The sequence below is a fragment of the Erwinia persicina genome, from assembly GCF_014838825.1.
In the GTDB taxonomy this organism is placed as follows: Bacteria; Pseudomonadota; Gammaproteobacteria; order Enterobacterales; family Enterobacteriaceae; genus Erwinia; species Erwinia persicina_A.
In genome coordinates this window covers 1,145,241-1,340,849 of record NZ_JACYMO010000001.1, presented here as the reverse complement: position 1 = coordinate 1,340,849, position 195,609 = coordinate 1,145,241, and the positions used below count along the sequence as shown (strand labels likewise).

Here is a 195,609-nt window from a genome sequence, read left to right as displayed (position 1 = left end):
GGACAAAGCCAGCTACGCGGCGGGCAGCGACATGACGGTGACGGTGACGCTGAAGGACGCGAACGGCAACCCGGTGGCGGGGGAGGCGGCCTTGCTGACGGCGGAGGCCGTCACGGTGGCCAACGCCACGCTGAACGGCAGCTGGAAGGAGAACGGCGCCGGGATCTATACGGCGGGCTACACGGCCATCACGGCGGGCACGGGCCTGAAGGCCGGGGTGAAGCTGCCGGGCTGGAGTAAAGGCAGCGACTCTGCGGCCTATGCGATCAGTGCGGGCGCCCCGGCGCAGGCAGCGTCCGGCGTTAAAACGGACAAAACCAGCTACGCGGCGGGCAGCGACATGACGGTGACGGTGACGCTGAAGGACGCGAACGGCAACCCGGTGGCGGGGCAGGCGGCCTTGCTGACGGCGGAGGCAGTGACGGTGGCGAACGCCACCCTGAGCGGCAGCTGGACCGGCGGCCTTGACGGCACCTATACGGCGAGCTACACGGCCATCAGGGCGGGCACGGGCCTGAAGGCCGTACTGAATCTGCCGGGCTGGAGCCAGGGCAGCGACTCTGCGGCCTATGCCATTACGGCGGGCGCCCCGGCGCAGGCAACGTCCGGCGTGAAAACGGACAAAACCAGCTACGTGGCGGGCAGCGACATGATGGTGACGGTGACGCTGAAGGATGCGAACGGTAACCCGGTGACGGGAAAGGCATCCTCGCTGACGGCGGAGGCCGTGACGGTGGCGAACGCCAGCCTGAACGGTATCTGGACCGACAACCAGGACGGCACCTATGTGGCGAGCTACACGGCCACCAAGGAGGGCACGGGGCTAAAGGCAACGTTGGGTTATACCGGATGGGATGGTGAAGTTTACTCAAAAAAATATGCAATTATCATTCTGCAACTGGAAATCGTACGCGTTGAAGTAAATGGTAATTCGTTAGATCTTAATAAGTCGTTCTCTGGCGTTATGTTTAAAAATGCATCCTTTACAATAACGCTAAATGAAAATGCTGATGATTTTTCCTCTTCGGAAGAGCTTACTGTTAAAAAAAGTAATGAGGATAAAAAATATATTGTGACCTTTGTTGCACAGCCGCTTAAAGATTTAACCATCACCATGAACAAAGAGGGTTATAAATCAGCTTCTTACACACTGAAGGTGAGTGAATATCCCTATTTCCTGGATTACTACACAGATCAGGCTTATGCCCCTTCTGCGGGGAACGAAAAGGCAGCTGATCGGCTCTGCAAGGCTAACGGAGGTGAGCTTCCTTCTTTAGCAACTTTCGACGCGGCCTATAAACTTTGGGGAAATTTATCTAAATATGGCTGGGTGTATTCGGATGCAGAAAACTATAGAACCTCTGAAACTAGGAGTGATGGAGGTACAGTTGATTTCAATATCAGTAATGGTGTACATGAAATTACTACATACAATGCCTGGGTCTTAAAACCCTTAAGGTGCGTTAACCATAATTAGGCTCAAGATCAGGATCAGTAATATATTACGGTGTGCGGCCCAGGGTATGTGGCAGGTTAACCATGACTGCTACATGCCGCGGGTACGGGCCTGACGGCGACTGTGAAGCTGGCCGGCTGGAGCGGAAAACCCCCGCAGGCCAGTGAGATTAAAGGCGTACCATCAGAGAAGCTATCTTCAGTTCCAAACGATAACACTATCTGCTTTGAGCTGTGCCACTCTCAGGTCACGTCCCCGAGGTTGTTCTTAAGAGAATACCGCAACGCTATTTTCCGGCTTGATGTGTAACGCTGGGTTTGATTCCTTTCGGCGGCATCGAATGCGCCTCATCACGCTTACGGCGTGCTTCAACAGGCCATGACAGACTCGCTCCATTGTTAAGCTGATGAGGTTTTTCATGTGTTTTAGCGTCTTTAATGGGAATATCAGGTGTGAGTGATTTAGCGGGTTATCAGGGGTTTTTAGACTTTCTGAAACGTGCCGGGAGGTGTAAATGGTGTCCCCTGCAGGAATCGAACCTGCAACTAGCCCTTAGGAGGGGCTCGTTATATCCATTTAACTAAGGGGACAGCGGCGCGCAGTATAGCGCAATTCATGCCGCAGATTAACCACTTACCGCGCTGACTGCGCGATTAACCATCAATTGTCCTGTTCTGCGGCCTCTTTTTTCTGCTGGCGCTTCGCTTCGGCTTCTGCTTTGGCTTTGGCTTTGTTACTCATATCGTTGCGAATCTGCGCATGGCTGATCAGCGCGAAGATAAAGGTACCGCCAATAATATTGCCTGCCAGCGTCGGCAGGGCAAACGGCCAGATAAACTCCTGCCACGGGATAGCGCCGTTAAACACCAGATAGAAGATCTCCACCGAGCCCACCACGATATGCGCCAGGTCGCCCAGCGCCACCAGCCAGGTCATCAGGATAATAATCCAGATTTTTGCCGCACCCGCTGAGGGGAACATCCACACCATGGTGGCAATGATCCAGCCGGACACCACCGCGTTGGCAAACATTTCGCCGGGAGTATTCTCCATCACTTTCTGACTGATGGTGACAAAGGCACCGCGAACGGCGTCGTCGAAAATCGGCATATGGTTAAAGGCCAGCGCGGCCAGCGCCGTGCCGATCAGGTTACCGAGCAGCACCAGGCCCCACAGGCGCATCAGCAGCAGCACGTTGCTGCCGCTGGGTTTGTGCATCACCGGCAGAACTGCGGTCACGGTGTTTTCGGTAAACAGCTGCTGGCGCGCCATAATGACGATGATAAAGCCAAAGGTGTAGCCCAGGTTCTCCAGCAAAAATCCGCCGGGGACGTCATGCAGATTCACCTGGAAGATCCCTTTCGCCATCAGCGAGGCTCCCATCGACAGCCCGGCGGCGATGGCGGAAAACAGCAGCGCCAGTCCGTCACGCTCCAGCTCCTTCTCCCCCTCCTGACGTATCTGCTCGTGAACGGCGGCGGCGCGGGAGGGGAGGGCATCTTCATCCACCTCAATCTCCTCACCCTGTTCGCTTTCCTCACTTTCTACCTGGTTTTCATTATCGTTTTGTGTGGTTTTCATCATCGTTCCCGAAAAAATAGTTATCCCCTAAGCGTAGCGGGTATTTGCTGATGTGATGTCAGGTCACCCTGTTTAAGATTAAGAGTAACAAAGCTTTAACCACAGGCTACAATCGCTTAAAAAGCCGCCATTTCAGGGGGTTTTAAGGGGGTAAACGGCAACAGACCGGGCCTGGTCAGCTTAGGCAGACACACTCTTTGTGGTACTATCCCGCCATTAAATTTAACACTATGCGATTTTCCTCTCATGCTGGCAGCCCAAAATCTGACATGTGTTCGCGATGAGCGAACGCTCTTTAGCGATCTCAGTTTTACCGTTAAAGCCGGCGATATGGTGCAGGTGGAAGGGGAAAACGGTGCGGGCAAAAGCTCCCTGTTACGCATTCTGACCGGTCTCAGCCAGCCAGAGCAGGGGGCCGTGCTCTGGCAACAGCGCAGCATCCACCAGCAGCGCGACGCGTTTTACGCCAGCCTGCTCTACATTGGCCATCTGCCGGGGGTAAAAGCCGTACTGACCCCGTTTGAAAACCTCCGTTTCTGGTATCCGCACGCGTCGCAGGACGAACTCTGGCAGGCGCTGGAGCAGGTCGACCTCACCGGCTATGAAGACGTAGCGGTTGCCCGGCTGTCGGCCGGTCAGCAGCGGCGCGTGGCGCTGGCCCGGCTGTGGCTGTCCCGTGCGCCCCTGTGGATCCTCGATGAGCCGTTAACCGCTATCGATCAATCCGGTGTGGAAACGCTGATGTCACTGTTTATAAAGCATGCCGGGCAGGGCGGGGCGGTGATCCTGACCACGCATCAGGCGCTGCCTTCGGCGGCGGTCAGCCGCATTCGCCTGACGTCAGGCGGGGCCGTCTGATGCTGTGGCCGGTCATGAAGCGGGAGCTGCGCATCGCGTTTCGCAGCGGGGCGGAAATTGTTAACCCTTTGTGGTTCTTTTTGATTGTCATCACCCTGTTTCCTTTAGGGATCGGGCCGGAGCCTGAGCTGCTGGCGCGGATTGCGCCCGGCATTATCTGGGTGGCGGCGCTGCTTTCGTCCCTGCTGGCGCTGGAGCGTCTGTTCCGTGACGATTTTCTCGACGGATCGCTGGAACAGCTGCTGCTGCTGCCCACGCCGCTGCCGCTGACGGTGCTCGGTAAGGTTGCCGCCCACTGGATGGTCACCGGCCTGCCGTTGCTGATCCTCTCGCCGCTGGTGGCGCTGCTGCTGTCGCTGGATTTTACCACCTGGCGTGCGGTGGCGCTGACGCTGCTGCTGGGGACGCCCACGCTAAGTCTGCTGGGGGCGATTGGCGTCGGGCTGACCGTCGGGCTGCGTCGGGGCGGAGTATTACTGAGTTTACTGGTGCTGCCGCTGGCCGTGCCGGTCGTGATTTTTGCCAGTGGGGCGATTGAAGCGGCCAGCCAGGGGCTGCCGGTTGATGGCTATCTGGCCCTGCTGGGCGCTCTGCTGGCCGGCAGTGCGACGCTGGCACCTTTTGCCACGGCGGCGGCACTACGAGTAAGCGTACACTAACCGGCTGATAAGACAGAATAACAGGCTGACGTACGAACGATTGACGAACAACACCAGAACGATGACTTTTTGACTGTGAGCAAAATAATAATGTGGAAATGGATACATCAGCTGGGCAAGCCAGAGCGGCTGTACCAGTTATGCGGTCGCTTTGTACCGTGGTTTGCGGTCCCGGGCGTGGCCGTGCTCTTGCTTGGCTGGGTGTGGGGCTTTGGCTTCGCCCCGCCAGCCTCTGAGCAGGGTGACGGTTTTCGTATCATCTATATCCACGTGCCGATGGCCATGTGGTCGATGGGGATCTATGGCTCTATGGCCGTCGCCGCTTTTATCGGGCTGGTCTGGCAGTGGAAAACCGCCGATCTTGCCGCGATGGCCATGGCACCCATTGGCGCGGTGTATACCTTTATTGCGCTGGTGACCGGGGCCGCCTGGGGCAAGCCGATGTGGGGGGCGTGGTGGAAGTGGGACGCGCGTCTGACCTCTGAGCTGGTGCTGCTGTTCCTCTATATCGGTGCTATCGCGCTGTATCACGCCTTTGAGGATCGCCGGGCGGCCGGTCGTGCCTCGGGCATTATGATCCTCGTGGGGGTCATTAACCTGCCGATTATTCACTACTCCGTCAACTGGTGGAACACTCTGCATCAGGGCTCCTCCGGGGTGCTGTTACAGGCTGTCGACCCGAGTATGCGTCCGCCGCTGCTGTGGGCGGTGCTGGGCGTCTGGCTGGTATTTATCACCCTGACGCTGCTGCGCCTGCGCAATCTGCTGCTCCACAGCGAGCGCCACCGTCCGTGGGTGGCGGCGATCGCGGCAAAAGGAGGGCGCAGCGTATGACCCCTGCCTTTGCATCCTGGCATGATTTTTTTGCCATGGGCCACTATGCCTTCTACGTCTGGCTGGCCGTTGCCAGCACGCTGATCCCGCTGGCTCTGCTGGTGCTGCACACGCTGTGGCAGCGTCGTCGCCTGCTGGCCGGGATCCGCCAGCGGCAGGCGCGTGAGCAACGCATTCGTGCGGTAAAAATGAAAAAGGCCGCCCCTGCCGCGGCAGGAGAAAAATCGTGAATCCCCGTCGTAAAAATCGCCTGATTCTGGTGACGCTGGTGCTGGTCGGGCTGGGTCTCGCTACCGCGCTGGTGATGTACGCGCTACGATCGAACATCGACCTGTTCTATACCCCGGGTGAAGTGATCAACGGCAAGGGGGACCAGCAGGTGAAGCCGGAGCCGGGCCAGCGTCTGCGCGTGGGCGGCATGGTACTGCCGGGCAGCGTGAAGCGCGATCCGCATACGCTGAAAGTGTCGTTTAAGCTCTATGACGCGGTGGGGGTGATCAGTGTCAGCTACGAAGGGATCCTGCCGGATCTGTTCCGTGAAGGGCAGGGTGTGGTGGCGCAGGGTGTCCTGCAGGACGGCACTCACGTGACGGCCTCTGAGGTGCTGGCAAAGCATGATGAAAAATACACCCCGCCGGAAATTGAAGACGCAATGAAGAAAAACCATCGTTCCCCGGCGGCCACCGCCGCCAGCGCCGCAGCGGGAGGTCAGCCATGATGCCGGAAGTGGGAAGTTTCCTGCTGTGCCTGGCGCTGGCGCTCTCGCTGCTGCTGAGTGTCTACCCCCTGTGGGGGGCCGCGCGCCAGGACCAGCGTCTGATGGGGCTGGCGCGTCCGCTGACCTACGGGCTGTTTGCCTGCATCGCCGGGGCCTTTGCGATCCTCGTCCATGCGTTTGTGGTAAATGATTTCAGCGTTGCCTATGTGGCTACCAACTCCAATACTCTGCTGCCGGTCTATTATCGTATTGCCGCCACCTGGGGCGCGCACGAGGGATCGCTCCTGCTGTGGGTGCTGCTGCTTAGCGTCTGGACGCTGGCGGTGGCGCTGTTCAGTCGTTCCATGCCGCAGGATGCCATCGCGCGCGTGCTGGCGGTGATGGGGATGATTAACCTCGGTTTCCTGCTGTTTATCACCCTGACATCCAATCCGTTCACCCGCACGCTGCCTGACTTCCCGATCGACGGCAGCGACCTGAACCCGATGCTGCAGGATATCGGCCTGATCTTCCATCCGCCGCTGCTGTATATGGGCTACGTCGGTTTCTCCGTGGCCTTTGCCTTTGCCATCGCTTCACTGATGGCCGGGCGGCTGGATACGGCCTGGGCGCGCTGGTCGCGGCCCTGGACCATGGCAGCCTGGGTATTTCTCACCATCGGCATCGTGCTGGGGTCGGCCTGGGCCTATTACGAGCTCGGCTGGGGTGGCTGGTGGTTCTGGGATCCGGTAGAAAATGCCTCCTTTATGCCGTGGCTGGCCGGCACCGCACTGATCCACTCGCTGGCGGTGACGGAAAAACGCGGCACCTTCAAAGCCTGGACGGTGCTGCTGGCGATCACTGCTTTCTCCCTCAGCCTGTTGGGGACCTTCCTGGTGCGCTCCGGGGTGCTGGTGTCGGTTCACTCCTTTGCCTCAGATCCGGCGCGCGGCATGTTTATCCTCGCCTTCCTGATTATTGTGATTGGCGGTTCGCTGCTTCTCTACGCCATTAAAGGCGGCAAGGTGCGCAGCCGGGTGCAGAACGAGGTCTGGTCGCGCGAATCGTTCCTGCTGGGCAACAATGTGCTGCTGATTGCCGCGATGCTGGTGGTCCTGCTCGGCACGCTGCTGCCGCTGGTGCATAAGCAGCTGGGGTTGGGCACCATCTCTATCGGCGAACCCTTCTTCAATACCTTATTTACCTGGCTGATGGCACCGATGGCGCTGCTGATGGGGATCGGCCCGCTGGTGCGCTGGCGGCGGGATCAGCCACAGAAACTGTGGAAACGGCTCGGGCTGGCGCTGCTGGTCACGCTGCTACTGTCCGTCCTGCTGCCGTGGCTGATGCAGGATCGCATCGAGGCGATGACGGTGGTGGGCCTGCTGATGGCGGTCTGGGTGATTATCCTGACCTTGATGGAACTGCACGAGCGCGCTACTCACCGGCACGGCTTCTTCAGCGGACTGCGGCACCTGTCGCGCAGCCACTGGGGCATGGTGCTCGGCCACCTGGGTGTTGCGGTGACGGTGATCGGTATTGCCTTCAGCCAGAATTACAGCGTGGAACGCGATGTGCGTATGAAAGAGGGCGACGGCGTGGACGTGGCCGGTTACCACTTCACGCTGCGCGGCGTGAATCGCCTGGTGGGCCCGAACTATTCCGGTACGTCGGGGGTGATAGACGTCACCCGCGATGGAAAGCATGAGGCGACGTTGTCGGCGGAAAAACGCTTCTACAGCGCGGCGCGAACCATGATGACTGAAGCGGCCATCGACGGCGGATTCACCCGCGACCTTTACGCGGCGCTGGGCGAAGAGCTGGACGACAAGTCCTGGGCGGTGCGTCTGTACTATAAACCCTTCGTGCGCTGGATCTGGTTTGGCGGCGTGTTTATGGCGATCGGTGGGGTGCTGTGCCTGCTGGATCCCCGCTACCGGTCGCGTAAAAAAGCCCTTAAGGAGGCGGTATGAATAAGAAAGTGCTGTATATCCCGCTGATCCTGTTTTTACTGCTGGCCGCGGCGCTGCTCTGGCAGCTCAGTCGCAATGCCAACGGGGATGACCCCACCCGGCTGGAGTCCGCGCTGGTCGGTAAGCCGGTTCCGGTTTTTAAGCTGGAGTCGCTCGAGCAGCCGGGCAAAACCTATGACCAGTCGGTGCTTAACGACGGTAAGCCGATCCTGCTGAACGTCTGGGCCACCTGGTGCCCGACCTGCCGGGCCGAGCATCAGTATCTGAATACCCTGGCCGCGCAGGGCGTGCGCGTGGTGGGGCTGAACTATAAAGACAACCGGCAGAAAGCGGTCGACTGGCTCAACAGCCTGGGTAACCCGTATGCCCTGAGCCTGTATGACGGTGACGGAATGCTCGGGTTGGATCTGGGCGTGTACGGCGCGCCGGAAACGTTTTTGATCGACGGTCACGGCATTATCCGCTATCGCCACGCCGGGGATATGAACGAACGGGTCTGGCATGATGAGGTGAAACCGCTGTGGCAGAAATACAGCCAGGGGGCCGGATCGTGAAAGTGTACGGGATCCTGCTGGCGCTGGTGCTGTTCAGCGCGGGTGTGCAGGCTGACAACATTGATACCTATTCCTTCGCGACAGTGGCCCAGGAGCAGCAGTACCGCCAGCTTACGGCGTCGCTGCGCTGTCCGAAGTGTCAGAACAACAGTATTGCCGACTCAAACGCCATGATAGCGGGCGATATGCGCCTGAAAGTGTATCAGCTGTTACAGGCCGGACAGACACCTGAACAGGTGAAGGCTTATATGGTGGCGCGCTACGGTAATTTTGTTTCTTACCAGCCGCCGGTCACCCCGTCGACGCTGATCCTCTGGGCCGGGCCGGCCCTGTTTGTCATTATCGGCGCGCTGGTGATCATCCTGCGCAGCCGTAAACGGGCCGTACGCGTCGAGCTGGATGCTGAACAGCAGCAGCGGCTTGATGCACTGTTAAAGAATGACGGGAAGCAATCATGAGTGCGCTTTGGTTAACGATCCTGATCCTGCTGGTAGCCGCCTGTGGGCTGATTTTATTCGGCGCCGGGCGTCGCAGAAGACATAGCACAACCGATCGCGACCAGCTGAATCAGGTCTTTTATCATCAGCGTCTGCAGGAGCTGGAAGAGGATGAGGGGCAGGGCGTCGTGGCCGATCGCCCCGAGATGGTGCGGGAGCTGCAGGAAACGCTGCTGCTGGATATCCCGCAGCAGACCTCGCCGCCGCAGGCACGTCAGGTCAGCCGCTGGGTGCTGCTGCCCGGTGTGGTGATCCTCGTGGTGGTCAGCCTTGGCGTCTATTTTAAGACGGGAGGCCTGCAGCAGGTCATGGTCTGGCAGCAGGTGAAAAATGAGCTGCCTGCACTGCGGGCACAGGTGATGGACCCTCAGGCGCGACCGCTCAGTATGGAGCAGCTGGCGCGTCTGGCGCTGGGCATCCGTTCCGGGCTGCAAACCGAGCCCGGTAATCTTGATGACTGGAAAATGCTGGGCCGCCTTGGCATGGTGCTGAATAACGCCGCGATGGCCACCCAGGCCTTCCGTCATGCGCTACAGCTGGCCCCCGGCGACCTGGATGTTCGGCTCAGCTATGCCGATGTGCTGACGCGGTCCGCCGATCCACAGGATAACCGCGAAGCCCTGATGATGCTGGAGCCAATGGCGGTGCAGTATCCCGACAGTATGCAGGTGCAGGGGCTGTTAGCATTCAATGCCTACAGCCAGCAAGATTACACGCAGGCGATTGCATCATGGAATAAGATGTTGTCTCTGTTACCGAAGGGTGACGGACGTGCGGTCATGATCCAGCGCAGCATTCAGCAGGCGAAAAGTGCGTCAGGTAAAGAGAACAGCCGCCTGGCATTAACAATCAGTCTGTCCCCGGCGGCAGAAAAAATGTTACCGAACGACGGAGTGTTGTATATTTCTGTGTCTGACGGTATTTCGCAGGTTCCCGTAGCCGTGAAAAAAGTGCCGTTGAGTCATTTTCCTTTATCGATCACGCTGGATGACAGTAATGCCATGATGCCAGATCGGTTACTATCCGCGCAGCATCAGGTGCAGGTTCGCGTACGCATCTCACGCGACGGCAGCGTAAATCGTTCACCCGGCGACTGGTTCGGGTTGAGCGAGATACTGCCATTTTCAGGTCAACAGCAGCTTGCCGTTGAAATTAACCGGCAATAGCGGGCGATAATCTAAAAAGTACAGGGAGAAAACTATGAGCTATCGCCTGACGGGTTTAGCGCTGGCGAGCGTACTGATGGTCGGCTGTGCCAGTTCTAAGACAGGGGATGAACCTCAGGGACATGCCGATCCTCTGGAAGGTTTCAACCGGTCCATGTTCAACTTTAACTACAACGTGCTGGACCCGTATGTCCTGCGCCCGGTTGCCGTGGCGTGGCGTGACTATGTGCCGCAGCCTGCGCGTAACGGGCTGGGTAACTTCTTCACCAACCTTAACGAACCGTCGACGATGGTGAACTACTTCATTGAAGGCAATCCGTATAAGGCGATGGTGCACTTTAACCGTTTCTTCCTGAACACGCTGCTGGGCATGGGGGGGCTGATTGACGTTGCGTCGATGGCGAACCCGAAGCTGGCAAAAGAAGAGCCGCGCGCCTTTGGCAGCACGCTGGGTCACTACGGCGTGGGCTACGGTACCTACGTGGAAGTGCCGGGCTACGGGGGGTTTACCCCACGTGAAGATATCGGTGGCCTGGTGGATGATGTCTATCCGCCGCTGCTGTGGCTGACCTGGTGGATGTCGGCAGGGAAATGGGCACTGGAAGGGATTGAAACCCGTGCGCAGCTGCTGGATTCCGACGCGATCCTGAAGAATTCAAACGATCCTTACGCCTTTATGCGTGCGGCTTATTTCCAGCATCATGATTTCCTGGCGAGTGACGGTAAGCTGATCCCGCAGGAAAACCCTAATGCGGCAGCGATTAAAAATGATCTCGGCGATATTGATGCCGAATAAGGCCTGAGTTCAGGCTGAATGTTTTCATCCGGGCATCAGCTTCCTCTGTTAATAAAAAACCCCACAGGCGTGGGGTTTTTTTTGCTTTAGCTCTGAAGAGCCGTCTCAGAATTTATAGTTGAAACTGGCACCGTACAGCCAGGCTTTACCGCTGGAGCTAAAGGTATAAGGCGTTGCCTGTCCATTCTGGGCGGTAGCAATCGGGTCATTCCCTTCCTTGACGGTGACTTTTTTACCGTGCATATAGGAAACGCCTAAATCCACTGACGCGTCTTTATTAAAGGCATACGACGTACCGGCACTCAGCCATAAACGATCCTGATCGGGAATGGAAATAGAACGTTTATCTGACGGTACCGGGCTGTCATCAAAGGCAATACCGGTGCGGAAGGTCCAGTTATCGTCGTAATAATAGCTGGTACCGAGGGCAATACGATAAGCATCGTGGAAGCTTTCGTCTTTATAGAACAGCTCCTGACCATTGCTGCCGGTGGCTTTTAATTCCTGGAACTGGCTCCAGCTGGTATAGGCCATGCTGTAGTGAACGGCCCACTGCGGTGCCACTTTGTGGTAACCGGAAATTTCCCACATTTCAGGCAGGTTCAGCGACAGCGAGCCCGGAATGGTGCTGCCGCTGGTGCCGGTAGGCAACCCGAACTGGCTGCCGATAGGGTTAAAGGCGACCGGAATATCACTGCGGTAGTCACCGTCAAAATCAATCTTCACTTCAGAGCGGTAGGTCAGACCGAAGCGGTTATTATCATCCACTTCATACAGCACGCCGGCGTTCCAGCCGTAGCCCCATTCATCGCCTTTCAGGTGGGCAATTTGGGTATCGGCAGGGGCCGCAGGCAAGCCCGCTGCCGGCAGGAACGAACCCAGTTCGCCGATGGTTCGTTCGATTTTAGCCCGGGCGTAGACCGCATCAAAGCCCACACCAAAGCTGAAATGCTGGTTAAGGCGGTAGGCGGTGCTGAGGTTCAGGTTCATCGTCAGCAGGTCGGTTTTACCGGCAAACGGACCTCCGGCATAGCCGTCATTAAACTCAGTTGCGAGGCCGTAATTGCTGGTGGCCGATGCGCCGATCCACCACTGGTCATTCAGCGGCTGCACATAATGAATATTCGGCACCCACTGGGTCGGAGCAATATTATCGGCATTCAGACTATTGCCTGCGCCAGACTGCCCCTGAATATTAACATCCGGGTCAATAAATACCGCGCCAATAGAAAACATCGGACGGTCCATTAATGCCATGGTTGCCGGGTTACGGCTGGCTGATGCCGCAGAATCACCCATCGCCCCTTCGCCTGCATAAGCACGACCCAGACCAATGGTAGAGAATTCGTTCAGTTGAAAGCCAGCTGAGAAAGCATTAGAAGAAACAAGCGCCACTGCTGCTGCGAGTGCAGACTTAGCAAACAGGTTTTTATGGTTCATAACCACAACCTCATTATCTGATTTTATAATTAAGCTCTGTTACTAGACGTAACAAGGGATCGCGGATTCTAGTGACTGACAGACAACGAACAAATCAGACCAGTGGCGCAAGTATAGGTCTGACCTGTGTATGTGTTGCAATAATGTTTTTCAAATATTTCTAAATTGTTCACGGAAAAGAGATCTGGCTAACAAAAACCTTACATTCCTTTTTTACCTCATTCAGTGTGACTTGTTTCGGATCAATTAATAGTGTGATTTTCATCACTCAACACCCTGTTTTCAGGGGATGACTGGAGCTGAAATAGTGTCGGGCGTAAACTGACGACAGTCTCAATTAATCTGCCGCCAGACAGACAGCGGCAAGCCGGAGGATGTATGACTGACGCGATTAACCGCTGTAATGCCAGCGAAACCGCAGCCTGTTGCTGTGTTGACGTGGGTACCGTGCTGGACAATACCGACTGTACTGCCAGCTACAGCCACACCTTTAACAGCCGTGATGAGGCAGAAGCGGCGCTGCGCGCGCTCAGTGAAAAAGCCGCTGCCGTGGCCTCTGAGCCCTGTCAGATCGACAGCCGCTTCAGTGAGACTCCGCAGGGGGTCCAGCTTGACTGTGATTTTCTCTTCAGCTGCCAGGCTGAAACCATGATTTTCCAGCTCGGCCTGCGCTAATCTCCAGGTGGAGGGTGTGCCCCTCCACCAGAATCGTGTTTCTTCTCGCATTTTTATCTTCCTGCCGTAGCGCCCACCGTTATTCTGGTTAACACTGATCAGGTCAGACCTCTTGGCAGTGATGCCGTCGTTCTAAAGACAGGCCTTCATTCACCCCCATTGCCGCCAGTGCAGCTGTAATGTGATGTGATGCGGGCAGAAAGGTGAGAATAATGAGTAAAGCATTCCCATTGCTGACACGTCAGGGGGATCGCATCGCGATCACCCACGGGCTGCGTACGCCCTTTGCCCGTCAGGCCACCGCCTTTCACGGCATCCCCGCCCTGGAGCTGGGCCGGATGGTGGTCAGCGAACTGCTGGCCCGCAGCGAGATCCCCGCAGAGGTGATTGAACAGCTGGTCTTTGGACAGGTGGTACAGATGCCGGAAGCGCCTAATATCGCCCGGGAAATTGTGCTGGCCAGCGGTCTCAGCGTGCATACCGATGCCTACAGCGTCAGCCGTGCCTGCGCCACCAGCTTTCAGGCAGTGGCTAACGTCACCGAAAGCTTGCTGGCGGGGACGATTAGCGCCGGAATGGCTGGCGGGGCAGACTCCTCTTCCGTGCTGCCAATTGGCGTCAGCAAAACGCTGGCGCGGATGCTGGTCGACCTGAACAAGGCCCGGACCCTGCCGCAGAAACTCAAACTTTTCAGCCAGCTCCGGCCGCGTGACCTGCTGCCTGTGCCCCCGGCCGTGGCGGAGTATTCGACCGGGCTGCGTATGGGCGACACCGCCGAACAGATGGCCAAAGATCATGGCATCACCCGTGAGCAGCAGGATGCGCTGGCACACCGCTCCCACCAGCGCGCCGCCAGCGCCTGGCAGCGTGGCCTGCTGAAGGATGAGGTGATGACGGCCTGTGTCCCGCCGTGGAAGCAGCCTTTCCTGCAGGATAACAGTGTGCGTACCGAATCACGGCCTGAAGACTATGCCCGCCTGCGTCCGGCATTCGACCGTCAGCACGGCAGCGTCACGGCGGCCAACAGCACCCCGCTGACCGATGGCGCTGCGGCAGTGGTGCTGATGACGGAATCCCGCGCGCGTGAGCTGGGCCTGGTGCCAATGGGCTACCTGCGCAGCTACGCCTTCAGCGCGATTGACGTGCGGCGGGATATGCTGCTGGGCCCGGCTTATGCCACACCGCTGGCGCTCGAGCGCGCCGGTGTCACCCTGGCTGACCTTTCGCTGATCGACATGCATGAGGCTTTTGCGGCACAAACGCTGGCGAACCTGAAGATGTTCGCCGACGAGCGCTTTGCCCGTGAGGTGCTTAACCGGCCCCACGCGCTGGGTGAGGTGAATCAGGAGATCTTTAACGTATTGGGCGGATCTATCGCCTACGGACACCCGTTTGCCGCTACCGGAGCGCGGATGATCACGCAGACGCTGAATGAGCTGCGGCGTCGCGGCGGCGGACTGGGGCTGGTCACGGCCTGTGCGGCCGGTGGCCTGGGGGCGGCAATGGTTCTGGAGGCAGAATAATGGATTTACCCACTGCATTTACACTCACGATGCGTCTGGATAACGTCGGGGTGATCACCATTGACGTTCCGGATGAAAAGATGAATACGCTGAAGGCAGCATTCGCCGGACAACTCCGCGAGGTGCTTCAACAGGCGCGGGCCAACCCGCAGCTCGCCGGGCTGGTGATTATCTCGGGCAAGCCGGATTCCTTCATTGCCGGAGCCGATATCAGCATGATTGCGGCCTGTACCACGGCACAGCAGGCGAGTGCGCTGGCGGAAGCCGGTCAGGCGGTGATGGCTGAGATCGCCGCACTGCCGGTCACGGTGGTGGCGGCGATACACGGGGCCTGTCTGGGCGGCGGGCTGGAGCTGGTGCTTGCCTGTCATCGCCGGGTCTGTACCCTGGATGATAAAACCCGACTGGGCCTGCCCGAGGTCCAGCTGGGGCTGCTGCCCGGTTCCGGGGGCACGCAGCGTCTGCCGCGCCTGATCGGGGCCTCCACCGCGCTGGATATGATCCTGACCGGGAAAACCCTGCGTGCGCGGGCGGCACGGCGTTGCGGACTGGTGGATGACGCCGTACCGCACAGTATCCTGCTGGAAACCGCTGCCCGCCTGGCGCTGAAACCGCGTAGCGCGACACAAGCCCTCCCGCTGCGGGAGCGTCTGTTAAACGGTCCGGCGGGCAGGGCGATCCTGTTTGCGCTCGCCAGACGTCAGACGCAGGCCAAAACGCACGGTAACTATCCGGCGACGGAAAAAATTCTCAGCGTGGTGCGCTGCGGGTTGGAGCAGGGCAGCGGCAGCGGTTATGCCGCCGAAGCAAAGGCTTTTGGTGAACTGGCCATGACACCGCAGTCAGCGGCCCTGCGCAGCCTGTTTTTTGCTACTACAGCGCTGAAAAAAGACCCTGGTGCCAGCGCAACGCCGCGCGTGCTAAACCGGATCGGTGTGCTGGGCGGTGGCCTGATGGGCGGTGGTATTGCCTGCGTGACTGCCACCCGCGCCGGACTGCCGGTCAGGATCAAAGATATCAGCCCGGACGGCATTAACGCTGCGCTGAAAGCCAGCTGGCAGGTACTGACCCGGCAGGTGAAGCGGTGGCATCTGAGCGCCGCAGAGCGTCAGCAGCAGATGGCGCTGATCAGCGGCGGCACCGATTATCAGGGCTTCCGTCAGCGCGATATGGTGATTGAAGCGGTATTTGAAGATCTGGCACTGAAGCAGAAGATGGTGGCAGAAATCGAAGCACACTGTTCGCCGGAGACGCTGTTTGCGTCAAACACGTCCTCGCTGCCGATTGCCGCAATTGCGGCTGACGCGCAGCGGCCGGAGAATATTATCGGCCTGCACTACTTCAGCCCGCCGGAGAAAATGCCGCTGGTGGAGGTGATCCCCCATGCCGGCACCGCGCCTGTGACCATCGCTACCGCCGTCGCCCTGGCGAAAAAACAGGGGAAAACGCCAATTGTGGTGGCTGACCGGGCGGGTTTTTACGTCAACCGCATCCTGGCTCCGTATATGATTGAAGCCATGCACTGTCTGCTGGAAGGGGAGCCGATCGACTCCATTGATCAGGCGCTGGTCGGATTTGGTTTCCCGGTAGGGCCGGTGCAGCTGCTGGATGAGGTCGGCATTGATGTCGGCGCGCATATTATGCCCGTGCTGCAACAGGCCTGGGGCGATCGCTTTGCACTTCCTGCCGCGCTGGATGCCGTTCTGAAAGATGACCGCAAGGGAAGAAAAAATGGCCGGGGTTTTTACCTTTATCCGCAGAAAGGGCGCAGAAAGCAGGTAGATAACTCCGTATACCGGCTGCTGAAGCTCAGTGAGAAACACCATCTCAGCGCACAGAATATCGCTCAGCGCTGTGTGATGATGCTGCTGAATGAAGCGGCCCGTACGCTGGATGAGCAGGTGATTGCCAGCGTACGTGACGGGGATATCGGGGCGGTATTCGGCATCGGCTTCCCGCCGTTTCTTGGCGGGCCATTCCGCTATATGGATCAGCTGGGCATTCGCGAGGTGGTGAACCAGTTAACCCTGCTTGCGCAGCGTCACGGGACACGTTTTACGCCCTGTGAGCGGCTGATAAAAATGGCTGAAGCGGGGGAATCTTTCTGTAAAACGGAAGTGAAGCTGAATAGTCGCACTGATTCAGCGGGTTAGTCTGGCGGGGCAGTGAATGCGCTTTTGTGGGTCATTCTGCGGGGCGCTCACTAAGTAAACAATCGGTTGACTATACTCAAGGCATTGGGGTACAACACACCGTTCATTCTCTGGATGAAGAGTCGGATGGCGTTGTCCCCCGGCGTTTTTGTTTAACAACAGCGGTGCTATATGCAAGTTTTCATTATGCGTCACGGCGATGCGGCATTAGATGCAGCCAGTGATTCTGTCAGACCTCTGACCCACTGCGGCTGTGATGAGACTCGTCAGATGGCGAACTGGCTTAACGGCCAGTCGGTGGATATTGAGCGGGTACTGGTCAGCCCGTATCTGCGTGCGCGGCAAACGCTGAACACGGTTCGTGAGGCGTTGCCCCTGCCCGAAGGCGAAGATGTGCTGCCGGAGCTGACGCCGGGAGGCGATCCGGGGCTGGTAGCCTGCTATCTGCAGGTGCTGGCGAACGAAGGAGCCAGGTCGGCGCTGGTGATCTCTCACCTGCCGCTGGTGGGCTATCTGGTGGCTGAACTCTGCCCGCAGGAAGCGCCACCGATGTTTGCGACCTCCGCCATTGCGTGCATTGAGTTTGATGCGGAGAACGCCACTGGCAAGCTGGAGTGGCAGGTTTCCCCTGCCAAACTCGCCAGGGCGATATGATCGACGGCGGCGGACCGGATCAACCGGTCCGCCCCTACGGCAACATCAGTTCTGGCGGCAGCCACTCTTCGATTTCAATCAGCACCAGCAGTGCCGCATCCCCACCAAACAGCTTTGGTGCCTGATGAAAGGCCATCACCATGGGGTGCTGGGCCAGCCACAGCGGCGTCTGCTGTTTAAGAACATGTTTGCCGTGGCCGTGCATCACGCTGGCGCAAAAGATATGTTCGCGGCGACAGGCGGCAATCAGCGCACCCAGTTCCTCCTTGGCCTGCTTCTGGGTTAATCCGTGCAGATCGAGAAAAATTTCCGGGCTATAATCCCCGCGACGCAGCTTCTTCAGCTCATAATGGTCAACATCCGCACGTACATAACGCACCGCACCTTCACTGGCCAGCAGCGGCTGAAATTCATCTGAAAAATAGTGGCTGTTATCCATCTGCTCTGACAGCAGGCGCTTCTGCGGCACATGGTCTGTTTTTTTACGCAGCGGCTTGTGGACAATGGTGTCCTGGGCCAGCTTACGCGTGCCGGCCATCAGCCCGCGAAACAGCGCCAGGTCTTCTGCATTCAGATTCTCTTTTTTACTCATTCTCTGCGATCGCTATGCGTTAGGTGAGGGCCATGACACCAGTTAAAGGGCCATAACATGCGTTTTCTGCCGTCAGTCTACCTTTTCCGCGCCTGCGGCTGAAACAAATCTCAGCTTTTTCACCCCCCCGCGCTGAATTATCTCAAGCTTCGTGGCAAACTAGCGCCCGGGTTTAACAGAACGGCCTGCGGAGGGCACTTTGGACAAAATTTTCGTCGATGAAGCAGTCAATGAGCTGCACACTATTCAGGATATGTTGCGCTGGTCGGTCAGCCGCTTTTCTGCCGCTGATATCTGGTATGGCCACGGCACCGACAATCCCTGGGACGAAGCCGTTCAGCTGGTGCTCCCTACGCTCTATCTGCCGCTGGATATTCCGGAAGATATGCGCAACGCGCGCCTGACCTCCAGCGAGCGCCACCGTATTGTTGAGCGCGTGATCCGCCGCATTAATGAACGGATCCCGGTGGCCTACCTCACCAATAAAGCCTGGTTTTGCGGGCACGAATTTTATGTGGATGAGCGTGTGCTGGTGCCGCGTTCACCGATTGGTGAGCTGATTAACAGCCACTTTGACGGTATCATCAGTCAGGATCCCCAGCACATCCTCGATATGTGTACCGGCAGCGGCTGTATCGCCATCGCCTGTGCCTATGCCTTCCCGGATGCGGAAGTGGATGCCGTTGACATCTCTACCGACGCGCTGGCGGTGACCGAGCAGAACATTGGCGCACACGGTCTTGACCACAACGTGACGCCGATCCGCGCTGACCTGTTCCGCGAGCTGCCAAAGACCCAGTACGATCTGATTGTGACGAATCCGCCGTATGTGGACGCGGATGATATGGACGACCTGCCTAATGAATACCGCCACGAGCCGGAGCTGGGCCTTGCCGCAGGCAGCGATGGCCTGAAGCTGGTGCGCCGTATTCTGGCCTGTGCCCCGGACTATCTCAGCGACCAGGGCGTGCTGATTTGCGAAGTGGGTAACAGCATGGTGCATATGATCGACCAGTACCCGGATGTGCCTTTCACCTGGCTGGAGTTTGATAACGGCGGGGATGGCGTGTTTATGCTGACTAAACAGCAAATTATCGACGCACAGCATCATTTTAAAATTTATAAAGACTGATGATCACTTTTAGCGAGGAAGTAAGTCATGGCGGGTAATACCATTGGACAAGTTTTTCGGGTCACAACGTTTGGCGAATCGCACGGCATCGCTCTGGGCTGCATCGTCGATGGCGTGCCGCCGGGCATCCCGCTGACCGAAGCTGATTTGCAGCACGATCTCGATCGCCGCCGTCCTGGCACTTCACGCTACACCACCCAGCGCCGCGAGCCGGACCAGGTGAAAATTCTGTCCGGGGTGTTTGAAGGGAAAACCACCGGCACCAGTATCGGCCTGCTGATTGAGAACACCGATCAGCGCTCGCAGGATTACGGCACGATCAAAGATCTCTATCGTCCGGGCCATGCGGACTACACCTACGATCAGAAATACGGCTTCCGCGACTATCGCGGCGGCGGACGTTCTTCTGCGCGTGAAACGGCAATGCGCGTGGCGGCCGGGGCGATTGCCAAAAAGTACCTGGAGATGAAGCACGGCATTATCGTGCGCGGCTATCTGGCACAGATTGGCGACGTTGCCTGCGAACTGAAAGACTGGGATCAGGTTGAACTGAACCCGTTCTTCTGCCCGGACCCGGACAAAATTGAAGCCCTGGACGAACTGATGCGTGCCCTGAAAAAAGAGGGGGACTCCATCGGTGCCAAAGTGACCGTAATGGCAGAAAACGTTCCGGCGGGCCTGGGTGAACCGGTCTTTGACCGTCTGGACGCTGACCTGGCGCACGCGCTGATGAGCATCAATGCAGTGAAAGGTATCGAAATTGGCGACGGCTTTGCCGTGGTCGGCCAGCGCGGCAGTGAACACCGGGATGAAATCCGTGCCAGCGGTTTCCAGAGCAACCACGCTGGCGGTATTCTGGGCGGTATCAGCAGCGGTCAGTGCATTATCGCTAACCTGGCGATGAAACCGACTTCCAGTATCACCGTACCGGGGAAAACGCTGACCCGCAGCGGTGAAGAAGTCGAGATGATCACTAAAGGCCGTCACGATCCGTGCGTGGGCATCCGTGCGGTGCCGATTGCCGAAGCGATGATGGCGATTGTGCTGATGGATCACCTGCTGCGCCACCGCGCGCAGAATGCTGATGTAGAAACCTCTTATCCGCGCTGGTAAATGATGAAAAAAACGCTGATGGCGCTGTGTGCGCTGCTGATCTCGACGACCGGTCAGGCCGCCACGCCGTGGCAGACCATTCAACAGCCGGTAGCCGGCGTGCCACAGTCCATCGGAGCCTTTTCTAACGGCTGCATTATCGGCGCGCAGCCGCTGCCGCTGGAAGCCTCCGGTTACCAGGTCATGCGTACCGATCAGCGTCGCTACTATGGTCACCCTGATCTGATCGCCTTTATTCAGCGCCTCAGTACCCGCACCCGCCAGCTGGGGCTGGGGGAGGTGCTGGTCGGGGATATGGGCATGGCGGCAGGCGGGCGCTTCAGCAGCGGTCACGCCAGCCATCAGTCTGGTCTGGACGTCGATATCTGGCTTCAGCTACCGAAGCAGCGCTGGACACAGCAGATGCTGCTGAAGCCTCAGCCGCTCGACCTGGTGGCCGCCGACGGTAAAAACGTGGTGGCCCGCCACTGGCAGCCGGAAATCGACAGCCTGATCAAGCTGGCCGCGAAAGATGATGATGTGACACGCATCTTCGTTAACCCGGCGATCAAAAAGCAGCTGTGTGCCGATGCCGGAGCCGACCGTGACTGGTTACGTAAAGTGCGGCCGTGGTTCCAGCACCGTGCGCACATGCACGTGCGTCTGCGCTGCCCGGCGGGCAGCCTGGAGTGTCAGGATCAGCCCATCCCGCCGCCGGGCGATGGCTGCGGTGCCGAGCTGCAAAGCTGGTTCGCCCCGCCTAAACCGGGCAGTACACCGCCGGTGAAGCGTGAGCCACCGCCGTTACCGCCATCCTGCCAGGCTCTGCTGGATAACCACCGACTGTAAGGCGCTGAGAAAAAATGGAATGGGTAAACGTGGCTCCGTGGCTGCTCGGCGTACTGTTTCTGGTGGCCTTACTGGCAGGGTTTATTGATGCTATTGCGGGCGGCGGCGGCTTACTGACCGTGCCTGCGCTGCTGGCGGCCGGGCTTTCACCCGCGCAGGCGCTGGCGACCAACAAGCTGCAGTCCGTAGGAGGATCGTTTTCGGCCAGCCTGTACTTTATCCGCCGTAAGGCGGTGGATCTGCGCGAACAAAAGCTGAACATCGCGCTGACCTTTTTAGGTTCGATCAGTGGCGCGCTGCTGGTTCAGCACGTCAAGGGCGATATTTTGCGGCAGCTGCTGCCGCTGCTGGTGATCGCGATTGGCCTCTATTTTCTGCTGATGCCGAAGATTGGCGAAGAGGATCGCCAGCGCCGCCTGCACGGACTGCCGTTTGCGCTGGTGGCCGGGGGCTGCGTCGGCTTCTATGACGGATTCTTTGGTCCCGGTGCCGGATCATTTTACGCGCTGGCGTTTGTCACCCTGTGTGGCTATAACCTGGCCAAATCCACCGCCCACGCCAAAGTACTGAACTTCACCTCTAACCTCGGTGGCCTGCTGCTGTTTATGCTGGGCGGGAAAGTGGTGTGGCTGGTGGGCCTGGTGATGCTGGCCGGTCAGGTATGCGGTGCCCGGCTGGGGGCACGTATGGTGCTGACCCGCGGACAGACGCTGATCCGCCCGATGATTGTCATCGTCTCGGCGGTGATGAGCGCCAAACTGCTGTACGACAGCCACGGCGCGGACATCGCCGCGTGGTTGCATCAGCTATAAGGGGCGAAACTGTTACTGTTCGCCCCTGCGCGGGTTAACCTCTTCCCACAGCGATCCAGCGGCGCTGATCCATCGAATCCTCAATCGCCTGCAGGATGCGCTGATTCTCCCAGCCAAAGTTGAAGTTTGGATAACAGTCGTCGTCCCGGCAGATGCCCTGCACCAGGTCATGCACCTCCAGCACTTTGACATCGAAATAACCCAGCCCGCCGCCGCCAAAATCAAAGCCAAAAAACGCCGAGTAGGAGGGGATCTGACTGCCGGCATACAGGGTTTTGAAACCACGATCGCGCTTATCGTCGTTAAAACGAAACACCTGCAGTTCATTGAAACGTTCACCGTCCATATACAGCGTGCCTTCCGTCCCGGAAACTTCCCAGTAGACGCCAAAAATTCGTCCGGCGGCAATTCGGGATGATTCAATAACCCCGGCGGCACCGCTGGTAAAGCTCATCAGACACTGCATCTGATCGTCATTTTCCACCTCACGGCGTTCAGCATTGGCTTCCACCTTGCTGGCGTAGCCGCTGTCCACGCCCGGCACTGGCCGGGTTTTCAGATACGTCTGCCCGCTGGCGCAGACCTCAGACACGCCGCCCATCAGATACTGCGCCACTGACAGGGTATGCGCTCCCAGATCCCCCAGCGAGCCGGAACCTGCCAGTGCCTTTGAGCAGCGCCACGACCAGGGAAGCTCCGGGTCGTTATAAAAACCCTGGTCGAACGTGCCGCGAAAGCGCACCGGTGTGCCGATTTCACCACGTTCAATCAGCTGCTTTGCCAGCTGTGCGGCCGGGGTTTTGATGTTGTTAAAGGCCACCATGGTTTTGACGCCGGCCCGCTGTGCTGCCTGAGCCATTTCGCGCGCCTGAGGCTCGGTCACCGCCAGCGGTTTTTCGCAGTACACGTGTTTCCCGGCGGCAATCGCGGCCAGCGCCATCGGGTGATGAAGATGATTGGGAGAGGTGATGTCAATCACGTCAATATTCGGATCCTGTAACATCTCGCGCCAGTCGCCGTAAGCGTGCAGCGCACCGAAGCGCGTTGCCGCCTGCTCAGCCAGTGCCTGGTTCTGGTCGGCGATGGCGTAAAGCACTGGCGTTTTCGGCAGGTCCGGATAGAGCAGGGCGGCACGGCGAATGGCGTCAGCATGGGCCTGGCCCATAAAGCCGGAGCCGATCAGGCCAATATTCAGAGTGTCAGACATGGCAATTCTCCTACAGCGAAAAAAGAGCGTTGATGTGATGTAAAGCGCGGGTGACGGTGGGCACCGGCGGCGCTTGCCGTGGGTCCTGCTCGGCTTCGACGATCAGCCAGCCGCGATAGCCGCCGTGGCTGACAAAGTCCACTACGGGCTGATAATCGATGCTGCCGTCGCCGGGGACGGTGAACATGCCGCCGCGTACCCCCTGATTAAAACTCTCATCCTGTGCAAACACCTGATCCAGCCGCGCACGGCGAATATCTTTCAGATGGATATGGCAGATGCGGCTGCCGAACTGCCGGATCAGCGCCCGCAGATCGCAGCCTGCGGCCACGGCGTGTCCGGTATCCAGCAACATTCCGACGTCACCGGTCGTGGCGGTAAAGAAACGTTCAATCTCATCCTGGTGCTCAACCAGCATCATCAGATGATGGTGGTAGGCCAGCGTCAGGCCATATTCCTGATGCAGCGCCGAGGCAAACTGGCTGATACGCCGCGCGTAGGCATCGACGTCAATCCCGCTGAGTCCGGGGGAGTGAGAGAGGCCGAGATCCAGCGGCGTTTCGCCCGGCATCCCGCCGCACTCGCCGTATACCATCACCGAACAGCCCAGCGCCTGCAGCAGGCGGGCGTGGGCGGCAACGTTATGCAGTTCCTGCTGGACGCTGATGTCTGCCAGGGTGCCGGAAAACCAGCCGGAGGCCAGCGACAGGCCGGTTTCCTGTAGCAGTGGCGTGAGTTGCGACGGTTCGCGGGGAAACTTACGGCCCAGCTCAATCCCCTGATAGCCTGCGGCGGCCGCCTCCTGCATACACTGTAATGCGCTGACATCATCCCCCAGATCTTCCAGCACGTCGTTGGTCCAGGCGAGCGGACTGACGCCCAGACGCACGTTGGCATTGGCCATAATTTTCTCCTGTCTGAAATCAAAGTTTGAAGTGCGTCGCATAATCGCGCTCTGCGCGCAGTCCGGTGTTGCATTAGCCGCTATCCGGCTGAAGAGTGGAGAAAAGATAGCCTGTACGGGGGCGGGGGGTACATGACCAGAGTGCTGAAAAAAATGTCTGATATCACACTGACGGTGCCCGTCATTGAGGGGTACTTCGGTCTGTCGCGCTACGGGGCAGGGGACGTTTACGGGCCACGCATACAGCGCGGGATCCAGTTTATCGCCCTGCTGAGTGGTAGCGTCACCATTGAGACGGCGCAGCACTCCCTGCCGCTCCTGCCCGGTGCTCTGGCGCTGCTGCTGCCGGGGCAGCGTGAGCTGTTTCGTTTCGACCCGCTTATCCCCAGCGAACATATCTGGTGCCAGCTGGATTTTGCCGCACTGCCGGAGAATTTTAATCTTGAACTGGCACAACTGCCGCCTGTCATTGCTTTCGATCATCAGGTCGAGCAGCTGATGGAGCTGGGTATCAGTCTGACCTCACAGCCGGGAGGGGCCCCGCGTGCGCTGATCTCGCTGGCCGAAACCCTGCTCTATTACTACGCCTCACGCGGTATTCCGCCGCGCGATGAGGGGCGGCAGACCATGCCCAAAGGGGTACGTGAAGCCTGCCGCTATATTGCGCTGCGCTATCAGCACCCGCTGGCGCTGGAGGATATTGCCGCACGCGCCCACTGCTCAGTGAACCATCTGATTGCCCTGTTCCGGCGGCACCTGCGTCAGACGCCCGCGCGTTACCTGCGTGACGTGCGCCTGCGCCATGCGGAACGCCTGCTGACGCGCAGTGCGCTGCCGGTGGCGCTGATCGCCGAGCAGTGCGGGTTTGTCTCGCCATTTCATTTTTCACGTCTGTTCAAAGAGCATTACGGCCTGGCACCGCTGGCATTTCGCCAGCAGGCGCTGGCGTCAGCTCCGCCAGAACGCTGAGTCTTTCAGCCGCTCAATGGCCACCGGCTGGCCAATGAAATAGCCCTGCAGGCTGTCACACTGCAACAGCGTTAACTGCTCCAGCTGGGACTGGGTTTCAACGCCCTCAGCGGTCACGTCCAGCGCGTAGGCCTTGCCAAGGCCCACCATATTTTCCACAATCTGGCGCGCGCGCGCGGAGTCTTCCATCGGAAAAATAAAGGACTTATCAAGTTTGATACCGTCAAAAGGAAACGTCCGCAGATAGCTCAGGGAGGAGAAGCCCGTTCCGAAATCATCAATCAGAAACTTCACTCCCAGCGCTTTGATCTTCAGCATAATCTGCTGGGTTTTAACCGGGTCCTGCAGCGTGACGTTTTCGGTGACTTCGATTTCCAGTCGCGAACTTTCCAGGCCTGTTTTTTCCAGCGCCTCTTTGATTCTGTTGTACAGGCCTTTATCCTGGAACTCCCCGGCGGAAAGGTTGACCGACACGGATAATCCCGGCAGATGGCAGCGGGTTTCAGCGCAGGCCGTCTCCAGTACCCAGTCGCTGAGCGCGTAAATCAGCCCGGTTTCTTCTGCCAGCGGGATAAACTGATCGGGCATCAGCAGGCCATGATGCGGGTGCTGCCACCTGACCAGTGCCTCGACCCCGGTGATGCGGCAGGATTTAGTGCTGTAACGCGGCTGGTAAACCAGGCGGAGCTGACCGCTGCGGATACCTTCGCGCAGCTCCTGCTCCATCTCGCGGCGCTGAACAATCTTTTCGCCCATATCGCGCTGGAAGAAGGCCCACTGGTTGCGCCCCTCATTTTTGGCTTTATACAGCGCAATGTCGGCATAGCGCAGCAGGTCTCCGGCGGCACGCGCATCCTGGGGGGCAAGCGCAATGCCCAGACTGGCCCCGATAAAGATTTCACTGCCGCCCACCAGGAAGGGGGCGTTAATGTCCTGAATGATCTGACGACACAGCTGTTCGATATCGTCGTTGTGCTTCACCTCGGGCAGAATAATAATAAACTCATCCCCGCCGTGACGGGTCACCATGCCGGACGCTTGCAGACAGCGGCGCAGGCGGGAGGAGACCTCATGCAGCACCGTATCGCCTGCGCTGTGCCCGTAGACATCGTTGACGGGTTTAAACCTGTCCAGGTCGACCATGATGATGGCGAGCTGACCGCCCCCGGTGGGTTCAGAATTGAGTTTCCCCTCAAGGAACTCCTTCATCTGCACGCGGTTGGGCAGGCCGGTGAGGTCGTCAAAATGCGACAGATAGCGCACCCGCTCCTGTGCTTTCACTTCCTGGGTCACGTCCGTAGCGGTACCGCGGAAACCGGTTTTCCCGCCGGGCAGTAACACGCGCTTGACGATCATATTGCAGTAGCGCTGATGCTGCTGCGCTGAAAGATAACGGCTGTTGGGCAGAGTGATGCGGCCACCGGACTGGCAAAGGTCGGCCAGGTGCGCCACAGCATTGCTGTCGTTAAGTAAAAATTCGCTCGCCGGACGCCCCATCCAGTCAGAGATGTGATAACCGGTGATGGCCGGAAAACGTTCGGAAATCCAGGTAAAGCGTAGGTTTTCATCCGCCTCCCAAATCCAGTCCGTGGTAGTTTCGGCCACGTCTCTGAACCGGCATTCGCTGCTGTGCAGTGCCTGCTGGCTCTGCTCCAGCAGGAAACGCGCTTCATCGCTCATCCGTGCCTTGCGCAGCGCATTCTTCATCAGCACAAAGGCGATGAACAGGGTGGCCAGCATCAGTAATACCAGTGCAGGAAGAAGACCCGTTAACAGGGCTTCGCCAGGATTATCGCTCTGCCACGCTATGCTGACCGGCCCACCGGCCGCGGGCAGGATCAGTCGGTTGCTGGCGGCCGGATCGGTGGGCACCTGCGGGCTGAGAATATGTGCGCCACGGATGCCGTACTCAAGGGCCATTTTATTCACCTTTTCAGGCGTGAGACGGTCGGCAAAGATCATTAACGACCGTGGGCCACTGTCGCTGATCACGCTGCTGTCCCCTCCGGGTGAAATCCAGGCGGCACTCAGCAGAGTGACCTGGCCCTCTGATACCACCAGGGTCGACACGGCTTTCTCTCCGCCAGTGGCAAGCATCGCCTTCAGGCGGGGGACCGGATCTGTTCCCAGCCAGCTTTCAACCAGCTGCAAATGCAGCTGTCCGTTAATGACGCTGTATCGGGTCTGTCCGTCCGGGGAGATGACAAAAATCCCCTCATAATGGAAGGTCTGGTACAGCGACGCGCCGAGGTTCTGATTGTCCCACGCCCATTCGGTATTGATGGTCAGATGCAGGTTTTCATAAGCCTCTCCCCAGTCAGCGTTGTCGAGGGTGTGCGAATGCATGATTTCCTGACGGTTTTCAATGGCCTTGCCCATTAATAAACGGAAATGCTCATCTTCGTGCGCATTCTGCCTGCCGGCGATAAAAAACAGCGCAATAATAGCGAGAATGAATAATGTGCCCAGCAAAAAAAGCATGGCAATCATTGGCTGTCTGACCAGCCCGCTCGCCTCCCGGTGGTGAATTATTCTTTTTATTGTCGATTTTTGCTTCATGGGCATTCGCCTGAAAGGGGCATCGGGTGGTTAACACGGCTTTCGTGTCAGTTGTGGCGTCTGGTAAACTGATCTAATCAGGTTTTACTGTGAAATAGTGTGCGGTGGCTCCGGGTGAATGAACTGATTTTTCGGCTCATTCAGGGATAAAATCGTCAAACCGGACGCCCGGTTTAACACTGGTCTATCGGCGCGAAAATGAAAAACTTGATGTCCGGCGTGATCTGGCCGGAACAAGGGCAGGGGTTCCTGTCCGTCTGCGGCCCCGGTTGGCGTCAGGCGCGCGCTGGCAGACCGGCGGCTTTCTCGGGTGAAAACAGCAATAGTTCTCGAAACCTGCCTGACAAAATGTCAAAATTGCGCGTTTTTTACTTTGACGACAGACAGCTATGAGCCAGCAACACCACTATCAGGACCTGATCGATATCTTCGATCGCTGTTTTATGAATGATTTTCAGACCCGCCTGATTAAAGGCGATGATGAACCGATCTATCTTCCTGCGGATGACACGTCACCGTGGAACCGGGTGGTGTTTGCGCACGGGTTCTACGCCAGTGGAATGCATGAAATCTCCCACTGGTGTATCGCCGGGGCCGAACGCCGCAAACGTGTGGATTTTGGCTACTGGTACTGTCCGGACGGGCGCGATGCGGAAACCCAGGGGCAGTTTGAGTCCGTTGAGGTGAAGCCGCAGGCGCTGGAGTGGTTATTCAGCGTGGCGGCGGGCTTTCCGTTCAATGTCAGTTGTGACAATCTGGAAGGCGATTGTGAACCCGATCGCATTGCGTTTCAGCGCAGGGTCCATGCCCAGGTGATGGCGTATCTTGAAAAAGGTATCCCCGACCGTCCGGCGCGTCTGATCGCTGAACTTCGCGCGTTTTATTCCACTCCACCGCTGACGTCAGCCCAGTTTCCGTGGCCGGAAGATCTGAGCTGAACGGGGAGCGTATAGATGACAGAGGTTTTTATGATCGATGAATTTGAGGCGCGTATTCTGGGCCTGATTGATGACATGGTCGAGCATGCCAGCGACGACGAACTGTTTGCCGGCGGCTATCTGCGCGGCCACCTGACCCTGGCCGTGGCTCAGATCGAACTGGCCGGTGAGCATACGCCGGAAGCGCTGCAGGTTCAGGTACAGGAAAGCCTGGAGAAAGCGATTCAGGCCGGGGAGCTCTCGCCGCGTGACCAGGTACTGGTCACCTCCATGTGGGACAAACTTTTTCTGCAGGCGCAGTAGATGGCGGTCTGAGCGCAGGCCTGCCGGCGCTCAGAGGCCATTTTTTACCCGCACAATATCCGCCACAATCGCCAGCGCAATCTCCGGCGGCGTTTTACTGCCGATGGCCATGCCGACCGGAGCGCTGATCCGCGCCAGCTGCTGCGGCGTCACCTCTCCCATTTCGGCCAGTCGTATCCGTCTGCGCTCACTGTTGCGCCGGGAGCCGAGCGCCCCGATATAAAAGGCCGGGGTCTGACAGGCTTCCGCCAGTGTCAGATCGTCTATCCGCGCATCGTGTGTCAGACTGAGCACCGCAGTGTGGGCAGGGCAACCGTTCAGTTCCAGATGGCGCGCGGGAAAGCGGCGAACCAGCGCCACCCCGGCATAGCGCTCAGGATGCCCGGCAAAGTCCGCAAGGTAGGATTCGCGGTGTTCGCAGACCACCACAGGAAAACCCAGCATACGCGCAAAATGAATGCAGTAATCGGCCACCGGTGACAGTCCGGCAATCAGCAGGGAGGCGGTGGCCGCCAGCGTCAGGCTGACGCCGTCTGCGGCAGGCAGCGCTGGCGTACCGGCGGGCCTCAGACGGGCAGGTTGTCCGTTGACCACCTGCTTTTCCAGTATCAGTTCACCGCGCAACGCCCGTAACATCTGTGTCAGGTACGCTACGCTGTCGGCCGAAGGTGGCAGGTATTCAATCAATACCGTCAGACTGCCGCCGCAGGGCAGGGCAATATCCGGCGTCAGGCCACCCGTACCATAGCGCACCTGCTGGCTGGGCTGGCGGTACTGACCTGCAGTCACTCGCTGCAAAAAATCCTGCTCAATGCAGCCGCCGGAGAGCGATCCGCACAGGCTTCCGTCCTCACTGACCGCCAGCAGTGAACCGGGCGCACGCGGGGCCGATCCCCAGGTTTGCAGTACGGTACACAGCCACAGAGGCTGTTGTCTGTCCAGCCACCGGCGCGCGCTTTCCAGCACTGTGATATCCAGCGAGTCCACCGTCATGTTTTCTGCATCCAGTCGTCAGGAACATCGACGTCGCGAACGCAGCCGGGATCGTTCACCTTCAACAGCAAAGGTGGCGCGCCCTGGAGAAGCCGGCGTGCGCCATCCTCGCCTTTCAGGGTGAGCAGGGCATCACAGACGTCCGCACTGAAGCCGACCGGATGACCGGGCTGCTGCTGCCACAGGGGGCGGACAATATCGGCAAAGGCCAGAGCCTGACAGACCCGCCTGACCGTACTCAGCTGCAGCCAGGGCATATCCGCCAGCATCACCAGCCACCCGGACCAGTGTGGGCAGGCCGCTACGCCGGCAGCAATCGAGTCCCCGAGGCAGCGGCTTTCCAGCAGGGTCGTGCCGCAGCGGTAGCGTTGCGCAATCTCGATCAACTGGCCATCTTCAGGACGCAGCAGCACATTCACCCGCTTACCGCACGCCGCCGTTGCTAACTGCAGGCTGTGTGCCAGCAGCGGCAGATTGCAGCACGCCGGATGCCTGACCAGCAGCTTATGCTGCCCGTTCTGCTCGCGGTAGCGGCGGCTGTGACCGGCCGCCATGACTAACACGCCGACGCCCATTTATTCTGCTCCCTGCGGCTGCTGGCGGATTTCGGCCACCTTCTGCTCGAGTTCGTTCCACGGCGTCTGACCGGCGAGATCGGTCCGCATCCAGTTCAACAGCGTGGCAATCTGCCGGTCGCTCAGCTGGTGGCGAAAGCCGGGCATGGTACCCAGGTCCTGGGTTGCCGGGTGGTCAATGCCGTCCAGCACGATACGGATCAGGTTTTCCGGTGAGTCAGTATACAGATTACTGTTGAGCACCAGCGACGGCCGTACGCCGGACAGATGCGGGCCTTTCTGCTGCGAGTGGCAGGCCATGCAGGAACCGGCGTACTGACGCGCTCCGGCAGAGTTCTGTTGGAATCCCCGCTGCTCGGCGTCTGCAATCAACGTGGCGGCCTGACCGGCAGCGGGTGCCTGGAAGCTCATCAGCCAGTGCGCCAGCGCCCGCAGATCGTCCTCCGACTGATGTGCCAGTCCGGCCCCGATCACCGGCCCCATCGGGCCGGCCGCGACCCCATGCTCAGGAGAGAATCCGTAGCGGAAATAGTGCTGAAACTGGGCTTCGTTCCAGGTCACCGGCGCGGGTGAGCGTGCGTTCAGGGCGGGAGCGACCCACCCCTCAGCGATCCCGCCGCTGAGGAAGGCATCTCCCTGTTTTTCAGCGGCGGCCAGATTGCGCGGCGAATGGCAGGCGCTGCAGTGGCCCAGCCCTTCCGCCAGATAGGCTCCCCGGTTCCACACGGCATCATGCTGCGGGTCAGGGGCGCGTTCGCCCGGGTGCAGAAACAGCCAGTTCCATGCCGCCATGCCCTGGCGGATATTAAAAGGAAAGGTCAGCCGGGTCTCCGGTACGCGGTCGCTGACGGCAGGCTGGCTCATCAGGAAGGCATAGAGATCCTGCAGGTCTTCATTACTGGTATGAGTGAAAGCGGTGTAAGGAAAGGCCGGATAGAGATAATTCCCCCGGCGGTCGATGCCGTAGCGCATGGCTCGTAAAAATGCCGGATAAGACCATCGGCCAATTCCGTTGTCGACATCCGGGGTTATATTGCTGGTATAGATGGTACCAAAGGGCGTGTCCATTGCCAGCCCTCCGCTGTTGGGCGCGCCGCCCGCCCGCGTGTGGCAGGCGCTGCAATCGCCCAGTGCCGCCAGCGTTTTACCCCGGGCGATGCTGGCCGCTGAAAAGTGTGTCGTTTGCGGCGGGTCGATGGGGGCGATCTCTGGCTGCAGGCTGAACAGGGACGCGATGACGACAACCGCCAGCACAACAGTCCCTGAAACGCGTAGCCACTGGTTTCTTAGGGTCATACTTTACCTCCCTGTAAAGCGCGCAGGACGCGATCCGGTGTAAACGGCGGCGCGCGGAAGCGGATGCCGGTGGCATCAAACAGCGCATTGGCAATGGCCGCTGCGCCAGGCACGGAGGTGGACTCACCGGCCCCCATGGCGGGCTCTTCCGGGTAGTCGAGCATGGCAATCTCCACCTCCGGCAGCTCATCAAAACGCAGTAGCGGATAGCTGCCCCACTCAAGAGAGGTGGTGCCGCTGGCGTCAAAGGTAACAAACTCTTTCAGCACCCGGCTGGCGCACTGAATGACATTGCCGTGTACCTGATGGCGGACCCCGGCCGGATTGACCATTTCCCCGCAGTCGTGGCAGACGTAAATCTTATCCAGCCTGATTTCGCCGGTCAGAGGGTTAACGCTTAAATCACACACCCAGCCTGCCCAGGCGGCACCAAAGCCCGGGAACTGGCTGTGGATGTAGCGTGCCCAGGCAAAACCGCGTCCGCGCAGCCAGTCCCCTTTTTTCTGCGGCTGGTGATGCGGAGGGCCGCTCTGCCATTGAGCCATTTTTTTCAGATGGTTAATCAGGGTGATTGCCCGTGAGTCGTCCAGGTAATCCAGGCGCAGATCGATCGGATCGCGTCCGGCATGCCAGGCAACTTCATCTACCCAGCTTTCATGGGCGAAGACATTCGGCAGGGCAGAGACGCCGCGCATCCAGGATGCGCGCACCAGTGGGGCGGCATCCTCACAGATCATGCGCATATGCGGGAAGCGGTACAGCGGAATGGCGGTGCGATCCCCCATGGACTGCACCACCGGCTGATTAGCCACTTTCCCCGTCAGGATCAGCGGCAGGGTAGGAGCATTATTAGAGGGATAGCAGGTGCGGAGTGTATAGCAGGAGATGTTCATCATACGATCCAGTCCCCCCCTGACGCGGATGAGCTGGCCGGTGCCTTTCGGCTCCCAGGCCGCCTCCTGTTCGCGCATCAGCTGGACGCGCACGGGCTGCCCCGTGGCTCTGGACAGTAGCGCCGCGTCGGCAGCGACATCATCCGCGCAGTTTCGGCCATAGCAGCCGGAGGCTTCCATACGCTTCACATCGACGGCCGTCGCCTCCATCCCCAGCAGCAGCGCGATATCCTGCCGCAGATCGTGCGGGTTCTGCGTACCTGACCAGATCCTGGCCTGGCCGTCGCGGATATCGGCCACGGCGCAGGAAGGCCCGATGGAGGCGTGCAGCTGATAAGGCCAGACGTAGTCAGCATCCACCGTGATATGGCGCTTTTTCAGCGCGGCATCCGTACCCTGATCGTCACGCAGCACGCGCGGATGTTTTTCGCACTCAGCCAGCGTGTCATGCAGCTGATCCAGGCCCAGCGCCGGCAGTCCGGCCCAGGGTTTCCAGCTGACTTTCAGGGCGTACATGGCGGCAATCGCCTGCTCCTCACGCAGGGCAACCACCCCAACAAAGTCATTCACCACCACCACGCGGACGATGCCCTTCAGGTGTGCAATCGAACTTTCATCGACTGCGATCAGGCTGTTTCCCAGCGGGGCGCTGCTGTCGGCACCGCCATAGGGCGGCCGCACTACCCGCCCGTGCAGCATACCGGGTACGCGCAGATCGTGAATCCAGGTCAGCTCACCGCTTACCTTGGCCGGAATATCCACCCGGGCGACTGAGGTGCCGACGTAGCGTCGTGCAGAGTAGAGCGGAACCGTCGTGTCCAGGGAAAGGTGTGTGTCTTTTTCCTGTGTCAGCTGGCCGTAGGCCAGGCGGCGTTCCGGCCGCAGACTGTCGATGACCCAGCCTGATCCGGTGCGCAGCTGGCTAACGGGAACGCTCATAATCTTCGCCGCGAGCTGCATCAGCTGCAGGCGCAGCTGGCTGGCCGCCTGACGCAGGGGCCGTGCCGACACCTGTAAGGTTGCGCTGGCAATAGTCGGGCCCTGATCCGGCGTCAGGGCCGTATCGCCAAGTATCATCGTCACGGCGCTGAAGGGAACATCCAGAGCATCGGCAACGTACTGAGCCAGCGAGGTCCGTACCCCGGTACCCAGGTCAACATGTCCGTTAAAGGCGGTTACCTGGCCGTCCACCGACAGCGCGATAAAGCTTGCTACCCGGTTGCCAGGGGGGACGGCTGAGGGTGTGGCTTCTGCCCGTGCGCTGCCCGGCAGCAGGGTGCTGATGCCGATAAAGCCTCCAGCCTGCAACAGGCGTCGGCGGGTGAGATGAAACAGGTTCATGGCTGATTCTCCCCGGCAATGAGCTCGCGCGCCTTCCGGGCCGCACGCAAAATTTCCAGGTGGGTGCCACACCGGCACAGGTTAAACGCCAGTTCATCTTTAATCTGCTGTTCGGAGGCCTGCGGGAGTCGCCGGAACAGAGAGACCAGCGTCATGATCATCCCGTTGGTGCAGTAGCCGCACTGGGCAGCCTGCTCATCAATAAACCCCTGCTGCACCGGGTGCAGCCGGTCTCCCTCTGCCAGCCCTTCCAGGGTGGTGACGCGTTTACCTGCGACCGTATGGGCAGGGACGCTGCAGGCGCGGGCGGCGATACCGTCGATGTGAATGGTACAGGCACCACATTCGCCGATGCCACAGCCATATTTGGGGCCGTTTAACTGAAAGTCATTACGTAAGATATAGAGAATGGGGGTATCTGAATGCGCATCATCAAGGATGACGTGCTGGCCGTTAAGCGTGAATTCCATAGTAAATCATCCATTGATGGCCCGTCCTTTCCGTGTCGCGTCTGCGGGGCCAGAGACAAAAATGCCCCTGAAGAGTTCAGGGGCACAGATGAAATATTATGCTATTTAGTGCGATTTAGTAACGTTATTTAGTGGTATAAGCATTTTTCAACAAAGATAATTCTTACTTTAGCGGTTTCCCTTTCAGCAGCTTACGTATCCAGAACCGGTTGGGGCTGGTGGCGGCCAGCGTGGCGGCGTCGAGTGGGATCGGTTCGCCGCACAGCTGCGCGGCCAGCACTTCCGCGGCCAGCGGTCCGCTGCACAATCCGCGTGAGCCAAGGGCACCCAATACAAACAGCCCGCTATGGACCGGGGCGGGGGCGGGCTGTGTCTGCTGCGCCAGGGTTTCATACTGTTGCAGGGTGGCGTCGTAGTCCGGCAGGGCCCCCATCATCGGCAGATGATCACGCGTGGCAGCACGTACGCCGCAGCGGGCTTCGCCGTCGCTGACATTAATATCCAGCGGCCAGGCGGCATCGGGCAGGCAGCGGATCAGCCGCTCCCGGTTCTCCTGCTGGTCATCATCGCGGTAGTCGATAGCGGTGTCGCCACGATGATAGCTCGCGCCGATGCAGTGCTGACGGAACTGCGGGCTGACCGGCGTCAGATAACCGTCATAGCACAGAACCTGTTTCAGGGCTGACAGGGCCGGAGTGGTCGGCACGTGGCTGACCTGGCCGCTCACCGCATAGACCGGCAGTTTTTCACTCTGGCTGAACGCCGTCAGGCGATGGCCGGTGGCCAGCACCACGTTGCGGTGCGTGACGTCAGGCTGGTGGGCAAAGCTTAACTGCCAGCCCGACGGGTGTGGGGTTATCTGCGCGATCGCCTGCTGCCAGTGCAGAGTGGCTCCCTGCTGTGCTGCCCGTTGCCATAGCGCGGCGGTGAGCTCCGCCGGAGAGAGCCAGCCGCCCAGCGGATAGGCGATGCCACCACAGCCGGTGGTCACGCCGCACAGCGCCTCCGCCTCTTCAGCAGTCAGCGCGGACGCCAGCGCAGCCGGCAATTCCATCTGTAACATTTTGCTGATTTTATCCGCGCTTTTTTCATCAAAAGCCAGCTGGGTCACGCCGCACCAGTCGTGCTCAAAGGGCAGGCCGAGACGGTCGTAAAGGCGGCGTGCGAAGGTGAAGGCGGTAGGGAAGAACTGTGCCAGCGCCGGATCGTGAGGGTTGAGCAGTGGATACACCGCCCCCTGACGGTTGCCGGACGCGCCCTGTGCCGGACGGTCGTCGGCGCAGTAGAGTGTGACCTTTTTGCCCCGCCGCAGCAACGCCAGCGCCAGCAGTGCGCTGGCAATACCGCCGCCAGCCAGGGCGATATCCATGCCTTCTGCCGACGGACGGGCGTACCAGGGGGTGCGTGCAGGGGAAGGCACGGCGGCAGGCAGGCGGCCGACCAGCATCTCACGCTTCTCGCCGAAGCCTTTACGCTTGCTGACCTCGAACCCGGCCTCTGCCAGCCCGCGCCTGACGAATCCGGCGGCGGTAAAGGTCGCCAGCGTCGCGCCTGGACGTGCCAGGCGGGCCATACAGTCAAACAGCGCCGGCGTCCACATATCCGGGTTTTTTGCCGGGGCAAAACCATCCAGGAACCAGGCATCCACCTGCTGGTTCAGGGTGTCATCAAAAGTAGGTATAAGCTGGTTAATATCGCCAAACCACAGGTCGAGCGTGATGCGCCCGCCGTCCAGCAGCAGGCGGTGACAGCCCGGCAGCGGCAGCGGCCACTGCTCACGCAGCTGGCGCGCCACATCGGCTAACTGCGGCCAGCTGGCGTGAGCGGCCTCGAGATCGCTGACCGTTAACGGGAACTTCTCGCAGCTGATAAAATGTAAGCGCTGCAGCCGGGCATCCGGCTGATGCCCGGTAAAGGCATCGAAGGCCTGCCACAGCGTGAGAAAGTTCAGGCCGGTGCCGAAACCGGTTTCGGCCACGATAAACAGGTCGCGCGGATGGCTGGCAAAACGATCCGGCAGCTGATTGCCGTCAAGAAAGACGTAACCGGTCTCTTTCAGACCATTCTGGTTAGAGAAATAGACATCATCAAACTCTCGGGATACAGGTGTACCCTGATCGTTCCAGCGTAGCTCTGCGTACTCTATTGGTGCGGTTTTCACGGCAAAGGCTCATTGCTCAGGCAGTGGCGGGATTTTAACGATGTGCTTGACCCTACGCAAATTTACACAAGGAATATGCTGATCGGACTTGTTCGGCGTACAACTGTACGCTAGAGTGCCACTCGAATCCTAATTAGAAGTGAAAGAGGTATTGAATGAAACGTGCTGTGATTACTGGCCTAGGGATCGTTTCCAGTATTGGTAATAACCAAGAGGAAGTTCTGGCATCATTACGCGAAGGACGCTCTGGTATTACCTTCTCGCAGGAACTGAAAGATTCCGGTATGCGTAGTCACGTCTGGGGTAACGTTAAGTTAACGAAAGACGATATTTCAGCCCGTATTGACCGCAAGATGCTGCGTTTTATGAGCGATGCGTCCATTTATGCTTTCCTCTCCATGCAGGATGCGGTGAAAGATGCTGGCCTGACCGATGAGCAATACCAGAACAACCCGCGTGTGGGTCTGGTTGCCGGTTCTGGCGGTGGTTCACCGTTCTATCAGGCTGCCAGCGTTGACGGTATGCGCGCCAAAGGCCTGCGCGGCGTGGGTCCCTATATGGTGACTAAAGCGATGGCATCCGGCGTTTCTGCCTGCCTCGCCACGCCGTTTAAAATTCACGGCGTCAACTACTCTATCAGTTCTGCCTGCGCCACCTCTGCACACTGCATCGGTAACGCGGTAGAGCAGATCCAGCTGGGCAAACAGGATATCGTCTTTGCCGGTGGTGGCGAAGAGCTGTGCTGGGAAATGTCCTGCGAGTTCGATGCGATGGGCGCGCTGTCGACCAAATATAACGAGACCCCGGAAAAAGCCTCCCGTACCTACGATACCAGCCGTGACGGCTTTGTTATCGCCGGCGGTGGCGGTATGGTCGTGGTGGAAGAACTGGAACACGCCCTGGCGCGTGGCGCACATATTTACGCTGAGATCGTGGGCTACGGTGCCACTTCAGACGGCGCGGACATGGTAGCGCCGTCAGGCGAAGGCGCAATGCGCTGCATGCGTATGGCGATGGAAGGTGTGGATACTCCTATCGACTACCTGAACACCCACGGTACCTCTACGCCGGTAGGCGATGTGAAGGAACTGGGTGCTATCCGTGCCGTCTTCCCGGACAAAACGCCGGCAATGTCGGCCACCAAAGCCATGACCGGCCACTCGCTGGGTGCCGCAGGCGTGCAGGAAGCCATCTACTCCCTGCTGATGCTGGAACACGGCTTTATTGCGCCAAGCATCAACATCGACGAGCTGGACCCGGCGGCAGAAGGCCTGGATATCGTGACTCAGCCTACCGAGCGTAAGCTGACCACCGTGATGTCAAACAGCTTCGGCTTCGGTGGCACCAACGCCACCCTGGTGATGCGCAAACTGGCATAATCTGCCATCCTGCCGTGCTGACAAAGGGGCGACTGAGGTCGCCCCTTTGTTTTGCCTGCTACTCTTCCCGCAGCGCCAGCGGGCGCTGTCGTTTTGGCATGCCGGCAACCACCCGATCGTACGACTCCCGCACCAGCTGCCTGACTAATCCTTCCGTAATCTGCTGACCCGCATAAATTGAAATCCAGTGGCGTTTATTCATGTGGTAGCCCGCGTGGATGCTGTCGTAGATTGCCCGGTGCAGTTCGCCCTCTTCAGGGCGGCACTTGAGGTTCACTATCCGTTCACCCCGTACCTGTGACATCAGGACAAATATCTTGCCGCGTACCTTAAACACCTCATACTCCGGGCCAAACGGATAACAGAGCTCCGCCTCCGGCTGCTCACCAGCGACCTGTCTGGCAATATTCTGTATCTGCTCTCCATCCACTGTCGCTCTCCTTCGGGATAATGTTCTTCCCGCAGGCTAGCACAAAGGCGGTGCTTACTTCACCGGTGCTGATGATTTATGTGGGTCAGCGGTGTTTTCCGGGGTGTGGTAGTAGTGCCAGGTATCATAGGGCAACATCAGCGTGTCCCCGACAATCGACACGGGCAGATCCAGCCAGCACCAGAAGCAGTCGTGCAGCGTGTGGTAGTCGAGCTGCGTACCCGCATAGAACGAATTTTTCGGGTTATTACCGACGGTATGGCTGGTGATGGTCGCGCAGCCGCTGAGTAGCAGCATGATAAGGGTAAAGCCGGTTTTCTTGAGCATAAGGACATCCCTGTGGTTATTGCCGCCAACAGGGTAGGGGAAAGCGTGAGGGAAGAGGGGGATGATAAGTGCGGGATGGGAATAGGGTCGAGCATGTCCCAATAAAAAAAGCTTACTTGATTTATTTCAACTTAAACATGATGTTTCTCTGTGCTGGTAAATTTAAGTGGGTGGGAGTGTTATGCTCTTCTTGTTTAACGCCATTCATGGCAAAGTAGTAAGTCTTGATTACTCAAATGGAAGTGATTACTTATGATTATTGATACTGCTAGCAGCAATCTAAGCTTGTATTTAAAGGCAACTCAAAATTTAAAAGAAGATGATTATTCCAAAACAATTTTGATCCATGTAATATTATAGTGTTTGATTCAATTTCTGGAACTTATTCTTTCGGACACCTTAGGTATCAAGAGCATCTTGCATCACTCGAGCTACAACAAAATAGATCTATAGAAATATTCCATTATTTGAAAAACGATTGGTGGCGTGGAAGTCTGTGTTTATATGCTCAGTGTTGCGAGTTTCAATCTTTGATTGAAGGATTTACTCATAAATATCATAACATTGGACCAGCACTAATTACTTTAAGAGAAATGGCAAAATACCGACCAGAACGTGAACGGAAATTAGTTCTTCAACTCATAAAGGACTACGAAAGAACAGATGATAGCTATTATTATACTAATGAGTATGACCTTAATGGACGTTGGGATGAAGGGTTATCTACTTTTAGATGAATTATAGATATATTTAAGGTTAATTTAAAAACTTTGGGTAAATTTCATTTACCCAAAGTTTGGCTATTATATATTTTAAAATGGATAATCTTGATTTTTATCTTGCGGGGGGTTCATCTTTTAAGACTTTTTTTCGGAAATTATTCTTTGTGCTGCTTAATCTATTTTATGGGGGGGTTGTGATATTTATAGGATGTAAGATAATAAAATTAATTTTTATTTAAATAATTAAGTGCTTTGTTGGTTTATTAAAGTGATTTTTTTAAGAAAAATCCCAGTTAAACATCACCAGTCCGCAATGGCGGCAGACAAACTTATAAACCCCCTGATCGCCACCCGGCTGATAGTCGGCCATAAACTTTGACCAGCTTTCTGCATCCATTTCGTAATCGCTTATCCACTTCTGGCGGGTTTCTGTACTGGCTTCGGCAACGTCTTTCGCACTGGCATCGCCGTGATAAACGCAGGCATCGTTGCAGTGAGTTACCCAGCTCTGATCCTGCCAGGAGCTGTAACCCGGCGTGCTTTCGCAAACTTCCGCCGCGATTTCATCATCAAGTGCTTCATCATAAAGATCGTTAAAGCTGCATGCGTACTTAGCGGCTGCGCTGCCGTCATGGATGCACCACGGGCACAGGGTGATATCGCTGTCACCGACCCTATAGATGGTGCCGTTATAGTGGCGGTCAGTGTCTTTACCACAGCATTGGCAGGTGGCGGATTGATGGATAAAGACATCGCGAGTGAAGTCAGCGCTGAGGTAGGTAAACTGCGGTAACGGCCTGTTCATTAGGGAGCGTCCATAAAGGTTTTAACGGATAATATCGCATCGTTATCCGTCAGAAAACCTTATCATTAAACCTGTTGAGTAAATTCGGGTGGTCAGATCACAGACGGCATGAACAATAGCCGTTATTGTTGTGTTCCACACAGGACGTGTAAGGAATGAATAAATGGATACTGTAGAGGAACTCAACGGGACATATTTCTATGCAGGAAAATCTAATCTGACCGCTGCTGAACTCCTGTTTATGATTTTTTGTGAGAGCACTGCAAGCCAGTTCGGTATAGGCGTAGCAGATTTCGGTGCCATCGTTGCCCTGGTCTCTGGTCGTAACAATCTCTCGACAAGAGCAAAACCCAGTAATGCCACTAAGGGGACTTCCTACGCCTCCAAAGCAGCGCGAGTTGTATTCAAAAAAACGAAATTTCCTTTTGGTATTTCATTGCCTACGTGGCTTGGCGGCTACACTCCCTGGACCGCAAGACGGGTTATGGTCCATAATATTTCACCCTTTGTTGGCCGTTCTATTCCTCTGATCGGTGTGATTATTATTGCCTCTGATGTCACGCAAATCACCTACCGTACTCTCCGCGATTACAACACCATAGCCAGAGGAAACGATAAGTTATGGTAGACAGTATTGAGCAGTGCGTTTATCAACTCGTTCGTCCTTATGCCGGGACGTATCTTTTCAACATTAATACGGTTGAGTTAACACCTGAGACAGATCTTGATACTGATTTGAGCCTTGATGATCTTGAGGCAGAAGATTTGATGAATAAGTTCTTTGATACATTCAATGTGGAAAGGGGCTGTTTTAATATTGAAACGTATTATCCCGATGTTCCTTTTTCATGGAATCCCTTAAGGAAAACGCAACCTGTTCCCGTTCCAGACTTAACAATAGGAATGCTGGTTGAGTCAGCAAAGTCAGGGAAATGGTTGTACGACTAATCATATGCAAGGAGCTAAAAATGGCGGTACCTGTACACTTATTTTTGACCGATGACGGTGGCGCAACAATTCGTGGATCTTGTGATGTTGCAGGCCGTGAAGGAAGCATTGAACTCAGGAGCCTTCATCACAGCCTGACAATTCCAACTGATAGGGCTACGGGGAAAGTGACTGGCACACGTCAGCATTACCCTTTCCAGTTTACGAAAGAACTCGATAGCTCCTCTCCTTATCTGTTCAAAGCGGTAGCAACAGGGCAGACACTGAAATCCGCAGCATTCAGTTTTTATCACATTAACGATGCCGGGCAAGAGGTGGAATATTATCTAATCACTCTTGAAGGGGTGAAAGTTATTAGTGTCAGTCCTGTTATGCACGATACGCGAGGCTGCCCTGGTACTGGTCACATGGAAGAGGTCGCTCTAAGCTACGAGAAAATTACTCATCTGTATAATGACGGTAATTTGTTAGCACATGATGCCTGGAACGAACGACCTACTGCATAAGAAAAAGGGAGGGACGTGTTAGTTGAGAGCCTTTAGCATCACTCCTCCCTCAACACTTTCCCCACATTCCCCCCCGGATGCACCTCCAGCAGGTTTTTCTTGCTGAAACCGCTCTGCGACATCAGCACTGCGATCATCGCGTCAAACACCGCCAGCACGCTGATAATAGAAGTGGTGGCCAGCATCTTCAGTGGATCGATCTCCTGCGATTTTGGCATCAACAGCAGCAGGTCGGCAGCCCAGGCAATGGCAGAGTGGGCGTTTTCAGTGACGCTGATCAGTGTACAGCCCTTGACGTTGACCGTATGCAACAGCCGGGTGAGCTCCTCCGAGTTACCGCCGCGCGACAGCATGATCAGGATATCGCCCTTGCGCAGGAAGCCGATATCACCGTGGGCGGCATCGGCGGCGCTTAACCAGATCGCCGGGTGTTCAATGCACGCCAGCATATGAGCAATTTTACGTGCTGCAATGCCGGAGGTGCCAATCCCGGTCACAGCGATCTTGCCGGGGCAGGTGGCGAGGGCGTCCAGCACTGCCAGCCACTGCTGACGGTCAAGCTGGGTGTGCAGTGTATCCAGCGCCTGACGGTAGGTTTCCCAGGCTGTGCTGGCCTGTTGCCAGCTCTGCTCCGGGGTCATCTCTCCTCCTGCATCATTTGCTGATATTTCATATGGTCGTGATACAGCTCACGGAACACGCGGTATTTACGATCGTAATAGCGTTTGATCTCATTGGTCTGCGGCGTCACGGTTTTGCCAATGCGGCTCATGGCATTCATCGCTTCCGGCAGCGTGTCATAGACGCCTGCCGCAACAGTGCCCATCATCGCGCTGCCCAGCAGCATTGATTCACTCTCCTCTGCCAGCAGCATGGTACAGCCGGAGGCGTTAGCGTGCTCCTGCACAAAAACAGGATTTTTGGTGCCGCCGCCGCTGGCCATAATGGTGTCAATGCTGTAGCCCGTCTGGTTCATGGTTTCAATAATGTGCCGGGTGCCAAGGGCAATGGCCTGAATGGTCGCCAGATAGTGCAGGGCCATATCTTCCGGGGTGCGCGACAGCGTCAGCCCGGTCAGGATGCCGGTCAGGTTCGGATTTGCACGCGGTGAGCGGTTGCCGTGGAAGTAGGGCAGCATATGGATATCGCGGGTCAGAAAAGCAATCTTATCCGCGTCACCGGCCATCTTGCGCAGCAGGGCATTGAGGACCTCATAAATAGTTTTGCCCTGAGCCTGCCCCTGCTCCCGCAGTTGGGTATAGCAGGGGTGTGACTGGATCACATGGTCTATCAGCGCTCCGGTAGCGGACTGCCCGCCCTCGTTCAGCCAGAAGTCGGGCAGTACCGCCGAGAGGTAAGGCCCCCACACGCCTTTAATAAAGCGCGGCTCACGGGAGATGGCCATATGCCCGGTTGACGTACCACCAATCAGTGCAATGCGGCGGTCAAAGTCAGCCAGTTCACCGGAAGGACCGGCAGCGCCCAGCGTCCCCAGGCTGCCGGCGTGGGCATCGATGATGGAAGCGCTGACCGGCGTACCGGGCAGCAGGCCCAGTTCGCTGGCCGCACGCTGCGTCAGCCCGCGACCCAGCGGTTCACCCATGCCTTTAACGTCACTGCCAATTTTCGCCGCATCGTGCTCCAGCAGATCCTCCAGCCCCACCTGTTTGAAGTAGCTGCTATCCCAGCCGTCCTGGTGCGCCAGCCAGGTCCATTTGCACACCAGCGAACAGACCGAACGGGTCACATCGCCGGTGGCGCGCCAGGTCAGGAAGTCGGGCAGGTCAAACAGGTGCCCGACGTTCTGCCAGCTGGCGGGCATATGCTGCTTCAGCCACAGCAGTTTCGGCGTCTGCATTTCCGGAGAAATCACCCCGCCGACATAATCCAGCACCGGGTGTTTTAACGCATTGATACGTTCCGCCTGAACAATGGCGCGGTGATCCATCCACACAATAATATTTTGCTCGCTGCGCCCGGACGGGCTGACCGTCAGCGGCTGGCCCTCTTTATCCAGTACCACCAGCGAACAGGTGGCATCAAAACCCAGCCCTTTAATCTGTACCGGATTGATATTGGTCTGATTAATGGCATCGCGCACGGCCTGACACACCGCCTGCCAGATATTGTCAGAAGACTGTTCAACAAAGTTAGCCTGCGGGCGATACAACGCGATCTCACGGCTCGCCTGGCCCATCATGCGCCCGGTAACATCAAAAATGCCTGCGCGGGCGCTGCCGGTTCCCACATCCACACCAATATAATAGCTCGCCATTTTTATCCTCAGTCTCAGGTTCTGCGATGTTGCAACGCAATAAACAGGATCAGTACACCACCCCAAAGGGCCATAGTGAGGTAGCTGCTCACCCCCAGCAGGTTCAGCCCGCTTTCCAGCATCTGTAGCACGATCAGCGCCAGGATCAGGCCGGGAATGCGCCCGAAGCCGCCGTCCGGATTGATGCCACCCAGCACGGAGGCAAGGATGGTCACCAGCAGCCAGGACTCGCCGTAGCCGGCTTTGGCGGAGTTAAACATCGACATCATCAGTAGCGCCGCACCCCAGCTCATCAGCGCCGACAGGATATACACCACAATGGTCACGCGGGTGGTGTTGACCCCGCTAAAGCGCGTGGCCTTTTCGTTACTGCCCAGCAGCAGAATAGTGCGTCCCAGCGTGGTGCGTTCCAGCAGCAGCCACATCAGGGCTGCGACGGCAAGGAAAAGCAGCAGCGACAGCGGTACGCCGGCGACATCGCCGTTGCCAAGCATCTGGATCAGCGGCGGGAAGCCGGAGATCACCGCACCGTCAGACAGCAGGATATTCAGCCCGGCAATCAGCGTCATGGTACCCAGCGTTGCCAGAATCGGCGACACACCAATCACCGCAATCAGTACGCCGTTGACCACGCCAATTACCACGGCGAGGGCCAGCCCGGCCAGCAGCGCCAGCGCTATCCACTGCGGCTGGTCAGGATGGGCAACAATCAGCGCGGCCATCAGCAGCGAACAGGCGTTAGCGCTGGCGATGATTGACAGGTTAATGCCGCCGGTCAGCATCGTCACGCCCATGCCCAGCGCCAGCAGACCGAGCACCGGCAGCTGGCTGGCGATCGACTGGAAGTTACCGACGCTGAAAAAGCGCCCGCCCAGCGTGAGGGAAAACAACACCAGTACCGCCACCAGCATCAGGACCTGCAGGCGGATAATGCGGTCACCCGGCAGTTTATTCAGTAATGTTTGCATCTCAGTTCCCCTTTGCGCGCTGGTGTTTTTCATTCCAGGCCGTAGCGCTGACGCTGACCAGAATAATGATGCCGCTAAACACCATATGCCAGTAGGACGACACCGCCAGCAGCGTCAGGCCGTTTTGCAGAAAGGCCAGCAACAGCACGCCCAGCAGGGTGCCGGTCAGCGTACCGCGACCTCCGCTCATGCTGGTCCCGCCCAGTACCACCGCTGCCAGTACCGTCAGCTCGTAACCCACCAGTGAGTTGGGGGCAACGGACTGTGTGGTCTGCGCCTGAACAACGGCCGCTACCCCGGCCAGCACGCCCATGTAGCCATACACCGCCAGATGCAGGCTGCGCAGATTGATACCAAGACGTGACGCCGACTCGCGGCTGCCGCCCATGGCGTAGATCTGCCGCCCGACGCGGGTAAAGTTCATCAGCACCCCGGTCAGGACGAAAACCGCCAGCAGGCAGAGCAGCGGCAGCGTCAAGCCATATTCGTAGCCGTCGGCGGCGGTGAACGAGAACCAGTTAATGCCGTTCATAAACCAGTCGGGAAAGCCGTACAGCCAGGTGCCGTTTGTCGCCCAGACCAGCAGTCCGTAAAAAAGGTTCAGCGTGGCAATAGTGATGATGATCGCCGGGACCCGCAGCAGAAAGACCAGCAGGCCGTTAAGCATCCCTAACAGCAGGCCACAGGCGATGGCCACCGCAAAGGCGCTGAACAGGTTGCCGCCGTGCGCCAGCATGGTGCTGGCCATTACGTATTGTGCAATGGCGGTCATGGCCGGGAACGAGATATCAATCCCTCCGGCGATCAGCACCACAAACAGGCCGCAGGCCAGAATGCCGAGGATGGCGTAGCTGGTGGCGACGTCAGTCAGATTGCCGAGCGTCAGAAACTCGCTGGTGCGCAGGCTGAGGCCCAGCGCCAGCAGCACAATTAGCATACCCAGCCAGAACTCGTGCTGGCTGGCCAGATGTCGTAATTTGTTATTCATTGACCACCCCGGCAATCTCCTCTTCGCGGCACTGATGCGGGGCGAAGCTGGCGACCAGCTCACCTTTGCGCATCACCAGCACGCGGTGGCTGTTGTAGTAAGCTTCCGGGATCTCATCGCAAATCATCAGCACCGCCATACCGGACTCGGCCAGCTCACGGGCAATACGATAGATCCCCTCTTTATTGGCGATATCGACGCCGACGGTAGGGGAGTCGAGGATCAGCACCTTCGGCCGGGTGGCGACCCATTTACCAATCGCCACGCGCTGCGCGTTACCGCCGGACAGGGTCTGAACCGCCAGCTGACTGTCGGAGACTTTGATATTCAGCTCGCGGATCAGTGTTGATGCCCGCTGACGTGCCTCATCGCGGTCCAGCAGGCCCAGACGATTACGCAGGTGCGGGAAGATCGGCACCAGCAGGTTATCGAAGATCGACTGCGTCATGATCAGCCCTTCGGTCTGCCGGTCTTCCGATACGTAAGCAATACCGTGGCGGATGGCGTCGCGGTTGTTGCGCAGTTTCACCGGCTTACCGTCAAGGATGATTTGACCGCTGTCGGGTTGGGTAATGCCAAACAGTGACAGGCACAGTTCGGTTCGCCCGGCCCCCAGCAGGCCGACGATGGCGGTGATTTCGCCACTTCTTAACTGCAAATTGATCTGCTGATACTGGTTGCGGCGTGAGAGGTTGCGCACTTCCAGCAGCGGCGTGTCACTGCGTTCGGCACGCTCCGGCAGGTGGCTGAAGCTGAAGCGCTGGCCGGTCATCAGCCAGGCCAGCTCGTCGCTGTCCAGTTTGCTGGCGGCATAGGTGCCGACCAGTTTGCCGTCGCGGATGACGCTGATGCGGTCAGAGACCTCCATCACTTCATCCAGCTTATGGCTGACGAACACCACGCAGATCCCGGCGGCTTTCAATTCACTGACCACCCGCAGCAGGCCGTTAACCTCGTGGCGGGTCAGGGAGGCGGTGGGTTCGTCCATGATCACCAGGCTGGCATCGGCAGCCAGCGCGCGACAGATGGCCACCAGCTGGCGGTCGGCTATCGACAGTTTTTCAACCTTGCGCGACGGGTCAAGCTGCACGCCAATGCGCGCCATGGTCTCCTGCGCCAGCTGGCGCATCGCCCGGCGGTTGACCCAGAAGTTGCCGCCCGGCAGAAAGCGATGGGCGGCGATATTTTCCATCACCGACAGATTCGGGAACAGAGACAGATCCTGATAGATCACCTGAATGCCGTAGTAGGCAGAAAGGGCCGGTGTTAAGTGGGTCAGTAGCTTACCGTCAATGCTGATATGCGATCCTTTGTCCGGCTGGTAAACCCCGGAGATCACCTTGATCAGCGTGCTTTTTCCGCAGCCGTTTTGCCCGGCCAGACAGTGTACTTCACCCCGGTTAAGCGTCAGCGTTACCGCATTCAGTGCGCGTACGCCCGGGAAGGATTTGCTGATATTTTCCAGCGAGATAAACGGTGTTTGCGTGGACATAATTCAGTACCCTGGTGTGGAACAGGGCCAGCAGAGACTGGCCCGATACGATCAGAAGCCGAGGGATTTCGCGTTATCTTTGGTCACTTCAAGGATGCGGTTAAAGCGGATCACATGGTGTTCCATATCCACATCGGCTTTACCCAAGCCGTCAATGGTCAGGTCCGGGGTAACCTGTTTGCCGTCCAGCAGCTGGTCCGCGAGGCTGACCAGCGCAAAGCCGGCATCTTTCGGATCCCACAGCAGGGCTTTTTTGATATCACCGCTCGCCAGGTAGGGTGCCGCCTGGGCTGGCATCGCAATGCCGACGACGGCAATTTTATTCTTCGCCCGTTTGCTCTTCACTGCCTGCCCGGCACCAATCGGGCCGAGCGAACCGAAGCCGATAATGCCTTTCAGATCCGGGTAGGTGCGCATCAGGTCAAGCGTGGTGGCGTAAGATTTATCAATACTCTCTGCCACCGGCAGGCGCGAGGTGACTTCGTGCATGTCAGGGTATTTTTCTTTCTGATATTTGATAGCCGCATCCGCCCAGGCGTTGTGCAGCGGCACGGTCAGGGAACCGACATAGATGGCATAGCCGCCTTTACCGCCCATGCTGCTGGCCAGTTCATCCATGTTCTTTTCAGCATATTTGACGCTGTCGATGGTCTCGACATCCCACTGGCCAATCGGCTGGTCCGGGGATTCATGGGTCAGGACCACGATGCCCTGAGCGCGTGCTTTTTTCAGTACCGGCTCAAGCACTTTTGCATCATTCGGTACCACGATAATCGCATCGACTTTTTTGGCGATAAGGTCTTCAATCACCTTGACCTGCTGCGCCGGGTCAGCGGTGGATCCCCCCACCTGGTAAGCGTTAACATCCAGTTTTTTCGCGGCTTCATCCACGCCGACGGCCATACGGGTGAACCAGGGAATACCGGTCACCTTGGCTACCACGGCGATATCATGTTTTTCTGCGGCCAGCAGGGGAGTCGCGAACAACATGCAGGCAGAGACGACACAGGCGTTGAGTAACGAGAGGTTAAATTTCATAGCAGTACCTTGTTATCCGGTTCGTTGTTTTTGTCAGGTAAGAGGTGGCGTTGACCACCGAAACAAGATAGCAAGAAGATTTTGGCGAAGAGTTGAGCAGAGCGCAGAAGTGTGATCGCTGACCCTTAATGTTAAAATCAATAAATAATTAGGTTAAATTTTTGTTTAAACTGATGTCTTTGTTGTTTTTTTACTACGGAAAAATGTTATTTATTTGTTTGTTTTTATTTTTGTTAACTTTTAATTAACAAGTCAGGTGATTGAGCGAGGCATTCTCCTTCGGAAAGCGGCAAGCCGGATGTGATTCAGGCGGCGTTGTGCGCATAATGCGAGAATCCTCGCGATTTCCCCCTCATTTCTCGCCGATGCGAACGAAAAAAAAGAGGGGGAGAAACGTAATTTCATTACAGGAGGTCAGTCCAGGCGCATTGCCTCCCTCGAGGCACAAAGGGCTGCCGACTATTTTGTCTTTTCTGCCAGGCGATATACGCTATCGAAGCGTACGTTCATCCCGCCGCAGTTACTGTTGTCGCGCACGATAAGGTTACCGTTAACCAACAGCATTTCGCCGCCGCACTCATACGTCGTTGAGTCCGGCACGCCAAAGGTCAGACGGTTTCCCTTCACCGTGGCGTCATCGTCAATTTCGCCCACATGCACCACCTGTTCACCGTAGCTGTTGATACCCCCGTGCCAGTCTGCGTTACCGCTGACGTGCAGGTGGCCACCACGGCGGGAGAGGGTAATCACATTATTACCTTCGACGGGCAGCCAGCGTCCCAGCCAGTCCGCTTCCTGCACGGTGCGGGTCGGGATCGGGCTCAGGCTGGCAGAGGGGATCCAGCTGGTAAAATCGCGTTTTTTAGCAAAATACCAGACGCAGCTCCAGCCGGGTTTGGTCTGCGCAACCAGCACCGTGTTGCCCGGCACCAGCCAGGCCTTCCGTGCACAACTTTCGCCTTTTTCCGGGCAGCCGTTCATATCATCATAGAAATGCACCTGACCGGCCCCGGCGCGAATTTCCGCCTGGTGATACTCGCCCTGGTAGCCGGGGAAAAAGCCGTTACGACAGCTCTCTTCTTCAGCGGAAAAGGCAGAAGTACTGGCCAGCAGTGCGGAAAACGTGAATACGATAGCCCCTGTTTTCAATTTCTTATTCCCGAATAGCCCATGTTGCCGTGATAATAAACGACGGCGGGCTGACTCACGAAGGGCATTCTGTAATATTGCTGATGTCACCCCTTTTTATCCCGGTTTAGCCGCCGTGTATTCCCTTGCAAATAATATTTCATCCAGACCGGATCGGCGGCACAGGCTGTGCCGCAGGGGTCACCAGGAGACGTTTACCATGCCCACCCTTTCAGATATCAGCCCGAAGCAGGGGACGCGCGCACTGGCGCGTATTGCCTTTGCTGTCTTTCTTACTTACCTCACGGCGGGCCTTGCCCTGCCGGTGATCCCGCTGTACGTCCACCATGAGCTGGGGTTGAGTAATGTGATGGTGGGGCTGGCGGTGGGTGTACAGTTCTTTGCCACACTGCTGACGCGTGGCTATGCCGGGCGGCTGGCCGATCAGCGCGGGGCGAAGCGGTCGACCCTGCAGGGGATGCTGGCGCTGGCGCTGGTGGGCGTTGCCTATCTTCTGGCGGCGCTGCTGCCGTTGCCGGTGATGGGGAAATTTGGCCTGCTGGTGGCTGGCCGTCTGCTGCTGGGCTTTGGTGAAAGCCAGTTGCTGACCGGAAACCTGACCTGGGGAATGGGCCTGGTGGGGCCTAAGCGCGGGGGACAGGTAATGTCGTGGAACGGCATGGCCATTTATGGTGCGCTGGCCGCCGGTGCTCCGCTGGGGCTGTGGCTGCACAGCCTGTGGGGCTTTGAGGCGCTGGGTGTGGCCACGCTGCTGCTGCCGTTAGTGGCGCTGCTGTTCAATGCCGGTATTCGCGGTGTGCCCGTCCATGGCGGGCAGCGCCCTTCGCTGTGGAAGGTGGTGGGCCTGATTACCCGGCCGGGTCTGGCGCTGGCCTTACAGGGCGTCGGTTTCGCGGTGATCGGTACCTTCACGTCGCTCTATTTTGCTGACCAGCAGTGGGGCAATGCCGGCTTTGCCCTCACCGCCTTTGGGCTGGCCTTTGTGCTGGTCCGCGTGCTGTTTGGCGGGCTGCCGGACCGTCTCGGAGGTATTCGCGTTGCCCTGATCTCTCTGGCGGTTGAGGCCTGCGGCCTGCTGCTACTGGCAGGGGCGACCAGTGGCGGTATGGCGCTGGCGGGCGCGGCACTGACCGGCTGCGGCTGTTCACTGGTCTTCCCGGCGCTGGGCGTGGAGGTGCTGAGGCGCGTGGCTCCGCAGGTGCGCGGTACCGCGCTGGGCGGATTTTCGGCATTTCAGGATATCGCCTACGGCGTCAGCGGGCCGCTAACGGGCGTGCTGGCCACGACGCTGGGTTACGGGGCGGTATTTGCTGCCGGTACGGTCTGTGCGCTGGCGGGCATAGCGGTCACTTTCAGTTTCTCGCGCACGACGGTCAGTAGCGCAGACGGCTGAGTTTGCCTGCGGCCTGAAAGACTGCGGTGGTTAATCTTCTGATAAATTGGCGAAAACTGTGACGGAGTCTACACTTTTAGCCCGACTCACCGTGTAAGCGATTTCACAAGTCGTGTGAGCGTCACAGGTCTTTCTTTTTATTCAGGGATTATATGAACACAACATCTGCTGACTCATCGGGTGATGAGACTGAGCGCGCAGTCACCGTCAGACAACGCATTTTCTTTGTGGTGCTGGTGGCCACGATGGGCGCGCTGGCCTTTGGCTACGACACCGGCATTATTTCGGGGGCGTTGCCCTATATGTCTGCGCCTGCCGCACAGGGCGGGCTGGGGTTAACTTCCTTTACCGAAGGGCTGGTAGCGTCATCGCTGGTCTTCGGCGCTGCACTGGGGTCTTTCCTTAGCGGCTTTTTTTCGGACAAATTTGGCCGTCGGCTCACCTTGCGCAGCCTGGCCGTGCTGTTTGTTCTGGGTTCACTTGGCACGGCCCTCGCCCCTTCCGTCCCTGTGATGGTGGCCATGCGTTTCCTGCTGGGGATTGCCGTCGGCGGCGGTTCGGCCACCGTTCCGGTTTTTATTGCTGAAATCGCCGGGCCTAAATTAAGGGCACCGCTGGTCAGCCGCAATGAGTTGATGATCGTCACCGGGCAGCTGGTGGCCTATGTAGCCAGTACCTTACTCAGCTACCTGCTTCACGATGAACATCTGTGGCGCTATATGCTGGCGATTGCCATGATCCCTGGTCTGCTGCTGTTTATTGGCACCTTTTTTGTTCCTGCCTCGCCTCACTGGCTGGTGGCAGAAGGGCGGCTGAAGGAAGCGAAGAACATCCTGAAATACCTGCGCGAAACGCCGCGTGAGGTGCGTAAGGAAATGAATGAAATGAAAAAGCAGGCACGTAAAGCAGAGCGTGGGCCGGATGTACGCACCCTGATCCGGGAGAAATGGGTATTACGTCTGCTGTTAACCGGCACGGGGCTGGGTTTTGTGATCCAGTTTACCGGCGTTAATGGGTTTATGTATTACACGCCGATCATTCTTAAATCCACCGGCCTCGGCACCAGTGCCGCCATTGCCGCGACCATTGGCAATGGCGTGGTCTCGGTGCTGGCAACCTGTGTCGGGATCTGGGCCGTCAGCCGCTTCCCGCGCCGGAAAATGCTGATGACCGGGCTGTTTTTTGTGATTGCTGCTCAGGTGTTGCTGGGGCTGGTGATGACGCTGGTCCCGGTCGGATTAACCCAGAGCTATCTGGCGCTGGGGCTGATCCTGCTGTTTCTGTTCTTTATGCAGATGTGTATCTCGCCGGTGTACTGGCTGCTGATGTCAGAATTGTTCCCCATGCAGCTTCGCGGCGCACTCACCGGCACTGCGGTGTCCATGCAGTGGATCTTCAATGCAGTGGTGGCCTTCGGCTTCCCACCGCTGATGGCTTTTGCCGGCAGTAAGGTCTTCTTTATTTTCGCCATTATTAATATCGGCTCGCTGGCCTTCGTGGCCTTTATGCTGCCTGAAACGCGGGGGAAAAGTCTGGAGGAGATTGAGCAGCATATGCGCGACAAATTTGGCGAAAACAAGGTTAGCGAAGCAACGGCGTAAAACAGGCCGGCGCAGAGGATAGCCTCTGCGCCGGCAATAACGTCAGAATTAAAACAGCATCCAGAGGAACAGCACCAGCAGGAGCAGCACGGCAAAGGCGGTAAATACCGGACGGTTGGCCAGCGGCTGCAGAACGGGCGGCAGCGCCCCCCACAGCGGGACGGTGACCGGGCGCGGATTCAGTTCGCTGTCGGCCAGCGGTTGCTCCTGCTGGCGTTCGGCGCGGCGGCTGAACAGCTGGTTAAGCAGGTCCTGAGTCTGGGTGGGAGTCAGCAGGGTCTGCGGCGTGGCGTTAAAACGCTGCTGGCTGTAGTCTTCCAGCATTCGCTGTTCTCCCGCATCCGGCGGCTGTTTCAGCGTGGTTGTCAGCAGATGGAGCGTCGGTGCGGCGTGCTGGCTCAGGGTCTGGCTGGTCTGTAAATACTGGTTCATCAGCGGGAAAAAGCGCGAGGGGATCGGGTCACCGCCGTGCAGGTTGACCACTTTCAGCAGCGAGGCCCACAGTTTGACCGGCTGCTCTCCGGTGGCTGCCGCCAGGCGTGAAATTTGCTGGTTCAGCGTCTGATGTTCCGCAGGCAGCAGGGAGCGGTCGGTGACGCGGTTCTGCTGCGGCTGGGGGATGGCCATCTGACCATTCTGCAGCATCGTCAGTACCTGACGCATCTGGTCAGGATTCAGGGAGCTGAGTACAGTGTGGCCAAACTGCTGACGAATAAAATCACTCACCGCCTGGCGGTTATTGCCGGTCGGCAGCAGGTCGGTCAGCTGTTGCAGCAGCTGGCGCGTGGCGTGCGTGTTCTGCACCTGTGACAGGCGGGTATTCAGAAACTGTTCCGCAGGCGGAAAATGACGCGCCTGCAGCCCGGCGTCGTTTTTTACCCCCACTTCATGGCGCAGACCTGCCCACAGTTCGGGCGATTTCAGCGAACTGAGCGACATAATTTTGACGATCAGGCGTTCCAGCGTGGTGCGCTGGGCAGGCGTTAGCGGCTGTTCGCCGGCTGCTGCGGTCCCCGCAGGGCTACCCGGGCGTACACTGCCGGGAGGGGCATCGATCGTCGGGCGATCGCCGGGTAACGGCGCACCGGGGCCGCTTATAGGTTGCATGGCGAAGTCCTTCAGTCAAAGTCAACGTCCGGGGGGCGCCGGAGCAGAATAGTTATCCGCTATGATAACAACCCCGCCCGGTGATAGGTAGAGCCGACGGCGCAATCGCGGCCCTTTATGCGATATTTATTGCCGCGAGAGGGGAATACGGAGTCGCTGGGCGAGGATCACCCCTGCCAGCGTGATCCCTCCGCCAATAAAGTGGTAGCTGTGCAGCGATTCATGCAGAAAGGTGACAGCAATAATCGCGGTGAAAATGGGCACCAGGTTCATAAAGATACTGGCGGTGCTGGCCCCCATCCTCATGACGCCCTGGATCCACAGGAAGGGGGCGATCACCGACGCCGGGATGGCAGCAAACAGGACTAATGGAATATTCTGCGCATTCAGTGACACGTCCGGTGCCATCAAAAAGTTAGGTGTCAGCAACAGCACCCCGAAGAAGATCTGCACCCACAGGCTCTGCCAGTTGGGTAGCGGAATGGCCCAGCGCTTAGTCAGTACGCCGTACAGGGCATAAGAAGCCGAAGCGGCAAACATCATCATCTCCCCTTTACCGAGGCCGTGGGACAGCAGCTGCGCCGGATGCCCGGCACTGACCAGCCAGACCAGGCCGCAGAACGAGAGCAGGCTGCCCAGCAGGATGCCGACCGTCGGGGCCAGCCGCATCACCACCACACTTAACAGCACGGTCAGCAACGGGATCAGCGCGTTCAGAATGCCCATAAACAGGGCGCTGACGCTGTGCGCCGCATAGTAGGCCAGGCTCTGGTACAGCACCATGCCGAGCAGGCCCAGCACCAGCAGTTTCCACCACGACCGGGCGATCTGCTGGCGGTGACGCCAGACGCCGGGCAGGGCAAAGGGGGTCAGCACCAGCAGCGCCAGCAGCCAGCGGTAAAAGGAGATCGCCGCCGGATCGATCGCGGCAGCCGACATTTTGCTGACAATGGCGTTAACCGACCAGATCAGCACCGCCAGCAGGGGAAACATAAAACTCATCACTTTTCTCTTTATTAATCCGTTAGCGGAGTAGTGTAAGCTTGTCACATTTAATACAGATAACGATAATAAGACAAAAGTACCATGGAACCGGACAAGATGATCCAGCAACTCACCTATAGCGCCCCGGCGGATGCAGAACAGCTCAGGCTTTTCTTCCGCTACGAACAGGCCAATGCCCGCACGGAGTACCTTCCTCACCGGCATCGCTGGGGGCAGGTGATCTTTGTCAAATGCAATGTGCTGGAGATGCAGGTGGAAGGGGAGCGTCTGCTGACCCCGCCGAATCTGCCTATCTGGGTGCCGCCGGGCCAGCAGCACGCCAGCTACAACCATAAGCAGGCACACTTTCGCACGCTGAATATTGCGGCAGAAGCCTGTGCCGGATTACCTGACCGCGCCTGTCTGCTGCGCGTCAGCCCGGTGGTTCATGCGATTATTGAAGAGTGTGCCCGACGGCAGCTGCTGGTGCCGCAGACAGAGCAGGACCAGCGTTTGTGCGAGGTGCTGCTCGACCAGCTACGGACGGCGGAAAGTCAGCAAAGTTATCTGCCCTCCACGCCGGATAAGATGCTGTCGCCGGTGCTGCTGGCGCTGGAACAGAACCCGGGGGATAACACCACGCTGGCGCAGTGGGCAAAACGCGTCTACACCACCGAGCGTACGCTGTCCCGGCGCTGTCAGTCACAGCTGGGGATGTCGTTTAGCGAGTGGCGGCAGCGCCTGCGGTTTCTGCATGCCATTTCCCTGCTGGAACAGGGAAAAAGCGTGCAGGACGTGGCGCTGGATCTGGGCTACAGTTCGGCTTCAGCGCTGATTGTGATGTTTCAGCAGCAGTCGGGCACCACGCCGGAGCGCTACCGTCACCGCAGCGCGGGATGAGCATAAAAAAGGGCGGCCCTGAAGGGCCGCCCTGTGCGGTTATTCACCCGGTTATGACAGATCGCTGCGCGCCTGCAGACGCTGACGTCGCCAGCGTTTCCAGATGGGTGGCACGACCAGAACGCCGACGGCCAGTACCAGCAGCAGCTTACAGATCAGGCTTTCCCAGAGGATCGGCAGATTGCCATTACTGATGGACAGCGCCCGACGGAGGTTCTGCTCCAGCATCCCCCCGAGCACAAATCCCAGGATCAGCGGCGACATGGGGAAATCCATTTTGCGCAGGATATAGCCGAATATCCCCAGTCCCACCATCAGCAGCAGATCGAAGGTGGTGCTGTGGACGGCATAGACGCCCACCGCCGAGATCGCGGCAATGGCCGGGACCAGGAACCACAGCGGGATGGTCAGCATGCGGGCAAAGATATTGATCATCGGGATGTTCATGATCAGCAGCATCACGTTGCCGATCAGCAGTGCGGCAATCAGCCCCCAGACGATATCCGGCTGTTCGGTAAACATGGCCGGTCCGGGAGTGATGTTATACAGCGTCAGCGCACCGACCATGACCGCCGTGGTACCGGACCCCGGAATACCCAGCGTCAGCATCGGAATAAAGGAGCCGCAGGCCGAAGCATTGTTGGCGGCCTCTGGCGCGGCCACTCCGCGAATATCCCCTTTGCCGAAGGTCTCACCGCCGGCGATTTTTTTCTCACTCATATAGGCGATGGCGCTGGCAATGGTCGCACCGGCACCCGGCAGTACGCCCACAAAGAAGCCGATCAGCGAGGAGCGCAGGGTGGCCCCTGTACACTGTGCGGCCTCTTTCATATTGAACAGCATCCGGCCGCTGGCGCGCACCACTTTCTGCCCGCCGCTGGTGGATTCCAGCATCAGCAGGATCTCACTGACCGAGAACAGGCCAATGACCACCACCACGAACTGAATGCCGTCGGAGAGATGTACGCTGTCAAAGGTGAAGCGGTAAACCCCGGTGTTGGCATCTACCCCCACCGTGGCCATGCTCAGGCCAATCAGCGCAGAGAGGAAGGATTTCAGAGGGTTCTGGCTCATCATGCTGCCAAGGCAGGCTATGGCGAACACCATCAGCGCAAAGTACTCCGCCGGACCAAAGGCCAGCGACCAGTTGGCGAGGATCGGCGCGAACAGAATGATCCCGACAATGGCAATGGTTGAACCGATAAAAGAGCTGACCGCGGAGATGGACAGCGCCACGCCGGCCCGTCCCTGCTGCGCCATCGGATACCCATCCAGCGCCGTCATGATGGCTCCGGCATCCCCCGGCACGTTGAGCAGGATCGAGGAGATGCGGCCGCCGTACTCGCAACCGATGTAGACCGTAGCCAGCAGGATCAGGGCGGACTCTGCCGGCAGGTGCAGGGCAAAGGCCAGCGGCATCAGAATGGCCACGCCGTTGATCGGGCCCAGCCCGGGCAGCAGGCCGACGATGGTACCGATAAAGCAGCCGATTAAGGCGATCAGCAGGTTTTCCGGCGTCATGGCGACGGCAAATCCCTGCATCAGAAAGGACCAGGTATCCATTTTATTCTCCGTTAGCTCAACCAGGTGCCGAGCGGTAAGGTCACTTCAAGCAGGCGATCGAAGGCGTAGAACAGCGTGATGCCCATCACCACGCCCGATAACGCGGCTGCCCACCAGGTGGCACCGAACAGCAGCCCGATGGCGAAGGTCAGTAACGTCGTTGACAGCGGGAATCCGAGGCTTTCAAACAGCGCCCCATACAGTCCGAGGCTGACCATCAGCAGCAGCAGGCGCTTCAGGGTGCCCCGGGCAGGCCAGTGGATCGCGTCGGGTTTACGCAGGAGAAGACAGAAAGCGCATAGCGCCATCAGCCCGAGAATAATCATCGGGAAAGGACGCGGCCCCACGGGCTCGTAGCTGTATTCGCTCTGGATGCCCCAGGCGATCACCAGGCCGCCGATACACAGCAGCAGCCAGACGCTGGCAAAAATACGATCGCTCATGGTCGCCTCCCTTATTTCGCCAGGCCGAAGGATTTGGCCTTCTCGCGATAGTCAGCCACCTGCTGCTTCACGTAACTGTCCAGCTCTTTACCGAACAGATTGAATTCAAACAGGCCGCGCAAATCGCGCTGATGTTTAAATTCGTCGGTCTGGGACATTTTTCTGAAGGCATCCTCCCACCACTGGTATTCGGCATCGGTCACTTTCGGCCCGAGGTAGAAGCCGCGAATGATTGGCCAGACCACATTCACTCCCTGCTCTTTGGCGGTGGGCACGTCGGCCAGCACGCCCGGCAGGCGTTTATCGGCCATCACCGCCAGCACGCGCAGCTTACCCGCCTGTAAGTGGGGCACCATTTCACTGATATCGCCGGAGACCACCTGGATATGGTTGCCTAACAGTGCGGTGACTGGCTCGCCGCCGCCTTCAAAGGCGACATAGCGCATCTTACGTGGGTCAATACCAGCATCGCGGGCCAGCAGGGCGGTTTTCATCCAGTCCTGGCTGCCGATAGACGCCCCCGCGCCGATTACCACTTTGTTCGGATCGTCCTTCATGGCTTTCAGCAGGTCCCCGAGATTTTTGTACGGTGAATCACTGCGTACCGCCACCATGCCGTAGTCCGTGCCTACCGCCGCCAGCCACTTCACGTCGTCGACGGAATAACGGCCAAATTTCCCCTGAGACAGATTCAGCAGCGAACCACCGGAGAAGGCCACGACCGTGCCGGGTTCGGCTGGCCGCTGCGCCACAATGGCGTTATAGGCCACGGCTCCAACGCCACCGGGCATGTAGGTGACGCGCATTGGCGTTTTAATCTGCTGGGTGCCCTGCAGCGTAACCTGCAACAGCTTACAGGTCAGATCGAAACCGCCGCCAGGCTTCGCCGGAGCGATGCACTCGGTGCGGGAAGGGGCCTCAGCGGCAAAGACGGTCGGGGTGGTCAGCATCAGCAGGGCGCTGGCTAAAGTGGTGCGGATCATTATTTTCATCACTGCTCCCTTCTTATCATTCAGTTTGTGAGCCCTCCCAAAAAATGGGGTTGTTAAATTGTTAACTTAGTAACCTTTCATTTACCTTTCAGCCAACGGAAAAAGATAACAGGGTGTGATATGCGTCTCTTACTGGTGGAAGATACGGCGGAACTGGCCTGCTGGCTGCAGAAGGCTCTGACCCAGGCGGGTTTTGCTGTGGACTGGATGGCGGATGGTGTCGCCGCCGATCATCTGCTGCAAACCGAGCACTATGAACTGGTGCTGTTAGATATTTCTCTGCCGCGGCTCAACGGCCTGGAGCTGCTGGGCCGCCTGCGCAAGCGCGGGCAGACCATGCCCGTCCTGCTGCTGACGGCGCGCAATGAGCTGACGGATCGGGTACGCGGGCTGAATCAGGGGGCGGATGATTATCTGAGTAAACCGTTTGAACTGGAGGAGCTGGAGGCGCGCATCCGCGCGCTGTTGCGCCGTAGCCAGGGGCAGGTCAGGGAGGCACAGACCTTCGGGGAACTGGTGTTTCACAATGAAGGGTATTTTGAACTGCAACACCGGCCGCTGGCGCTGACGCCACGTGAAAGCAGCGTGCTGATCACGCTGATGCAGCGACGCGGCAGGCCGGTATCGCGGCAGCAGCTTTACGAGCAGACCTTTACCCTGGCGGATGAGGCCAGCCTGGAGAGTATTGAGCTTTACGTTCACCGCGTGCGGAAAAAGCTGTCGGGCAGTAATGTCTCGATTGTGACGCTGCGCGGGCTGGGATACAGCCTTGAGCATCATGTATGAAACTGGCTTCCCTGCGCGCACATCTGCTGCTCTGGCTGGGTCTGCCTCTGCTGACCCTCTGGGCGCTGTCGGTTTATACTCATTACGCCAGCGCCTTACAGGCGGCCAATCAGGCTTACGACCGTTCGCTGCTGGCATCGGCCCGCACCGTGGCCGAGCGCATCCGCGTGCATCAGGGGCATCTGGAAGTGGACGTGCCCTGGGTGGTGCTCGACAGTTTTGAGCGCAATATGAACGACCAGCTGTACTATCAGGTGATCTCACCTGAGGGCAAAACCCTCTCCGGCTATGACGATCTGCCGCCCTTGCCAAAAAATACCCCACTGTCGCGTAATTATCCGGCACTGGTCCATTTTTACTATGCCGACTACAACGGGCTGCCTATCCGGGTCGCTGCCCTGTGGCAGCCGGTGAATGAAGAGAATGTGCAGGGAATGGCGCAGGTGCTGGTGGCGGAAACGCTGACCTCGCGCCGGGACTTTGCCAGTGGGCTGCTGTATAACGCCATTTTGAGTCAGGGGGCGCTGGTGCTCATCACTCTGCTGCTGGCGAGCTGGGTGCTGCACAAGGTTCTGCGTCCGCTGCGTCGCCTGTCCGGGGTCATGCTGCTCCGTGACCCGGGCGATCTGACCCCCCTCCCGGCGGTGCTGCCCTGGTCGGAAATCCAGCCACTGATGGTGGCAGTCAACCGTTATATTGAGCGACTGAGGGCGATGGTGGCGCGACAGCAGCGTTTCAGCGCCGACGCCTCACATCAGTTAAGAACGCCGCTGACGATCCTGAAAACCCAGGTCAGCGTCGCGCTGAACAGCCAGAACCCCGCCGTCTGGCAGGAGAGTTTGCAGGGGATGCGCCACACCCTGGACGACACGATTATGCTCACCGACCGGTTACTGCAGCTGTCGCGCATTAAAGCCATGCAGCAGAATCAGCCGATGGCCACTCTCGACCTGGCGGAGCTGGTGCGCGAAGCCTGCCTGCTGCGCTATCCGCAGGCGCGCAGCAGGCAGATTGATCTTGGCTACGAAGGGGACGAGCACTGCCAGGTGCGCGGGGATGTGCTGTTACTGACGGAGCTCTGCGCTAACCTGCTGGATAATGCCATCAAATATACCCCGGAAGGCGGCATGATCACCGCCAGCGTTATTCAGGGCGTGCTGCATATTGAGGACAGCGGGCCGGGGATCGCGGAGTCGGAGCGCCAGCAGGTGCTGCAACCCTTTTACCGGCTGGAACACGGCAGCCAGGTGGCGGGAACCGGACTGGGGCTGGCCCTGGTAAAAGATATCGCCCGCTGGCACGGTAGCCAGGCGCGGCTGTCACAGAGTCCCACCCTCGGCGGTCTGCAGGTCGGGATTGCTTTCACCCCGGTTCCTTCCGTGCGCTGAGGATGCCCCTGTTCGTCGCTTTGTGGCAGAATATACCCCCTCACCGAACCAACTGGAAACCGACTGTGAAAATCCTCGTTGATGAAAATATGCCCTACGCCCGTGAACTGTTCAGCCGCACCGGCGACGTGGTGGCCGTGCCGGGGCGTCCGATCCCCCAGGCGGCCCTGGACGATGCCGACGGGCTGATGGTGCGATCGGTCACTAAAGTGAATGCGGAGTTGCTTAACGGCAAGCCGGTGAAATTCGTCGGCACCGCCACGGCAGGGACGGATCATATTGACGAGGCCTGGCTGAACCAGCAGGGTATCGCCTTTTCGGCGGCCCCCGGCTGCAATGCCATTGCCGTTGTCGAGTATGTTTTCTCCTCACTGCTGCTGCTGGCTGAACGAGACGGTTTCCTGTTAACCGACCGTACGGTGGGCATCGTCGGTGTGGGCAACGTCGGTAGCCGCCTGCAGGCGCGGCTTGAGGCACTGGGGATCCGCACGCTGCTGTGCGATCCGCCGCGTGCCGATCGCGGTGACACGGGGACGTTCCTGCCGCTGGCAGAGCTGGTCGCGGAAGCGGATATTCTCACCTTCCACACCCCGCTGTTTAAGCAGGGCCCTTACCAGACCTGGCATATGGCCGATGAGAAGCTGCTGCGGGCGCTGAAGCCGGGTTCCATTCTGATCAACGCCTGCCGTGGCCCGGTAGTAGATAATGCCGCACTGCTGACGGTACTGGGCCAGCGTGACGATCTCAGCGTGGTGCTGGACGTCTGGGAGCCGGAGCCGGACCTGTCGCTGCCGCTGCTGAAAAAGGTTGATATCGCCACCGCCCATATCGCCGGGTACACCCTGGAAGGAAAAGCACGCGGCACCACGCAGGTGTTTGAGGCCTGGACACAGTTTATTGGTCAGCCACAGCAGGTGGCGCTGGAGACGCTGCTGCCCGCCCCGGAATTCGGCCGTATCACGCTGCGCGGTGAACTGGATCAGGCAACGCTGAAACGTCTGGTGCATCTGGTGTATGATGTGCGCCGCGATGATGCGCCGCTGCGGCATGTGGCGGCAATCCCGGGTGAATTTGACCGGCTGCGCAAGCATTATCAGGAGCGGCGCGAATGGTCTTCGCTGCGGGTTGAATGTGATAACGCCGACACCGTCGCGTTGCTGAACAGGCTGGGCTTTAACGCCACCGGCCTTTAAGTATTTTCCTAATTTTCAGGCGGTTATGCGACCGCCTTCTATTTTTGTGTCATTGTCTGGAGTAAACCAACATGTCTGACGGCTGGAATATCGCAATCTTAGGTGCGACAGGCGCAGTAGGGGGAGCTTTACTGGAATTGCTGGCGGAACGCCAGTTCCCGGTTGGTGAGCTGTATGCGCTGTCAAGTGAGCGCAGCGCGGGCGAAGTCCTGCGCTATGAAGGTAAGTCGGTTCGCGTGACCGATGCCAGCGAATTCGACTGGTCACAGGTTCAACTGGCGTTCTTTGTCGCGGGCCGCGAAGCCTCGGCGCGCTATGCCGATGAGGCCGCGAACTCAGGTTGCCTGGTGATAGACAGCAGCGATCTGTTTGCGCTGGAACCGGATGTGCCGCTGGTGGTGCCGGAGGTGAATCCGCAGGTACTGGCAGATTACCGTAACCGCAACATTATCAGCGTGGCCGATGCCCTGACCAGCCAGCTGCTGTGCGCCATTAAACCGCTGATCGACCAGGCGGGCCTGGGGCGTTTGCAGGTCACCAACCTGCTGGCGGCCTCTTCGCACGGTAAAGCGGCGGTGGACTCCCTGGCGGGTGAGAGTGCCCGGCTGCTGAACGGCCTGCCCGCCGAAGAGGGCTACTTTGGCCGTCAGCTGGCCTTCAACGTCCTGCCGCTGCTGGCGGATAAAGAGGGCAGCGTGGCGCAGGAGCGCCTGCTGGTAGAGCAGGTCCGCAAAGTGCTGCAGGACGAAGGGTTGCCGATTGCGGTCAGCACCATTCAGGCTCCGGTGTTCTACGGCAATGCGCAGATTGTTTACATTGAAAACCTGCGCCCGCTCTCTGCTGAAGAAGCGCGTGATGCGCTGGGTCAGGTGGATGATATCAACCTGACGGCAGAAGATGACTTCCCGACGCAGGTGGGGGATGCCTCCGGCAGTTCGCATCTCAGCATCGGCAGCGTGCGCAACGATTACGGCATTCCTGAGCTGTTACAGTTCTGGTCAGTGGCCGACAACGTGCGGTTTGGCGGGGCACTGATGGCGGTCAAAACCGCTGAGAAGCTGGTGCAGGAGTATTTTTACTGATGTCCGACATCGCCGTGCCACAGCCGACCATGAAACTGGCGCTGGGCATTGAATATGACGGGAGTCGTTATTACGGCTGGCAGCGGCAGCAGGAAGTCCGCAGCGTGCAGGAAAAACTGGAAAAGGCGCTGACGAAAGTGGCTAACCATCCGGTAGAAGTGCTCTGCGCCGGGCGGACTGATGCCGGCGTTCACGGTACGGGGCAGGTGGTGCATTTTGAAACCACTTCGCAGCGTAAGGACGCCGCCTGGACGATGGGTGTCAATACCAACCTGCCCGGCGACATCGCCGTGCGCTGGGTGAAAGCGGTGCCGGATGATTTTCACGCCCGCTTCAGCGCTACCGCCCGCCGTTACCGTTATGTGATTTATAACCAGCGGCTGCGTCCGGCGATCCTGGCCGGTGGCGTCACCCATTTTTACCATCCGCTGGACGTGGATAAGATGCAGCGCGCCGCGCAGTGTCTGCTGGGCGAGAACGATTTTACCTCGTTTCGCGCCGTGCAGTGTCAGTCGCGGACGCCGATGCGCAACGTGATGCATGTCAATGTCACCCGCCACGGCGCGTACGTGGTGGTGGACATTAAAGCGAATGCGTTTGTGCATCATATGGTGCGCAATATCGTGGGCAGTCTGATGGAAGTGGGCTGCGGGAATCAGCCAGAAGGCTGGATCGCAGAGCTGCTGGCGGCAAAAGACCGCAAGCTGGCGGCGGCAACCGGGCGTGCAGAAGGTCTGTATCTGGTGGCCGTCGACTATCCTGCTCGTTATGAGTTACCTCGTCCACCGATGGGACCGCTGTTCCTCGGGGATTAACCCTGGCCTGGAGTATCAAAGGAAGCCCGTATGGAATTGATTCGTTTTGTTGTCGACTTCATTTTACATATCGACGTCCACCTCGCGGAACTGGTGGCCCAGTATGGTATCTGGGTCTATGCCATTCTGTTTTTGATCCTGTTCTGCGAAACTGGCCTGGTGGTGACCCCCTTCCTGCCGGGCGATTCTCTGCTGTTTGTGGCGGGGGCGCTGGCAGCACTGCCGGGGAACGACCTGAATGTACACACCATGGTGGCTCTGATGGTGGTGGCGGCCATCCTTGGCGATGCGGTGAACTACACGATCGGGCGGCTGTTTGGCGATAAGCTGTTCAGCAACCCTGACTCGAAAATTTTCCGCCGCAGCTATCTGGATAAAACCCATGCGTTTTACGCGCGTCATGGCGGCAAAACGATTATTCTGGCGCGTTTCGTGCCGATTGTGCGTACGTTCGCGCCGTTTGTGGCGGGAATGGGTAAGATGTCCTATCGTCATTTTGCCTTTTACAACGTCACGGGCGGTGTTCTGTGGGTACTGTTGTTTACCTATGCCGGTTATCTGTTTGGGAATTTTCCGGTGGTACAGGAAAACCTTAAGCTGTTGATTGTCGCGATTATCCTGCTCTCTGTGATGCCAGGGGTAATTGAAGTGGTGCGACATCGCCGGGCGGCACGCCAGCAGAAACAGGAATGAAAAAACGCTCAGGCCAGCCCCCTCCGACCAGATTTTTATCCACAGTGACGGGCGGTTATGGTTTAATGAGCGATAAATTATGGTTTGCGCTACTGCATCAGGCGGCAGCGTAGAAAAGAAAAACTGGCGTCCCCCAGCAGGGGTGCCAGGTTCAAACAGAAAGGTCATCAATGAGCTGGATTGAACGAATTCTCAATAAGAGCACCATCACCCCCTCGCGCAAAGCAAGTATTCCTGAAGGGGTGTGGACGAAATGTGATAGCTGCGGGCAGGTTCTCTACCGCGCCGAGCTGGAACGTAATCTGGAAGTCTGTCCGAAGTGCGACCACCATATGCGTATGCATGGTCGCGATCGTCTGCACAGCGTGCTTGACGAAGGCTCAATGGTTGAGCTGGGCAGCGAACTGGAACCCAAAGATGTGCTCAAGTTCCGGGATTCTAAAAAATACAAAGATCGTCTGGTCGCGGCTCAGAAAGAGACTAACGAAACCGACGCGCTGATCGTGATGAAAGGGACCCTGCACGGGATGCCGGTCGTGGCGGCCGCGTTTGAGTTCTCCTTTATGGGCGGCTCGATGGGTTCCGTGGTGGGCGCACGCTTTGTACGTGCGGTAGAGCAGGCGCTGGAAGATAACTGTCCGATGATCTGTTTCTCCGCTTCTGGCGGTGCCCGTATGCAGGAAGCGCTGATGTCGCTGATGCAGATGGCAAAAACCAGTGCGGCTCTGGCAAAGATGCAGGCCCGCGGCCTGCCGTATATCTCCGTGCTGACTGACCCAACCATGGGCGGCGTGTCCGCCAGTTTTGCCATGCTGGGCGATCTGAACATTGCTGAACCCAAAGCGCTGATCGGTTTTGCCGGTCCGCGCGTCATTGAGCAGACCGTCCGCGAGAAATTGCCGCCGGGCTTCCAGCGCAGTGAGTTCCTGATCGAAAAAGGGGCCATCGATATGATCGTGCGCCGCCCGGTGATGCGCTTCAAGCTGGCCAGCGTGCTGGCGAAAATGATGAATCTGCCTGCCCCGCAGGAAGATGACGTCAAAGAAGACGTAGCCGATGATGCCGCGCCCCAGAGCCACGAGGCCTGACCGATGATGAGAAAGGGGCTCCGCGCCCCTTTTACCAATGAACCGTAACGCTGTGAACGGGACACATGGATAATCTTCCTCAAGCCACGTCGCCTCTTGCCACGTGGCTTTATTATCTTGAGCATTTACACGCTCAGGCTATCGAACTCGGGCTGGATCGTATCCGGCACGTTGCCACTTCTCTCGACCTGCTGAAACCCGCCCCTGTGGTGTTCACCGTAGCCGGAACTAATGGTAAAGGCACAACCTGCCGAACCCTTGAAACCGTGCTGATGGCGGCGGGCTATCGCGTGGGCGTTTACAGTTCGCCGCATCTGGTGCGCTATACCGAACGGGTGCGCATTCAGGGTGAGGAACTGGCGGAGTCCGCGCACACGGCCTCGTTTGCTGCCATCGAAGCCGGGCGCGGGGAGACTTCGCTGACCTATTTCGAATACGGTACGCTGTCGGCGCTGTGGCTGTTCAGGCAGGCGGCGCTTGACGTGGTGATCCTCGAAGTGGGCCTGGGTGGGCGTCTGGATGCCACCAACATCGTCGATGCCGATGTCGCGGTGGTGACCAGCATCGCGCTGGATCATACCGACTGGCTCGGGCCGGATCGCGACAGCATTGGCCGTGAGAAAGCCGGGATCTTCCGGGCGGATAAGCCTGCCGTCGTCGGTGAGCCGGATATGCCGCAGACGATTGCAGAGGTTGCGGCGGAGAAGGGCGCACGGCTGCTACAGCGTGACCGCGACTGGTCCTGTAGCATCACCGCTGAGAGCTGGTCTTTCCGTGATGCTCATGGCAGCATTGACCGCCTCCCAATGCCGCAGGTGCCGTTACCCAATGCGGCGACGGCGCTGGCTGCTCTGCGCGCCTCACCGCTGAAGGTCGAGGAGGCGGTGATCCGCCGCTCGCTGCATCAGGCGATGCTGCCCGGGCGCTTCCAGACAGTGGCTGAATCACCGCGCGTGATCCTCGATGTGGCACACAATCCCCATGCGGCAGCCTACCTGGCCGGTCGCCTGGCGGAAGTGCCGCGCAGCGGTAAGGTGCACGCCGTGGTGGGCATGCTGCACGATAAGGATATTGCCGGTACGCTGGCCTGCCTCAGTCCGCAGGTGGACTATTGGTACTGCGCACCGCTGGACGGCCCGCGCGGCGCGACGGCGGCGCAGCTGATGGCGCATATTCATGGCGCACAGGCGTTTGACTCGGTTGAGCTCGCGTGGCACCAGGCGCGGCAACAGGCGTCAGAACAGGATATTGTGCTGGTGTGTGGGTCCTTCCACACCGTGGCGCAGGTTATGGAAACGATGGAAACGGAGAACGGCAGTGGCCAGTAAGTTTCAAAACCGTTTAGTCGGAACCATCATCATTGTGGCGCTGGGCGTGATTGTGCTGCCCGGCTTGCTCGATGGTAAGAAGAAGCACTATAAAGAGGAGTTCGCTGCCATTCCGCTGGTGCCGAAACCGGAAGATCAGCAGGAAACCGATCTGGTGCCACCGGTGACGCAGTCGTTGCCGGCACAGCCGCCGGAAGGGGCAGGGGCCGCGATCAGCGCGGGCAGCAGTTCTGCGGAAAACGCTTCTCAGGCCGACAGTGGATCCACTGCGCCGCAGTCGCGCAATGAGCCTACGGTGGTGACCCCGCCGCCGGTGAAACCGGTGCAACAGCCACCGAAAGTAGTAGAAAAACCGAAGCCGCAGCCGAAGCCCGTGGAGAAACCGGTCGAGAAGCCGAAGCCGGTGGAGAAACCGAAACCGGTAGAGACCCCAGCGGCGAAAGTGGAAACCCCGGCGGAGACCCGGCCCGCAGCTACCGAGACCGCGCCGACAGGCCAGGCCTGGGTCGTACAGCTCGGCGCGCTGAAGAATGCCGCAAAAGTGAATGAGATTGTTGCGCAGCTGCGCCTGTCGGGCTATCGCGCCTTTACTGTTCCGGCCACGCCGGTGCAGGGGCAGATCACCCGTATCTACGTTGGGCCGGACGCATCGAAAGCGAAGATGCAGGCTGCCGTAGGCGCACTGCAGGGTATTTCGGGACTGGGCGGCGTGGTGAAACCTTACTCCGTTCGTTAAGTGGTTTGGGCCCGCCGTTTTCTCAAGCGCCGGGTGCTTATTGCGGCAGTTCATCCCCCACGCGCCCGGAGCCGACACTGTGCTGTTCCGGGCGTTGTGCGTGAGGAGACTGGCAAATCAAGGTATTGCGTAGGGGGATTTCGCAGGGGCAATCCGCCCCTGTGGAGGGTTTTTTTTAACCTCGTTGTTAATTTAAATCGTACCAGGAAAACCCTACGCAAACGTTTTCTTTTTCTGTTAGAATTCGCCCCGAACTGAGGCAGCATCTCCCTGAAACTGTGCAACAGGGGGATACAGGCTGTGACAGGGGCTTGGTCACTGGAAGCGTTCATGATCTGGATAGATTACGTCATTATTGCGGTTATTGGTTTTTCGGCTCTCGTCAGCCTGATCCGAGGATTTGTCCGGGAAGCTCTTTCTCTCGTCACCTGGGGTTGCGCATTTTTTGTCGCCAGTCATTACTACTCTTTCCTTGCCGTCTGGTTCACCGGATTTGAAGATGAACTGGTTCGAAATGGAATAGCCGTTGCGGTGTTATTCATTGCTACCCTGATTGTCGGGGCCATTGTTAACTATGTAATTGGTTCGCTGGTTGAAAAAACCGGCCTGTCGGGAACCGACAGAGTCCTCGGCGTCTGTTTTGGGGCATTACGCGGCGTGCTGATTGTGGCAGCCATGTTGTTTTTCCTCGACACATTCACCGGCTTTTCCAAAAGCCCGGACTGGCAGCAGTCCCAGCTAATCCCTCAGTTCAGTAGCATCATCAGGTGGTTTTTTGATTACCTGAAAAGCACGTCGAGTTTTTTGCCCCGGTAATCGCACCGGGGTCGCGGCTTATGAGGAAATGTCAATATGTGCGGTATTGTCGGGATCGCCGGTTTTGCACCGGTCAACCAGTCGATTTATGACGCGTTAACGGTGCTTCAGCACCGTGGGCAGGATGCCGCAGGCATCGTTACCATTGATGCATTGAATTGCTTCCGTCTGCGTAAAGCAAACGGCCTGGTCAGCGATGTATTTGAAGCCCGCCACATGCAGCGTATGCAGGGCAACATGGGTATCGGCCACGTGCGTTACCCAACGGCAGGAAGCTCCAGCGCTTCTGAAGCCCAGCCTTTCTATGTGAACTCCCCTTATGGTATTACCCTTGCCCATAACGGCAACCTGACCAACGCCCACGAGCTGCGCAAAGAGCTGTTCGAAACCGGACGCCGGCATGTTAATACCACTTCGGATTCCGAAATTCTGCTGAATATCTTTGCGCAGGAAATCGATCGCTTCCAGCATGACCCGCTGGAAGCAGAAAACATCTTCTCTGCGGTGGCCGCCGTGCATCAGCGCGTGCGCGGGGCATACGCCTGCGTTGCGATGATCATCGGCCACGGCCTGGTGGCCTTCCGCGATCCTAACGGTATTCGCCCGCTGGTCATTGGCAAACGCGCCATGGCCGACGGCCGCATCGAGTATATGGTGGCCTCCGAAAGCGTGGCGCTGGATACACTCGGTTTTGAATTCCTGCGCGATGTGGCACCGGGTGAAGCCGTTTACGTGACTGAAAAGGGCCAGCTCTCTACCCGGCAGTGTGCTGAGAATCCAAAGTGGAACCCGTGCCTGTTCGAGTATGTGTACTTTGCACGTCCGGATTCCTTCCTCGACAAGATTTCGGTGTACAGCGCCCGCGTGCGCATGGGGACTAAGCTCGGTGCCAAGATCGCCCGCGAATGGGAAGATCTGGATATCGACGTGGTGATCCCGATCCCGGAAACCTCCTGCGATATCGCCCTGGAGATGGCACGTATTCTCGACAAGCCATACCGTCAGGGCTTTGTGAAGAACCGCTACGTGGGACGTACCTTTATTATGCCGGGCCAGCACCTGCGTCGTAGCGCGGTCCGCCGCAAGCTTAACGCCAACCGTGCTGAATTCCGGGGTAAAAACGTCCTGCTGGTGGATGACTCCATCGTGCGCGGCACCACCTCTGAGCAGATTATCGAAATGGCGCGGGAAGCCGGGGCGAAAAAGGTTTACCTTGCCTCTGCGGCACCGGAAATTCGCTTCCCGAACGTCTACGGCATTGATATGCCGAGCGCCACTGAGCTGATCGCTCACGGCCGCGAAGTGGAAGAGATCCGCCAGCTGATCGGTGCCGATGCGCTGATCTTCCAGGATTTGAGCGACCTGATTGAAGCGGTGCGTGAAGAGAACCCGGATATTGCCCAGTTTGAATGCTCGGTGTTCGATGGTATCTACGTAACGAAAGACGTCGACCAGCAGTACCTTGAGTATCTGCAGTCATTGCGTAATGACGATGCGAAAGCGATGCAGCGTCAGAACGAGACTGAAAATCTGGAAATGCATAACGAAGGCTAAACCCCGTCATCGGGCAAAGACTGTTGACGCCGGGTGGCGTTTGCTCACCCCGGTGACGCGTGGTCTGTGCTGCCGGGAAGCCGCCGTTATCTAACTCGAACTGTTCAGGGTATTTAGGCTAAGATGGGCCGGAAGCGATTCCGGCCCATTTTTTTAAGGATTATCTATGAAGCGACTCATTATTGGCATCTCTGGCGCCAGCGGGGTGATTTACGGCATCCGCACGCTGCAAATCTTGCAGCAGGTGAGCGGGGTAGAGACGCACCTGATAATGAGCCAGGCTGCGCGTCAGACGCTGGCGCTGGAAAGCGACTATTCCCTGCGTCAGGTGCAGGCGCTGGCCGATGTGGTTCATGATGCGCGCGATATTGCGGCCAGCATCTCGTCGGGCTCCTATAAAACCGACGGTATGGCCATTCTTCCCTGTTCGATGAAGACTCTGTCTGGCATTGTTCACAGCTACAGTGATGGCCTGCTGACGCGTGCCGCCGATGTGGTGCTCAAAGAGCGCCGCCGTCTGGTGCTGTGCGTACGTGAAACTCCCCTGCATCTGGGGCATCTGCGCATGATGACCACCGCTGCTGAACTGGGTGCCATTATTATGCCGCCGGTACCGGCTTTTTATCACCGCCCACAAAATGTGATGGATATTGTCGACCAGACGGTGAACCGCGTGCTGGACCAGTTCGATATTGAGCTGGATGAGGATCTCTTCACGCGCTGGCAAGGTGCATAACCTGCGTTATCATGCACTGTTAACGTGCAAATGTTGGTGCTGAATCGCTTTTCGTGCAAGTTGTGCACCAACATGAAACATTGTTCCCCCCGCCTGCTAACAAATCTGCTATAAATTTCCCTGCAAACTGAGTCATCACGGTGTCTGGGGCATCCTGCGATATAAACAGCCCTTTGCCACAAAATGTGGCACGGAACCTGCTAATTGTATTGTGCATCTCACTGTGCAGAAACATCACGAACATAAAAAATAATATTCGAAACTGAGGATAGTTTATGAAAAAGCAGGTCCTGGCTCTCTCCCTGTTAATGTCCATCACAGCTGCAGGCAGCGCGTTTGCTGCCGGTCCAAAAACACTGCGTATCGGTACTGATCCGACTTACGCCCCGTTCGAAATGAAAAATGCGCAGGGTCAGCTGGTCGGTTTTGATATCGATCTGGCGACCGAAATCTGTAAACGTATGGAGACCAAGTGTACGTTTGTGGAAAGCGACTTTGATGCGCTGATCCCGTCGCTGAAAGCGAAGAAGATTGATGCCATCATCTCCTCCCTGTCGATTACTGAAAAACGCCAGCAGGAGATTGCCTTCTCTGAAAAACTGTATGCAGCAAACTCCCGCCTGATTGCACCGAAAGGCTCTAAAATTCAGCCAACCCTCGACTCCCTGAAGGGCAAAACCATTGGTCTGCTGCAGGGCACCACGCAGGAAACCTACGCTAACGATAACTGGCGGCCAAAAGGCGTGACGGTCACTCCTTATGCAAACCAGGACCTGGTGTATCAGGATCTGACCGCAGGCCGTATTGATGCCGCCTTCCAGGATGAAGTGGCTGCCAGCGAAGGCTTCCTCAAGCAGCCCGCCGGTAAAGAGTATGCGTTCGCCGGCCCGGCTGTGAAAGATGAGAAAATCTTCGGTGTGGGCACCGGTATGGGCATGAGCAAGGATAATCCTGAGCTGAAAGCCGCTATTGATAAAGCGTTCGATGAAATGCGCAAAGATGGCACCTACGACAAATTAGCTAAAAAATACTTCGATTTTGANGCGGCTGTTCGTAAGATTAAGATAGAAAGACAGGATGTGCTTATGCTGTATGGCTACTCTGAAGTCATTTTTAAAGGCGCGATGGTGACCCTGGAGCTGGCTCTCAGCTCGGTGGTGTTCGCCGTGGTGCTTGGATTGATTGGCGCCGGGGCCAAACTCTCCAACAGCCGTGTGCTGGTCATTATATTTGAAGGATACACCACGCTGATCCGCGGCGTGCCGGACCTGGTTCTGATGCTACTGATCTTCTATGGTCTGCAGATTGCACTGAATCAGGTCACGGATTTCCTCGGCCTGTCGCAGTTCGATATCGATCCGATGGTCGCCGGGATTATTACTCTGGGCTTTATCTACGGAGCCTATTTCACCGAAACCTTTCGCGGAGCCTATATGGCGGTGCCGAAAGGGCAGATCGAAGCCGCCACGGCCTTCGGTTTTACCCGTTCCCAAACCTTTCGTCGCGTGCTGTTCCCTGGCATGATGCGCTTTGCGTTACCGGGTATTGGCAACAACTGGCAGGTGATCCTGAAGGCCACGGCGCTGGTGTCGCTTCTGGGGCTGGAAGACGTGGTAAAAGCTACGCAGCTGGCCGGCAAATCGACCTGGGAACCGTTCTATTTCGCGATTGTTGCGGGCGTTATCTACCTGATCTTTACCACGCTCTCCAACGGAGTGCTGTGGTGGCTGGAACGTCGTTATACGGTGGGTGTGAAAAGGGCTGATCTATGATTGAGATTATTCAGGAGTACTGGAAAGCCCTGCTGTGGACCGACGGTTACCGCTTCTCCGGCGTGGCCATCACGCTCTGGCTGCTGGTGGTATCCGTGGTACTGGGCGGCTGTATGGCGGTGCTGATGTCGATAGCCCGCGTGTCCCCCATCAGAGCCATCCGTTTTCCGGTGTGGCTGTTTACTTATATTTTTCGCGGCACGCCGCTGTATGTTCAGCTGCTGGTGTTCTACTCCGGGATGTACACGCTGGAAGTCGTGAAAGGCACCGAGATGCTGAATGCTTTCTTCCGCAGCGGGCTGAACTGTACGCTGCTGGCGCTGACGCTCAACACCTGTGCTTACACCACGGAAATCTTTGCCGGTGCCATTCGTTCCGTGCCGCACGGCGAGATCGAGGCCGCGCGTGCATATGGCTTTTCCACTTTCAAACTCTATCGTTGCATTATCATGCCTTCCGCGCTGCGCTCCGCATTGCCGGCTTACAGTAATGAAGTGATCCTGATGCTGCACTCTACGGCGCTGGCGTTTACCGCGACGGTGCCTGACCTGCTGAAAGTGGCCCGCGATATTAACTCAGCCACCTATCAGCCATTTATTGCTTTTGGCATAGCGGCTGTGCTGTATCTGATTATTTCCTATGTGTTGATTAGTCTGTTCCGTAAAGCGGAAAAACGCTGGCTGGCGCACGTTAAACCTTCCTCTTCACATTGAGTAAAACACCATGGCTGATAATAAATTAAGCGTCACCGAGCTGCATAAACGTTACGGTGAGCATGAGGTGCTGAAGGGGGTTTCGCTGCAGGCAAATGCCGGAGATGTGATCAGTATTATCGGTTCATCCGGCTCCGGCAAGAGTACCTTCCTGCGCTGTATTAACTTCCTCGAAAAACCGAGCGAAGGCACCATTTCGGTGAACAACCAGAATATCAATCTGGTCCGCGATACCGATGGCCAGCTGAAAGTCTCCAATAAAGAACAGCTGCGGATGCTGCGGACCCGACTGACGATGGTGTTCCAGCACTTCAACCTCTGGAGCCATATGACGGTGCTGGAGAACGTGATGGAAGCCCCGGTGCAGGTGCTGGGCTTAAGCAAGGCCGAAGCCCGTGACCGCGCTATCCGCTATCTCGACAAGGTGGGGATTGACGAGCGTGCCCGCGCCAAGTATCCGGTGCACCTGTCAGGCGGCCAGCAGCAGCGTGTATCTATTGCCCGTGCGCTGGCGATGGAGCCTGAAGTGCTGCTGTTTGATGAACCGACCTCTGCGCTTGACCCGGAGCTGGTGGGTGAGGTGCTGCGCATTATGCAGAAGCTGGCGGAGGAGGGGAAAACCATGGTCGTGGTCACGCACGAGATGGAGTTTGCGCGTCATGTGTCGAGCCATGTGATTTTCCTGCATCAGGGGAAAATTGAGGAGGAGGGGCCGCCTGAAGAGGTGTTCAATCAGCCGAAGAGTACGCGACTGCAGCAGTTTCTGTCAGGCGCGTTGAAATAATATCACTCACCAGGGGCGGACCTTCTGTTGCGGTCCGCCCGTGACCGACCCGCCTGCTTTCGCCTGCGGTGAATAAAGGATCGTCCCTTACGGGATCACATCCGCCAGCGCTTTGTCTAACTCATACCAGCGAAAACGAAACCCCGACGCCTCAAGCCGCTGCGGTACCACATGCTGCCCGCCGAGGACCAGTACCGAGGACTCCCCCATCATCAGGCGGATCGCCGCTGCGGGCGTGCGCATAAACGCCGGACGGTGCATCGCTTTACCCAGCGCGGCGGCAAACTGCTCGTTGCGAACCGCGTAGGGGGCCACAAGGTTAAAGGGGCCGTCCAGTTCAGGATGATCCAGCAACCAGATAATGCCATTTACCGCATCCTCCAGATGTACCCAGGGTAAATACTGTTTACCGTCACCCAGCGGCCCGCCGATGCCGAGCTTAAAGGGCAGCTTCATCTTCTCCAGCGCCCCCCCTTTCTCAGACAGCACCACGCCGGTTCGCAACAGACAGACGCGGGTGCGCTCACTTTGCGCCTGCAGGGCCAGCTGTTCCCAGCGGGCGCAGAGCGCATGGGTAAACTCGGCATGTCCGGGGTCGTCTTCGGTTACGATCGGGTCGCCGCTGTCGCCGTAGAAACCTGTAGCCGAGCCTGAAATCAGCACGGCAGGCGGTGTGCTGCTGGCCAGGATCAGTTCAGCCAGACGCTGGGTGATCTGCCAGCGGCTGTCGCACAGCCGCCGTTTCTGCGGCTCGCTCCAGCGTTTTGCGGCAATAGACTCTCCGGCCAGGTTGATCACGGCATCAATACCGTTCAAATCCTGCTGCTGATCCAGCCCTGACCACAGGCTGACCCTGTCACTCAGGCTGTGCCGGGCGGCGGCGACATCACGTGTCACCACGCTGATCTGGTGGCCTGCCTGGAGCAGTTGGTCGATGAGCGGGCGTCCAATTAGCCCTGTACCGCCGGTAATCAGAATATGCATGCGGTTTATCCTCCAAGATGCCAGTAAGTTACCCTGCATTCAGCATAGGATAAGATGGCAGGATTGCGCGTGACCCCGCGCACGGGCAGGCGCGGATGTCACGTGTTCTGAAAGAGAAAACATAACCCTTCTGGAGATTGCCTTCGGCGGAAAAAATCGGTAAACAGGATGTTCCTATCCGTGAACGTCAGAGGACGTCCTGATGAGCTACCCCCCGATCCTGCTGTGGTCAGATTCCCGATTTTTTAGCCCGTATGTGATGTCGGTGTATGTTGCCCTGCGTGAAAAAGGCCTGCCCTTTACCCTGAAGCCGGTGGATCTGGCGACTCAGGAGCATCACCAGCCGGCGTACAGCCAGGTATCGCTGACGCAGCGCGTGCCAACGCTACAGGTGGACAGCTTCGTGCTGTCGGAGTCTTCGGCCATTACGGAATACCTGGAAGACCGTTTCCCGGCGCCAGACCATGAGCGTCTGTATCCGCGTGATAGCGAAAAAAGGGCCAAAGCGCGTGAGATTCAGGCCTGGCTGCGCAGTGATTTTATGCCAATCCGCCAGCAGCGGCCGACGGAGGTGATGTTTGCCGGTGAGCGTTTTGCACCGCTGGATGCCGCCGGCCAGCAGGCGGCCGCAAAGCTGATCGATGCGGTTGGGCGTTTGCTGCCAGAGGGCCAGCATAACCTGTATGGCGAGTGGTCAATTGCGGATACTGACCTGGCGGTGATGCTGAACCGTCTGGCACTGCACGGCGATCCACTGCCGTCGCGTCTGGCAGAGTATGCGCATTTTCAGTGGCAGCGCGCTTCGGTTCAGCTGTGGCTGGCCGAGTCGGCAAAGGTTGCCCGCAGATGAGCACAAATTGATGATTGCGTCGCAACGCGTTACACATTAATTTAGGGCGGATCGCACAATCGTGCGCGAAAACGTTTGATTCAACTGTGCGCCAGGCGCCAGAACAAAAAGGGTTACGGATGGTGGAGCAAGATCAGGGCACGGAGTGGGTGGATATCGTTAGTGAAGATAACGAGGTCATTGCACAGTCCAGCCGTGTGCAGATGCGTGCGCAGTGTTTGCGCCATCGCGCAACCTACATCGTGGTTCACGATGGTATGGGCAAAATTCTGGTGCAGCGTCGTACTGAGACCAAAGACTTTATGCCAGGCATGCTGGATGCCACTGCCGGGGGCGTAGTGCAGGCGGGTGAAGAGATGCTGGGGTCCGCACGGCGCGAAGCGGAAGAGGAGCTGGGCATTGCCGACGTACCGTTTGCCGAACACGGGCAGTTCTATTACGAAGATGAACACTGTCGCGTGTGGGGCGGTTTATTCAGCTGTGTGTCACACGGCCCGTTTGCCATGCAGGAAGATGAAGTGGATGAGATCTTCTGGATGACACCAGAGGAAATCACTGCCCGCTGCGACGAGTTTACCAACGACTCGCTGAAGGCGCTGTCGCTGTGGCTGACGCGTAATAACGAGTCAGGCCGTCACGACTGATCCCCCCCGTGGCGCAGATCCCCTGCGCCACGTTGATCCCTTTCTCACTGCAGCCCTTCCGGTCTGCCTCACCGATATCAGCGCCGCAATAAATCCGAAAGAACGTTGAGGGCGGTTTTAAACTGCGCATCGGGAATGGTCAGTGGATAAAGGAAGCGGATCACATTGCCATAGACGCCGCAGGTCAGCAGGATCAGACCCTGTTCCAGTGCGCGCTGCTGAATATCGCGCGCGATGGCGGGGGAGGGGGCGCCGGTCAGCGGATCGTTAAACTCAGCGGCCACCATTGAACCACGGGCACGGACTTCAGCCAGCGCGGGATGTCCGCTGGCGTTCAGCGTTTCCTCCAGCCAGGCCCCCAGGCGCAGGGCACGATCGCACAGCTGTTCTTCTTCAATCACTTCCAGCACCGCCAGCGAAGCGGCGATCGCCAGAGGGTTGCCGGCATAGGTACCGCCCAGGCCGCCGGGCTCCGGGGCATCCATCAGTTCAGCGCGGCCGGATACCGCCGATATGGGCAGCCCGCCCCCCAGGCTTTTTGCCATGGTCATCAGATCAGGTCTGGCATCCGGGTAGTAGTCGCTGGCAAACAGTTTGCCGCAGCGTGCAAAGCCACTCTGGATCTCGTCCGCAATCATCACAATACCGTGCCGGTCGCACAGCGTACGCAGGGCGCTGACGAACTCCCCGGGCGCAATATTGAAACCGCCTTCCCCCTGAATGGGCTCATAGATAATCGCCGCCACCTGCTGCGGGCTGATATCACATTTAAACAGGTTCTCCAGGCTGGCCATCGCCTCGTCCACGCTAACTCCGTGCAGGGCGTTCGGATAACGGGCATGGAAAACCGACCCCGGGAACGGGCCAAAACCGGTTTTGTAGGGCGTCACCTTGCCGGTCAGGCCCATGGTCATCATCGTCCGGCCGTGGAAAGCCCCGCTGAAGGCAATCACACCCGGACGCCCGGTAGCGGCGCGGGCGATTTTTACCGCGTTTTCCACTGCCTCAGCGCCGCTGGTAAAGAAGGTGGTTTTACAGGGGCCGTTGATCGGCACTCGTGCATTCAGCGCTTCGGCAAGGGCGATGTAGTTCTCGTACGGGATCACCTGGAAGGCGGTGTGGGTGAAGCACGCCAGCTGTTCTCTGACGGCCGCCATCACCTTAGGATGGCGGTGCCCGGTGTTGAGTACGGCAATGCCTGCGGTAAAGTCGATATATTCCCGGCCCTGATGATCCCACAGCGTGGCATTTTCCGCTTTAACCGCGTAGAAATCACACATTACACCGACCCCACGCGGCGTGGCGTTCAGACGGCGCTGCTCTGTTTCACTGTTGCTCATGGTATCACCTCATCCGGTATTTCGCGTTTTCTCAACGTCTCTGTCGCCGCCGTGGGGCGGGTTCCAGACGCATGTTTATTCTGTCCTGCCTGTTTAGCAATACGGCACGCCCGCCCGCGACGTCATCAGGGGGCAGGCATAGCCGACGTAACGGATAGTGTATGTCATAGGCAAAAAAAAGGGCGAACCTGTGAAGGTCCGCCCTGTTGCCTGCGGGTTACCCCGCGCGTTTAGCCTTCGGCCTGTTTCGACTGAATGGCGGTCAGGGCGATGGTGTAAACGATATCGTCTACCAGGGCACCGCGTGACAGGTCATTCACCGGCTTGCGCATCCCCTGCAGCATTGGCCCGATGGAGATCAGGTCAGCAGAGCGCTGTACGGCTTTGTAGGTGGTATTACCGGTGTTCAGGTCCGGGAAGATAAACACGGTGGCGCGACCGGCTACCGGTGAATTAGGGGCCTTAGATTTGGCCACATCGGCCATGATCGCGGCGTCGTACTGCAGCGGACCGTCGATCACCAGGTCAGGACGTTTCTCCTGGGCGATACGGGTCGCTTCACGCACTTTCTCTACGTCGCTACCGGCACCGGAGGTACCGGTGGAGTAAGAGATCATCGCTACGCGAGGTTCGATGCCGAACGCCAGCGCAGAGTCGGCAGACTGGATAGCAATTTCTGCCAGCTGCTCCGGGTTTGGATCCGGGTTAATGGCGCAGTCACCGTATACCAGCACCTGTTCCGGCAGCAGCATAAAGAACACGGAAGAAACCAGTGAACTGTTCGGGGCGGTTTTGATCAGCTGTAACGGTGGACGAATGGTGTTGGCGGTGGTGTGAACAGCACCGGATACCAGACCGTCCACTTCACCGCGCTCCAGCATCATAGTGCCGAGCATCACGTTATCTTCCAGCTGCTCCTGCGCGACCACTTCGGTCATGCCCTTGCTCTTACGCAGCTCAACCAGGCGGGCCACATAGTTTTCACGCGCCACGGCCGGGTCGACAATCTCGATGCCTTTGCCCAGTTCAACGCCCTGTGCGGCGGCAACGCGCTGGATCTCTTCCGGGTTACCCAGCAGGATACAGGTGGCGATACCACGTTCAGCACAGATAGCCGCCGCTTTTACGGTACGCGGCTCGTCGCCTTCCGGCAGGACGATACGTTTGCCCGCTTTGCGTGCCAGCTCGGTCAGCTGATAGCGGAAGGCCGGCGGTGACAGGCGGCGGCTGCGCTCAGATTCAGCGGTCAGCGATTCAATCCAGTCCGCATTGATATGGCTGGCGACATATTCCTGTACGCGCTCAATACGCTGGGTATCGTCGCTTGGCACTTCAAGGTTGAAGCTCTGCAGGCTGAGAGAGGTCTGCCAGGTGTTGGTGTCGACCATAAAGACCGGCAGGCCAGTCTGGAAGGCACGCTCACACAGCTTCTGGATCGGCGCATCAATGGCGTAGCCACCGGTCAGCAGAATGGCACCAATTTCAATGCCGTTCATGGCCGCCAGGCAGGCGGCGACCAGCACGTCCGGGCGGTCAGCCGAGGTGACCAGCAGGGAGCCCGGACGGAAATGTTCCAGCATGTGTGGCAGGCTGCGGGCGCAGAAGGTCACGGATTTCACGCGGCGGGTCGCGATATCGCCTTCGTTGATCACGCGTGCATTCAGGTGACGACACATATCGATGGCGCGGGTGGCGATCAGCTCGAAGCTCCACGGCACACAGCCCAGCACGGGCAGCGGGCTGTTAGCGAACAGCTGCTTAGGATCGATATTGGCGACGCTGGCTTTGTTGGAGTCATCGAAAATTTCTGACAGGTCCGGGCGGGTGCGCCCCTGATCGTCAACCGGAGCATTCAGTTTGTTAATAATGACGCCGGTAATGCTTTTATTCTTACTGCCGCCAAAGCTGCTTTGCGTCAGTTCAATACGCTCTTTCAGCTGGGCCGCTGAGTCGTTACCCAGCGCCATCACGAAGACGATTTCCGCATTCAGTGTCTTGGCGATTTCATAGTTCAGCGCATTGGCGAACTGATGTTTACGCGTGGGCACCAGACCTTCTACCAGCACCACTTCGGCATCTTTGGTATTTTCATGGTAGCGGGCGATGATCTCTTCCATCAGCACGTCCTGCTGGTTGGAACCGAGCAGCGACTCCACGCGGCTCATCGGCAGCGGTTCAGCGGCCGGGATGCTGGAGTTTTTACGAATGATTGTGGTGGTCTGGTCAGGGCTGTCGCCGCCGGCACGTGGCTGGGCGATGGGTTTGAAAACGCTGAGACGCACGCCTTTACGTTCCATTGCACGGATAACACCCAGGCTGACGCTGGTCAGGCCGACGCTGGTGCCAGTAGGGATAAGCATGATAGTTCGGGACACGTTGTACCTCCGATAGCGTTATATTCCACGCTACAGGTGCGTTTGCCGCCTTCCTGTACCACAAGCAGGCCCCGAGGGGACGCGAAATAGTGAGCTAAATAAAATGGTCTCTGAAACAACCCCGCCAGCCTGAGCTGACGGAGCGTAACGGTTTTTATGCGGTCAGGCGGCTGGCGTCCTGCGCGATAACCAATTCTTCGTTGGTCGGAATAACGATCGCCGGGCGGGTGCCTTCTTTGTTAATGAAGCCTGATTTGCCGAAGCGTGCGGCCAGGTTGCGCTCGTGATCAACCTCGAAGCCCAGCAGTGCCAGTTTGGCCAGGGACAGTTCGCGCACCATCGCGGCATTCTCACCGATACCACCGGTGAAGATCACGGCGTCAAGGCGGCCATCCATCAGCGCGGTGTAAGAGCCGATGTATTTCGCCAGGCGGTGGCAGAATACGTCCATGGCACGCTTCGCGTCAGCTTTGGTGGCGTAGTTATCTTCAACGTAACGGCAGTCGCTGGTCACTTCGGTCAGACCCAGCAGGCCAGACTCTTTGGTCAGCAGTTTGTTGATGGCATCGACGCTCATACCCAGAGTATCGTGCAGGAAGAAGATGATCGCCGGGTCGATATCGCCGCTGCGGGTGCCCATGACAAGGCCTTCCAGCGGGGTCAGACCCATGGAGGTGTCCACGCACTCGCCGTTACGGATTGCGGAGACCGATCCGCCATTGCCCAGGTGGCAGGTGATGATGTTCAGTTCTGACACCGGCTTATTCAGGGCTTTCGCTGCTTCCTGAGTAACATAGAAGTGGCTGGTGCCGTGCGCGCCGTAGCGACGAACGCCGTGCTCTTTATACAGTTTGTACGGCAGGGCGTAGAGATAAGATTCTTCCGGCATTGTCTGATGGAAAGCCGTATCGAAAACAGCGACATTTTTATCTGACAGGTGTGGGAAGTTTTTCAGCGCTTCATCGATACCGATCAGGTGCGCCGGGTTATGCAGCGGTGCAAAAGAGGACGCATCTTTGATACCCTGGATAACTGACTCGTCAATCACCACTGACTGCGTTAACTTTTCGCCGCCGTGTACGATACGATGACCGATTGCAACGATTTGTGCCGACAGTTCTGGTTTTTGTGCCAGAATAGTTTTAACCATGAAGTTCAGTGCTTCACTGTGCGCTGCGCCAGCACCCAGAGCCGCTTCCTGTTTAGCGCCGTCCAGTTTCCACTTGATGCGGGCTTCCGGCAGGTGGAAGCATTCAGCTAAACCTGACAGGTACTCATCGCCGTTTGCCGGGTCGATAATGGCAAATTTCAGGGAAGAGCTACCGCAGTTCAGAACCAGTACTAACTTACTCGACATGGAAAGTCCTATTTATTAAAAGTGGCGAAATAAAAGTCAAACAGACTATCAGCGTAGCGCATGAAAGCTGGTACATTAATGATGAACGTCAGGCTTCCGATAAGTTTTGTCCGAAAGCAAAAAAAAATTGAAATGCTATAAGATTTTTTTAAATGTCGTCTGCTTCATCATGGCTTGTCTGATTGTTGACCAGGATTGCTCGCAGTCCAGGGTGTTTACCCAACATGACGGGTATAAAACGCGCACAGGATAAACCAGTGTCACTCGTAAAGACAAAATATTTTGAATCATGTTAGGTAAAGTTGGTGAGTTACAGTTTTATTTTAATATTTATCTCTGAAGTTGAGGTCAGACATGGCAAATGACTCCGGCAGTGTCGGTTGGTTCAAGCTGTTCCAGCACGGGCAGCATTATATGAAAACGTGGCCTGTCGATAAACGCCTTGCGCCCATGTTTCCTGAAAACAGAGTAACGCGCGCCACGCGTTTTGCTATCCGTATTATGCCCCCGGTGGCGATTTTTACCCTCACCTGGCAAATTGCACTCGGCGGCCAGCTGGGCCCGGCGGTGACCACCGCACTGTTTGCCTGCAGCCTGCCGATGCAGGGGCTGTGGTGGCTGGGCAGGCGTTCAGTGACCCCGCTGCCGCCCTCTCTCCTCGGCTGGTTCCATGACGTCCGCGGTAAGCTGCAGGAAGCAGGGCAGGCGATTGCCCCCGTTGAGGGCAAACCCACCTATCAGTCGCTGGCTGACGTGCTGAAACGCGCTTTCAAACAGCTGGATAAAACCTTCCTCGACGATCTTTGATTTTGTCACGGGTTTCCTCTTCTCAAACCAGAGGAAACCCGCTTTACGTCAAAGAAGCCTCTCCCTGCGCTGTGCGATCCTTTTGTGACTTTCAGACTGCCCCCGTGGCCGAGGAGCCCCAAATGGATATGTCCCATGCCCAGCGTTTAATTCTTTCTAATCAGTATCAGCTCATGGCCATGCTTGACCCGGAGAACGCGGCGCGCCATCGCCGCTATCAGACTATTGTCGAGCGCGGTTACGGGCTTCAGCTGCGTGAGCTGGATAACGAATTCAGCCAGCTACCGGAAGCAGAGTGTCGTACGCTGGTGGCCATGATGGAGATGTATCATGCGCTCCATGTGTCCTGGACTAATCTGAAAGAGCCACAAACCGTGGAGGCGCGGCGCCTGGTTTTCCTCGGCTTTGATGCGGCGACAGAAGGGCGCTACCTTGGCTACGTGCGCTTCCTGGTGAATGTTGAAGGACGCTATGGACACTTTTCAGCCGGCAGCCACGATTTTAATGCTCAGGTTCCGATGTGGGAAAAGTATCAACGGATGCTGGCTGTGTGGCACAATTGTCCCCGACAGTACCATCTGAGTGCGAACGAGATCGCGCAAGTTATCAACGCCTGAGAAGGAAGATGCAGTGAAGTGTAAAGGTTTTCTGTTTGATCTGGATGGCACGTTAGTCGACTCCCTTGCGGTGGTCGAACGTGCCTGGAAAAACTGGGGTCAGCGCCACGGGATTGCCCCTGACGAGGTGCTGAGCTTTATCCACGGTAAGCAGGCTATTACCTCACTGCGCCATTTTATGGCAGGTGCCTCCGCTGAGGCCATCCAGCAGGAGTTCACTGCGCTGGAAAAACTGGAAGCAGAAGATACCGACGGCATCATCGCTCTGCCGGGGGCATTAGCCTTGCTGGCTCGCCTGGATGAACTGGAGATCCCGTGGGCCATTGTCACCTCCGGCTCCGTACCGGTCGCCAGCGCCCGCCATGCGGCAGCAGGATTACCCGCACCCGCCGCGTTTGTCACGGCAGAGCGCGTGGAGCGTGGCAAGCCGGAGCCGGATGCCTATCTGCTGGGGGCCCAGTTACTCGATCTGGAGCCGGAAGAGTGTGTGGTGGTGGAAGACGCCGCAGCGGGCATTCTTTCCGGTCTTGCCGCTGGCTGCCATGTCATTGCCGCCAATGTGCCGGCCGATGCGCCGCGTCTGGAAGATGTCGATATGGTGCTCACCTCGCTGGATGAGCTGATTATCCATAAGAATGCCGACGGCAGCGTGGATGTTCACCGCAGACATTAAGTTATCTCAGCCCCGCCTCTGCGGGGTTTTTTTGCTGGCTGACTTTTGCCGCAATGTCACGGGGCGATTGCCGTTGCCCGGACAGCAGGCAATCGCCCGATTTAAAATTACAGCGACTCCTGGCTAATCTCATCCAGCGACAGGCTGAAGCTCGGTACAAACACCTCCACGAAATAGTCCATTTCCGGGCTGTGGCGCTGGGCCAGGGTTTTTTCCAGCCGGGCCTTCGCCAGCAGAAACTCATTGTTCCCCGCTGACAGTTCTTCCAGACATTTCAGGTAGGCACAGAGCGCATCAGCCTGCTTGACGATGGCGGTTTCGGCCTCGCTATGCTGGTGTTCATCGATCAGCGGAGCATAAGCCGACCGCAGTTCTTCCGGCAGCATCTCAATCAGCTTTTGCTGGGCAATTTTCTCAATTTTCTTGTACTCATGGGCAATCTGCGCGTTGTAATACTTCACCGGGGTCGGCAGATCGCCGGTCAGCACTTCGCTGGCGTCATGATAAATCGCCATCATCGCGATGCGTTCGGCATTGAGGTTGCCGTTAAATTTTTTATTTTTAATCAAGGCCAGCGCGTGCGCGACCATGGCGACCTGCAGGCTGTGCTCTGAGACGTTTTCCGTGCGCACGTTGCGCATCAGTGGCCAACGATTGATCAGTTTCAGACGGGAGAGGTGAGCAAAGAAGTGGCTCTGGTTCATGGTCTTTTTCCCTTACTTCACAATGCGAAGAGCGGCCTGAGCCACTCTTCGGGGAGAAGATTACAGCTGGCGGTATCCGCCGAGGAAACGGCCAAATTTATTGATAGCCATCTCCAGCTCATCCACGCGGGGCAGAGTGACGATACGCACGTGGTCCGGCCACGGCCAGTTAAAGGCCGTACCCTGTACCAGCAGTACTTTTTCCTGCAGCAGGAAATCGAGAACCATTTTCTGATCGTCGTGGATGTTGAATTTTTTCGCGTCGATTTTCGGGAACATATACAGAGCCCCCTGTGGCTTCACACAGCTGACCCCCGGGATCTCGTTAATCAGCTCCCACGCACGGTTACGTTGTTCATACAGGCGGCCGCCGGGCTGAATAAACTCACTGATGCTCTGATAACCCCCCAGCGCCGTCTGAATAGCATGCTGGGCCGGGACATTCGCGCACAGACGCATTGAGGCCAGCATCTCCAGTCCTTCGATATAGCCCTTAGCATGTTTCTTCGGCCCGTTCAGTACCATCCAGCCCTGACGGAAACCCGCCACGCGGTAGGTTTTAGACAACCCGTTAAAGGTGATGGTCAGCAGGTCGGGAGCCAGGGCGGCAATAGAGTGGTGCTGGGCAACATCGTAAAGGATCTTGTCGTAGATCTCATCGGCAAAAATAATCAGGTTGTGCTGGCGAGCCAGTTCAACCACTTCCATCAGCAATTCTTTGCTGTAGACGGCACCGGTCGGGTTATTCGGGTTGATGATCACGATACCGCGCGTACGCGGGGTGATTTTGCTGCGAATATCGTCGAGGTCCGGGAACCAGCCTGCGGACTCATCACACAGGTAGTGCACGGCTTTACCGCCGGACAGTGAGACGGCGGCGGTCCACAGTGGATAATCCGGGGCCGGTACCAGCATTTCGTCGCCGCTGTTCAGCAGCGCCTGCATGGACTGTACGATCAGCTCTGAGACACCGTTACCAATATAAATGTCTTCTACCGTGATATCACGCATGCCGCGCGCCTGGTAGTGCTGCATGATCGCTTTGCGGGCGGAATAGAGCCCTTTCGAATCACAGTAACCCTGGGCACCTGGCAGATTGCGGATCACATCAACGAGGATTTCATCCGGGGCTTCAAAACCGAAGGGGGCAGGGTTGCCGATATTCAGTTTAAGAACTTTATTGCCTTCTTCTTCGAGGCGTTTTGCTTCTTTGAGCACCGGGCCGCGAATGTCGTAACACACGTTATCCAGTTTGCTGGATTTATCAATTGGGGTCATCTCTGTCGCCTTGACTGGCAGAAGCGGTTTCCTGCCGTGGAAAACTAAACATTGCACAATGTACTCCTCTCCCGGTTTGTTTTGAAGGGCAGCAGTGGGCTTTGGAGCGTTAAAGGAGGAATTTTCTTTCAGATGGCAGAGGCTGACGTGAACAGCCCTGTATCTGCTATTTCATGCTGCATATTGAGCCTATTCCGATGCTAATGACTGGAAAGGCGTTTTACTCTGTGCGTAATACAGTTCCATTTTCATTGTTTACCCGCGTAATGATTAAATTATTTAGTAAAGAAAGATGGACTGATGATGGTTGAAACAGTCAAGTAAACCTAATTTGGCTGTCTGTTTTTTAATCAGTGCGGTGTTTGTCTGAAGATTAACCATCGCCGGCGAACAGGGAGGGGGGCCAGACCGGAAGAGAGGGACTGAAGAGGATAAAGATAAATTTTGTAGCATCAGGCCGCGTATAAGCGGCCGTTGTCGATAAAATCTTACTTTAGTGATAAGAATAATCGGATTTGGGCTTAAAAAGTAAACGACAGTATGTCAGGATAACGTTCAGGAGACTTTGCACCGTGCGTACAGGCCTCCCGGGGAATAAAAAAATCCTTTTTATTACCCTAAACAATAAGTAATGCTTAACATTTTTCGCTGTCGTAACAGCGTGCTGGTAACTTAATTTTCAATGGTTGTTTTAGACTAACGACACCGCAACTCGTCCTTTTTTGAGTTTTGTCGGCGTTAATTAACTATAACGACGCGGCTTCCTGCAACTTATGGGTTAGTGCAGCGTGCATTAGTGATGTATCAGACGTGAGAACCTTTTTCTCTGTTTCCCGCCGCACAAGCTGAAAGGAATAACCAGAGTAGAAACTACTCCATCGTCTGCCGATAAAAGTAATGCATCAGGTAATTAATTTATTACTGAACACTGTAACCATTACGCAATTGTTATCGTTTTATCCCTTTGATAAAACAGGTAATAACACCAGGGTAGCTGTTTGTAAAAAACTTATAAAGTGAAGAAAAACATGACTAGTGCAAATCGTCCAGTACTCAATCTTGACCTCGATCTGCTGAGAACCTTCGTTGCTGTTGCCGATCTGAACACCTTTGCCGCTGCTGCGGCTGCCGTGTGCAGAACGCAGTCAGCGGTGAGTCAGCAGATGCAGCGTCTGGAGCAATTGGTAGGCAAAGAGCTATTTGCCAGGCATGGACGCAACAAGTTATTGACGGAACATGGTATTCAGCTGCTGGGTTACGCCAGAAAAATACTGCGCTTCAACGATGAAGCCTGTACTTCTCTGATGTACAGCAATATTCAGGGGGTTCTGACCATCGGCGCATCCGATGATACCTCCGATACTATTTTGCCGTTCCTGCTCAACCGCGTGACCTCGGTCTATCCCAAGCTGGCTATTGATGTCCGTGTGAAGCGCAACCCGTTCATGATGGAAATGCTCAACCAGGGCGAAGTCGATCTGGTCGTCACCACCTCCAGTCCGATGAACTTCACCTGGCAGGTATTACGCACGTCGCCCACTCTCTGGTACTGTGCGGCTGACTACATCTTCCAGCGTGGTGAAGCGATTCCTCTGGTGCTGCTGGATGAGCCAAGCCCTTATCGTGATATGGCTATTGATCATCTCAACGAGGCCGGCATTCCGTGGCGTATCTCATACGTCGCCTCAACGCTGGCTGCAGTGCGTGCTGCCGTTAAAGCCGGTCTGGGCGTCACCGCCCGTCCGGTTGAAATGATGAGCCCGGAGCTGCGTGTTATGGGGGCGGCAGAAGGTCTGCCTATGCTGCCGGATACGGAATATCTGCTGTGCCGTAACCCGGACAGCGATAATGAACTGGCTCTGGCGATCTTTAACGCGATGGAATCACGTAACGATCCCTACAACCTGACCGTCGCAGCTCAGGATGGCGCAGCCTTTGCCGATGAAGAAGAGTAACCAGTAAACGCAAACGATTATTTTTATCATTAAAAATGATTTTTTTTAGTTTTACTGTATAAAACAGGTCTTTCAGTGTGATAATGAACTGAGAGGCCTTTTTTTTGCCCTGATTGTCGTGAGATCCCCCGCTTTTTAGCGCAAGTTACCCCTCTCGCTGTCAAAAAGTGTTCAATGCCGTCCTCAACAGGTTTCGGATGCCCATAATAACTATCTGGTCCGATCAGTCAGTACGTTCAGCTGCCTGAAAACTGCCCGTTTTCCTGCCAAAAAACACCAAAGTGTGTCCTGGATCAAAAAAATAACCCCATTAAGGGGCAGGAAAACCCGTCCATTCCTGCCAAAATAGTCCATGTTAAATACACGATCCAATCAGGGTTTTAACCGCTACACTTTGATCACATGATGTCACTGACTCGATTTAGCCCACTTTTTGAGCATCATGTGTTAAAAAAATGTTGGGTGTGTAAATTAATGTGCGGATAGTTTTGTCAAAGTTGACAAAAGGTCAGTTAAAGGAGTAAAAAACCACATAAAATTACTGCCTAATCATAAAAGTCAGTAAAATTTATCCGGTTTTTCATTCTTCCCTTGAATCGATGTGGTGTGTTAACTGCCAAATATGAGAGCAGGACGCAAAACGCCACTTTTGGTGAGTAAGCAAGAGTATGTCAACAACCACAGAAGTCGTCGCCCATCATTGGGCATTTGCTGTTTTCCTGATCGTCTCGATTGGTCTCTGCTGCCTGATGTTGGCCGGGGCATGGTTTTTGGGCGGAAAAGCCCGTGGAAGGCATACAAATACCCCTTTCGAATCCGGTATAGCCTCCGTTGGCACGGCAAAACTGCGCCTGTCTGCCAAGTTTTATCTGGTTGCCATGTTCTTCGTCATCTTCGACGTTGAAGCCCTCTATCTTTATGCATGGTCGACGGCGATTCGCGAAAGCGGATGGGTCGGCTTTGTCGAAGCCGCCATTTTCATTTTGGTTCTGCTTGCTGGTCTGTTTTATCTGGTTCGCATTGGCGCACTGGATTGGGCACCTGCCCGTCGTCAGTTTGACGTCAAACCTACCACCATCTCGCACGCCAACCGTCACAAGCAGTAACAGCGAGGCAAAAACACATGGACTATACGCTCACCCGCATAGACCCGAACGGTGAGAATGACCGTTACCCACTGCAAAAACAGGAGATCGTCACCGATCCCCTGGAAAAGCACGTTCATCAAAACGTCTACATGGGCAAGTTAGAACATGCCCTGCACGATATGGTGAACTGGGGTCGTAAAAATTCCCTCTGGCCGTTCAACTTCGGTCTTTCTTGTTGCTACGTCGAGATGACAACCTCGTTTACTGCGGTACACGACGTGGCGCGATTTGGTTCTGAAGTTATCCGTGCATCACCACGTCAGGCAGACTTTATGGTGGTAGCAGGGACCTGTTTTACCAAGATGGCCCCGGTAGTGCAGCGCCTCTATGACCAGATGCTGGAACCTAAATGGGTGATTTCAATGGGAGCCTGTGCGAACTCCGGCGGCATGTACGATATCTACTCTGTGGTGCAGGGTGTGGACAAATTCCTGCCGGTTGATGTGTATATTCCCGGCTGTCCGCCTCGCCCGGAAGCCTACATGCAGGCGCTGCTGCTGCTGCAGGAGTCGATCGGCAAAGAACGTCGCCCGCTGTCGTGGGTCGTCAGCGATCAGGGTGTCTATCGCGCGAATATGCAGTCTGAGCGCGACAGGAAAAACGCCGAGCGTATTGCAGTGACCAATCTGCGTACCCCTGACGAAATTTAAGACAGCAGTTTATGGATGTGGTCATTAAAAGCGCAATAAAAACACAACGTCATCTGCGCTGACCCACCTGACGCCAACACTGAGTGCCTGTCAGACAGGCCAGCATGGTGAACAACTTATGACAGATTTAACCACGCAAGATCTCGCCCAGCCGTTATGGCAAACCCGAGATCACCAGGATGACCCGGTGATCGGCGAGCTGCGTAATCGTTTTGGGCCTGATGCCTTTACAGTACAAGCGACCCGTACCGGCGTGCCGGTAGTCTGGGTGAAACGTGAGCAGTTGCTTGAGATCATTGAGTTCCTGCGCAAGCTGCCTAAACCCTATGTGATGCTGTATGACCTGCATGGCATGGATGAGCGCCTGCGTACCCACCGTGCCGGTTTACCGGCGGCGGATTTTTCCGTTTTCTATCACTTCATCTCCATTGAACGCAACCGCGACATCATGCTCAAGGTGGCGTTGTCTGAAAACGATTTGAATGTGCCCACCATCACCAAAATTTTCCCGAATGCCAACTGGTATGAGCGTGAAACCTGGGAGATGTTTGGTATCAATGTTGAAGGTCACCCGCACCTGACGCGCATCATGATGCCGCAGAGCTGGGAAGGGCATCCGCTGCGCAAAGATTATCCGGCGCGTGCGACCGAGTTCGATCCGTTCGAACTGACCAAGCAGAAAGAAGATTTGGAGATGGAATCTCTGACCTTCAAGCCTGAAGACTGGGGCATGAAGCGTTCGACCAATAATGAGGACTTCATGTTCCTCAACCTGGGCCCGAACCACCCCTCCGCGCACGGGGCCTTCCGTATTATCCTGCAGCTGGACGGTGAAGAGATCGTCGACTGCGTGCCGGATATCGGTTATCACCATCGCGGTGCCGAAAAAATGGGCGAACGTCAGTCCTGGCACAGCTACATTCCGTATACCGACCGTATTGAATATCTCGGCGGCTGCGTGAATGAAATGCCTTACGTACTGGCGGTAGAAAAGCTGGCCGGTATCAAAGTCCCTGAGCGCGTAGAAGTCATTCGCGTGATGCTATCAGAGCTGTTCCGTATAAACAGCCACCTGTTGTACATCTCTACGTTTATCCAGGACGTCGGTGCAATGTCTCCGGTGTTCTTTGCTTTTACCGACCGCCAGAAAATTTATGACGTGGTAGAAGCCATTACTGGCTTCCGTATGCACCCGGCCTGGTTCCGCATCGGCGGCGTGGCGCATGACCTGCCAAAAGGCTGGGAGCGCCTGCTGCGTGAGTTCCTGGACTGGATGCCTAAGCGTCTGAAAGCCTATGAACAGACCGCGCTGAAAAACTCCGTGCTGATTGCCCGTTCCAAAGGTGTTTCTGCCTATAACATGGAAGAAGCACTGGCGTGGGGGACCACGGGGGCTGGCCTGCGTGGCACCGGTCTGGACTTTGACGTGCGTAAATGGCGTCCGTATTCCGGTTATGAAAACTTCGATTTCGAAGTGCCAATCGGCGATGGCGTGAGCTGTGCTTACACCCGTGTCATGCTGAAGATGGAAGAGATGCGCCAGAGTATGCGCATCCTGGAACAGTGCCTGAAGAACATGCCGGCAGGCCCGTTCAAAGCTGACCATCCGCTGACCACGCCGCCGCCGAAAGAGCGCACGCTGCAGCATATCGAAACCTTGATCACTCACTTCCTGCAGGTGTCGTGGGGCCCGGTAATGCCGGCCAACGAATCCTTCCAGATGATTGAAGCGACCAAAGGGATCAACAGTTACTACCTGACCAGCGATGGCAGCACGATGAGCTACCGCACCCGCGTGCGCACGCCGAGTTTCCCGCACCTGCAGCAGATCCCATCGGTGATCAACGGCAGCCTGGTATCCGATCTGATCGTATACCTCGGTAGTATCGATTTTGTTATGTCAGACGTGGACCGCTAATTATGCACGATCAGAGAATTGCGATCGAAACGATCGACGAAACCGGAGCTTTTGTGCTGAGTGCGGCAGAGCGCGATGCCATCGAGCATGAAAAGCACCACTACGAAGATGCCCGTGCGGCATCTATTGAAGCGCTGAAAATCGTTCAGAAACACCGGGGCTGGGTGCCAGACGGTGCCATCCATGCCATCGCTGAGGTGCTGGGCATCCCGGCCAGCGATGTCGAAGGGGTGGCCACGTTTTACAGCCAGATCTTCCGTACGCCGGTGGGTCGCCATGTGATCCGCTACTGCGACAGCGTGGTATGCCACATCACCGGCTTCCAGGGCATTCAGTCGGCGCTGGAAAGCAACCTGAATATTAAACCGGGTCAGACCACGGCTGACGGTCGCTTTACGCTGCTGCCAACCTGCTGCCTCGGTAACTGCGACAAAGGGCCGGTGATGATGGTGGATGAAGATACCCACGTTCATCTCACGCCGGAAGGTATCGCCAACTTACTGGAGCAGTATCAATGAGACAGATCGTGCGTACTGCTGAAATGCATCCGCTGACCTGGCGGATGCGTGAAGACAAGCAGCCGGTATTCCTCGAAGAGTACCGCAGTAAGAATGGCTATGCCGGTGCTGAAAAGGCGCTGAAATCCCTGTCGCCGGAAGACATTGTTAGCCAGGTGAAAGACTCCGGTCTGAAAGGGCGTGGCGGCGCGGGCTTTTCTACCGGTCTGAAGTGGAGCCTGATGCCAAAAGACGAATCCATGAACATCCGTTATCTGTTATGTAACGCCGATGAAATGGAACCGGGCACCTATAAAGACCGCCTGCTGATGGAGCAGATGCCCCATCAGCTGGTGGAAGGCATGTTGATTGCCGCCTTCGCGCTGAAAACCTATCGCGGCTATATCTTCCTGCGCGGTGAGTACATTGAAGCTGCCGTTAACCTGCGCCGTGCCATTGCTGAAGCGACCGAAGCGGGGCTGCTTGGCAAGAACATTCTCGGTACGGGGTTCGATTTTGAACTTATCGTGCATACCGGCGCCGGTCGTTATATTTGCGGTGAAGAAACAGCCCTGATTAACTCGCTGGAAGGACGCCGTGCTAACCCTCGCTCCAAGCCACCGTTCCCGGCAACTGCGGGTGCCTGGGGCAAGCCAACCTGCGTGAACAACGTCGAGACGCTTTCCAACGTTCCGGCGATCATCGCTAACGGCGTTGACTGGTACAAAGGCATCTCCACCAGCGAAGATACCGGCACCAAAATGATGGGCTTTTCCGGCCGCGTGAAGAATCCGGGCGTCTGGGAGCTGCCATTTGGTACTACCGCACGTGAAATCCTTGAAGAGTATGCCGGTGGCATGCGCGATGGGCTGAAGTTTAAAGCCTGGCAGCCGGGCGGGGCAGGGACAGACTTCCTGACCGAGGCACACCTCGACCTGCCGATGGAGTTTGCCAGCATTGGTAAAGCCGGCAGCCGTCTGGGTACCGCGCTGGCGATGGCCGTTGACCACGAGATCAATATGGTGTCACTGGTGCGTAACCTGGAAGAGTTCTTCGCCCGTGAGTCCTGCGGCTGGTGTACGCCCTGCCGTGACGGCCTGCCATGGAGCGTAAAAATTCTGCGCGCGCTGGAAAATAAGCAGGGCCAGCCGGGGGATATCGAAACCCTGCTGCAGCTCTGCCGCCAGCTTGGCCCGGGTAAGACCTTCTGTGCGCATGCGCCTGGTGCAGTAGAGCCACTGCAAAGTGCCATTAAATACTTCCGTGAAGAGTTTGAAGCGGGTATGGCACCTCAGGTATTCAGCAACGCACACGCGATTAGCGGCATCCAGCCAAACCTGTTAAAGGCGCGCTGGTAAGCAAAGTTTAACGCCCGTGTTCGCACGGGCCTTACGGAAGCATGTTCACTATGGCTACAATTCATGTAGACGGTAAAGAATATGATGTTGATGGCGCAGACAACCTGTTACAGGCTTGTCTCTCCCTCGGCTTAGATATTCCTTATTTCTGCTGGCACCCGGCGCTCGGTAGCGTCGGTGCCTGCCGCCAGTGCGCGGTGAAGCAATTTCAGAATGCCGAAGACACCCGTGGTCGCCTGGTTATGTCCTGCATGACACCGGCGTCTGACGGTACCTTCATCTCTATTGATGACGGTGAAGCAAAAGAGTTCCGCGAAAGTGTGGTGGAGTGGTTAATGACCAACCACCCGCACGATTGCCCGGTCTGTGAAGAGGGGGGTAACTGTCACCTGCAGGATATGACAGTGATGACCGGCCACAGCTTCCGCCGGTATCGCTTCACCAAACGTACGCACCGCAATCAGGATCTCGGCCCGTTCATTTCCCATGAAATGAACCGCTGTATTGCCTGCTATCGCTGTGTGCGTTATTACAAAGATTATGCAGACGGGACCGACCTCGGTGTTTACGGAGCCCATGACAACGTCTACTTCGGTCGTCCTGAAGATGGCGTGCTGGAAAGTGAGTTCTCCGGTAATCTGGTCGAAATATGTCCAACCGGCGTATTTACCGATAAAACACACTCCGAGCGTTATAACCGCAAGTGGGATATGCAGTTTGCACCCAGCATCTGCCAGCAGTGCAGCATCGGCTGTAATACCAGCCCGGGTGAGCGCTATGGTGAACTGCGCCGTATTGAAAACCGCTATAACGGCACGGTAAACCACTACTTCCTGTGCGATCGCGGCCGCTTCGGCTATGGCTACGTGAACCTGAAAGATCGTCCGCGTCAGCCTATGCAGCGTCGCGGCGATGACTGGATCTCACTGAATGCCGATCAGGCTATGCAGGGCGCGGCGGATGTGCTGCGCCAGGCGAAGAAAGTGATCGGCATCGGTTCCCCACGCGCCAGCGTAGAGAGCAACTTTGCCCTGCGTGAGCTGGTGGGGGCTGACAACTTCTCTACCGGTATCCCGGCAGGGGAGCAGGGGCGTCTGGATCTGATGCTGAAAGTGCTGCGCGACGGTGGCATCCATACGCCAGCGCTGCGTGAGATTGAAAGCTACGATGCCGTGCTGGTGCTGGGCGAAGATCTGACCCAGACCGGCGCGCGCGTGGCGCTGTCCGTGCGTCAGGCGGTCAAAGGAAAATCCCGTGAAATGGCGGCTGCGCAAAAAGTGGCTGACTGGCAGATTGCGGCGATCCTCAACATCGGGCAGAACGCTAAACATCCGCTGTTCGTGACTAACGTCGACCAGACGCGTCTGGATGACATCGCCGCCTGGAGCTATCGTGCCCCGGTGGAAGATCAGGCGCGCCTTGGTTTCGCTATCGCCCACGAACTGGATGCCAGCGCACCAGCCGTTGCTGACCTTGATAAATCACTGGCCGGCAAAATTGACGTTATTGTGCAGGCCTTAGCCGGGGCGAAAAAACCACTGATCATCTCCGGGACTAACTCCGGTAGCGAAGCGATGATTCAGGCGGCCGCCAACGTGGCGAAAGCGCTGAAAGGGCGCGGTGCTGATGTAGGCATCACCCTGCTGGCTACGGCGGCGAACAGCGTTGGACTTGGCATGATCGGCGGTAAATCCCTTGATACCGTCTTGTCCGAGCTGGAAAGCGGTGCGGCTGATGCGGTGATCATCCTCGAAAACGACCTGTATCGTCACCTGCCTAAAGCGAAAGTGGATGCAGCGCTGGCCAACACGCCAAGCGTCATCGTACTGGATCATCAGCGTACGGCGACCACCGAGAAAGCCGGTCTGATCCTCTCCAGTGCAAGCTTTGCAGAAAGCGACGGTACGGTGGTGAATCAGGAAGGCCGCGCACAGCGCTTCTTCCAGGTGTATGACCCGGCTTATTACGATGAAAAAGTGCAGATGCTGGAAAGCTGGCGCTGGCTGCATTCGCTGCAGAGCACCATCAACAGCCGCGAAGTCGACTGGAGCCAGCTCGATCATGTGATCGATGCCTGCATCGTTGCGCTGCCACAGCTGGCCGGAATTAAAGAGGCGGCTCCGGATGCCAGCTTCCGTATTCGGGGTCAGAAACTGGCGCGTTCACCACACCGTTCCAGCGGACGTACCGCGATGCGCGCCAATATCAGCGTGCATGAGCCGCGCCAGCCGCAGGACAAAGACAGTATGTTTGCCTTCTCTATGGAAGGGAACAACCAGCCGGGTGCTGCCCGTTCGCAGATCCCATTTGCGTGGGCGCCTGGCTGGAACTCACCGCAGGCATGGAATAAATTCCAGGTCGAAGTGGGGGGTAAATTGCGTAATGGCGATCCGGGGGTGCGACTGATCGAAGCGGGTGTGCCTCAGCTGGGCTGGTTCGAAAATGTGCCTGCTGCTTTCGCTGGCAGCCATGATGCCTGGCGCGTAGCGCCATACTTCCACCTGTTCGGCAGCGATGAAATGACCCAGCGCGCACCGGTTATCCAGCAGCGTATGCCTGAGGCTTATGTGATGGTGAACCCGGAAGATGCCGCGAAGCTTGGCGTTAATGCCGGTACGGCGGTTGAATTTACCTGCCAGGGCGAGACACTGCGCCTGCCGGTCCGCTTCTCCAGCACGTTGCAGGCGGGGCAGGTCGGTCTGCCGCTCGGTTTACCGGGTATTCCACCGTTCCTGGCGGGTAGCGACATCGACAATCTGCGGGAGGCAGTACAATGAGCTGGCTGACACCGGAAGTTATCGACGTGCTGATTGCCGTCGTCAAAGCACTGATCATCCTGTTTGTGGTGGTGGGCTGCGGCGCCTTTATGAGCTTTGGTGAGCGTCGCCTGCTCGGTCTGTTCCAGAACCGCTACGGGCCTAACCGCGTCGGCTGGGGTGGATCACTGCAGCTGGTGGCGGATATGATCAAAATGTTCTTTAAAGAGGACTGGATCCCGCCGTTTACCGATCGTGTGATCTTTACCCTTGCGCCAATGATTGCCTTTACCTCGCTGCTGCTGGCGATGGCGATTGTGCCTGTGACGCCAACATGGATGGGCGCAGACCTGAACATTGGTCTGCTGTTCTTCCTGATGATGGCAGGCCTGGCGGTCTATGCCGTGCTGTTTGCAGGCTGGTCGAGTAATAACAAATACTCACTGCTGGGGGCGATGCGTGCATCGGCTCAGACTCTGAGTTACGAAGTGTTCCTCGGGCTGTCGCTGATGGGCGTAGTGGCACAGGCTGGCTCATTCAACATGGTCGACATTGTGAACAGCCAGCAGCATCTGTGGAACGTCATCCCGCAGTTCCTCGGCTTCCTCACTTTCTGCATCGCCGGTGTGGCAGTGTGTCACCGCCATCCATTTGACCAGCCAGAAGCGGAGCAGGAACTTGCTGACGGTTACCACATTGAATATGCCGGGATGAAGTTCGGCCTGTTCTTCGTCGGTGAATACGTCGGTATCGTTACCGTTTCATCACTGATCGTTACGCTGTTCTTCGGCGGCTGGAACGGTCCGTGGCTGCCACCGATTTTCTGGTTCGCGATTAAAACGGCATTCTTCATGATGATGTTTATTCTGATTCGTGCTGCGTTACCGCGTCCGCGCTATGACCAGGTGATGTCGTTCGGCTGGAAAGTCTGTCTGCCGTTGACGCTGTTGAATCTGCTGGCAACTGCCGCAGTCATTCTGTACACGGCGCAGTAAGGGGTTAAGAAGATGACATTAAAAGACCTTGTTGTTGGTTTCGGGACAACCGTACGCAGTATCTGGCTGATAGGGATGAACGCCTTCGCCAAACGCGAAACCATGATGTATCCGGAAGAACCGGTTTATCTGCCACCCCGTTATCGTGGTCGTATTGTACTGACGCGTGACCCCGACGGTCAGGAGCGCTGCGTTGCCTGCAACCTGTGCGCCGTGGCCTGTCCGGTTGGCTGTATCTCGCTGCAAAAAGCAGAGATGGCCGACGGGCGCTGGTACCCGGAGTTTTTCCGTATTAACTTCTCGCGCTGCATCTTCTGTGGCCTGTGTGAAGAGGCCTGCCCGACCACTGCGATTCAGCTTACCCCAGATTTCGAACTGGGTGAGTTTAAGCGTCAGGATCTGGTGTATGAAAAAGAGCACCTGCTGATTTCCGGCCCGGGTAAATACCCGGAATATAATTTTTACCGGATGGCGGGTATGGCGATCGATGGCAAAGACAAAGGCGACGCAGAAAACGAAGCCAAACCCATCGACGTCAAGGGCTTGTTACCTTAAGGAGCCAGGCATGGAATTTGCATTTTACGTTTGTGGTCTGGTATCTGTGCTGGCGACGTTACGCGTCATCACGCATACCAACCCGGTACATGCGCTGCTGTACCTGATTATTTCTTTGCTGGCGGTTGCCGGGGTGTTCTTCTCGCTCGGTGCCTACTTTGCCGGTGCGCTGGAAATCATCGTTTATGCCGGTGCCATTATGGTGCTGTTTGTTTTCGTGGTGATGATGCTGAACCTTGGCGGCCAGGAAGTTGAGCAGGAGCGTCAGTGGCTGAAGCCGTCTATGTGGATGGGCCCGGCCGTACTTTCGCTGGTGTTACTGGTGGTGCTGGTTTACGCCATCAGCGGCATCAACGACCAGGGCATTGACGGTAAGATGATCGATGCGAAAGCCGTCGGTATCAGCCTGTTTGGTCCTTACGTTCTCGCCGTTGAGCTGGCGTCGATGCTGCTTCTGGCAGGCCTGGTGGTGGCGTTCCACATCGGCCGCGAACAGCGTCCCGGTGAGGTTCTGAGCAACCGCCCGTCTGATGCGGCGAAAAGTAACAAGGAGGAGCGGGTATGATCCCTCTGCAGCATGGACTTATTCTGGCGGCCATTCTGTTTGTCCTCGGACTGACGGGCGTGGTAATCCGCCGTAATCTGCTGTTTATGTTGATTGGTCTCGAAATCATGATTAACGCTGCTGCACTGGCGTTTGTGGTGGCGGGGAGCTACTGGGGACAGGCCGACGGTCAGGTAATGTATATCCTGGCAATCAGCCTGGCCGCGGCTGAGGCCAGCATTGGCCTGGCGCTGCTGTTGCAGCTCCATCGCCGCAGCCAGACACTCAACATTGATAAAGTGAGCGAGATGCGCGGATGAACCTTCTCTATTTAACAATCCTGTTTCCGCTGATTGGCTTCCTGTTACTGGCCTTCTCCCGTGGCCGCTGGTCAGAGAACCTGTCAGCGACCGTGGGTATGGGGTCTGTCGGTCTTGCGGCGCTGGTCGCGGCCTATGCGGGCGTCGACTTCTTCAATAACGGCCAGCAGGTATTCAACCAGTCATTGTGGACCTGGATGCAGGTCGGAAACTTCAAGATTGACGTTAACCTGACGCTGGACGGCCTGTCGCTGACCATGCTGTCGGTCGTGACCGGCGTTGGCTTCCTGATCCACATGTTTGCCTCCTGGTACATGCGTGGGGAAGAGGGCTACTCGCGGTTCTTCGCCTATACCAACCTGTTTATCGCCAGCATGGTCGTTCTGGTGCTGGCCGATAACCTGATGCTGATGTATCTCGGCTGGGAAGGCGTTGGCCTCTGCTCTTATCTGCTGATTGGCTTCTACTACACCAACCCGAAAAACGGCGCGGCGGCGATGAAAGCTTTTATCATTACCCGCGTGGGGGATGTGTTCCTGGCGTTCGCGTTGTTCATTCTTTACAACGAGCTGGGCACGCTGAACTTCCGCGAAATGATGGAGCTGGCACCGGCGCACTTTGCGGCGGACAACCATATGCTGCAGTGGGCAACCCTGATGCTGTTAGGTGGTGCGGTCGGTAAATCGGCACAGCTGCCGCTCCAGACCTGGCTGGCTGATGCGATGGCCGGTCCGACGCCTGTTTCCGCGTTGATCCATGCCGCGACGATGGTGACCGCCGGGGTTTACCTGATTGCCCGTACTCACGGCCTGTTCCTGATGACGCCTGAAGTGCTGCATCTGGTCGGGATTATTGGTGCGATTACCCTGGTGCTGGCCGGTTTTGCCGCGCTGGTGCAGACCGATATCAAACGCGTGCTGGCTTACTCTACGATGAGTCAGATTGGTTACATGTTCCTGGCGCTGGGGGTTCAGGCCTGGGATGCAGCGATTTTCCATCTGATGACCCATGCGTTCTTTAAAGCGCTGCTGTTCCTCTCTTCCGGTTCGGTGATCCTTGCCTGCCATCACGAGCAGAACATCTTCAAGATGGGCGGTCTGCGTAAAAGTATTCCGCTGGTGTACGTCTGCTTCCTGGTTGGCGGGGCCGCACTGTCTGCGCTGCCGCTGATCACCGCAGGCTTCTTCAGTAAGGATGAGATTCTGGCGGGTGCGCTGGCTAACGGTCATCTTAATCTGATGATTGCGGGTCTGGCCGGGGCGTTCATGACCTCGCTCTACACCTTCCGTATGATCTTTATTGCTTTCCACGGGGAAGAAAAAATTCACGCTCATGCGGGCAAAGGTATCACTCACCATCTGCCGCTGATTGTGCTGTTAATTCTCTCTACCTTTATTGGCGCGATGATTGTTCCACCGCTGAGAGGCGTTCTGCCAGAAACCAGCGAGCTGGCACACAGCAGCGTCCTGACCCTGGAGATTGCTTCCGGCGTCGTGGCTATTGTGGGCATCCTGCTGGCGGCCGCATTGTGGCTGGGTAAACGCACGCTGGTGACCGCGATAGCGAACAGTGCCGTGGGGCGTTTCTTTACCACCTGGTGGTTTGCCGCCTGGGGCTTCGACTGGCTGTATGACAAAGTCTTTGTTAAGCCTTATCTCGGTGTGGCCTGGCTGCTGTCGCGCGATCCGCTGAACGCCCTGATGAATATTCCGGCTTTACTGGCGCGTGGCGCGAATAAAGGTCTGGTCGTCAGTGAAAACGGCTACCTGCGCTGGTATCTCGCTTCCATGAGCATCGGTGCCGTTGTGGTGCTGGCGCTGCTGCTGGTGATCTAAAGGTTAGTGAGTGGGGTGGGGCAGAGCCACACCCTATAAAGAATAAAAATCGCAATAAAGGGAAAACCGCCATGTTATTACCTTGGCTAATATTCATCCCGTTTGTCGGTGGATTACTGTGCTGGCAGCTGGAGCGCTTCGGGCCTAAGCTACCACGCTGGATTGCATTGATCGCAATGGGGCTGACCTTTGTACTCTCGCTGCAACTGTGGCTGCAGGGAGATTACTCACTGACTCAGGCTGCAGGTATTCCGCAGTGGCAATCTGAGTTCTCCGTGCCGTGGATCCCACGTTTCGGCATTGAGTTCCATCTTGCGCTGGATGGGCTTTCACTGTTGATGGTTGTGCTGACCGGCCTGCTGGGCCTGATGGCTATCCTCTGTTCGTGGAACGAAATCGAGAAGTGGCAGGGCTTCTTCCACCTTAACCTGCTGTGGATCCTCGGTGGCGTCATCGGCGTGTTCCTGGCAATGGACATGTTCCTGTTCTTCTTCTTCTGGGAGATGATGCTGGTGCCGATGTACTTCCTGATCGCGCTCTGGGGCCATAAAGCCTCCGACGGGAAGACGCGTATTTCTGCGGCGACCAAATTCTTCATCTATACCCAGGCGAGTGGTCTGGTGATGCTGATTGCCATTCTGGCGCTGGTGTTTGTGCATTACAACGCGACGGGAATATGGACGTTTAGCTACGAAGAGCTGCTGAAAACACCGATGACGCACGGCGTGGAATATCTGCTGATGCTGGGCTTCTTTATCGCTTTCGCGGTAAAAATGCCGGTGGTTCCCCTGCACGGCTGGCTGCCAGATGCCCACAGTCAGGCACCGACGGCAGGTTCCGTTGACCTGGCCGGTATCCTGCTGAAAACGGCAGCTTATGGTCTGCTGCGTTTTGCTCTGCCGCTGTTCCCGAATGCGTCTGCCGAATTTGCACCGATTGCCATGTGGCTGGGGATTATCGGTATCTTCTACGGGGCCTGGATGGCGTTCTCGCAGTACGATATTAAGCGTCTGATTGCTTACACCTCGATTTCCCATATGGGCTTCGTGCTGATTGCTATCTACACCGGCAGCCAGCTGGCGTTCCAGGGGGCAGTGATTCAGATGATTGCTCACGGCCTGTCGGCATCTGCACTGTTTATTCTCTGCGGTCAGCTGTATGAGCGCCTTCACACCCGCGACATGCGTCAGATGGGTGGCCTGTGGTCGCGTATCAAATGGCTGCCGGGTTTGTCGCTGTTCTTTGCCGTGGCTAACCTGGGGATGCCAGGTACCGGTAACTTTGTCGGTGAATTCATGATCCTGACGGGCAGCTTCCAGACGGTACCGGTGATCATTGTTATCGCTACCTTTGGTCTGGTGTTTGCCTCGGTGTACTCGCTGATTATGATGCAACGCGCTTACTACGGTGCGCCTAAGTCAGAAACACCGCTGCGCGGCATGTCTGCGCGTGAGTTCCTGATGATTATGGTGCTGGTGGTACTGCTGGTGTTGCTGGGTGTTTATCCGCAGCCGATTCTGGATACCTCGCACGCTGCGATGAGCAACATTCAGCAGTGGTTTACTGCTTCAATTTCAACTACAAGGCCGTAATTCGCCATGACAATAACTCCTCAACAATTGATCGCGCTTCTGCCGCTGCTGATCGTCGGATTGACGGTGGTAGTTGTGATGCTGTCCATTGCGTGGCGACGCAACCACTTCGTTAATGCGACGCTGGCCGTGGTCGGTCTGAACCTGGCGCTGTTTTCTCTGTACTTTGTCGGCCAGGCAGGGCCAATGGACGTTACCCCGCTGATGCGGGTGGACGGCTATTCAATGCTGTATACCGGGCTGGTGATCCTGGCCAGCCTGGCCACCTGCACCTTCGCCTACCCGTGGCTGGCAACCTATCCGGATAATCGCGAAGAGTTCTATCTGCTGGTGCTGATTGCTGCCCTGGGCGGTGTGGTCCTGGCCAGTGCGAACCATCTTGCCTCGCTGTTTATCGGTATCGAGCTGATTTCGCTGCCACTGTTTGGTCTGGTGGGTTACGCCTTCCAGCAAAAACGATCGCTGGAAGCGGCCATCAAATACACTATTCTGTCGGCAGCAGCCTCTTCATTCCTGCTGTTCGGTATGGCGCTGGTGTATGCTGATTCCGGTAGCCTGAGCTTTGCCTCACTGGGTAAAAGCCTGAACGACGGCGTTATCAATGAACCGCTGCTGCTGGCCGGTCTGGGCATGATGATCGTCGGCTTTGGCTTTAAACTGTCGCTGGTACCATTCCACCTGTGGACGCCGGATGTTTACCAGGGCGCTCCGGCTCCGGTATCGACCTTCCTGGCGACTGCCAGCAAGATCGCCATCTTTGGCGTGTTGATGCGTCTGTTTATGTATGCGCCGATGGCCGACAACGAGGGTGTACGCATCGTTCTCAGTCTGATTGCGGTCGCTTCGATGCTGTTCGGTAACCTGATGGCTATCTCGCAGAGCAACATTAAGCGCCTGCTGGGTTACTCCTCGATCGCTCACCTGGGTTACCTGCTGGTGGCACTGATCGCCGTGCAGACTCATCAGCTGTCGATGGAAACCGTGGGCGTTTACCTGGCCGGTTATCTGTTCAGCAGCTTGGGTGCTTTCGGTGTGGTCAGCCTGATGTCCAGCCCGTACCGTGGCCCGGATGCGGATTCCATGTACTCTTACCGTGGTCTGTTCTGGCACCGTCCGATCCTCGCGTCAGTCATGACCGTGATGATGCTGTCGCTGGCGGGTATCCCGATGACGCTGGGCTTTATCGGTAAGTTCTATGTGATTGCTGTGGGCGTCAGTGCGCAGCTGTGGTGGCTGACCGGTGCGGTGGTACTGGGCAGTGCCATTGGTCTGTACTACTACCTGCGTATGACCGTCAGCCTGTATCTGTCTCCGCCTGAGTTATCTCAGCGTGACGCGCCGGCCAACTGGGCATTTACCGCCGGTGGGGTGGTGGTGCTGATCTCTGCGATTCTGGTGTTGATACTGGGTATCTTCCCGCAGCCGCTGATTTCGCTGGTGAAACTGGCGCAGCCACTGATGTAATTTCATGCAATACAGATAATAATAATCGGGCCCACAGTGGCCCGATTTTTTTTTGCTTCATCGGAGGAGCTAAGTTAATGGATATCATCTGGCAAGACCTGCACCACAGCGAACTTGATGCCGCCCAGCTCTACCGGCTGCTGGCATTACGTAACGCGGTATTTATCGTTGAGCAGCAGTGCCCTTATCTCGATATAGATGGTGCGGATTTGCTCGGGAACAACCGCCATCTGCTGGGGATGCTGGAGAATAAACTGGTGGCGTATCTTCGCATTCTGGGCCCGGTCAGCGCCGGTAAGCCGGTGAAGATTGGTCGGGTGATTGTGTCCGGTGATGCGCGTGGGCTGAATCTGGGCAGCCGGCTGATGGTGCAGGCGCTAAACAGCTGCGAACAGCACTGGCCCGGGCAGCCGATTTTTCTTTCAGCACAGGCGCATTTGCAGGAGTTTTATGGTCGTCAGGGATTTGTGGCGGTCAGTGAAGCGTATCTCGAGGACGGTATTCCACATATTGATATGCAGCGTACGCAGGGCATGTAATTCTGCGTACGCCACAGGAAGGAGGGCGATTTTTCGGTCGCCCCACATCATTTGCTTTACGCGCTCTTAACCAGCAGTCATGACCCGGTCATCAACATACTTACGCTTTTCTGGCGGCGGTGGGACATACTGATACAGCCAGGTTTCGCTTAATGTCTCATCTTTGGTACGCAGGAACAGGCGCATATTCACCGGATCGGTGGCATCGCTGTCAGGGTACCAGTCGAAGAGAATACGATAACCGTTGATCGGTTCAACGTAGAGGATTTCAACCTGTTTCAGCGTGCCGGAGGAGATATTAATCACCGGTTCAATACCTTTCGGCGCAGCGGCTTTCAGATCGCCACCCACAAAATCGACGGCAAAACGACGAGCCCAGACGTTCGGATAGTGTTCACCCGGAGCCCAGCCTTCCGGGAAGCCGCCCATACCGGTGCGGGTGGCATTTACGCGTGCCAGCCCGCTGCGTACCGGCGGCAGGCCGCTCCAGTAAAGCTTGTAGGAGAAGCTGTGCTCGCTCCCGGCTTTAATGGCGTCGGCTGGCTGCCAGAAGCAGACGATATTATCCAGTGTCTCCCCGGTGGTCGGGATCTCCATCAGGTTAATCGCCCCTTTGCCCCATTTGCCCACCGGCTCCACCCACAGGCTTGGACGCTTGTTGTACCAGCCAATCACATCCTGGTAGCTGTCAAAGTCATGGTTCAGCTGCAACATGCCGAAACCGCGCGGATTTTCATCCTGATAGGCATTGAACGTCAGACGCTGCGGGTTGTTGAGCGGGCGACAGATCCATTCACCTGAACCGGTCCACATCGCCAGGCGATCGGAGTCGTGGATCTGCGGGTGGATGGTGTCACACATGCGGCGTTCGTTATTGCCGCAGCTGAACATGGTGGTCATCGGGGAGATACCCAGCTGCTGGATATCCTTGCGCGCATAAATGTGGTTTTCCACTTCCATCACCACGCGTTTGTCTTCGCAGTGAATAGTGAATTTAAACGCGCCGGTGCAGCTTGGCCCATCCAGCAGGGTATAGACCACAAAGGTGGTGTCATCGGCTTTTGGCGTTTCGAACCAGAAGGCGGTAAAGTCCGGGAACTCTTCCTTGCCGTTGCTGAAGGTGTCGATTGCCACCCCACGGGCGGACAGGCCGTACTGAAAGGTCTCATCCACTGCGCGGAAATAGCTGGCCCCGAGGAAGGAAACGATATCCCGTTTTGCCAGCTCCGGTTTTTTAAACGCGCGGAAACCGGCGAAGCCGAGGTCGGTTTTACCTTCCAGTTGCTTAGTGTCAACGTGTGCGTTGTTGTAATTGAACAGCTCAGGGCGGAAGTGGATTTCCCGCGCTTCCCGGCTGGCACCATCAACCGAGAACATGCGGATACGGCGTTTAAAGCCCATCCCTACATGGAAGAACTGAACATCAAGCTGGCGATTGTCGATGCCGTTCCACAGCGAGTGGTTAGCATCATACTGGATTTCGTTATAGGCCTGCGGAGTCAGCGTTGCCAGCGTTTCGGGCAACGGTGCCGGAGCGCCACCATAGGCCTGTTTTGCCATATCGGCGGCCATTTTTTTAAGCACATCAAAATCAAATCGCTTGGCGGAACCATCGGCAATCCCGTCTTCAGCCCAGGCAGCCTGGGAGAATAACGTGGATAAACCCGACATCCCACTGAGGGTTGCGAATGCCATTGACGCTTTCATAAACATTCTTCGATTCATGCCGGAAATAATTTCCTCAGGTGAACGGAGTTTGTAGTGACTGTCGTGCGTTTGCACGCATTCGCTCAGCCGGCTTGCGTCCGGCTACAGGGAGTTACGACAGCCTGCCAGGGTAATGATTCAGTTCACGCAAAATTTATCAGATAAATCTAAATACCGCAGTGGTTTCGCATGTGAATTAACGTAAATATCGGAATTTACAGCACTGTCCGCACACCACACGCAACAGGCCGTTCGCCATTCTCAGTTAATTCCTGGTAGTTTTCGTCAAACAAAGCGGTGGAAACTGTCTATAGTTATCTGACGACGTTAATTCGCCCAAGGAGAATGGAAATGACTACTACGACTGAACCACATGAAACTCGCCTCGATGACGATCTGGCGCTGCTCACTGAAACACTGGAAGAAGTGCTGAAGTCGTCGGGCGATCCGGCCGATCAGAAATATGTAGAGCTGAAAGCCAAAGCGGAAAAATCGCTGCATCAGGTGAAGTCCCGCATCAGCAACGCGTCGGATACCTACTACGTCCGCGCCCGTCAGGCGGTAACGCGTGCAGATGATTACGTACACGACAAACCCTGGCAGGGTATTGGCGTCGGTGCGACCGTGGGCCTGGTGATCGGCTTGCTGCTGGCACGTCGCTAACAGATACGCTTGCTAACAGACGCCTCCTGGCGTCTGTTTCATTGACCTCTCCGCTGTTCCCCTTGTCCGGATCAATATTTCCCGTTTTCTCTGCCGCTACGATAGACCTCCCTTTGTTTTATCGCTGAGGTCAGCATGCAACTTGCCCGGGCTATAGACCAGCTCATTCACCAGCTCCTGCAGGTCAGGGTCTCTGCACCCGGTCAGCAGCAGCTCTGCGTTCCATTGTCTCCTGATACTGATGCCCTGAACTGGCTGGATGCCCAGACCTGCTGGCCGCAATTTTACTGGCAGGCGCGCAGCGGCGAAGCATTGATGGCCGCCTGCGGGGCGCTGGAGCAGTTTGACTCCATCCTGTCTGCGACGCGGCGTCTTGCGTCACTCCCGGCGAACTGGCGGCTGCCGGGAGCAAACCGCTTTGACGGCAGCAGCTTTTTCTTCCTGCCCGCGCTGCTCTGGCAGCAGGATGCTACCGGCCAGCGGTTAATGCTCAATCTGGTCAGTGACCGTTCCCTGCAGCAGGAAGCCCGGCGGATGGCATGCTGGCTCAGGGCCCTGCGTCCGGCCAGGCCTGCGCCGCCGTTACCTTATGCTGTTACGGTACGTCAGCTGCCGGATAAACCCGGCTGGCTGCGGCGGGTCAACCTGGCCCTGGCGGCGATTACGGCAGGAGAGCTGGATAAAGTCGTGCTGGCGCGTGCCAGCGATGTCACCCTGTCCGGCCCGCTGTCAGCTGCTGCGCTGCTGGCCGCCAGCCGGCGTATCAACCCCCGCTGCTATCACTTTATGCTGGCGACCGGCGCAGGACAGGCGCTGGTCGGGTCGAGTCCTGAGCGGCTGTATGCGCGGCATGGGAAGCAGCTGGAGAGTGAAGCGCTGGCCGGAACCGCCGGGCTGGAACAGGCGGGGCTGCTGGAGGACAGAAAAAATCAGTGGGAAAACGGCCTGGTGGTCGACGATATTCGCCAGCGCCTGGCGGGTGCTGTCACCGGGCTGGAGGTGATGCCGACAGAGCTGCTTCCCCTCCGGCACCTGCAGCATTTGCGGCGACGTATTCGCGCCCGCCTGTTGCAGCCTGATGATGCCGACTGTGTGGAACGCCTGCAGCCGACGGCGGCGGTGGCAGGGCTGCCGCGCGCAGATGCCCTGGCTTTTATCCGCCAGCAGGAGCCTTTCAGACGCGACTGGTACAGTGGGTCAATCGGCTATCTGTCGCAGTCACAGAGCGAATTCTCCGTGGTACTACGCTGTGCCCGGGTCGCGGGTGAGCAGGTGCGTCTCTACGCCGGGGCCGGTATCGTCAGCGGCTCAGTGCCGGAGCAGGAATGGCAGGAGGTCGAGAGTAAAGCCGCGACCCTCGGCGCGTTGCTGAGGGTGGGAAAGCGGGGGTAAAGCTGGCCCAAATCAAAAAGACGACGAAAGCGCCTGATTATAATAGCGCGAGGATTTTTGATCGGGAGTGGCTATGCAGCAAGACCTGTCGCACGCAACGTTCAATCGCCGCTGGGCTACCGTACTGCTGGAAGCGCTGACGCGCCACGGTGTTCGTCACATCTGCATTGCCCCGGGCTCCCGATCGGCTCCGCTGGCGCTGGCAGCCGCGGCCCGTGAAAACGTGTTATGTCATACGCACTTTGACGAACGAGGCCTGGGTTTTCTGGCCCTGGGGCTGGCAAAAGCCACCGGACAGCCTGTCGCGATGATCGTCACTTCCGGGACGGCCGTGGCGAATCTTCATCCGGCGCTGGTGGAAGCGCATCTCACCGGTGAAAAGCTGGTGGCCATCAGTGCCGATCGCCCTCCTGAACTGATCCACTGCGGTGCAAATCAGGCGATTGACCAGATCGGCATCTTTGCACCTCACGTTAGCGCATCCCTCAATCTTCCCCGTCCGACGCCTTCCATTCCGGCACGCTGGCTGGTATCGGCGGTGGACACCCTGCTGGCACAGCAGCAACACGGCGGCGTGCATATTAACTGCCCGTTTGCAGAACCCCTGTATGGCCCCGACAGCGACGACTTCCATGCGTGGCAGGATGAACTCGGGAGCTGGTGGCAGAGCCGGGAGCCCTGGCTGCATTACCCTCAGCAACACCGTGTTCCCGTAGAAAATGACTGGCCACAGTGGCGGAATAAACGCGGGGTGGTGATTGCCGGACGCGTCAGCGCACAGGAGGGCAGTCTGCTGGCCGCGTGGGCCAGTGAGCTGGGCTGGCCACTGCTGGGTGACGTGGTGTCGCAGACCGGGCAGCCTCTGCCCTGTGCTGCCCTGTGGCTGGCGCATCCGGCGGCACGGCAGGCGCTGACGGCGGCAGAGATCGTGGTGCAGTTTGGCGGCAGCCTGACCGGCAAAAATCTGCTGGACTACCAGAACAGCTGCCGCCCGGATACTTACTGGCTGGTCGACCCGCTGCCGGGTCAGCGCCATCCTGGCAGCGTGCGCGGCCGGCGAATTCAGGCAGAGATGACCGACTGGCTGCAGCGCCATCCTGCCGCCGCGCATCGTCCCTGGTGCCCGGAACTGGCCCGGCTGGCCGGACGTACCCTGCAGTACCTGGCCCAGCATCTGCAGTCGTTTGGCGAGGCGCAACTGGCCCACCGCCTGAGCGGGCTGCTGCCAGAAAACGGGGCGCTGTTCATCGGCAATAGCCTTTCGGTACGCCTGGTCGATGCTTTTGCACAGCTTCCTGCGGGTTATCCGGTCTACTGTAATCGCGGTGCCAGCGGCATTGACGGGCTGCTGGCGACGGCCGCGGGCGTCCAGCGGGGCACGGCACAGCCGCTGCTGATCCTGCTGGGCGATCTGTCCGCGCTGTACGATCTCAACAGCCTGGCGCTGCTGCAACAGGCTTCTGCCCCGGTCGTGGTGATGGTCATTAATAACCAGGGCGGCCAGATCTTTTCCATGCTGCCCACGCCTTCCGCCGAACGGGAACGCTTTTTCACCCAGCCACCCAGGGTCGACTTCCGCCATGCAGCGGCGCTGTTTGGCTTGCAGTTTGCCCGCCCCACCCATTGGGAGGCGCTCCGGGAGTCGGTCGCGCAGGGCTTTCAGGGGGGCGTGACGCTGATCGAAGTTGTGACCCACGGGGACGAAGGTGCCCAAACCCTGGCGCGCTGTGCCAGTGAGGTAATCCACTTATGATGCTTCATGCACACTGGCAGGGGCACCACCACAGTACGCGTCCGGTGCTGGTCTGGCTGCACGGCTTTCTTGGCAGTGCGGCGGACTGGCAGCCGGTACAGCGTTATTTCAGCCACTGGCCGCTGCTGAGTGTTGACCTGCCCGGCCACGGCGGATCCCAGGCGCAGACCGTCACCGATTTCGACGATCTGTCACAGCGGCTTAACGCCACGCTGCACTTCCATCAGGTCGACCGCTACTGGCTGATAGGCTACTCGCTGGGCGGGCGACTGGCGTTGTATCACGCCTGTCGTCATGCCGGAAGCGGTCTGGCGGGGCTGCTGGTCGAGGCGGGGCATTTTGGCCTCAGTAACCCCGTCGAACGCCGCCACCGCCGCGATCACGATTTCAGCTGGGCAGCGCGGTTCCGCCAGCAGCCGCTCGGTCAGGTACTGGATTTGTGGTATCAGCAGCCGGTTTTTGCCGAACTGACAGCGGTCGAGCGACAGCGTCTGGTGGCCCGGCGGCTGAATAATCGTGGCGAAGACCTGGCGGCGATGCTTCAGGCTACCTCACTGTCGGCGCAGCCGGATCTGTTGCCCGAACTGCGGGAGAAAAATTTCCCATTCCGTTATCTGTGCGGTGAGTGGGATCAGAAATTTTTACAGCTGGCCCGGCAGGCGGCGCTGCCCCCGGCGGTCATTCCAGCGGCGGGGCATAACACACACCTGGCGAACCCCCTGGGGTTTGCCCATCAGCTTGCCCGCGTGCTTAATCATAATTAAGGAGCCCTGATGTTGTATCCCGATGAAAAACAGCTTTATGCCCCGGCGCAGTGGCAGGATTGCGGCGCTGAGTTCTGCGATATTCGCTACCACAAAACTGATGATGGCATAGCGAAAATTACCCTCAATCGGCCACAGGTGCGCAATGCCTTCCGTCCGCAGACCATCGTGGAAATCCAGCAGGCGCTGGATAACGCCCGGCGGGATCCGGCTGTCGGGGTCATTGTGCTGACCGGAGAAGGTGACCTGGCCTTTTGCTCCGGTGGAGATCAGAAAGTGCGCGGCGATTACGGCGGCTATCAGGATGACGCCGGCGTTCATCATCTGAATGTCCTCGACCTGCAGCGGCAGATCCGTACCTGCCCGAAGCCGGTGGTGGCGATGGTGGCAGGCTACGCCGTGGGCGGCGGGCACGTACTGCACATGATGTGTGACCTGACAATTGCTGCCGATAACGCGCAGTTTGGCCAGACAGGGCCGAAAGTCGGCTCATTTGACGGCGGCTGGGGCGCTGCCTATATGGCGCGCATCGTCGGTCAGAAAAAGGCACGTGAAATCTGGTTCCTCTGTCGGATGTACGATGCCCGGCAGGCGCTGGATATGGGGCTGGTGAATACGGTGGTTCCGCTGGCCGAACTGGAAAAAGAGACGGTACGCTGGTGCCGCGAGATGCTGCAAAACAGCCCGATGGCGCTGCGCTGTCTGAAGGCGGCCCTCAATGCCGACTGTGACGGACAGGCCGGGCTGCAGGAGCTGGCGGGGAATGCCACCATGCTGTTCTATATGACCGAAGAGGGGCAGGAAGGGCGCAACGCCTTTAACCAGAAACGCCAGCCTGACTTCAGTCCGTTTCGGCGTAATCCCTGATGCGCCGCGCCGCGCTGTACGGATATCAGATTGCGCTGGAGGCCGGGGTGGTATTGCGCCATCAGCGGTTAAAAGTGCGACAGGGGATGCTGGTGAGGCTGTGCGATGGGCAGACGGAGGGCTGGGGCGAGATTGCGCCACTGCCGGAGTTCAGTCATGAAACGCCGGAACAGGCTCGGGAGCAGGCCACCGGCTGGCTGTCACAGTGGTGTGATGGCGTGATGCCTGCAGAAAGTGAACTGCACTCCGTGGCGTTTGGCATCAGCTGTGCGCTGGCCGGGCTGAGTAACACACTGCCTGCTGAGGGGGAGTATCGTCTGGCGCAGCTGTGCAGCGGCGACCCCGATGAGCTGTTCCAGCGCCTGTGTCAGCAGCCGCAGCCGCTGGCGAAAATGAAGGTGGGCTTGTACGAGGCGGTGCGCGACGGGATGCAGGCCAGCCTGCTGCTTGAAGCACTGCCTCAGCTGACCCTGCGGCTCGATGCTAACCGCAGCTGGACGCTGGAAAAAGCGCTGAGTTTCGCCCGCCATGTCTCACCCGCACTGCGTTCACGCATCGCGTTTATCGAGGAGCCGTGCAGGGACCGGCAGCAAAGCCTGGCCTTCGCCGCAGAGACCGGCATTAATATTGCCTGGGACGAAACCCTGCGTGAGGAGCAAGACGCGCTGAGCGCAGCGCCCGGCGTGGTCGCTGTGGTGATCAAACCCACGCTGACCGGCAGCATTGAGCGGGTGCAGCGGCAGGTGAGACAGGCGCAGGCGCACGGGCTGACCCCGGTGATCAGCAGTACGCTGGAGTCCAGTCTGGGGCTGACTTTGCTGGCGCGGCTGGCACACTGGCTGACGCCGGGGGTGCTGCCGGGGCTGGACACGCTGCAGCTGATGCAGCAGCAGGTGCTCAGAGCGTGGCCGGGCAGTGCGCTCCCCGTTCAGGGGCACGAGGCGTTATCATGTCTCTGGCAGCGATAACCGACTGGCCGTGGTGTGGCTGGCAGCAGCGTTGCCCGGAGGCGCTGGCGGTTGATGCCGGTCAGCTGCGCCTGACCTGGCAGCAGCTGGGGCAGGCCATCAGCGGACAGGCCGCCGGTTTCCGCCAGCAGGGGGTCAACCCGGGCGACCTGGTGGTCCTGCGCAGCGGCAACAGCCTTGATGCCCTGCTGGCCTGGCTCGGGCTGCTGGCCTGCGGCGCGCGGGTGCTGGGACTCAATCCCGGACTTCCCGCTGAACAGCGGGACGCGCTGCTACCGGGGTTGTCAGCACGTTTTATGCTGAATCTGGCCGGGCCTGTGGCCGCGCCGCTTCCGCCGCTGACGCTGTGCCGGGCGACGGGAAAGAGCAGTGCTCCGTGGCAGCCGGAGCGGATCGCCACGCTGACGCTGACATCTGGCTCCACCGGGCTTCCCAAAGCCGCCGCGCACACCTTTGCTGCTCATCTCTACAGCGCGGCGGCGGTGGCCGCGCTGATGAACGGCAAGAGGGATGACCGCTGGCTGCTGTCACTGCCGCTGTTCCATGTCTCCGGTATGGGGATCCTCTGGCGCTGGCTGTCGCTGGGGGCGACTCTGGTGATCCCGGATGCCCGCGGTTTCCATGCGGCCCTGGCGCGCAGCACGCTGGCCTCGCTGGTCCCTACCCAGCTCTGGCGGCTGCTGCAACAGTCAGCACTGCCCGCCAGCCTGCGTGCGGTGCTGCTCGGTGGTGCACAGATCCCGGGGGAGCTGACCCGTAAGGCTGAAGAGGCCGGGCTGCGCTGCTACTGCGGCTATGGTATGACCGAAACCGCCTCGACCGTCTGCGCCCGCCGGGCAGATCACCGTTCCGGCGTCGGGCCGCCCTTAGCCGGGCATCAGGTTCGTCTGGTGGAGGGAGAAGTCTGGGTTTGTTCGCCGGCTCTGGCATCAGGGTACTGGTCGGCGGGTGCGCTACGGCCGCTGGCTGACGCTGACGGATGGTTACACACCGGCGACCGTGGCCGCTGGCTGCAGGATGAGCTGGTGATTGACGGGCGACGCGATAATCTGTTTTTCTCGGGGGGCGAAGGTGTGCAGCCCGAACAGATCGAAAAAATAGTGCAGGCACATCCAGCGGTCACGCAGGTGTTTATCGTGCCGCAGGCGAGTGCCGAGTACGGTCAGCGGCCGGTGGCGCTGGTCGAAGGCGGAATTGCCCTGGACCGCCTGGCGGCCTGGGCCGCCCCGCGGCTCGCCGGCTATCAGCGCCCGGTGGCATGGTATCCGCTGCCGGCGGCAGAGGGGGGATCCCTTAAACGTTCCCGCCAGCAGCTGAAGGCGTGGGTCGCGCAGCAGCAGAAATAACCGGGCGTTGTCGAAAATGACATTGTGTTTCCCGGAAGGGCTTCCTACAGTGTCATGACATAAGTACACCGGAGAACAACATGATAAGAGTGGAAATGCTCGCGACTGGCGACGAAGTCCTGCACGGACAGATCGTCGACACCAATGCGGCCTGGCTGGCTGGCGTACTGTTTGAACACGGCTTGCCGATGACCAGCCGTCAGACGGTGGGTGACAGCCTGCAGGAGCTGGTCACAGTACTGACTGAACGCAGCAAGGTGGCCGATGTGCTGATCGTCAACGGCGGGCTGGGCCCGACCAGTGATGACTTAAGCGCGCTGGCGGCGGCTACCGCCGCTGGGGTAGAGCTGGAGATCCACCCTGAGTGGCTGGTGAAAATGGAAGCCTTCTTTGCCAGCCGCGGTAAGGCAATGGCCCCCAGCAACCGCAAGCAGGCGGAGATCCCACAGGGTGCCGAGATGATTGATAATCCGGTGGGGACGGCCTGCGGTTTTGCCATGCAGCTCAACCGCTGCTGGATTTTCTTCACCCCCGGCGTGCCCTCTGAATACAAAGTGATGGTGATGGATCAAATCCTGCCGCGCCTCAAGGCGCGCTTTCAGCTGCCGGAGCCGCCTTTATGCCTGCGCATGACAACCTTTGGCCGCGGGGAAAGCGATCTGGCCTCCGATATTGAACCCCTGCCGCTGCCGGAGGGCGTGGTGATGGGCTATCGTGCCTCCATGCCGATCATTGAACTGAAGCTGAACGGTCCGGCGTCAAAAAGAGCAGAGATGGAGCAGTTCTGGCAGCAGGTACGTGAAATTGCCGGGGACAGCGTGATTTTCGAAGGGTTTGAAACTCTACCTGAACAGCTGGCGCGTCGCCTGAAGGAACACAAACTGTCGCTGAGTATCAGCGAACAGTTCAGCGCGGGTCTGCTGCAGTGGCAGCTGATCTCCGCAGGGGCCTCGCTGGTCGCGGGCAACGTATTACCTAATCAGAGTGAGTCGCTGGGGGTGCTGGCGGCGCGCAGTCAGCAGCTGGCCAGGCAGAATCACGCCAGGCTGGCGCTGGTCGTGGGCGGTCTGGAAGACGATCGTCTGGGCTTTGCGCTGCATACCCCGGACGGCACCTTTGCACAAAAGGTGAAATTTAACGTCAGCCGTCACGGCCTGAAAGCCCGCCAGGACATGGTCGCCATGCTGGCGATGAATATGCTGCGCCGCTGGTTGAATGGTCAGTCGGTGACCACCGGACACGGCTGGATTGATGTGGTCGAAACGTTATAAGTATTAAAAAGGGCTGACCCTAAAGAAGGTCAGCCCTGGGGGATGTGTTGCCGTGCGTGGAGGGGGCCTTTTTTTCCGGTCGTGCCGGTGGCGGGCACCGCCGTCTACAACTCGATCTCAATATCCCCGTCGGCCTTGCAGCAGCAGGGCAGAATTTCACCCTGATTGACAAAGGCCAGCGGCGTCGCGTTGTAACTGACTTCTCCCTTCAGCAGGCGGGTACGGCATGAGCCGCAGTAGCCTTCACGACACTGATACTCCACACATACCCGGTGCGACTCCAGCGCGGCCAGCAGGGAAGGGTGCTCATCATCACACTCAAGCTGCGTACCGGAGGTACGCAGTGTAATGCTCGCCATCTTACAGCTCGAAGTCGCTGAGGTCGTCGGCATTCACTTCAGAATCAATCTGACCGACCAGGTAAGAGCTGACTTCCACTTCCTGCGGTGCCACCTGAACGTTATCGGACACCAGCCAGGAGTTGATCCACGGGATTGGATTCGAGCGGGTTTTAAACGGCAGATCCAGGCCGACGGCGTTCATGCGGATGTTGGTGATGTACTCAATGTACTGCCACAGAATATCTTTGTTCAGGCCGATCATCGAACCGCCGCTGAACAGATATTCCGCCCACTCTTTCTCCTGCTCGGCCGCCAGCACAAACAGGTCGTAGCACTCCTGACGACACTCTTTGGCAATCTCCGCCATTTCCGGATCGTCTTCGCCGCTGCGCAGCAGGTTCAGCATATGCTGCGTGCCGGTCAGGTGCAGGGCTTCATCACGGGCGATCAGCTTGATGATTTTAGCGTTGCCTTCCATCAGTTCACGTTCGGCGAACGCGAAGGAACAGGCAAAGCTGACGTAGAAGCGAATGGCTTCCAGTGCGTTAACGCTCATCAGGCAGATATACAGCTGTTTTTTCAGTGCGCGCAGGCTGACGGTCACGGATTTACCGTTGACCTCGTGCGTACCTTCACCCAGCAGATGCCAGTAGCTGGTCATCTCGATCAGATCGTCGTAGTAGCCAGAGATGTCTTTAGCGCGTGACAGGATCTGCTCATTGGTGACGATATCGTCGAACACCAGCGCCGGGTCGTTGACGATATTACGGATGATATGGGTGTATGAGCGCGAGTGGATTGTCTCTGAAAACGCCCAGGTTTCAATCCAGGTTTCCAGCTCAGGGATGGAAATCAGCGGCAGCAGCGCGACGTTCGGGCTGCGTCCCTGAATGGAGTCCAGCAGGGTCTGATATTTCAGATTGCTGATAAAGATGTGCTTCTCGTGATCCGGCAGCGCCTGATAGTCGATACGGTCGCGGGAGACGTCAACTTCCTCCGGACGCCAGAAGAAAGAGAGCTGCTTTTCGATCAGTTTTTCAAAGATGTCATATTTCTGCTGGTCGAAACGCGCCACGTTCACCGGCTGACCGAAGAACATCGGTTCCAACAGCTGGTTGTTTTTATTCTGTGAAAACGTTGTGTAAGCCATGATTCAATCCAAATGAGTCAGGGCCAGCATGCTGGCCCCGTAGGGAAATCGTAAAAGGGGCGGCGCTGACCGCCCCTGCCGGTTAGATTTTGCAGGCACCGCTTTCGCAGCCGTCATCCTGAATGGAGGGCACCAGGTCTTCCTGCGTATCTTCCGCACCGTCGCGGGTGTTCTGGTAGTACAGCGTTTTCACGCCGAATTTGTAGGCGGTCAGCAGATCTTTCAACAGCTGCTTCATCGGCACCTTACCGTTGGCAAAGCGCGTCGGGTCGTAGTTGGTGTTCGATGAAATCGCCTGGTCGATAAATTTCTGCATCAGGCCGACCAGCTGCAGGTAGCCATCGTTATTTGGCATATCCCACAGCAGTTCATAGTTATCCTTCAGGCGCTCATACTCCGGCACCACCTGACGCAGGATACCGTCTTTCGACGCTTTAATGCTGATATGACCGCGCGGTGGTTCAATACCGTTGGTGGCGTTAGAAATCTGTGAAGAGGTTTCTGACGGCATCAGTGCAGACAGGGTGGAGTTACGCAGGCCGTGTTTTTTCACCGACTCGCGCAGCGCATCCCAGTCGAGCAGCAGCGGGGTATTACAGATCGCATCCAGGTCTTTCTTGTAGGTGTCGATCGGCATAATGCCCTGGGAATAGGTGGTTTCGTTAAACCACGGGCAGGCACCCTGTTCAATCGCCAGATCGTTTGAGGCCTTCAGCAGCCAGTACTGAATAGCTTCGAAGGTCTGGTGGGTCAGCTCGTTTGCACTGCCGTCGGAGTAACGAACACCGTTCTTCGCCAGGTAGTAAGCATAGTTAATGACGCCAATACCCAGCGTACGGCGGCCCATTGCGCCACGTTTGGCGGCCGGGATAGGGTAGTCCTGGTAGTCCAGCAGGGCATCCAGCGCACGCACAGCCAGCGTTGCCAGCTCCTGCAGGTCGTCCAGGCTTTCAATCGCCCCCAGGTTAAACGCCGACAGCGTACAAAGGGCAATTTCGCCATTTTCGTCGTTGACGTCCATCATCGGTTTGGTCGGCAGGGCAATTTCCAGGCACAGGTTAGACTGGCGCACCGGAGCAATAGCCGGGTCAAACGGGCTGTGGGTGTTGCAGTGGTCCACGTTCTGAATGTAGATACGGCCGGTGGAGGCGCGCTCCTGCATCATCAGCGAGAACAGGTCCACGGCTTTGATACGCTGCTTGCGGATGCTGCTGTCCTGCTCATATTTGGTGTACAGACGCTCAAACTCTTCCTGATTCGCGAAGAAGGCATCGTACAGGCCAGGCACGTCAGACGGGCTGAACAGGGTGATATCTTCGCCTTTCAGCAGGCGCTGATACATCAGCTTGTTGATCTGAACGCCGTAATCCATGTGGCGCACGCGGTTACCTTCCACGCCACGGTTGTTTTTCAGTACCAGCAGGCTTTCCACTTCCAGGTGCCACATCGGGTAGAACAGGGTTGCTGCCCCACCGCGAACGCCGCCCTGAGAGCAGGATTTCACCGCAGTCTGGAAATGTTTGTAGAACGGAATACAGCCGGTATGGAACGCTTCACCGCCGCGGATCGGGCTGCCCAGCGCGCGGATACGTCCGGCATTGATGCCGATACCGGCACGCTGAGACACATACTTCACGATGGCGCTGGAGGTGGCGTTGATGGAGTCCAGACTGTCACCACACTCGATCAGCACACAGGAGCTGAACTGGCGGGTAGGGGTACGGACGCCCGACATAATCGGCGTCGGCAGCGAGATCTTAAAGGTGGAGATCGCATCATAGAAACGCTTCACGTAGTCCAGACGGGTCTCACGCGGGTAGCCAGAGAACAGGCAGGCCGCCACCAGAATGTAGAGGAACTGGGCGCTTTCATAGATATCACCGCTGACGCGGTTCTGCACCAGATACTTGCCTTCCAGCTGCTTAACGGCAGCGTAGGAGAAGTTCATATCGCGCCAGTGGTCGATAAAGCCGTCCATCAGCTCAAACTCTTCCGCGCTGTAGTCTTCCAGCAGGTGATGGTCATATTTACCCATCTCAACCATGCGTTTCACCTGGTCGATCAGCTTCGGTGGCTCAAACTGACCGTACGCTTTTTTACGCAGGTGGAAGATCGCCAGACGGGCGGCCATGTACTGATAGTCAGGGGCATCGCGGGAGATCAGGTCAGCTGCAGACTTGATGACGGTTTCATGGATATCAGAAGTGCGGATACCTTCGTAGAACTGGATGTGGGATCGCAGCTCAACCTGGGAGACGGAGACGTTTTGCAGTCCTTCGGCAGCCCAGTCGAGAACACGGTGGATTTTATCGAGATCGATACGCTCGGTGCGGCCATCGCGTTTGGTTACAAGCAGACTCTGATTCATGTCGCGTTTTACCTGTCCTTAACAAATAATCCCCACGCTTATACACAGATTTCTCATTGTGAGTAACTCTGTGGATAAACACTATATATAGGGGTTGAGGGAAATCTTGATAACAATATGGTGAGTATTCTAGTAATTTCCGCGTGCTTAACAAGGCTTGATTTTCAGGGAAAACTACGGTTGTGGGGGGCGCATTTTTCCTAAGTCCACGTTTCTCAAGGCCCTGGCTCAATGTCAATGGGTTGAGAAATTTTTTAGAATTATGATCGAGCGCGGGTTTCTTGTTCAGCCTGAAAATTTCCATCATTTTGTTGCTGGAAAAGTACACATAATGAGACGCCTCACGGCCGGGTCGGCGTGACAGTGACAGCCTACGTCAATCCCGACGCACGCGGTAAGAGGAAAACGATCTGCCCCCTCCGGCGAGAAAACAGCCAGCGGCCAGCGCAGTGACCGGCCGCCGGATGCCCTTACGCGTCGATGGCGCGGTGCGCGTGCACCATATAATTAACGTCGACGCCCGGGGCCAGCTTGAAATGATTAGTCACGGGGTTGTAATGCAGGCCAATGATATGACGTTCCCGCAGTGGCGTTTCATCCACCCAGTTCAGCAGTTCCGCCGGGCGAATAAACTTTTTAATATCGTGCGTGCCGCGCGGCACCATGCGCAGGACGTATTCCGCACCGATAATCGCCATCAGCCAGGATTTGCTGTTACGGTTAAGGGTGGAGAAAAAGACTTCCCCCCCCGGTTTCACCAGACGCGCGCAGGCGTGAACCACGGATCGCGGGTCCGGCACGTGCTCCAGCATCTCCATGCAGGTCACCACGTCGTACTGACCGGCGAACTGCTCCGCGTGTTCTTCCACGGTCTGCTGAACGTAATCAATGGTGACACCGCTCTCCAGCGCATGCAGGCGTGCCACTTCCAGGGGTTCTGCACCCATATCCAGGCCGGTGACGTTTGCGCCTTCGCGCGCCATGCTCTCGGCAAGAATGCCGCCCCCGCAGCCGACATCGAGGATTTTTTTGTCAAACAGGCCATCCGCGTGTTGAGCAATCCAGCCAAGGCGCAGCGGATTGATGCGGTGCAGGGGTTTGAACTCCCCTTCCAGGTCCCACCAGCGTGATGCGACGGCTTCGAATTTGGCGATCTCACCGTGGTCAACGTTCTGTGTGCTCGTGTTTTGTTCTGCATTCATTGGGTTAATACTCCAGCCAAAGTTTGACGCAGTATATACCCGTCATACTTCAACTTGCATCTTTGTACGCGACGCAGGTGGGTGGGGGGCTGGCAGGGCGACGGATCCGCTGAGAGGCAGAATGCAATAAAGCGGCCAAAGCGATGCTTTCCATTCAACACCTGGACGCAATGTGATATACTTTCGCACCTTTGAATCCGGGAATAACAGTAAGGAAAGCGCGTCCATGAGCGACCTCGCCCGCGAAATTACACCGGTCAATATCGAAGAAGAGTTAAAGAACTCCTATCTGGATTACGCAATGTCGGTCATCGTTGGCCGTGCGCTGCCAGATGTCCGTGATGGCTTAAAGCCGGTTCACCGCCGCGTGCTTTACGCTATGAACGTGCTCGGTAATGACTGGAACAAAGCTTATAAAAAATCCGCCCGTGTCGTCGGCGACGTTATCGGTAAATATCACCCTCATGGCGACACCGCCGTGTACGACACCATCGTGCGTATGGCACAGCCGTTCTCGCTGCGTTACATGCTGGTCGATGGTCAGGGTAACTTCGGTTCCGTGGACGGCGACTCCGCTGCGGCAATGCGTTACACCGAAGTCCGTATGTCCAAAATCGCTCACGAATTGTTAGCGGATCTGGAAAAAGACACCGTCGACTTTGTGCCGAACTATGATGGCACTGAGCAGATCCCGGAAGTGATGCCAACGCGGGTACCGAACCTGCTGATTAACGGCTCCTCAGGGATTGCCGTGGGGATGGCGACCAATATCCCTCCGCACAACCTGATTGAAGTGATTAACGGCTGTCTGGCGTACATCGAAGACGAGAATATTACCGTTGAAGGCCTGATGGAGCACATCCCGGGCCCGGACTTCCCGACAGCCGCGATCATCAACGGCCGCCGTGGAATCGAAGAAGCCTATCGCACCGGCCGGGGTAAAATTTACATCCGCGCCCGTGGCGAAGTGGAAGTCGACGCAAAAACCGGTCGCGAAACCATCATCGTGCATGAAATTCCCTATCAGGTGAACAAAGCGCGCCTGATTGAGAAGATTGCCGAACTGGTTAAAGAGAAACGTCTGGAAGGTATCAGCGCACTGCGCGATGAGTCCGATAAAGACGGTATGCGTATCGTGATCGAAGTGAAACGCGATGCGGTAGGTGAAGTGGTCCTGAACAACCTCTATTCGCTGACCCAGCTTCAGACCTCTTTCGGCATTAATATGGTGGCGCTGCATCAGGGCCAGCCAAAAATTATGCCGCTGAAGGATATTCTGGAAGCCTTTGTGCGTCACCGTCGTGAAGTGATCACCCGCCGGACCATTTTCGAACTGCGCAAAGCGCGCGATCGTGCCCATATTCTCGAAGCTCTCGCGGTGGCACTGGCTAACATTGACCCGATTATCGAGTTAATCCGCCGTGCAGCATCGCCATCTGAAGCGAAAGCAGGCCTGATTGCCCAACCGTGGGCGCTGGGTAACGTGTCCGCAATGCTGGAGCGTGCTGGTGATGATGCTGCCCGCCCTGAATGGCTGGAAGATGAATTCGGTATTCGCGATGGCCAGTACTATCTGACCGAGCAGCAGGCTCAGGCGATCCTGGATTTACGTCTGCAGAAACTGACCGGCCTTGAGCATGAAAAACTGCTCGACGAATACAAAGAGCTGCTGGAGCAGATCGCCGAACTGCTGCGTATTCTGGGCAGCTCCGAGCGCCTGATGGAAGTGATCCGCGAAGAGCTGGAGCTGATCCGCGATCAGTTCGGCGATAAGCGTCGCACCGAAATTACCGCCAACAGCGCCGACATCAACATCGAAGACCTGATTAATCAGGAAGATGTTGTTGTGACCCTGTCGCACCAGGGCTACGTCAAGTATCAGCCTCTGACAGATTACGAAGCGCAGCGCCGCGGCGGTAAAGGCAAGTCAGCCGCCCGTATTAAAGAAGAAGACTTTATTGACCGCCTGCTGGTGGCCAACACCCATGACACCATTCTCTGCTTCTCAAGCCGGGGCCGTCTGTACTGGATGAAGGTTTATCAGCTGCCGGAAGCCAGCCGTGGAGCGCGCGGACGTCCTATCGTCAACCTGCTGCCGCTGGAAGCCAACGAACGTATTACGGCGATCCTGCCGGTGCGCGAGTATGCTGAAGGCTTCAATATCTTTATGGCTACCGCCAGCGGTACCGTGAAGAAAACGGCTCTGAAAGAGTTCAGCCGTCCGCGCAGCGCCGGTATTATTGCCGTCAATCTGCGTGATGATGATGAGCTGATTGGCGTGGCTCTGACGAACGGCAACGATGAAGCGATGCTGTTCTCCGCCGCCGGTAAAGTGGTTCGCTTCGCAGAGAGTGCAGTGCGTGCCATGGGCCGTACGGCTTCCGGCGTGCGCGGTATCAAGCTGGCTGAAGGCGACCGCGTCGTGTCACTGATCGTCCCGCGTGACGATGGTGCCATCATGACCGTGACGCAGAATGGCTACGGTAAACGTACTGCTAACACCGAGTATCCAACCAAGTCGCGTGCGACCCAGGGCGTGATCTCCATTAAAGTGACTGACCGTAACGGGCCGGTTATCGGTGCTGTCCAGGTTGTCGACAGCGATCAGATCATGATGATCACCGACGCCGGCACGCTGGTCCGTACCCGCGTTTCTGAAGTGAGCGTCGTCGGGCGTAACACCCAGGGTGTTATCCTGATCCGTACCGCAGAAGACGAGAACGTTGTCGGCCTGCAGCGCGTGGCAGAACCGGTGGCGGAAGATGAACTCGATGCTATCGACGGCAGCGTTGCCGAAGGCGATGAGGACATCGCCCCGGAAGTGGAAAATGACGACGATGCACCAGAGGCAGACGAGGAGTAATCCTTAGTCCCCTGGAGAAAGCCGGTTCATTGCGAACCGGCTTTTTTTTGCAATCAGGGCTGGTGTGGCACGTTGAGAAAGCCATGCTGCTGCATAAACTGGTCGATGGCCGCCAGCGTCTGCCGATGGACCGCCTCCCGTTCTGCGCGCGGTGTTTCACAGATAAAGGCCTCGCCTTCTTCCGCCAGTATCGCCGTCGACGCTGGCTGACACACCGGCAGGAAGTCAAAATGCCCCGCGTTCTGCAGCTTCACCTGCGGCAGGGGCAGGCGGTCGACGCCCAGCGTCATGCTGCCGGTGGCACGAATATAATACCCGGCGGCGATCGTCAGCACCGGAACCTTAATGGCCTGGAGGCTGTCTGGGGTCAGGACGTAGCTCATCGCCGGGTCAAGAGCGACGACCAACCGGAAGCGGCTGTCGCGATAGCTGGCCGCCAGTCGGGTATTATCGGTCTTTTCCAGCCGGACACCGCCCCGGGAGTAAAACTGGCAGTCCGGCATCTGCGGCATCGTCTGGCAGTAGTGGTTCAGTCGCTGACGGTTTATCCGGCCACCGGCCAGTGCCAGCACGCTATAGCCGCCTCTGGAGTGGCCCACCGCGCCGATTTTTTGCCGATCAATAGCCTGCTGCCACACGGGACTCGCCAGGTAGTGTGTCAGCAGAAAGGAGAGATCGACCGTCTGCAGGGTCAGATCGGTAGCGGGCTGCGAGTCACCGGTGGTACTGCCGGGATGGCTGGCCGCCATCACCACGATCCCCCGGGCCGCCAGCGGTACGGCCAGCCAGGCCAGGCTGGTATTATTACCGCCGCTGCCGTGGCTGAGAATAATCAGCGGAAAACGCCCGGCGGCCAGCGGGGCATCAGCGATGGCCGGGAAGCCGGAGAAGACAGCGCTTACCGCCTGCTGCTGCACCGGTTGCAGGGTGCGGGTGGGGTAAAAGAGGCGGACACTGAGGCTGCGCTGTGTGTGCGGATCGACGATAATATCCTGCCGGGTGCCAACGGAAAAACTCCAGACGGGGTAACTGAGTACCAGCAGTATGGCGGAAATAATAGTGCGCATCATCTTCACTCCTGAGCTATAAAAGGCTTATTATCAGAACTTTACGGATGCGTGGCGTCCTCGATCGCGATAGAGTCCTATGCTGATACCGGTTAATTTTCTGCTCAGTCTGATCTGCATTCTGCTGCTGGTGCAGCGTGGCGATCGCGGGCGTCTGTTCCAGCTGCTGCTTGGCCTGTGTCTGCTGCACAGCCTGGTGGCCGGGCTGGCCGTGCTGCTGCCGCAGGTACCTGTCTGGCACAGGCTGCAGCCGGTGACCGCGGCCGCACTGCCGCTGCTGTGCCATCTGGCACTGGTACAGGCGGCAGGAGGCCCGCTGCGCATCGGGTACAGCGGACTGACCCTGGCGATGATGGTTGCCTGCGTGCTCTTTTTCCCGCAGGGCATTGACGTGCTGATGCCCGCGATCTGGCTGGGCTGCGCCTGTCTTATGCTGCGGCGACTGCGAAGCGCCAAGGGGGTGGCGGACAATCCAGGCGCACTGACGCAGCGCGGATGGCAGACGCTGGCGCTGCTGCTGATCGCCGTGGCGTGGCTGGACGTGATTATTTCAGGCTCTGTCGCCTTTGCCGCCGGAAAGGGCAGCGAGGGGTCAAGGCTGGTGGGTAATCTGGTGATGGTGGGCGTGATGTCGCTGATGCTGCTGCTCACCCGGCCGTCCCGGCAGGCTGTCCCCCGCATCGCCAGAACGGCCGGCCCTGAGGACGGGGCGGTGATGGCGCGGATTGATGCTTTGATGCAGGAGGGGCTCTACCGGGAACCCCAGCTGAGTCTTATCCGGCTGGCACGCAAGGCCGGGATCCCGTCGCGGCAGGTGTCGGCAGCAGTGAACGGACTGCATCAGCAGAGCGTGTCACACTACATCAATGGCTGGCGCATTCGGGAGGCGGGCGAACGGCTGAGGAGCAGCGATGAGACCGTCATTGAGGTAATGGAATACGTCGGTTTCCAGACTAAATCTAACTTTAACCGGGAGTTTCGCCGCATCACCGGGAAAACGCCGACGCAGTGGCGAAAAGAAGCCTGGGAACAGGCTGAAAATCACTGAAATAGCGTGCGCCGACGACGGGGATAACTGGCTTTTTTACCATGCTGACGCTACTGTATCGGCAATCATTTTCTTTTGTCCGTTATGGCTGCCAATGGGTTACGCTTGAAATATCTTGTCTCTTTCCGAACGACGTTAAAGATCTCCCGCTATCTGTTCCGCGCCCTGGCGTTGATGCTGTGGACGCTGGGCGCGTTACTGACGACCTTCTATATCATTAACGTCGTTCACGAAAGAGAATCCCAGGTTCGTCAGGAGTTTAATACCAGCTACGATCAGGCCCAGTGGTACATCCGCCATTCCGCAGACGTGGCGCGCGAGCTGAAGTTTATTGCGGAAAACCGGCTGAACACCGCCGCTAACGGCGCAGATGCCATGAGCGGTTCGCTGTCGGGTAAAGTGACTCCGCCGCAGTTCTATCCGCTTTATGCTGAGTCAGACTGCAGTGCCATGAGCCAAACCTGGAATAACTCCCTGCAGCCCCTCAGCGACTTCCTGAATTACTGGAAAGAGAACTTCGCGTCTTCTTACGAGCTGAACCGCGTCTTTTTTATCGGCAATGACAGCACCTGCCTGGCCGATTTTGGCCCTGCCGCCGAGCCTGCGGAACGGGAACGCGTGCTGAAGTCCCTGCGTGAGCGCGTCCTGAAGTATCGCGGTGGCGATGCCGAGGCACGTAAAAGCAGCCTGTTCTGGGTCTATCCCGGCACGCAGCCTGGCGTGGGTTATTACTATATGATCACCCCGGTTTACGTGGCGAATAAGGTCGCTGCCCTGCTGGGCATTGAGCAGAGCATCCGCATGGATGACCTGATTATGCCGGGCAGTATGCCGGTAACGGCCACGCTGGTGGATGAGAATAACCAGCGCCTGCTCTCCTCCGCCCGTAACGGCCCGGAATTCTCGGCAGAGGATCTGCCGGACGAGGCCGGCTGGTTTGGCTATGTGTCTGACTATGACCAGCTGATTATGAAGAAGAGTCTGCTGCCGTCGTCGCTCAGTATTGTCTATTCCGTGCCCACCAATGTGATGATTGAACGGCTCAAGATCCTGATTATCAACGCCCTGTTGTTGAATCTGGTCAGTGCGATCGTCCTGTTTACCCTGGCCTGGCTGTTTGAACGCAGAATGTTTCTTCCGGCCGAAGACAATGCCCACCGACTGGAGGAGCACGAGCAGTTCAACCGTAAGATTGTTGCCTCAGCGCCGGTCGGGATCTGCATTCTGCGCACCAGTGACGGAACCAATATCCTCAGTAACGAACTGGCGCATAACTACCTGACGATGCTGACGCAGGAAGACAGGCTGCGCCTGACTGAGATCATCTGCGGGCAGCAGGTCAACTTCGTCGATGTGCTGACCGGCAGTAATACTAACCTGCAAATCAGCTTTGTCCATTCACGCTATCGTAATGAGAACGTGGCGATCTGCGTACTGGTAGACGTCAGCGCACGCGTCAAAATGGAAGAGTCGCTACAGGAGATGGCTCAGGCCGCCGAGCAGGCCAGTCAGTCCAAGTCGATGTTCCTCGCCACCGTCAGCCACGAGCTGCGCACGCCGTTATACGGCATTATCGGCAATCTCGACCTGCTGCAAACCAAATCGCTGCCGCCTGGCGTGGAGTCGCTGGTGATGGCGATGAACAACTCCTCCAGCCTGCTACTGAAGATCATCAGCGATATTCTCGACTTCTCCAAAATCGAATCGGAGCAGCTGAAGATTGAGCCTGCGGAGTTTTCCCCGCGTGAAGTGGTGGCGCATATCACCTCTAATTATCTGGCGATGGTGGTTAAAAAACGCCTGACGCTGTGGTGCTTTATTGACAGCGATGTTCCCGCTACCCTGGACGGTGACCCGATGCGCCTGCAGCAGGTGATCTCCAACCTGCTGAATAATGCCATTAAATTTACCCATACTGGGGGCATTACGCTGCATGTCTACGTCAAGGATGGCTACCTGGCCTTCCGCGTGCGTGACACCGGAGTGGGGATCCCGGCGAAGGAACTGACGCGGCTGTTTGACCCCTTCTTCCAGGTTGGAAGCGGTGTTCAGCGTAATTTCCAGGGGACCGGACTGGGACTGGCAATCTGTGAAAAGCTGATCAACATGATGGATGGCGACATTGAGGTCGACTCTGAGCCGGGTATGGGCAGCCAGTTTATTATCCGTATTCCGCTGTATAACAGCCGGGTGGTGACACCGGAATTGAATGACAGCCTGCATGAGAAACAGTGCTGGCTGGCGTTACGTAACGAACAGCTGGAGACCTTCCTGACTCGCCTGCTGCGTGCTCACGGTATTCAGGTCCGACACTATGCCGGCGAAGCGGCGGCAGATGATGTGATCATTACCGATTATGACCTGGAGCCAGCCGGAAGCGTCCGTGCGACCATCCGCTTTGATAACCGTCATAACGATGCCCCGCAGCAGAGGGTGTCAGGGCGCTGGGTGTGTGCCACGACCACGCCGCATGAGCTGCCTTCGCTGCTGGCGCGCATCTATCGCGTTGAGGCAGGTCTGCCGGAGGGCCTGCCAGCGGCACTGGCAAGAGAAGAACAGCACGCCAGCCACGACGACATTCTTATCCTGGTGGTGGACGATCATCCTATTAATCGTATGCTGCTCTCTGACCAGCTCGGGTCGCTGGGCTACCGGGTGAAAACCGCGCGGGATGGTCTTGACGCACTGAACGTGATTGCCCGTAATGAGATAGATATCGTCCTGACCGACGTCAATATGCCGAATCTGGATGGCTACGGCCTGACGCGGCGTTTGCGCGAAATGGGGAAAACCTTCCCGGTGGTCGGGGTGACGGCAAATGCGTTAGCGGAAGAAAAGCAGCGCTGTCTTGATGCGGGAATGGATAACTGTCTGTCGAAACCGGTGACCATGGATACGCTACAGCAGGCGTTAACGCTCTATGCGGAACAGGCGAGAAAGGGCAGGGCAGAGAAAGCGTGAGCGGAGAATAAAGGTCAGGGCTGACCCAGACAGAAGGTCAGCCCCTGCGTTCCGGGGAACTTAGTCTTTTACCGGTGACATGCTCACCGATGACAGATAGTTGAGCAGCGCAATATCGTTGTCCACGCCCAGCTTCATCATTGCTGATTTCTTCTGGCTACTGATGGTTTTAATACTGCGGTTCAGCTTCTTGGCAATTTCCGTGACCAGGAATCCTTCTGCAAACAGGCGCAGAACTTCACTTTCCTTCGGTGACAGACGTTTGTCGCCATAACCGCCCGCGCTGATTTTCTCCAGCAGTTTTGCCACGCTTTCCGGCGTATATTTCTTGCCTTTCTGCAGGGCAGCCAGCGCTTTCGGCAGGTCGGTTGGCGCGCCCTGTTTCAGCACGATCCCTTCAATATCCAGGTCCAGTACGGCGCTGAGGATTGCCGGATTATTGTTCATGGTCAGAACAATGATCGACAGATCCGGATAGTGACGCTTGATGTATTTGATCAGCGTAATACCGTCGCCATACTTTTCGCCAGGCATTGACAGGTCGGTGACCAGCACGTTGGCATCAAGCTTGGACAGGCTGTTAATTAAGGCTGTGGAATCTTCGAACTCACCGACAACATTGACCCACTCAATTTGTTCCAGTGACTTACGAATGCCGAACAGAACAATAGGATGATCGTCGGCAATAATGACATTCAGGTTATTCATATTATTGGTTACCTTGCTGCAGCAGTTCGTTGACGTAATTGTCAACTTCACTGGTGGTATTTTTAATGTTTGAATCGTCACACTGTTGAATGTGATGTTCTAACGTTTCACAAAGCTGCTTGCCGGGTAGCAAATTTAACATGGCAAACACGCCTTTCAGCCGATGCGCAGTCTGAGCAAGCGCACTAAAGTCCCTGTTTGCGGCCTCATTATACAGTCTCTTTACATCATCGGGTACTGTATCGACGAAAAGCTGAAAGTAGCCACTGGCGAAAAGTTGCGCCGTGTCCGGTTGTTCAGCATTTTCGTCATCCAGCCCGTCCTGGGCCAGCTGTTGTTCAATCAACGTCAGCAGTGCATCCTGCATCGCACTACTGATGTTGAAGTTGACCCGGAACTGGTACGGGGCAATCTGGCTGAATCCTGCCTCATCGTCCGTCAGCAGTAATGCCCACGGCGTTAAGTGTTCGGGTTCATCCGTAATCAGCACATCGTGTTCCTGACCGGAGAAACGTTCATCAGGAGTAATGCAGTTGGCCCCCCAGTCTTCAAGCTGGTGAACGACAATTTTGCGTACGTCATCCACCGTAATATCGATCAGGGCGTTAACGCCCTCCAGCAGTTTCTCTTCCTGAAGCAGCTGCGGCTCCAGCGGAACCTGCAGCTGAATGCTGTAACGGGTACCAATGTCCGGGCTGGCGCTGATATCCAGATGGCCACCCAGCTGTTTACACAGCTGTTTACACAGGAAAAAGGCCATGCCGGACGCCTGACCGTAACGGTCTTCGTGAGTTTCGCCCAGATAAGGGAAGTCGGTGTTCGACATTTCATCAGCGGTGAGACCGGCACCGGTATCCACAATCTCAATCATCAGGCGATCCTGACGATCGTCCGGGGCGCTGACAGTAACGCTGACCCTGCCCCAGGTGGTGGTGGTTACCGCATAGTGCAGCAGCGTTGAAAGGATTTTACGGATGGCCCGGCGATCGCCTAAGCGCGTCTCATCGCTGCTGCGGTGGTTAGAAATCATCAGCGTCAGCCCTTTGCGACGCATTACCGGCAGCAGTTCGCTGACCAGCTCATCCAGCAGCGATTGCAGATTGAAACTACCTGCATCCGGAGCCCAGTCGAGGGTCTCCAGTTGATTGAGCAGGACAATATCATCCACCAGGCGGCTCAGTGCCTGCGAGGATTCCAGCGAGACCGCCACTTCTTCCGTCGGCTGCGTCCCGGCCAGCGCCTCCAGGCGGGCAATCACCTCGGTAAGCGGGCGCTGCAGGGCGTGCCCCAGATTTTGAAGCAGCTGCTGGCGCGACTGGTGGTTTTTATCGAGCACCTGCTGCGCTTTCTGCAGCTTCTTATTCACCAGCAGTTCACGATCCTGGTCACGCATCATAAACATCTGCGTGTGCGAGGAGATCATGCTGCGGGCATGGCGTATCTCGTACACCTCGTTATTCACCGTAGCCTGCAACACGCCCTGGTGCTGATCGGACATATTGATAATTTTTTGCAGGTTAAGATGTGGCAGCAGGTGCTCGGCAATTTTATTGCTTATGATGGTCCGGTTATTGGCAAAGTCATATACCAGCAGGCCGACGGGCAGCGTACCTACAATCTCTTCATTCAGCAGCCGCAGTGATTCCAGTTCGGCACTCTGATTTTCGCTTGGGCGCAGCGACTGCTGGCGCAGCAGAAACAGCCCGGCCAGCGACATCAGCAGCAGTGCCAGGTTTGCCAGCAGCGGCCATAGCAGGTTGCGCAGGGTGTCGACGATAAGGCCGGTGACGGGCACCCGATAGACCAGCTGAAGCGGTGTGCTGGCCAGCGAGCTGGTGATTTCAATATTAGGGTTGACCCAGCTGATGCGGGTGCTGCCGTTGCTGTCCTGGTTATCATCCCCTTCGGCCACCGGCGTAGTGTCCTGTTTTAACTGGAAATTCTCCAGCGGCATATTCACCGGAATAATGTCGTTGACCGGCAAATCAAAGGCCACCACCGTCGCCAGATGTCCTGGCTGATTAAAGGTGGTACGGACGGTGAAATAGTGGTCGTTCTGCCAGGTAAAGCGGCGCAGCGGCGAGAAGCTTTCGCGCTCATCCAGCGCATTGGCCTGCTGCAACATTTCGGCCCGGCGGGCCTCAACAATATTGCTGATCGCACTCTCTTTATAGCGCGAGGCCATATCTTTCAGCGGCAGGGTAGAGACCAGTATCAGGCTGTTGTCCTGGCCGTTGAGGAAATACATCGACCAGGTGCTGTTTTCTGCCCCCCACAACGTGTCGAGGTAGTTGGACATGCGCAGTGTCATATCCAGCGTGCCGCTGTCGTGCGAACCAAAAATCAGGGCTTCGGTTTTCCGCCGGGTTTTTTCCAGATAATAAACATCCTGACGCAGGCGGGTCTCCTGCAGGCTGTTGCTGGCGGTGCCGGCCGCGCTGGCGGCCAGGTTTTCATAAATTTGCCAGGTGGCGAAGCGATAGGTATCAACACGCTTTTGCATGGCGTGGGTGATATCCGCCATGGCGTAACGCTTTTCCGTCAGCCAGGCGTTAACCGCATTGTGGATCATAAATCCAGATGCCAGCAGCAGCACCAGAATAAACAACACAAAAAAGCGCGTTACATTGCCGGAAGTGAGTGGAAATTTATAAGGCAACATGCAGTAAAACCCCGGTTAACGAGTAATCTGTCGGGCGCTGGCCGCGACGACTAACAGCAGTGCAGCAATGCCGCTGAACGCCACGGACAGGCTGGACCATTGAGCGATAAACCCGACCAGGGCAGGACCTGCCAAAATGCCGGCATAGCCAATAGTGGTCATGGCGGCGATGGCCAGATTTGCTGGCATCACCTGCTGTTTTCCTGCCGCACTGAACATAATCGGCACCGCGTTAGAGGCGCCAAAACCCACCAGCAGGAACCCTGCCAGCGTCCAGAAAGCATCCGGTACGGCTACCGCCAGTACTAACCCGGCTGCGGCGCAGAGTGTTCCGCAGAACAGCGTCGCGGTGCGGCCAAAAGTCTGCACAATGCGGTCACCGAACAGACGGCCAATGGTCATAGCGACGGAAAAGACGGCGTATCCCAGTCCGGCCTGCGATGCCGGCAGGTCGCGAGTATGAGTCAAAAACAGCGCGCCCCAGTCAAGAATAGCCCCTTCGGTTAAAAACAGAATAAAGCACAGCACGCCGAGGAACAGCACCCAGCCACGCGGCATGACAAACATCGGCGTGTCCGGCTGGTGCAGGCGCTGACTGAGGATATGACGCTGGCAGTATAGCCACAGCAGCACCAGCAGAATATTGATCATCAGTATCGATATCAGCGGAGAAGCACCCAGTGCCAGCGCGACGCTGACCAGCCCCGCGCCAATAATACCGCCGGCGCTGAAGAAACCGTGAAAACCGGACATCATCGCCTGACGGGCGCTTTTCTCGACCTCAACGGCCTGAATATTCATCGCGACGTCGATCAGGCCGATGGCGGCCCCGAAAACCATCAGCGTCAGTGCCAGCGCCAGGGGAGTGGCAAGCGTCGCCAGCAGCGGTAAGACGCACAGCAGCAGCAGGCTTCCTGTGGCAATCACGCGCTTGCATCCCAGGCGACCGACCAGCATTCCGGACAGCGGCATGGCGATCAGCGATCCCAGTCCAAGAAAAAGCAGCAGGGTGCCGAGGGAGGCGTCACTCAGCAGTGCACGTTCTTTTGCATAGGGAACCAGAGGAGCCCAGGCGGCCATGCCGATACCGGCGATCAAAAATACCGCACGCGTGGCACGCTGGGTGGCCAGCGCTTTCGCCTGTGCGGCAGGGGCTTCCAGTATCGTCATTTTATCCATTTTGCCTGTCGCGTAATCAACCTCATTTTTTACCATAATTAGTGCCAGTTATGAAGCTAAACCCTGCCAGTTTACTACGTCTTCAGCCCGGGTCTCAGGCACCTTTGGGGGAAAGGCAATGTTAATAACCTGAAAAAATAGCGCGGTTAATCGGATTTATCCCTTAAAGCCAAATTTTAAGAAGACTCCTGGAGGTTGGCGGCTCGTCACGCGCTTAACTCAAATTACTGGTGAGATAGAAAAAAATCCCTTTTTTACGCCGCGGCTGAAGGCCGTCCGATGAAAAATTTTACCCGTCTTCACTTGTGCGGATGGTCACGATTCAACATGAAATTTTCGCGTCATTAACCTTACGTTATTACCTGGTTATGGGCGTTTTTTTACCAGAAAGTTGCAAAAAGTAACGTTAAGTAAAATTTTTTTCTGCGAGTTAAATCAAATCATTATTTCAGATTTCCCTTATTTATAGACGTTTTTTGACAACGGCATAAAATTTGTACTAAGAAGTGAAATAAAAATCCTTTATCTTATCGATTAATTTTAATCAGGTAACACATTCAATTTATTAATTATATCTGTGTGAGGAATTAAACAAAAAAATTGCAGTTCAGGCTGTTTTTAGTCTTTTTTAGCGGGGAGATGCTCTCCCTGACTGTGCATCAGGTGAAAAGTAGCGCCCATCCCGGCGTGAAAAAAATTTATTTAACGTGGCTAAAAGTGAAGTTTTTTTTCACTTTCAGTGCGTTGAATTTTTAATCCTGTTATCTGGTGTACATGAGGTTACTAAAATGGCACAGCTCAATGATGGCCGCGTAGACATTCTCTCACGCGACGACGGAACACTCCTCTCCCAGGCCAGCGCGGGCTCGTCTAAATCCGTTCTTCTCAGCCAACCCAGCATCGTGAAAATCAATGGCACGCGTGACATGGTGGCTGAATTCGAACGCCAGGGTAATGACCTCATTCTGCACATGAAAGATGGCACCACCGTGCGCTATCAGCAGTTCTTCTTCGATGATGTCGATGGCGATCACAGCGAGCTGGTGTTTGACGACGGGGAAAACCCCCCGGAACATGCACTGTTCCCGCTCACCAGTGAGGTGGCCGATGCTCAGACTGCGATGGTTCTTACCCCGCAGTACGAATCACTGGGCAGTATTGAACCCCTGCTGCTGGCTGATACCGGTGCCGGCAATGGCGTGATCACCGCAGCCGGTCTCGGCGCGCTCGGGCTGGTGGGCTTAGGCGCAGCTGCCTTAGGCGGCGGTGGCGGCGGTGGCGGCGATGATGATAACAACAACGGCGGAGGCACCAACCCTCCGGCGGCCACGCCGACCCTGACCATCGGTACCTTTGCCGGAAACAACGTGTTAAGCGCGGGCGAAAAAGACACCAGCCAGTTGTTGAGTGGTACCACCACCAACGTGCAGGCCGGGCAGATTGTGACCATCGTACTGAACGGCGTCACCTACACCGCCCCCGTGCAGGCGAACGGCAGCTGGAGCGTGTCTGTGCCGTCCAGTGCCTTGCTGGCCCTGGCGAATGGCTCGACCACCATCACGGCCAGCGTTGCCAACAGCGCCGGACAGACGGCCACCGACAGCCAGGCCATCACCGTTGAACCGACCCAGACCGCGAACGAGCCGCAGATTGTGATTGGCACCTTTGCCGGGGATAACGTCCTGAGCGCTGGCGAAAAAGACAGCAGCCAGTCGCTAAGCGGTACCACCACCAACGTACAGGCCGGGCAGATCGTGACCGTCGTGCTGAACGGGGTTACCTATACCGCCACCGTGCAGGCGAACGGCAGCTGGAGTGTCTCAGTGCCGTCCAGTGCCCTGCTGGCGCTGGCAAATGGTGCCACGACCATTACGGCCAGCGTTGCCAACAGCGCCGGGCAGACGGCCACCGACAGCCAGAGCATCACCGTTGAACCGAACCAGACCGCAAACCAGCCACAGATCGCCATTGGCGCTTTTGCTGGCAATGACGTGCTGGACGGCGCGGAAAAACTGGTGACGCAGACCGTGAGCGGGACCACCCTCAACGTTCAGCAGGGGCAGACGGTTACCGTCACCCTGAACGGGAAAACCTACACCACGGTTGTCGGCGCGGATGGCAAATGGAGCGTACCGGTGCCCGCTGCCGATCTCGCAGCACTGGCCACCGGTAACGCCTCGCTTTCTGCCAGCGTCAGTAATACCAGCGGCGTTTCCGCCAGCGCTGCGCACGACTTTAGCGTACAGGCCAGCACCACGCCTGCCGTCAGTATCACTTCACCGATCAGCGGTGATGGCTATCTCAATGCCGGCGAAGCCCAGACCACGCTGACCCTCAGCGGGACCGCCAGCGGCGTCGCCCCGGGAACCCAGGTCTCCGTCACGCTGGGCGGACAAAGCTACACCGCGACCACTCAGGCAAACGGCAGCTGGTCCGTTCAGGTTCCTTCAGCCGATCTGCTGCAGCTCCCTCAGGGATCGAACCTGATCGTTGCCACTATCACACTGCCCAATGGCAGTACGCTGACCAACAGTACGACCGTCACCGTAGACGTGATCACCACGCTGCCCAGCCCGGCCATCGATCTGCCGTTCGGTGATGGCGTACTGAGCGGCCAGGAAGCGGGACAGCCGCAGACAATCACCGGGAATACCGGCGTCATCGGGGCGGGTCAGACCGTTTCTGTGGTGTTCAACGGCAACACTTACACCGGTACGGTCAGTAACAACGGCACCTGGAGTGTCACTCTTCCGGCGGGTGCCGTCGCCGGCCAGATAGATGCTACCCTGCCGATGGTGGTGAACGTCACCGACCCGGCGGGGAATACCGGCAGCACCACCCTGCAGGTCAGGGTGGACAGCGCTCCACCGCTGGTGAGCAATATCCAGTTTGATACCACGCTGAATGCGGCGGATATCAGTCAGCCACTGACGGTGACGGGGATCAGTGCGGGCGGGCAGTCGGTGACGATTACTCTGGAGGGGAAAACTTATACCACTACGGTGAATCCCGATGGCAGCTGGAGCGTGAATATACCGTCCTCAGCACTGCAACTGTTGGGCCAGGGTGGGCATAACCTGGTGGTCACTTCCACCGACCAGTATGGCAACGTCTCGACCGGCATCGGTAATAATCTGAACGTCGATACCCAGCCTCCTGCTGTGACGCTGGCCGCCGTCACCGGGGATAACTATGTCTCGGTCAATGAGTTAGGCAATCTGAGCATCAGCGGGACAGCAGAATCGGGCAGCATTATCCGCGTCTTTATTGGCGATCGCGAACTGAGTCTGACCGCCACTGCCAATGGCAGTAATGGCTGGACCATTGTCCTCTCAGATGCGGATAAAGCGGCGCTGGCCGACGGCAGCTATCCGATCAGAGTGGTGGCGACGGATGCGGCAGGCAATGAGGGAACGGCATTGGGTAATGTCGTTCTGGCCGTTGAGCCGGGCAGCCAGCCTTCCCTTACGATCAATCCGTTTGCGGGCGACGGTATCCTACAAAACGGTGAGCTGCTGGTGGCCCAGGAGCTGAGTGGTTCGGTGCTGAACATTGCCCCGGGGCAGATTGTGACCGTCGTCTTTAATGGCAAAACTTACGATAATATCGTGGTTCAGCCCGGTGGGATCTGGCATGTCAGCATCCCGGCCAGTGAATTTACTGGCCTGGCGAACGGGGCAACCCTCAATTACAGCGCTTCGGTGACGGATCCCCGGGGTGGGACCATCACTCAGCCAGGTAGCGTCAGCGTGGTTCGCGATCCGCTGGTACCCGCACTGGGTATTGCTCCGGTCAGCGATGATAACTGGATCAATGCGGCGGAAGCGAAACTGCCGGTCACCCTCAGCGGTAGCAGCCAGAATCTGGCTGAGGGCACCGAGTTAACCGTCACTTTTAACAACAAAATCTACAGCGCCACGGTGGATGCCAACGGTAACTGGAGTACGACCATCCCGCCAGCCGATCTGCTGGGCGTGGCCAACGGTACCTATGCCATCGTGGTCACCGACCCGGGGAATACCAGCGTGACCGCCACGCTGAATATCGGTGTTCAGGCCAACTTCCCGGATAATGTCACCGTGAATGCCGCCTTTGGTGGCGACAACGTGCTGAATCTGACCGAGTCGGGTACGCCGCAAACCCTCAGCGGCAATACCGGACTGACGCTGCCGGACCAGCTAGTGACCGTTCAGCTTAATGGCAAGACCTATACGGCGACGGTCAATACCGCCACCGGGGCGTGGAGCGTCAACCTGTCGCCAGAGGATCTCAGCAACCTGCCGCAGGGAGGCAATAACCTGGTGGTGGTGGTGCGCGATGCCGCCGGTAACCAGGTCACCCACACTGCCAGCGTCAGCGTGGACACCCTGAGCCCCGAGCTGTCTGTCGGCCCGGTGGCCGGTGATGGCATTGTCAACCGCGCAGAGCAGGGCCAGCCGCTGCCCGTCACCGGTACGGCGGAGGCCAACAGCACCATCACCGTGGTGCTGAACGGCGTGACTTACCAGACCACCGCGAACGGTAACGGCAGCTGGAACCTGAATATTGCGCCTTCAGCACTGCAAACGCTGGCTGACGGCCAGTACGATATCCGTGTGACCGCCCGCGACAGCAGCGGCAACGAAACCACCACGCTGATACCGGTGACCATTGATACGGCCTCACCGACCGTCACCGTGGCTCCAGTTTCGGGCGACGGATATCTCAACGCGCTGGAGCACGCGGCTGCGCTGGCGATTACCGGTACGACCGAGCCGGGGGCTGCGGTGGTGGTTAGCGTGAACAACGTCAACTACACCGCGACGGTGGATCCTCAGGGTAACTGGACGGTCACGCTGCCTGCCAACGTGGTCTCTGGCCTGGCGGATGGGAGCTATACCGTCAGCGTGACGGCCACCGATGCCATCGGTAACACTGGCAGCAGCAGCCAGCCGCTAACGGTGATTGCCGGCAGTGGTTCTCTGCCGCAGATCGCCGTCGGGGCGTTTGCCGGTGACAATATTCTCGATGGGGCGGAAAAGGGCCTGTCCCAGCTGATGACCGGTACGACCAGCAATGTGCAGGCCGGGCAGGTGGTCACCGTCACGCTGAACGGCAGTCAGTACACCGGTCTGGTTCAGGGCGATGGCAGCTGGAGCGTTCTGGTTCCGGCGGCAGCACTGATTAACCTCGCCAACGGTACTGATAATTACACCGTCAGCGTCAGCGATGTTGCCGGAAACCCGGCCAGCAGTAACGGCAGCTTTACCGTGGATAACAGTTTCAGCGCCATCGCCATTGGGGTGATCAGCGATGACAATACCCTGAACGCTTCAGAGGCTCTGTTACCGCTGTCGATCCACGGTTTCAGCCGTTTTGTCACCTTTGGCAGTACGGTGACGGTCTCTTTCCGTGGCAAGTCTTACGTGACCACCACCAACAGCGATGGCAGCTGGGCGGTGAATATCCCGGCAGCCGATTTAGTGGGACTGCTGAACGGCAATCAGCCAGTGACGGCCAGTACCGTGGATGTCAATGGCAACACCATCACCGTGGTACAGGCCCTGAACAGTGAGGTCAATCCGGGCTTCCAGCCAGTGATCGATCCGCTGTTTGGTGATGGCTATCTTAATGCTGCTGAAGCGGGCAGTGTGCAGATCATCAGTGGCTCATCAGGCGTCGCGGGCGCAGGTCAGACGGTCAGGGTGGTCATTGGTGGCATTACTTACACCGGCACTGTCGACGCGCAGGGTAACTGGAACGTGTCTGTCCCTTCTGCCGCGTTGCAAAGCCTGCCACAGGGTGAGAATCCCCTGTCGGTGACGCTCGGAGATACTGCGGGCAACAGCGTGAAAGTCGATACCCTCTTTGAGGTGGACACCCGGGCTCCGGTGGTGTCACTGGACGCGGTCGCCACGGATAACCGTATCAACCTGGCTGAACAGAATGAGGTACAGATTATCGGTGGCTCCGGTGACGTGGGCGACCGCATCACCGTTACGCTCAATGGTCAAACCTATCTAACCATTGTGGACGGTACGGGTAACTGGCAGATTGAGCTGCCGGTCAGTGCACTGAAAGCACTGCCTGCCGGCAGTAGCAATATTCAGGTTACCAGCACCGACGATGCCGGCAACACCAGCACCGTTATTCGCACCGTTGAGGTGGACATAACGCCGCCGCCGGTCAGCGTCAACCCGGTATCGGGGGGGTATATCAATGCCGCCGAAGCGGGGCAGCCACTGACCATCACCGGTAGCGGTGAAGCGGGCGATCTGATCCGGGTTGAACTCGGGAATATCAGCGTTACCGTCGTGGTCGGCAGCAATGGCCAGTGGTCAGCGCTGATCCCGGGCACGGCGCTGTCCGGCGTGGCCGACGGCAGCTACAGCCTGACGGTCACGGCTACCGATCCGGCAGGCAACACCACCACCACCAGCACCCCGCTGGCGATAGATACCGGCGTACCGTCGATCTTCGTCAACAACGTCACGGCAAATAATGTGCTGGATGGCGCAGAACAGCAGGTCGATCAGCTGATCAGCGGCACGGCGTCCAACGTGGAAGCCGGACAGACGCTGACGCTGGTTCTGACCGGCAACGGGGGCAGCTTCAGCACCACCACGACCATTCAGTCCGGCGGTGCCTGGCAGGCCAGCCTGCCAGCCAGCGTGCTGGAAGGGCTGGCGAACGGCACTTATACGCTGACCGCCACCGTGACGGATAAAGCGGGGAATACCGGGACGACGGACAAGGTGTTCAGCGTTAATGATGCGGAGGTGGCCATCGCGGTCAGTCCGATCAGTGAAGATGGCTACCTCAACTTTACCGAATCTCAGGCGGCAGGTGGGCTGGATGTTACGCTTACCACCTCGAACGTGCCGGCAGGCAGTCGGGTCACTTTTGAGCTGAACAACATTACCTATAATGGCGTGCAGCAGCCTGACGGTTCCTGGACTGTCAATATTCCGCGCAGCGACGTGATCCAGCTGACTAATGGCACGCTGACCGGCACCGCGACCGTGCTTGATCCCGATGATGCCGTCCTCGCCACCAGCGAGGCTCCGCTGATCGTTCGCGTCTCAGACCTGCCGCAGCCGATCCTGGATACACCGGTCTTTGGTGATGGCACGCTGGACAATGCAGAAGCGGCGGGTTCGCAGATCCTGCAGGGCACCACCGGGGTATCCGGTAACGGCCAGACGGTAGAAGTGAACATTGGCGGTACTATTTTTAATGCCACCGTTAACAGCTCCGGCGTGTGGAGCCTGACGTTAACCTCCGCCGATCTTCAGGCGCTTCCTGCGGGCACGCAACCCATCATCGTGACGGCGACGGACGCGGCGGGCAATACCGCATCGACAGCGCCAGCCCCGGTGAATATCGCCACAGTTCTGCCTGAGCTGACGCTGGAAACCATCGCCGGGGACGGCATCATTAACGCCACCGAACAGACCCAGCCGCTGGATATCAGCGGCACCACGACGGCGGGGAATACCGTGGTGGTCACGCTGGACGGTAAAACCTATAACGCCGTGGTTGACGCCAACGGCAACTGGACCGCCACTATCCCGGCCGGGGATCTGGCCCTGCTGGATGATGGAGGCTATGACGTCACCGTCACCGTCACCGATCCGGCAGGCAACAAAACGGTCGATACCGAGCTGGTTCAGGTTAACACTGCGGCACCGGTCTATACACTGGATCCGCTGGCCGGAGACGGCATCATTGATAGCGCAGAAGCGGCACAACCGCTGAAAATCAGCGGGACAGGGACAGTGGGCGATACCGTCAGTGTGACCCTGGGCGGTGAGACGCTGACCACGACGGTAGGCAACGACGGCAAGTGGTCGGTCACCGCGCCGGTCAGCACGCTCAATAATCTCGATGAGGGAACCAATCCGGTCACCGTCGTGGTCACCAGTCCGGCAGGTAACAGCGTGACGCAAAACGCGACGGTGGCGCTGGATACCACGATCGTCAATCCACTGCTGGTCAACCCGGTGACGGGCGATGATGTAGTCAATGCTTCTGAAGCGGATGCGGGGATCACCATTACCGGCAGTGTGCCGGAAGGGACGACCAGCGTCGTGGTCACCTTTAACAATCAGTCTTACACGGCAACGGTGGGCAGCGACGGTCTGTGGAGTGCGGCTATTCCGGCGGGGGCGTTTACCGGCCTGGCCGATAACGGCTACACCCTGACCGTAGTCGCCACACCGCAGGGAGGCAGCAGTGTGACAGTCAACCGGCCGATCGTGCTGGATACCACGCCGTCTCAGCCAACCATCAATACCCCGTTTGGCGATGGTTACCTTAATCTGGCAGAAGCCAGTGCCGCCGGTGGACAGACCCTGAGCGGGACAACCGGGGCGGCCGGGGCCGGGCAGATAGTGACGGTCACCGTCAGCGGGCAGGATTACACTGTCACCGCCGACGGCAACGGTAACTGGACGCTGCCTCTCAGCAGCGCGACGCTGCTCAACCTGGGCCAGGGCGAGCTGCAAATCGAGGTGAAGGTCACGGACGCCAGTGGCAATGTGGGCACCGTGACCTCCACTGCAGAAGTGGATCGCACGCCGCCAGCGCTGGTACTGAACCCGGTGGCCACCGACAACGTCATTAATGCGACAGAAATTCTGCAGACGGTCACCGTGAGCGGCAGCACCACGCCGGATCAGGCGGGTCAGCAGGTCAGTGTGACCTTTAACGGTAATCAGCCTGCCTATCTGGCCACGGTGCAGGAAGACGGCACCTGGCGCTTAGACCTGCCGGGTAACGCCACGCAGAACCTGGCCGACGGCAGTTACGTCGTTACCGCCACCCTCACGGACAAAGCCGGTAACCCGTCACAGCCGCTGACGGAAACCGTCGAGGTACGCGCTGCTGCTGGCGATCTGCCGACGATCTCCATCGGTGTCGTATCGGCTGATGACTATATTAATGCCAGTGAGCTGGGCCAGCCGCTCAATCTGAGTGGCACGACCACCAATGTCGCCAATGGCCAGGTTGTTACGATTACCTTAAACGGACAGACCTATGAGGCCGTAGTACAGAACGGGGCGTGGAGTTACGCCGTACCGGCCCTGGCGGTGGGCAATATTGCCGATGGTGCGCAGCAGGTCAGCGTGACGGTGAAAGACCGCTATGACAATGTGGCTGATGACAGCCGTGATTTTACGGTGATTGCGCGGGGTGCCGATCTGCCCACCATCACCATCAATCCAGTCACCAGTGATGACATGATTGATTACAACGAGTCACGTGACCCTGCCGGTGTCACCATCACCGGCAGCAGTCAGAATATCCCTGCCGGTGGGACGATTACCGTCACTGTTAATAATACGCCTTACACCGCAACCGTTGACGCGGATGGAAACTGGACGGCAACTATTCCACAGAGTGCTGCGCAGGCATTGCCGCAGAACAACAATACCGTCACTGCTACCGGCAACGATGTGGCAGGGAACGTAGCGACAGCCAGTGATAACTTCACGGTTCACACGCAGCCACCGCTGCTGGTCATTGATGCCAATCTGGCGACGGACGGTATTCTCAGCCTGGCGGATGCCCTGACCGGCCTGCTGCTGGGGGGGACCACCGGGCCGAATCTTAACGTTGAGATCACTATTGGTAGCAAAGTCTACAGCGTGCTGGCCGATGGCCTGGGTAACTGGAGTACCACCATCCCCAGCGCCGATCTGCTGGCGCTGGCTAACGGTGAGCTGGATATCGGTGTCTCCGTTAAGGATGCTTACGGCAATACCACCAGCGAGGTTATTGAGGCGACGGTCGATGTGCAGGCTACCCTGCTGACGGTGGATACGCCGTTTGCTGACGGCCTGCTGAACGGCGCGGAGGCGACGGTGGCACAGGTGATTAGCGGGACGGTAGCGAACCTTCCGGCTGGCGCAAGCCTGGTGGTCAGCGTCGGTACGCTGACCAATATTCCGGCGGTGCTGGATGGTCAGGGGGGCTGGACGGTTACGCTCCCGGCGGGAGCGCTGGTGGGACAGGGCAACGGTATCATCCAGGTCAGCGTCTCCACCGTGGATGCGGTGAACCCGGTCAGCGTCTCGGTCGATGCCGAGCTGGTGCTGACCACGACACTTAATCCGGTGATTGACCAGCCGTTTGGCGATGGCCTGCTGAACGTGGCCGAAGCTGCGCTGACGCAGACGCTGACCGGTACGACAGGCGCGACGGGCGCAGGACAGACGATTGTACTGACCATCAACGGAACGCCTTACGCTGCCACCGTCGATGCTAACGGAGTCTGGACGGCCATATTAACGCCACAGCAGTTGCTCAACCTGGGCAACAGTCCTGACCACGAAATTGTGATTGTGGTCCGGGATGCGGCGGGTAACGTAGCAGATGCCTCCCTGGAGTTCGGTGCAATTGTCACCGGTCTGCCGACGGTTACCCTCGGTGGATTGCCGCTGGCGGGTGACGGCATTCTGACGCTGAATGAAGTGGCTGGCGGCATTACGCTGGGGGGCAGTGTGACCTACAGCGGTGATGTGGCAGGTACCCGGGTGATTGTTAACGTCAACGGTACACCGATTGAAGCCATCATTACCGGCAATACCTGGAGCCTGGAGTTGCCCGCAGGCACACTGACCACGCTGCCGGACGGAAACTGGCCGGTGTCCGTCACGGTGACGGATGGTGCCGGTAACGTCGGAGCGCCTGTAACGACCTCGCTCACGGTGGCGATTAACGATGTGCCAGACCCTGTCATTAATACCCCGTTTGTTGACGGCTTGCTGAGCCTTGCTGAGGCCACGGCGGGTCAGGTGCTGCGCGGATCGACCGGTATTACCGGCACCGGGCAGAAAGTGACGGTCAGTATTGACGGCGGCACGCCGGTGAATGCGACGGTCAATGTGGACGGAAGCTGGTCACTGAATCTTGACCCGGCGACGCTGACCGGGCTGGCGAATACCACCCATACGATCAGCGTCGTTGCAACGGATAGCTACGGTAACAGCGTACCGGTCAGCGGTAGCTTCGATGCCATACTGAACCTGCCGGATCCGACCATTGTGAACCCGTTTGGCCCGGGCCTCGGCATCAGCGAAGCGGCGGGAGCGGTGATCATCACTGGTACCACCGGTATTCCGGTCGTGGCCGGTCAGGATCAGACCGTCACGCTGAAGGTGGATATCAACGGGGTGGTCTACGACGGCGTGGTGGATGCCAGTGGAACATGGACGGTCACGCTGCCGCAGGGCGCGTTAAGTGGTCTGAGCAATGGGGCACACCAGATTACCGTGACGGTGATTGATGCTGCCGGCAACCCGGCGACGGAAACGCTGGACTTCAATGCCTATCTGACGCTGCCGCAGCCCACGCTGGCCGTGCCGTTTGATAATGGCTATCTCAATGAAGATACGCTGGCCGGAGCCGTGCTGACCGGGACAACGGGGGCGGTTGGCGCAGGACAGAGTGTCAGCGTCTCCTTTGGCGGTCTGGCGGGGTTGCCTGCCGTGGTGAATAACGACGGAACCTGGTCGCTGACCTTAACCGCCGGTGAGATGGCGGATATTCGTGGGCTGGGAGAAAGTCAGCAGAATGTGGTGATCACCGTCACCGACCCGGGGGGGAACACCAATACCCTGACGGAAGGCTTTATTATCGATACGCTGCCCCCGGCGATCACTGCGCTCTCCTTTGCCGGCGACAACATCCTGGATTACGTGGAAAGTCTGAATACGCAGACGCTGACCGGGACATCGGGTGTGAATGACGCGGGTGCCACGGTCACGCTGACCATCGGTACGCGTACCCTGACCGGAGTGGTGGGCGCGGATGGCAAGTGGACGATTAACGTGGGGGCTGAGGCTCTGACCGAACTGATCGCCGTTAACGGAAGCTACAGCGTGGCCATCACCGACGCGGCGGGTAACACTACCACCCTGAACGACACGGTAGCGTTAAATATCAATCCAACCCAGGATGCCTTTATCACCCTGGTGCCGGTTAACGGGGACAATATCGTCAATGCCCTCGACCCGGTCACCACTACGCTGTCCGGGGCACTGAATAACGTGCCTCTGACGGTGTCTGGTGTGATCTCCATTACAGTGGGGGGCGTAGAGGTCGCCACCATCCCGGTTGATGCGCTGCGTGCGAACAATAACTTCAGCAGCGAGCCGCTGGCAAACGCGCTGCTTGGAACGGGTTCGCAAACCGTGGTCGTCACCTTTACCCCGGATAACGGGACCAGCGTTTCCGCCACCAGCACCCTGCTGATCGATGTTGTGCCGCCGACGGTAGCGATTACGCAGTTTGCCGGGGATAACACCCTGACCGCCACAGAAGCGGCGGTGTCGCAGACCATCACCGGTACGGCATCGGATATCGGCAGTACGGTTTCCGTTACGCTGGGCAGCAAAACTTACACCGCTGTGGTGCAGGCGGGCGGCACCTGGACGGTGAACGTACCTTCGGCTGACCTGCAGGCGCTGAGCCAGGGGGGAGGCACCATTACGGCCAGCGTGAAAGACGCCGCAGGTAACACAGGCGATGCAACACGGCTGGTCGTCATTGATACGGTAGCACCGCTGCTGGATGTGGATGCTCTGCTGGGCAATAACGTTCTCAACTCGGTCCAGGCGGTACTGACGCAAACGCTGACCGGGAAGGTGGAGGGGGCCGACGGACAGACGATTTCTGTCTATCTGGGCAACAGCGGCACGCCGCTGGCGCAGGGAACCGTCCTGAACGGGGCCTTCAGCCTTGCCCTGACGCCGACGGCACTGGCCGATCTGCTGCAGGGCGGTAATCTGCTTACGGTGAGAGTCCAGGATGAAAACGGTAACCAGACTAGCGCTTCGATCACCGTCAACAAGGTGTTCAACAGCCTGCTGGCTCTGAACGTGGATACGGTGTTTGGGGAAACCGGACTGTCCGGTTATCTGGGGGCCGCCGAGGCGGGGCTTGACCAGCTGATCACCGGGACCGCCGTGTCGGCTATCGGCGGCTTAGTGTCACTGACGCTGGGTAACGGTGAGATCGTCACCGCCACGGTTGGCCAGGGCGGTCGCTGGACGCTGGTGGTACCGACCGATGCGCTGGCGGCATTAGGGGACGGGACGGTACCGCTGGACCTGGTACTGACGGATGTAGTGGGTAACGTGGCTAACGCAACGGCGTCGGTCACCAACATCATCAATAACCTTCCGGTTGTCGGTACGCTGACCAACCTGTTCGGCACGGATAACCTGATTAACGTGCTGGAAGCTCAGGCCGGGCAGACCATCGGCGGTACGCTGAATGCAGTGGCGGGATCGACCGTTACCGTGACGCTGGGAGCGAAAGCCTACACCACAACCGTTCAGGCGGGGGGCGCATGGAGCGTGAATCTCTCACCTCTCGATCTGCTGGCGCTGGGCACCGGCAATCTCTCGCTGGGGGTCAAAGTGGTGGATCCGGCGGGGAATACCGCCAGCAATTCAGTCACTGTCGGTGTGTTTAACAAGCAGCCTGAAATCACGCTGAACACCATCTTCGGTGATGGCGTGCTGAATCTTGCTGATATCACCAATTTTGCCAGCCAGCTGATCACCGGTACGGTGAAAAACGTCGCGGCAGGATCCATCGTGACGGTGAATCTGGGCGGCCTGGTGGATGTTCAGGCCACGGTCGATGCCAGCGGTAAGTTCAGTACCAGCCTGTCGCTGGGACAGCTGCAGCTGCTGACAGGCAATGCGCTGACCGTTTCTGCACAGGTGACGGATATTGCCGGGAACACGGCGACAGCCACAGGCGGGTTGCAGTTAAGCCTGACGCCGCCATCGCTGACCCTCAACCAGACGCAGCTGTTTGGTGATGGCCTGCTGAATGCGGCCGATGCGCTGACGACTCAGCTGATCAGCGGGGTGACCAGCGGAGGAGCCCGCGTGGTGGTCACGGTAGGGAACAGTACCACGCCGCTGGTTGCGGCCACGGCGGACGCGAACGGCGTCTTCAGTCTCGGGTTGACGCCGTCCATGCTGGCCAGCCTGGGTGACGGCAGCCTATCGCTGAAGGTGACCGTGACTGATACGGCGGGCAACAGCACCAGCAATGCACTGAATGCCATTGTCGGCATCCACTCGCTGCCATCAGTGACGATCAATCCGCTGTTTGGTGACGGTATTTTGAGTGTTTCAGAAGCGCTCTCCTCACTGGGGCAACTGCTCAGTGGTCGCGTGAATAACGTGGCGGCGGGTACCCGGGTCGATATCAAGCTCGGCGCACTCTCGCTGGAAGCGGTCACCGATGCCAGCGGTAACTTCAGCGTGGCGCTCAGTTCCCTGCAACTGCTGTCACTGGCAACGGGTAACCTGACGGTGTCTGCCACCGTCACTGATGTGGTCGGTAATACGGCGAACAGCAGCCTGGGTGTCACCATCGGGGTGACCACGCAGCCAACGCTCACCGTGAACACGCTGTTCGGTGACGGCATACTGAGCGCATCTGAGCTGGCGGTAGCGCAGACCATCAGCGGGACCACCACCAATGCCGTGGCGGGGTCAACGGTCACCTTCAGCATCAACGGCAAATCCTACAGCACCACCGTCGGCAGCAGCGGCAGCTGGAGCGTCAGCGTTCCGAAAGCCGACCTCAGTGCGTTGCCAAACGGTCCGCTGACTGTAAATGCCACGCTGGCGGATCCGTACGGCAACACCGCCACGGGCAGCAGCACCGCGTCGGTCATTGCGCAGACACCGCCATCGATCAGTATCGGTACCCTGTTTGGTGATGGTGGTCTGAATGCGGTAGAAGCCCTGACCGCCCAGACCATATCCGGCACGGCCACCAATGCGGAAGGGTCGACCATCTCGGTGCACGTGGGTGCGGCCACCTTAACGGCTATCGTGGCGGCCAACGGCACCTGGAGCGTATCGGTACCGTCTTCGGCTCTGCTGGCGCTGGCGGATGCCACGCAGTCCATCACGGCGGAACTGACTAACGGCGCGGGCAAGTCGGCCAGCGGATCGGCATCGGTGATTGTTGGCACGCACAGTACGCCTACCGTCACTCTGGGCACCACCGCTGGCTTTAGCGATGGCTACCTCAACCTGGCAGAATCGGGTACGGCGCAGACCATTACCGGTACCTCCACCAATGCCGCTGGCGGTACGGTCAGGGTGGTGATTGAAGGCAACGTCTACAGCGCCGCCGTCGGCAGCAATGGGAGCTGGAGTGTGACGGTACCACCTGCCGGGCTGTCCGGCCTGAGCGACGGCGTTCATTCGGCGGCCATTTCGGTTACCGACCGGGCGGGTAACGTCGCCAATACCAGCGCCAGCTTTACCAGCGTCACACAGAACCTGCCGGTCATCGGGGTCGACCCGGTTGCCAGCCTGTTGAGTGTGTTGCTGACCGGCCTGACGATTTCGGGCGGTACCCTGCGGCTGGCCACCGGAACAACGGTGAATATCACATTGACTCAGAGTGGGCAGTCGCAGTCGATGACGGCGACGGTGGGCTCTAACGGGCGCTACAGTGCCAAGTTCGTCGGTGGACTGCTGAGTTCGCTGAACCTGAGTTCGGTGGTGACCGTCACGGCGGTGGATACCGCAGGTAACCCGGCCTCGACGGTGACCACACTGCTGCTGGGTTCTCTGATCCCGCTGGCCAGTACCTCGGCAGTCATGATGGCCGCCGCATCTGACGATTCTCTGGCCGTGGTGTCAAACCATACGTCTTCAGCCACTACAGAGGAGAGCAGTGCGGCCACGACCGTGCATACAGCGGCGAAAGTGGCGTCAACGCTGGTGACCGACAGTGATACCAGCAGTACCGACAGTGCCAGCACCAGCGCAGCGGCCTCCACGGCGGCGGTGGCTGAGACGGCGGCGGCGGTGGACGACGGCAGCTACACCATCGGTGGGGTATCCATTCTGCTGGCCGACGGTCAGACGCTGCACGGTGAATCCGTCACCGGCAGTGAAGGCAGCGACACGATCAGTGCGACTACGCTGGACTTCACGCACATCGACGGGGGTGCCGGTATTGATACGCTGGTGTTAAACGGCGAGCATATGACGCTGGATCTCACCGCGCTCGGGCTGAAAATCGAGAACGTGGAGATTATTGACCTGGGCCTTTCGGGCAGTAACAGCATCAAGCTGGATCTGAACGAAGCGCTGAACATCACCGATAAGCCGACCGATGACCTGTTTATCAAAGGGACGCTGGGTGATCAGGTGACGCTGGCCAATACCGAGGGTGGCGTCTGGGCCACCACCGGACAACGCACGGTCGAAGGGCAGACCTTTGACGTTTACCACAACTCGGCGCTGTCGTCGGACAACACGCTTGGTGATGTTCTGATCCAGCACAATCTGCAGGTCCATGTCGTATAAAGAAAAAATAACGCCCGGGCGGGTCGCATTCCCGCTCAGGGTGTCTAAAGTTAAGAAGAAGTGATAGATTGTTAACGAGACAATCCAGCAGCGGCTTCGGCCGCTGTTATTCGTTGTGTGATTGAAAAACTAAAAGAAAAGCAGTTTTCATCCTTTTCCTTGTTATGGATTACATTGTGATCCGTTGTACACCGGGTAACGCCTGGCGCTATTTTTGTGGCGCTGGCTAATGTTTTGCGTGGAAAAACGGCGTTCAGCCGGTCATTCCCCGCAGGCGTTGACTGATTGACCGGTGCACAAGGGGATACACCATGACTCAGCGTTATCTGGCCCATTATTGCGGCCTGAACACCATCGTTGCTGGCGTCTGCCGGCAGCGCAACCGCCTCGTGTGCGCGCGTGGCGATGCCTTATTCCCCACAGATTTTCCGTCTCTTGCCTGCCTGATCCCTGAAAAAAGTCCGCATCATGACGGACTTGCCCGGCTACATCTATTGAAAAAAAACGCGTAATGGTGGGGCAGAAGAGGCGTGGCAGAGCCCGCCTCTGGCCCGGAATGTCAGGATCACAGGTGTGCAAAATGAAAAACAGGGTAATTGTGCTGTGCTTGACGACCTGCCTGTTTACCCCCGCCCTGCAGGCGGCGAAACAGGAGCCGGTGGCCGAATTTAACTGGCGTGCTGCGCCCACGGAAGAGCAGATTGCCAGCCTGACGCTGCGGGATGCCATTCTGCGTGCGTTTGCCCGCAATCCGAAAATTTCTGAAGCCGCAGCCCAGATCCGCGTAGGGGAAGCCGATCTCGATGCTGCAAAAAGTGCATGGTATCCGCAGGTCTCTCTGGTGGCGAGCGGGGGGCGATCGCAGCAGACCGACTCCGCAGGCAGCCTGAATAACAGCGGCTCCGGCGGGATCACCCTCAGCCAGCTGCTGTATGACTTTGGCCGCACCGGCGGGGCTATCGACGAGCAGCATAAGCTGTCCGATGCCTATCGCTTCGCGCTGTATGACACCATGACCGTCGTGGCCCAGGATACCCTTCAGGCCTATCTGGCGGTGAAGCGCTACCAGGCGCTGGTGGATGCCGCCCGGCTGAACATCGCCTCGTTACAGCGGGTCAGGGATATGGCCAGACTGCGGGCCGATGCCGGATTAAGTTCGCAGTCTGACGTGTTGCAGGCGCAGACCCGTATCGCCGGCATGAATGCCAGCATGGAACAGTATCGTGCGCAGGCGCGTTCGGCGCGGGCGCAGCTGACGGTGCTGACGGGCGTGGTGTCCGAAAACCTGCCCGAGCTACCGCAGGCGCTGCTTAACCAGCAGGTGACGCTGGATAAGATCGCCTATGAAAAGAGTGCCGCCGTGCGCAGTGCGCAGGCCAGACAGGAGGCCGCGCTGGAGCGGGTACGCCAGGCCCAGTCGAACCACTGGCCGACCATCAAAGTGCAGGCGGGGCGCACCCGCTATGAGAACGAAAGCCGTTCTTACTGGGACGACGAACTGCAATTACAGGTGGAAGCACCGCTCTATCAGGGCGGGCTGGTCAATGCCAGAACCCGTGCCGCCGAGGGCGACCGTGCCGCGGCAGAAGCCGCCATCCAGCAGTCAAAACTGCAAATTAATCAGAATGCCTCCACCGCCTATGCCGACATGATCGGTGCGCAGCAGCGCAAAGAGGCCGGGGAGGAGCAGCTACGCAGCGCCGACCATACGCGGGATGTGTACGCTGATGAATATAAACTGAATAAGCGCAGCCTCAATGATCTGCTCAGTGTCGAACAGGATGTTTTCCAGGCCGACAGCAGCCGTCTGACGGCGCTGTACGACGGCTGGGATGCCACGGTTCGCTACGCCGCAGCCGTGGATAATCTGCTGGATATTTTAGGCGTGGATCGGGAAGCAAACAGCGGGCAGACGCTGCCCTCCCTGTGATGACGCTGTGCGAATGACAACCCGATAAGGCTGTTTTTATGACGAAGAAAACCGCAACCACGGAAAACTGGATCGATGCGATGCTGCGCGTGGCGGCCCGTTTTGGTAAACCGGCCGATGGCAAGACCCTGCGCCAGCAGATGCGCTGGTTCGAGCATCTTACCCCGCCGCAGCAGCTGGAGCGCCTGGCAGGGCTGCTCGGTCTGCATCTCACCATGTCCCCGCGTGACAAAATACGCTGGCGACAGGAGGTGACACCCGTGGTGCTGATTATGGACAGCGGCAGCGTGGTGGTGATTGAAAGCATTGATGGGGAGGGCAATGCCCGCTACTGGCTGAGCGACGGTGGCGATGTCGTGCGTGAAAGCGAACTGGCGTCGCTGCTGGAGCAGAGCCAGCCGGAGGTCGGCATTATCGGCGTCGCCGCACGCGGGCGCGATGCGCGCATCGATGAGTTTGTTCAGCCCTACAAGAAACACTGGTTCTGGCAAAATTTTAAAGGCATGGGGCACAAGATCGGTGAGATCTCGCTGGCGTCAATTGTCGGTAACGTGCTGGCGCTGGCGGGCATCCTGTTCTCGATGCAGATTTATGACCGGGTGATCCCGGCGCAGTCAGAAGCCACGCTTTGGGTACTGTTCGGCGGCGTGCTGATTGCCGCGGTGGTGGAATATCTGATCCGCCTGATGCGTACCCAGGTGTCGGATATGATGGGAAAACGCATCGATCTGAAAGTCTCCTCCATGCTGTTTGCACGGGCGATGAATATCCGCAATGAGGCACGGCCAAAATCAACGGGGTCGTTTATCTCCCAGCTGCGTGAAATCGATCAGGTACGTGAGCTGCTGACCTCCACCACCGTCGGGGCAGCGGCCGACATGCCGTTTGTTATCCTGTTCCTGTTTATTATGGCGTTTATTGGCGGGCCGCTGGTGATCGTGCCGCTGCTGGCGATCCCGCTGATCGTCATCCCCGGCCTGCTGATCCAGATCCCGATGGCGAAGCTGGCGAAAGAGGGGCTGCGCGAAGGGGCGCTGCGTAACGCTATTCTGGTGGAAACCATTGAAGGCATTGAAGATATCAAATCACTGCAGGCCGAACCCTATTTCCAGCGCCAGTGGGAACAGACCCATGAAGTGAGTGCGGCGATTGGGATGAAGCAGCGCCTGTGGGGCGCGCGTCTGACCGGCTGGGCCTCCAGTGTTCAGCAACTGACCTATGCCAGTATGCTGGTCTTCGGGGTCTATCTGGTGCTTGACGGGCAGATCACCACCGGGACGCTGGTCGCCAGCAGTATGCTCTCTTCGCGCACCATAGCCCCACTGATGCAGCTGACCATGGTGTTCTCGCGCTGGCAGCACGCCAAGAGTGCGATGACCGGGCTGGATGAACTGCTGAAGAAACCGCTCGACCAGCCGGAAGAGGGCGACATGGCCCACTGCCCGACGCTGACCGGGCATTATGACCTGCGCGGCGTGCAGTACAGTTACGACGAGGAAAATGTCAAAAACGTTATTGCTATTAATCAGCTGCAAATAAAACCGGGCGAACGCATTGCGATACTCGGCCGGGTCGGGGCCGGAAAATCCACGCTGCTGAAACTGCTGGCCGGGCAGGCGCTGGCCTCCCAGGGGAAAGTGATTGTCGACGGCGTTGATCTGCGGCGCATCGACCCGGTGGATCTGCGTCGCCAGCTTGGCTGGCTGTCGCAGGACTCCCGTCTGTTCTTTGGCACGCTGCGTCAGAACCTGATGCTGGGGAATCCCCATGCCAGCGAGCAGGATATGCTGAATGCGCTGCGCATCAGCGGGGCGCTGAGCCTGGTGCAGCAGGATGCTGCCAGCCTGGACCGCATCATTAATGAGGGCGGGCGCGGCCTGTCCGGCGGACAGCGACAGATGGTGATGCTCAGCCGTATGATCCTGCGCCAGCCGCAGGTGGTGCTGATGGACGAGCCGACCGCCTCGATGGATGAGCAGCTGGAAGAGCACGTGATCCGCCAGATGCAGGGCTGGCTGAGCGGCCGGACTCTGGTACTGGTTACGCACCGTCCTGCGCTGCTAAAAATGGTCGACCGCATTATCGTTATGGATAACGGCAGAGTGATTGCCGACGGCCCGAAAGATGACATTCTGAAACGTGCTGCCACCCAGACCGCACAGGCGTCGGCCAGTCCTAAAGGAGATGCAGCATGAGCCTTGTTCTGATGGATCGCAGCATGAAACAGAATGAACGGCGTACCTCAGCCATCATCTGGGTCTGTACTGCCGCGCTGGTGCTGTTCTGCGTCTGGGCGCATTTCGCCATTCTGGATGAGGTGACGGTCGGAACGGGCAAAGTCACGCCGCTCAGCCGCGCACAGGTGATAGAAAGCCTGGACGGCGGCATCGTCGACGAACTCAACGTGCATGAAGGCAATATTGTAGAAAAGGGGCAGATACTGGCAAAACTGGATCCAACCCGCTTCCAGTCCAACTTTGGTGAAGCAGCGGCACGGGCCCGCACGCTGCGGGCATCGGCAGAGCGACTGCGGGCTGAACTGACCGGCGCTTCGCTGAAATTCAGTGCGGAAACCCTGAAAGAACCTGACCTCGTGGCGCGTGAAACCCAGCTGTTCCAGTCCCGCCGACGTAACCTGCAGGAGACCGTCAGCAATCTGGAGCAGTCGAAGAAACTGGTACAGGATGAGCTGCGGATGACGCAGCCGCTGGTGGCTAAAGGGGCGGCAGGGGAGGTGGAAGTGATCCGCCTGCGCCGTCAGGTGGCCGAGCTGCAGGGGAAAATTGATGAAGCGCGCAACGACTATGCCGTCCGGGCGCGCGAAGAGCAGGTCAAAAACAATGCGGATCTGGATGCGCAGCTTCAGGTAATGACCGGGAAAGAGGATCAGCTGACCCGCGCCACGATTTACTCGCCGGTGCGGGGAATAGTAAAGGATATTCAGGTCACCACCGTCGGTGGCGTGCTGCAGCCGGGGGGTAAGCTGATGGAGATTGTCCCTCTGGAGGATCAGCTGCTGATTGAAACGCGCATTAACCCGCGTGATATTGCCTACATTCGTCCGGGGCTGGCGGCCACCGTCAAGGTCACCGCCTACGACTCGTCGATTTACGGCGATCTGCGGGGAGAGGTGGAAACCGTCTCCCCCGATACCCTGCAGGACGAGGTGAAACGGGACCAGTACTATTACCGTGTCTACGTGCGCACCGACAGGGCGGAGCTGACCAATAAGGCCGGGCGTAAGTTTCCGATCGTACCGGGCATGGTGGCCAACGTGGAAATCAAAACCGGTCAGAAGTCTGTGATGGATTACCTGATCAAACCGCTGAATAAGGTAAAAGAGTCGATGCGCGAACGGTAATCCCGTTGCCGGAGAGGGCGTGATGTCGCACCGGGCTGCCGGGACGGTATGCCCGCAGAGCAGGTTCAAAGGGGCGCAATCACGCGGATAATATTCCGGGGGCAGAGAGGACTATTCTGCTGGGCCCACGCAGGTCGGGGTACCTGAAATTTCCAAAAAAAGAGCAAAAAAATGCCAGGCACAAGGCCTGGCAACAATAATATTAGATGGTACAGCTCATTCGGGGTGAATGAAGATAATAATTCAATAAATGATGATAGCGGGATAATAATAGCTGTTAGTAACAGGAAATTTTTATCATTCAGTGCCTAATATTACAGATTGCTGTAATGCGATGAATAACAAGAATTATCTTATTTCTTGTCTTTAGGTGCGCTATTTTTTATCTGTTTGTGCTGTTGAAAAGTTCCCCGATATTTACATTTTGAGATATGTTTGAATCTCAATGAAACATTTTCGGAAGTTTAGTATCATTTTCTTGATGGATATTTACCCTACTCGCCTTAAGATGACACGAAGTGCTTAAAATGATTGATCGGCACGCAGTGGCAAAATAAATCTTATAATCGAGAGGGTATTAAAATGAAACTTCGCGTTCTTTCCCTGATGGTTCCAGCACTGCTGGTTGCCGGTACAGCAGGCGCAGCAGAAATCTACAATAAAGACGGTAACAAGCTGGATCTTTTCGGTAAAGTTGACGGTCTGCACTATTTCTCTGACGACGCCGGTTCAGACGGTGACCAGTCTTATGTCCGCTTTGGCTTCAAAGGCGAAACGCAGATTTCCGATCAGCTGACCGGTTACGGCCAGTGGGAATACCAGGCCGCGCTGAACAACGCCGAAAGCCAGGGAACCGCTGACAGCTACACCCGCGTGGGCTTCGCCGGTCTGAAATTCGGTGATGCCGGCTCTCTCGATTATGGTCGTAACTACGGCGTGCTGTATGACATCGGCGCATGGACCGACGTCCTGCCTGAGTTCGGTGGGGATACCTACGGTGCGGATAACTTTATGTTCCAGCGTGCCACGGGCGTCGCGACCTACCGTAACAATAACTTCTTTGGTCTGGTGGACGGTCTTAACTTCGCCATCCAGTATCAGGGTAAGAACGACAGCAACGCCGAAGTGGCCGGGAATCGCAGCGCGACTGCGCAGAACGGCGACGGCTACGGCCTGTCAGCGACTTATGAGATCGTTCCCGGTTTAAGCGCCGGTGCCGCTATGTTCTCTTCTGACCGTACGGATACCCAGAACAGCAACGCGCTGCTGGGCAACGGCGATAAAGCCGATGCTTACTCTGGCGGCCTGAAATACGATGCAAACAACGTCTACCTGGCGGCTATGTATACCCGTTCGTATAACGCCACCCGTTTCGGCAGCACCGACAACCCTGCGGCCTACGGCTTTGCGGATAAAGCCGATAACTGGGAGCTGGTTGCCCAGTATCAGTTCGACTTCGGCCTGCGTCCGTCTCTGGCCTACGTGACCTCGCGCGCGACCGACATTCAGAACTGGGGTACCCAGAACCTGAAACAGTACGTTGACGTGGGCGCGACCTACTTCTTCAACAAAAACATGTCGACCTATGTTGATTACCAGATCAACCTGCTGGACGACAACAACTTCACCCAGGCGGCCGGTATTAATACCGACAACGTGGTGGGGTTAGGCCTCGTTTACCAGTTCTGATCCCGAACGGGGTAACACCAGGGCTGACCGGAACCGCCGGTCAGCCCCTGAGGCAGAGGCCGATCGTCTGAAGCGATCGGCCTTTTTTATTGGCCGGTTCAGGCGATGGCGTCCGGCTTCTTCCTGCTGTTCTCTTCTTTTATCGGCAGACAACTGCCTTCCAGCCCGATGCCACCCAGTGTAAACAGTGAAAAGCGCAGCAGGCGACGCCTGACCTGGTTCTCTTTGATCGCGTGTTTATTGCGCATTCATTCTTCCCCACAGTGAACAGTGATCTTCACATTGCAGAAAACGTGCCAGGTCATTTCATTGCGGTTGTCTGGCGGTTCAGGGGGAAAAGAGCAGGATAAGGGGGGCTGACGGGGGCAGGCTGCACCATAACAGTGCCGGTGATCTCACCCCGGTAGGGCCGGGGGAGGTCACAGAAGCCTTAACGATGGCGTGGACGATGAAGCTGCCGGGTATGGGTGTGCTTGTAATGCTTAAAGCCTGCAAAGATAATCACAGCAATGGAAACCATGAGAAGCGCGTAATAGATCATTATGGCTCTCCTTTATAATAGTGAATGATGGGCACCGGGATGCCCTGTACAGCACCTATCCTGGTGACGTACGACGCTAAGATCAAGGTGTCGAATCTGAGTTTTCTCTGCGGCAAAGCCCGGTTCGGACCAGTTTTTAATCAAGATTACAGGCAGATATGAAGAGTAATTGGCGGTATTTTTTAGGTTTAATGGTGGTTTGCTTGCTGGCAGGCTGTGACAACCCTCAGCCCTCAGCGGGATCTGACGGGATGGTACTCGAAGGCCGAACAATGGGAACATTCTGGAGGGTAAGTCTGGCGGGTGTGGCGCCTGAACGCCGGGAAGCGCTGCAAAACGCCATTCAGCTGCAGCTCGACCAGGACGATCGCGAACTCTCCACCTGGAAAAGTGACTCCGTACTGTCACGTTTTAACCAGTATCGCGGCAGTGCGCCACAGCCGGTGAGTGATAATATGGCCGATATCATAACCCTGTCGCTGCGTATTGGTCAGCAGACGGCGGGGGCGATGGACATCACCATCGGACCGCTGGTCAATCTGTGGGGCTTTGGTCCCGATAAACAACCCGTAAAAACACCAACGCAGCAGGAGATCGATGCCGCCCGGGCACAGACCGGGCTGGCGCATTTGCAGGTGATCAACACGGCCGGGCAGTCCTGGCTGCAGAAGGATCTGCCCGGACTCTACGTTGACCTGTCTACCGTCGGGGAAGGGTTTGCCACCGACCATCTTGCCCGCCTGATGGAGCAGGAGGGGATTAATCAGTATCTGGTCTCTGTGGGCGGTGCGGTGCTGACGCGCGGCAAAAATGCCCAGGGCAATGCCTGGCAGGTGGCGATCCAGAAACCCACCGATCAGGAGAATGCGGTGCAGGCGATAGTCGATCTGCAGGGGCACGGCATCAGCACCTCCGGCAGCTATCGTAACTATTATGAACTGGACGGGAAGCGTATCTCACACGTGATAGATCCAGCCACCGGCCGGCCGATCCAGCACCGGCTGGTATCTGCTACGGTGATCGCCACCACCGCGCTGGAAGCAGATGGCTGGGATACCGGGCTGATGGTGCTGGGCACGGAAAAAGCCAAAGCGCTGGCGCTGCGTGAAAAGCTGGCGGTCTATCTGATTTTTAAACAGGGCGACCAGTTCACCAGCTGGATGTCGCCGCAGTTTGCCGCCTTTATTCAGCCGTCACCCGCACACTGACAGCCTGAGGAGTGTTTATGTTCGATCTGTTTGCTGACGATGCCCCGTGGCAGGAACCGCTCACCGAAGGGGCTGTGATCCTCCGCCGTCGCGCCCGCGAATGCGCCACTGAGCTGATGGCGCAGGTGGAGGCGATCGCCGCGCTCAATCCTTTTGAACACCGCATTACGCCGGGCGGCCACCGGATGTCGGTCGCCATGACCAACTGCGGCGATCTCGGGTGGTCCACCGATTCGCGCGGGTATCAGTACAGTGCGCAGGATGAGGTCAGCGGCCAGCGCTGGCCAGCCATGCCGCCGGCCTTCCGCGAACTGGCCGTCGCCTGTGCGGCTGAAGCCGGGTTCAGCGGCTTCAACCCGGACGCCTGCCTGATTAACCGCTATGAGCCCGGCGCAAAGCTGACGCTGCATCAGGATAAAGATGAGCGCGATCTGCGCCAGCCGATTGTCTCGGTGTCGCTTGGGCTCCCGGCGGTGTTTTTATTTGGCGGGTTCGATCGCGCTGATGCCTGCCAGCGGGTGCTGCTGGAGCAGGGCGATGTGGTGGTATGGGGAGGGCCCTCGCGCCTGCGCTACCACGGCATCCTCCCGCTAAAACCGGGTATTCATCCGCTGACGGGACCTTTTCGCTATAACCTGACTTTCCGCCGCGCACGCTAGCGCGCGGCCTGAATACGTCCGAATGAGAATTGTTATTGATCTCGTCTTGCTTCTCATTAAACTGCAAGCTGCTTTTTACCTGCCGGGACGTTTTCATGGAGTTGCTTCACGTTGTTTATAAGCAGTATCGCTGGCCGTTTATTCTGGTTATTGCCCTCAGCCTTCTCAGTGCCGCGCTGGGAATTGGTCTGATTGCGTTTATTAACCGCGAACTGATCGTGACACTCAATTCTTCGGTGATGGTGTTACCGCAGTTTCTCGGCCTGCTGCTGCTGCTGATGGCGGTGACCCTCGGATCGCAGCTGGCGCTGACCCTGCTCGGCCACCATTTTGTCTATCGCCTGCGCGGCGAATTTATCAAACGTATTCTCGACACGCGCGTTGAGCGCATTGAGCAGATTGGTAACGCCCAGCTGCTGGCCAGCCTGACCAGTGATGTGCGCAATATCACCATCGCCTTTGTGCGTCTGCCGGAGCTGATTCAGGGCATCATTCTGACGCTGGGCTCTGCGGCCTATCTGGCCTGGCTGTCACCGAAAATGATGGTGGTGACCTCCGTGTGGGTGGCGGTGACGATTATCGGCGGCTGGCTGCTGGTGGCGCGGGTGTATCAGCATATGGCGGTACTGCGTGCGACAGAAGACCGCCTCTACCATGACTTCCAGATCATTATCGAAGGGCGCAAAGAACTGGCGCTGAACCGCCAGCGTGCGCAGCAGATCTTTGAAAACGTCTACGGTGAAGATGCCCGGACCTATCGCCACCATATTGTGCGGGCCGATACCTACCACCTCAGCGCCGTGAACTGGTCAAACATTATGATGCTGGGTGCCATTGGCCTGGCATTTTACCTGGCGAACAGCCTGGGCTGGGCGGATACGGCCGTGGCCGCGACCTATTCCCTGACCCTGCTGTTCCTGCGCACCCCCATGCTGTCGGCGGTGGGCGCACTGCCCACGCTGTTAACAGCGCAGGTGGCGTTTGACAAGCTGAACACCTTTAATCTGGCGGCTTATGAGGCTGAATTCCCCCAGCTGCCGGCGGCGAAAAACTGGCAGACGCTGGAGCTGCGCAATCTGGTGTTTCACTACGGCGACAACGGTTTTCACGTCGGCCCGGTGAATATGACCCTGAAGCGTGGTGAACTGGTGTTCCTGATCGGGGGGAACGGCAGCGGTAAATCCACGCTGGCGATGCTACTGACCGGGCTGTATCAGCCGGTGTCTGGCGAGATCCTGCTGGACGGACAAAGGGTAGACACTGAATCAATGGAGAGCTATCGCCGTCTGTTCTCGGCGGTATTTACCGACGTGCATCTGTTTGACCGCCTGATTGACGATCGCGGGCAGGCCGTTGATCCGGCGCTGGTACAAAGCTGGCTGGAACGGCTGAAAATGCAGGATAAGATCAAGCTGGAAGGCAATCGGGTGCTGAACCTGCAGCTGTCGAAAGGGCAGACCAAGCGCCTGGCGCTGCTGCTGGCGACCGCCGAGCAGCGCGACATTCTGCTGCTCGACGAGTGGGCCGCCGATCAGGATCCGCACTTCCGCCGTATCTTCTACCGTGAACTGCTGCCGTGGCTGCAGTCACTGGGGAAAACGGTGTTTGCCATCAGTCATGACGATCACTATTTCCTGCACGCTGACCGTCTGCTGGAAATGCGCGACGGAACGCTGACCGAGCTGACGGGCACCGAGCGTGATGCCGCTACCCTCGATGCGGTCAAGCGTACCGAGACGCTGGGGTAGTTTCAGGCAACGTCCGGGTTGCTGGCCGACCGGTACAGAGGGCCGGCCACCACGGCGGTCACTGTTGCCCTGCAGGGGACGACCCATTTCCCCGGTCGTCCCGTGCTGATGGTGTGAACGGTGGCGCAGGCTGGCCTCACAATACCTTCGCCAGAAAACGCCGCGTCCGCGGATGCTGCGGCTGGTTCAGCACCTGCCAGGCGCTGCCCTGTTCCACAATCTTCCCTTCGACCATAAACACCACGTTATCCGCAACTTCACGGGCAAAACCGATCTCATGAGTCACCACGACCAGCGTCCTCCCGGAGCGTGCCAGCTGTTTGATGGTGTCCAGTACCTCGCCGACCAGCTCCGGATCAAGCGCCGATGTCGGTTCATCAAACAGGATAACCTTCGGATTTAACGCCAGCGCCCGGGCAATCGCCACGCGCTGTTGCTGACCGCCGGAAAGATGGCGCGGCCATGCCCCGGCTTTATGCCGCAGGCCAACGGTGTCGAGCAGCTGTAACGCCCGTTCTTCTGCCGCCGCCCGCGTTAATTGCTTATGGGCCAGGGGCGCTTCGATAATATTTTCCAGCACCGTGAGATGAGGGAACAAATTGAAATTCTGGAACACATAGCCCACACCGATACGCTGCCGGAGGATCGCCTTCTCCTTCAGCTCATACAGCTTATTCCCTTTGCGCCGGTAACCAATGTAGTCACCATCAATGCGGATAAGCCCTTCATCCACCCGCTCCAGATGGTTGATGGCGCGCAGCAGCGTGGACTTCCCTGAGCCTGACGGCCCGAGGATCACCGTGACAGAGCCAGGGGGGAGTTCCAGCGATACCTCGTCCAGTGCCTTAAAACGGCCATAGCTTTTACTGACCCCGGCAATGGAAATATGACCCAGCGTGGCCTCACTGTGCAGATCGATAGCTTCAGACATTATGAGCTCCTGACGGGGGCGATGGCGGCATGCAGCCGGGTAGATGAGAGGCGGCTGACCGGCTCACGGGTGGCCCCGCGTGCCAGCCAGCGTTCAACGTAGTATTGCAAAACTGACAGCACGGTGGTGATCAGCAGATACCAGACTGCTGCTACCATCAGCAGCGGGATCACCTGTTGCGTGCGGTTATAAACCATCTGGATGGTGTAAAAGAGCTCCGGCATCGCCAGTACGTACACCATCGCAGTGCCTTTGGCGAGGCTGATAATTTCGTTAAACCCGGTCGGAATAATGGAACGCAGCGCCTGCGGCAGAATAATGCGCAGCGTGCGGCGAGAAGAGGGCAGACCCAGCGCAGCGGCCGCTTCAAACTGCCCCTGATCCACGCCGGTAATACCGCCACGTATAATCTCGGCGGTATAGGCTGCCTGCACCAGCGTCAGCCCGATCACCGCCGTGCTGAACTGCCCCAGGACATCAATGGTTTTATACTCCACCAGCGTCAACGGGGTAAAGGGAACGCCAAGTGACAGGGTGTCGTAGAGATAGGAGAAGTTATAAAGAATAATCAGTACCACGATCAGCGGCAGCGAACGGAACAGCCAGATATAGCCGAACGCCAGGCCGGAGAGCAACCAAGAGGAGGAGAGGCGGGCCAGCGCCAGCCCCACGCCCAGCAGAATACTCAGCAGGCTGGCGATCAGCGTCAGCAGCAGCGTCTGCCCGAGACCGCTGAGGATCGCGGGTGCAAAGAACCAGTGGGCAAATACCGACCATTCCCAGCGCGGATTAAAGGCGATGGACTGGATCACCACGGCCAGAATAAACAGGGCAACAACCGCCCCAACCAGCCGCAGCGGATAGCGGGCAGGCACCACGCGCAGGGTTTCATTCGGTTTCATGGGCGGCTCCTGACTCGGCGTGATGGTGAAGTGCTTTGGTAAAACGCAGGCGGCCATCGTAAGGCGGCAGGCTGTACTCTTCCGGGTCACGCTGCGTGTCGAACTGTGGCTGATAGCCGTGTGATAAATAGAGGCGTACCGCTTCCGGCTGACGAAATCCGGTGGTCAGATAAACCTGTCGGTAACCCGCCAGCCCGGCCCGTCGCTCCAGTTCAACCAGCACTTTCAGCGCCAGCCCCTGACGGCGCAGATCGCTGCGGGTCCAGATACGCTTTAATTCGGCCGTCTCCGCGTCGAAAGCCTTATAAGCCCCCATCGCAATAATGACCCCGTCGCGCTCCAGTACTACAAACATCCCCTGCGGGGGCAGATACCATTCGGTCAGTTCGACTTCGGCATCCCGGGCAAAAAAGTCACCGTAGCGGGCGCTGTATTCTCCGAAGAGTCCGTCAATAATAGATGCCAGCTCCGGTGCCTCCGGTGACAGCTGGCGAAATTGTTCATGGCTCATACTGACCTCCGTTAGTCACCCAGCCCCGGCGGGTTGATTTCAGAACGATCGAGGCGCTCGATACCCTCGCCCCAGCGGTTGAGGACTTTGTCGTACTCGCCGCCTTTGATCACGCCATTTAGCGCAGCGTTTACGGCGGCCACCAGCCCGTTGTCTTTTTTCAGTGTCACCGCGATATGTGCCGCTTTCGGCCAGCCGCCATCCACGGTGCCCACCCGTTTTGTTTTACCGGTCAGTGCGGCTTTCCAGGCACCAATGACGTTCGGCCCGAAATAGGCATCGGCACGACCGGACTGTAATGCCAGCGTCTGGGCCGCATCATCTTTCACGTAGTTAGGCGTGAACGGCTTCAGCCCTTTTTTCTGATTCTCTTCATCCCAGGCCAGCAGGATCGCTTCCTGATTGGTGCCGGAACCAACAATAATGCGCAGTCCGGCAATGTCTTCGGCTTTGGTCAGTGAAGTGATTTTGCTGTCCGATTTCACGTAGAAACCGAGGGAATCTTTGCGGTAGGTAGCGAAATCGAATTTTTCTTTGCGCGCTTTGGTGACGGTGACATTGGTGATGGCGGCATCATATTTGCCGGAGCTGACACCCAGCGGCCAGTCTTCCCAGGAGGTCGGCACCACGTTCAGCTCCAGCCCGAGGCTGTCGGCGACCAGGCGGGCGATATCCACTTCACTGCCCTGCAGGGTTTTGTTGTCATCAGAAAACAGGGTCAGCGGCGGGGAGTTCAGCGCGGCCACCGCCACGGTAAACTTGCCCGGCACGGCCAGTTTAAGGTTCTTCGGCAGCAGGGCCACCGCCTCGGGATTGACCGGCGCATGCACGGGCGCTGCATTCGCCTCGACGCTGATGCCGGTGCCATTAATGTTGACGGTTTCTGCGTTTGCCGTGGTGCCAAGCCACAGGGATGCACTGAGCAGGCCCAGTAATACGGATGTTTTTTTCATAGTGACTGACTCTTATTATGATGAAACTGCAGATGAAAAGGGCCGGTTACTGCCCGTTAAGCGATCTCATTAAGTGCCGCTTCCGCCAGCTGGCTGAAGTACCCGGCGGCTGGCGAGAGCAGGGCCTCATCCGGGTTAAAGCCAGGATGGTGCAGACCGAACTCGCTGTTGCTGCCGATGCTGACAAAGGTGCCCGGCGTGTTATGCAGATAAAAGGCAAAATCTTCGCCGCCCATTTGCAGCTCGGCCTCCTGCACGTCGTAACCCTGACGGGCAGCCACCTGCTTGCTGAATTCTGCCCAGTGCGCGGTGTTGATCAAGGCCGGCGGGCCGGGGTGCCAGTTCAGTTCAGCACGGGCACCCAGCCCTGCGGCAATACCGGTTATCAACTGACGCAGCCGCTGCGGTAGTTCGCTGCGGATGTCGTCGTTATGGGTGCGTACCGTGCCTTCCAGTACTACCTGCTGCGGCAATACGTTCCAGGTATTCCCGCCCTCAATACGCGTTACGCTGACCACCACCGACTCCAGCGGGCTGTAGCTGCGGCTGACCAGGGTCTGTAAGGCACTGACGATCTGACTGGCGATCACAATGGCATCCACTCCTTCCTGCGGACGGGCGGCGTGCGCACCCTTGCCGTACACGTTGATATCAAAACGGTCGACATTGGCGTAAAACGCACCGCCGCGCGTGGCAAAGGTGCCCACCGGCAGCTCCGGCGCATTGTGCATGCCGAAGATCGCCGCGACGCCCGCCAGCGCACCCGCATCGATCAGGGTCTTCGCGCCGCCGAAGCGCTCTTCTGCGGGCTGGAACAGCAGACGTACGCGGCCGGGCAGGCTTTTTTCCCGCGCTTTCAGCAGCCTGGCTGCGCCCAGCATTACGGCGGTGTGTACGTCGTGGCCGCAGGCGTGCATCACGCCCGGGTGCTGCGAACGGAACGGCACCGGCACGATCTCGTCAATGGGCAGGGCATCAATATCGGCGCGCAGGGCAATCAGTGGTTCACCCTCGCCAATCTCGGCCACTACGCCGGTGTTCAGTCCGAAAGGCAGCAGCCGGATCCCAGCCTCGTTCAGCCAGCCTGTGATGCGCTCCGTGGTGGCAAACTCCTCATTGGACAGTTCCGGGTACTGATGCAGTTCGCGGCGCCAGGCCACCAGCTGCCGGGTCAGAGAGAGGGTCATGGTTGGGCTCCTTAAGCGGCTACCGGCTGGTGGGTGGCCAGCAGTTGCAGGGATTTCAGGCGTGGTACACCGGCGGCAATCGGGATATCAATAATGAATTCTTCCACCCCGAAACGCTGATGCAGCGCGTCCAGCTGGTCGTGAACCTGTGCAGCAGTGCCTTTCAGTACGGCGGCTTCACGCGGTTCAATCCGGTGTTGTTTCGCACCGGACTGGCGGATAAAGGCTTCGGCCTGGGCCAGATTGCCCACCGTGACGCTCTGGCCGTTATCTACATGTACGCGGAAGTGCTGTAAATCGGCCGCCAGCAGATCGGCTTCCGCTTCGCTATCGGCAACGATGATCTGCACGGCCAGCAGCGCAGATTGCCCCTGGCTGAGCGTGCGGAAAGCCGTCAGTGCGCGGTCCAGTTCCTGCCTGTCTCCATTCAGGTGGGCAGCAAAGACAAACTGCCAGTTCAGCTCTGCGGCCAGCTGAGCGCTGGCTTCACTGGCTCCCAGCAGAAAGCGGGTTGCCGGACGCGGAGGCAGCGGCGTCGCCAGTAACGGATCTTCACCTTCAGGGGCAGGGGAGGCCGTCAGCCACTGATCCAGCGCGCGTAGCTGGCTGGCAAAGTCTCCCTTCACGTCGGGGTCAATACCCTGTTGCAAGGCTTTCGTGGACAGCGGCAGCCCGCCGGGAGCTTTACCGATGCCAAGATCGACCCGGCCCGGGGCCAGGGAGGCCAGCAGATTGAAGTTCTCTGCCACTTTATACGGACTGTAGTGCTGCAACATCACGCCGCCGGAACCCACTCGAATGTGACGGGTGTGCGCCAGAATCCAGGCGATCAGTATTTCCGGCGACGGGCTGGCCAGCGACGGGGTGTTATGGTGCTCTGCCAGCCAGATGCGATGATAGCCGAGCGCCTCTGCGCGCTGTGCCAGCGCCAGGGTTCGTGCCAGCGCCGTCACGGCGGTTTCGCCCTCGGCAAGCGGACTCTTATCCAGTAAGCTCAGTCGGTAAGCCATAATGCGTCCTTGAACGGTATCAGTTGCCGGCAATTATTGAAGCCGCACCCGCCGCTGTAAAACAACAATTCTGGCTTAGATCAGTTCAGAAATGGGATTGGGGGCTTATGCCGGGAACTGGCAAAGGCTGTGCAAAATGGATATTTTGCCGGGCAGAAAGCGTCAGGTTTAATAGAGGTCCACTTCACAGAGGAACAGATGATGAATGGTATCTGGCTGCACTTCACGCGATTCTTTCAGGCACCCTCAGGTATGGCCACGCTGGACAGCTGTCGGGTGATCGAAGCAATGATGCCGATGGGTGAACTGTATGGCGTTCATCTGCACGATCTTCCTCCGCTGCAACAGCGCCCGGATGAATCGCGTTAATTTTCCGTCGACGACGAGGCGGTAACCCAGGTCATCACGCGATCGGCGTGCAGCAGGGCTCTGCCTTCGAAGATGCGCCCGACGGTCATTGTCGGGGAAAATGTTTGTGTCAGGCGCAGACGGAGATACTGCAAATCCCCAGTGCAGGCCACTATCTCCGCGGCGCTGAAATCCATAAACTGCTTTATCTGCGGATAGAGCGCCTTATACAGACTCTCTTTCACTGAGAACGCCACCGTCAGCGCGGTGGCGAAGGGCACCTCACACTGCGCCAGCCGCTTTTTTTCCCCATCATCGATGAACATTCTCCCGGTTTCGCGGGCCATCTCTTCCGTCATGATCGTTTCACAGTCCACGCCCGGCATCACGTCCTGACGCGGCGTCAGCAGAGCACATATTTGCTGATGGGTATGAGACAGAGAGCCGTTAACACCCTGCGGCCAGCGCGGAGCGCGATCCGGCCCGTTACTCAATATAAAATCCGCAATCCCCCAGCTGGCCAGCGCCTGTTGCAGGCCGTAGCGGCTGGCGAGGTATTCCGCACGACGCTTTTTAACCGCACGCTGCAGGTGATCAGGTGGCGGAATATTCAGCTGGCCAAACAGAGATTCATTAAAATGAGCGACGTCATAACGCACGTCCAGCAGGCTGATATCTGGGGTGTCAGGCAGCGGTTGCAGCGAAAAGTCAGTAATAAAGGGGGAGGAGGACGAAATGTTCAGTGCAGACATAGCCACTAACCTGTGCAAAAACGATAAATTATTTAAACAGGTTAGTGGCTGGATATCAAAAAACGCCTGGAATTAATGATTCGGTGGGATCGCGAAGCTTTTCAGCGATACGACAAAATGGTCATGCCCTTTGGAGATTTTGGCACCGCGATCGCACCACTGGCTGGCAAGCCGGAAAAAATCGTCACTGTCGATATCATAAGCCAGCTCCACCTTACTAATACCTGAGTGGAGCAGCTCTTCCGCATCTTTGAAGCTCTTAGCTTTAATCATTGCCATTTGAGTTATCTCTGTCTACACAATGCCATAAAAGTGTAACGACAGCGTATGATATTACTGTGACAGTTTTGTTGCAGAGACAGAGATTGAGAGTTTCGCCACGTTTTACGGCGGGGATTTCCTGCCCGGTGACGAATAATCGCCTGTAAAAACAGCAGGGAAGCTCTCCGGTGGCGAAACGCTGATGGTAAAACAGTCAGTCGAGGGTGATTAACCGTTGCTCGATTTTTGCTCCTGGCATCATCTGCTGCAGGCCGTCGACCAGTTCATCGCCGGCGCGGTGCAGTGCGTCCAGTGGCATCTCCGGCAGACTTTCCAGAATAAACCACATCTGCCGGGCGCTGGCATCTAACCGCGTGCGAACGCCCTGGCGCCAGTTCCAGCGGCGGCAGGTCACGCCGACGTCATCACACCAGATCACTTCCCCGGCTTCTGCCGTTTCATACACCGGCTCACCGTCTTTTAGGGTGTCAAACTGCTCTGTCCCTTCCGCAACGATCAGTCTGGGCTGGCCGACATAGGCGGCACTGTTTTCCCCGCCCACCGGCAGCGCATATTTAATGCTGATTGCATTATACAGATCCACGACCGGGTCGATGGCGGGTAGGGTGCCGTCTTTCAGAACGCGCTTGCGTAAGGCTTCCGCCGAACAGGGTGTGCGTTTGGGTTTAGCGCCAAAGGCTTTGAAGACCTCAGACCAGGCGCTGAGATGCGCCCCGGCCCAGGGGGCATCGACCAGCACGCCCTGACAGGCGGCGGCCAGGGCCTGCTGGCCGATGGCCGCATTCACCAGCGGGGCGGCCTCAACCACGATACTCAGCGCCCTGAAGTGGGGGGCGATGGTGGCAATGTCGGGATGGATTGACGGGTGGATGTTAAGCATCAGATAATCCTGTAATGACTATTTTATTGCATGGTAATGACTAATGACGGGAAAAGTCAATATATCGACTTATTCGGGCGCTGATGTGAAATCGGTGAGCCACGCGCTGGCCGCCAGAATAAAAAATTTCCGTAAGCTGCAAAAATTTACCCTCGATGAGTTATCACGTCGGGCAGGCGTCAGTAAAGGGATGCTGGTTGAAATTGAAAAGGGCACAGCCAACCCCAGTATTGCCATCTTATGCAAAATCTCTGCTGCGATGGGCCTATCAGTGGCGGATATTGTCGATGTCGCGGGTAAACCGGCGGTCCATCTTGTTAAGCAGGATGAGATCCCGGTGCTGTGGCGGGGCGATCGCGGGGGGACGGCACGGCTACTGGCCGGGACCAGTGGGCCAGATATGGTCGAGCTCTGGCGCTGGGAGATGTATCCCGGGGAGCTTTTTTCTTCTCCCGGACACCCCGCAGGCACATTCGAGTTGTTCCATGTTGAGGAAGGAACATTAACCCTTCAGGTGGACGGTACAGAATTGAGGATAGAGAAAGGCTGTGCCGCTGTAGCCAGAACTGACGCCCCCCACCATTATACCAATGCCGGTAACACCACACTTATGTTCACCATGACAGTAGCAGAGCGACAGAAATAAAGACGTTTCTGTTTGTCCGGTTTACCCGCCGGACATTTTTCTTACGTAAAAGCACGATCTGAATTTTCTGTGTTTTAACCCCTGCAAAAGTCAGTCTGTTAATAAGCACGCTGTGGGCGGTACTGCTCACTTCTGAACCTCGTCTGAAGAGCCTTATTGTCACCCCGCTCGTGCAAGCGATGTGGGGTGAGTGGGCTAATTTCATACTGACGAAGAGGGGCTAAGCCTGCTGGTGGGCGGCAGCGCGGCATTAATGCAAACATAGTGACTTATTTGTGACTTTCATCACGATTTATTGACTTTAATCAAGAGATACATTCATAACAAGGCTTAGATTAGTCAGTGGTTAGTGATTGCACTGACTTAATATAATCAGAGGCTAAAGTCATGAATGGTAAAGTGTTAGCAATGTGTGCTGTATCTCTTTTTTCTGTCTCTGCGGGCGCACAAATGTCCCTGAGCGAGGCTAATGCTAATGCCGATCGGCAGACAGAGAATGTCCATGCTGTCCAGTTGCACAGCGGCACAAACAGCGCCGCTGCCCTGCAGGCTGGCGCAGTCGCTGGCCAGGCAAGCGTACAGCGTCAGCAGGTCAGTCAGCAGGATTTTGGTGCCTACAGGCGCCAGCAGGTTCAGGACGCCCATCAGAAAACGTTTGGACAAGCTTATACGGACGCGAAAAATGAAGTGAACCAGCCAGCCAGTCAGCCGTCTTCGGGTTATGGTCAGTCTTATACGGACGCGAAAAATGAAGTGAGCCAGCCAGCCAGTCAGCCGTCTTCGGGTTATGGTCAGTCCTATACGGACGCGAAAAATAATCAGTCTGCTGGCTGGGTCCAGCAGCCGGGTAACATCACCAATCCGCAGGGTAATCCGGTCTCAATGGTGAATAGGGTGAAAAATGACCCTACCGGCACGCCGGTCTCAATGGTCGCGGGTGTTAAGCAAGATCCTACGGGTAAACCGGTGACGGGCGGTATGCCTTCTTCCGTACAAACTCAGATGCAGGGGATTCAAGCTTCCCTGACCGCCACTAAATATGCGGCGGCTACGATCAATGTTGCGGCATCTTCTCTGCAGCCGACCACACAGGTTAACCCGGTCTCAATGGTCGCGGGTGTTAAGCAAGATCCTACGGGTAAACCAGTGACGGGCGGCATGCCTTCTTCCGTACAAACTCAGATGCAGGGGATTCAGGCTTCCCTGACAGCCGCTAAATATGCGGCGGCTACGATCAATGTTGCGGCATCTTCTCTGCAGCCCACCACGCAGGTTAACGTGACGCTGGCAGGGGTGACCAAAACGTTACCTGCGTCTGTCCTGGCCCCTGACGTCCAGGTTGCGGTACCGCATATCCCCGCGTTGATCCATGAAGGTCGTGGTAACGGTGTCAGCCATGACAAGGCGACAGGTCGGGTTAGCGGCGATAATCGTGGCAGTGACAACGCTCACAGCCATGCTTTCGGTGGGCACGGTTACGGTGCGGATAACAGCCGTTCAGAGGGGTTCGGCGGGCATTCACATTTCCACTGATAAAGGTGTTTTCCCACGGATAAAACGGGCTTTAATTCGGCGTGATTGGATAAATAGTCACAATGGTTTGAGGCCAGTGGTCGGGCAGGGTTTGACGCTGAGTAAACCCTGTCAAGGCAGTGGCAAGTGCCACAATGCGGACCCGGGTCGGAAAGGTGGTGATACAGGGAGGTTACTGTGGGGAAGGTAAAAATTGGTCGGCACGGAGAGATTTGAACTCTCGACCCTCGCCACCCCATGACGATGCGCTACCAGGCTGCGCTACGCGCCGACGTTGAAACTATATTACTGAACTTCTTCCTGAATGCAAGATGCTAACGTCTTGACTGCTTTAGATTTATACAGTTAATCGGCAATAAAGCGTTTTTCGTCCGTCAGAACCTGAAGCAGAAGCGCCAGCTGGGGTTTATGATCCTTCAGTTTCTGTCCCTGTAAATTCCATGCGGCATAGTTGCCATTGTTATCCAGCACCAGCGTCTCCTGAGGTGTCGTTATCAGCAGTTGATGGTTGGTGCTGCTGGCCACCCAGTTGTGGCGGCGCTGAGCGGCAAACAAATCTTCGCCCTGTGAATAGTCCGCGGCTGGCGTACTGACATGCAGGAGGCGCTGCATCAGGGTGGTCATAATATCCTGATGGTCGGTCAGCTTATTGATGGTCTGCGCCGGTGTCTGCGGCCAGTGAACCACCAGCGGCACCTGCAACATTTCCCGGTTTCCCTGACCTGCTTCGCCATCCAGCACCACGCCGTGCTGGGCAGTGATCACCACCACGGTATTGGCCAGTAATCCTTTCTGCTCCAGCGTGGTCAGCACATTCTGGATCTGCTGGTCGACGCTGGCTGCTGCGCGGTTGTAGCGTCGTGCATTGTACTTCTCTGCGGCATCGCTGTCGTCAGAGGTGGACAGCGACAGATAGGAGAACCACGGCGTATCTTCGCTTTTATGCCCTTCCAGCCAGCGCTGCCACTGACGGGTGGTTTCCGCATTCGACTGGCTCTGCGTTGCCGGTAAAGAGAAGTCGGTGAGCAGAGCCTGACGATAGAGCGGCGAGTTAAAGCCATCGCTGGCAAACAGACCGAACTGATAACCCTGCTGCCCCAGCGCGTTAATCAGCGTGGACGGGATGCGCGATGACAGCACACCGTCCATATAGCTTGGCGAAATGCCGTAAAACAGCCCGAACAGCCCGGTATCTTCACTGGTACCAGAGCTGAAATGCTGGCTGAAGCGCACGTTGCTCTCGGCGAAGCGTGTCAGGTTTGGCAGTGACTTCGTCATAGACGCCTCATTCAGGCCGTCAACGGTGATCACCAGCAGGTTATTACGCGTGCCTCTGTCCCGGAAGGTAATGTCATTCAACGGGTAGGCAACGGACACGGCTTCAGGATTACCCTGCTGCACCAGGCGGCGCTGATACTCCTGCGCATCCAGCAGGCCGTGTTTTTCCAGAAACCGCCGCGCGGTCATCGGATAAGAGAGGGGCAGGTTAGAACGCTGCATGGTCACAGGACGATAGAAATTGGCGTCGGCCCAGATGTACATCAGGTGGCTGGCAAAGAAGGCGCTGATAAACAGTGCGGCCAGCGGTTTACCAAAACGGCGGCGATTCAGGCTGCGCAGCTTCTGCCAGCTCCAGGTGGCGAACAACATTTCGACCAGGAAGATAGCCGGAACGCTGATAAACATCAGCTGCCAGTCACGCGCCATCTCACTTTGATCGGGGTTGACCACCAGTTCCCAGACTACCGGGTTGAGGTGCAGGTGGAAGCGGGCAAACACCGCGCTGTCGACCAGGATCAGCGTCATTCCGGCGGTAGCGATAATCGCCGAGAGAAAACGCAGCAGCCGCTGCGACATCACCACGAATGTGAGCGGGAAAACAATCAGCAAATAGGCGGCGAAAACAATAAAACTGAAATGGCCAATCCAGCTGCTGAAGGCGTAAATGCGTCCGGCCAGCGAGGCTGGCCAGTCGGAAACGAACAGGTAACGGCTGCCCAGAATGAAGGCAAAAATGATGTTAAACAGGGCGAACCAGTGCCCCCAGCTAATCATCTGGGAGACTTTTTCACGGTAGCGCTGCCGATTTGTTACCATATTAGGATCAGGATCGTCTCATCAGTGGGCTTTGTCATCGCGTACCGAAGCCTGCAGGGCCTCGGCAAACGAACGTGCCATCGCCTGGCGTTGTGCCGGCGCCACGCTGGTATTCAGTAAGTTGGTCACCATATTTCCCAGAACCATCAGGGAAAGATCGGTTGGGGTCTGGTTTGTTTCCAGGACCTGGACCATTTCTGCGAGGATCTTCTCCACGCGCTCGTTGCTGTAGCGGGATGATTGTGCCATAACGTCTATTTTATTACTGAGGTTTAAAAAGCGCTATCTTACCGTAAGGACGCGCTTTTTTCTGCTTTTTTATCGCAAAGAAACGCGAATGAACTGCACATCATTCTGGCAGTTGATCGAAAGGGCGCACAGTGATTGAATACGCGCCTGTGTCTAAAGGAGAGTTTACCATGAGTCTGGATATCGCCCAGATTGCCCTTCACCAGATGATCAAGCGCGACGAACAGACGCTGGAACTGGTTCTGCGTGATTCACTGCTACCGTCCAATGCGCCGGTAACGGCAATGATGGAAGAGCTGCATCGGGTTTACAGCGCCAAGAGCAAAGCCTATGGCCTGTTCAATGAGGAGAGCGAGCTGGCCGATGCGCTGCGCAACTGTCGTAAGGGTGAAAATGACTTCCTTGCTTTCAGCCGCGCCGCCAGTGCGCGACTGCGCGACGAGCTCAGCAAATATCCGTTCGCGGAAGGTGGCGTGGTGTTGTTTGGCCACTATCGCTATCTGGCGGTGGAGTACCTGCTGATTGCGGTACTGAGCAGCCAGAACAGCATGCGTGTTAACGAAGAGCTGGATATCAGCAGCACCCACTATCTGGATATCAACCATGCCGATATTGTGGCGCGCATCGATCTGACCGAGTGGGAAACCAACCCGGAGTCAACGCGCTATCTCACCTTCCTGCGCGGACGGGTAGGGCGCAAGGTTGCCGATTTCTTTATGGATTTCCTCGGTGCCAGCGTCGGGCTGGACACCAAAGCGCAAAACCGGGGTCTGCTTCAGGCGGTTGATGATTATTGCGCAGAGGCCAGCCTGGATAAAAACGAGCGACAGAATTATCGTCAGCAGGTGTCGGCCTACTGCAATGAGCAGCTTAAATCCGGTGAGGAGATCGCGCTCAAAGAGCTGTCTGACGAGCTGGCTCCGCTGGGGGAGAAAACCTTCCAGGCCTTTACCCAGGAGCAGGGCTATGAGCTGGAGGAGAGCTTCCCGGCCGACCGTGGCACGCTGCGCCAGCTGACTAAATTTGCCGGTAGCGGCGGCGGGCTGACGCTTAATTTCGATGCGATGCTGTTAGGTGAGCGTATCTTCTGGGATCCGGCCACGGATACCCTGACCATCAAAGGTACGCCGCCTAACCTGCGTGACCAGCTACAGCGCCGCACCAGCGGCAAATAACCGACCCGTTACCCGGGTGGCGGGCCTGCTTTTGCGGCCCGCTTCGCATTCTGTTGTCGCAATGAGCGGAAAAGGTCATCTTCTGCCGCAGCGCAAGGCAAACCGACCGGGCTGCTTCAGACGAAAAAAAACGCCGCATAAAGCGGCGTTTTTTTCACATCAAACGAACGAGCGATTAAGCGCGAACGAAGTCGATGTGGTGCAGTTTTGGCTTGAACGGGTGACGCTGAACAGCCTGCACTTTTACTTTGGTTTCTTTGCCATCAACAACCAGGGTCAGAACTTCGTCGTAGAAACCAGGCTTCGCCTGCAGGTTCAGTACGGAGTCGTGGTCCAGTTCGATAGCAACAGCTGCTTCATTTCCGCCATAGATGATGGCCGGGAATTTGTTAGCTAAACGCAGGCGGCGGCTCGCACCCTTGCCCTGCTCTTTACGAGCTTCAACATTAATAGTGAACATTTTTAAGTCTCTTCAAGTTTTATTCCTGCTACAGGCGACCCAGCAACAGGTGGAGTGTTCAGCTTTTGTCCGGCAGAGCCAGGCAAAAGCGGGCGGGATTATACCCGGCTTTGCCCATACAGGCAATGTAATACGTCATAATGCAGGCAGCGCCACGCCGGAAGCCCGTTTTAGCGCAATTCGTTCGCCCGCCGAAAGCGTCCTTGATAATCGAATACTTTCTCACGAATCTGCCAGAAATGGCGCTGTTTACGCGCAACGACAAAATCGGGGTGGCGCAGCAGCGGCTGGAGCGCGAGAATATCAGCGGCGTTCTTCCACCCCAGCGGGACCCCAGGGGCACGCTGATGAGGGCGCAGGAACAGCTGCTCAAAGGCGGTGCGCTGGGCCGGGGTTTTCAGTCGGAAACGTTCGCTGACCTCCGTGGCCTCTTCATCAAAGTAGCGCGCCTTGAGCCATTCTCCCTGGGCATCACTGCCGCTTTCCAGCACCATCGCAGCGCAGCGCAGCACCAGAGCGTCCTTCAGCTTCAGCGCGGCTTTCAACATATCATCCGGGTCGACCAGAATGGCATCGCACTCCCGGCAGCGCCGCGCGGCAATATCATTTTCAGCGTGACAGTGCGGACAGTTTTTAAAGCGAAAACGGTAGTCGCACTGTTCGCGCTGCCCGTCATCGTCTTCCAGCACCCCCTGACAGCGACGGCCAAAATGTTCGATAATCGTGCCATCTTCAGTCGCCTTTCCCCAAAAGGTGTTGGCAAAGCCACAGCCCGGACAGAAGACCTGTACCGGCTGGTTGTCGCTTTTTCCCTTCGGTGCGCCCACTTCAGGCGTAAAAAGATCGTGAGGGTTTCCGGCATAATCGAGGATCAGACAGTCGGTCTTACCCGGGCTCAGGCGCAGCCCGCGCCCGACAATTTGCTGATACAGGCTGACCGATTCGGTCGGACGCAGAATCGCGATCAGGTCGACATGCGGGGCATCAAATCCGGTTGTCAGCACGGCAACGTTCACCATGTAGCGTAGTTCGCGGGCTTTAAATGCGGTAATCATGGCATCACGCTCCGCGGCAGGCGTACCGGCGCTGATCAGCGCTTTGCTGCCGGGCAGCAGACCGAGTACTTCGCGGGCATGTTCGACCGTCGCGGCGAAAATCATTACCCCTTCGCGCTGTTGGGCGAATTCCACAATCTGCTGGATGATATGTGGGGTGATACGCTGTTGCTGCCTGAGCTCTCGATTCAGGTCCGCCTCGCTGAACAGGCCATTTTCCTGCGCCTGCAAACGGCTGAAATCGTACTGTACCACCGGCATATCCAGCCGCTCAGGCGGGACCAGGAAGCCATGCTTAATCATATAGCGCAGCGGCAGCTCATAAATACAGTCACGGAAGAAAGCGCGTTCGTTGCCTCTGACCATACCGTGATAATGAAACTGATAAATCCAGCCTTTCCCCAGCCGGTAAGGGGTGGCGGTCAGTCCCAGCAGCCGCAGTTGCGGATTGTGCTGACGCAGCTGATTGATAATTTGCTGATACTGGCTGTCTTCCGCATCGCTGATACGATGGCACTCATCGATGATCAGCAGGGAGAACTCTGCGCTGAACTGTGCCAGATTCCGGGCGACGGACTGCACGCTGCCAAAGACCACTTTGGCCTGGCTCTCTTTACGCTGTAGTCCGGCGGCGAAGATATCGGCCTCCAGCCCGTAAGCCTGATATTTAGCATGGTTCTGAGCAACCAGCTCTTTGACATGAGCCAGCACCAGCACGCGTCCACGCGCCACGCGCGCCAGTTCCGCGATCACCAGGCTTTTGCCCGCCCCGGTGGGCAGGACGATCGCCGCAGGCTGGGAGGAGTGGCGGAAGTAGCTGATAGTGGCATCAACGGCTTCCTGCTGATAGGGGCGTAAGGTAAACGACATGAAGACCTGTAAAGCAGCAACAAAGGGACATTATGCCATGAAAGCGCCATAAGAATACGATACCCTCTGTGCCTCAGTGGCTTCTGCCGCTATACTTGTGGCTTATCTGTTGACGTCTCCATTCCCGATGAGCGCCCTGCGCCACATCATAAGACGATTATCGTCCGTTTCCATTCCAAACTAATTACAGGCAGTGCAGAGTTAATGCGACTTGATAAATTTATATCCCAGCAACTGGAAGTCAGCCGTGTCATCGCCGGGCGTGAGATTCGTGCAAAGAAAGTGACCGTAGACGGTGACGTTGTACGCGATAGTGCATTTAAACTGAGCCCGGACAGCGCGGTTGAATATGATGGCAACCCGCTGCAACAGCAGCACGGCCCGCGCTACTTTATGCTGAACAAGCCGGTGGGCTACGTCTGTTCTACAGAAGATCCGGATCATCCTACGGTGCTGTTCTTCCTGGAGGAACCCTCGGCCTACAAGCTTCATGCCGCCGGACGCCTGGATATCGACACCACTGGTTTGGTGCTGATGACCGATGACGGTCAGTGGTCACACCGCATCACCTCTCCGCGCCACCACTGCGAGAAAACCTATCTGGTGACGCTGGAATCCCCGCTCAGTGATGACACTGCGCAGCAGTTTGCTGACGGGGTTCAACTGCATAATGAAAAAACGCTGACCAAACCGGCAACGCTGGAGGTGATCGACCCGCACCAGGTTCGCCTGACGATCAGTGAAGGGCGCTATCACCAGGTCAAACGGATGTTTGCTGCCGTTGGTAATCACGTTGTCGGACTGCATCGTGAGCGCATCGGTGCCATTCAGCTCGATGCTGACATGGAACCCGGCGAGTACCGGCCGTTAACGGAAGAAGAAATTGCCAGCGTCGGACTGACGCGCTAGTTAACTTTTTGTCGATCAAAGGGGCAGTGCGTGGCAAAAGATAAAAACTCGTCCACCGGGTTAGTGGTGATCCTCGGCCTGCTGGCCATGCTGATGCCGCTGTCGATCGATATGTATCTTCCGGCCTTACCGCAGATTGCGCGTGAGTTCTCGGTCCCGGCGGGCAGCGTTCAGATGACGCTGAATGCCTATATCCTCGGCTTTGCGCTGGGCCAGTTAATTTACGGACCGCTGGCAGACAGTTTTGGCCGCAAGCCGGTGATCGCGGCGGGAACGCTGATCTTTGCCATTGCCGCCGCCGCCTGTGCGCTGGCACAAACCATCGATCAGCTGATCACGCTGCGTTTCCTGCACGGCCTGTCGGCGGCGGCGGGCAGCGTGGTGATCAGCGCCCTGATGCGTGACAGCTACTCGAAAGAGGAGTTTTCACGGATGATGTCCTTTGTCATGCTGGTGACGACCATCGCGCCGCTGCTGGCGCCGATCGTCGGCGGCTGGATGCTACTGATCTGGAGCTGGCACGCGATTTTCTGGACGATCTCTGCCGCAGCGGTGGTCACCACGCTGCTGGTAGTGACCCAGATAAAAGAGACGCTGCCAAAAGAGAAGCGGCAGCCCTTCAGTCTGCGAACCACGCTGCGTAACTTCCTGTCGCTTTTCCGTCATAAGCGCGTGTTCAGCTATATGCTGGCAAGCGGATTTTCGTTTGCCGGGCTGTTTTCCTTCCTGAATGTCGGGCCGTTTGTCTATATAGAACTGAACCATATATCGCCGCAGGACTTTGGCTATTACTTTGCCCTGAACGTGGTATTCCTGTTCCTGATGACGCTGCTGAACAGCCGCTGCGTACGCCGCTTTGGCCCGCTGGTGATGTTCCGTTTTGGTCTGCTGATCCAGTTCTCGATGGGGGTCTGGCTGGTGGTGGTCAGCGCGCTTAATCTTGGCTTTTTACCGCTGGTATTTGGCGTGGCGATGTTTATCGGCTGCGTGGCGATGGTCTCCTCCAACGCGATGGCGGTGATACTGGAGGAGTTCCCCCACATGGCCGGAACGGCATCCTCGCTGGCAGGGACGCTACGCTTTGGCGTCGGAGCGCTGGCGGGAGCACTGCTGTCGACCTTTACCTTCACCAGCGCCTGGCCGATGGTAGGCGCGATCTTTATCTGCGCCACGGTTTCAATCCTGCTGTTTATCTACGCTTCACGCCCTCGCCATACCCAGGCCGCTGGCTGACTCCGCATCAGGGCGACGACGTATCGTCGCCCTGCACGCGCAGGCTGCCTCGCCATGTTGCTTATTTGTAAAAACCTTACCTGAAAAAAGTAACAATATCGGTTTAAAAACGATTGTTATCGCCTCACGAACGCGGTAAAAGTAACAAATAAATGAGATCTTGCTCTCAAAAAAAGGCCGGAGACAGGTTTTTTTTCGTCAGCCGGTCACTGTCTGCAGGGTAAATAGTACCAGTTATTAGTAGCTTGAACGGCTAGTGCGAAATGATGATTTACCTTGTGAATTATTTGTGAAAAAATTGTTTAAAAATCGCTCTGGGGAACCCTGTTGAATACGCTACAACATTCGGTGGTACATCGTTTGCCGCAACGCTATCGCTGGTGCGCCAGCCCCATCGGGCAGGTGATCGAAGCGCAGGCGCTGAACGGGCTGAACAGTGAAGATGACCTGATAGGGCTGCGTCTGCTGAGTCATGACGGTGCCTGTGCGTGGGAAATCATGCAAAAAATTGAAGCTGCGCTGGCTGAGATCCAACTGGCCTGTTCCGTTGTCGAGTGGGAAGGGGAACCCTGCCTGTTTGTGCATCGCGACGATGAGTCCGCCACCACCTGCCGGCTGAAAAGCTTCGGCGTGGGTATTGCCGAACCTTTTCTTATTGACCGTCGTGCCTGAACGTCTGTCCCTCAGGCCAGTGCCAGCAGCTGTTGCGTATAACTCTGCTGCGGTGCGCTGAAAATCGCCTCACACCCGCCCTGTTCCACCACTTCTCCCTGACGCAGTACCACCACCTGATGGCACAGCGACCGCACCACGCGCAGATCGTGACTGATAAAGATATACGCCAGTCGGTGCTGCTGCTGAAGCTTTTTCAGCAGTGCAAGGATCTGCTTCTGCACCGATCGATCAAGGGATGAGGTTGGCTCATCAAGGATGATCAGTTGCGGCTGCAGGATCAGCGCGCGGGCAATCGCGATGCGCTGGCGCTGACCGCCGGAAAACTCGGACGGATAGCGTTGACGTGTATCCGGATCCAGCCCAACATCCTGCATGGCGGTGATCACCCGCGTCTCGCGTTCGGCTGCGTTCAGCTCAGGGTGATGTACCTGCAGGCCTTCGGCAATAATCTGCAATACGTTCAGCCGGGGATTCAGTGACGAGTTGGGATCCTGGAACACCACCTGGATCTGACGGCGTACCGGCAGCATTTCCCGGCGGTTCCACCGGTGCAGCGGCTGCTGGTTAAACCAGATTTCACCCTCCGAGTGCAGCAGGCGCAGCAGGGCCAGTCCGGTCGTGCTTTTACCGGAGCCTGACTCGCCCACCAGGCCGAGGCTTTCGCCCGGCCGCAGGGTAAAACTGAGGGATTTCAGAGCGTGATGGTAGCCCACCGTGCGCCTCATCAGCCCCTGCTTAATCGGAAAGGCGACAGCCAGATTTTCCACGCGCAACAGCGGCTCTGCGTGCGCATCTGCCGGGTCAGGCTGTCCTTCGGGTTCGGCATTCAGCAGCTGCTGGGTATAGGCGTGCTGCGGGGCGCTGAACAGCTGGCGAGTGGTATTGTGTTCTACCGCCTGCCCGTTGCGCATCACGGTGACGCTGTCTGCCAGACGCTGAACAATATTCAGGTTATGCGTAATAAACAACAGCCCCATATTGAGCTCCTGCTTCAGCTCTTTCAGCAGCGTGAGGATCTGTGCCTGCACGGTGACATCCAGCGCGGTAGTAGGCTCATCTGCGATCAACAGTTCGGGCTGGGTCAGCAGCGCCATCGCAATCATCACGCGCTGGCGTTCGCCGCCGGAAAGCTGATGCGGGAAATCGTTCAGGCGGCTGGCTGCCTGACGGATGCCGACGCGATCCAGACAGGTCAGCATTTCGGCCCGCGCCGCCTCACGGCGCATTCCGCGATGCAGTGACAGTACCTCGTACAGCTGTTTTTCAATGTTGTGCAGTGGGTTAAGCGATACCATCGGCTCCTGGAAGATCATCGCGATGCGATTCCCCCTCAGCCCGCGCAGCGTGCGTTCATCGGCGTGCAGCACACTCTGTCCGTCAAAGAGAATATCCCCCTGCGGGTAAACCACTGGCGGAGTGGGCAGCAGGCGCATCACCGACAGGGCAGTCACGCTTTTTCCTGAACCGGACTCGCCCACCAGCGCCAGCGTTTCACCGGCGTCCACCGACAGGGACAGCCCGTCCACTACCCGGCGCTCTTCGCCGCCCTGGCGAAAAGCAATACTGAGATCCTGAATGGTAAGCAGCGCCATATCAATACACCTTGCTCGGGTCAAAGGCGTCGCGTACCGCTTCACCAATAAAGATTAACAGCGACAGTAGGATCGCCAGTGAGAAGAACGCGGTCAGGCCCAGCCACGGTGCCTGCAGGTTATTTTTGCCCTGTAACAGCAGCTCACCCAGCGAAGGCGATCCCAGCGGCAGGCCAAAGCCGAGGAAATCCAGTGAGGTCAGGGTGGTAATCGACCCGCAGAGAATAAAGGGCAGGTAGGTCAGGGTCGCTACCATGGCGTTTGGCAACATATGCCGGGACATAATGCGCCAGTCGCTGACCCCCATCGCCTGTGCAGCCCGGATATAGTCAAAGTTACGGGTGCGCAGGAACTCTGCCCGCACCACGCCCACCAGGCCCATCCAGCCAAAGAGCACGGTGATACCCAGCAGCCACCAGAAACCCGGCTGTATCACGCTGGAGAGCAGAATAATCAGGAACAGGGTGGGCATTCCAGACCAGACCTCGATAAAGCGCTGTCCCCACAGGTCGACCCGGCCGCCAAAGTAGCCCTGCACCGCCCCGGCAAAAATGCCTATCACGCTGGAAGCTACTGTCAGCATCAGCCCGAACAGCAGTGAGATGCGTGTGCCATACAGGATGCGTGACAGCACGTCGCCGCCGTTAGCATCCGTGCCTAACCAGTTTTGCGCTGACGGTGGCGAAGGGAAGGGCACCGTGCTGGCAAAATTAATCGTATCATCACCAAAGCGGATCGGGGCCCAGAGTGCCCAGCCGCTCTGACTCAGACGGGATTTCAGCCAGGGATCCTGATAGTCGGCCGGGGTTGCCAGCGGGCCACCGAAATCGCTCTCCTGATACTTCACCAGCAGCGGGAAGTAAGTGCGGTCCTGATAATGCACGATTAACGGCTTATCATTGGCCAGCAGCTCCGCGCCCAGGCAGACAATAAACAGCACGGCAAAGATCCACAGTGACCAGTAGCCCCGACGGTTATGGCGAAAACGCGCCCAGCGCGCCTGATTAATCGGGTTTAAACGGCTCATGAGCGGCCCTCGAAATCAATGCGCGGGTCAACCAGCGTATAGGTAATATCGCTGAGAATATTCAGCAGCAGGCCAATCAGAGTAAAAATATACAGCGTGCCGAACATCACCGGATAATCGCGCTGAATGGTAGCATCGTAGCCCAGCAGCCCGAGGCCGTTGAGGGAGAACATCACTTCAATCAGCAGTGAACCGGTGAAAAACATGCTGATAAAGGTGGCAGGGAATCCGGCGATGACTAACAGCATGGCGTTACGGAAGACATGGCGGTAGAGAATTTTTTTCTCGTCCAGCCCTTTAGCCCGGGCGGTCACCACATACTGCTTGCGGATTTCATCCATAAACGAATTTTTCGTCAGCATGGTGAGGGTGGCGAAGCCGCCGATGACCGTTGCCAGCACCGGCAGGCAGATATGCCAGAGATAGTCGGTCACTTTGCCATACCACGGCAGGCTGTCAAACTGCGGCGAGACCAGCCCGCGCAGTGGGAACCAGTCAAGGTAGCTGCCCCCGGCAAACACCACAATCAAGATAATACCGAACAGGAAAGACGGAATAGCATAGCCGATGATGATCAGCGTGCTGCTCCACATATCAAAGGCGCTGCCGTTGCGCACCGCTTTTTTTATCCCCAGCGGGATCGACACCAGGTAGATAATGAGTGTGCTCCACAGCCCGAGCGTGACCGAGACCGGCAGGCTCTCTTTGATCAGCTGGATCACTGAACTGCTGCGGAAAAGACTGTCGCCGAAATCAAACCGCACGTAGTTCCACAGCATGGTGAAGTAACGCTCATGCAGCGGCTTATCGAAGCCGTAACGACGGGTAATTTCTGCGATGACTTCAGGGTCAAGGCCGCGTGAACCGCGATACTCACCCTCTCCCGGGGACGCATTGAGGGCGCTGCGGCCGTGAGCCGATCCTTCCCCGGCGGCACCCGGCATCCCGGTAGTCTGGCCGAATTCAATATTGGCAATCGCCTGATCCACCGGGCCGCCCGGCGCGATCTGCACAATAAAAAAGTTAATGGTGATAATCGCCCACAGTGTAGGGACGATCAGCAGTAATCGACGAAGTAAATAAGCACCCACAGTCAGACTCCTTAGCGACGTTGCGCCGGCAACTGTGCGGCTTTGTTGACATCGTACCACCAGTTATCGAAACCCTGCGCATAGGTCGGGCGCGTCACGGGCATCGAAAACTTGTTCCAGTAGGCATAACGGTCGTTGGCGGTATACCACATCGGTATCATGTAATAGTTCCACAGCAGGACACGATCCAGAACCCGGCCCAGCGTCAGCAGCGCCGGGGCATCGCCCTGATGCTGGTTAATGCGGGCGATCAGATCGTCAATCAGCGGGCTGCTGACGCCTGGCGTGTTGTAGCTGGAATCCATATAAGCGGTTGCCCAGTAAAACTGCAGGCCGGTATCCGGAGTCGGGAAAGCGGAGTAAACGGTTGGCAGCATATCAAAGTCACGTTTGCGCAGGCGTGCCAGATACTGCGAACTGTCCACCTGGCGTACTGACATGGTGATCCCGACACGTGACAGATTATGCTGGAAAGGCAGCACCCACTGGTCATTACCGCCGCTGCGCAGCAGCAGTTCAAAAGCAAAAGGCTTGCCGGTTTTGACGTTCACCAGGCGCTGATTTTTCAGCTCCCATCCCGCCTGCTTCAGCAGTGACAGCGCCTGGAGTAATTTGGGCCGGTCGTAGCCGGAACCGTCAGAGGTTGGTGGCTGATAGATCTGGTCTATCACCTCTGGTGGATACTGCCCCTTCAACGGGCCGAGGATTTCCAGTTCTTTAGCATCCGGGTAGTGACGCGCCGCGTATTCAGTATTCTGGAAATAGCTGTCCACACGTTTGTAGGCGTTATAAAACAGCGCTTTGTTCATCCATTCAAAATCAAACAGCAGGGACAGGGCTTCCCGCACCCGGCGGTCGGCAAACTGAGGTTTTTGCGTGTTAAATGCCAGCCACTGGGTATTGGTTGCCACCGTGTTAGGCAGCTCTTCTTTGCGGATATAACCGCGATCGAAGTTAGTGCCGGTGTACTGAGTGGCCCACTTTTTCGCCGCCCCTTCGGTGCGGAAATCAAACGCACCGGCTTTAAAGGCTTCAAACGCCACGTTATCGTCCAGATAATAGTCATAGCGGATGGTATCGAAGTTATAGCGACCTTTATTGACCGGCAGATCCGCCGCCCAGTAATTTTTTACCCGGGAATAGGTGATCGACTGGCCCACTTTATAAGCGGTGATCTGATAGGGGCCACTGGATAACGGCGGCGCAGGCAACGGTTCGCCGAGGTTATGATCCTTCCAGAATTTTTCCGGAAATACCGGAGAGGCGAGCAGAGACAGTATCTTATCGCGGTCACCTTTTGGCAGATCGAAGCGCACGGTGAGGCGGGAGAGGGCTTTTGCCGTGACGCCTTTATAGAACACACGATACTGCGGCACGCCCTGGGTCATAAACATGTGGAAAGTGAAGGCCACATCCGCTGCAGTAATGGGTGAACCATCCTGAAAACGTGCGCGGGGATTGATTGTCACTTCCACCCAGCGAAAATCATCAGGGTAGCGGGCAAACTCCGCAATCAGTGGATACAGGCTGCCCACTTCGTCATCCGAGGAGGTAAACAGGTGGTCATAGAGTGATTCGGTGCCGACGCCCGGGCTGCCGCGCATCGCGAAGCGGTTGAAATTATCATAGGTACCGATGGCCGACAGGGTGACTCTGCCGCCTTTCGGCGCAGCCGGGTTGGCATAATCAAAATGGGTGAAACCCCCGGCATACTTCGCTACGCCGAGCTGGGCAAAACTGTCACTTTGATTGATTTTCTCGGCCTGCACGCTGGCCGCAAACAGGCTGACGATGACTAAGACAAAACACCGCATAATCATGGTTCAACAGACTCCCACCTGAAACAAATTGGTTAATTTCGCCAGCCTGGCAGTAAAACCACGATGACACAATGATATTAAAAGGGTTACCCCGGTCATTCCCGCGCCCCGCTAAGGGACGGTACGGGTTCCTGCCGATAATAGTCGACCAGCTGCGGCACGTTAAGCGGGCGGCTGAACAGGAAGCCCTGCAGGTGCGTAACGCCACGATTAATCAGCCACAGGGCCTGCCCGGCGGTCTCTACCCCCTCCGCGACCGTTTTAAGATTGAGTTTTTTCGCCAGCGTGAGCACGGCATCCAGTACGGGGGTATTCACTGTTTCCATTCCGATACTCTGCACAAAACCGCGATCAATTTTAAGGTAATCAAACTGGAATTTCTCAAGATAGATTAACGCGCTGTGGCCGGTGCCGAAGTCATCAATGGCGATGCGGATATTCTGCTGGCGGATCCAGTCAAATATTTTATCAGCGTTATTATCATTGACCATCGCACTTTCAGTGATTTCAAAGACATATTCAAAATGGTTTGGCGGCATCATGGCTATCCAGTCCAGCACGTCCTGGCGAAAGCTGGGGTGGCTAAGATGATGAGAGGACAGATTGACCCCCATCCGCGTCCCGGCCGGGGCCACCTTGCACAGGCGATGTGCATCCTGTGCCACCAGCGTAAACAGATGCCGGGTCAGCGGCACAATCAGGTTCTGCCCTTCGGCATAGCTGATAAACGAATCGGGCGGAATACGCCCTTCCGTTGGATGCGTCCAGCGCAGCAGCGCCTCCAGTCCGTAAGGCTTGCCGTTATGGGTTTCAATGACCGGCTGATACTCAACGTGAAACTCACCGCGCTTGATACCCAGCATGATCTCTTTGCCAGGGCGCAGGCGAAGCGTGAACAGCTGGAAACATCCGCAGGTGACTAACAGCCCTAACACCAGTCCGGCCAGCAGAATAACAGGGATATCACGCTGTGGCAGGGCATCGCCATACAGATAGAGGATCAGGGGGTATCCCGGTATGGCGATGGTCCGCAACGCATGCTGTGGCAGGGCGCTTCGCTTTATGACCCGCTCACTCCAGCTGGTCATCGCACTCTCACCGGCCGCCATCGCTATGCCGCTGATTTGCTGATCGCGCGATGCCAGTAAAAGATAGGGGGTGAGGTTGATATTGAGGGTGGTAAAGACGCCGCTGCCTGGCTGTGCAGGATTTTTAAGCCACAGGACGATAGCGGGGTTGCCGCGCATCATCGGCGTACCCGGGATCAGACGAATATCCGTCATGTTGCTGATATCGGTATGGGGGGAAATCTGATGGATATCCATCTGCATCGGCCCGGTTGCCGAGGAACAAAAGGCATTATTCTTACTGACTAACAGAATCGCCCGCACGTTAGGGGCAAAGGCTGAACGCTGCGTGAGGTCGTTACGCACCTGCTCACAGGATGACAGGGTGTGTGCCTGAAGGGGTTGCAGAGTACCGCGCAGATCAGCGAATACACTGGCCACATAACTCTGTGTATAGCTGGCAAGGCGGTCATGCTCTGCAGATCGGCGATTCCAGGTCAGCGTCAGCATGATGATGATAAACAGCAGAAAAAAGAGAAAACCTGTGGTTGTACTGAGAAAGACTATCTTGCGCGGCTGAGTCACCTGCCGCCTGACGGGGGTAGATAGTGGCATTCGGTGATCTCTCCCGTTTTCGCCGGTTTTATTATTATGGGTTGCGCGCCATTTTATTCTGGTGTCAGCCAGTGAGAATATAACGGAGGGGGGATTCTGTCTCTATCTTATTGTTGATAAGTCAACGCTTTTACTTTTACCCCCTCAGATTATCCTCAGGATGGATCGTCGCGGAACCGTTTTACGGCTATTCCTGAAAATATCGGGCGGGCAGACCGTCAGCAGGGCAGGTGAGGGGCGGGAATAAAAGACAAAAAAAACGCTGCCAGGGCAGCGTTTTCTTATCTCGTGTTCGCAGACTTCAAGGGAATGAAATCAGCTCTGCGTTCGGCTCAGTACCCGGCGGGCATCGCGGTAGCGGTTTTTCCAGTAGGAGTCATTCAGGTTCGAAATCATCACACCGCTGCTTGTGGAGGCATGAACGAAGTTGTCATTACCGATATAAATACCGACATGACGGCCCGTGGAGCCTGCACGGAACAACACCAGATCACCGGGGCGCAGTTTCGCGCGCTGGATACTTTTTCCGGTATCTTCCTGCTCATAGGTCGAGCGTGGGAGATCCAGACCAAACTGTTCACGGAAGGTAGTCTGGACAAACGCAGAGCAATCAATGCCACGCTTGCTGGTGCCGCCAAGACGATATCGTACACCTTTCCAGTCCGCATACTGGTCCATCAGGCGGGATTTAATATCCACATTCTGAACCATCTGTTCGAATTCATCCTGAGACGCTTGAAGTAAAAAACCATTCTGGTTTTTAACTGCATGAGTATCAGTTTGTTCATTGTGTCCGCTGTTCGAACTACAGGCTGACAACAGTGTCGCTAATGCGACCGCGGGGAGCACCCGCAAGATATATCTCAGTATAGGTTGAGACTTGACCATTATTTTTGTGATCCCTTGAAGTCCTTAACGACGCAGTCGTTAGCAGAATTGCGAAACGAGACGAGATTAATTAGTGCCGGAGGGTAAGACAATTCGGAAAACGTTAAAATGTGTTATTGAGCACAATTTAAAATGTAACATACCGAAATACTTTAGCCATTTCGCCTAATCGAAGACGAGGTTACCCGATTACAAAGCGCATGGCGAGGGCTTTTGAGCACTTTTTTGTAGGTTTTTGTGATGTGAAATCATTAAGTAACGAATTGATTACAATATCGTCAATTATCAGCTTATCTGTTTGTGCTTAACCGCAACTTTGCTGCGACATGCCACGGGTCAAGCAAAAATCAGAATTATCTGGCTGGACAGGTGCGACTTTCAGGGGTTTGCGCTGAGATCAGGGTGGAAGATAAGGAGCTGGATCTCTCGTATTTTGCCGACAGATGATTTCGCTGACGGCAGGGTGAAAGACGCAGCATCCTGTTATCTGCGGGCGGGAAATAAGGATTTATTTAACCGGTTTATATTTCCCCGGCAGATTACGGTACAGCCAGTTCACCAGATAATCACTGGCCGGTGTCAGCAACCACCAGCTCATGCCCACCAGCACTATAGACAGGGAACCCACCGCAATATCGGTAAACCAGTGTGCTCCAATCATCACGCGCGGCAGGGCAAAGACCAGCACAATCAGCACCGACAAGGCAAAGGCGCGACGGGTGAAGTACCGCAGCATAAAGCAGGCGAATATCATCAGCATCATACCGTGATCGCCCGGGAAACTGTCTGCCGAAGCGTCCTTGGTGGGGATGCCGGTGAGCTGAGTGACGTGATTCACCTGCGGGAAGAACTTCGTCGGACTGGCGTGTGATACCGGGATCTGATGACCAAGCTGGTTCAGGCCAACCGCCGTGATCAGCATGGTGATGCCGATAGCAAACATGCGGCGACGGCCCTGAGGCGTCTCCCGACGCCAGAAGTGCAGGTACAGAGCCCCCATAGCCAGAAGCGATACGCCATCAAACGCGCGGAAGTTGGTGATGGCCACCAGCCACAGCAGTACCTGGTTCGTCACCAGACGCTGGTTGAACCAGTAGAAAATAGTTTTATCCAGCGTGAACCACTGCCCGTGATCGACGGGCAGATACCAGGAGAAAAACAGTGCCAGGCCAAGCACATTCAGCAGCAGGATGAGTAATAAACGTTTAATAGTCATATCGTTTTAAGGTTTTTTTCAGGAAAGTCGCGCGTAGAGTATGCCTGACATTATAAACGAAGATTCAACAGAGCTGTTTGCAAATCATTCCAGTCGGCAGGTTCTTCATGAATGAGCTCTATTCTGCTGTCCGGCGGCGCAGACTGGCGGGTTTCAATATGGAAATCTGCGCCCTGGCGATTAATGCTCACCAGCCCTTCCGCGATACGCAGCACGCCTTTCACCCGCGATACCGGGGCCAGCCTGGCCCACTCCAGCAGACCTGTGGTAGCAAAAACCGTTTCACTGTCGAAGATCCAGCCGCAGGCGTGATATCCCTGGCCCTGATTGAGCGCGCGTCGCCAGCGGGCCGCGTCGTTCAGCTTCAGGGCGGCCAGGCCGGACCGGGCGGCAGAGTGATGGTGCGACGGGGCTGGCAATACCTGGAGGTTGGTCCGGGGAAGGTCCAGCAGCGCCGGGTCAATCTGGCCGTGATCGGTAGCGATCAGCTGGCGCGAGGGCGCAGCATGCTGATGCCAGCGCCGGAGTACTTCCCGGTCAGTCTCTGCCCAGCGGTCCTGCTTATTGGCAATAATAATATCGGCGGCGGCCAGCTGGTCGCGAAAGTTCTCATTGTGGATGACCCGTTCATCCGCCAGCTGTCGCGGATCCAGCAGGCACAGCGTGGCGCGCAGGTCTATCCAGGGCTCATAGACCGCAGCTGACAACATATCGAGGATCTGTCTGGGATGCCCGAGTCCGGTGGGTTCAATCAGCAGCCGGTCAGGTTTGACCTGCGTCAACAGCCTGTTCAGCCCGACCTGCATCGGCAGGCCATTCACGCAGCACATGCAGCCGCCAGGGATCTCCTTCAGCACCGCCCCCGTCTCGGCCAGCAGCGCGCCGTCTATACCAATTTCGCCAAACTCGTTGACCAGTACGGCCCACTGTTCGCCCGCAGGTTTACCCGCCAGCAGATGGCGCAGGGTCGTGGTTTTGCCACTCCCCAGGAAGCCGGTGATCAGATTGACGCGGGTCATGTGCGCTCCTTAGTAAAACTTTAATGATATTTACTGTTCTTCAGCTGTATTTGTTTTCATCACGAGATCGCGCGTTATTGGCTAAGGTAAAAGAGAAAAGAAAATAAATGTTACCAACGAGGTGAAAAATGAACAGCATTCATGCGGCCGTTGCCGTTATGCTTTTTGCCTCATGGACGAGCAATTCATTGGCAGGGAATAGTCAGGAAACAGCAAATTCAGGCACTATTCTTTTTACGGGCAGCATTGTTGAATCCCCCTGCCAATCTGAAATCAATCAAAGATCGGTTCAGGTTTCCTGTCTGCGTAACGGGCAGACACAGGTGACAACACTGGCGCTAAACACCCGCGCTTCAAAGCCTATGCCTTATAATATCGGCCATAGCCAACTGCATTGGCTGGATGCTGAACACCGATTGGGAATACTCACAATGGAGTATCGATAATTGTTATAATGTAACATTAAGGGGCGGTCAGGTGACAGCCCCTTTTTTGACGTCTCTAGTCGGCACGGCTCATGTAACGACGTTCGGGGATGTGGATACGGATCTTATCACCGTTGCTGAGGTACTCGGGCACCTGAACAATCAGACCTGTCGCCATTTTTGCCGGTTTGGTTCGGGCACTGGCTGAAGCACCCTTTATGCCGGGGGTGGTTTCAACAATTTCCATATCTACCGTCTGCGGCAGTTCCAGCGCGAGGATCTGGCCGTCCATCGTCAGAACCTGAATGCCAGGAATACCGCCTTCCGGCAGGAACAGCAGCTCATCTTCAATCTGCTCCTGCTTAAAGTTATAAGGCGTATAGTCTTCGTCATCCATAAAGACGTATTCATCCCCGTCAATGTAGGAGAAGGTGACCTGACGGCGGCTGAGAGAAATGGTGTCGATGATGTCATCGCCCTTAAAGCGCTCTTCCACTTTCATTCCGCTGCGGATATCAGTGAAACGCATCTTATACAGCGTGGATGCGCCACGTGCGCTTGGGCTTTGCACATCAATATCTTTCACTAACAGCAGCTTGCCGTTAAAACTCACGGCCATGCCTTTTTTGATTTCGTTAGCTCTTGGCATAAAACAGGTCTCGTATGGAAAAGGATGAGGAAATTTATCGCGACACGTTACTCGCGCCGCTGTCCCCAGGCAAGATGGCCTGGAGAAAATATGTGCCTGGCGGAACGCGCAGCAGCGTATTGGCCGCAAGGGTTCCGTCACAAAACAAGCATAGTATTCGCCCCGGCGGACTGCTATTGTCGCGCTTTCCTTCCGGAGGTCAGTCATGGAGTGTCGTGCCGCCTGTGGTGCCTGCTGTACGGCCCCTTCAATTTCATCGCCGATCCCGGGTCATCCGAATGGTAAACCAGCCAACACGCCCTGTGTGCAGCTCGACGAACTGATGCGCTGCAAAATTTTCGGTTCACCGCTGCGTCCACCCGTCTGTGCAAGCTTGCAACCCGAGGCCGCCATGTGCGGGCACAGCCGCGCGCAGTCGATGATTTATTTGCTGGATCTGGAGGCGCAGACCGCGCCCTGATTCAGGCGGCAGTGGCGTTTTCCTCCGCGTCCGGCTCCGGCACCCGTAACAGGCAGAGCAGGGAGGCCGCCATCATCACCACGGCAAACCAGAAAACGGCATGGAAACTCCACACTTCTGCCACCATCCCCGCCAGCGACCCGCCAACAATCCAGCCCATACGGGTTGAGTTGGTGAACAGCGTCGTGGCCGCACCGGCCTGGCCTGGCATCATGTCCTGGAAGTAGATCATGCCGATGGCCGCCACCACACCAATAAACATCGCGTTCAACCCCTGAAGCAGCAGCATCGACGTTTCTCCGTTGAACAGCAGCGTGCCACTGTAAAACAGGAATCCGCAGAAAGCCGCGCCGCACATCAATCGCCGCTTACCGCAGCGCCGGGCAAAATAACCGGCCAGCAGCATAACCGGGATCTCCAGTCCGGCGGCCAGCCCCATCATCAGCCCCGCCAGTTTCTCCGGCAGGTGCAGTTCATTCACCACATACAGCGGCATCGTGATCAGATACAGACCGTTGCTCGACCACATCAGGGTGCAGGCAATAAACAGCATCAGGGTGGCGCGGCGGTGGCGGCGCGGCGCCTGTAGAGGCTGGCTCAGGATCACCGTGGTTTTACGCATCGAAGGCAGCAGATAACGCACGATAACGGCACAGAGCACAAAGGCGATAGCGGCGCAAAGGTACATGGTGCGAAAACCGTAGCCCAGAGCGAGGGCAAAGGCCAGCGGTGGGCCAACCATCCACGCCAGTGAGATCTGCGCGCGCATCACCGAGCTGAACATCACATTCTCCCGTCCGATCTTATCGGAGTGCTCACGCGCCAGTGCAAACATCTGCGACGTGGCGCTGCTGCCAAAGCTGGAGAGCAACACGCCGACGAACAGCAGGATAAAATAGTTACGGTTCCAGGCAAAAAGCAGGGAGGCCATGGCACCCAGCAGACAGCAGTAGAGGATCAGCGTTTTGCGGTCACCCCGGCGGTCGGAATAGCGGGCCAGCAGCTGGCTGACGACGATGCCAATCACCGCGCTGAGCGTGAAGAACAGGCCGACCATAAACGGGCGCACCTGCACTTCCGTGCTGAGGAACAGGCTGAGTGTCGGGGTTTGCAACGCCCCCGCCAGTCCGGAAATAAACGCCACAACAAGAAAGGCCACCGACTTGCTGTCGGGCAGGGAACGGGCGGGCGCAGCAGGAAGAGACATGTTTTGATTGGCCTGAAGAGGAAAAAACGGCGAGATTTTACGCCGTAATGCGAAAAGCGGGAATGGTTTTTCAATAGAAGGCTCGCCAATGCCCTGATTGCGCACTTTTTGCACCCTTTATGCGCTATTGTGCCTGTCAGCACCCCTTCAGCTTTTCTCCCTTCTGCCGCGCTTTTTTCTGAAAAGAAAGGATGAAATGTGCGGGACATCAAAAATCTGCTACGTCGTTCACAGTAAAACTTGCAACAAATCCCGTAAAGGCACCACACTCATTGAAACGTTTCAGCGTTGTCTCGTCAGCTTGTTAGTCCCGGGATAGCGCTTTTTTTCTCAAATTAGCTGAAACGATTCAAATTCAGCAGCGAGGAGAACCATGTTCCAGTTAGAACTCAACGCCATTAAGCCTGGAGCCCAGGCTGGCGACAAACACGATGCCATTCGTCAGGTGGCCGCCGCACTAACCGCCGCCGGTAACGTTGGCGAAGGGTATGTCGACGGGATGCTCGCGCGTGAGCAGCAGACCTCCACCTACCTCGGTAATGGCATTGCCATTCCTCACGGCACCACCGACACCCGCGATCTGGTGTTAAAAACCGGCGTTCAGGTCTTCCAGTTCCCACAGGGCATCGCCTGGGGTGAAGACCAGACGGCATATGTGGTGATCGGGATTGCCGCAAAGTCAGACGAACATCTGGCGCTGCTGCGTCAGCTGACGCACGTGTTGAGCGATGACAGCGTGGCCGAACAGCTGCGTACCACCGACTCGGCTGAAACCCTGCGCAGCATCCTGATGGGAGAAAAGCTGGCCGCAGAATTCAAATTTGACACCTCGCTGATCAGTACCGATGTCGCCGCCAGCGACCTGATGACCCTTCAGGCACTGAATGCCGGACGTCTGCAGCAGGCGGGAGCGGTAGACGCCTCTTTCGTCAGCGACGTGATTGCCGGCAAACCGCTGAACCTGGGGCAGGGTATCTGGCTCAGTGACAGCACGAACGGCAATCTTGCCAGCGCGGTGGCCATCAGCCGTGCGGCGGCACCCTTCAGCGTTAACGGTGAAACAGCGTCCATGCTGATCACCGTGTCCGTTACCGACGATCAGCCGCTGAACGTGCTGAACTACTTAAGCGATCTGTTGATTAAGCAGAAGGCTGACCGCCTGCTGAGTGCGGATGCCGCCGGTATCCTGGCGCTACTGACCAGTGAAGTTTCCGAGCAGGCTGATGTGCTGACCGAAGAGTTCACTATCCGTAACGAACACGGTTTGCATGCCCGTCCGGGTACGGCGCTGGTCAGCGTAATCAAACAGTTTAATTGTGATGTGACCGTCACCAACCTTGATGGCAGCGGGAAACCGGCTAACGGCCGCAGCCTGATGAAAGTGGTCGCCCTGGGCGTGAAAAAAGGCCATCGCCTGCGTTTCACCGCCAGCGGTGAAGATGCCCGTGCGGCACTGGATGCTGTCGGTGAAGCGATCGCTGCCGGTCTGGGCGAGGGTGCGGCATGAGCAGACGTGTTGCCACCATCACCCTGAACCCGGCTTACGACCTGGTGGGGTATACCCCGGAAATCGAACACGGCGAAGTTAACCTGGTGAAAACCACCGGGCTGCACGCGGCAGGTAAGGGCATCAACGTTGCTAAGGTACTGAAAGACCTGGGCATTGATGTGACTGTTGGCGGTTTCCTCGGCAAAGAGAACCAGGACGGCTTCCAGCACCTGTTCAGCGAGCTGGGCATTGCGAACCGCTTCCAGGTAGTGGAAGGCCGTACCCGTATCAACGTCAAACTCACCGAGAAAGACGGCGAGGTGACTGACCTGAACTTCTCTGGTTTTGACGTGACTGCACAGGACTGGGACCGCTTTACCGCTGACTCGCTAACCTGGCTGGGCCAGTTCGATATGGTCTGCGTCAGCGGCAGTCTGCCGGCCGGCGTGGACCCGGACGCGTTCACCGAGTGGATGACGCAGCTGCGCACCCACTGCCCGTGCATTATCTTCGACAGCAGCCGTGAGGCGCTGGTCGCGGGCCTGAAAGCCGCGCCGTGGCTGGTTAAACCTAACCGCCGTGAGCTGGAAATCTGGGCGGGCCGCAAATTACCGACATTACAAGATGTGATTGAAGCAGCACATGCGCTGCGTGAGCAGGGTATCGCTCATGTGGTGATCTCTCTGGGTGCCGAAGGGGCGCTGTGGGTGAATGCTTCAGGCGAATGGATTGCAAAACCACCTGCCTGTGAAGTTGTAAGCACCGTGGGTGCTGGCGATTCGATGGTCGGCGGGCTGATTTACGGCCTGCTGATGCGTGAATCCAGCGAGCACACGCTGCGCCTTGCAACTGCTGTTGCGGCCATGGCCGTCAGCCAGAGCAATGTGGGTGTTACCGATCGTACCCAGTTGGCCGCAATGATGGCGCGTGTCGACCTACAACCTTTCATTAACTAACAGCAGGAGACGCATAATGAAAACGCTGCTGATAATCGATTCCTCTCTTGGGCTGGCAACGGGCTACCTGGCTAAAAATATAACTACTGCGGCTGCGGCAAGCGCAGGACTGACGCTGACCGATAATCCGGCAGAAGCAGATCAGGTTATTGTCGCGGGCAAGAACATTCCGGCTGACAGCAACCTGAACGGCAAAGCCATCTACTTGGCAGATATTGAGCAATTACTGCGTCAACCGGCAGAAGTGCTGGCAAAAGCGCAAACGGATGCCCGCCCTTATCAGGCACCAGCAGCCACCGCCCAGCCAGCAGTGGCTGCGCCGGCGGCCGCAACCGGACCTAAACGCGTCGTGGCCATTACCGCCTGTCCAACCGGCGTGGCACATACCTTTATGGCCGCTGAGGCCATCGATACTGAAGCGAAAAAACGCGGCTGGTGGGTGAAGGTGGAAACCCGGGGCTCAGTAGGTGCGGGCAATGCCATCACCCCTGAAGAAGTTGCGGCGGCCGATCTGGTGATTGTGGCCGCAGACATTGAAGTTGATCTGGCAAAATTTGCCGGCAAGCCAATGTACCGTACCTCAACCGGCCTGGCGCTGAAGAAAACGGCTCAGGAACTGGATAAAGCCGTGGCAGAAGCCCGGGTTTACCAGCCTCAGGGCGGTCAGTCCTCTGCCCCGGATGAGAAAAAAGAGAAAGCAGGCGCATACCGTCACCTGCTAACCGGCGTGTCTTACATGCTGCCGATGGTGGTCGCTGGTGGTCTGAGTATCGCACTTTCCTTCGCCTTTGGTATTACGGCGTTTAAAGAGCAGGGTACGCTGGCCGCTGCGCTGATGCAGATTGGTGGCAGCAGTGCCTTTGCACTAATGGTACCGGTGCTGGCAGGCTTTATTGCCTTCTCCATTGCCGACCGTCCGGGTCTGACCCCGGGTCTGATTGGCGGCATGCTGGCGACCAGCATTAATGCCGGTTTCCTTGGCGGTATCATCGCTGGTTTCATTGCCGGTTATGCGGCGAAGTTCCTCAGCTCGAAGGTCAAACTGCCGACCAGTATGGAAGCGCTGAAGCCGATTCTGATCATTCCCCTGGTAGCGAGCCTGATTACCGGTCTGCTGATGATTTACGTGGTCGGTAAGCCGGTCGCGGGTATTATGTCGGGTCTGACCGCGTGGCTGGCGAACATGGGTACGGCTAACGCCGTGGTGCTGGGCGCTATCCTCGGCGGCATGATGTGTACCGACATGGGGGGCCCGGTAAACAAAGTGGCCTATGCGTTCGGTGTGGGGCTGCTCAGTTCGCAAACCTACGCACCGATGGCAGCGATTATGGCGGCCGGTATGGTGCCACCGCTGGCGATGGGTCTGGCAACGCTGGTTGCCCGCCGGAAATTTAACAAAGGTCAGCAGGAAGGCGGCAAAGCGGCGCTGGTACTGGGCCTGTGCTTTATCTCCGAAGGGGCTATCCCGTTTGCGGCCCGTGACCCGATGCGCGTATTACCTTGCTGCATTATCGGCGGCGCGGTGACCGGTGCGATGTCGATGGCGATTGGTGCCAAACTGATGGCCCCTCACGGCGGTCTGTTTGTCCTGCTGATCCCTGGCGCAATCACCCCAGTCGTGGGTTACCTGGCGGCGATTATTATCGGTACGCTGGTGGCCGGTCTGTCTTACGCGGTGTTGAAACGCCCGGAAGCGGAAGCGCTTAAGGTCTAATCCTGGAAACGGGATGACAAAAAAGGGGCTGACCTTCTTCTCTGGTCAGCCCCTTTTTCATTTCTTCGTTCAGGCAGAGTGTTGCTCTGACTTCAGCCAGGCAATCTCA

At 57.4% G+C, this 195,609-nt stretch carries 161 protein-coding genes, 2 tRNA genes and 5 pseudogenes (1 of these 168 cut by a window edge); 98 read left to right on the top strand and 70 right to left on the bottom strand.

Going from position 1 to position 195,609, the window contains the following annotated elements:
- Window positions 1–1,477: invasin domain 3-containing protein (locus IFU29_RS06025; RefSeq protein WP_274604279.1), on the top strand; the 1,477-nt coding region annotated here is incomplete at its 5' end.
- A 494-nt stretch (window positions 1,478–1,971) separates the two neighbouring features.
- On the opposite strand, the gene IFU29_RS06020 is transcribed toward IFU29_RS06025, so the two are convergent.
- Window positions 1,972–2,046 (bottom strand) — tRNA-Arg (locus tag IFU29_RS06020).
- Between the two features lie 70 nt (window positions 2,047–2,116).
- Window positions 2,117–3,037: a formate/nitrite transporter family protein gene (locus tag IFU29_RS06015; protein WP_191933069.1), complete on the bottom strand. Its 921-nt coding sequence runs from the start codon at window positions 3,035–3,037 to the stop codon at window positions 2,117–2,119.
- Between the two features lie 246 nt (window positions 3,038–3,283).
- Between IFU29_RS06015 and ccmA the strand changes: the two genes are divergently transcribed.
- The 10 genes from ccmA to mlaA all read left to right on the top strand — a co-directional run bounded on the left by ccmA (window position 3,284) and on the right by mlaA (window position 11,071).
- On the top strand, window positions 3,284–3,895 hold the full coding sequence (gene ccmA / locus IFU29_RS06010; protein ID WP_191933068.1) for a cytochrome c biogenesis heme-transporting ATPase CcmA: 612 nt from the start codon (window positions 3,284–3,286) through the stop codon (window positions 3,893–3,895).
- A complete protein-coding gene (gene ccmB / locus IFU29_RS06005) occupies window positions 3,895–4,554 on the top strand; it encodes a heme exporter protein CcmB (RefSeq protein ID WP_062743033.1) in 660 nt (219 codons plus the stop codon). Before ccmA ends, ccmB begins: the two co-directional genes overlap by 1 nt.
- A gap of 90 nt (window positions 4,555–4,644) precedes the next feature.
- Window positions 4,645–5,388 carry a heme ABC transporter permease gene (locus IFU29_RS06000; protein ID WP_191927976.1) on the top strand — a complete coding sequence of 248 codons (744 nt, stop codon included), beginning with the start codon at window positions 4,645–4,647 and terminating at the stop codon, window positions 5,386–5,388.
- Window positions 5,385–5,618, top strand: coding sequence for a heme exporter protein CcmD (gene ccmD / locus IFU29_RS05995; protein ID WP_062743031.1), 234 nt, complete (start codon window positions 5,385–5,387; stop codon window positions 5,616–5,618). The genes IFU29_RS06000 and ccmD overlap by 4 nt, the downstream gene beginning before the upstream one ends.
- Window positions 5,615–6,106, top strand: a complete 492-nt coding sequence (gene ccmE, locus IFU29_RS05990) for a cytochrome c maturation protein CcmE (protein WP_062743030.1) — start codon at window positions 5,615–5,617, stop codon at window positions 6,104–6,106. The genes ccmD and ccmE overlap by 4 nt, the downstream gene beginning before the upstream one ends.
- Window positions 6,103–8,058: a heme lyase CcmF/NrfE family subunit gene (locus IFU29_RS05985; RefSeq protein ID WP_191933067.1), complete on the top strand. Its 1,956-nt coding sequence runs from the start codon at window positions 6,103–6,105 to the stop codon at window positions 8,056–8,058. The genes ccmE and IFU29_RS05985 overlap by 4 nt, the downstream gene beginning before the upstream one ends.
- Window positions 8,055–8,612 (top strand): DsbE family thiol:disulfide interchange protein, encoded by a 558-nt coding sequence (locus tag IFU29_RS05980; RefSeq protein WP_191933066.1) that lies wholly within the window; start codon window positions 8,055–8,057, stop codon window positions 8,610–8,612. Before IFU29_RS05985 ends, IFU29_RS05980 begins: the two co-directional genes overlap by 4 nt.
- The gene (locus IFU29_RS05975) at window positions 8,609–9,070 is read left to right on the top strand and encodes a cytochrome c-type biogenesis protein CcmH (protein WP_191933065.1); all 462 of its coding nucleotides are present in this window, start codon (window positions 8,609–8,611) and stop codon (window positions 9,068–9,070) included. The genes IFU29_RS05980 and IFU29_RS05975 overlap by 4 nt, the downstream gene beginning before the upstream one ends.
- Window positions 9,067–10,275, top strand: coding sequence for a c-type cytochrome biogenesis protein CcmI (gene ccmI / locus IFU29_RS05970; protein ID WP_191933064.1), 1,209 nt, complete (start codon window positions 9,067–9,069; stop codon window positions 10,273–10,275). The genes IFU29_RS05975 and ccmI overlap by 4 nt, the downstream gene beginning before the upstream one ends.
- 34 nt (window positions 10,276–10,309) lie before the next feature.
- Window positions 10,310–11,071 carry a phospholipid-binding lipoprotein MlaA gene (gene mlaA / locus IFU29_RS05965; RefSeq protein WP_191933063.1) on the top strand — a complete coding sequence of 254 codons (762 nt, stop codon included), beginning with the start codon at window positions 10,310–10,312 and terminating at the stop codon, window positions 11,069–11,071.
- A 105-nt stretch (window positions 11,072–11,176) separates the two neighbouring features.
- On the opposite strand, the gene fadL is transcribed toward mlaA, so the two are convergent.
- Window positions 11,177–12,511 (bottom strand): long-chain fatty acid transporter FadL, encoded by a 1,335-nt coding sequence (fadL, locus tag IFU29_RS05960; protein ID WP_191933062.1) that lies wholly within the window; start codon window positions 12,509–12,511, stop codon window positions 11,177–11,179.
- Between the two features lie 378 nt (window positions 12,512–12,889).
- Between fadL and IFU29_RS05955 the strand changes: the two genes are divergently transcribed.
- The 4 genes from IFU29_RS05955 to sixA all read left to right on the top strand — a co-directional run bounded on the left by IFU29_RS05955 (window position 12,890) and on the right by sixA (window position 17,516).
- Window positions 12,890–13,186, top strand: a complete 297-nt coding sequence (locus IFU29_RS05955) for a YfcZ/YiiS family protein (protein WP_191933061.1) — start codon at window positions 12,890–12,892, stop codon at window positions 13,184–13,186.
- A 212-nt stretch (window positions 13,187–13,398) separates the two neighbouring features.
- Complete coding sequence (fadI, locus tag IFU29_RS05950) at window positions 13,399–14,709, top strand: acetyl-CoA C-acyltransferase FadI (protein ID WP_191933060.1); 1,311 nt, start codon at window positions 13,399–13,401, stop codon at window positions 14,707–14,709.
- Complete coding sequence (gene fadJ / locus IFU29_RS05945) at window positions 14,709–16,862, top strand: fatty acid oxidation complex subunit alpha FadJ (RefSeq protein WP_191933059.1); 2,154 nt, start codon at window positions 14,709–14,711, stop codon at window positions 16,860–16,862. Before fadI ends, fadJ begins: the two co-directional genes overlap by 1 nt.
- A gap of 171 nt (window positions 16,863–17,033) precedes the next feature.
- Complete coding sequence (sixA, locus tag IFU29_RS05940) at window positions 17,034–17,516, top strand: phosphohistidine phosphatase SixA (RefSeq protein ID WP_191933058.1); 483 nt, start codon at window positions 17,034–17,036, stop codon at window positions 17,514–17,516.
- Window positions 17,517–17,550: 34 nt separating this feature from the next.
- Here the strand turns inward: sixA and smrB are convergent, their stop codons facing one another.
- Complete coding sequence (gene smrB / locus IFU29_RS05935; RefSeq protein WP_191933057.1) at window positions 17,551–18,108, bottom strand: endonuclease SmrB; 558 nt, start codon at window positions 18,106–18,108, stop codon at window positions 17,551–17,553.
- 199 nt (window positions 18,109–18,307) lie between these two features.
- Between smrB and prmB the strand changes: the two genes are divergently transcribed.
- The 4 genes from prmB to IFU29_RS05915 are packed head-to-tail and all read left to right on the top strand — an operon-like array spanning window position 18,308 to window position 21,993.
- Window positions 18,308–19,240, top strand: a complete 933-nt coding sequence (gene prmB, locus IFU29_RS05930; RefSeq protein WP_191933056.1) for a 50S ribosomal protein L3 N(5)-glutamine methyltransferase — start codon at window positions 18,308–18,310, stop codon at window positions 19,238–19,240.
- Window positions 19,241–19,267: 27 nt separating this feature from the next.
- Window positions 19,268–20,353, top strand: a complete 1,086-nt coding sequence (gene aroC, locus IFU29_RS05925) for a chorismate synthase (protein ID WP_062743018.1) — start codon at window positions 19,268–19,270, stop codon at window positions 20,351–20,353.
- A gap of 3 nt (window positions 20,354–20,356) precedes the next feature.
- A complete protein-coding gene (gene mepA / locus IFU29_RS05920; protein WP_118665680.1) occupies window positions 20,357–21,181 on the top strand; it encodes a penicillin-insensitive murein endopeptidase in 825 nt (274 codons plus the stop codon).
- A gap of 14 nt (window positions 21,182–21,195) precedes the next feature.
- Entirely contained in the window at window positions 21,196–21,993 is a 798-nt protein-coding gene (locus IFU29_RS05915) for a sulfite exporter TauE/SafE family protein (protein WP_191933055.1), read from the top strand.
- A 34-nt stretch (window positions 21,994–22,027) separates the two neighbouring features.
- Here the strand turns inward: IFU29_RS05915 and IFU29_RS05910 are convergent, their stop codons facing one another.
- Together IFU29_RS05910 and iolE are read right to left on the bottom strand one after the other, a co-directional pair.
- Window positions 22,028–23,200: a Gfo/Idh/MocA family protein gene (locus IFU29_RS05910; protein WP_191933054.1), complete on the bottom strand. Its 1,173-nt coding sequence runs from the start codon at window positions 23,198–23,200 to the stop codon at window positions 22,028–22,030.
- 10 nt (window positions 23,201–23,210) lie between these two features.
- Window positions 23,211–24,104 carry a myo-inosose-2 dehydratase gene (gene iolE, locus IFU29_RS05905; RefSeq protein ID WP_191933053.1) on the bottom strand — a complete coding sequence of 298 codons (894 nt, stop codon included), beginning with the start codon at window positions 24,102–24,104 and terminating at the stop codon, window positions 23,211–23,213.
- 153 nt (window positions 24,105–24,257) lie between these two features.
- Between iolE and IFU29_RS05900 the strand changes: the two genes are divergently transcribed.
- Complete coding sequence (locus IFU29_RS05900; RefSeq protein WP_191933052.1) at window positions 24,258–25,073, top strand: helix-turn-helix domain-containing protein; 816 nt, start codon at window positions 24,258–24,260, stop codon at window positions 25,071–25,073.
- Here the strand turns inward: IFU29_RS05900 and IFU29_RS05895 are convergent.
- Complete coding sequence (locus tag IFU29_RS05895) at window positions 25,053–27,632, bottom strand: bifunctional diguanylate cyclase/phosphodiesterase (RefSeq protein ID WP_274604278.1); 2,580 nt, start codon at window positions 27,630–27,632, stop codon at window positions 25,053–25,055. The two genes, IFU29_RS05900 and IFU29_RS05895, sit on opposite strands and share 21 nt — an antisense overlap.
- 389 nt (window positions 27,633–28,021) lie before the next feature.
- Between IFU29_RS05895 and IFU29_RS05890 the strand changes: the two genes are divergently transcribed.
- Both IFU29_RS05890 and IFU29_RS05885 read left to right on the top strand, forming a co-directional pair.
- Window positions 28,022–28,570, top strand: a complete 549-nt coding sequence (locus tag IFU29_RS05890) for an elongation factor P hydroxylase (protein ID WP_191933051.1) — start codon at window positions 28,022–28,024, stop codon at window positions 28,568–28,570.
- Between the two features lie 30 nt (window positions 28,571–28,600).
- Entirely contained in the window at window positions 28,601–28,873 is a 273-nt protein-coding gene (locus tag IFU29_RS05885) for a YfcL family protein (protein ID WP_191933050.1), read from the top strand.
- A 30-nt stretch (window positions 28,874–28,903) separates the two neighbouring features.
- Here the strand turns inward: IFU29_RS05885 and IFU29_RS05880 are convergent, their stop codons facing one another.
- From IFU29_RS05880 to mnmC, 6 genes are all read right to left on the bottom strand, one after another.
- The gene (locus IFU29_RS05880; protein WP_194710586.1) at window positions 28,904–29,866 is read right to left on the bottom strand and encodes an XdhC family protein; all 963 of its coding nucleotides are present in this window, start codon (window positions 29,864–29,866) and stop codon (window positions 28,904–28,906) included.
- A complete protein-coding gene (locus tag IFU29_RS05875; protein WP_191933049.1) occupies window positions 29,863–30,441 on the bottom strand; it encodes a nucleotidyltransferase family protein in 579 nt (192 codons plus the stop codon). The genes IFU29_RS05880 and IFU29_RS05875 overlap by 4 nt, the downstream gene beginning before the upstream one ends.
- Complete coding sequence (locus tag IFU29_RS05870) at window positions 30,442–31,737, bottom strand: cytochrome c (RefSeq protein ID WP_191933048.1); 1,296 nt, start codon at window positions 31,735–31,737, stop codon at window positions 30,442–30,444.
- Window positions 31,734–33,971, bottom strand: coding sequence for a xanthine dehydrogenase family protein molybdopterin-binding subunit (locus IFU29_RS05865; RefSeq protein WP_191933047.1), 2,238 nt, complete (start codon window positions 33,969–33,971; stop codon window positions 31,734–31,736). Before IFU29_RS05865 ends, IFU29_RS05870 begins: the two co-directional genes overlap by 4 nt.
- Window positions 33,968–34,441, bottom strand: a complete 474-nt coding sequence (locus IFU29_RS05860; protein ID WP_191933046.1) for a (2Fe-2S)-binding protein — start codon at window positions 34,439–34,441, stop codon at window positions 33,968–33,970. The genes IFU29_RS05865 and IFU29_RS05860 overlap by 4 nt, the downstream gene beginning before the upstream one ends.
- A gap of 163 nt (window positions 34,442–34,604) precedes the next feature.
- Window positions 34,605–36,602, bottom strand: a complete 1,998-nt coding sequence (gene mnmC, locus IFU29_RS05855; RefSeq protein ID WP_191933045.1) for a bifunctional tRNA (5-methylaminomethyl-2-thiouridine)(34)-methyltransferase MnmD/FAD-dependent 5-carboxymethylaminomethyl-2-thiouridine(34) oxidoreductase MnmC — start codon at window positions 36,600–36,602, stop codon at window positions 34,605–34,607.
- A 155-nt stretch (window positions 36,603–36,757) separates the two neighbouring features.
- Between mnmC and fabB the strand changes: the two genes are divergently transcribed.
- Window positions 36,758–37,981 (top strand): beta-ketoacyl-ACP synthase I, encoded by a 1,224-nt coding sequence (gene fabB / locus IFU29_RS05850; protein WP_191933044.1) that lies wholly within the window; start codon window positions 36,758–36,760, stop codon window positions 37,979–37,981.
- 58 nt (window positions 37,982–38,039) lie between these two features.
- Here fabB and IFU29_RS05845 read toward each other — a convergent pair whose 3' ends face one another.
- Window positions 38,040–38,411, bottom strand: a complete 372-nt coding sequence (locus IFU29_RS05845) for an MmcQ/YjbR family DNA-binding protein (RefSeq protein WP_191933043.1) — start codon at window positions 38,409–38,411, stop codon at window positions 38,040–38,042.
- Window positions 38,412–38,465: 54 nt separating this feature from the next.
- A complete protein-coding gene (locus tag IFU29_RS05840) occupies window positions 38,466–38,738 on the bottom strand; it encodes a YceK/YidQ family lipoprotein (RefSeq protein ID WP_191933042.1) in 273 nt (90 codons plus the stop codon).
- A gap of 359 nt (window positions 38,739–39,097) precedes the next feature.
- Here IFU29_RS05840 and IFU29_RS05835 point away from each other — a divergent pair, with 359 nt between their 5' ends.
- A complete protein-coding gene (locus IFU29_RS05835) occupies window positions 39,098–39,475 on the top strand; it encodes a hypothetical protein (RefSeq protein ID WP_191933041.1) in 378 nt (125 codons plus the stop codon).
- Window positions 39,476–39,737: 262 nt separating this feature from the next.
- Here IFU29_RS05835 and IFU29_RS05830 read toward each other — a convergent pair whose 3' ends face one another.
- Window positions 39,738–40,265 (bottom strand): CbrC family protein, encoded by a 528-nt coding sequence (locus tag IFU29_RS05830; protein WP_191933040.1) that lies wholly within the window; start codon window positions 40,263–40,265, stop codon window positions 39,738–39,740.
- Window positions 40,266–40,428: 163 nt separating this feature from the next.
- Here IFU29_RS05830 and IFU29_RS05825 point away from each other — a divergent pair, with 163 nt between their 5' ends.
- The 3 genes from IFU29_RS05825 to IFU29_RS05815 are packed head-to-tail and all read left to right on the top strand — an operon-like array spanning window position 40,429 to window position 41,719.
- Window positions 40,429–40,893, top strand: a complete 465-nt coding sequence (locus IFU29_RS05825) for an STM2901 family protein (protein ID WP_191933039.1) — start codon at window positions 40,429–40,431, stop codon at window positions 40,891–40,893.
- Complete coding sequence (locus IFU29_RS05820; protein ID WP_191933038.1) at window positions 40,887–41,213, top strand: DUF1493 family protein; 327 nt, start codon at window positions 40,887–40,889, stop codon at window positions 41,211–41,213. The genes IFU29_RS05825 and IFU29_RS05820 overlap by 7 nt, the downstream gene beginning before the upstream one ends.
- Window positions 41,214–41,233: 20 nt before the next feature.
- Complete coding sequence (locus tag IFU29_RS05815; protein WP_191933037.1) at window positions 41,234–41,719, top strand: Hcp family type VI secretion system effector; 486 nt, start codon at window positions 41,234–41,236, stop codon at window positions 41,717–41,719.
- 38 nt (window positions 41,720–41,757) lie between these two features.
- On the opposite strand, the gene IFU29_RS05810 is transcribed toward IFU29_RS05815, so the two are convergent.
- From IFU29_RS05810 to IFU29_RS05780, 7 genes are all read right to left on the bottom strand, one after another.
- Window positions 41,758–42,360: a KpsF/GutQ family sugar-phosphate isomerase gene (locus IFU29_RS05810; protein ID WP_191933036.1), complete on the bottom strand. Its 603-nt coding sequence runs from the start codon at window positions 42,358–42,360 to the stop codon at window positions 41,758–41,760.
- Window positions 42,357–43,994: an FGGY-family carbohydrate kinase gene (locus tag IFU29_RS05805; protein WP_191933035.1), complete on the bottom strand. Its 1,638-nt coding sequence runs from the start codon at window positions 43,992–43,994 to the stop codon at window positions 42,357–42,359. Before IFU29_RS05805 ends, IFU29_RS05810 begins: the two co-directional genes overlap by 4 nt.
- Window positions 43,995–44,008: 14 nt before the next feature.
- On the bottom strand, window positions 44,009–44,962 hold the full coding sequence (locus IFU29_RS05800; protein ID WP_191933034.1) for an ABC transporter permease: 954 nt from the start codon (window positions 44,960–44,962) through the stop codon (window positions 44,009–44,011).
- 1 nt (window position 44,963) lies between these two features.
- Window positions 44,964–45,950, bottom strand: coding sequence for an ABC transporter permease (locus IFU29_RS05795; protein ID WP_191933033.1), 987 nt, complete (start codon window positions 45,948–45,950; stop codon window positions 44,964–44,966).
- The gene (locus IFU29_RS05790; protein WP_191933032.1) at window positions 45,943–47,442 is read right to left on the bottom strand and encodes a sugar ABC transporter ATP-binding protein; all 1,500 of its coding nucleotides are present in this window, start codon (window positions 47,440–47,442) and stop codon (window positions 45,943–45,945) included. Before IFU29_RS05790 ends, IFU29_RS05795 begins: the two co-directional genes overlap by 8 nt.
- A gap of 51 nt (window positions 47,443–47,493) precedes the next feature.
- Window positions 47,494–48,480 carry an autoinducer 2 ABC transporter substrate-binding protein gene (locus IFU29_RS05785; RefSeq protein WP_062742995.1) on the bottom strand — a complete coding sequence of 329 codons (987 nt, stop codon included), beginning with the start codon at window positions 48,478–48,480 and terminating at the stop codon, window positions 47,494–47,496.
- Between the two features lie 459 nt (window positions 48,481–48,939).
- The gene (locus tag IFU29_RS05780; RefSeq protein ID WP_191933031.1) at window positions 48,940–49,629 is read right to left on the bottom strand and encodes a hypothetical protein; all 690 of its coding nucleotides are present in this window, start codon (window positions 49,627–49,629) and stop codon (window positions 48,940–48,942) included.
- A gap of 199 nt (window positions 49,630–49,828) precedes the next feature.
- On the opposite strand from IFU29_RS05780, the gene IFU29_RS05775 reads away from it, so the two are divergent.
- Both IFU29_RS05775 and IFU29_RS05770 read left to right on the top strand, forming a co-directional pair.
- Window positions 49,829–51,022, top strand: a complete 1,194-nt coding sequence (locus IFU29_RS05775) for an MFS transporter (protein WP_191933030.1) — start codon at window positions 49,829–49,831, stop codon at window positions 51,020–51,022.
- 152 nt (window positions 51,023–51,174) lie between these two features.
- Window positions 51,175–52,623: a sugar porter family MFS transporter gene (locus IFU29_RS05770; protein ID WP_062742991.1), complete on the top strand. Its 1,449-nt coding sequence runs from the start codon at window positions 51,175–51,177 to the stop codon at window positions 52,621–52,623.
- Between the two features lie 48 nt (window positions 52,624–52,671).
- On the opposite strand, the gene flk is transcribed toward IFU29_RS05770, so the two are convergent.
- Both flk and IFU29_RS05760 read right to left on the bottom strand, forming a co-directional pair.
- Entirely contained in the window at window positions 52,672–53,730 is a 1,059-nt protein-coding gene (gene flk, locus IFU29_RS05765; RefSeq protein WP_191933029.1) for a flagella biosynthesis regulator Flk, read from the bottom strand.
- A gap of 126 nt (window positions 53,731–53,856) precedes the next feature.
- Entirely contained in the window at window positions 53,857–54,732 is an 876-nt protein-coding gene (locus IFU29_RS05760; RefSeq protein ID WP_191933028.1) for a DMT family transporter, read from the bottom strand.
- 99 nt (window positions 54,733–54,831) lie between these two features.
- Between IFU29_RS05760 and IFU29_RS05755 the strand changes: the two genes are divergently transcribed.
- Complete coding sequence (locus IFU29_RS05755) at window positions 54,832–55,614, top strand: AraC family transcriptional regulator (RefSeq protein WP_191933027.1); 783 nt, start codon at window positions 54,832–54,834, stop codon at window positions 55,612–55,614.
- Window positions 55,615–55,665: 51 nt separating this feature from the next.
- On the opposite strand, the gene IFU29_RS05750 is transcribed toward IFU29_RS05755, so the two are convergent.
- From IFU29_RS05750 to IFU29_RS05740, 3 genes are read right to left on the bottom strand one after another with little or no spacing between them, the layout of a single operon-like run.
- Window positions 55,666–57,177, bottom strand: coding sequence for a tripartite tricarboxylate transporter permease (locus tag IFU29_RS05750; RefSeq protein ID WP_062742987.1), 1,512 nt, complete (start codon window positions 57,175–57,177; stop codon window positions 55,666–55,668).
- A gap of 11 nt (window positions 57,178–57,188) precedes the next feature.
- The gene (locus IFU29_RS05745) at window positions 57,189–57,620 is read right to left on the bottom strand and encodes a tripartite tricarboxylate transporter TctB family protein (RefSeq protein WP_191933026.1); all 432 of its coding nucleotides are present in this window, start codon (window positions 57,618–57,620) and stop codon (window positions 57,189–57,191) included.
- Window positions 57,621–57,631: 11 nt separating this feature from the next.
- Window positions 57,632–58,612: a Bug family tripartite tricarboxylate transporter substrate binding protein gene (locus IFU29_RS05740; protein ID WP_191933025.1), complete on the bottom strand. Its 981-nt coding sequence runs from the start codon at window positions 58,610–58,612 to the stop codon at window positions 57,632–57,634.
- A gap of 120 nt (window positions 58,613–58,732) precedes the next feature.
- Here IFU29_RS05740 and tctD point away from each other — a divergent pair, with 120 nt between their 5' ends.
- The 16 genes and pseudogenes from tctD to hisP all read left to right on the top strand — a co-directional run bounded on the left by tctD (window position 58,733) and on the right by hisP (window position 74,096).
- Window positions 58,733–59,398, top strand: a complete 666-nt coding sequence (tctD, locus tag IFU29_RS05735) for a transcriptional regulator TctD (RefSeq protein ID WP_191933024.1) — start codon at window positions 58,733–58,735, stop codon at window positions 59,396–59,398.
- A complete protein-coding gene (locus IFU29_RS05730; RefSeq protein WP_191933023.1) occupies window positions 59,395–60,786 on the top strand; it encodes a sensor histidine kinase in 1,392 nt (463 codons plus the stop codon). Before tctD ends, IFU29_RS05730 begins: the two co-directional genes overlap by 4 nt.
- A gap of 65 nt (window positions 60,787–60,851) precedes the next feature.
- The gene (pdxB, locus tag IFU29_RS05725; protein ID WP_342214443.1) at window positions 60,852–61,979 is read left to right on the top strand and encodes a 4-phosphoerythronate dehydrogenase PdxB; all 1,128 of its coding nucleotides are present in this window, start codon (window positions 60,852–60,854) and stop codon (window positions 61,977–61,979) included.
- A 71-nt stretch (window positions 61,980–62,050) separates the two neighbouring features.
- Window positions 62,051–63,061: an aspartate-semialdehyde dehydrogenase gene (locus tag IFU29_RS05720; RefSeq protein WP_062742981.1), complete on the top strand. Its 1,011-nt coding sequence runs from the start codon at window positions 62,051–62,053 to the stop codon at window positions 63,059–63,061.
- Window positions 63,061–63,876 carry a tRNA pseudouridine(38-40) synthase TruA gene (gene truA, locus IFU29_RS05715; RefSeq protein WP_191933021.1) on the top strand — a complete coding sequence of 272 codons (816 nt, stop codon included), beginning with the start codon at window positions 63,061–63,063 and terminating at the stop codon, window positions 63,874–63,876. Before IFU29_RS05720 ends, truA begins: the two co-directional genes overlap by 1 nt.
- Window positions 63,877–63,906: 30 nt before the next feature.
- Complete coding sequence (locus IFU29_RS05710) at window positions 63,907–64,569, top strand: DedA family protein (RefSeq protein ID WP_191933020.1); 663 nt, start codon at window positions 63,907–63,909, stop codon at window positions 64,567–64,569.
- A 170-nt stretch (window positions 64,570–64,739) separates the two neighbouring features.
- On the top strand, window positions 64,740–65,657 hold the full coding sequence (accD, locus tag IFU29_RS05705; protein ID WP_191933019.1) for an acetyl-CoA carboxylase, carboxyltransferase subunit beta: 918 nt from the start codon (window positions 64,740–64,742) through the stop codon (window positions 65,655–65,657).
- 65 nt (window positions 65,658–65,722) lie between these two features.
- Window positions 65,723–66,985 carry a bifunctional tetrahydrofolate synthase/dihydrofolate synthase gene (folC, locus tag IFU29_RS05700; protein WP_191933018.1) on the top strand — a complete coding sequence of 421 codons (1,263 nt, stop codon included), beginning with the start codon at window positions 65,723–65,725 and terminating at the stop codon, window positions 66,983–66,985.
- Complete coding sequence (gene dedD / locus IFU29_RS05695; protein ID WP_191933017.1) at window positions 66,975–67,721, top strand: cell division protein DedD; 747 nt, start codon at window positions 66,975–66,977, stop codon at window positions 67,719–67,721. Before folC ends, dedD begins: the two co-directional genes overlap by 11 nt.
- A gap of 330 nt (window positions 67,722–68,051) precedes the next feature.
- Window positions 68,052–68,537 carry a colicin V production protein gene (gene cvpA / locus IFU29_RS05690; protein ID WP_062742975.1) on the top strand — a complete coding sequence of 162 codons (486 nt, stop codon included), beginning with the start codon at window positions 68,052–68,054 and terminating at the stop codon, window positions 68,535–68,537.
- Window positions 68,538–68,573: 36 nt separating this feature from the next.
- A complete protein-coding gene (gene purF / locus IFU29_RS05685) occupies window positions 68,574–70,091 on the top strand; it encodes an amidophosphoribosyltransferase (protein ID WP_062742974.1) in 1,518 nt (505 codons plus the stop codon).
- A 166-nt stretch (window positions 70,092–70,257) separates the two neighbouring features.
- The gene (locus IFU29_RS05680) at window positions 70,258–70,827 is read left to right on the top strand and encodes a UbiX family flavin prenyltransferase (protein ID WP_062742973.1); all 570 of its coding nucleotides are present in this window, start codon (window positions 70,258–70,260) and stop codon (window positions 70,825–70,827) included.
- A 275-nt stretch (window positions 70,828–71,102) separates the two neighbouring features.
- Window positions 71,103–71,869: pseudogene (gene argT, locus IFU29_RS05675) on the top strand (lysine/arginine/ornithine ABC transporter substrate-binding protein ArgT); the annotation flags it as partial.
- Window positions 71,870–71,912: 43 nt separating this feature from the next.
- Complete coding sequence (locus tag IFU29_RS05670) at window positions 71,913–72,599, top strand: histidine ABC transporter permease HisQ (protein WP_191933138.1); 687 nt, start codon at window positions 71,913–71,915, stop codon at window positions 72,597–72,599.
- Window positions 72,596–73,312, top strand: a complete 717-nt coding sequence (locus IFU29_RS05665) for an ABC transporter permease (RefSeq protein WP_062742970.1) — start codon at window positions 72,596–72,598, stop codon at window positions 73,310–73,312. The genes IFU29_RS05670 and IFU29_RS05665 overlap by 4 nt, the downstream gene beginning before the upstream one ends.
- Window positions 73,313–73,322: 10 nt before the next feature.
- The gene (gene hisP / locus IFU29_RS05660) at window positions 73,323–74,096 is read left to right on the top strand and encodes a histidine ABC transporter ATP-binding protein HisP (protein WP_191933016.1); all 774 of its coding nucleotides are present in this window, start codon (window positions 73,323–73,325) and stop codon (window positions 74,094–74,096) included.
- A gap of 87 nt (window positions 74,097–74,183) precedes the next feature.
- On the opposite strand, the gene IFU29_RS05655 is transcribed toward hisP, so the two are convergent.
- Entirely contained in the window at window positions 74,184–75,080 is an 897-nt protein-coding gene (locus tag IFU29_RS05655) for a TIGR01777 family oxidoreductase (RefSeq protein WP_191933015.1), read from the bottom strand.
- A 202-nt stretch (window positions 75,081–75,282) separates the two neighbouring features.
- On the opposite strand from IFU29_RS05655, the gene yfcF reads away from it, so the two are divergent.
- Both yfcF and yfcD read left to right on the top strand, forming a co-directional pair.
- The gene (yfcF, locus tag IFU29_RS05650) at window positions 75,283–75,930 is read left to right on the top strand and encodes a glutathione transferase (protein WP_191933014.1); all 648 of its coding nucleotides are present in this window, start codon (window positions 75,283–75,285) and stop codon (window positions 75,928–75,930) included.
- A gap of 119 nt (window positions 75,931–76,049) precedes the next feature.
- Window positions 76,050–76,574, top strand: a complete 525-nt coding sequence (yfcD, locus tag IFU29_RS05645) for an NUDIX hydrolase YfcD (protein WP_191933013.1) — start codon at window positions 76,050–76,052, stop codon at window positions 76,572–76,574.
- 77 nt (window positions 76,575–76,651) lie between these two features.
- Here the strand turns inward: yfcD and IFU29_RS05640 are convergent, their stop codons facing one another.
- From IFU29_RS05640 to ackA, 3 genes are all read right to left on the bottom strand, one after another.
- Entirely contained in the window at window positions 76,652–77,914 is a 1,263-nt protein-coding gene (locus tag IFU29_RS05640; protein ID WP_191933012.1) for a 4-aminobutyrate--2-oxoglutarate transaminase, read from the bottom strand.
- 230 nt (window positions 77,915–78,144) lie between these two features.
- Window positions 78,145–80,289 (bottom strand): phosphate acetyltransferase, encoded by a 2,145-nt coding sequence (pta, locus tag IFU29_RS05635; protein WP_118663694.1) that lies wholly within the window; start codon window positions 80,287–80,289, stop codon window positions 78,145–78,147.
- A 154-nt stretch (window positions 80,290–80,443) separates the two neighbouring features.
- Window positions 80,444–81,646: an acetate kinase gene (ackA, locus tag IFU29_RS05630; RefSeq protein ID WP_191933011.1), complete on the bottom strand. Its 1,203-nt coding sequence runs from the start codon at window positions 81,644–81,646 to the stop codon at window positions 80,444–80,446.
- Window positions 81,647–82,000: 354 nt separating this feature from the next.
- On the opposite strand from ackA, the gene yfbV reads away from it, so the two are divergent.
- The 3 genes from yfbV (at window position 82,001) to IFU29_RS05615 (ending at window position 83,743) form a co-directional block, all read left to right on the top strand.
- The gene (yfbV, locus tag IFU29_RS05625; protein WP_062742962.1) at window positions 82,001–82,453 is read left to right on the top strand and encodes a terminus macrodomain insulation protein YfbV; all 453 of its coding nucleotides are present in this window, start codon (window positions 82,001–82,003) and stop codon (window positions 82,451–82,453) included.
- 122 nt (window positions 82,454–82,575) lie between these two features.
- Window positions 82,576–83,070, top strand: coding sequence for a YfbU family protein (locus tag IFU29_RS05620; protein WP_191933010.1), 495 nt, complete (start codon window positions 82,576–82,578; stop codon window positions 83,068–83,070).
- A gap of 13 nt (window positions 83,071–83,083) precedes the next feature.
- A complete protein-coding gene (locus IFU29_RS05615) occupies window positions 83,084–83,743 on the top strand; it encodes a sugar phosphatase (RefSeq protein ID WP_191933009.1) in 660 nt (219 codons plus the stop codon).
- Between the two features lie 107 nt (window positions 83,744–83,850).
- On the opposite strand, the gene yfbR is transcribed toward IFU29_RS05615, so the two are convergent.
- On the bottom strand, window positions 83,851–84,447 hold the full coding sequence (gene yfbR, locus IFU29_RS05610) for a 5'-deoxynucleotidase (protein WP_191933008.1): 597 nt from the start codon (window positions 84,445–84,447) through the stop codon (window positions 83,851–83,853).
- A gap of 60 nt (window positions 84,448–84,507) precedes the next feature.
- Window positions 84,508–85,725 (bottom strand): pyridoxal phosphate-dependent aminotransferase, encoded by a 1,218-nt coding sequence (locus IFU29_RS05605; protein ID WP_062742958.1) that lies wholly within the window; start codon window positions 85,723–85,725, stop codon window positions 84,508–84,510.
- Between the two features lie 1,028 nt (window positions 85,726–86,753).
- On the opposite strand from IFU29_RS05605, the gene lrhA reads away from it, so the two are divergent.
- The 15 genes and pseudogenes from lrhA to IFU29_RS05530 all read left to right on the top strand — a co-directional run bounded on the left by lrhA (window position 86,754) and on the right by IFU29_RS05530 (window position 103,851).
- A complete protein-coding gene (gene lrhA / locus IFU29_RS05600; protein WP_191933007.1) occupies window positions 86,754–87,680 on the top strand; it encodes a transcriptional regulator LrhA in 927 nt (308 codons plus the stop codon).
- A gap of 668 nt (window positions 87,681–88,348) precedes the next feature.
- Window positions 88,349–88,786 (top strand): NADH-quinone oxidoreductase subunit NuoA, encoded by a 438-nt coding sequence (gene nuoA / locus IFU29_RS05595; protein ID WP_004158614.1) that lies wholly within the window; start codon window positions 88,349–88,351, stop codon window positions 88,784–88,786.
- 17 nt (window positions 88,787–88,803) lie between these two features.
- On the top strand, window positions 88,804–89,478 hold the full coding sequence (locus IFU29_RS05590; protein WP_048915449.1) for a NuoB/complex I 20 kDa subunit family protein: 675 nt from the start codon (window positions 88,804–88,806) through the stop codon (window positions 89,476–89,478).
- A 104-nt stretch (window positions 89,479–89,582) separates the two neighbouring features.
- Window positions 89,583–91,396 (top strand): annotated as a pseudogene (nuoC, locus tag IFU29_RS05585) (NADH-quinone oxidoreductase subunit C/D).
- Between the two features lie 2 nt (window positions 91,397–91,398).
- Window positions 91,399–91,914, top strand: a complete 516-nt coding sequence (gene nuoE / locus IFU29_RS05580; RefSeq protein WP_062742953.1) for an NADH-quinone oxidoreductase subunit NuoE — start codon at window positions 91,399–91,401, stop codon at window positions 91,912–91,914.
- The gene (gene nuoF / locus IFU29_RS05575; protein WP_191933006.1) at window positions 91,911–93,251 is read left to right on the top strand and encodes an NADH-quinone oxidoreductase subunit NuoF; all 1,341 of its coding nucleotides are present in this window, start codon (window positions 91,911–91,913) and stop codon (window positions 93,249–93,251) included. Before nuoE ends, nuoF begins: the two co-directional genes overlap by 4 nt.
- 50 nt (window positions 93,252–93,301) lie before the next feature.
- The gene (gene nuoG / locus IFU29_RS05570; RefSeq protein ID WP_191933005.1) at window positions 93,302–96,028 is read left to right on the top strand and encodes an NADH-quinone oxidoreductase subunit NuoG; all 2,727 of its coding nucleotides are present in this window, start codon (window positions 93,302–93,304) and stop codon (window positions 96,026–96,028) included.
- Window positions 96,025–97,002 (top strand): NADH-quinone oxidoreductase subunit NuoH, encoded by a 978-nt coding sequence (gene nuoH / locus IFU29_RS05565; RefSeq protein ID WP_062742950.1) that lies wholly within the window; start codon window positions 96,025–96,027, stop codon window positions 97,000–97,002. The genes nuoG and nuoH overlap by 4 nt, the downstream gene beginning before the upstream one ends.
- Before the next feature lie 12 nt (window positions 97,003–97,014).
- Window positions 97,015–97,557 carry an NADH-quinone oxidoreductase subunit NuoI gene (gene nuoI, locus IFU29_RS05560; protein ID WP_048915455.1) on the top strand — a complete coding sequence of 181 codons (543 nt, stop codon included), beginning with the start codon at window positions 97,015–97,017 and terminating at the stop codon, window positions 97,555–97,557.
- Between the two features lie 10 nt (window positions 97,558–97,567).
- Entirely contained in the window at window positions 97,568–98,122 is a 555-nt protein-coding gene (gene nuoJ, locus IFU29_RS05555; protein ID WP_062742949.1) for an NADH-quinone oxidoreductase subunit J, read from the top strand.
- Entirely contained in the window at window positions 98,119–98,421 is a 303-nt protein-coding gene (nuoK, locus tag IFU29_RS05550) for an NADH-quinone oxidoreductase subunit NuoK (RefSeq protein ID WP_048915457.1), read from the top strand. The genes nuoJ and nuoK overlap by 4 nt, the downstream gene beginning before the upstream one ends.
- Window positions 98,418–100,256, top strand: a complete 1,839-nt coding sequence (gene nuoL / locus IFU29_RS05545) for an NADH-quinone oxidoreductase subunit L (protein WP_191933004.1) — start codon at window positions 98,418–98,420, stop codon at window positions 100,254–100,256. The genes nuoK and nuoL overlap by 4 nt, the downstream gene beginning before the upstream one ends.
- Window positions 100,257–100,327: 71 nt before the next feature.
- Window positions 100,328–101,848 carry an NADH-quinone oxidoreductase subunit M gene (gene nuoM, locus IFU29_RS05540; protein ID WP_191933003.1) on the top strand — a complete coding sequence of 507 codons (1,521 nt, stop codon included), beginning with the start codon at window positions 100,328–100,330 and terminating at the stop codon, window positions 101,846–101,848.
- Window positions 101,849–101,854: 6 nt separating this feature from the next.
- The gene (gene nuoN / locus IFU29_RS05535; RefSeq protein ID WP_062742946.1) at window positions 101,855–103,312 is read left to right on the top strand and encodes an NADH-quinone oxidoreductase subunit NuoN; all 1,458 of its coding nucleotides are present in this window, start codon (window positions 101,855–101,857) and stop codon (window positions 103,310–103,312) included.
- Window positions 103,313–103,389: 77 nt separating this feature from the next.
- Entirely contained in the window at window positions 103,390–103,851 is a 462-nt protein-coding gene (locus IFU29_RS05530; protein WP_191933002.1) for a GNAT family N-acetyltransferase, read from the top strand.
- A 66-nt stretch (window positions 103,852–103,917) separates the two neighbouring features.
- On the opposite strand, the gene IFU29_RS05525 is transcribed toward IFU29_RS05530, so the two are convergent.
- Window positions 103,918–105,576: a glucan biosynthesis protein D gene (locus tag IFU29_RS05525; RefSeq protein WP_191933001.1), complete on the bottom strand. Its 1,659-nt coding sequence runs from the start codon at window positions 105,574–105,576 to the stop codon at window positions 103,918–103,920.
- A gap of 333 nt (window positions 105,577–105,909) precedes the next feature.
- Here IFU29_RS05525 and elaB point away from each other — a divergent pair, with 333 nt between their 5' ends.
- The 8 genes from elaB (at window position 105,910) to IFU29_RS05485 (ending at window position 114,582) form a co-directional block, all read left to right on the top strand.
- A complete protein-coding gene (gene elaB / locus IFU29_RS05520) occupies window positions 105,910–106,221 on the top strand; it encodes a stress response protein ElaB (RefSeq protein WP_062742943.1) in 312 nt (103 codons plus the stop codon).
- Window positions 106,222–106,356: 135 nt separating this feature from the next.
- Window positions 106,357–107,613, top strand: coding sequence for an isochorismate synthase (locus IFU29_RS05515; RefSeq protein WP_191933000.1), 1,257 nt, complete (start codon window positions 106,357–106,359; stop codon window positions 107,611–107,613).
- An 85-nt stretch (window positions 107,614–107,698) separates the two neighbouring features.
- On the top strand, window positions 107,699–109,366 hold the full coding sequence (gene menD, locus IFU29_RS05510; RefSeq protein WP_191933137.1) for a 2-succinyl-5-enolpyruvyl-6-hydroxy-3-cyclohexene-1-carboxylic-acid synthase: 1,668 nt from the start codon (window positions 107,699–107,701) through the stop codon (window positions 109,364–109,366).
- The gene (menH, locus tag IFU29_RS05505; protein ID WP_191932999.1) at window positions 109,363–110,130 is read left to right on the top strand and encodes a 2-succinyl-6-hydroxy-2,4-cyclohexadiene-1-carboxylate synthase; all 768 of its coding nucleotides are present in this window, start codon (window positions 109,363–109,365) and stop codon (window positions 110,128–110,130) included. Before menD ends, menH begins: the two co-directional genes overlap by 4 nt.
- Window positions 110,131–110,139: 9 nt before the next feature.
- Window positions 110,140–110,997, top strand: a complete 858-nt coding sequence (gene menB / locus IFU29_RS05500) for a 1,4-dihydroxy-2-naphthoyl-CoA synthase (protein WP_191932998.1) — start codon at window positions 110,140–110,142, stop codon at window positions 110,995–110,997.
- Window positions 110,997–111,965, top strand: coding sequence for an o-succinylbenzoate synthase (gene menC / locus IFU29_RS05495; RefSeq protein WP_191932997.1), 969 nt, complete (start codon window positions 110,997–110,999; stop codon window positions 111,963–111,965). Before menB ends, menC begins: the two co-directional genes overlap by 1 nt.
- Window positions 111,947–113,311, top strand: a complete 1,365-nt coding sequence (gene menE / locus IFU29_RS05490; RefSeq protein WP_244633619.1) for an o-succinylbenzoate--CoA ligase — start codon at window positions 111,947–111,949, stop codon at window positions 113,309–113,311. The genes menC and menE overlap by 19 nt, the downstream gene beginning before the upstream one ends.
- Window positions 113,312–113,391: 80 nt before the next feature.
- Complete coding sequence (locus IFU29_RS05485) at window positions 113,392–114,582, top strand: nicotinamide mononucleotide deamidase-related protein YfaY (protein ID WP_191932996.1); 1,191 nt, start codon at window positions 113,392–113,394, stop codon at window positions 114,580–114,582.
- Between the two features lie 104 nt (window positions 114,583–114,686).
- Here IFU29_RS05485 and yfaE read toward each other — a convergent pair whose 3' ends face one another.
- The 4 genes from yfaE to ubiG form a co-directional block, all read right to left on the bottom strand.
- The gene (yfaE, locus tag IFU29_RS05480; RefSeq protein WP_191932995.1) at window positions 114,687–114,941 is read right to left on the bottom strand and encodes a class I ribonucleotide reductase maintenance protein YfaE; all 255 of its coding nucleotides are present in this window, start codon (window positions 114,939–114,941) and stop codon (window positions 114,687–114,689) included.
- Window position 114,942: 1 nt separating this feature from the next.
- Window positions 114,943–116,073 carry a class Ia ribonucleoside-diphosphate reductase subunit beta gene (gene nrdB / locus IFU29_RS05475; RefSeq protein WP_062742936.1) on the bottom strand — a complete coding sequence of 377 codons (1,131 nt, stop codon included), beginning with the start codon at window positions 116,071–116,073 and terminating at the stop codon, window positions 114,943–114,945.
- A gap of 82 nt (window positions 116,074–116,155) precedes the next feature.
- Entirely contained in the window at window positions 116,156–118,441 is a 2,286-nt protein-coding gene (gene nrdA / locus IFU29_RS05470) for a class 1a ribonucleoside-diphosphate reductase subunit alpha (RefSeq protein WP_062742935.1), read from the bottom strand.
- Between the two features lie 470 nt (window positions 118,442–118,911).
- Entirely contained in the window at window positions 118,912–119,643 is a 732-nt protein-coding gene (gene ubiG / locus IFU29_RS05465) for a bifunctional 2-polyprenyl-6-hydroxyphenol methylase/3-demethylubiquinol 3-O-methyltransferase UbiG (RefSeq protein ID WP_191932994.1), read from the bottom strand.
- A 226-nt stretch (window positions 119,644–119,869) separates the two neighbouring features.
- On the opposite strand from ubiG, the gene gyrA reads away from it, so the two are divergent.
- A complete protein-coding gene (gyrA, locus tag IFU29_RS05460; RefSeq protein WP_191932993.1) occupies window positions 119,870–122,506 on the top strand; it encodes a DNA topoisomerase (ATP-hydrolyzing) subunit A in 2,637 nt (878 codons plus the stop codon).
- A gap of 53 nt (window positions 122,507–122,559) precedes the next feature.
- Here the strand turns inward: gyrA and IFU29_RS05455 are convergent, their stop codons facing one another.
- On the bottom strand, window positions 122,560–123,576 hold the full coding sequence (locus IFU29_RS05455) for an alpha/beta hydrolase family protein (RefSeq protein ID WP_191932992.1): 1,017 nt from the start codon (window positions 123,574–123,576) through the stop codon (window positions 122,560–122,562).
- A 76-nt stretch (window positions 123,577–123,652) separates the two neighbouring features.
- Here IFU29_RS05455 and IFU29_RS05450 point away from each other — a divergent pair, with 76 nt between their 5' ends.
- Complete coding sequence (locus IFU29_RS05450; protein WP_191932991.1) at window positions 123,653–124,621, top strand: helix-turn-helix domain-containing protein; 969 nt, start codon at window positions 123,653–123,655, stop codon at window positions 124,619–124,621.
- A 105-nt stretch (window positions 124,622–124,726) separates the two neighbouring features.
- On the top strand, window positions 124,727–127,582 hold the full coding sequence (gene rcsC, locus IFU29_RS05445) for a two-component system sensor histidine kinase RcsC (protein ID WP_191932990.1): 2,856 nt from the start codon (window positions 124,727–124,729) through the stop codon (window positions 127,580–127,582).
- Window positions 127,583–127,642: 60 nt separating this feature from the next.
- Here the strand turns inward: rcsC and rcsB are convergent, their stop codons facing one another.
- Genes rcsB through IFU29_RS05430 form a run of 3 tightly spaced genes read right to left on the bottom strand, consistent with a single transcriptional unit; the run spans window position 127,643 to window position 132,122 of the window.
- Complete coding sequence (rcsB, locus tag IFU29_RS05440; RefSeq protein ID WP_191932989.1) at window positions 127,643–128,290, bottom strand: response regulator transcription factor RcsB; 648 nt, start codon at window positions 128,288–128,290, stop codon at window positions 127,643–127,645.
- Between the two features lies 1 nt (window position 128,291).
- Window positions 128,292–130,952, bottom strand: coding sequence for a phosphotransferase RcsD (gene rcsD / locus IFU29_RS05435; RefSeq protein ID WP_191932988.1), 2,661 nt, complete (start codon window positions 130,950–130,952; stop codon window positions 128,292–128,294).
- Between the two features lie 15 nt (window positions 130,953–130,967).
- Window positions 130,968–132,122: an MFS transporter gene (locus IFU29_RS05430; RefSeq protein ID WP_191933135.1), complete on the bottom strand. Its 1,155-nt coding sequence runs from the start codon at window positions 132,120–132,122 to the stop codon at window positions 130,968–130,970.
- Between the two features lie 797 nt (window positions 132,123–132,919).
- On the opposite strand from IFU29_RS05430, the gene IFU29_RS05425 reads away from it, so the two are divergent.
- The 6 genes from IFU29_RS05425 (at window position 132,920) to ompC (ending at window position 155,451) form a co-directional block, all read left to right on the top strand.
- Complete coding sequence (locus IFU29_RS05425; protein WP_191932987.1) at window positions 132,920–148,471, top strand: Ig-like domain-containing protein; 15,552 nt, start codon at window positions 132,920–132,922, stop codon at window positions 148,469–148,471.
- Between the two features lie 311 nt (window positions 148,472–148,782).
- Window positions 148,783–148,983 carry a hypothetical protein gene (locus IFU29_RS05420; RefSeq protein ID WP_191932986.1) on the top strand — a complete coding sequence of 67 codons (201 nt, stop codon included), beginning with the start codon at window positions 148,783–148,785 and terminating at the stop codon, window positions 148,981–148,983.
- 68 nt (window positions 148,984–149,051) lie between these two features.
- Entirely contained in the window at window positions 149,052–150,401 is a 1,350-nt protein-coding gene (locus tag IFU29_RS05415) for a TolC family outer membrane protein (protein WP_191932985.1), read from the top strand.
- A 38-nt stretch (window positions 150,402–150,439) separates the two neighbouring features.
- Window positions 150,440–152,596, top strand: coding sequence for a type I secretion system permease/ATPase (locus tag IFU29_RS05410; protein ID WP_191932984.1), 2,157 nt, complete (start codon window positions 150,440–150,442; stop codon window positions 152,594–152,596).
- Window positions 152,593–153,762: an HlyD family efflux transporter periplasmic adaptor subunit gene (locus IFU29_RS05405; RefSeq protein WP_191932983.1), complete on the top strand. Its 1,170-nt coding sequence runs from the start codon at window positions 152,593–152,595 to the stop codon at window positions 153,760–153,762. Before IFU29_RS05410 ends, IFU29_RS05405 begins: the two co-directional genes overlap by 4 nt.
- A 582-nt stretch (window positions 153,763–154,344) precedes the next feature.
- On the top strand, window positions 154,345–155,451 hold the full coding sequence (gene ompC, locus IFU29_RS05400; protein ID WP_191932982.1) for a porin OmpC: 1,107 nt from the start codon (window positions 154,345–154,347) through the stop codon (window positions 155,449–155,451).
- Between the two features lie 98 nt (window positions 155,452–155,549).
- Here ompC and IFU29_RS05395 read toward each other — a convergent pair whose 3' ends face one another.
- On the bottom strand, window positions 155,550–155,699 hold the full coding sequence (locus tag IFU29_RS05395; protein ID WP_191932981.1) for a hypothetical protein: 150 nt from the start codon (window positions 155,697–155,699) through the stop codon (window positions 155,550–155,552).
- A gap of 451 nt (window positions 155,700–156,150) precedes the next feature.
- Between IFU29_RS05395 and apbE the strand changes: the two genes are divergently transcribed.
- The 3 genes from apbE (at window position 156,151) to IFU29_RS05380 (ending at window position 159,607) form a co-directional block, all read left to right on the top strand.
- On the top strand, window positions 156,151–157,200 hold the full coding sequence (gene apbE, locus IFU29_RS05390) for an FAD:protein FMN transferase ApbE (RefSeq protein ID WP_191932980.1): 1,050 nt from the start codon (window positions 156,151–156,153) through the stop codon (window positions 157,198–157,200).
- 17 nt (window positions 157,201–157,217) lie between these two features.
- Window positions 157,218–157,859: a DNA oxidative demethylase AlkB gene (gene alkB, locus IFU29_RS05385; RefSeq protein ID WP_191932979.1), complete on the top strand. Its 642-nt coding sequence runs from the start codon at window positions 157,218–157,220 to the stop codon at window positions 157,857–157,859.
- Between the two features lie 95 nt (window positions 157,860–157,954).
- Window positions 157,955–159,607 (top strand): multidrug ABC transporter permease/ATP-binding protein, encoded by a 1,653-nt coding sequence (locus IFU29_RS05380; protein ID WP_191932978.1) that lies wholly within the window; start codon window positions 157,955–157,957, stop codon window positions 159,605–159,607.
- 136 nt (window positions 159,608–159,743) lie between these two features.
- Here the strand turns inward: IFU29_RS05380 and IFU29_RS05375 are convergent, their stop codons facing one another.
- The 6 genes and pseudogenes from IFU29_RS05375 to IFU29_RS05350 form a co-directional block, all read right to left on the bottom strand.
- The gene (locus tag IFU29_RS05375; protein ID WP_191932977.1) at window positions 159,744–160,538 is read right to left on the bottom strand and encodes an amino acid ABC transporter ATP-binding protein; all 795 of its coding nucleotides are present in this window, start codon (window positions 160,536–160,538) and stop codon (window positions 159,744–159,746) included.
- Window positions 160,538–161,440: an amino acid ABC transporter permease gene (locus IFU29_RS05370; protein ID WP_191932976.1), complete on the bottom strand. Its 903-nt coding sequence runs from the start codon at window positions 161,438–161,440 to the stop codon at window positions 160,538–160,540. Before IFU29_RS05370 ends, IFU29_RS05375 begins: the two co-directional genes overlap by 1 nt.
- Window positions 161,427–161,951, bottom strand: coding sequence for a GNAT family N-acetyltransferase (locus IFU29_RS05365; RefSeq protein WP_191932975.1), 525 nt, complete (start codon window positions 161,949–161,951; stop codon window positions 161,427–161,429). Before IFU29_RS05365 ends, IFU29_RS05370 begins: the two co-directional genes overlap by 14 nt.
- An 11-nt stretch (window positions 161,952–161,962) precedes the next feature.
- Window positions 161,963–162,916, bottom strand: a pseudogene (locus IFU29_RS05360) (ABC transporter substrate-binding protein); the annotation flags it as partial.
- A 44-nt stretch (window positions 162,917–162,960) separates the two neighbouring features.
- A complete protein-coding gene (locus IFU29_RS05355; protein WP_191932973.1) occupies window positions 162,961–164,091 on the bottom strand; it encodes an amidohydrolase in 1,131 nt (376 codons plus the stop codon).
- 11 nt (window positions 164,092–164,102) lie between these two features.
- The gene (locus tag IFU29_RS05350; protein ID WP_191932972.1) at window positions 164,103–165,101 is read right to left on the bottom strand and encodes an LLM class flavin-dependent oxidoreductase; all 999 of its coding nucleotides are present in this window, start codon (window positions 165,099–165,101) and stop codon (window positions 164,103–164,105) included.
- Between the two features lie 198 nt (window positions 165,102–165,299).
- On the opposite strand from IFU29_RS05350, the gene IFU29_RS05345 reads away from it, so the two are divergent.
- Window positions 165,300–165,470 (top strand): hypothetical protein, encoded by a 171-nt coding sequence (locus IFU29_RS05345; RefSeq protein WP_191933145.1) that lies wholly within the window; start codon window positions 165,300–165,302, stop codon window positions 165,468–165,470.
- On the opposite strand, the gene IFU29_RS05340 is transcribed toward IFU29_RS05345, so the two are convergent.
- From IFU29_RS05340 to IFU29_RS05330, 3 genes are all read right to left on the bottom strand, one after another.
- The gene (locus IFU29_RS05340) at window positions 165,467–166,201 is read right to left on the bottom strand and encodes a 4'-phosphopantetheinyl transferase family protein (protein ID WP_191932971.1); all 735 of its coding nucleotides are present in this window, start codon (window positions 166,199–166,201) and stop codon (window positions 165,467–165,469) included. The two genes, IFU29_RS05345 and IFU29_RS05340, sit on opposite strands and share 4 nt — an antisense overlap.
- 72 nt (window positions 166,202–166,273) lie before the next feature.
- Window positions 166,274–166,480, bottom strand: a complete 207-nt coding sequence (locus tag IFU29_RS05335; protein WP_137269784.1) for a hypothetical protein — start codon at window positions 166,478–166,480, stop codon at window positions 166,274–166,276.
- 196 nt (window positions 166,481–166,676) lie between these two features.
- Entirely contained in the window at window positions 166,677–167,363 is a 687-nt protein-coding gene (locus IFU29_RS05330; protein WP_191932970.1) for a B3/B4 domain-containing protein, read from the bottom strand.
- A 43-nt stretch (window positions 167,364–167,406) separates the two neighbouring features.
- On the opposite strand from IFU29_RS05330, the gene IFU29_RS05325 reads away from it, so the two are divergent.
- Both IFU29_RS05325 and IFU29_RS05320 read left to right on the top strand, forming a co-directional pair.
- Window positions 167,407–168,009: a helix-turn-helix domain-containing protein gene (locus tag IFU29_RS05325; protein ID WP_191932969.1), complete on the top strand. Its 603-nt coding sequence runs from the start codon at window positions 167,407–167,409 to the stop codon at window positions 168,007–168,009.
- 450 nt (window positions 168,010–168,459) lie between these two features.
- Window positions 168,460–169,542 carry a hypothetical protein gene (locus tag IFU29_RS05320; protein ID WP_191932968.1) on the top strand — a complete coding sequence of 361 codons (1,083 nt, stop codon included), beginning with the start codon at window positions 168,460–168,462 and terminating at the stop codon, window positions 169,540–169,542.
- A 194-nt stretch (window positions 169,543–169,736) separates the two neighbouring features.
- Here IFU29_RS05320 and IFU29_RS05315 read toward each other — a convergent pair.
- From IFU29_RS05315 to IFU29_RS05305, 3 genes are all read right to left on the bottom strand, one after another.
- Window positions 169,737–169,813: transfer RNA gene (locus IFU29_RS05315), tRNA-Pro, on the bottom strand.
- Window positions 169,814–169,887: 74 nt separating this feature from the next.
- A complete protein-coding gene (yejM, locus tag IFU29_RS05310) occupies window positions 169,888–171,639 on the bottom strand; it encodes an LPS biosynthesis-modulating metalloenzyme YejM (RefSeq protein WP_191932967.1) in 1,752 nt (583 codons plus the stop codon).
- 21 nt (window positions 171,640–171,660) lie between these two features.
- Window positions 171,661–171,888: a YejL family protein gene (locus IFU29_RS05305; RefSeq protein ID WP_191932966.1), complete on the bottom strand. Its 228-nt coding sequence runs from the start codon at window positions 171,886–171,888 to the stop codon at window positions 171,661–171,663.
- Window positions 171,889–172,058: 170 nt separating this feature from the next.
- On the opposite strand from IFU29_RS05305, the gene yejK reads away from it, so the two are divergent.
- Entirely contained in the window at window positions 172,059–173,063 is a 1,005-nt protein-coding gene (gene yejK / locus IFU29_RS05300; protein WP_191932965.1) for a nucleoid-associated protein YejK, read from the top strand.
- Window positions 173,064–173,238: 175 nt separating this feature from the next.
- Here yejK and rplY read toward each other — a convergent pair whose 3' ends face one another.
- Both rplY and IFU29_RS05290 read right to left on the bottom strand, forming a co-directional pair.
- The gene (gene rplY / locus IFU29_RS05295) at window positions 173,239–173,523 is read right to left on the bottom strand and encodes a 50S ribosomal protein L25 (protein ID WP_191932964.1); all 285 of its coding nucleotides are present in this window, start codon (window positions 173,521–173,523) and stop codon (window positions 173,239–173,241) included.
- 170 nt (window positions 173,524–173,693) lie between these two features.
- Window positions 173,694–175,448, bottom strand: a complete 1,755-nt coding sequence (locus tag IFU29_RS05290) for a DEAD/DEAH box helicase (RefSeq protein ID WP_191932963.1) — start codon at window positions 175,446–175,448, stop codon at window positions 173,694–173,696.
- A gap of 204 nt (window positions 175,449–175,652) precedes the next feature.
- Here IFU29_RS05290 and rsuA point away from each other — a divergent pair, with 204 nt between their 5' ends.
- The 3 genes from rsuA to IFU29_RS05275 all read left to right on the top strand — a co-directional run bounded on the left by rsuA (window position 175,653) and on the right by IFU29_RS05275 (window position 178,262).
- A complete protein-coding gene (rsuA, locus tag IFU29_RS05285; protein WP_191932962.1) occupies window positions 175,653–176,357 on the top strand; it encodes a 16S rRNA pseudouridine(516) synthase RsuA in 705 nt (234 codons plus the stop codon).
- A 30-nt stretch (window positions 176,358–176,387) separates the two neighbouring features.
- Window positions 176,388–177,590: a Bcr/CflA family multidrug efflux MFS transporter gene (locus tag IFU29_RS05280; protein WP_191932961.1), complete on the top strand. Its 1,203-nt coding sequence runs from the start codon at window positions 176,388–176,390 to the stop codon at window positions 177,588–177,590.
- Between the two features lie 327 nt (window positions 177,591–177,917).
- Window positions 177,918–178,262, top strand: coding sequence for a YejG family protein (locus IFU29_RS05275; protein ID WP_244633618.1), 345 nt, complete (start codon window positions 177,918–177,920; stop codon window positions 178,260–178,262).
- Window positions 178,263–178,273: 11 nt separating this feature from the next.
- Here IFU29_RS05275 and yejF read toward each other — a convergent pair whose 3' ends face one another.
- From yejF to IFU29_RS22775, 9 genes and pseudogenes are all read right to left on the bottom strand, one after another.
- Window positions 178,274–179,857 (bottom strand): microcin C ABC transporter ATP-binding protein YejF, encoded by a 1,584-nt coding sequence (gene yejF, locus IFU29_RS05270; protein ID WP_191932960.1) that lies wholly within the window; start codon window positions 179,855–179,857, stop codon window positions 178,274–178,276.
- A gap of 1 nt (window position 179,858) precedes the next feature.
- On the bottom strand, window positions 179,859–180,884 hold the full coding sequence (locus IFU29_RS05265) for a microcin C ABC transporter permease (RefSeq protein WP_191932959.1): 1,026 nt from the start codon (window positions 180,882–180,884) through the stop codon (window positions 179,859–179,861).
- Entirely contained in the window at window positions 180,881–181,975 is a 1,095-nt protein-coding gene (locus IFU29_RS05260; protein ID WP_191932958.1) for a microcin C ABC transporter permease YejB, read from the bottom strand. The genes IFU29_RS05265 and IFU29_RS05260 overlap by 4 nt, the downstream gene beginning before the upstream one ends.
- Before the next feature lie 11 nt (window positions 181,976–181,986).
- Complete coding sequence (locus tag IFU29_RS05255; protein WP_191932957.1) at window positions 181,987–183,795, bottom strand: extracellular solute-binding protein; 1,809 nt, start codon at window positions 183,793–183,795, stop codon at window positions 181,987–181,989.
- 95 nt (window positions 183,796–183,890) lie between these two features.
- A complete protein-coding gene (locus tag IFU29_RS05250) occupies window positions 183,891–185,477 on the bottom strand; it encodes a cyclic di-GMP phosphodiesterase (protein WP_191932956.1) in 1,587 nt (528 codons plus the stop codon).
- A gap of 315 nt (window positions 185,478–185,792) precedes the next feature.
- On the bottom strand, window positions 185,793–186,365 hold the full coding sequence (mepS, locus tag IFU29_RS05245; RefSeq protein ID WP_191932955.1) for a bifunctional murein DD-endopeptidase/murein LD-carboxypeptidase: 573 nt from the start codon (window positions 186,363–186,365) through the stop codon (window positions 185,793–185,795).
- A 508-nt stretch (window positions 186,366–186,873) separates the two neighbouring features.
- Window positions 186,874–187,581: a phosphatase PAP2 family protein gene (locus IFU29_RS05240; RefSeq protein ID WP_191932954.1), complete on the bottom strand. Its 708-nt coding sequence runs from the start codon at window positions 187,579–187,581 to the stop codon at window positions 186,874–186,876.
- A gap of 50 nt (window positions 187,582–187,631) precedes the next feature.
- Window positions 187,632–188,054 (bottom strand): annotated as a pseudogene (locus IFU29_RS22780) (GTP-binding protein); the annotation flags it as partial.
- 74 nt (window positions 188,055–188,128) lie between these two features.
- Window positions 188,129–188,600 (bottom strand): annotated as a pseudogene (locus IFU29_RS22775) (CobW family GTP-binding protein); the annotation flags it as partial.
- A 128-nt stretch (window positions 188,601–188,728) separates the two neighbouring features.
- Here IFU29_RS22775 and IFU29_RS05230 point away from each other — a divergent pair.
- Window positions 188,729–189,046 (top strand): type 1 fimbrial protein, encoded by a 318-nt coding sequence (locus IFU29_RS05230; RefSeq protein WP_191932952.1) that lies wholly within the window; start codon window positions 188,729–188,731, stop codon window positions 189,044–189,046.
- Window positions 189,047–189,101: 55 nt separating this feature from the next.
- Here IFU29_RS05230 and yeiP read toward each other — a convergent pair whose 3' ends face one another.
- Entirely contained in the window at window positions 189,102–189,674 is a 573-nt protein-coding gene (gene yeiP / locus IFU29_RS05225; RefSeq protein ID WP_062742893.1) for an elongation factor P-like protein YeiP, read from the bottom strand.
- 205 nt (window positions 189,675–189,879) lie between these two features.
- Between yeiP and IFU29_RS05220 the strand changes: the two genes are divergently transcribed.
- Window positions 189,880–190,134, top strand: coding sequence for a YkgJ family cysteine cluster protein (locus tag IFU29_RS05220; RefSeq protein ID WP_191932951.1), 255 nt, complete (start codon window positions 189,880–189,882; stop codon window positions 190,132–190,134).
- Between the two features lies 1 nt (window position 190,135).
- On the opposite strand, the gene IFU29_RS05215 is transcribed toward IFU29_RS05220, so the two are convergent.
- Window positions 190,136–191,341 carry a sugar efflux transporter gene (locus tag IFU29_RS05215; RefSeq protein WP_191932950.1) on the bottom strand — a complete coding sequence of 402 codons (1,206 nt, stop codon included), beginning with the start codon at window positions 191,339–191,341 and terminating at the stop codon, window positions 190,136–190,138.
- Between the two features lie 373 nt (window positions 191,342–191,714).
- Here IFU29_RS05215 and fruB point away from each other — a divergent pair, with 373 nt between their 5' ends.
- The 3 genes from fruB to fruA are packed head-to-tail and all read left to right on the top strand — an operon-like array spanning window position 191,715 to window position 195,500.
- Entirely contained in the window at window positions 191,715–192,848 is a 1,134-nt protein-coding gene (fruB, locus tag IFU29_RS05210; protein ID WP_191932949.1) for a fused PTS fructose transporter subunit IIA/HPr protein, read from the top strand.
- Window positions 192,845–193,786: a 1-phosphofructokinase gene (fruK, locus tag IFU29_RS05205; protein ID WP_191932948.1), complete on the top strand. Its 942-nt coding sequence runs from the start codon at window positions 192,845–192,847 to the stop codon at window positions 193,784–193,786. Before fruB ends, fruK begins: the two co-directional genes overlap by 4 nt.
- A 16-nt stretch (window positions 193,787–193,802) precedes the next feature.
- Window positions 193,803–195,500 (top strand): PTS fructose transporter subunit IIBC, encoded by a 1,698-nt coding sequence (gene fruA / locus IFU29_RS05200; RefSeq protein WP_191932947.1) that lies wholly within the window; start codon window positions 193,803–193,805, stop codon window positions 195,498–195,500.
- Window positions 195,501–195,569: 69 nt separating this feature from the next.
- Here the strand turns inward: fruA and nfo are convergent, their stop codons facing one another.
- Window positions 195,570–195,609: the final stretch of a deoxyribonuclease IV gene (gene nfo, locus IFU29_RS05195; protein WP_191932946.1), read on the bottom strand. The gene runs 809 nt beyond the window's last position; 40 of the gene's 849 nt are visible here — the last part of the coding sequence; the start codon falls outside the window, past its right edge — the gene reads right to left on this strand; it ends in the stop codon at window positions 195,570–195,572.

What these genes read in the sequence shown, in the direction of transcription:
- nrdA (WP_062742935.1), bottom strand. Translation starts at nt 118,441, where the DNA reads ATGAATCAGAGTCTGCTTGTAACCAAACGCGATGGCCGCACCGAGCGT.
- IFU29_RS05860 (WP_191933046.1), bottom strand. Translation starts at nt 34,441, where the DNA reads ATGGAATTCACGCTTAACGGCCAGCACGTCATCCTTGATGATGCGCAT.
- menE (WP_244633619.1), top strand. Translation starts at nt 111,947, where the DNA reads ATGTCTCTGGCAGCGATAACCGACTGGCCGTGGTGTGGCTGGCAGCAG.
- IFU29_RS05370 (WP_191932976.1), bottom strand. Translation starts at nt 161,440, where the DNA reads ATGAAACCGAATGAAACCCTGCGCGTGGTGCCTGCCCGCTATCCGCTG.
- ccmD (WP_062743031.1), top strand. Translation starts at nt 5,385, where the DNA reads ATGACCCCTGCCTTTGCATCCTGGCATGATTTTTTTGCCATGGGCCAC.
- IFU29_RS05380 (WP_191932978.1), top strand. Translation starts at nt 157,955, where the DNA reads ATGGAGTTGCTTCACGTTGTTTATAAGCAGTATCGCTGGCCGTTTATT.
- IFU29_RS05745 (WP_191933026.1), bottom strand. Translation starts at nt 57,620, where the DNA reads ATGAGCGATCGTATTTTTGCCAGCGTCTGGCTGCTGCTGTGTATCGGC.
- IFU29_RS05875 (WP_191933049.1), bottom strand. Translation starts at nt 30,441, where the DNA reads ATGGGCGTCGGCGTGTTAGTCATGGCGGCCGGTCACAGCCGCCGCTAC.
- IFU29_RS05330 (WP_191932970.1), bottom strand. Translation starts at nt 167,363, where the DNA reads ATGCTTAACATCCACCCGTCAATCCATCCCGACATTGCCACCATCGCC.
- IFU29_RS05820 (WP_191933038.1), top strand. Translation starts at nt 40,887, where the DNA reads ATGGTAGACAGTATTGAGCAGTGCGTTTATCAACTCGTTCGTCCTTAT.
- fadI (WP_191933060.1), top strand. Translation starts at nt 13,399, where the DNA reads ATGAGTAAAGCATTCCCATTGCTGACACGTCAGGGGGATCGCATCGCG.
- IFU29_RS05220 (WP_191932951.1), top strand. Translation starts at nt 189,880, where the DNA reads ATGGAGTGTCGTGCCGCCTGTGGTGCCTGCTGTACGGCCCCTTCAATT.
- gyrA (WP_191932993.1), top strand. Translation starts at nt 119,870, where the DNA reads ATGAGCGACCTCGCCCGCGAAATTACACCGGTCAATATCGAAGAAGAG.
- nuoJ (WP_062742949.1), top strand. Translation starts at nt 97,568, where the DNA reads ATGGAATTTGCATTTTACGTTTGTGGTCTGGTATCTGTGCTGGCGACG.
- menC (WP_191932997.1), top strand. Translation starts at nt 110,997, where the DNA reads ATGCGCCGCGCCGCGCTGTACGGATATCAGATTGCGCTGGAGGCCGGG.
- rplY (WP_191932964.1), bottom strand. Translation starts at nt 173,523, where the DNA reads ATGTTCACTATTAATGTTGAAGCTCGTAAAGAGCAGGGCAAGGGTGCG.
- IFU29_RS05720 (WP_062742981.1), top strand. Translation starts at nt 62,051, where the DNA reads ATGTCTGACGGCTGGAATATCGCAATCTTAGGTGCGACAGGCGCAGTA.
- tctD (WP_191933024.1), top strand. Translation starts at nt 58,733, where the DNA reads ATGCGTCTCTTACTGGTGGAAGATACGGCGGAACTGGCCTGCTGGCTG.
- IFU29_RS05770 (WP_062742991.1), top strand. Translation starts at nt 51,175, where the DNA reads ATGAACACAACATCTGCTGACTCATCGGGTGATGAGACTGAGCGCGCA.
- IFU29_RS05305 (WP_191932966.1), bottom strand. Translation starts at nt 171,888, where the DNA reads ATGGCACAATCATCCCGCTACAGCAACGAGCGCGTGGAGAAGATCCTC.
- IFU29_RS05665 (WP_062742970.1), top strand. Translation starts at nt 72,596, where the DNA reads ATGATTGAGATTATTCAGGAGTACTGGAAAGCCCTGCTGTGGACCGAC.
- IFU29_RS05530 (WP_191933002.1), top strand. Translation starts at nt 103,390, where the DNA reads ATGGATATCATCTGGCAAGACCTGCACCACAGCGAACTTGATGCCGCC.
- IFU29_RS05810 (WP_191933036.1), bottom strand. Translation starts at nt 42,360, where the DNA reads ATGACCCCGGAGCAGAGCTGGCAACAGGCCAGCACAGCCTGGGAAACC.
- yejK (WP_191932965.1), top strand. Translation starts at nt 172,059, where the DNA reads ATGAGTCTGGATATCGCCCAGATTGCCCTTCACCAGATGATCAAGCGC.
- IFU29_RS05790 (WP_191933032.1), bottom strand. Translation starts at nt 47,442, where the DNA reads ATGTCCACGCAAACACCGTTTATCTCGCTGGAAAATATCAGCAAATCC.
- lrhA (WP_191933007.1), top strand. Translation starts at nt 86,754, where the DNA reads ATGACTAGTGCAAATCGTCCAGTACTCAATCTTGACCTCGATCTGCTG.
- IFU29_RS05405 (WP_191932983.1), top strand. Translation starts at nt 152,593, where the DNA reads ATGAGCCTTGTTCTGATGGATCGCAGCATGAAACAGAATGAACGGCGT.
- yfbR (WP_191933008.1), bottom strand. Translation starts at nt 84,447, where the DNA reads ATGAACCAGAGCCACTTCTTTGCTCACCTCTCCCGTCTGAAACTGATC.
- IFU29_RS05605 (WP_062742958.1), bottom strand. Translation starts at nt 85,725, where the DNA reads ATGACCCCAATTGATAAATCCAGCAAACTGGATAACGTGTGTTACGAC.
- IFU29_RS05395 (WP_191932981.1), bottom strand. Translation starts at nt 155,699, where the DNA reads ATGCGCAATAAACACGCGATCAAAGAGAACCAGGTCAGGCGTCGCCTG.
- nuoL (WP_191933004.1), top strand. Translation starts at nt 98,418, where the DNA reads ATGAACCTTCTCTATTTAACAATCCTGTTTCCGCTGATTGGCTTCCTG.
- IFU29_RS05980 (WP_191933066.1), top strand. Translation starts at nt 8,055, where the DNA reads ATGAATAAGAAAGTGCTGTATATCCCGCTGATCCTGTTTTTACTGCTG.
- nuoA (WP_004158614.1), top strand. Translation starts at nt 88,349, where the DNA reads ATGTCAACAACCACAGAAGTCGTCGCCCATCATTGGGCATTTGCTGTT.
- IFU29_RS05655 (WP_191933015.1), bottom strand. Translation starts at nt 75,080, where the DNA reads ATGCATATTCTGATTACCGGCGGTACAGGGCTAATTGGACGCCCGCTC.
- yeiP (WP_062742893.1), bottom strand. Translation starts at nt 189,674, where the DNA reads ATGCCAAGAGCTAACGAAATCAAAAAAGGCATGGCCGTGAGTTTTAAC.
- IFU29_RS05410 (WP_191932984.1), top strand. Translation starts at nt 150,440, where the DNA reads ATGACGAAGAAAACCGCAACCACGGAAAACTGGATCGATGCGATGCTG.
- fadL (WP_191933062.1), bottom strand. Translation starts at nt 12,511, where the DNA reads ATGAACCATAAAAACCTGTTTGCTAAGTCTGCACTCGCAGCAGCAGTG.
- IFU29_RS05350 (WP_191932972.1), bottom strand. Translation starts at nt 165,101, where the DNA reads ATGGCTTACCGACTGAGCTTACTGGATAAGAGTCCGCTTGCCGAGGGC.
- IFU29_RS05840 (WP_191933042.1), bottom strand. Translation starts at nt 38,738, where the DNA reads ATGCTCAAGAAAACCGGCTTTACCCTTATCATGCTGCTACTCAGCGGC.
- ccmI (WP_191933064.1), top strand. Translation starts at nt 9,067, where the DNA reads ATGAGTGCGCTTTGGTTAACGATCCTGATCCTGCTGGTAGCCGCCTGT.
- IFU29_RS05985 (WP_191933067.1), top strand. Translation starts at nt 6,103, where the DNA reads ATGATGCCGGAAGTGGGAAGTTTCCTGCTGTGCCTGGCGCTGGCGCTC.
- IFU29_RS05335 (WP_137269784.1), bottom strand. Translation starts at nt 166,480, where the DNA reads ATGGCAATGATTAAAGCTAAGAGCTTCAAAGATGCGGAAGAGCTGCTC.
- ccmA (WP_191933068.1), top strand. Translation starts at nt 3,284, where the DNA reads ATGCTGGCAGCCCAAAATCTGACATGTGTTCGCGATGAGCGAACGCTC.
- nuoF (WP_191933006.1), top strand. Translation starts at nt 91,911, where the DNA reads ATGAGACAGATCGTGCGTACTGCTGAAATGCATCCGCTGACCTGGCGG.
- IFU29_RS05730 (WP_191933023.1), top strand. Translation starts at nt 59,395, where the DNA reads ATGAAACTGGCTTCCCTGCGCGCACATCTGCTGCTCTGGCTGGGTCTG.
- IFU29_RS05485 (WP_191932996.1), top strand. Translation starts at nt 113,392, where the DNA reads ATGATAAGAGTGGAAATGCTCGCGACTGGCGACGAAGTCCTGCACGGA.
- flk (WP_191933029.1), bottom strand. Translation starts at nt 53,730, where the DNA reads ATGCAACCTATAAGCGGCCCCGGTGCGCCGTTACCCGGCGATCGCCCG.
- nuoM (WP_191933003.1), top strand. Translation starts at nt 100,328, where the DNA reads ATGTTATTACCTTGGCTAATATTCATCCCGTTTGTCGGTGGATTACTG.
- IFU29_RS05915 (WP_191933055.1), top strand. Translation starts at nt 21,196, where the DNA reads ATGGAATGGGTAAACGTGGCTCCGTGGCTGCTCGGCGTACTGTTTCTG.
- IFU29_RS05955 (WP_191933061.1), top strand. Translation starts at nt 12,890, where the DNA reads ATGACTGACGCGATTAACCGCTGTAATGCCAGCGAAACCGCAGCCTGT.
- nuoH (WP_062742950.1), top strand. Translation starts at nt 96,025, where the DNA reads ATGAGCTGGCTGACACCGGAAGTTATCGACGTGCTGATTGCCGTCGTC.
- IFU29_RS05785 (WP_062742995.1), bottom strand. Translation starts at nt 48,480, where the DNA reads ATGAAATTTAACCTCTCGTTACTCAACGCCTGTGTCGTCTCTGCCTGC.
- mepA (WP_118665680.1), top strand. Translation starts at nt 20,357, where the DNA reads ATGAAAAAAACGCTGATGGCGCTGTGTGCGCTGCTGATCTCGACGACC.
- IFU29_RS05710 (WP_191933020.1), top strand. Translation starts at nt 63,907, where the DNA reads ATGGAATTGATTCGTTTTGTTGTCGACTTCATTTTACATATCGACGTC.
- yejM (WP_191932967.1), bottom strand. Translation starts at nt 171,639, where the DNA reads ATGGTAACAAATCGGCAGCGCTACCGTGAAAAAGTCTCCCAGATGATT.
- rsuA (WP_191932962.1), top strand. Translation starts at nt 175,653, where the DNA reads ATGCGACTTGATAAATTTATATCCCAGCAACTGGAAGTCAGCCGTGTC.
- IFU29_RS05740 (WP_191933025.1), bottom strand. Translation starts at nt 58,612, where the DNA reads ATGAAAATAATGATCCGCACCACTTTAGCCAGCGCCCTGCTGATGCTG.
- IFU29_RS05670 (WP_191933138.1), top strand. Translation starts at nt 71,913, where the DNA reads ATGCTGTATGGCTACTCTGAAGTCATTTTTAAAGGCGCGATGGTGACC.
- accD (WP_191933019.1), top strand. Translation starts at nt 64,740, where the DNA reads ATGAGCTGGATTGAACGAATTCTCAATAAGAGCACCATCACCCCCTCG.
- IFU29_RS05805 (WP_191933035.1), bottom strand. Translation starts at nt 43,994, where the DNA reads ATGGCGAGCTATTATATTGGTGTGGATGTGGGAACCGGCAGCGCCCGC.
- IFU29_RS05900 (WP_191933052.1), top strand. Translation starts at nt 24,258, where the DNA reads ATGTCTGATATCACACTGACGGTGCCCGTCATTGAGGGGTACTTCGGT.
- IFU29_RS05750 (WP_062742987.1), bottom strand. Translation starts at nt 57,177, where the DNA reads ATGGATACCTGGTCCTTTCTGATGCAGGGATTTGCCGTCGCCATGACG.
- aroC (WP_062743018.1), top strand. Translation starts at nt 19,268, where the DNA reads ATGGCGGGTAATACCATTGGACAAGTTTTTCGGGTCACAACGTTTGGC.
- IFU29_RS05825 (WP_191933039.1), top strand. Translation starts at nt 40,429, where the DNA reads ATGGATACTGTAGAGGAACTCAACGGGACATATTTCTATGCAGGAAAA.
- sixA (WP_191933058.1), top strand. Translation starts at nt 17,034, where the DNA reads ATGCAAGTTTTCATTATGCGTCACGGCGATGCGGCATTAGATGCAGCC.
- ompC (WP_191932982.1), top strand. Translation starts at nt 154,345, where the DNA reads ATGAAACTTCGCGTTCTTTCCCTGATGGTTCCAGCACTGCTGGTTGCC.
- IFU29_RS05250 (WP_191932956.1), bottom strand. Translation starts at nt 185,477, where the DNA reads ATGCCACTATCTACCCCCGTCAGGCGGCAGGTGACTCAGCCGCGCAAG.
- IFU29_RS05890 (WP_191933051.1), top strand. Translation starts at nt 28,022, where the DNA reads ATGAGCCAGCAACACCACTATCAGGACCTGATCGATATCTTCGATCGC.
- yfcF (WP_191933014.1), top strand. Translation starts at nt 75,283, where the DNA reads ATGAGCTACCCCCCGATCCTGCTGTGGTCAGATTCCCGATTTTTTAGC.
- IFU29_RS05795 (WP_191933033.1), bottom strand. Translation starts at nt 45,950, where the DNA reads ATGAATAACAAATTACGACATCTGGCCAGCCAGCACGAGTTCTGGCTG.
- IFU29_RS05455 (WP_191932992.1), bottom strand. Translation starts at nt 123,576, where the DNA reads ATGATGCGCACTATTATTTCCGCCATACTGCTGGTACTCAGTTACCCC.
- IFU29_RS05760 (WP_191933028.1), bottom strand. Translation starts at nt 54,732, where the DNA reads ATGAGTTTTATGTTTCCCCTGCTGGCGGTGCTGATCTGGTCGGTTAAC.
- rcsD (WP_191932988.1), bottom strand. Translation starts at nt 130,952, where the DNA reads ATGTTGCCTTATAAATTTCCACTCACTTCCGGCAATGTAACGCGCTTT.
- truA (WP_191933021.1), top strand. Translation starts at nt 63,061, where the DNA reads ATGTCCGACATCGCCGTGCCACAGCCGACCATGAAACTGGCGCTGGGC.
- IFU29_RS05910 (WP_191933054.1), bottom strand. Translation starts at nt 23,200, where the DNA reads ATGTCTGACACTCTGAATATTGGCCTGATCGGCTCCGGCTTTATGGGC.
- IFU29_RS05590 (WP_048915449.1), top strand. Translation starts at nt 88,804, where the DNA reads ATGGACTATACGCTCACCCGCATAGACCCGAACGGTGAGAATGACCGT.
- IFU29_RS05325 (WP_191932969.1), top strand. Translation starts at nt 167,407, where the DNA reads ATGACGGGAAAAGTCAATATATCGACTTATTCGGGCGCTGATGTGAAA.
- rcsB (WP_191932989.1), bottom strand. Translation starts at nt 128,290, where the DNA reads ATGAATAACCTGAATGTCATTATTGCCGACGATCATCCTATTGTTCTG.
- fruA (WP_191932947.1), top strand. Translation starts at nt 193,803, where the DNA reads ATGAAAACGCTGCTGATAATCGATTCCTCTCTTGGGCTGGCAACGGGC.
- IFU29_RS05775 (WP_191933030.1), top strand. Translation starts at nt 49,829, where the DNA reads ATGCCCACCCTTTCAGATATCAGCCCGAAGCAGGGGACGCGCGCACTG.
- alkB (WP_191932979.1), top strand. Translation starts at nt 157,218, where the DNA reads ATGTTCGATCTGTTTGCTGACGATGCCCCGTGGCAGGAACCGCTCACC.
- IFU29_RS05895 (WP_274604278.1), bottom strand. Translation starts at nt 27,632, where the DNA reads ATGAAGCAAAAATCGACAATAAAAAGAATAATTCACCACCGGGAGGCG.
- IFU29_RS05865 (WP_191933047.1), bottom strand. Translation starts at nt 33,971, where the DNA reads ATGAACCTGTTTCATCTCACCCGCCGACGCCTGTTGCAGGCTGGAGGC.
- IFU29_RS05870 (WP_191933048.1), bottom strand. Translation starts at nt 31,737, where the DNA reads ATGACCCTAAGAAACCAGTGGCTACGCGTTTCAGGGACTGTTGTGCTG.
- yfbV (WP_062742962.1), top strand. Translation starts at nt 82,001, where the DNA reads ATGGCAAATGACTCCGGCAGTGTCGGTTGGTTCAAGCTGTTCCAGCAC.
- IFU29_RS05425 (WP_191932987.1), top strand. Translation starts at nt 132,920, where the DNA reads ATGGCACAGCTCAATGATGGCCGCGTAGACATTCTCTCACGCGACGAC.
- IFU29_RS06015 (WP_191933069.1), bottom strand. Translation starts at nt 3,037, where the DNA reads ATGAAAACCACACAAAACGATAATGAAAACCAGGTAGAAAGTGAGGAA.
- hisP (WP_191933016.1), top strand. Translation starts at nt 73,323, where the DNA reads ATGGCTGATAATAAATTAAGCGTCACCGAGCTGCATAAACGTTACGGT.
- fruK (WP_191932948.1), top strand. Translation starts at nt 192,845, where the DNA reads ATGAGCAGACGTGTTGCCACCATCACCCTGAACCCGGCTTACGACCTG.
- IFU29_RS05240 (WP_191932954.1), bottom strand. Translation starts at nt 187,581, where the DNA reads ATGACTATTAAACGTTTATTACTCATCCTGCTGCTGAATGTGCTTGGC.
- IFU29_RS05345 (WP_191933145.1), top strand. Translation starts at nt 165,300, where the DNA reads ATGATGAATGGTATCTGGCTGCACTTCACGCGATTCTTTCAGGCACCC.
- nuoN (WP_062742946.1), top strand. Translation starts at nt 101,855, where the DNA reads ATGACAATAACTCCTCAACAATTGATCGCGCTTCTGCCGCTGCTGATC.
- IFU29_RS05800 (WP_191933034.1), bottom strand. Translation starts at nt 44,962, where the DNA reads ATGCAAACATTACTGAATAAACTGCCGGGTGACCGCATTATCCGCCTG.
- IFU29_RS05265 (WP_191932959.1), bottom strand. Translation starts at nt 180,884, where the DNA reads ATGAGCCGTTTAAACCCGATTAATCAGGCGCGCTGGGCGCGTTTTCGC.
- IFU29_RS05415 (WP_191932985.1), top strand. Translation starts at nt 149,052, where the DNA reads ATGAAAAACAGGGTAATTGTGCTGTGCTTGACGACCTGCCTGTTTACC.
- smrB (WP_191933057.1), bottom strand. Translation starts at nt 18,108, where the DNA reads ATGAGTAAAAAAGAGAATCTGAATGCAGAAGACCTGGCGCTGTTTCGC.
- nrdB (WP_062742936.1), bottom strand. Translation starts at nt 116,073, where the DNA reads ATGGCTTACACAACGTTTTCACAGAATAAAAACAACCAGCTGTTGGAA.
- nuoE (WP_062742953.1), top strand. Translation starts at nt 91,399, where the DNA reads ATGCACGATCAGAGAATTGCGATCGAAACGATCGACGAAACCGGAGCT.
- fruB (WP_191932949.1), top strand. Translation starts at nt 191,715, where the DNA reads ATGTTCCAGTTAGAACTCAACGCCATTAAGCCTGGAGCCCAGGCTGGC.
- IFU29_RS05430 (WP_191933135.1), bottom strand. Translation starts at nt 132,122, where the DNA reads ATGACGATACTGGAAGCCCCTGCCGCACAGGCGAAAGCGCTGGCCACC.
- IFU29_RS05450 (WP_191932991.1), top strand. Translation starts at nt 123,653, where the DNA reads ATGCTGATACCGGTTAATTTTCTGCTCAGTCTGATCTGCATTCTGCTG.
- iolE (WP_191933053.1), bottom strand. Translation starts at nt 24,104, where the DNA reads ATGGCCAATGCCAACGTGCGTCTGGGCGTCAGTCCGCTCGCCTGGACC.
- ubiG (WP_191932994.1), bottom strand. Translation starts at nt 119,643, where the DNA reads ATGAATGCAGAACAAAACACGAGCACACAGAACGTTGACCACGGTGAG.
- IFU29_RS05215 (WP_191932950.1), bottom strand. Translation starts at nt 191,341, where the DNA reads ATGTCTCTTCCTGCTGCGCCCGCCCGTTCCCTGCCCGACAGCAAGTCG.
- mepS (WP_191932955.1), bottom strand. Translation starts at nt 186,365, where the DNA reads ATGGTCAAGTCTCAACCTATACTGAGATATATCTTGCGGGTGCTCCCC.
- mlaA (WP_191933063.1), top strand. Translation starts at nt 10,310, where the DNA reads ATGAGCTATCGCCTGACGGGTTTAGCGCTGGCGAGCGTACTGATGGTC.
- nuoK (WP_048915457.1), top strand. Translation starts at nt 98,119, where the DNA reads ATGATCCCTCTGCAGCATGGACTTATTCTGGCGGCCATTCTGTTTGTC.
- apbE (WP_191932980.1), top strand. Translation starts at nt 156,151, where the DNA reads ATGAAGAGTAATTGGCGGTATTTTTTAGGTTTAATGGTGGTTTGCTTG.
- IFU29_RS05830 (WP_191933040.1), bottom strand. Translation starts at nt 40,265, where the DNA reads ATGAACAGGCCGTTACCGCAGTTTACCTACCTCAGCGCTGACTTCACT.
- menB (WP_191932998.1), top strand. Translation starts at nt 110,140, where the DNA reads ATGTTGTATCCCGATGAAAAACAGCTTTATGCCCCGGCGCAGTGGCAG.
- nuoG (WP_191933005.1), top strand. Translation starts at nt 93,302, where the DNA reads ATGGCTACAATTCATGTAGACGGTAAAGAATATGATGTTGATGGCGCA.
- IFU29_RS06000 (WP_191927976.1), top strand. Translation starts at nt 4,645, where the DNA reads ATGTGGAAATGGATACATCAGCTGGGCAAGCCAGAGCGGCTGTACCAG.
- IFU29_RS05680 (WP_062742973.1), top strand. Translation starts at nt 70,258, where the DNA reads ATGAAGCGACTCATTATTGGCATCTCTGGCGCCAGCGGGGTGATTTAC.
- IFU29_RS05255 (WP_191932957.1), bottom strand. Translation starts at nt 183,795, where the DNA reads ATGATTATGCGGTGTTTTGTCTTAGTCATCGTCAGCCTGTTTGCGGCC.
- nuoI (WP_048915455.1), top strand. Translation starts at nt 97,015, where the DNA reads ATGACATTAAAAGACCTTGTTGTTGGTTTCGGGACAACCGTACGCAGT.
- IFU29_RS05880 (WP_194710586.1), bottom strand. Translation starts at nt 29,866, where the DNA reads ATGACGGTGGACTCGCTGGATATCACAGTGCTGGAAAGCGCGCGCCGG.
- IFU29_RS05365 (WP_191932975.1), bottom strand. Translation starts at nt 161,951, where the DNA reads ATGAGCCATGAACAATTTCGCCAGCTGTCACCGGAGGCACCGGAGCTG.
- IFU29_RS05340 (WP_191932971.1), bottom strand. Translation starts at nt 166,201, where the DNA reads ATGTCTGCACTGAACATTTCGTCCTCCTCCCCCTTTATTACTGACTTT.
- IFU29_RS05420 (WP_191932986.1), top strand. Translation starts at nt 148,783, where the DNA reads ATGACTCAGCGTTATCTGGCCCATTATTGCGGCCTGAACACCATCGTT.
- elaB (WP_062742943.1), top strand. Translation starts at nt 105,910, where the DNA reads ATGACTACTACGACTGAACCACATGAAACTCGCCTCGATGACGATCTG.
- ackA (WP_191933011.1), bottom strand. Translation starts at nt 81,646, where the DNA reads ATGTCGAGTAAGTTAGTACTGGTTCTGAACTGCGGTAGCTCTTCCCTG.
- fabB (WP_191933044.1), top strand. Translation starts at nt 36,758, where the DNA reads ATGAAACGTGCTGTGATTACTGGCCTAGGGATCGTTTCCAGTATTGGT.
- menH (WP_191932999.1), top strand. Translation starts at nt 109,363, where the DNA reads ATGATGCTTCATGCACACTGGCAGGGGCACCACCACAGTACGCGTCCG.
- IFU29_RS05620 (WP_191933010.1), top strand. Translation starts at nt 82,576, where the DNA reads ATGGATATGTCCCATGCCCAGCGTTTAATTCTTTCTAATCAGTATCAG.
- folC (WP_191933018.1), top strand. Translation starts at nt 65,723, where the DNA reads ATGGATAATCTTCCTCAAGCCACGTCGCCTCTTGCCACGTGGCTTTAT.
- IFU29_RS05320 (WP_191932968.1), top strand. Translation starts at nt 168,460, where the DNA reads ATGTCCCTGAGCGAGGCTAATGCTAATGCCGATCGGCAGACAGAGAAT.
- yejF (WP_191932960.1), bottom strand. Translation starts at nt 179,857, where the DNA reads ATGGCGCTGCTTACCATTCAGGATCTCAGTATTGCTTTTCGCCAGGGC.
- fadJ (WP_191933059.1), top strand. Translation starts at nt 14,709, where the DNA reads ATGGATTTACCCACTGCATTTACACTCACGATGCGTCTGGATAACGTC.
- IFU29_RS05885 (WP_191933050.1), top strand. Translation starts at nt 28,601, where the DNA reads ATGATCGATGAATTTGAGGCGCGTATTCTGGGCCTGATTGATGACATG.
- IFU29_RS05230 (WP_191932952.1), top strand. Translation starts at nt 188,729, where the DNA reads ATGAACAGCATTCATGCGGCCGTTGCCGTTATGCTTTTTGCCTCATGG.
- cvpA (WP_062742975.1), top strand. Translation starts at nt 68,052, where the DNA reads ATGATCTGGATAGATTACGTCATTATTGCGGTTATTGGTTTTTCGGCT.
- IFU29_RS05525 (WP_191933001.1), bottom strand. Translation starts at nt 105,576, where the DNA reads ATGAATCGAAGAATGTTTATGAAAGCGTCAATGGCATTCGCAACCCTC.
- IFU29_RS05815 (WP_191933037.1), top strand. Translation starts at nt 41,234, where the DNA reads ATGGCGGTACCTGTACACTTATTTTTGACCGATGACGGTGGCGCAACA.
- IFU29_RS05755 (WP_191933027.1), top strand. Translation starts at nt 54,832, where the DNA reads ATGATCCAGCAACTCACCTATAGCGCCCCGGCGGATGCAGAACAGCTC.
- IFU29_RS05640 (WP_191933012.1), bottom strand. Translation starts at nt 77,914, where the DNA reads ATGAGCAACAGTGAAACAGAGCAGCGCCGTCTGAACGCCACGCCGCGT.
- IFU29_RS05515 (WP_191933000.1), top strand. Translation starts at nt 106,357, where the DNA reads ATGCAACTTGCCCGGGCTATAGACCAGCTCATTCACCAGCTCCTGCAG.
- yfcD (WP_191933013.1), top strand. Translation starts at nt 76,050, where the DNA reads ATGGTGGAGCAAGATCAGGGCACGGAGTGGGTGGATATCGTTAGTGAA.
- IFU29_RS05355 (WP_191932973.1), bottom strand. Translation starts at nt 164,091, where the DNA reads ATGACCCTCTCTCTGACCCGGCAGCTGGTGGCCTGGCGCCGCGAACTG.
- IFU29_RS05290 (WP_191932963.1), bottom strand. Translation starts at nt 175,448, where the DNA reads ATGTCGTTTACCTTACGCCCCTATCAGCAGGAAGCCGTTGATGCCACT.
- ccmB (WP_062743033.1), top strand. Translation starts at nt 3,895, where the DNA reads ATGCTGTGGCCGGTCATGAAGCGGGAGCTGCGCATCGCGTTTCGCAGC.
- IFU29_RS05375 (WP_191932977.1), bottom strand. Translation starts at nt 160,538, where the DNA reads ATGTCTGAAGCTATCGATCTGCACAGTGAGGCCACGCTGGGTCATATT.
- purF (WP_062742974.1), top strand. Translation starts at nt 68,574, where the DNA reads ATGTGCGGTATTGTCGGGATCGCCGGTTTTGCACCGGTCAACCAGTCG.
- yfaE (WP_191932995.1), bottom strand. Translation starts at nt 114,941, where the DNA reads ATGGCGAGCATTACACTGCGTACCTCCGGTACGCAGCTTGAGTGTGAT.